The 230686-nt window shown below is 65.7% G+C and carries 191 protein-coding genes, 1 tRNA gene, 1 pseudogene and 1 riboswitch (2 of these 194 cut by a window edge); of the genes and pseudogenes, 93 read left to right on the forward strand and 100 right to left on the reverse strand.

Annotated features, from left to right (window positions below):
- A protein-coding gene (locus F7R19_RS06435; RefSeq protein WP_150979712.1) for a DUF2239 family protein crosses the window boundary here: on the forward strand, positions 1–387 show its 3' portion. Its footprint begins 204 nt before the window's first position; the window shows 387 of its 591 coding nt (coding positions 205–591); its start codon lies beyond the left edge, outside the window; it ends in the stop codon at positions 385–387.
- Between the two features lie 3 nt (positions 388–390).
- On the opposite strand, the gene F7R19_RS06440 is transcribed toward F7R19_RS06435, so the two are convergent.
- A complete protein-coding gene (locus tag F7R19_RS06440; RefSeq protein ID WP_150979713.1) occupies positions 391–2229 on the reverse strand; it encodes a cytochrome c biogenesis protein DipZ in 1839 nt (612 codons plus the stop codon).
- Between the two features lie 236 nt (positions 2230–2465).
- Here F7R19_RS06440 and F7R19_RS06445 point away from each other — a divergent pair, with 236 nt between their 5' ends.
- The 5 genes from F7R19_RS06445 (at position 2466) to F7R19_RS06465 (ending at position 6445) form a co-directional block, all read left to right on the forward strand.
- On the forward strand, positions 2466–3209 hold the full coding sequence (locus F7R19_RS06445; RefSeq protein WP_150979714.1) for a response regulator: 744 nt from the start codon (positions 2466–2468) through the stop codon (positions 3207–3209).
- The gene (locus F7R19_RS06450) at positions 3206–4507 is read left to right on the forward strand and encodes an ATP-binding protein (protein ID WP_061953948.1); all 1302 of its coding nucleotides are present in this window, start codon (positions 3206–3208) and stop codon (positions 4505–4507) included. Before F7R19_RS06445 ends, F7R19_RS06450 begins: the two co-directional genes overlap by 4 nt.
- Positions 4508–4903: 396 nt before the next feature.
- Positions 4904–5335, forward strand: a complete 432-nt coding sequence (locus F7R19_RS06455; protein WP_150979715.1) for a hydroxyquinol 1,2-dioxygenase — start codon at positions 4904–4906, stop codon at positions 5333–5335.
- A 57-nt stretch (positions 5336–5392) separates the two neighbouring features.
- The gene (locus tag F7R19_RS06460; RefSeq protein WP_150979716.1) at positions 5393–5812 is read left to right on the forward strand and encodes an organic hydroperoxide resistance protein; all 420 of its coding nucleotides are present in this window, start codon (positions 5393–5395) and stop codon (positions 5810–5812) included.
- 78 nt (positions 5813–5890) lie between these two features.
- Complete coding sequence (locus F7R19_RS06465; RefSeq protein WP_150979717.1) at positions 5891–6445, forward strand: thioredoxin family protein; 555 nt, start codon at positions 5891–5893, stop codon at positions 6443–6445.
- Between the two features lie 47 nt (positions 6446–6492).
- On the opposite strand, the gene F7R19_RS06470 is transcribed toward F7R19_RS06465, so the two are convergent.
- Positions 6493–6831 carry a cupin domain-containing protein gene (locus F7R19_RS06470; protein ID WP_150979718.1) on the reverse strand — a complete coding sequence of 113 codons (339 nt, stop codon included), beginning with the start codon at positions 6829–6831 and terminating at the stop codon, positions 6493–6495.
- Positions 6832–6958: 127 nt separating this feature from the next.
- The gene (locus F7R19_RS06475) at positions 6959–7447 is read right to left on the reverse strand and encodes an Lrp/AsnC family transcriptional regulator (protein WP_150979719.1); all 489 of its coding nucleotides are present in this window, start codon (positions 7445–7447) and stop codon (positions 6959–6961) included.
- Between the two features lie 152 nt (positions 7448–7599).
- Between F7R19_RS06475 and glmS the strand changes: the two genes are divergently transcribed.
- Positions 7600–9429 (forward strand): glutamine--fructose-6-phosphate transaminase (isomerizing), encoded by a 1830-nt coding sequence (glmS, locus tag F7R19_RS06480; protein ID WP_150979720.1) that lies wholly within the window; start codon positions 7600–7602, stop codon positions 9427–9429.
- 90 nt (positions 9430–9519) lie between these two features.
- On the opposite strand, the gene F7R19_RS06485 is transcribed toward glmS, so the two are convergent.
- The 4 genes from F7R19_RS06485 to F7R19_RS06500 all read right to left on the reverse strand — a co-directional run bounded on the left by F7R19_RS06485 (position 9520) and on the right by F7R19_RS06500 (position 13152).
- Positions 9520–10512 (reverse strand): Bug family tripartite tricarboxylate transporter substrate binding protein, encoded by a 993-nt coding sequence (locus tag F7R19_RS06485; RefSeq protein WP_150979721.1) that lies wholly within the window; start codon positions 10510–10512, stop codon positions 9520–9522.
- Positions 10513–10576: 64 nt separating this feature from the next.
- Complete coding sequence (locus F7R19_RS06490) at positions 10577–11362, reverse strand: SDR family oxidoreductase (protein ID WP_200898989.1); 786 nt, start codon at positions 11360–11362, stop codon at positions 10577–10579.
- Positions 11363–11400: 38 nt separating this feature from the next.
- Complete coding sequence (locus F7R19_RS06495) at positions 11401–12081, reverse strand: fumarylacetoacetate hydrolase family protein (RefSeq protein WP_150979722.1); 681 nt, start codon at positions 12079–12081, stop codon at positions 11401–11403.
- A 117-nt stretch (positions 12082–12198) separates the two neighbouring features.
- Positions 12199–13152 (reverse strand): 2-hydroxyacid dehydrogenase, encoded by a 954-nt coding sequence (locus tag F7R19_RS06500; protein WP_150979723.1) that lies wholly within the window; start codon positions 13150–13152, stop codon positions 12199–12201.
- 109 nt (positions 13153–13261) lie between these two features.
- On the opposite strand from F7R19_RS06500, the gene F7R19_RS06505 reads away from it, so the two are divergent.
- Positions 13262–14404: a citrate/2-methylcitrate synthase gene (locus F7R19_RS06505; RefSeq protein WP_150979724.1), complete on the forward strand. Its 1143-nt coding sequence runs from the start codon at positions 13262–13264 to the stop codon at positions 14402–14404.
- Between the two features lie 71 nt (positions 14405–14475).
- On the opposite strand, the gene F7R19_RS06510 is transcribed toward F7R19_RS06505, so the two are convergent.
- The gene (locus F7R19_RS06510) at positions 14476–15771 is read right to left on the reverse strand and encodes an epoxide hydrolase family protein (protein WP_407648939.1); all 1296 of its coding nucleotides are present in this window, start codon (positions 15769–15771) and stop codon (positions 14476–14478) included.
- 298 nt (positions 15772–16069) lie between these two features.
- Between F7R19_RS06510 and F7R19_RS06515 the strand changes: the two genes are divergently transcribed.
- Positions 16070–16540, forward strand: coding sequence for a nucleoside deaminase (locus F7R19_RS06515; protein WP_061953925.1), 471 nt, complete (start codon positions 16070–16072; stop codon positions 16538–16540).
- Between the two features lie 124 nt (positions 16541–16664).
- Here F7R19_RS06515 and F7R19_RS06520 read toward each other — a convergent pair whose 3' ends face one another.
- The 3 genes from F7R19_RS06520 to F7R19_RS06530 all read right to left on the reverse strand — a co-directional run bounded on the left by F7R19_RS06520 (position 16665) and on the right by F7R19_RS06530 (position 19921).
- A complete protein-coding gene (locus F7R19_RS06520; protein ID WP_223506317.1) occupies positions 16665–17612 on the reverse strand; it encodes a Bug family tripartite tricarboxylate transporter substrate binding protein in 948 nt (315 codons plus the stop codon).
- A gap of 212 nt (positions 17613–17824) precedes the next feature.
- The gene (locus F7R19_RS06525; RefSeq protein WP_150979726.1) at positions 17825–18793 is read right to left on the reverse strand and encodes a Bug family tripartite tricarboxylate transporter substrate binding protein; all 969 of its coding nucleotides are present in this window, start codon (positions 18791–18793) and stop codon (positions 17825–17827) included.
- A 216-nt stretch (positions 18794–19009) separates the two neighbouring features.
- Positions 19010–19921: a LysR family transcriptional regulator gene (locus F7R19_RS06530; protein WP_061954012.1), complete on the reverse strand. Its 912-nt coding sequence runs from the start codon at positions 19919–19921 to the stop codon at positions 19010–19012.
- 178 nt (positions 19922–20099) lie between these two features.
- Here F7R19_RS06530 and F7R19_RS06535 point away from each other — a divergent pair, with 178 nt between their 5' ends.
- From F7R19_RS06535 to F7R19_RS06545, 3 genes are all read left to right on the forward strand, one after another.
- Entirely contained in the window at positions 20100–21455 is a 1356-nt protein-coding gene (locus F7R19_RS06535; protein WP_150979727.1) for an MmgE/PrpD family protein, read from the forward strand.
- A 43-nt stretch (positions 21456–21498) separates the two neighbouring features.
- Complete coding sequence (locus F7R19_RS06540) at positions 21499–23700, forward strand: acetate--CoA ligase family protein (protein ID WP_223506274.1); 2202 nt, start codon at positions 21499–21501, stop codon at positions 23698–23700.
- A 62-nt stretch (positions 23701–23762) separates the two neighbouring features.
- Positions 23763–24908, forward strand: coding sequence for an acyl-CoA dehydrogenase family protein (locus F7R19_RS06545; protein WP_150979728.1), 1146 nt, complete (start codon positions 23763–23765; stop codon positions 24906–24908).
- 166 nt (positions 24909–25074) lie between these two features.
- On the opposite strand, the gene F7R19_RS06550 is transcribed toward F7R19_RS06545, so the two are convergent.
- The 3 genes from F7R19_RS06550 to F7R19_RS06560 all read right to left on the reverse strand — a co-directional run bounded on the left by F7R19_RS06550 (position 25075) and on the right by F7R19_RS06560 (position 28544).
- Entirely contained in the window at positions 25075–25383 is a 309-nt protein-coding gene (locus F7R19_RS06550) for a hypothetical protein (protein ID WP_150979729.1), read from the reverse strand.
- Positions 25384–25789: 406 nt separating this feature from the next.
- The gene (locus F7R19_RS06555; RefSeq protein ID WP_150979730.1) at positions 25790–27187 is read right to left on the reverse strand and encodes an amidohydrolase family protein; all 1398 of its coding nucleotides are present in this window, start codon (positions 27185–27187) and stop codon (positions 25790–25792) included.
- Positions 27188–27191: 4 nt separating this feature from the next.
- Positions 27192–28544, reverse strand: coding sequence for a nucleobase:cation symporter-2 family protein (locus tag F7R19_RS06560; RefSeq protein ID WP_150979731.1), 1353 nt, complete (start codon positions 28542–28544; stop codon positions 27192–27194).
- 186 nt (positions 28545–28730) lie between these two features.
- Here F7R19_RS06560 and F7R19_RS06565 point away from each other — a divergent pair, with 186 nt between their 5' ends.
- Together F7R19_RS06565 and F7R19_RS06570 are read left to right on the forward strand one after the other, a co-directional pair.
- A complete protein-coding gene (locus F7R19_RS06565) occupies positions 28731–29708 on the forward strand; it encodes an AraC family transcriptional regulator (RefSeq protein ID WP_150979732.1) in 978 nt (325 codons plus the stop codon).
- A gap of 74 nt (positions 29709–29782) precedes the next feature.
- Positions 29783–30544, forward strand: a complete 762-nt coding sequence (locus F7R19_RS06570; RefSeq protein WP_150979733.1) for a helix-turn-helix transcriptional regulator — start codon at positions 29783–29785, stop codon at positions 30542–30544.
- An 82-nt stretch (positions 30545–30626) separates the two neighbouring features.
- On the opposite strand, the gene F7R19_RS06575 is transcribed toward F7R19_RS06570, so the two are convergent.
- The 8 genes from F7R19_RS06575 to F7R19_RS06610 form a co-directional block, all read right to left on the reverse strand.
- Positions 30627–31109 (reverse strand): RidA family protein, encoded by a 483-nt coding sequence (locus F7R19_RS06575; RefSeq protein ID WP_061953912.1) that lies wholly within the window; start codon positions 31107–31109, stop codon positions 30627–30629.
- Entirely contained in the window at positions 31106–31972 is an 867-nt protein-coding gene (locus F7R19_RS06580; RefSeq protein WP_150979734.1) for a PhzF family phenazine biosynthesis protein, read from the reverse strand. The genes F7R19_RS06575 and F7R19_RS06580 overlap by 4 nt, the downstream gene beginning before the upstream one ends.
- On the reverse strand, positions 31965–32948 hold the full coding sequence (locus F7R19_RS06585) for a Bug family tripartite tricarboxylate transporter substrate binding protein (RefSeq protein WP_150979735.1): 984 nt from the start codon (positions 32946–32948) through the stop codon (positions 31965–31967). The genes F7R19_RS06580 and F7R19_RS06585 overlap by 8 nt, the downstream gene beginning before the upstream one ends.
- A gap of 239 nt (positions 32949–33187) precedes the next feature.
- Complete coding sequence (locus tag F7R19_RS06590; RefSeq protein ID WP_150979736.1) at positions 33188–34288, reverse strand: CobW family GTP-binding protein; 1101 nt, start codon at positions 34286–34288, stop codon at positions 33188–33190.
- The gene (locus tag F7R19_RS06595) at positions 34285–34911 is read right to left on the reverse strand and encodes a UbiX family flavin prenyltransferase (RefSeq protein WP_150979737.1); all 627 of its coding nucleotides are present in this window, start codon (positions 34909–34911) and stop codon (positions 34285–34287) included. The genes F7R19_RS06590 and F7R19_RS06595 overlap by 4 nt, the downstream gene beginning before the upstream one ends.
- Positions 34908–37193, reverse strand: a complete 2286-nt coding sequence (locus F7R19_RS06600; protein WP_150979738.1) for a xanthine dehydrogenase family protein molybdopterin-binding subunit — start codon at positions 37191–37193, stop codon at positions 34908–34910. Before F7R19_RS06600 ends, F7R19_RS06595 begins: the two co-directional genes overlap by 4 nt.
- Complete coding sequence (locus F7R19_RS06605) at positions 37190–37699, reverse strand: (2Fe-2S)-binding protein (RefSeq protein WP_061953900.1); 510 nt, start codon at positions 37697–37699, stop codon at positions 37190–37192. The genes F7R19_RS06600 and F7R19_RS06605 overlap by 4 nt, the downstream gene beginning before the upstream one ends.
- Entirely contained in the window at positions 37699–38559 is an 861-nt protein-coding gene (locus F7R19_RS06610; protein ID WP_150979739.1) for an FAD binding domain-containing protein, read from the reverse strand. Before F7R19_RS06610 ends, F7R19_RS06605 begins: the two co-directional genes overlap by 1 nt.
- A gap of 171 nt (positions 38560–38730) precedes the next feature.
- Between F7R19_RS06610 and F7R19_RS06615 the strand changes: the two genes are divergently transcribed.
- Complete coding sequence (locus F7R19_RS06615) at positions 38731–39648, forward strand: LysR family transcriptional regulator (protein WP_084003833.1); 918 nt, start codon at positions 38731–38733, stop codon at positions 39646–39648.
- Positions 39649–39722: 74 nt separating this feature from the next.
- Here the strand turns inward: F7R19_RS06615 and F7R19_RS06620 are convergent, their stop codons facing one another.
- The 4 genes from F7R19_RS06620 to F7R19_RS06635 form a co-directional block, all read right to left on the reverse strand.
- Positions 39723–41114: a nucleobase:cation symporter-2 family protein gene (locus F7R19_RS06620; RefSeq protein WP_150979740.1), complete on the reverse strand. Its 1392-nt coding sequence runs from the start codon at positions 41112–41114 to the stop codon at positions 39723–39725.
- Positions 41115–41333: 219 nt separating this feature from the next.
- Positions 41334–42758, reverse strand: coding sequence for a UbiD family decarboxylase (locus F7R19_RS06625; RefSeq protein ID WP_150979741.1), 1425 nt, complete (start codon positions 42756–42758; stop codon positions 41334–41336).
- Positions 42759–42925: 167 nt separating this feature from the next.
- Positions 42926–43840, reverse strand: coding sequence for an amidohydrolase family protein (locus tag F7R19_RS06630; RefSeq protein ID WP_061953894.1), 915 nt, complete (start codon positions 43838–43840; stop codon positions 42926–42928).
- A gap of 40 nt (positions 43841–43880) precedes the next feature.
- Positions 43881–44783, reverse strand: a complete 903-nt coding sequence (locus tag F7R19_RS06635; RefSeq protein WP_061953892.1) for an amidohydrolase family protein — start codon at positions 44781–44783, stop codon at positions 43881–43883.
- Positions 44784–45096: 313 nt separating this feature from the next.
- Between F7R19_RS06635 and F7R19_RS06640 the strand changes: the two genes are divergently transcribed.
- The 7 genes from F7R19_RS06640 to F7R19_RS06665 all read left to right on the forward strand — a co-directional run bounded on the left by F7R19_RS06640 (position 45097) and on the right by F7R19_RS06665 (position 58307).
- Positions 45097–47064 (forward strand): arylsulfatase, encoded by a 1968-nt coding sequence (locus F7R19_RS06640; RefSeq protein WP_150979742.1) that lies wholly within the window; start codon positions 45097–45099, stop codon positions 47062–47064.
- A gap of 62 nt (positions 47065–47126) precedes the next feature.
- The gene (locus F7R19_RS06645) at positions 47127–48089 is read left to right on the forward strand and encodes a formylglycine-generating enzyme family protein (protein ID WP_223506315.1); all 963 of its coding nucleotides are present in this window, start codon (positions 47127–47129) and stop codon (positions 48087–48089) included.
- 160 nt (positions 48090–48249) lie between these two features.
- Entirely contained in the window at positions 48250–48978 is a 729-nt protein-coding gene (locus tag F7R19_RS06650; protein ID WP_223506272.1) for a MetQ/NlpA family ABC transporter substrate-binding protein, read from the forward strand.
- Positions 48979–49213: 235 nt separating this feature from the next.
- The gene (fliD, locus tag F7R19_RS06655; RefSeq protein ID WP_317851317.1) at positions 49214–50359 is read left to right on the forward strand and encodes a flagellar filament capping protein FliD; all 1146 of its coding nucleotides are present in this window, start codon (positions 49214–49216) and stop codon (positions 50357–50359) included.
- Positions 50305–50673 carry a flagellar filament capping protein FliD gene (gene fliD / locus F7R19_RS30555; protein ID WP_317851318.1) on the forward strand — a complete coding sequence of 123 codons (369 nt, stop codon included), beginning with the start codon at positions 50305–50307 and terminating at the stop codon, positions 50671–50673. Before fliD (F7R19_RS06655) ends, fliD (F7R19_RS30555) begins: the two co-directional genes overlap by 55 nt.
- Positions 50674–50951: 278 nt before the next feature.
- Entirely contained in the window at positions 50952–53606 is a 2655-nt protein-coding gene (locus tag F7R19_RS06660) for a type VI secretion system Vgr family protein (RefSeq protein ID WP_150979743.1), read from the forward strand.
- 75 nt (positions 53607–53681) lie between these two features.
- Positions 53682–58307 (forward strand): RHS repeat-associated core domain-containing protein, encoded by a 4626-nt coding sequence (locus F7R19_RS06665; RefSeq protein ID WP_150979744.1) that lies wholly within the window; start codon positions 53682–53684, stop codon positions 58305–58307.
- A gap of 115 nt (positions 58308–58422) precedes the next feature.
- Here the strand turns inward: F7R19_RS06665 and F7R19_RS06670 are convergent, their stop codons facing one another.
- The gene (locus tag F7R19_RS06670; protein ID WP_150979745.1) at positions 58423–59982 is read right to left on the reverse strand and encodes a methyl-accepting chemotaxis protein; all 1560 of its coding nucleotides are present in this window, start codon (positions 59980–59982) and stop codon (positions 58423–58425) included.
- A gap of 399 nt (positions 59983–60381) precedes the next feature.
- Here F7R19_RS06670 and F7R19_RS06675 point away from each other — a divergent pair, with 399 nt between their 5' ends.
- From F7R19_RS06675 to F7R19_RS06700, 6 genes are all read left to right on the forward strand, one after another.
- Positions 60382–61035 (forward strand): PepSY-associated TM helix domain-containing protein, encoded by a 654-nt coding sequence (locus F7R19_RS06675; RefSeq protein ID WP_150979746.1) that lies wholly within the window; start codon positions 60382–60384, stop codon positions 61033–61035.
- 40 nt (positions 61036–61075) lie between these two features.
- Positions 61076–61597 (forward strand): DUF2271 domain-containing protein, encoded by a 522-nt coding sequence (locus F7R19_RS06680; protein WP_061953878.1) that lies wholly within the window; start codon positions 61076–61078, stop codon positions 61595–61597.
- 39 nt (positions 61598–61636) lie between these two features.
- Entirely contained in the window at positions 61637–62461 is an 825-nt protein-coding gene (locus F7R19_RS06685; protein WP_150979747.1) for a DUF4198 domain-containing protein, read from the forward strand.
- 18 nt (positions 62462–62479) lie between these two features.
- Complete coding sequence (locus tag F7R19_RS06690; RefSeq protein ID WP_150979748.1) at positions 62480–63481, forward strand: FAD:protein FMN transferase; 1002 nt, start codon at positions 62480–62482, stop codon at positions 63479–63481.
- On the forward strand, positions 63478–65064 hold the full coding sequence (locus F7R19_RS06695; protein WP_150979749.1) for a sulfite reductase subunit alpha: 1587 nt from the start codon (positions 63478–63480) through the stop codon (positions 65062–65064). Before F7R19_RS06690 ends, F7R19_RS06695 begins: the two co-directional genes overlap by 4 nt.
- A 177-nt stretch (positions 65065–65241) precedes the next feature.
- Complete coding sequence (locus tag F7R19_RS06700; RefSeq protein WP_223506270.1) at positions 65242–67716, forward strand: penicillin acylase family protein; 2475 nt, start codon at positions 65242–65244, stop codon at positions 67714–67716.
- A 56-nt stretch (positions 67717–67772) separates the two neighbouring features.
- Here the strand turns inward: F7R19_RS06700 and F7R19_RS06705 are convergent, their stop codons facing one another.
- Both F7R19_RS06705 and F7R19_RS06710 read right to left on the reverse strand, forming a co-directional pair.
- Positions 67773–68414 carry a DUF1109 domain-containing protein gene (locus F7R19_RS06705; protein WP_150979750.1) on the reverse strand — a complete coding sequence of 214 codons (642 nt, stop codon included), beginning with the start codon at positions 68412–68414 and terminating at the stop codon, positions 67773–67775.
- Positions 68411–68983, reverse strand: a complete 573-nt coding sequence (locus F7R19_RS06710) for a sigma-70 family RNA polymerase sigma factor (protein ID WP_061953867.1) — start codon at positions 68981–68983, stop codon at positions 68411–68413. The genes F7R19_RS06705 and F7R19_RS06710 overlap by 4 nt, the downstream gene beginning before the upstream one ends.
- A 259-nt stretch (positions 68984–69242) precedes the next feature.
- Between F7R19_RS06710 and F7R19_RS06715 the strand changes: the two genes are divergently transcribed.
- The 3 genes from F7R19_RS06715 to F7R19_RS06725 all read left to right on the forward strand — a co-directional run bounded on the left by F7R19_RS06715 (position 69243) and on the right by F7R19_RS06725 (position 71074).
- Positions 69243–69575 carry a pentapeptide MXKDX repeat protein gene (locus tag F7R19_RS06715; protein ID WP_150979751.1) on the forward strand — a complete coding sequence of 111 codons (333 nt, stop codon included), beginning with the start codon at positions 69243–69245 and terminating at the stop codon, positions 69573–69575.
- Positions 69576–69651: 76 nt separating this feature from the next.
- On the forward strand, positions 69652–70278 hold the full coding sequence (locus F7R19_RS06720) for a cytochrome b/b6 domain-containing protein (RefSeq protein ID WP_150979752.1): 627 nt from the start codon (positions 69652–69654) through the stop codon (positions 70276–70278).
- 19 nt (positions 70279–70297) lie between these two features.
- Positions 70298–71074 (forward strand): molybdopterin-dependent oxidoreductase, encoded by a 777-nt coding sequence (locus F7R19_RS06725; protein WP_150979753.1) that lies wholly within the window; start codon positions 70298–70300, stop codon positions 71072–71074.
- Positions 71075–71125: 51 nt separating this feature from the next.
- Here F7R19_RS06725 and F7R19_RS06730 read toward each other — a convergent pair whose 3' ends face one another.
- Genes F7R19_RS06730 through F7R19_RS06740 form a run of 3 tightly spaced genes read right to left on the reverse strand, consistent with a single transcriptional unit; the run spans position 71126 to position 74695 of the window.
- Entirely contained in the window at positions 71126–71734 is a 609-nt protein-coding gene (locus F7R19_RS06730; RefSeq protein WP_223506268.1) for a PqiC family protein, read from the reverse strand.
- Positions 71731–73362, reverse strand: coding sequence for a PqiB family protein (locus F7R19_RS06735; protein WP_150979754.1), 1632 nt, complete (start codon positions 73360–73362; stop codon positions 71731–71733). The genes F7R19_RS06730 and F7R19_RS06735 overlap by 4 nt, the downstream gene beginning before the upstream one ends.
- Complete coding sequence (locus F7R19_RS06740; RefSeq protein ID WP_170292560.1) at positions 73346–74695, reverse strand: paraquat-inducible protein A; 1350 nt, start codon at positions 74693–74695, stop codon at positions 73346–73348. Before F7R19_RS06740 ends, F7R19_RS06735 begins: the two co-directional genes overlap by 17 nt.
- A 223-nt stretch (positions 74696–74918) precedes the next feature.
- Between F7R19_RS06740 and F7R19_RS06745 the strand changes: the two genes are divergently transcribed.
- Positions 74919–75563 carry a TetR/AcrR family transcriptional regulator gene (locus F7R19_RS06745; RefSeq protein ID WP_150979756.1) on the forward strand — a complete coding sequence of 215 codons (645 nt, stop codon included), beginning with the start codon at positions 74919–74921 and terminating at the stop codon, positions 75561–75563.
- Between the two features lie 16 nt (positions 75564–75579).
- Here F7R19_RS06745 and F7R19_RS06750 read toward each other — a convergent pair whose 3' ends face one another.
- Positions 75580–76293, reverse strand: coding sequence for a TetR/AcrR family transcriptional regulator (locus F7R19_RS06750; RefSeq protein WP_061953853.1), 714 nt, complete (start codon positions 76291–76293; stop codon positions 75580–75582).
- A 307-nt stretch (positions 76294–76600) separates the two neighbouring features.
- Between F7R19_RS06750 and F7R19_RS06755 the strand changes: the two genes are divergently transcribed.
- The 5 genes from F7R19_RS06755 (at position 76601) to F7R19_RS06775 (ending at position 84098) form a co-directional block, all read left to right on the forward strand.
- Positions 76601–77704, forward strand: a complete 1104-nt coding sequence (locus F7R19_RS06755) for an efflux RND transporter periplasmic adaptor subunit (protein WP_223506266.1) — start codon at positions 76601–76603, stop codon at positions 77702–77704.
- A complete protein-coding gene (locus F7R19_RS06760) occupies positions 77701–80754 on the forward strand; it encodes an efflux RND transporter permease subunit (RefSeq protein ID WP_150979758.1) in 3054 nt (1017 codons plus the stop codon). The genes F7R19_RS06755 and F7R19_RS06760 overlap by 4 nt, the downstream gene beginning before the upstream one ends.
- 20 nt (positions 80755–80774) lie before the next feature.
- A complete protein-coding gene (locus tag F7R19_RS06765) occupies positions 80775–82139 on the forward strand; it encodes a TolC family outer membrane protein (protein WP_223506264.1) in 1365 nt (454 codons plus the stop codon).
- 246 nt (positions 82140–82385) lie between these two features.
- The gene (locus tag F7R19_RS06770; protein WP_211922717.1) at positions 82386–83129 is read left to right on the forward strand and encodes a DUF1120 domain-containing protein; all 744 of its coding nucleotides are present in this window, start codon (positions 82386–82388) and stop codon (positions 83127–83129) included.
- Positions 83130–83423: 294 nt separating this feature from the next.
- Positions 83424–84098 (forward strand): DUF1120 domain-containing protein, encoded by a 675-nt coding sequence (locus F7R19_RS06775; RefSeq protein WP_150979760.1) that lies wholly within the window; start codon positions 83424–83426, stop codon positions 84096–84098.
- Positions 84099–84162: 64 nt separating this feature from the next.
- Here F7R19_RS06775 and F7R19_RS06780 read toward each other — a convergent pair whose 3' ends face one another.
- Positions 84163–87183, reverse strand: a complete 3021-nt coding sequence (locus F7R19_RS06780; protein ID WP_150979761.1) for an FAD-binding and (Fe-S)-binding domain-containing protein — start codon at positions 87181–87183, stop codon at positions 84163–84165.
- 85 nt (positions 87184–87268) lie between these two features.
- Positions 87269–87961 carry a GntR family transcriptional regulator gene (locus F7R19_RS06785; RefSeq protein ID WP_061953841.1) on the reverse strand — a complete coding sequence of 231 codons (693 nt, stop codon included), beginning with the start codon at positions 87959–87961 and terminating at the stop codon, positions 87269–87271.
- Between the two features lie 250 nt (positions 87962–88211).
- Between F7R19_RS06785 and F7R19_RS06790 the strand changes: the two genes are divergently transcribed.
- The 6 genes from F7R19_RS06790 to F7R19_RS06815 all read left to right on the forward strand — a co-directional run bounded on the left by F7R19_RS06790 (position 88212) and on the right by F7R19_RS06815 (position 94956).
- A complete protein-coding gene (locus tag F7R19_RS06790; RefSeq protein ID WP_150979762.1) occupies positions 88212–89420 on the forward strand; it encodes a pyridoxal-phosphate-dependent aminotransferase family protein in 1209 nt (402 codons plus the stop codon).
- 220 nt (positions 89421–89640) lie between these two features.
- Positions 89641–90645, forward strand: a complete 1005-nt coding sequence (locus F7R19_RS06795) for a Bug family tripartite tricarboxylate transporter substrate binding protein (RefSeq protein ID WP_061953837.1) — start codon at positions 89641–89643, stop codon at positions 90643–90645.
- A 184-nt stretch (positions 90646–90829) separates the two neighbouring features.
- Positions 90830–91336, forward strand: coding sequence for a tripartite tricarboxylate transporter TctB family protein (locus F7R19_RS06800; RefSeq protein WP_150979763.1), 507 nt, complete (start codon positions 90830–90832; stop codon positions 91334–91336).
- Positions 91337–91346: 10 nt separating this feature from the next.
- Positions 91347–92873 carry a tripartite tricarboxylate transporter permease gene (locus F7R19_RS06805; RefSeq protein WP_061953834.1) on the forward strand — a complete coding sequence of 509 codons (1527 nt, stop codon included), beginning with the start codon at positions 91347–91349 and terminating at the stop codon, positions 92871–92873.
- Positions 92870–93667, forward strand: coding sequence for an enoyl-CoA hydratase/isomerase family protein (locus F7R19_RS06810; RefSeq protein ID WP_150979764.1), 798 nt, complete (start codon positions 92870–92872; stop codon positions 93665–93667). The genes F7R19_RS06805 and F7R19_RS06810 overlap by 4 nt, the downstream gene beginning before the upstream one ends.
- Positions 93668–93690: 23 nt before the next feature.
- On the forward strand, positions 93691–94956 hold the full coding sequence (locus F7R19_RS06815; protein ID WP_061953988.1) for a CaiB/BaiF CoA transferase family protein: 1266 nt from the start codon (positions 93691–93693) through the stop codon (positions 94954–94956).
- 56 nt (positions 94957–95012) lie between these two features.
- Here F7R19_RS06815 and trhA read toward each other — a convergent pair whose 3' ends face one another.
- Complete coding sequence (gene trhA / locus F7R19_RS06820; protein ID WP_150979765.1) at positions 95013–95630, reverse strand: PAQR family membrane homeostasis protein TrhA; 618 nt, start codon at positions 95628–95630, stop codon at positions 95013–95015.
- A gap of 330 nt (positions 95631–95960) precedes the next feature.
- Here trhA and F7R19_RS06825 point away from each other — a divergent pair, with 330 nt between their 5' ends.
- The 5 genes from F7R19_RS06825 (at position 95961) to F7R19_RS06845 (ending at position 100984) form a co-directional block, all read left to right on the forward strand.
- The gene (locus F7R19_RS06825) at positions 95961–96782 is read left to right on the forward strand and encodes an alpha/beta fold hydrolase (RefSeq protein WP_061953828.1); all 822 of its coding nucleotides are present in this window, start codon (positions 95961–95963) and stop codon (positions 96780–96782) included.
- Between the two features lie 316 nt (positions 96783–97098).
- Positions 97099–97299: a hypothetical protein gene (locus tag F7R19_RS06830; RefSeq protein ID WP_061953826.1), complete on the forward strand. Its 201-nt coding sequence runs from the start codon at positions 97099–97101 to the stop codon at positions 97297–97299.
- Between the two features lie 82 nt (positions 97300–97381).
- Positions 97382–99577 (forward strand): phosphocholine-specific phospholipase C, encoded by a 2196-nt coding sequence (locus F7R19_RS06835; RefSeq protein WP_150979766.1) that lies wholly within the window; start codon positions 97382–97384, stop codon positions 99575–99577.
- Between the two features lie 124 nt (positions 99578–99701).
- A complete protein-coding gene (locus F7R19_RS06840; RefSeq protein ID WP_150979767.1) occupies positions 99702–100097 on the forward strand; it encodes an FKBP-type peptidyl-prolyl cis-trans isomerase in 396 nt (131 codons plus the stop codon).
- 137 nt (positions 100098–100234) lie between these two features.
- Complete coding sequence (locus F7R19_RS06845) at positions 100235–100984, forward strand: sulfite exporter TauE/SafE family protein (protein ID WP_150979768.1); 750 nt, start codon at positions 100235–100237, stop codon at positions 100982–100984.
- Here the strand turns inward: F7R19_RS06845 and F7R19_RS06850 are convergent.
- On the reverse strand, positions 100981–103263 hold the full coding sequence (locus F7R19_RS06850; protein WP_150979769.1) for a hypothetical protein: 2283 nt from the start codon (positions 103261–103263) through the stop codon (positions 100981–100983). The genes F7R19_RS06845 and F7R19_RS06850 overlap by 4 nt on opposite strands.
- 244 nt (positions 103264–103507) lie before the next feature.
- On the opposite strand from F7R19_RS06850, the gene F7R19_RS29670 reads away from it, so the two are divergent.
- Together F7R19_RS29670 and F7R19_RS06855 are read left to right on the forward strand one after the other, a co-directional pair.
- Entirely contained in the window at positions 103508–103645 is a 138-nt protein-coding gene (locus F7R19_RS29670; protein WP_099047524.1) for a hypothetical protein, read from the forward strand.
- A gap of 224 nt (positions 103646–103869) precedes the next feature.
- Positions 103870–104184 (forward strand): hypothetical protein, encoded by a 315-nt coding sequence (locus F7R19_RS06855; RefSeq protein ID WP_061953818.1) that lies wholly within the window; start codon positions 103870–103872, stop codon positions 104182–104184.
- A gap of 85 nt (positions 104185–104269) precedes the next feature.
- On the opposite strand, the gene F7R19_RS06860 is transcribed toward F7R19_RS06855, so the two are convergent.
- The 4 genes from F7R19_RS06860 to F7R19_RS06875 form a co-directional block, all read right to left on the reverse strand.
- The gene (locus F7R19_RS06860; RefSeq protein WP_150979770.1) at positions 104270–105952 is read right to left on the reverse strand and encodes an amidohydrolase; all 1683 of its coding nucleotides are present in this window, start codon (positions 105950–105952) and stop codon (positions 104270–104272) included.
- Positions 105953–106049: 97 nt separating this feature from the next.
- Positions 106050–107579 (reverse strand): amino acid permease, encoded by a 1530-nt coding sequence (locus F7R19_RS06865; RefSeq protein WP_150979771.1) that lies wholly within the window; start codon positions 107577–107579, stop codon positions 106050–106052.
- Positions 107580–107738: 159 nt separating this feature from the next.
- Positions 107739–108788 carry a phytoene/squalene synthase family protein gene (locus F7R19_RS06870; RefSeq protein ID WP_150979772.1) on the reverse strand — a complete coding sequence of 350 codons (1050 nt, stop codon included), beginning with the start codon at positions 108786–108788 and terminating at the stop codon, positions 107739–107741.
- Positions 108789–108895: 107 nt separating this feature from the next.
- Complete coding sequence (locus F7R19_RS06875; RefSeq protein ID WP_150979773.1) at positions 108896–109603, reverse strand: DUF899 family protein; 708 nt, start codon at positions 109601–109603, stop codon at positions 108896–108898.
- Between the two features lie 207 nt (positions 109604–109810).
- Between F7R19_RS06875 and F7R19_RS06880 the strand changes: the two genes are divergently transcribed.
- The 3 genes from F7R19_RS06880 (at position 109811) to F7R19_RS06890 (ending at position 113285) form a co-directional block, all read left to right on the forward strand.
- Entirely contained in the window at positions 109811–110044 is a 234-nt protein-coding gene (locus F7R19_RS06880) for a hypothetical protein (RefSeq protein WP_061953809.1), read from the forward strand.
- A gap of 199 nt (positions 110045–110243) precedes the next feature.
- A complete protein-coding gene (locus tag F7R19_RS06885; protein WP_061953807.1) occupies positions 110244–111515 on the forward strand; it encodes an MFS transporter in 1272 nt (423 codons plus the stop codon).
- Positions 111516–111743: 228 nt separating this feature from the next.
- Entirely contained in the window at positions 111744–113285 is a 1542-nt protein-coding gene (locus F7R19_RS06890; protein ID WP_061953805.1) for a methyl-accepting chemotaxis protein, read from the forward strand.
- 75 nt (positions 113286–113360) lie between these two features.
- Here F7R19_RS06890 and cyoD read toward each other — a convergent pair whose 3' ends face one another.
- The 4 genes from cyoD to cyoA all read right to left on the reverse strand — a co-directional run bounded on the left by cyoD (position 113361) and on the right by cyoA (position 117589).
- Entirely contained in the window at positions 113361–113798 is a 438-nt protein-coding gene (gene cyoD / locus F7R19_RS06895; RefSeq protein ID WP_061953803.1) for a cytochrome o ubiquinol oxidase subunit IV, read from the reverse strand.
- A complete protein-coding gene (gene cyoC / locus F7R19_RS06900) occupies positions 113795–114451 on the reverse strand; it encodes a cytochrome o ubiquinol oxidase subunit III (RefSeq protein ID WP_061953801.1) in 657 nt (218 codons plus the stop codon). Before cyoC ends, cyoD begins: the two co-directional genes overlap by 4 nt.
- Complete coding sequence (gene cyoB, locus F7R19_RS06905; RefSeq protein ID WP_061953798.1) at positions 114444–116447, reverse strand: cytochrome o ubiquinol oxidase subunit I; 2004 nt, start codon at positions 116445–116447, stop codon at positions 114444–114446. The genes cyoC and cyoB overlap by 8 nt, the downstream gene beginning before the upstream one ends.
- 83 nt (positions 116448–116530) lie before the next feature.
- Positions 116531–117589, reverse strand: coding sequence for a ubiquinol oxidase subunit II (cyoA, locus tag F7R19_RS06910; protein ID WP_061953796.1), 1059 nt, complete (start codon positions 117587–117589; stop codon positions 116531–116533).
- A gap of 146 nt (positions 117590–117735) precedes the next feature.
- On the opposite strand from cyoA, the gene F7R19_RS06915 reads away from it, so the two are divergent.
- The gene (locus tag F7R19_RS06915) at positions 117736–119055 is read left to right on the forward strand and encodes an MFS transporter (RefSeq protein WP_061953794.1); all 1320 of its coding nucleotides are present in this window, start codon (positions 117736–117738) and stop codon (positions 119053–119055) included.
- Here the strand turns inward: F7R19_RS06915 and cynR are convergent.
- Positions 119024–119926, reverse strand: coding sequence for a transcriptional regulator CynR (gene cynR, locus F7R19_RS06920; RefSeq protein WP_061953792.1), 903 nt, complete (start codon positions 119924–119926; stop codon positions 119024–119026). The genes F7R19_RS06915 and cynR overlap by 32 nt on opposite strands.
- A gap of 106 nt (positions 119927–120032) precedes the next feature.
- Here cynR and F7R19_RS06925 point away from each other — a divergent pair, with 106 nt between their 5' ends.
- From F7R19_RS06925 to F7R19_RS06935, 3 genes are all read left to right on the forward strand, one after another.
- A complete protein-coding gene (locus F7R19_RS06925) occupies positions 120033–120680 on the forward strand; it encodes a carbonic anhydrase (protein ID WP_061953986.1) in 648 nt (215 codons plus the stop codon).
- Positions 120677–121027: a VOC family protein gene (locus tag F7R19_RS06930; RefSeq protein ID WP_061953790.1), complete on the forward strand. Its 351-nt coding sequence runs from the start codon at positions 120677–120679 to the stop codon at positions 121025–121027. The genes F7R19_RS06925 and F7R19_RS06930 overlap by 4 nt, the downstream gene beginning before the upstream one ends.
- A 117-nt stretch (positions 121028–121144) precedes the next feature.
- Positions 121145–122062: a GGDEF domain-containing protein gene (locus tag F7R19_RS06935; RefSeq protein ID WP_150979774.1), complete on the forward strand. Its 918-nt coding sequence runs from the start codon at positions 121145–121147 to the stop codon at positions 122060–122062.
- 194 nt (positions 122063–122256) lie between these two features.
- On the opposite strand, the gene F7R19_RS06940 is transcribed toward F7R19_RS06935, so the two are convergent.
- A complete protein-coding gene (locus F7R19_RS06940; protein ID WP_223506260.1) occupies positions 122257–123705 on the reverse strand; it encodes an HDOD domain-containing protein in 1449 nt (482 codons plus the stop codon).
- The gene (locus F7R19_RS06945; protein WP_150979775.1) at positions 123702–125474 is read right to left on the reverse strand and encodes a putative bifunctional diguanylate cyclase/phosphodiesterase; all 1773 of its coding nucleotides are present in this window, start codon (positions 125472–125474) and stop codon (positions 123702–123704) included. The genes F7R19_RS06940 and F7R19_RS06945 overlap by 4 nt, the downstream gene beginning before the upstream one ends.
- 581 nt (positions 125475–126055) lie before the next feature.
- Between F7R19_RS06945 and ilvA the strand changes: the two are divergent.
- Positions 126056–127048: pseudogene (gene ilvA / locus F7R19_RS06950) on the forward strand (threonine ammonia-lyase, biosynthetic); the annotation flags it as partial.
- A gap of 51 nt (positions 127049–127099) precedes the next feature.
- Here the strand turns inward: ilvA and F7R19_RS06955 are convergent.
- On the reverse strand, positions 127100–128569 hold the full coding sequence (locus F7R19_RS06955; RefSeq protein ID WP_150979777.1) for an MFS transporter: 1470 nt from the start codon (positions 128567–128569) through the stop codon (positions 127100–127102).
- Positions 128570–128819: 250 nt separating this feature from the next.
- On the opposite strand from F7R19_RS06955, the gene F7R19_RS06960 reads away from it, so the two are divergent.
- Complete coding sequence (locus F7R19_RS06960) at positions 128820–129578, forward strand: SDR family oxidoreductase (protein ID WP_150979778.1); 759 nt, start codon at positions 128820–128822, stop codon at positions 129576–129578.
- Positions 129579–129600: 22 nt separating this feature from the next.
- Here F7R19_RS06960 and F7R19_RS06965 read toward each other — a convergent pair whose 3' ends face one another.
- The gene (locus F7R19_RS06965) at positions 129601–130086 is read right to left on the reverse strand and encodes an ankyrin repeat domain-containing protein (protein ID WP_150979864.1); all 486 of its coding nucleotides are present in this window, start codon (positions 130084–130086) and stop codon (positions 129601–129603) included.
- 123 nt (positions 130087–130209) lie between these two features.
- On the reverse strand, positions 130210–131658 hold the full coding sequence (locus F7R19_RS06970; RefSeq protein WP_150979779.1) for a catalase: 1449 nt from the start codon (positions 131656–131658) through the stop codon (positions 130210–130212).
- An 875-nt stretch (positions 131659–132533) separates the two neighbouring features.
- On the opposite strand from F7R19_RS06970, the gene F7R19_RS06975 reads away from it, so the two are divergent.
- The 8 genes from F7R19_RS06975 to F7R19_RS07010 all read left to right on the forward strand — a co-directional run bounded on the left by F7R19_RS06975 (position 132534) and on the right by F7R19_RS07010 (position 148959).
- On the forward strand, positions 132534–135230 hold the full coding sequence (locus tag F7R19_RS06975; protein WP_223506258.1) for an autotransporter family protein: 2697 nt from the start codon (positions 132534–132536) through the stop codon (positions 135228–135230).
- Positions 135231–135736: 506 nt separating this feature from the next.
- Complete coding sequence (locus F7R19_RS06980) at positions 135737–141628, forward strand: autotransporter outer membrane beta-barrel domain-containing protein (RefSeq protein WP_170292561.1); 5892 nt, start codon at positions 135737–135739, stop codon at positions 141626–141628.
- 177 nt (positions 141629–141805) lie between these two features.
- On the forward strand, positions 141806–144967 hold the full coding sequence (locus F7R19_RS06985; protein WP_150979782.1) for a response regulator: 3162 nt from the start codon (positions 141806–141808) through the stop codon (positions 144965–144967).
- Positions 144968–145047: 80 nt separating this feature from the next.
- Entirely contained in the window at positions 145048–145839 is a 792-nt protein-coding gene (locus tag F7R19_RS06990) for a CheR family methyltransferase (protein ID WP_061953982.1), read from the forward strand.
- On the forward strand, positions 145836–146441 hold the full coding sequence (locus F7R19_RS06995; protein ID WP_084003825.1) for a chemotaxis protein CheB: 606 nt from the start codon (positions 145836–145838) through the stop codon (positions 146439–146441). Before F7R19_RS06990 ends, F7R19_RS06995 begins: the two co-directional genes overlap by 4 nt.
- An 8-nt stretch (positions 146442–146449) precedes the next feature.
- A complete protein-coding gene (locus F7R19_RS07000; protein WP_150979783.1) occupies positions 146450–147592 on the forward strand; it encodes a hybrid sensor histidine kinase/response regulator in 1143 nt (380 codons plus the stop codon).
- A gap of 262 nt (positions 147593–147854) precedes the next feature.
- Positions 147855–148166 carry a hypothetical protein gene (locus tag F7R19_RS07005; protein WP_061953770.1) on the forward strand — a complete coding sequence of 104 codons (312 nt, stop codon included), beginning with the start codon at positions 147855–147857 and terminating at the stop codon, positions 148164–148166.
- 127 nt (positions 148167–148293) lie between these two features.
- The gene (locus tag F7R19_RS07010) at positions 148294–148959 is read left to right on the forward strand and encodes an alpha/beta hydrolase (protein ID WP_150979784.1); all 666 of its coding nucleotides are present in this window, start codon (positions 148294–148296) and stop codon (positions 148957–148959) included.
- Between the two features lie 101 nt (positions 148960–149060).
- Here the strand turns inward: F7R19_RS07010 and F7R19_RS07015 are convergent, their stop codons facing one another.
- Both F7R19_RS07015 and F7R19_RS07020 read right to left on the reverse strand, forming a co-directional pair.
- Positions 149061–149861, reverse strand: a complete 801-nt coding sequence (locus F7R19_RS07015) for a MipA/OmpV family protein (RefSeq protein WP_223506313.1) — start codon at positions 149859–149861, stop codon at positions 149061–149063.
- Between the two features lie 317 nt (positions 149862–150178).
- Entirely contained in the window at positions 150179–150640 is a 462-nt protein-coding gene (locus F7R19_RS07020; protein ID WP_061953766.1) for an ion channel, read from the reverse strand.
- 248 nt (positions 150641–150888) lie between these two features.
- Here F7R19_RS07020 and F7R19_RS07025 point away from each other — a divergent pair, with 248 nt between their 5' ends.
- On the forward strand, positions 150889–155334 hold the full coding sequence (locus F7R19_RS07025; protein ID WP_223506256.1) for a response regulator: 4446 nt from the start codon (positions 150889–150891) through the stop codon (positions 155332–155334).
- A 321-nt stretch (positions 155335–155655) separates the two neighbouring features.
- Here the strand turns inward: F7R19_RS07025 and F7R19_RS07030 are convergent, their stop codons facing one another.
- Together F7R19_RS07030 and F7R19_RS07035 are read right to left on the reverse strand one after the other, a co-directional pair.
- A complete protein-coding gene (locus tag F7R19_RS07030) occupies positions 155656–156075 on the reverse strand; it encodes a copper resistance protein CopQ (RefSeq protein WP_150979785.1) in 420 nt (139 codons plus the stop codon).
- 403 nt (positions 156076–156478) lie between these two features.
- Entirely contained in the window at positions 156479–157192 is a 714-nt protein-coding gene (locus F7R19_RS07035; protein ID WP_150979786.1) for a CerR family C-terminal domain-containing protein, read from the reverse strand.
- Between the two features lie 105 nt (positions 157193–157297).
- Between F7R19_RS07035 and F7R19_RS07040 the strand changes: the two genes are divergently transcribed.
- The 5 genes from F7R19_RS07040 to F7R19_RS07060 all read left to right on the forward strand — a co-directional run bounded on the left by F7R19_RS07040 (position 157298) and on the right by F7R19_RS07060 (position 164390).
- Entirely contained in the window at positions 157298–158446 is a 1149-nt protein-coding gene (locus F7R19_RS07040; RefSeq protein WP_150979787.1) for an HlyD family secretion protein, read from the forward strand.
- Positions 158447–158498: 52 nt separating this feature from the next.
- Positions 158499–160070 (forward strand): MDR family MFS transporter, encoded by a 1572-nt coding sequence (locus F7R19_RS07045; protein WP_150979788.1) that lies wholly within the window; start codon positions 158499–158501, stop codon positions 160068–160070.
- Between the two features lie 2 nt (positions 160071–160072).
- Positions 160073–161551, forward strand: a complete 1479-nt coding sequence (locus tag F7R19_RS07050) for an efflux transporter outer membrane subunit (RefSeq protein ID WP_150979789.1) — start codon at positions 160073–160075, stop codon at positions 161549–161551.
- 267 nt (positions 161552–161818) lie between these two features.
- The gene (locus tag F7R19_RS07055) at positions 161819–162664 is read left to right on the forward strand and encodes a mechanosensitive ion channel family protein (RefSeq protein WP_150979790.1); all 846 of its coding nucleotides are present in this window, start codon (positions 161819–161821) and stop codon (positions 162662–162664) included.
- A gap of 175 nt (positions 162665–162839) precedes the next feature.
- Positions 162840–164390: a phospholipase D family protein gene (locus F7R19_RS07060; protein WP_150979866.1), complete on the forward strand. Its 1551-nt coding sequence runs from the start codon at positions 162840–162842 to the stop codon at positions 164388–164390.
- 57 nt (positions 164391–164447) lie between these two features.
- Here F7R19_RS07060 and F7R19_RS07065 read toward each other — a convergent pair whose 3' ends face one another.
- Positions 164448–164852, reverse strand: a complete 405-nt coding sequence (locus F7R19_RS07065) for a hypothetical protein (RefSeq protein ID WP_061953760.1) — start codon at positions 164850–164852, stop codon at positions 164448–164450.
- Here F7R19_RS07065 and F7R19_RS29675 point away from each other — a divergent pair.
- Together F7R19_RS29675 and F7R19_RS29680 are read left to right on the forward strand one after the other, a co-directional pair.
- Entirely contained in the window at positions 164851–164991 is a 141-nt protein-coding gene (locus tag F7R19_RS29675) for a hypothetical protein (RefSeq protein ID WP_157779447.1), read from the forward strand. The genes F7R19_RS07065 and F7R19_RS29675 overlap by 2 nt on opposite strands.
- A 143-nt stretch (positions 164992–165134) precedes the next feature.
- A complete protein-coding gene (locus tag F7R19_RS29680) occupies positions 165135–165401 on the forward strand; it encodes a DUF2917 domain-containing protein (protein WP_157779446.1) in 267 nt (88 codons plus the stop codon).
- Here F7R19_RS29680 and F7R19_RS07075 read toward each other — a convergent pair.
- Positions 165358–166299 carry a LysR substrate-binding domain-containing protein gene (locus F7R19_RS07075; RefSeq protein WP_150979791.1) on the reverse strand — a complete coding sequence of 314 codons (942 nt, stop codon included), beginning with the start codon at positions 166297–166299 and terminating at the stop codon, positions 165358–165360. The two genes, F7R19_RS29680 and F7R19_RS07075, sit on opposite strands and share 44 nt — an antisense overlap.
- Positions 166300–166468: 169 nt before the next feature.
- Between F7R19_RS07075 and F7R19_RS07080 the strand changes: the two genes are divergently transcribed.
- Positions 166469–167743 (forward strand): MFS transporter, encoded by a 1275-nt coding sequence (locus F7R19_RS07080; protein ID WP_150979792.1) that lies wholly within the window; start codon positions 166469–166471, stop codon positions 167741–167743.
- Between the two features lie 119 nt (positions 167744–167862).
- Positions 167863–168372 carry a hypothetical protein gene (locus F7R19_RS07085; protein ID WP_061953733.1) on the forward strand — a complete coding sequence of 170 codons (510 nt, stop codon included), beginning with the start codon at positions 167863–167865 and terminating at the stop codon, positions 168370–168372.
- 13 nt (positions 168373–168385) lie between these two features.
- Here the strand turns inward: F7R19_RS07085 and F7R19_RS07090 are convergent, their stop codons facing one another.
- Together F7R19_RS07090 and F7R19_RS07095 are read right to left on the reverse strand one after the other, a co-directional pair.
- The gene (locus F7R19_RS07090) at positions 168386–168727 is read right to left on the reverse strand and encodes a hypothetical protein (RefSeq protein WP_061953756.1); all 342 of its coding nucleotides are present in this window, start codon (positions 168725–168727) and stop codon (positions 168386–168388) included.
- A 49-nt stretch (positions 168728–168776) separates the two neighbouring features.
- Complete coding sequence (locus F7R19_RS07095; protein ID WP_150979793.1) at positions 168777–169769, reverse strand: LysR family transcriptional regulator; 993 nt, start codon at positions 169767–169769, stop codon at positions 168777–168779.
- Positions 169770–169925: 156 nt separating this feature from the next.
- Here F7R19_RS07095 and F7R19_RS07100 point away from each other — a divergent pair, with 156 nt between their 5' ends.
- Both F7R19_RS07100 and F7R19_RS07105 read left to right on the forward strand, forming a co-directional pair.
- A complete protein-coding gene (locus tag F7R19_RS07100; RefSeq protein ID WP_150979794.1) occupies positions 169926–171239 on the forward strand; it encodes an MFS transporter in 1314 nt (437 codons plus the stop codon).
- A gap of 84 nt (positions 171240–171323) precedes the next feature.
- A complete protein-coding gene (locus F7R19_RS07105; protein WP_150979795.1) occupies positions 171324–172820 on the forward strand; it encodes a M81 family metallopeptidase in 1497 nt (498 codons plus the stop codon).
- Between the two features lie 85 nt (positions 172821–172905).
- Here F7R19_RS07105 and F7R19_RS07110 read toward each other — a convergent pair whose 3' ends face one another.
- Positions 172906–173373 carry a hypothetical protein gene (locus F7R19_RS07110; protein ID WP_061953754.1) on the reverse strand — a complete coding sequence of 156 codons (468 nt, stop codon included), beginning with the start codon at positions 173371–173373 and terminating at the stop codon, positions 172906–172908.
- Between the two features lie 165 nt (positions 173374–173538).
- Between F7R19_RS07110 and F7R19_RS07115 the strand changes: the two genes are divergently transcribed.
- Positions 173539–175116: a GGDEF domain-containing protein gene (locus F7R19_RS07115; protein ID WP_150979796.1), complete on the forward strand. Its 1578-nt coding sequence runs from the start codon at positions 173539–173541 to the stop codon at positions 175114–175116.
- 89 nt (positions 175117–175205) lie between these two features.
- Positions 175206–175292 (forward strand) — tRNA-Leu (locus F7R19_RS07120).
- A 234-nt stretch (positions 175293–175526) separates the two neighbouring features.
- Here F7R19_RS07120 and F7R19_RS07125 read toward each other — a convergent pair.
- The 4 genes from F7R19_RS07125 to F7R19_RS07140 all read right to left on the reverse strand — a co-directional run bounded on the left by F7R19_RS07125 (position 175527) and on the right by F7R19_RS07140 (position 178903).
- Positions 175527–176792, reverse strand: coding sequence for a D-amino acid dehydrogenase (locus F7R19_RS07125; protein WP_223506254.1), 1266 nt, complete (start codon positions 176790–176792; stop codon positions 175527–175529).
- 175 nt (positions 176793–176967) lie between these two features.
- A riboswitch (glycine riboswitch) is annotated at positions 176968–177067 on the reverse strand.
- Positions 177068–177212: 145 nt separating this feature from the next.
- Entirely contained in the window at positions 177213–177893 is a 681-nt protein-coding gene (locus F7R19_RS07130) for a type 1 glutamine amidotransferase domain-containing protein (RefSeq protein ID WP_061953720.1), read from the reverse strand.
- Positions 177894–178055: 162 nt separating this feature from the next.
- Complete coding sequence (locus F7R19_RS07135; RefSeq protein WP_150979798.1) at positions 178056–178616, reverse strand: cytochrome b/b6 domain-containing protein; 561 nt, start codon at positions 178614–178616, stop codon at positions 178056–178058.
- A gap of 2 nt (positions 178617–178618) precedes the next feature.
- Positions 178619–178903 (reverse strand): PepSY domain-containing protein, encoded by a 285-nt coding sequence (locus F7R19_RS07140; RefSeq protein ID WP_061953715.1) that lies wholly within the window; start codon positions 178901–178903, stop codon positions 178619–178621.
- A 263-nt stretch (positions 178904–179166) separates the two neighbouring features.
- On the opposite strand from F7R19_RS07140, the gene F7R19_RS07145 reads away from it, so the two are divergent.
- A complete protein-coding gene (locus F7R19_RS07145; protein WP_150979799.1) occupies positions 179167–180171 on the forward strand; it encodes a LysR family transcriptional regulator in 1005 nt (334 codons plus the stop codon).
- A 118-nt stretch (positions 180172–180289) separates the two neighbouring features.
- Here F7R19_RS07145 and F7R19_RS07150 read toward each other — a convergent pair whose 3' ends face one another.
- From F7R19_RS07150 to F7R19_RS07175, 6 genes are all read right to left on the reverse strand, one after another.
- A complete protein-coding gene (locus tag F7R19_RS07150) occupies positions 180290–180796 on the reverse strand; it encodes a DUF6630 family protein (protein WP_061953711.1) in 507 nt (168 codons plus the stop codon).
- Positions 180797–180832: 36 nt separating this feature from the next.
- Positions 180833–181522 (reverse strand): ArsR/SmtB family transcription factor, encoded by a 690-nt coding sequence (locus F7R19_RS07155; protein WP_150979800.1) that lies wholly within the window; start codon positions 181520–181522, stop codon positions 180833–180835.
- A 258-nt stretch (positions 181523–181780) separates the two neighbouring features.
- Positions 181781–183190 (reverse strand): ATP-binding protein, encoded by a 1410-nt coding sequence (locus F7R19_RS07160; RefSeq protein ID WP_170292562.1) that lies wholly within the window; start codon positions 183188–183190, stop codon positions 181781–181783.
- On the reverse strand, positions 183187–186030 hold the full coding sequence (locus tag F7R19_RS07165; protein ID WP_150979802.1) for an ATP-binding protein: 2844 nt from the start codon (positions 186028–186030) through the stop codon (positions 183187–183189). The genes F7R19_RS07160 and F7R19_RS07165 overlap by 4 nt, the downstream gene beginning before the upstream one ends.
- Positions 186031–186385: 355 nt before the next feature.
- Entirely contained in the window at positions 186386–186751 is a 366-nt protein-coding gene (locus F7R19_RS07170; protein ID WP_150979803.1) for a hypothetical protein, read from the reverse strand.
- 135 nt (positions 186752–186886) lie between these two features.
- Entirely contained in the window at positions 186887–187348 is a 462-nt protein-coding gene (locus tag F7R19_RS07175; protein ID WP_061953700.1) for a polyhydroxyalkanoate granule-associated phasin, read from the reverse strand.
- Positions 187349–187635: 287 nt separating this feature from the next.
- Here F7R19_RS07175 and F7R19_RS07180 point away from each other — a divergent pair, with 287 nt between their 5' ends.
- From F7R19_RS07180 to F7R19_RS07190, 3 genes are all read left to right on the forward strand, one after another.
- Positions 187636–187974 (forward strand): DUF3175 domain-containing protein, encoded by a 339-nt coding sequence (locus F7R19_RS07180; RefSeq protein ID WP_061953752.1) that lies wholly within the window; start codon positions 187636–187638, stop codon positions 187972–187974.
- Between the two features lie 81 nt (positions 187975–188055).
- Positions 188056–188982, forward strand: a complete 927-nt coding sequence (locus F7R19_RS07185; protein ID WP_061953698.1) for a LysR family transcriptional regulator — start codon at positions 188056–188058, stop codon at positions 188980–188982.
- 124 nt (positions 188983–189106) lie between these two features.
- On the forward strand, positions 189107–190114 hold the full coding sequence (locus F7R19_RS07190; protein WP_061953695.1) for a tripartite tricarboxylate transporter substrate binding protein: 1008 nt from the start codon (positions 189107–189109) through the stop codon (positions 190112–190114).
- A 65-nt stretch (positions 190115–190179) separates the two neighbouring features.
- Here the strand turns inward: F7R19_RS07190 and F7R19_RS07195 are convergent, their stop codons facing one another.
- From F7R19_RS07195 to araD, 6 genes are all read right to left on the reverse strand, one after another.
- Positions 190180–190797, reverse strand: coding sequence for a LysE family translocator (locus F7R19_RS07195; protein ID WP_150979804.1), 618 nt, complete (start codon positions 190795–190797; stop codon positions 190180–190182).
- Positions 190798–190840: 43 nt separating this feature from the next.
- Positions 190841–192436, reverse strand: coding sequence for an EAL domain-containing protein (locus tag F7R19_RS07200; protein ID WP_150979805.1), 1596 nt, complete (start codon positions 192434–192436; stop codon positions 190841–190843).
- A 574-nt stretch (positions 192437–193010) separates the two neighbouring features.
- Positions 193011–193949, reverse strand: a complete 939-nt coding sequence (locus F7R19_RS07205) for a 2-hydroxyacid dehydrogenase (protein WP_150979806.1) — start codon at positions 193947–193949, stop codon at positions 193011–193013.
- 66 nt (positions 193950–194015) lie between these two features.
- A complete protein-coding gene (locus F7R19_RS07210) occupies positions 194016–194987 on the reverse strand; it encodes a Bug family tripartite tricarboxylate transporter substrate binding protein (RefSeq protein WP_150979807.1) in 972 nt (323 codons plus the stop codon).
- A gap of 77 nt (positions 194988–195064) precedes the next feature.
- Positions 195065–195784 carry a ribonuclease activity regulator RraA gene (locus F7R19_RS07215; protein ID WP_061953685.1) on the reverse strand — a complete coding sequence of 240 codons (720 nt, stop codon included), beginning with the start codon at positions 195782–195784 and terminating at the stop codon, positions 195065–195067.
- Positions 195785–195795: 11 nt separating this feature from the next.
- On the reverse strand, positions 195796–197535 hold the full coding sequence (araD, locus tag F7R19_RS07220) for an L-arabinonate dehydratase (protein WP_150979808.1): 1740 nt from the start codon (positions 197533–197535) through the stop codon (positions 195796–195798).
- A gap of 166 nt (positions 197536–197701) precedes the next feature.
- Here araD and F7R19_RS07225 point away from each other — a divergent pair, with 166 nt between their 5' ends.
- Both F7R19_RS07225 and F7R19_RS07230 read left to right on the forward strand, forming a co-directional pair.
- The gene (locus F7R19_RS07225) at positions 197702–198403 is read left to right on the forward strand and encodes a GntR family transcriptional regulator (protein WP_150979809.1); all 702 of its coding nucleotides are present in this window, start codon (positions 197702–197704) and stop codon (positions 198401–198403) included.
- 182 nt (positions 198404–198585) lie between these two features.
- Positions 198586–198843, forward strand: coding sequence for a helix-turn-helix domain-containing protein (locus F7R19_RS07230; RefSeq protein WP_061953681.1), 258 nt, complete (start codon positions 198586–198588; stop codon positions 198841–198843).
- A 78-nt stretch (positions 198844–198921) separates the two neighbouring features.
- Here F7R19_RS07230 and F7R19_RS07235 read toward each other — a convergent pair whose 3' ends face one another.
- The 10 genes from F7R19_RS07235 to F7R19_RS07280 form a co-directional block, all read right to left on the reverse strand.
- The gene (locus tag F7R19_RS07235; protein WP_150979810.1) at positions 198922–200373 is read right to left on the reverse strand and encodes an SLC13 family permease; all 1452 of its coding nucleotides are present in this window, start codon (positions 200371–200373) and stop codon (positions 198922–198924) included.
- A 191-nt stretch (positions 200374–200564) separates the two neighbouring features.
- Entirely contained in the window at positions 200565–201227 is a 663-nt protein-coding gene (gene alkB, locus F7R19_RS07240) for a DNA oxidative demethylase AlkB (protein ID WP_150979811.1), read from the reverse strand.
- A 12-nt stretch (positions 201228–201239) separates the two neighbouring features.
- A complete protein-coding gene (locus F7R19_RS07245; RefSeq protein WP_061953675.1) occupies positions 201240–202256 on the reverse strand; it encodes an alpha/beta fold hydrolase in 1017 nt (338 codons plus the stop codon).
- 189 nt (positions 202257–202445) lie between these two features.
- Complete coding sequence (locus F7R19_RS07250) at positions 202446–203954, reverse strand: flagellar hook-length control protein FliK (RefSeq protein ID WP_150979812.1); 1509 nt, start codon at positions 203952–203954, stop codon at positions 202446–202448.
- 16 nt (positions 203955–203970) lie between these two features.
- The gene (gene fliJ, locus F7R19_RS07255; RefSeq protein ID WP_061957922.1) at positions 203971–204423 is read right to left on the reverse strand and encodes a flagellar export protein FliJ; all 453 of its coding nucleotides are present in this window, start codon (positions 204421–204423) and stop codon (positions 203971–203973) included.
- Entirely contained in the window at positions 204416–205861 is a 1446-nt protein-coding gene (gene fliI / locus F7R19_RS07260) for a flagellar protein export ATPase FliI (RefSeq protein ID WP_061957923.1), read from the reverse strand. Before fliI ends, fliJ begins: the two co-directional genes overlap by 8 nt.
- Positions 205854–206693: a flagellar assembly protein FliH gene (gene fliH / locus F7R19_RS07265; RefSeq protein ID WP_061957924.1), complete on the reverse strand. Its 840-nt coding sequence runs from the start codon at positions 206691–206693 to the stop codon at positions 205854–205856. Before fliH ends, fliI begins: the two co-directional genes overlap by 8 nt.
- A complete protein-coding gene (gene fliG / locus F7R19_RS07270; protein WP_061957925.1) occupies positions 206680–207693 on the reverse strand; it encodes a flagellar motor switch protein FliG in 1014 nt (337 codons plus the stop codon). Before fliG ends, fliH begins: the two co-directional genes overlap by 14 nt.
- On the reverse strand, positions 207680–209359 hold the full coding sequence (fliF, locus tag F7R19_RS07275; RefSeq protein WP_061957926.1) for a flagellar basal-body MS-ring/collar protein FliF: 1680 nt from the start codon (positions 209357–209359) through the stop codon (positions 207680–207682). Before fliF ends, fliG begins: the two co-directional genes overlap by 14 nt.
- Positions 209356–209574: a hypothetical protein gene (locus F7R19_RS07280; protein WP_150979813.1), complete on the reverse strand. Its 219-nt coding sequence runs from the start codon at positions 209572–209574 to the stop codon at positions 209356–209358. Before F7R19_RS07280 ends, fliF begins: the two co-directional genes overlap by 4 nt.
- A gap of 146 nt (positions 209575–209720) precedes the next feature.
- Between F7R19_RS07280 and fliE the strand changes: the two genes are divergently transcribed.
- On the forward strand, positions 209721–210041 hold the full coding sequence (gene fliE, locus F7R19_RS07285; protein WP_061957927.1) for a flagellar hook-basal body complex protein FliE: 321 nt from the start codon (positions 209721–209723) through the stop codon (positions 210039–210041).
- A gap of 197 nt (positions 210042–210238) precedes the next feature.
- On the opposite strand, the gene F7R19_RS07290 is transcribed toward fliE, so the two are convergent.
- The 8 genes from F7R19_RS07290 to F7R19_RS07325 all read right to left on the reverse strand — a co-directional run bounded on the left by F7R19_RS07290 (position 210239) and on the right by F7R19_RS07325 (position 217139).
- Positions 210239–210550: an EscU/YscU/HrcU family type III secretion system export apparatus switch protein gene (locus tag F7R19_RS07290; RefSeq protein ID WP_150979814.1), complete on the reverse strand. Its 312-nt coding sequence runs from the start codon at positions 210548–210550 to the stop codon at positions 210239–210241.
- Positions 210547–211926, reverse strand: a complete 1380-nt coding sequence (locus F7R19_RS07295; RefSeq protein ID WP_150979815.1) for a flagellar hook-length control protein FliK — start codon at positions 211924–211926, stop codon at positions 210547–210549. The genes F7R19_RS07290 and F7R19_RS07295 overlap by 4 nt, the downstream gene beginning before the upstream one ends.
- A 72-nt stretch (positions 211927–211998) precedes the next feature.
- Complete coding sequence (locus F7R19_RS07300; RefSeq protein ID WP_150979816.1) at positions 211999–212328, reverse strand: flagellar protein FliT; 330 nt, start codon at positions 212326–212328, stop codon at positions 211999–212001.
- A gap of 19 nt (positions 212329–212347) precedes the next feature.
- On the reverse strand, positions 212348–212776 hold the full coding sequence (gene fliS, locus F7R19_RS07305) for a flagellar export chaperone FliS (protein ID WP_150979817.1): 429 nt from the start codon (positions 212774–212776) through the stop codon (positions 212348–212350).
- A gap of 25 nt (positions 212777–212801) precedes the next feature.
- Positions 212802–214268, reverse strand: coding sequence for a flagellar filament capping protein FliD (fliD, locus tag F7R19_RS07310; RefSeq protein WP_061957931.1), 1467 nt, complete (start codon positions 214266–214268; stop codon positions 212802–212804).
- 76 nt (positions 214269–214344) lie between these two features.
- Positions 214345–214734 carry a flagellar protein FlaG gene (locus F7R19_RS07315; protein ID WP_061957932.1) on the reverse strand — a complete coding sequence of 130 codons (390 nt, stop codon included), beginning with the start codon at positions 214732–214734 and terminating at the stop codon, positions 214345–214347.
- Between the two features lie 155 nt (positions 214735–214889).
- The gene (locus F7R19_RS07320) at positions 214890–216566 is read right to left on the reverse strand and encodes a flagellin N-terminal helical domain-containing protein (RefSeq protein ID WP_150979818.1); all 1677 of its coding nucleotides are present in this window, start codon (positions 216564–216566) and stop codon (positions 214890–214892) included.
- Positions 216567–216818: 252 nt separating this feature from the next.
- A complete protein-coding gene (locus F7R19_RS07325) occupies positions 216819–217139 on the reverse strand; it encodes an RNA chaperone Hfq (protein WP_150979819.1) in 321 nt (106 codons plus the stop codon).
- 953 nt (positions 217140–218092) lie between these two features.
- Here F7R19_RS07325 and F7R19_RS07330 point away from each other — a divergent pair.
- Positions 218093–220162 carry a methyl-accepting chemotaxis protein gene (locus tag F7R19_RS07330; protein WP_249043144.1) on the forward strand — a complete coding sequence of 690 codons (2070 nt, stop codon included), beginning with the start codon at positions 218093–218095 and terminating at the stop codon, positions 220160–220162.
- Positions 220163–220237: 75 nt separating this feature from the next.
- On the opposite strand, the gene F7R19_RS07335 is transcribed toward F7R19_RS07330, so the two are convergent.
- Positions 220238–220759 carry a DMT family transporter gene (locus F7R19_RS07335; RefSeq protein ID WP_150979820.1) on the reverse strand — a complete coding sequence of 174 codons (522 nt, stop codon included), beginning with the start codon at positions 220757–220759 and terminating at the stop codon, positions 220238–220240.
- Positions 220760–220852: 93 nt separating this feature from the next.
- On the opposite strand from F7R19_RS07335, the gene F7R19_RS07340 reads away from it, so the two are divergent.
- Both F7R19_RS07340 and F7R19_RS07345 read left to right on the forward strand, forming a co-directional pair.
- Positions 220853–221761, forward strand: coding sequence for a LysR family transcriptional regulator (locus F7R19_RS07340; protein ID WP_150979821.1), 909 nt, complete (start codon positions 220853–220855; stop codon positions 221759–221761).
- Positions 221762–222030: 269 nt separating this feature from the next.
- The gene (locus tag F7R19_RS07345; protein ID WP_061957938.1) at positions 222031–223581 is read left to right on the forward strand and encodes an MDR family MFS transporter; all 1551 of its coding nucleotides are present in this window, start codon (positions 222031–222033) and stop codon (positions 223579–223581) included.
- A 76-nt stretch (positions 223582–223657) separates the two neighbouring features.
- On the opposite strand, the gene F7R19_RS07350 is transcribed toward F7R19_RS07345, so the two are convergent.
- The 5 genes from F7R19_RS07350 to F7R19_RS07370 all read right to left on the reverse strand — a co-directional run bounded on the left by F7R19_RS07350 (position 223658) and on the right by F7R19_RS07370 (position 228568).
- Positions 223658–224536 (reverse strand): oxygenase MpaB family protein, encoded by an 879-nt coding sequence (locus tag F7R19_RS07350; RefSeq protein ID WP_170292563.1) that lies wholly within the window; start codon positions 224534–224536, stop codon positions 223658–223660.
- 234 nt (positions 224537–224770) lie between these two features.
- On the reverse strand, positions 224771–225364 hold the full coding sequence (locus tag F7R19_RS07355; RefSeq protein ID WP_150979822.1) for a tetratricopeptide repeat protein: 594 nt from the start codon (positions 225362–225364) through the stop codon (positions 224771–224773).
- A gap of 145 nt (positions 225365–225509) precedes the next feature.
- On the reverse strand, positions 225510–226547 hold the full coding sequence (locus F7R19_RS07360) for a cytochrome d ubiquinol oxidase subunit II (RefSeq protein WP_061957941.1): 1038 nt from the start codon (positions 226545–226547) through the stop codon (positions 225510–225512).
- The gene (locus tag F7R19_RS07365) at positions 226544–227920 is read right to left on the reverse strand and encodes a cytochrome ubiquinol oxidase subunit I (protein WP_061957942.1); all 1377 of its coding nucleotides are present in this window, start codon (positions 227918–227920) and stop codon (positions 226544–226546) included. Before F7R19_RS07365 ends, F7R19_RS07360 begins: the two co-directional genes overlap by 4 nt.
- Positions 227921–227923: 3 nt before the next feature.
- Positions 227924–228568, reverse strand: coding sequence for a GbsR/MarR family transcriptional regulator (locus tag F7R19_RS07370; RefSeq protein ID WP_061957943.1), 645 nt, complete (start codon positions 228566–228568; stop codon positions 227924–227926).
- 204 nt (positions 228569–228772) lie between these two features.
- Between F7R19_RS07370 and F7R19_RS07375 the strand changes: the two genes are divergently transcribed.
- Both F7R19_RS07375 and F7R19_RS07380 read left to right on the forward strand, forming a co-directional pair.
- A complete protein-coding gene (locus tag F7R19_RS07375; protein WP_150979823.1) occupies positions 228773–229831 on the forward strand; it encodes a porin in 1059 nt (352 codons plus the stop codon).
- Between the two features lie 31 nt (positions 229832–229862).
- Positions 229863–230686, forward strand: partial view of a Bug family tripartite tricarboxylate transporter substrate binding protein gene (locus F7R19_RS07380; RefSeq protein WP_150979824.1) — the 5' portion only. 193 nt of this gene lie beyond the right edge of the window; only the first 824 of its 1017 coding nucleotides appear in the window; its start codon is at positions 229863–229865; the stop codon falls past the right edge of the window.

The raw sequence follows: 230686 nt of genomic DNA on the forward strand, positions 1-230686 counted from the left end.
GGCGCGGCCACCCCGGCGGCCGCCGACGACGCGCAGGGCAAGCGTGGACGCCCCAAGCTCGGCGTCGTGGCGCGCGAAGTCACGCTGCTGCCGCGCCACTGGGACTGGCTGGGCGACCAGCCGGGCGGCGCATCGGTGACGCTGCGCAAGCTGGTGGACGCCGCGCGCAAGGGGCACGGTGTCGATCTGGCTGCCGGTCGCGCCAAGGCCGCCGCCGACCGCTTCATGTCGACGATGCTGGGCAATCAACCCGGTTACGAGGAAGCGTCGCGCGCGCTGTACAACGGCAACCGCGACCAGTTTCTCGCCTTGTCGGCCGCCTGGCCCGCGGATTTGCGCGATCACGCGCGCCAGCTTGCCGCGCCCGCATTTGGCGCCGACGCGTGACGATCAGCCAAACGTGAACGCGTAGGCCTGTGCGCCCGGATCCAGGAAGCGGATCTCGAACGTGTGTTCGCCCACGTCGCCCGCCTGCCTGACCAACTGATAGAGCCGCGTGGCGGTGATCGCGCCATTGCCGTTTGCGTCGATGTCCGCGCCGTGGCTGGCGCCGGGCGGCTTGCCGTCGATCGTCACCACAAAGCGCACGGCGCGGCCATCGGCGGCTGGCCCGAGCACCAGATGCAGGTCGCGCGCCAGGAAGCGATAGGCGATGCCACCGCGGGCGCGGTCCAGCGTTGCCTGTTCCGCGCCCGCGGTCCATTGGCCCGTCAGCCCCCACTGGTTCAGACGCAGCGCGCCCACCGTGTAGTCGCGCGATTTGTCCTGGCGCAGCCCGCCCGGCGACGCAAAATTCTCGGCCTGCCGATAGCCGACGTAGGTCTCGCCTGATCCCACGTGCCGCAGGTCCGGCGCGGCTTGCGCACCGGGCGCGTCCGGGGTTACCACGTCGCGCGAGGCCGAAGGCTTGCCGGCTTCGGCCAACAATTGCTGGATCACGCGCTCGGAGTTGGCGTAGTCGCCTTCGCCAAACTGGTGGTGGCGGATATTGCCGCGCGCATCGACGAAATAGGCGGCCGGCCAGTAGTTGTTGTGGAAGGCGTTCCAAATCCGGTAATCGCTGTCCACGGCCACCGGGAACCCGATCTTGAAGTCGCCGATGGCGCGACGCACGTTGTCGGGGTTTTTCTCGAACGCGAATTCGGGCGTGTGCACGCCCAGCACAGTCAGGCCCTGATCCTTGTACTTGTCCGCCCATGCGCGCAGATACGGCAGTGTGCGGATGCAGTTGATGCACGAATACGTCCAGAAATAGACCAGCGTGACCTTGCCCTGCAGTTGATCGCGCGAAATCGGCGGCGAATTGAACCACTGCACCGCACCGTCCAGCGACGGCAGGCGGCCCTCCACCGGCAGGCGGCTGGCAAAGCCCGCGGTGGTGTCGTTGGCGGCCAGCAGCATCGCGGCCGGCCGCGCGGTTGCGGCGGCCAGCGCCGCCTGCTGCGGCGTATTGTCGATCGGGCCGGCCTCCTCGCTGGTGGTCAGGCTGGCGCTTTGCACTGCGCCCGGCCTGGGGTGGAAACGGTCGACCAGCGCCTGTTCCAGCCGTGCCGTGCCGCCGATCGACAATTGCGCCAGCAGGCCGGTGTCGGCGCCCGCGGCAATCGCGGCCACGCCGCCCAGCACGCCTACGCCAAGCCCGCGCCGTAGCCATTCGCCGGCGCCCATCGACCGCTTCATCGCCGCAAACAGGCGCCCGCCAACGCCCAGCGCCGCCGCCAGTGATGTGGCCGCGCCGGCCGCATAGGCCGTCAGCAACAGCGAGCTTTGCACGCTCGCGCCTTGCAGTGCCGCCGTCGTCAACACGATGCCCAGGATCGGGCCGGCGCATGGCGCCCACAGCATGCCGGTGGCCACGCCCAGCAACAGCGACGCCCACGGCGATGCATCGGCCGACGCGCCGTTGCCGGCCAGCCGGTTGCCGAGTGCCACCACCGGGCGCGTCATCGCATGGGCCAGCCGCGGCACCAGCAGCGCCAGCCCGAATGCGGCCAGCAGCGCCAGCGCGGCATAGCGCCCGTACTGGTTGGCCGCAACCGCCCACGCGCCGCCCACCGACGCCAGCGTTGCCACGCCGGCAAACGTCAGCGCCATGCCGGCCAGCATGGGCAGCCGGCCGCGCACAAACGGCTGGCCGGTGCGCGCCAGCACAAACGGCAACACGGGCAGGATGCAGGGGCTGAGGATGGTGAGCGCGCCACCCAGGTAGGCAAGGATCAGCAGTGTCATGATCGGGGTCCTTTCGGCAGAGTCGGACCAACGGTTGGTCCGGCGTTTTGGCATGTCCCGATTTGGCGCCTGGCATCTACCTTGAATGTGTCGTCAATGCGGAAAGTTGTACCGCTTTGTGGGGCTCAGGCGTCCAGATACATTGCGATACACGAAAGCCGACCGACGCCCATACAATCTCGCCAACAGACGCATTGCTCACATTCTCAAAAAATATTCTTCCAGGGGTGACATAGATGGAATCGCATGTGGACCATGTCCTGATCGTGGACGACGACCGGGAAATCCGCGAACTGGTCTCGACCTACCTGACCAAAAACGGCCTGCGCGTGACCATGGCGCCCGATGGCCGCCAGATGCGCCAGTTCCTGGAAGCCAATGCTGTCGACCTGATCGTGCTGGACGTGATGCTGCCCGGCGACGACGGTCTGGTGCTGTGCCGCGAGCTGCGCGCGGGCAAGCACAAGGCCACGCCAATCCTGATGCTGACCGCGCGCGACGACGAGACCGACCGCATCATCGGCCTGGAAATGGGGGCCGACGATTACCTGACCAAGCCATTTGCCGCGCGTGAGCTGTTGGCGCGCATCAAGGCCGTGCTGCGCCGCACGCGCATGCTGCCGCCCAACCTGCAGATCACCGAGGCGGGGCAGATCCTCGCGTTTGGCACCTGGCAGCTCGACACTACCGCGCGCCACCTGATCGACAGCGAAGGCACCATCGTGGCGCTGAGCGGCGCCGAATACCGGCTGTTGCGCATGTTCGTCGATCATCCGCAACGCGTGCTCAATCGCGACCAACTGCTCAACCTCACTCAGGGCCGCGAAGCCGACATGTTCGAGCGCTCGGTCGATCTGCTGGTCAGCCGGCTGCGCCAGCGCCTGAACGACGATGCGCGCGAGCCGGCGTATATCAAGACCGTGCGCAGCGAGGGCTACGTGTTCTCGATGCCGGTGGAAATCAAGGAGGCGCGTCAGTGAATGCACGCCTTTGGCGCGGGCCGCGTACGCTGAGATCGCGCCTCTTCCTGATCCTGCTGACGGGACTGATCGTTGCCCACCTGATGTCGTTTGCCGTGCTGTTTGGCGAGCGCTATGTTTCGGCGCGTCAGGTGATGCTCGGCACGCTGGAGACCGACGTGGCCACTTCGGTCGCCATCCTGGACCGGCTGCCTGCCGCGGAGCGTCCGCAGTGGTTGCCGCGCGTGAATCGCGGCAACTATCAATACATCCTCGGCCCGGGTTTGCGCGGCGTGCCCGAGATGACGCAGCGCGGCAAGGACATTGCCGATCGCATCATGGAGGCCACGGGCGGGCGTTTTGCGGTCACGGTCGAGTCGATTCCGGGCGACGGCAAGCAGGTGCAGGCGCACCTGACGCTCAGCGACGGCAGCCCGCTGACCATCGACGTGCATCCGCGCATGACGCCGGTGGCGCAGTGGCTGCCCTATGTGCTGGTACTGCAACTGCTGCTGCTGATCGTGTGCTGCTGGTTCGCCGTGCGGCAATCGATCCGTCCGCTGGTGGCGCTGGCCGACGCCGCCGATGCCCTCAATCCCAACGCGAAGGCGGCCCCGCTGGACGAAAGCGGCCCCACCGAAGTGGCGCGCGCCGCGCGGGCGTTCAACGCGATGAGCGAGCGTATCGCGCACTTCGTGGCAGAGCGCGTGCAGATTCTTGCGGCGATTTCCCACGACCTGCAGACGCCGATCACGCGCATGAAGCTGCGCGCCGAGATGGCCGAGGATTCCGAGGAAAAGCGCAAGATGGTGAACGATCTGGCGGAAATCCAGACGCTGGTGCAGGAAGGGCTGGCGTATGCGCGGTCCACCAGCGGCGAGGGCGAAAAAGCGTCGCGTATCGATCTGGGATCGTTTGTGGAAAGCCTGGTCTACGACTATCAGGACACCGGCAAGAATGTGACGATCGAACAGAACGTGGGCGGCGCGATCGTGACGCGGCCGCACGCGCTGCGGCGCATCCTGACCAATCTGGTCGACAACGCGATCAAGTTTGGCGGCGCGGCCGAGGTCAGCGTGCGGCGCGAGCGCGACGCGGTGCTGATCGACGTGATGGATCGCGGTCCCGGCATTCCCGACGACAAGCTTGATGCGGTGCTGCAGCCGTTTGTGCGGCTGGAAGGGTCGCGTAGCCGCGAAACCGGCGGCACGGGGCTGGGCTTGGCCATTGCGCACCAGTTGTCGGTGGCGATCGGCGGATCGCTGAAGCTGCGCAATCGCGAAGGCGGCGGCCTGGCGGCGGAAATCCGCATCGGCTAGCCAGCTAACCACCCGCGCACCTTGAGCGCGTTTGTCTTCATCGCGGCCGCGCCCTCAAAGGCGCGGCCGCGTCGTTTTCGGCGTATTGCCTGGGCGCATCCCGCGCCATGTCCCCCATCGCCGCCTGGCATCCGGCCAGCCTTTCCGACGGTGCGCGCTGCGTCGGCCGCGCATTGCTTGGGCCTTTTTGTACGTCTTTGTATCAGCCCGCCGCTGCGATACGTGGCCTGACATAACCGCCCGAAATCCGCTACGGGCGCGATACGTGGGGCGACTTAAATACGTTCCGTGGCAGCGCAACGCAACGACGAAAAGCCGGAGACGCCGCTTCTGCACAACCGTGAAGTACCGATTGCACATCGCAAACACTCAACGTTCAGATAAAGGAAGCCAATCATGTCCAAGACCTTCACCCAACGCCTGGTTCTCGCCGTCGCCCTGGTTGCCGCCGCCGCTGGCGCGCAAGCCGCTGTGACCGGCGCCCGCGACCCGTACCTTGACGGCGCACGTGCCGTGCAAGGCGCGCGCGACGTTTTCAGCGACGGCGCACGCTCGGTGTCCGATGCCCACGACCCGTACACCGACGGCGCACGCGGCGTGCAGGACCAGCGCAGCCCTTATTACGACGGCGCCCACGTGGTGGCCGGACTTGATCGCACAGGCGTATCGGCCCCGCCGGCCCGCGCTGTCGATCCGTACTACGACGGCGCGCGCAAGGTCGATCCGTATTACGACGGTGCGCGCACCTTGGCAGGCATGGACCGCACCGGCGTTTCTGCCGATCCGGCCCGCAAGGTCGACCCCTATCTGGACGGCGCCTACGCCTGATCCCGCAGCATGTTCTTGAGCCCTTTTACCCAAACCACTCGCAACAAGGAATTCATCATGACCCGCATCGAAAAAGTGCTGTACACCGGCAAGGTCCACGTCACGTCCGGAGGCCGCGACGGCAAGGCGCATAGCGACGACGGCAGGCTCGACATCGCGCTGTCGTCGCCCGGCAGCAAGGGCCAGGGCACCAATCCCGAGCAGTTGCTGGCCGCCGGCTGGTCGGCGTGCTTCATCGGCGCCATCGGCCTGGCTGCGGGCAAGCGCAAGATCCAGTTGCCTGCTGACCTGTCGGTGGATGCCGAGATCGACCTGGGCACGGCGGGCATCGAATACCTGCTGCAGGCGCGCCTGCGCGTGCACATCCCCGGCATCGAGCGCGACGTGGCGCAGGAGCTGGTGGATACCGCGCACCGCACTTGCCCGTATTCGAAAGCGCTGCACGGCAATATCCAGATCGAGACCGTGCTGGTCTGAGCGGCTGCCACCGCATCGCCAGCAAGCCCCGATTGCCCCAATCGCTCGATTCAACACAACGTCGTCACGCTCCCGATCATGCGCAACCTCATTCGCGCCGTACTGGCCGCCGCCGGCATCGCGGCGATCTACACCTTCGGCACCGGTGCCATCGCTGAAAGTCCCAGGATGGGCGATCAGGGCGTGGCGCCGGAATTCGTCAACATCACGCAGTGGCTCAACAGCGAGCCGCTGACGATGCAGGGCCTGCGCGGCAAGGTGGTGCTGGTCGATTTCTGGACCTATGCGTGCGGCAACTGCGTCAATACCCTGCCATACGTCAAGCAGTGGTACGACAAATACAAGGATCAGGGACTGGTGGTGGTGGGCGTGCACACGCCGGAGTTTCCGTTCGAGAAATCGACCGCCAATGTGCAGGCCGCGCTCAAGCGCTTCGATATCCGCTATCCGGTGGCGCAGGACAACGCGTACGGCACATGGTCGGCGTATCGGAACCAGTATTGGCCGGCCACGTACCTGATCGACGCCGAGGGCCGCATCGTCTATCAGCACTATGGCGAAGGACGCTACAAGGAAACCGAGGCGGAGATTCAGAAGTTGCTGGCGCAGCGCAAGGCGGCTGGCGTGCAGTGACAGGCTGGCGGCGCTGCGGCGCCGCCGCTTCCGCTCGCAGCGCGCGTCTAAGCGCCGTTATCGAGCAGCACTATGGTCATCAGCACCGAGGCGTCGCTGACGGCCTTTACGTCATGCCGGACGTTGCCGGCCAGATAGATCAGGTCGCCCTGGCGCAGCCGACGCGACCCGCCATCGAAGGCGATCTCGATTTCCCCTTCCAGACACTGCATCGTCATTGGGCCCGCCACCGCATGCGGCGGCATCTGCTTGCCAGCCAGCAGCACGAGACGCGCCACTTCCAGATGCGGCACCTTGAACAGCGCGGTGGTGGGCGTGTTTTTCAGATCGACGCCGAGCGGCTTTACGCTCGTGGTCTGGCCGGAGGTCAGGTGCGGAATCGACATGGCTCTATGCTCGCTGGACTGGGGATTGGCTGACAAAAGACAGCTGCGCCTTGCTGCGCGATGCCATTCAGTCTATTGCCAAAGCAGCGGGGCTGCGAAAGCAAAATGTTGCCTGCCTCGCGCAACGTCATGCGCCTGCGCCGATTGGCGCATTGGCTTCGAACTTGGCGCGATGCGTCGAGAAAAAGGTGCGCACGTTGCGCACATTGCCGGCGCCCGTGAACAGCCGGCGCGCAAAGGCGTCGTACGCGCCCATATCGGCCAATTCGACGATCACCACGAAATCGGGCCCCGGCGACACGCGATAGCACTGCGTGACGCCCGGTTCCGCGCAGACTTGCGCTTCGAACGCCGCGCAGTCTTCCGCGGTCTGTCGATCGAGCGTGACCTCGATGATGGCGATCAGCGCGCCGCCCAGCTTCTCGGAATCGAGTACTGCGATTTCCCGCGCGATGACGCCCGTTTCGCGTAATCGGCGCACACGACGCATGGTGGTTGGCGCCGATGCAAACACGCGCTCGGCCAGCGTCGCATTCGAAAGCGATGCATCGGTTTGCAGCGCGCGCAGGATTCGGCAATCGAGGTCATCGAGCGGGACAGGGGGCGCAAAGGGCATACGATTTTCGTGAAAGAAAATTTCATCGACGGGATCTATCGATGAATTGATTCATAAACGCTAAATTATTGAAAGAAAATTTCATTGCCGCAACCCTACCATCGCCGCCATGGATCGAATGCGATCGCTAACGTAAATCAATTGGAGAGGTCATGTGCGGAATAGTTGGCGCGGTGGCGCAACGCAACGTGGTGCGGGATCTGGTGGATGGGCTGAAGCGGCTCGAATATCGCGGCTATGACTCGTGTGGCGTGGCCATGCTGCAGCACGGCAAGCTGGTGCGCGCGCGCAGCGTGGAGCGCGTGGCTGCGCTGCAACGCGATATCGAGACGCACGGGATCGACGGCGCCACCGGCATTGCGCACACGCGCTGGGCAACGCACGGCATGGCGGTCACGGCCAACGCGCATCCGCATGTCTCGCCCGACGAGCGTGCGCCACGTATTGCGGTGTCGCACAACGGCATCATCGAAAACCACGAGACGCTGCGCGCGGAACTGCAGCAGCACGGCTATGTATTCGTCAGCCAGACCGACACCGAAGTGATCGGGCATTTGATCGATCACCTCTACAACGGTGATCTGTTCGAGGCCGTGCGCGAAGCCGTGGCGCGACTGCGCGGCAGTTTTGCGATTGCCGTGCTCTGTCGCGACGAACCGCACCGGCTGGTAGGCGCGCGCAATGGCTTGCCGCTGGTGGTGGGCGTGGGTGACGGCGAGAATTTCCTTGCGTCGGACGCCATCGCCGTCGCCGGCGTCACCAACCAGATCGTCTATCTGGAAGATGGCGACGTGGTCGACGTGCAGATGCATCGCCACTGGATCGTCGACGGCCACGGCCAGCGCGCGGATCGCGCCGTGCACACCGTGGCGGCGCACAGCGCTGCGGCCGATTTGGGCCTGTACCAGCACTACATGCAGAAGGAGATCTTCGAGCAGCCGCGCGCGGTGGCCGACACCTTGCAGGACATCACGTCGATCATGCCGGAGCTGTTCGGCGATGGCGCGTATCGGCAAATGGCCCAGGTCGATTCGGTGCTGTTGTTGGCGTGCGGCGGCAGCTACCACGCCGCACTGACGGCCAGCTACTGGATCGAGGCGCTGGCAAACCTGCCGGTGCGCGTAGAGATCGCCAGCGAATACCGCTATCGCGAGGCGTTCAGCCATCCCAATACGCTGGTGGTGGCCGTATCCCAAAGCGGAGAAACCGCCGACGTACTCGGCGCCGTCCATGCGGCCCGCGAGCGCGGCATGCAACGTACGCTGGCGATCTGCAACGTCGCCACCAGCGCGCTAGTGCGCGAATGCGCGATGCATTTCATCACGCGCGCGGGCGTGGAGATCGGCGTCGCGTCGACCAAGGCCTTCGTCACGCAATTGGTGGCGCTATTCCTGCTGGCCCTGACCCTGGCGCAGATCCGTGGACGCCTGAGCGATACCGACGAGCAGCGCCACCTGCGCGCGTTGCGTCATCTGCCCGATGCATTGAGCCGCGTGCTGGCGCTGGAGCCGCATTTCATCGGCTGGGCCGATCAACTCACGCGCAAGGAGAACATCCTGTTCCTGGGACGCGGCATGCACTATCCGATTGCACTGGAAGGCGCGCTGAAGATGAAGGAGATTTCCTACATCCACGCCGAGGGCTACGCTGCCGGAGAACTCAAGCACGGACCGCTGGCGCTGATCAGCGACCAGATGCCGGTGGTGGCGGTGGCGCCCAACGACCGCCTGCTGGAGAAACTGAAGTCGAATATGCACGAAGTGAACGCGCGCAGCGGCAAGCTCTACGTCTTTGCCGATATCGACTGCGCGCTGCAGCCCTCCGACGGCCTCGAGATCGTGCGCCTGACCGAACACTACGGCATGTTGTCCCCGATCGTGCACACCATCCCGATGCAACTGCTCGCGTATCACACCGCGCTGGCGCGCGGCACCGATATCGACAAGCCCCGCAATCTGGCGAAGTCGGTGACGGTGGAGTGAGTGGGGGCGATGTGTGGGGAGATATGTGTGTGGCGGCATGCACCTCATCGCTCTCGCTCAACTTGAGAGCGGTGCACGCCGCCACCGCCATCATTCCGGCTGGATGTTGGCCTCTTTCACCACCTTGCCCCACTTGGCCAGGTCGGACTTGATCAGCGCCGCGTATTCCTGCGGCGTGCCGCCCTGCACCTCGATGCCGGCAGCCTCGAGTTTGGCGCGTACCTCGGGCAACTTCAGCGCGGCGTTGATCTCGGTGTTGAGCTTGGCGACGATTTCCTTGGGCGTGCCGGCCGGCGCGAGGAAGCCGCCGTTGGTATTGGCGTCGTAGCCCTTGAGACCTTGTTCCTCTGCGGTGGGCACGTTCGGCAGCGCCTTGGAGCGCTTGCGCGTCGATACCGCCAGCGCGCGCACGTTGCCCGATTTCACCTGTTCCTGAATCGCGCTGATCGTGTCGATATAGAGCACCGTGCGGCCCGCGATCAGGTCCGGATGCGCAGCCGAAGAGCCCTTGTACGGCACCAGCAGCACCGGCGCCCCGCTCACCATGCGGAACATCTCCGCCGCCATTTCCTGCGCACTGCCGCGACCAGACGTTGCCACCTTGGCCTCGGCCGGATTCGCCTTCATCCATGTCACCAGTTCCGGCACGGTCTTGGCTGGCACCTTGGGATACGCGGCGAAGACCAGCGGAATCTCGTGCGTGTAGACGATCGGCTCGAAACTCTTCTCCGGATCCCAGCCCAGGTTCTTGAACAGGAACTTGTTGATGTTGTGGCTGCCCCCGACGATGCCGATGGTGTAACCATCGGGCTTGGCGTTGGCCAGCACCGCGGTGCCAAGGTTGTTGGACGCGCCGGGACGGTTCTCGACGATAAATGGCTGGCCAAGCTTGACCGACAGCTTTTCGCCGACCACGCGCGCGATCAAGTCGATGCCGCCGCCAGCCGGTGCGGGCACGATGATCGTGACGGGGCGGCTTGGATACGGCTGCTGCGCCAACGCGGCGCCCGGGTTTGCCAGCAGCGCGGCGGGCATCGCCAGTACGCTCAGCAGCGCGGCGAATTTACGGGGGATCGATTGCATGGTGGTCTCCTGGAAAAGCGATGGACGGCTGCTGCCGACTCTGTTTGCGTAAAAGAAGCTGGAATCAGCCGCGTCCGACAAAAGGCATGGCGCTGGCCATCACGGTCATGTTCAGCACGTTGGCGTCGAGCGGTAGCGACGCCATATGCCGCACGGCATTGGCAACGTGGCGCGCGTCCATCATCGGCTCCGGCGCGGTCGTGCCATTGGCCTGCAGCACACCGCGCGTCATCCGTTCGGACAATTCGGTCAGTGCGTTGCCGATGTCGATCTGGCTGGCGACGATGTTGAACGCGCGGCCGTCCAGCGCCAGGGCCTTGGTCAGGCCGGTGACCGCATGTTTGCTGGCGGTGTAGGGCGCGGTGAACGGACGCGGCGTATGCGCTGAAATCGATCCGTTGTTGATGATGCGCCCGCCCTGCGGCGACTGGCGGCGCATCAATCCGAATGCGGCGCGCGCGCACAGGTACACGCCGCTCACATTGGTGTTGATGACGTTGAACCACTTGTCCAGCGGCAGTTCGTCCATCGGTACCGCTGGTGCGTTGACGCCGGCGTTGTTGAACAGCATGTCGACCCGGCCGAACTCGCGCTCGACGGTATCGAACAGCGCCTGCACGCTGGCCGGATCGGTCACGTCGGTCGGTACGGCCAGTGCGGTCTGGCCACGTTCGGCAGCTTGCGCGGCAAGCGTCTGCAATGGGTCGGCACGACGACCCGCCAACACTACGGTCCAGCCATCGTCCAGCAATGCCAGAGCGGTCATGCGGCCCACGCCGCTGCCGGCGCCGGTGACCACTGCGATCTTTCGGGTTGCGTTCAAGGTTGTCTCCTTTTTTTGACGATGCATCATGTGCGGCATCGCGCCGCGCGTATGTGGGTTGCGATCTATCCCGTCACCGTCAGCGCGATTTCGCCGATGCCGGCCACGCTGGCGTGAACCAGGTCGCCGCGTTGCAACGGGCCGACGCCCGCCGGTGTGCCGGTGAAGATCAGGTCGCCCGGCATCAGCGCGACCGAGCGCGACAGCATCGCCACCAGCTCGGGCACCGGCCAAAGCAGTCCGGATACATCCGCGCGCTGGCGTTCCGCGTGATTGACCGTCAGCCGTATCGTCCCGGACTGCGGATGCCCGCACATTTCGGCGGGCACCACCGCGCTGCACGGCGCGGCGTGGTCGAATGCCTTGGCGGGCTCCCACGGGCCGCCGACTCGCTTGGCCTGCTGCTGCAGGTCACGGCGTGTCATGTCGAGGCCGACCGCATAGCCCCACACATATTCCAGGGCGCGCGCGGGATCGATGTCGCGCCCGGCGCGGCCGATCGCCGCCACCAGTTCCACCTCATGGCAAAAGTCCTCGGTGCCCGGCGGATACGGCAGCGCTTCGCCCGCGTCATCCACCGCCGTGGCCGGCTTCATGAACCATGCGGGCATTTCCTGCGGCGCGGGCTCGTCATCGCGCCAACGGTAATTGCGTCCGATACAGAACACGCGGGCGATGGGAAACCGCGCGGCACTGCCCATGACGGGAAGCGAACACGGCGCGGGTAGCGGCAAGACAAAATCCATCGGTCTCTCGAAACTAGGTGCCGTTGATTGAGGCCCGACCGCGCGCACTACGCGGTGCGGCAACCGGGCGCCGGTGCGCAAAGCGATTAGGGCTGGGCGATCGATACGCCGTGGCGCTCAGGTGGTCAGGCTCATGCTCGGGCGCGTGCCGGCAAGCGCCTGCGCGACGCTGTCCAGCACCATGCGGGCCATCGCCTCGCGCGTTTCCCATGTGGCACTGGCGCGATGCGCCTGCAATGTGGTGCGGTCGGATTGACGCAATGCCAGCGGCACGCGCGGCTCGTCGACAAATACGTCCAGTCCCGCGCCGGCAATGCCGCCGGCCTCGATCGCGCGCACCAGATCGGCCTCATTGACGAGGCGCCCGCGCGCCACGTTGACGAGGAAGCCGCGCGGACCCAGCGCATCGAGCACCGCAGCATTGACGATGCCCTCGGCCTTGTCCGCGGCGGCGCACAACACCAGCGCGTCGCTGTCGCGCGCCAGCTGTACCAGATCGGCCACGAATTCATGCGGCACGTCGTCCATCGCACGCAGGTCCGTATAGCGGATCGGGCAGCCAAAGGCCGCGGCGCGCGTGGCGACGGCGCGGCCGACGCGTCCCATGCCGACGATGCCCACGCGCATGCCGCTGAAGCGGCGCGCCAGCGGAATGGCGCTGGGCTGCGGATACAGCTCCCATTGGCCGTCGCGTACAAAGCGATCGCCCGCGCAGATATTGCGGCACGCGGCAATCAACAGCCCGATCGCCAGATCGGCAACATCCTCGGTCAGCGCGCCCAGCGTGGCCGTCACCGGCAGGCCGCGCTCGCGGCAATATGCAAGGTCCACCGCATCGGTGCCCACGCCATTGACGGCCACCACCTTCAACGCCGGCAGCGCCTCCAGCATCGCGCGGGAAATGCCGGTATGGCCCCCGGTGATCACGGCTTCGATCGATGCGCCATGTCGTTGCAGCCACGCGGCCTGGTCGTCGATTTCAAAGTACTTGTGCACGTCATACAGCGCGGCCAGTTCTTCGTTGGCGGCAGGGATCAGGATGGGATTCAGTTGCAGGATCTGCGGCTTCATGTGCGATCGATGTCAGGCTGGAGAGTGAAGCCATGGTAGGCAATAGTTGATTGTCAATGCAATATTGATATATAAAATCAACATAAATCAGTTTCTACGAGTCACCACCATGGGTTCCTGGATATCGATGGACGAGGCGTGCGCGCGCCTTGGCGTGCGGCCGCAGACGGTCTACGCCTATGTGAGCCGCGGCAAGATCGAGGTCACGTCCGACCCGGCCGATACGCGGCGCAGCCTGTATCGCGCCGAAGACGTCGCCAGCCTTGCGCGGCGCAAGCAGGCCGGGCGCAAGCACGAAACGCTGGCCACTAACACGCTGTTCGGCGCAGAGCCCAGCATCCCGACCGCGCTTTCCACTTTCGTGCGCGAACGCCTCTACTACCGAGGGCAGGATGCGGTGGCGCTGGCCCGGTCGGCCACGCTGGAAGAAGCGGCGCACCTGCTATGGAATGCCGAACAGCCCGTGGATTTCTCGTCGACCGCGCGCGTGGCGCGGCCGGGGCGCGTGGCCGCATTCCGCACGCTGGCCGAACTGGCCGCCACGGGGCATTCCACGCACGGCCGCATGACGCGCGTGCTCCACGTGGAAGGGCAGGGGCTGATCGGGAAAATGGCCAATGCGTTCGGCGCACAGCCGGGGCGCGATGCACTGCACCGGCGTCTTGCGCAAGGCTGGAACCAGCCCGCGGCGGTGGCGGATCTGCTGCGCACCGCAATGGTCTTGCTGGTGGATCACGAGCTGACCAGCTCGGCGTTTGCCGCGCGCATCGCGGCGTCCACCGGCGCGTCGCTGCCCGCGTGCCTGCTATCGGGACTGACCACGCTGTCGGGGCCGCTGCATGGCGATGCGTCCGGGCGGGTCAAGGCCCTGTTCAGCGAACTGGAGCGCCAGGGCGAAGACGAAGTGATCGCCCATCATTTGTCGACGGGGCTGCCGCTCGCCGGTTTCGGTCACCATCTCTATCCTGAAGGCGATCCGCGCGCCGCAGCGCTGCTGGCACTGTTTGATCCGCCAGCGGTGATTGCGCGCTTTATCGACAAGGCCACGCGCCTGACCGGGCTGCAGCCCAACATCGACGTAGCGTTGGCCGCGCTGGTTACGCACTGCGGCCTGCCCGACGATGCCGCATTCGGCATGTTCGCCACCGCGCGCAGCATCGGGCTGCTGGCGCATAGCCTGGAACAGCTTGGCGTCGGTCAGGTGATCCGGCCGCGCGGCCGCTATGTCGGCGTCATGCCGGAAAAGGCCTGACGCACAGCGCGCGGCAGCTTTCGAAAGGGCGCGCCCGATGCGCGCGGCATCGGGCACGGCAGGGGCGACACTCAGCGCGCCGACTTGAACGCCGCGCGAAGCTCTTCGGCAAAAAGCTGCGGCTGTTCCCACGCGGCAAAATGCCCGCCGCGCGCCACCTGGTGGTAGTAGTTCAAGGACGGATAGGCCGCCTTGCTCCAGCTTTCCGGCGCCTGATAAATCTCGTGCGGAAATACGCTGATGGCCACCGGCACCTTGATGTCGCGCGTTTTCTGCGCGTCGGCGCTGAAATTATTGTTGTTGTTCTCCCAGTAGAAGCGCGATGACGACGCGCCAGTATTGGTCAGCCAGTACAGCGTGATGTCGTTGAGGATCTCGTCGCGCGAGAGCACGCGCTCGGGCACGCCGCCGCTATCGCTCCATTCCGCGATCTTTTCGTAGGTCCACGCGGCCAGTCCCGAGGGCGAATCGGCCAGCGCGTATCCCACCGTTTGCGGGCGCGTCACCATCATCGCGCCGTACGCCGCATTGCGTCCGAAGAAGCTGGAGAGCGACTGGTACGCCTTCTTTTCCGGGGGTGTCAGCGACGCGGGCGGCGCATCGCCGGCCAGGATCGACTTCATCACGTCGCCCGGCACCGTGGCGGGCATGTTCAGATGGATCGCGCGCAGGCCGCTCGGTGCCTGACGTGCCAGCGCGTCCGAGATCACCGAGCCATGGTCGCCCCCCTGCGATACGTAATGCGTATAGCCAAGCCGCTTCATCAGCACGTCCCACGCGCGCGCGGTGCGGTCGGGGTTCCAGCCCAGATCCTTGGGCCGGCTGGAAAACCCATAGCCGGGGATCGACGGAATGACGACGTCGAACGCATCTTCGGCGCGGCCACCGTAGGCGGTGGGATCAGTCAGCGGGCCGATGGTCTTGGTGAACTCGAAGATCGATCCAGGCCAGCCGTGGGTCAGGATCAGCGGTAGCGCGTTGGGATGGCGCGAGCGCACGTGGATGAAATGGATGTCCACGCCATCGATCGTGGTAACGAACTGCGGCAACGCGTTGAGCTGCGCCTCGGCCTTGCGCCAGTCGTACTGGGTGCCCCAGTACTTCACCAGTTCCTGCGTTTGCGCCAGCTGGATGCCTTGCGAGGCGTCGCCGACGGTTTCCTTGTCGGGCCAGCGTGTGGCCGCGATGCGCTTGCGCAAATCGTCGAGCTGGGCCTGCGGCACGTGCACGTGGAACGGGCGGATGCTTTCGTCGGCATTGGCGGGTTTTGCCGGCTTGGCGGCGGCGACCGGCGCCGGCGTGGACTGCGCGGCGCGCACGGACGGGGCGTGGCCGGCCAGGGCTAGCGTGGCCAGCGCGGCGGCCAGTACAAGGGTGTGGCGGCTCAAGGCCGATGACTGGAAACTGCGGAAGGTTGCGTGCGACACAATGGATCTCCGGTTGGGTTGGGCCACGACGCAGGCGCATTCGCTGCCTGCGTGACTTGCAGCGCAGTGTGGGGGGCCGATGTATTGCGGAGGTGTCGCGCGCGGCGCGTTATGCATCGCCATGTATCTGGCGGCCGCGCCGAAACATGAAGATACGGACGGGCCTGGGGCGCCGTGCGCACGTGAGAAGTGCGCTGCCCGGTTATCATCGGCAGCCCTACAGTCATGGAGAAGCGATATGACCGACGCACAGCACTATCTGCGCGAAGCCATCCGGCTGGCGCAGGCCAATATGGAGCAAGGCGGGCGTCCGTTTGGCGCGGTGATCGTCCGGGACGGACAGGTGCTGGCCACGGGTGTTAACCAGATCCTGACCACCAACGACCCTACTTCGCACGCGGAGCTCAACGCCATCCGCGCCGCAAGTCAGAAACTTGGCACGCCCAGCCTGGCCGGGTGCGCGGTCTATGCCAGCGGGCATCCATGTCCGATGTGCATGGCGGCGATGCGCCTGGCCGGCGTGGCGGAAGTGGCCTATGCCTATTCGAACGACGACGGCGAGCCGTTCGGCTTGTCGACGGCGGCCATCTACGCCGACCTGGCCAAACCGTTCGCACAGCAGTCGATGAAGATTGCGTATGTGCCGGTGCGCCTTGACGGCGCCGAGGATCTCTACGCGCAATGGCAGCGGCGACAAGCGGGGAAATAGCAGCAGCGCGCGGCGCGCATGCATTGGGAGGGTGCGCCGCCGTTGCCGCCTTCGTCACTGCCCCGGAACTGCGCGCCGCTTGCGCCCGGTAGCGCAAAGCGGCAGCCGGGGCGCGGCGACAAGCTCAGTCGAGCGTGATCCTGGCGGCCTTGACGATCTGTGCGTAGCGCGTGGTATCGCGCTCGATCAGCTTGCGAAACTCGTCGGGCGTACCGCCCACGGGGATGAAGCCGAGTTCGGTCAGCTTGCGCGCCACTTCGGCGTTGCGCGTGGCCGCCGCAATTTCCTTCGCCATGCGATCGACGATCGGCTGCGGCGTGCCGGCAGGCGCCAGCAGGCCGGTCCACGAACTCATTACGAAGCCCGGAAAACCGGCTTCCTCCATGGTTGGGATATTCGGCTCGCCGGGCCAGCGCTTGGCCGATGCCACGGCCAGCACGTTGATCTTGCCCGATTTCACGTGCGGCATGGGCACCAGCAGCGGGTCGAACGCCACCGACACTTCGCCCGACACCAGCGCGGGCAGGATCGGCGCGCTGCCGTTGTAGGGCACGTGCGTCATCTTGACCTTCGCTTCCATCGCCAGCCGTTCGCCGGTCAGGTGCGCGGAACTGCCGACGCCGCTGGACCCGAACGTCAGCGTATCGGGATGCTTTTTGCCGTAGTCGACCAGCTCGGCGACGGTCTTCACCGGCACCTTCTTGCTGGCGAACAGGAACAGCGGCAGCTCTGCCATCTCGGCCACGGGCGTGAGGTCGGACGGCTTGTAGCTGAGCTTCGAATACAGCGACATGTTCGCGCTGTACGCGGCCAGCACCGACACGAAGGTGTACCCGTCCGGCGCCGCGCGCGCGGCCACGCCGACGCCCAGCGTGCTGTTGGCGCCGGGTTTGTTCTCGATGATGATGGGCTGGCCCAGGCTCTGCGATACGCGCTCGAACACCACGCGCGACACGGTGTCGGTCGACCCGCCCGGCGTGTACGGCACGATGACCTTGATCGGCTTGCTGGGCCACGCATCGGCGGCCAGGGCCGCATGGCCCGAAAACACGGTGGCAATGGCAATGGCCATCACACGCGCAACGCGCGTGGCTTGACGCTTGATACTCACTACATCTCCTTCACTGATATTCTTCTGCGCCCCGTGGATGACCCCGGGGCTCTGTGGCCGATTCAGGCGGCCTTGCGGATTATCGGTGAGGAAGTCTGCCGCGGAAGTCGGGGTCAGCCCCCGGTTTTCGATGCAATGTGCGATAGCCGCACGGCGCGGCGATCGCGTTGTCGTCAGTCGATGCGCGCGCCGGAACTGATCACTACCGGCTTCCACGCCTGATATTCGGCCACCACGAACTTGCCGAAGGCGTCCGGCGCCAGGCTCATCGCTTCGGCGCCTTGTTGCGCCAGCTTGTTGCGCATGTCGGGTTGCGCCAGCGCCTGGGTCACGGTCTGGTTCAGCTTCGCGACGATTTCCGGCGGTGTGCCCTTCGGCGCAAACAGGCCGAACCACGCGCCCGTGACCAGTTTTGGCACCCCGGCCTCGGCCATCGTCGGTACGTCGGGCAGGGCCACGGACCGCTTGCGCGATGTCACCGCCAGTGCCCGCAATTGTCCGCCGCGAATATGCGAAATCACCGAAGGCACGGTGGCAAACATGAACTGCACGCGCCCGGCCAGCAGGTCGTTGAGCGCATCGGCGCCCTTGTACGGCACATGCGTGGTCTTTACGCCGGTGCGCTCGTTGAACAGCACGCCGGACAGATGCGCGGCGGTGCCGACGCCTGTGGAGCTGAAGTTGAGTTGATTGGGATGCGCGCGCGCATAAGCCACCAGTTCCTGCACGGTGGTGGCCGGCAAGTTCGGATTGACCACCAGCACGTTCGGCACGTCGGCAATCGGCGCGACCGGCTGCAGGTCGGTCTGCGGGTTGACCTTGAGCCGCGTGTAGAGCGTGGGATTGATCGCCACGGGCCCCACCGACGTGGCTAGCAGCGTGTAGCCGTCGGCGTCGCTGCGGCCGACAAAATCGGTGCCGATATTGCCGCCCGCGCCGGGACGGTTTTCGACCACCACGCTCTGGCCGAGTGCCTTGCCCATCTGCTGCGCCACCTCGCGCGCCAGGATGTCGGTGGTGCCGCCCGCGGTAAAGGCCACCACCACGCGGATCGGTTTGGATGGGTAGGGCTGTTGCGCATGCGCGTTTGCGGCGCACACCAGCAGAACCCCGACGGCCGCACGCCGCAGGAAGTCTTTCATCGCTGTCTCCGGTCTGGTTCTTGTCATGGGCGTTGCGCGCCGCAGCGCGGCGGCAATCCCTGTCATGCATCTTAGAAAGACACCAGCGCCCAGCTTTGACGAAATAGAAACGCAGCCATCATCGGCGGCGGTGCGGATCGAGCGGTGATGCGGACACGGACGCTCGAACGCCGCGCGATGGGTGGCGATGGCGCGACGGGGGCGCGTCCGGCCGCGCTAGCGCGGCTTCAGGAAGTGCTGTTCCATGGTGGCGCAGCGGCTCAGGTGGTCGAGCAGCCGGGCAACGCCCGACGGCAGGCTGTCGCGGTCGCGCACGCATACATGGAAGGTGCGCTCGGCCCAGTCGTCCTTCAGCGTCAGCAACGACAGCCCCATCATCTGCAGGTAATTGCGCGCGATGCCTTCCGGCACCACGGCCAGCCCCAGCCCCTCGCGCACCATGCGGCAACGCGCCTCGAAATTCGACACCTGTGTCTTGACCGTCAGCGGCCGCGAGATCGTGCCCGAGACCAGCGCCAGGAAAGCGTCGAACGTGTGGCGCGGAAAGTAGCCGAGAAAGTCATAGTCGAGCGCTTCTTCCAGATGCAGCGCGCCCCTGGCCTCGAGCGGATGTCCGCGGGGCACCACCAGTCCCACCCGATCGGTGCGATACGGCAGCGAATGCACGCCGGGGCTTGGACTGCGCGCGTGATAGATGCCGATATCGGCATCGCCGTTGGAAACCATGCGCGGAATGTCAAAGCTGAATGCTTCGATCAGGTCGATGCGCGTATCGGGGTCGTGCTTGAGGAAACCGCTGATATCGGCGGGCAGAAACTGCAGGATCGTCGAACGATTCGACGCGAGCCGGATCTTGGCGATGCCGTCCAGCGAATACGCCGCCAACGCGTCCTGCGCCAATTGCACGCTGCGCACGATGGCCTTGGCGCGCTGATAGAGCATGGCGCCGGCCGGCGTCGGTTCCACGCCGCGTCCGTGGCGACGCAGCAGCGCGGTACCGGCGCGGCGCTCCAGCTCGGCAATGCGCTTGCTGGCAGCCGACGTCACGAGGTTTTCGCGTTCGGCCGCGCGTGACAGGCTCTTTTCCTCGACGGCGGCAATCAGGATGGCAAGCGAAGGAATGTCCATATCCATGCGGTGAGCGTGCTCCAAAAGGAAAGGCTGGGCCGATAACTGCGTGCGCAGAGTATGCACCAGCGCGCAGCGGTGCGGATGCGCTGCGCGGCTTGGGAGCTTTCACCAAATGTCAAAGCTGGCGCACGCGCCGTTCGTACCATGGAAGCCATTCCAGAAGGAGACAAACGGCATGCTGATCGACCAATTTGCCGCCTATGTCGGACAACAGGCTCACGCGCCTCTGCCCGACGACGTACAGCATCACGCACGGCGCGTGGTGATCGACTGGTTCGCCGCGCTGCTGGCCGGTGTGCCGATGGCGCCGGGTCAGCAGCTTGCGGCGGCGCATCAGGAGGAATTCGGCGTCGGGCACAGCAGCGTGATCGGCCGCGCCACCACTGCGTTTCCTGCGCTGGCAGCATGGGTCAATGGCAGCGTGTCGCATGCCGCCGAGTTCGACGACATCTTTCGCGATGCGGTCTACCACCCCGGCTGCCCGACGATTGCCGCCGCGCTGGCGCTGGCTGAACATCGCAACGCCAGCGGCGCGGATCTGCTGCGCGCCGCGGTGGCCGGCTACGAAGTCTCGACGCGCATCGGTGCGGCAATCCAGCCGGCGCATTACCGCTACTTCCACACCACCGGCACCGTGGGATGCATTGGCGCGGCAGCGGCCGGCGCGTTGCTGATGGCGCCCGGCAATGCCGAGGTGGCTGGCCACGCGATGGCCACGGCCACCACGTTTGCGTCCGGCCTGCAGCAGGCGTTTCGCTCCGATGCGATGACCAAGGCGCTGCACGCGGGCCACGCGGCGCAGACGGGCGTGCTGGCCGCGCAGGGCGCCGCGCATGGCGTCACCGGCGTGCGCGACATCCTCGAAGGCGACGCGGGATTCGGCGCGGCGCTCTGCGGCAGCCCGAACTGGGATATCGCCACCGAAGGGTTGGGTAGCACGTACAACGTGACGAGCATCACGCAGAAGAACCACGGCTGCTGCGGGCATACCTTCGCCGCAATCGACGCCGCCATGCGCATCGTGCGCGATCACGCGCTAGACACCGCGAAGATCGCTGCCGTCCGTGTGCATACGTACCAGGTGGCGCTGGACGTCACCGGCAATTTCACGCCGGCCACGCCGTTCGAAGCGCGCTTCAGCCTGCCTTACGTGGTGGCGCACGGCATCCTGCGCGGCGCGGTGCGGCTCGACGCCTTCGAGCCGCAGCGCCTGGCCGATCCATCGATCCGCGCGCTGATGCAGCGCATCACGCTTGCCGCCGACGCGGAGCTGAGCGCAGCGTTTCCGCGCCAGCGCGCGGCGCGCGTCGAGATCGAAATGGCTGACGGCAAGCGCCATGCGCACTTCGCGCCGTATCGGCTGGGCGATCCCGAAGCGCCGCTCGACGACGCCATGCTGGCCGACAAGTTCATGGAACTGGCCGCGCCCGCGCTGGGCACGGTCAAGGCTGCCGGCCTGCTCGATGCGTTGTGGCGGCTCGACGAGCGCCCGGTGCGCGATCTGGGCTTGCACGCATTGCGTGCGGGTTGAGCGGCGCAGCGGCATTGCTCCCATTTTCAGGAAGGATGGATTCATGATCGGAATCGATAACAACATCGCGCGTGGCCCCGGCCATGCGGAAATGGAAAAGAAGCGGGACGCGGCGCGCGCCAACGATGGGCTCGGCGCTCGCGGCGCAACGGGAAGCGTGCTGGCCCGTGCGTTGTTTACACCGGATGTGGTGGCGCTGGTGGGCGCCTCGGCCGATGAACGAAAGAACACCGCCCGGCCACTGCGCTTCATGCGCAAGCACGGTTTTGCGGGCCGCATCCTGCCCGTGAATGCGGGCCGCAGCGAAGTGATGGGCCTGGCCGCGTACCCCAGCCTGGCGGCGTTGCCCGAATCGATCGACCATGCGTTTGTGATGGTGCCCGGCGCGCAGGTGATCGACGCGCTGGAGCAAAGCGCGGAGCGCGGCGCGCGCGTGGTGACGGTGTTTTCCGATGGCTTTGCGGAACTTGGGGAAGCGGGCATGGCTGCGCAGCAGGCGCTCGCGGCGCGTGCACGTGCACTTGGCGTGCGCTTGCTGGGGCCCAACAGCATCGGCGTGGTCGACGTGCACAGCGGCGCCATCCTGTCGGTCAACGCCGTGCTGGAAATGGACGCGCTGCAGGCCGGTTCGGTCAGCGTGATTTCGCAAAGCGGATCGATGCTGGGGGCGCTGCTGTCGCGCGGCGCAGCGCGCGGCATGGGGTTTGCCAAGCTGGTGTCCGTCGGCAACGAGAGCGATATCGGCGTGGGCGAGCTGGTCGACATGCTGGTGGACGACGCCGCCACCGCAGCGATCCTGTTGTTCCTGGAGACGATCCGCGATGCGGCGGTGCTGGGCCCCGCATTGCGGCGCGCCCGCGCGGCCGGCAAGCCCGTGCTGGTCTACAAGCTGGGCCGCTCCGCGCAGGGCGAGGCGCTGGCGCAATCGCACACCGGCGCGCTGGCCGGCAATGACGCCGCCGTCGACGCGTTTCTGCGCAAGCATGGCGCGATGCGCGTGGAGATGCTGGAAACGCTGTTCGAAGCCGCGCCGCTGGCCATCCGCCATGCACGCGCGGTGCCCGCCCTGACGCGTACGCCGCGCGTGGCCGTGGTGACTACCACCGGCGGCGGCGCGGCTACCGTGGTCGATCGGCTGGGCCTGGCAAACGTGGAAGCCGTGCCGCCGCCCGATGCATTTGTCGCGCATATGGCCGCGCGTGGCGTGAAGATTCGCCAGACGCCGATCATCGACCTGACGCTGGCCGCGACCAGCGCGCAGTATCGCGACCTCGTCGAGCAGATGGTGCAAAGCGATTGGTGCGATGCCGTGCTGTGCGTGGTGGGATCATCGGCGCAATTCCATCCGCAATTGGCGGTCAAGCCGATCGTCGAGGCCAGCGTCACGCGCGGCAAACCGCTGCTGGCGTTTCTGGCGCCCGATGCCGCGCAATCGCTGCAGGTGTTGCAGGCCGCTGGCGTGCCGGCGTTTCGCACGCCGGAAAGCTGCGCGGACGCACTGGCCTGCCTGTTCCGTGCCGCCGCCGCTGCAGCCGACGATGCGGGGAGCTCATCGGTGCCGTCGACGCCGTGGCCACCAAATCTGCCAATCCGGGGCAATCTGACCGAACTGGAAGCTGCCGCCGTATTCCAGGCGCTGGGCGTGCCGATTGCCGCCGCCGCGCTGGTCCGCGGCGAATCGTTGGCCCATCCGGTGCCGTATCCGGTCGTGGCCAAGATCTGCTCACGCGACATCCTGCACAAGACCGAGATCGGCGGCGTACAGGTGGGCGTGCGCGATAACGCGGAACTGGCCACCGCCGCCGCGCGGCTGCTGGCCAACGCGCGCCAGGCCGCACCCGATGCGCAAATCGACGGCATCCTGGTGCAGCGCATGGAAGACCGGCTGCTGGAGCTGATGCTCGGCTATCGCAATGATCCGCTGGTTGGCCCGATCGTGGTGCTGGGCGCGGGCGGCGTCACAGCCGAACTGCATCGCGACGTGAGCCTGCGCCCCGCGCCGGTCAGCCGCGCCGAAGCACGGCAGATGATCGACGAGGTGCGCTCGACGCGTCTGGTGCGCGGATTCCGCAACCTGCCGCGTGGCGATGTCGACGCGCTGGCCGATGCAATCGTGCGCTTCTCGCACCTGTGCGCGATGCAGGGCGTCACGGTGGACGAAGCCGAAATCAATCCGCTGTTTGTGCGCGCCGATGGCGTGGTCGGTGTCGACTGCGTGCTGCGCCTGGCGGAACCTCAAATCTGAACACCAGGCGGATCACCACGGCGCGCACGCGCGTTGCCGAACCGCCATCCGGAGACAACGACATGCATTTCAAGCTCACCCCAGAACAGCAGGAATTCCAGGACGCCGTCAGCCGCTTCGCGCAGAAGGCGCTGCGGCCCGGCGCTCGCGAGCGGGCCCACACCGACGCCTATCCGTGGGACGTGGCGCGGATGATGGCCGAACAAGGACTGCTGGGCATCACGATCGCCGAGTCCGATGGCGGGCAGGGCGGCACGCTGATGGACGCAATCATTGCCATCCAGGCCGTGGCCGCGCATTGCCCGCGCAGCGCGGACGTAATTCAGGCCGGCAACTTCGGCGCCATCCGGGTGTTGGCCGAGTACGGCTCGGCGGCGCAGAAAGCCAAATGGCTGGCGCCGCTGCTGCGCGGCGAGACGCTGATCTCGGTCGGCATGACGGAGCCCGAAGCCGGTTCCGCCGTGACCGAACTAAAGACCGCCGCAACGCCCGATGGCGACGGCTATCGCATCAACGGCACCAAGATCTTTACCACGCACGGCCCGCATGCCGATGTGATCCTGGCCTACGTGCGCTTTGGCCCCGGCGTGGGCGGCATCGGCTCCGTGCTGATCGACACCAAGGCGCCCGGCGTGCGGATCGGACAGAAGTCGCGCTTCATGTCCGGCGAAGAGTGGGCGCAGATCTACTTCGAGGACGTCCATGTGGCGGCCGAAGATGTGCTGCTGGGCGAAGGCGGTTTCAAGAAACAGATTGCCGGCTTCAATGTCGAGCGCATGGGCAACACGGCGCGGTCGCTGGCGCTGGGCCGCTACGCCTATGAAGTGGCGCGCCAATGGGCGCTGCAGCGCAAGCAGTTTGGCAGGCTGCTATGCGAATTCCAGGGCTTGCAGTGGAAGTTTGCCGACATGAAGATGAAGCTCGATGCGGGCCAACTGCTGTTGTATCGGGCGGCCAGCAATGCCGACAGCGGACTGCCGTCGGCTGAGGAAACCGCAATCGCCAAGGCGTTCTGCAATCAGGCCGGCTTCGACATCGCCAACGAGGCGTTGCAAGTGATGGGTGGCATGGGGTACAGCCAGGAAGAACTGGTCGAATACTGCCAGCGCCGCTGCCGCGGATGGATGATCGCGGGCGGTTCGATCGAGATCCTGAAGAACCGCATCGCCGAATCGGTCTTCGAGCGCACGTTTTCGCAGCGGCCCTGACGCGCGGCGGACGCAATCCGCGTCAATCGGTATGCAGGCGGAAGCGGCGCGCGTCGCTTAGTGCGAGGGTGCGCGCCGGGACGCCGGCGTCTCCGACTACTTGCGGATCGCTCACGCGCAGCGCGGCTTTCGCGCGCGCATGGGCGGGTGGTCGCCGGACGCGCGCTCAGTCGTCGTCATGCCAGCGGTGCCACTCGTGCCGGCGCCATTCGTGTTCGCGCCAGCGTTGCTCGCGGCGCCATTGCCGTTCCTGCCATTCGCGTGCGCGCCAGTCGTCGTAGTAACCGGGCGCGACCACTACCGGCGCGGGCGGTGCCACCACGACGGGCCGTGGGGCGTAGTACACCGGCGGCGGGGGCGCGGCTACATAGGCTGGCACGCCGATGCCGATGTCGAAATTGACGTGTGCCTGCGCGGCGCTGGACGCGGCCAGCGCGGCGATACCGATGGTCGCGGCGAGAAGAATCTTGTTCATGGGGGCGTCTTGTACCTTGCTGCCTGTGTGCCGATAGTAACGGCGCCCCTGCGTGTTCGTTGACCCGTGGTGACGAGCCTTTGTAAGCTGTTGTATCGCCTTGCGCGGCGGCAGGCGGGGCCGGCCCGCGTGCGAAGATCGCGCGATTTGCAAGGCATTGGCGGGGCAATCGATGCGCATGCACGGCTCACACCCGCTGACGCCCGCCACCGCGGCGATGTGGATCGCCGCGCGGCTGTTACCGGTTGATGCATCTTGGCGACACGGCGGGTCCGGGAATCTTGTCGTTCCTTAAGCGCACCTTAAGAACCCGCGCGCCGCAATGTTGCCGCTGGAACTTGCACAACGATTTTTACGCGAGCGGCATGCGCGGTGCCGCCGCTCGCATTGTTGCCGCATCGATTGACTAAGGCCGCAGCGTTTCCAGCGCCGTCTGGGCGTCGCGTCGCAAGCGCTCGATATCGAGGCCGACGACGGCGCCGTCGCGCACCACATGGCGGCCCCGCACGAAGACGTCGCGCACCGGCGTGGGCTCTCCTGCGGCCACCGGCGCCGTGGCGATGTCGTGGAAACCCGCAAAGCGCAGACCGCTGACGTCGTAGATCGCCAGATCCGCGGACTGGCCCGGCGCCAGCGTGCCGACGCCAGGCAGCCCCAGCACCTGCGCACCGCCGGCCGTGCCCCAGTGAATCACCTCTTCGACGCGCGTCTGATCCGCGCCGCCCAGCGCGCGATGGATTAGCCACGCGAAGTTGGCCTCGTGGACCATGCTGCCCGATTCGTTCGACGCCACGCCATCGACGCCGATCGACACCGGCACACCCGCATTGGCCATGGCGCGCACCGGCGCGATACCGCTGCCCAAACGCGCGTTGCTGACTGGGCAATGCGCCATGCCCGTGCCGGTCTGACCGAGCATGCGGATCTCGTCGGGCGTCACGGTCACCAGATGCGCAAACCACACATCGGGCCCGAGCCAGTCGTGATCGGCGACGAACTGTACCGGCGTGCAGCGATATTTCTCCGCGCAGAAGCGCACGTAGTTGTCGGTTTCCGACAGATGCGTATGCAGCCGCAACTGCATGCCGCGCGCAAAGCCGGCCACTTCGCGCAGCAGCGCGGGCGGCATCGAGAAGGTTGGCGTGGTGGGCGCGACCACCACGCGACGCAGCGCGTCCGCGCCGGCATCGTGATAACGCGCCTTCAGCCGCTCGATATCGCCGAGCATTTCATCGAACGTTTCCGGCACCAGCGCGGTGGCACGCATGCCGGGATGATCGGACTTCGACTGCACCGCGCCGCCCCGGCACAGCACCAGTCGCATGCCGAATTCCTCGGCCACGTCGAACAGTACGTCGCCAGTTTCGGCACCATGTCCGTGGTGGTAGAGGTAGTGATGATCGGCACAGGTGGTGGTGCCCGACAACAGCAGCTCGGCCATGCCGAGCCGCACCGCGGTGCGGAAAATTTCGGGCGTGAAGCGGTCCAGGCGCGGATATGGCACGCTGGCCAGCCATTGCTGCAGATCGGCGTTCATGCCCGCCGGCACGGCCTTGAGCAGGTTCTGAAACAGGTGGTGGTGCGTGTTCACCCAGCCCGGGTACACCACGCAGCCTGTCGCATCGATTACGGTCTCGCCCGGTTGCGGAGCGAGGCCGGCGGCCATTTCCGCCACGCGGCCGTCGCGCACGCGCAGGTCGATCGCGCCCGCGCGCGCCGCGGCGCCGGTGCGGCCGGTCATCACGGCCGCAGCGTTGCGGATCAACAGATCGCCGGAAGCGATGGAGTGGGTAGGCGTCGTCATGGTTTCAGACCTCAGGTACATGTTCGCCGGCGACGGCCAGCTCGTGATCGTCGTCGCGTGTGGGCACGCCATTGAGCAGCAGATTCAGAAATACCGACACCACGCAGGAAATGATCACGCTGCTGTGCACGAACGGCTGCAGCGCGGCTGGCAGCTTTGCCAGCAGGTTGGGCATGATTACCGGCATCAGCGCGCACGCCAGCGTGATGGCTACCACGCTCAGGTTTGCGGGCTTGCGTTCGTAATCGACCTGCCCCAGTGTGCGGATGCCTGCCGCGACCACCACGCCGAACATCACGATGGTGGCGCCGCCCAGCGCGGCGGCGGGGATCGACGAGAACAGCGCGCCGATCTTCGGCACCAGCGCCACGGCGCACAGCATCACGCCGCAGACCGCCACCACCCAGCGGCTGCGCACGCCGGTGACGATCACCAGCCCGACGTTCTCCATGAACGCGATGAACGGAAACGCCGCGAACATGCCGCCGATGGCACTGGCCAGGCCGTTGGCGCGCAGGCCACAGGTGGCCTCGCGTTCGCTGACGGGCCGCTTGACGATATCGCCGATGGCCACGAACAATCCCATCGATTCCACCATCTGCACCACCATCACGATCACCATGGTGACGATGGCGCCCGCGTTGAAGGTGGGCATGCCGAACGCGAACGGCATGACCATCGTGAACCACGGCGCGCGCGCCACCTCGTCGAAGCTGCCCATGCCGAGCAGCCATGCCGCCGCGCCGCCGATCATCAGGCCGATCAGCACGGCCAGGCTGCGCACCAGCCGGCCGCCGTGGCTGTTGATGAACAGGATCAGCGCGATGGTGCCGAACGCCACTACAAAGAACAGCGGCGAGCCGAAGTCCTTCGCATTGTGGCCGCCGCCGGTCCATTGATACGCAACCGGAAACAGCGACAGCCCGACCGAAGTGATGATGCAGCCGCTGACCACGGGCGGGAAGAATCGCTTGAGCCGTCCGATGACCGGCGCCAGGAACATCGTCACCACGCCGGCGCCGATCACCGCACCGCATACGCCGGTGAATCCGAGCGACGGGTCGGAGCCGATCGCAATCACGGGTCCCACCGATCCGAACGCCACGCCCTGCATCAGCGGCAGGCGCACCCCGAACTTCCAGAAGCCGACCGTCTGCAGCAGCGTGGCGATGCCCGATGTAAACAACGCGGTGCTGATCAGCAGCGTGGTCTGTGCAGGCGTCATCTTCAGCGCGCCGGCCACGATCATCGGCACGGCAATCGCGCCCAGATAACTTACCAGCATGTGCTGAAAACCTAGCGAGACCATCGCCCGCGCTGGCAGGATCTGGTCGACGGGATGGACGGGGGTGGTCATGGGGGCGCTCCTGCCTTGTGGTGTGGGTGTGCACCCAACTTAGCGACGCCGCAACCGGTCTCGTAGCAACATTGCGAATGCGCGCGCATGGAAGCGAAATGGCAGGGGTTTTCCGCAGCTTGCACGGAATCTGCATTGATCCCTAGGATGAAGCCATTATCGCCAGTCCGCCCCTCGATCTGCACCATGGGTCATCATGCTGCACCAAGATTGAACACCGCCAGCCATGCCCGTGCGCTCGATCACGTGCAGGCGCTGTCCGCGCGCGTGTTCGGTCCGACGCGCCTGCATAGCGACGACGCCCATCCGCAAGTGCAGTTGCAGACCTGCCAGATCGGTCATCTGACGCTGGCCACCACACGCTACGACCGCGCGATGGAGGTGGTGCCGCAGCCGGGCAAGGACGAGTACGTGATCCAGACCGTGATCGCCGGCCGGTGCCGCGTGGAAATCGACGGCGTGGCCGAGGACATGGAGCCGGGCAGCACCTGGGTGTTTTCGCCGTCGCTGGCGGTGCGACTGTTGCTGGACGCCGATTGCGAACGCTTCAGCGTGGTGGTGCGCCGTCATGCGCTGGAGGATGCGTTCCGTACCTGCTTCAACTTCGATCCGCCGGGGCCGCTGGTCTTTGCGCTGCAGCCGCTCAGCGACGCGCAGCGTGCCGGCCGCTGGCGCGCGATGCTGACGTGGCTGCGCACCGAAGCCGCCATGCGTACCGGCCGCCCCGCTCTGCCGGCGGCCGACGCCGCCATCGAACAACTCTGCCTGACCACGCTGCTGGTCGATCATTTCGGCGAGGACGGCGGACTGCTGCCGCGCGGCTACCTGCCGACGCTGCCCGCCTATGTGCGGCGCGCCATCCGCTACCTGCGCGCCAACCTGGACCAGCCGATCACGCTGCAGGAACTTGCAGCGCACTGTGGCGTCTGCGAGCGCACGTTGCAGCTGGGCTTTCGCAAAAGCAAGGACACCACGCCAATGGAGTACCTGCGCGTACTGCGCCTGCAGGGCGCCCGCGCCGACCTCCAGCGCGCGATGCCCGGCCCCGGCGTGGTCACCACCATCGCCCTGCGCCACGGCTTCACACACCTGAGCCTGTTCGCGCGCGAATACAGAAGGGAATACGGCGAACCGCCTTCGGCTACGTTGCGCGGGGGTGGGTGAGGGCGCGCTACCACCGCACCACCGGGCAGCGTATGATCGCCGGGACACCCCCCACGGTTGCCGATGTACTCGCGATGACCCACCAACCTCATCTGTCTCCCAAGCTGCATCTGACCACTAAGCATGGTTTTGCGCTGCATGACAGTCGGCAGCCCGCCTTTCATCGCGCGTGGCACATCCATGACTGCGGCATGCTGCTTTGGCCGCGCATGGGCCGGCTCAAGACGGTTTGGAACGACGTTGGCGGCGAGCCGGACGCGCCGCATGCGGTGTCGCTGGTGCGCGGTACCGCTGTGCTGCTGCCAGCGACGACCTCGCACCTGACCGCATCGGAGCAAGGGCGCCAGCAGCATGGAGAGCTTTACCTGCCGCCCGACCGCCTGCCCGCCGGCCGACGTTTTGGCGCCATGCATCTGGACGCAGCGACCATTGCGATGCTGGAGGGGTTGCTGTCCCCGGGCATTGCGATGACGAGTGCGGCGTGGCTGGTGCGCGCAATCGTCGAACAACTCGCGGCAAGCCGGCCGCTGGCGATGCCTGAAGCACCTTCATCGGTGGCGATGCGCATGGTGCGGCGCTTCCATCAGGCGCTTGAGCGCGACCTGCCGCTGCCTTCGATCGATGCGGTTGCAAGCGAGCTTGGCGTGTCGATCCGGCATTTGCAGCGCGCTTGCCAGATCGAGTTCGGCGTGACGCCAGTGACTGTCAGGCGCCGCGTCCTGGCCACGCATGCCCGCGGGCTGATCGCCCAGGGAAAATCAGCAGCCAGCGTCAGCATGGATCTCGGTTTCGCGTCGAGCGGTCATCTGCACCGCCTGCTGCGCGAAACGCGCTGACTGTGCGGTCGCCCGCCGTTGCCCCGTTGCAAATAGGGCGCTGCAGGGCGATGCGGCCCGTGATACTCGATCCATTTCCTCGCTAAGCCATGACCACGGCGTCGATCTCGATCTCGATCCACGCGCCGTCGGGGAGGCTCGCCACGCCCAATGCGCTGCGCGCGGGCAATGGTTGCTCCGGGAATGCGATGCGGAGAATTGCCGACGCCGCATCGAGCACTGCCGGATGATGGCCAAAATCCGGTGCCGCGCGGATGAATCCGCGCACACGGACAATCTGGATCACGTTTGACAGATCGTCATCGCAAGCCATCCGCAGCGCTGCCAGCGCGTTCAGCATCGACACTTCGGCGGCGCCGCGAGCCGGCTCGACATCGGCCTGGCCGCGGCACTGGCCTGCCATGGCAACGCCTTGCCGCCTGCAGACTTGCCCGGCGATCGACACCCAGCGCGATGCGTCCGTATCCACGATGCAATACGGCGCATAGCTGCCGCGCGGACGAGACACCTCGGGCAGCGTGAATCCTGCTGCGCCAAGCAGAGCCTCGGGAGAAGCGGCCGTCATGGTTCGCCCCATGCCACCCCGCCACTGAGCCAGCATCCGTCGGGCGCGCCGGAATCGGCATGGCGCGGCGCAACGAGGATCTCCGATGGGCAGCCCATGGCATCGCCCTGCCACACCGCCATCGATGCTGCGGTCCGGCCGCGACCGTGCAGTTGGTTAGTCTGGTTCAGGTATCCCCAAAGCGCCGCCGCGGCGATGCCGGTCGCGGCATCCTCGGGATAGCCTGACGACTTTGGAAACTGCCGTGCATGAACTACGGGCGTGCCGTCGACCCGGGGTGTGCCGAATGCGTACGGATACAGGCCGGTGGAGCCGATCGACGCGCACAGCGGCGCCATGGTCGAGAAATCCGGTTGCAGGGCGTCGAGCATCGCCACGGATGGCAGGGCGATGAGCGTCTTCACGCGGCTGGTCGCGGCATTGACGACCGTATGGCTGCCGGCGGGCAAGCCGAGCTGCATCGCCACGCGGACCGATGCTGCGGCGTCCAGCTTGGCGGTGCGTACCGCCGGCTGCGAGATCCACACGCGTTGCGATGCTTCATCCCAGTTTGCCAGCACGATGCCGCTCAACGTCTCGATGCGCGCCGTCGACGTGGTCCAGCGCCCCCACTGGCGCAGCGCCCAGAGCGTGCCCACCGTGGCATGTCCGCACATTTCCATTTCGTGATGCGGCACGAAGAAACGCAGGCGCCAGTCGCAGCCAGCATCGCTCGGCAATACGAAGGCTGATTCGTGGCCATGCGTGGCGGCGACGCGCTGCATGGCCGCCGCATCCATGCCGCGTGCGTCTGCGACCAGCGGCACCGGGTTGCCGCCTTTCCCATCGCGTACAAAGACGCGAATCAGTTCGACGTTACTCACCGGTGGCTCCAACCGACTTGGCGATCCTGCCCCAGTACGGGATGTCCTGCTGGACGGCGGCCCGCAGCGCCGCCGGCGTACCGGGGCGAACGGTCACCCCCTTGCCGGCGAGATCGTCGGCCACGGCCTTGTCGGCCAGCACCTTGTTCAAGGCCGCATTGAAGCGGTCGACAATCGCCGCGGGGGTTCCCTTTGGAAATGCGATGCCGTACCACAACTGCTGTTCAAAGCCTGGCACGCCCTGGCTTGCGAACGTCGGTACGTCGGGCAGCAATGGCGTCGCTGCGGTCACAGCGATGGCGGCGATCTTGCCGGCTTTGATATATGGCGTGAGTCCCGCCGGATTGTCGAACATGATCTGCACCTGGCCGCCAATCAGATCAGTGTATGCAGGCGCCGCGCCGCGGTATGGCACGTGGATCATCGGCTCGCCGATGAATTTCTGAAACTGTTCGCCCATCAGGTGCGACACGGTCCCGACGCCAACCGACCCAAAGGTGTGCGGAGCCCGGTCGGACTTCAAGCGAGCGACGAGCGTACGCGCATCGGGCACTCGCAACGCGTTGTTGACCGCCAGCACGTAAGGCGAAGTGCCGATGAAGCCGGCGTATGCAAAGTCCGCTGTCGGGTTGTAGGCCAGCCGGGGATAGAGCGCGACGCTTACCGCGTGGGTGCTCGTGGTGACCACGCCAGCCGTGTAGCCGTCGGCAACGGCCCGCGCCACGAAGCTGGAGCCGAGCGTGCCGCCTGCGCCGCTGCGGTTGTCGATCACCACCGGTTGTCCGAGTTCGCGCTGCAGAAGCGGCTGGATCGAGCGCGCCACGAGATCGGTGCCGCCTCCGGCGGGAAACGGCACGACCATCGTGATCGGTTTCTCTGGCCAGCTTCCGGCATGAGCGGAGACGGAACTTGCGGCGACAACGGCCGCCAGTATTGCGCGCCGTAGGCCGCGCGTCGGATTCGACAGGGGGGACATGTGCACTCCTTTCGTTGGAATACACGAAAGTCTAAAAACGGGGCGGCCCTGTCTCAAACCGGAATGCGACGGCGCGCGATCCAAAAAGCGCATGAGTCTTGCCAGAGGGCTGTGGGGAGTTCCGCCTATGTGCCGCCGGGCGCGGCCAACGCCGATCAACAAAAAAGACGCAGCCGACGTGAGGCGGCTGCGCCGTCAATCACCCGCCAGTATCGTTGGCGGGGTCCCAGAGCTTTACGTCAGGCGGCGATCTGCGCGGGTTGACAGATGCGCAGCAGCGTTTGCAGGCGCGCGCGGTCCAGGTTGCGGCCGATGAAGACGAATTTGCTTTCGCGCGGCTCGTTGCCCCATGGGTCAGCGCGATGGAAATCCATCAGGCGATGCACGGCCTGCAGCACGTGACGGCATGTGTCGTCCTGCACGGCAACGATGCCTTTCATGCGGAATACATCGTCGCCTTGCGCGGCCAGCAGCGCGCGCAGCGCGTGCTCCAGCCGCTCGCGATCGAACGGCGTGTCGAACACCAGCGAGACCGATGTCACGGACGGATCGTGCCGATGCGCATGATCGTCGCCGCCGTGTTCGTGATTGCAGGTTTCGTCGCAGATGTGATCGGCGTGGTGGTGCGCGTCGTGGTCATGATGACCATGATGATGCGCATCGGCCGCGTCATCGGGCAGTTGCGTCGCGCCCGGCGTGAAGCCGCCAATGCCCAGGATGCGCGACAGGTCCACTTGCGCGTAGTTCGAGCGCAGGATCTGTGCGCCTTCGTTCAGGTGGTGCAGGCGATGCGTCAGCGCGTCGAGCCGCGCCTCGGACACCAGATCTGACTTGTTCAGGATGATGCGATCGGCCGCCACGATCTGATCGACCGCCTGGTTGTCGAAGCCGGACAACTGCGGATCGTCCAGATGGGCTTCGATATGCACGGCGTCGACCAGCGTCAGGATGCCGTCGAGCGTCACCTGTTTGGCCACGTCGTTGTCCATGAAGAATGTGGCGGCTACCGGCGTGGGATCGGCCAGCCCGCTGGTCTCCACGAGGATATGGTCGAAACGTTCAGGCCGTTCCAGCAGCTTCTGCAGGATGCGCACCAGATCGGTCCGCACATCCACCACACAGCAGATGCAGCCGTTGGTCATCTGGTAGATCTCCTCGTCCGAGGTCATCACCAGGTCCGAATCGACATCGACTTCGCCAAACTCGTTCTCGATCACGGCGATGCGGTGGCCGTGCTTCTGCGTGAGGATGTGGTTCAGCAGCGTGGTCTTTCCTGCACCCAAAAAGCCGGTCAGGATGGTGACGGGTACGGGTGGCAGGTTGCGTTGGACTTCGGTCATGGTGTCTCCCGGGTGATGACATCGGTATTGACTGCGGCAAGCGTTGTGCGCATCCCGGCCCAGCGCGAGACCAGGCCGGTGTGCGGCACGTCGAACAGATCGAGCACGCGCCCGACCGTGTGATTGACGATCTCGTCGACGCTTTGCGGATGGGTGTAGAACGCGGGCATCGGCGGCATGACGATGGCGCCCATCTCGGTCACCGTGGTCATGTTGCGCAGATGCACCAGATGCAGCGGTGTCTCGCGCGCCAGCAGCACCAGCCGCCGGCGCTCCTTGAGCATCACGTCGGCGGTGCGCGTGATCAGGTTGTCGGCCACGCCGGTGGCGACGGCGGCCAGCGTGCGCATCGAACACGGCGCGATCACCATGCCGTCGCAGCGGAACGACCCGCTCGCAACGGCGGCGCCGATGTCGCGCACGTTGTGCACCACGTCGGCCAATGCTTCCAGTTGCGGACGCTGCATGCCCAGCTCGTGATGCACGGTGAGCCATCCGGAAGGCGAACAGATCAGATGGGTTTGCCACTCCGGCGCCGCCTGCATGGCCTGCAGCAGGCGCACGCCGTATGCCGCGCCGCTGGCGCCGGTGACGGCCACCACGAGCCTGCGCGGGGCGTTCATGCGCGGGTCTCCGCGGCGCGTTTTTCGGCCAGCGCCTGCAGCACCTGTTCCGGCTTGATCGGATAGTGGCGGAAACGCACGCCGATGGCGTCGAATACGGCGTTCGCGATGGCCGGCCCGATCGCCACGATCGGATCTTCGCCGACGCCCTTCGCGCCGAACGGACCGCCCGGGTCCGGCGCAGCTTCCAGCAGTACGGTGTGGATCTCGGGCATGTCCATCGCCAGCGGCATCTTGTAGTCGACGAAGTTGGCGTTCAGCGATCGCCCGGTCTTCATGTCGATCTGGTAGTCCTCGTAAAGCGTGTGGCCGATGCCCTGCTGGATGCCGCCTTCGATCTGCCCGGCCGCGGCCACCGGGTGGATCACCTTGCCGATATCGTGTACCGGCACCACCTGCTTGACCGTGATGAAGCCCGTCTCGGTATCGACCTCGACCTCCACGAAATGCGCGGCGAACGAATACGACTTGGTCGGGTGATAGGTTGCCGTGCCCACCAGTTGCGCGGCGGGCAGTCCCTTGCGCGGCATCACGGCCTCGCGCACGGTCATGGTGGGCCCGATGCGGTCGCGCACGGCGATCACGCCGTTGGCAACTTCCAGCTGGTCGGGCTCGGCCTCCATCTGGCGCGCGGCGCGTGCCAGCAACTGCTGCTTGATTTGCGCGGCGGCCATCTGCGCGGCGCGTCCCACCATGTAGGTGGTGTGGCTGGCAAAGGCGCCGATATCCCACGGCACCACATCGGTATCGCCATGCACAACGCTGACCGATTCGAACGGGATCGCCAGTTCCTCGGCGACGATCTGCGCCAGCGCGGTATGTGCGCCGGTGCCCAGGCCCGCCGCGCCGGTCAGCAGCACCACGGTGCCGTCTTCATTCATCTTGACGATGGCGTTGCCCTGCTCCTTGATGCCCGGATAGGCGCTGCTGCCGTGCATTTCGCAGCCGATGCCCCAGCCGCGGCGGATCACGCCATGCTGGGCGCGCGTCTGGGCGCGGCGCGCGTGCCAGTCCACCACTTCCATGCCCTTGGCAATGCACGCCTCGAGGCCGCGCCCGATCAGCGGATGATTCGACGGCGCGATATCGCCTTCGCGCACCGCGTTGCGCAGCTTCAGCTCGGCCGGATCGAGGCCCAGATGATGGGCCGCCTCGTCCATCTGGATATCGAGCGCGTAGTAGGTCTGCACCACGCCGTAGCCGCGAAACGCGCCCGCGATCGGGCTATTGGTGTAGACGCAGCGACCTTCCAGCCGCACGTTTTCGCAGCGATAGAGCGATACCATCGCCGCGGTGCCGACATTGGTGACACCGGGCCCGTGCGATCCGTAGGCGCCGGAATTGAACACCACCTTCGCTTCGCGCGCGGTGATGGTGCCGTCGTTGCGGAATCCCTGGCGCAGCCAGATGCGTGCGGGGTGGCGCGTGCGTCCGCCGAGGAAAGTTTCCTCGCGCGTGTATTCCATGCGCACCGGGCGATGGGTTTCGCGTGCCAGCAGCGCGCACAGGAATTCACCTTGAAACAGGTCCTGCTTGGCGCCGAAGCCGCCGCCCATGTGGTCCACCAGCACGCGCACCTTGTGCAGCGGCAGCCCGAGCACTTCGGCCATGATGCCGCGCACCATGAACGCCGTCTGCGTCGAGATCCAGACCGTCAGGTTGCCGTTGCCGTCCCATTTGCAGGTCAGCACGTTCGGTTCCATGTAGGCCGGCGTGGGGCGACCGCCTTCGTAGATGCCTTCGAGAATGAAGTCGGCTTCTGCAAAACCGCGGTCAATGTCGCCGCGTTCCACCACCACGGGGGGGAGCACAAGATTGCCACCCGGCTCGCGGTCGTGGATCGGCACGGCGCCGGGCGCGGCGGCGTCCTCCACGGTGAGCATCGCGGGCAGCGGCTCGTATTCGACTTCGATCAGCTCGATGGCGCGCGCGGCGATTTCCTCGCTGACGGCAGCCACCGCAGCCACGCCTTCGCCCCAATAACGCACCTTGTCGTCGAGGAAGTACTGGTCGCAGGTGACGGAGGCCGAGCGCGGATGGGGCGATCCCGCGTGCAGCACGCGCGGCACGTTTTCATGCGTGAGGATCGCCTTCACGCCCGGCAGCGCCAGCGCAGCCGCGGTGTCGATGCGACGAATGCGGGCATGCGCGACATTGCAGCGCTTGAGCCTGGCGTGCAGCAGGCCCGCCATCGGCATGTCGGCGACGTACTTGGCGTTGCCGGTGACCTTGTCCAGCAGGTCGGTGCGCTTGACGCTGTGTCCGATCACGGCGTGGGTCATTGTGCGTTCTCCGTTGCGCCATGCGATGGGCAGGGACGTTGGATGGCCTCGGCGGCCTTTTCCACCGCCTCGATGATCTTGGTGTAGCCGGTGCAGCGGCAGATGTTGCCGGCCAGCGCAAAGCGGATCTCGTCGCGAGTGGGGTTTGGATTGGCATCGAGCAGCGCCTTGATCGCCACCACAAAGCCCGGCGTGCAGAAGCCGCACTGCGCGGCGCCGCAGCGCATGAACTGATCCTGAATCGGATGCACGGTATCGGGACCGGGCTGGATGCCCTCGATCGTGGTCAGCTTGCATCCATGCGCCTCGGGCGCGAGCATCAGGCAACTGTTCATCGGCGTGCCATCGACGAGGATCGTGCAGGAGCCGCATTCGCCCACATCGCACCCTTTCTTGGTGCCGGTCAGGCCCGCGTCGTTGCGCAGCGCGTCGAGCAGCGTGCTGTGCGGCTCCACCGCCAGTTCGCGCGGCTCGCCATTGATTTCCACTTCGATCAGTTTGCGCATCACAGTGTCTCCAGGGCTTGGGCAATGGCGCGGCGTGTCAGCACGCTCACCATTTCGCGGCGATAGGCGGCGCTGGCGCGCACGTCGCTGATCGGACGCGCGTCTTCCATCGCGGCGTGGGCCGCCTGGAGGACTAGCGCCTCGCTGATCGGCCGGTCGCGCAGCAGCGCTTCGGCGTGGGTGGCGCGGATCGGCGTCGGCCCTACGGCGGCCAGTACGATGCCGACATCGGTGCAGTGGCCGCGTTCGACCGTGATCGATACGGCAACACCCACCGTTGCCAGCTCCATCTGCACGCGGCGTCCGTGCTTGATATAGGCCTTGCCCGTATGGGGCGCCGGCGCTGGGATGGTGATACGCGACACGAGTTCGTCGGGCTCCAGCGCGGTCTTGCCGGCGCCGGTGACGAAGTCTTCCACACGCATGGCGCGCGACCCCTGCAAGCCGTACAGATGCACCGACGCGCGATCGGCGATCAGCGGCGCAAGCGAATCGGCCGACGGCGACGCGCGGCACACGTTGCCCACCACCGTGGCGCGGTTGCGCACCTGTATCGACGCGAAGTCGGTGACTGCGCGCGCCAGTCCCGCGTAATGGCGGCGTACCGCGTACGACGTTTCCACCTCGCGCGTGGTCACCAGCGCACCGATGCGCAGGCCGTCGGTGGGATCGAACGCCAGCACGTTCATGCCCGGGATTTTCTTGATGTTGATGACGTGCGCGGGCTGCCGGTGCGATTCCTTGATCTGCACGAGCAGGTCGGTGCCGCCCGCCAGCACGCTGGCCCGACCGCCGCAACGGTGCAGCAGCGCGGATGCCTCTGCAAGCGTGGCGGGTTCGAGATATTCAAACGCTCTCATCGTCGCTCCTGTGTGGATGCTTGCGGCCCGTGCGCGCCATGCGTTTGCCGCTGACCGTGAAAGCATGATGGTTGCCACACCATCATCGGTAAATACCCATAACCGGATTTATTGATCGTGTTACCCTCTGAATCGACTGCCATGACCCCCACAACAGAGCAGGCGAGAGACATGCCCACCATCAGCAACATGAACGTTTCGCTGCGGCAATTACGCGCGTTTATCGCCGTGGCCGAAGAGCGTCACTTCACGCGCGCAGCGGAGAAATTGAGCCTTTCGCAGTCTTCCGTCAGCGCCCTGATTCACGAACTCGAAAGCAATCTCGGACTCAAGCTGTTCGATCGCCATACGCGGCTGATGCAAATCACGCAGGCCGGCGCGGAACTGCTGCCGATGGTCAAGAAGGCGGTGGCCGATATCGACAGCGTGCTGGACAGCTCCGCGGAATTGCGCACGCTGGGGCGCGGGCGCGTGTCGATTGCCGCATCTTCGATCCAGGCCGCGCTGATGCTGCCGCGTTTCATCCGTGAGTTCTGCGTCGGCCATCCGGGCGTCAAGGTGGACCTGCACGATGTGGCCGAGGATGAAGTGCCGCGCATGGTCAGCGCTGGCGAGGTCGATTTCGGTATCGGCACGATTCCCGAGGGTCAGCCCGACCTGGCCGCGCATCGGCTGTCGTCGGATGCATTCGTGATCGTCATGCCGCCCAGCCATCCGCTGGCGCGCCGGCGCGATCTCACCTGGGAAGACGTGGCCCGCCTGCCCGTGATCGGTCCGCACCGCGGCAATCCGATCCGCGATTGCCTGGACGCCGCGCTGGCCGCACGCGGCATCACGCTGGCGCGCGTGCACGAGGTGTTCCTGCCGCTGACGATGGTCGGCATGGTCGACGCCGGACTGGGGATCGCGGTGATGAGCACGGCGGTCACGCGGCTGACGTCGGCGCTGGGGCTGATCACGGTGATGCCGCAGGATCCGGTGATTCACCGCGAGATTTCATTGCTCACACATGCGGACCGGTCGCTATCGCCGCCTGCGCAATCGTTCCGCGACCTGCTGATGCGCCATCGCAGCGATCTGGCGAAGTAGGCGCCGCGCGACGCTGCAAGCCCGGGGCATCGTCCCCGGCATGCAGGCGTCACGCAGCGGCGACGCCGGCGCGTCTACGCGGCTTTCTTGGCCAGCATGCGCGGCGCCTCCTGCGTGCCGCGCACGTTGAACAGCAGGTTCAGCAGCACCGCGCACAGCGTGCCGAGCAGGATGCCGTTCTGGCAGAACTTGGCCGCCAGTTCCGGCAACTGCGCGAAAAACCTGTCGGCGACCAGCGGAATCATCCCAAGCGCCACGCTGACGGCGACGATGTAGGCGTTCTTCTTGTTCTCGACGAAATCGACGTGGCCCAGGATGCGCACGCCGGTGGCCGCCACCATGCCGAACATCACCAGCGCGGCGCCGCCGAGCACGTATTGCGGGATCGACGCCGCAAAGAACGCCAGCTTCGGCAGGCAGCCCAACACGACCAGGATGCCGCCCGCCGTCGCGCACACCCAGCGGCTGCGCACACCGGTCACCTGCACCAGCCCAACATTCTGCGCATACGAGGTGTAGGTAAAGGTATTGAACACCGCCCCGACCAGCGCGCCGACTCCATCGGCACGCAGGCCGCGCGCCAGGTCGTCCGGCGTGACCGGCCTGTCGACGATTTCACCGAGCGCGAGAAACTGGCCCACGCCCTCGATCATGATCACGACCATCACCACGCATAGCGTGATCGACGTCATCAGGTCGAAGGTAGGCAGGCCAAAGTGGAACGGCGTGATGAACGCCACCCAGTCGGCCGCATGCACGCCCGCGAAGGTAACCTTGCCCAGCGCCACCGCCACCACGAAGCCGGTCGCGATGCCGATCAGCACGGCGATATTGCACAGAAAGCCCTTGAAGAACGCGATCATGCACAGCACCGTCGCCAGCACCAGCGTGGCGATGCCCAGGTTCACGGGCAGGCCGTAGGCCGGATTGGGCGCCGGGCCGGTCGGCGTGGCGATGGTGGGATTGCCGCCCGCCGCCCAGTTCACGCCGACCCGCATCAGCGAGATGCCGATCACCAGCACCACGGTTCCGGTTACCACAGGCGGAAACAAGCGGATCAGGCGGCTGACATAGGGCGCCGCCACCAACGTGAAGACGCCGGCCACCATCACCGCGCCGAATACGGCCGGCAATCCCAGCGATGGATTCGATCCGGTGGCGATGATCGGGGCGATGGCGGTGAACGTCACGCCCATCATCACCGGCAGGCGGATGCCGATTTTCCAGATGCCGATGCTCTGGATCATCGTCACCAGTCCGCAGCAGAACAGATCCGCGGCGATCAGAAAGGCGATCTGGTCCTTGGGCAGGTGCAGCGCGCCGCCGATGATCAGCGGCACGGCGATCGCGCCCGCGTACATCACGAGCACGTGTTGCAGGCCGAGCGCGGCCAGGCGAAGCGGGGGCAAGACTTCATCGACCGGATGCACCGGGTCGATCCCATGCGAAGTGGGGGTGGGGATCATGCTGTCTCCTTCGTCTTCCAGGCCGGAACTGCCCGCACGGTTGGCCGAAAGGAGGCTGCAGTTGCCGCCCCCCGTGGTCTGTCGCCACGTTTTCCGCCACCTGCGTTTCGTTGTCAGGGCAGCATGCCAGCCACCGGACATTGGGTAAATGGGGCGCGTGGATTAATCGATCGGGTCATCCGATCAATCGCATCCGGCGCGGATTCCGTTACATCGGCTTCAGTGTTTTCCCGTATCGATGCGCGCCAGCAGCGCTGCCGCGCGCGCCATGGCGTCGTCGTCGATGCGTGCGCGAATGCCATCGAAGTTCGGCCCGCGTGTGGCATCCAGGCCCATCCGCGACGTGGTGCCCACGCCCGAGGCGGACGGATCGAGCGCGCTGCCGGGCAGCCCGTCGACCACCACCACATCGAGATGGGGCTGCAGATGCGTGGCGATGGCCCACAGCACCTGCTCGTCGCGCGTGATGTCGACGTCGTGATCGACGGCCACCACGGTTTTCAGGTACGGGTCCCAGCCCAGCAGCCCCAGCATCACCTGGCGCGCCTCGCCCGGGCGCGATTGGCGCAGCGCCACGTAGGCGTGGAAATGCGTGCCGGAACTGGGATAGTGCACGGCGGTGACCGATGGAAAGCGCTCCATCAGTTTTTCCACCATCTCCGATTCGCGCGGAATGCGGCCCAGGTTCAGATGCTCGGCCGAATTGCCGCCGACCACGTCGACCAGCCAGGCGTCGCTGCGCCGCATCACGGTTTCCACGCGCAACAGGTTGTTGGTCGAGCGGTCGGACGAATAGCCGGTGAATTCGCCAAACGGCCCTTCGTCCACGCGGGCGGTGGGATCGAGCACGCCTTCCAGCACGATCTCCGCATGTGCGGGCACCTCGATGCCGTAGCGCGGCGTGCGCACGACTTCGAGCGGCGCGCCGAACAGCCCGCTGGCGACGTGGCGCTCGTCCACGCCATACGGCAGGCGCGCCGCGCCAGCGAGCATGAACAGCGGATGCGCGCCGATCACCATCGCCACGGGCAGCGGCCTGCCTTGCTCCACGGCGCGCTGGAACATGCGCCACAGATGCCCGCGCGAATGCAGGCTGGTGGCGATCTCGTTGGGCGAATGCAGCATCGAGCGGTGATAGCTGGCATTGCCGAAGCCGAGTTCGCGATCTTCCGCGATCAGGATTGCGTTGGTGATATACGGGCCGCGATCGGTGGCGAAGTGCCGGATCGTGGGCAGTGTGCCGAGGTCGACGTGCTCCTGCACGATGCCGGTCACCGCGCCCGATTGCAGCACGCGCGGCGCCATCAGCCGGCGGCTGCGGGCCTGGTATTCGGCATGGATGCCGGCCGGCGACACGCCGCCGAGCATACGGCCCACGCGCTCGCGCGAGGCAAACAGGTTGGTGACCAGCGGCGCGCCCAGTCCGGCCACATCGTCGAACACCACCACCGGGTGGCGATTGCGCTCGGCCAGCGTCCAGACCAGTGCGGTGGGGTCCTGGTTGGCGGTGACGGTGTCGCGCACGGTCAGCACGTCGTCGGGAAAAGCCGCGCGGTACGCGGCGAGAAAGGTATGAAAGTCCTGCGATGTATCGTCAAAGATCGGCGGGTCTAACGCCGGCAGGCTTGCAGATGGGGCAGTCATGGCATGGCTCCGCTTGGATAACGCCAACGGGATACCGTTGCCGCGCGCGGGCGCCGACAGAGAAGCCGGCGCCCGCGCGTGACCAGACGGCGAAGCATGTTGGGCGCGCACGCGGGTGCGCGCCGCAGGGCTACGGCACGTGCGAAAGGACGTGTGCCGGGCGCGCGTCAGCGCGTGCTGGCGTACGTGTCCTTCAGGCGGGCCTGCGCTTCCTCCTGGGTTTTGGGCGGCGCCGTCGGCTCGATGCCGACGAGGCGGGCAATGTTGTTGCCCATGTAGTCCTCCAGGCCGTCCTCATCCAGGTCCATGCCCTGCGGGGCCGGCCCGCACAGCATCTCCAGTTCGCGCAGCCACATGCCGGGCTCGTTCGGCGGCGTATCGGTGCCGAACACGATCTTGTCGCGCGGCAGCTGACGTGCGAACTCGACGATGCGCGACTGGAAGCACCAGCCCGATTCGCAATACACGTTCGGCGTATCCATCGCCATCCAGAACGCCTCGAACGAATAGTTGCCGCCGGTCTGGATGCCGAAATGCCCGATGATGAAATTGACCATCGGGAATTCGCGGATGATCGGATAGAACATCGTCGGAATCGTGTACGGGCCGTCGCCGGTGTGGATCAGCACCACGATGTTGTACTTGGCGCAGACCTTCATCGCGGGGCGCAGCCAGTCGAGCGCTCGGTCAGGGCGATAGCCGTGCATGTTGGCATGCAGCTTGAGCATCTTGAAGCCGTATTCCTTCACATGGAATTCCAGCTCCAGCGCGCCTTCCTCCGGGCCCCAGCGCGGATTGAACGTGAAGTTGCCGATAAAGCGATCCGGGTACTTCTGGCACAGGCTGGCCACGTAGGCCATGTAGTCGCGAATGCCCTCGCGGCCGCGGCGGTTGCCGTCGCGGTAGCCGGTGTTTCCGGGCGGCGGCTGGATGAAGCCCATGTCGATGCGGCGCGGCTTGCCGTTGATCATGTAGGGGCCGTCCATCATCTTGAGCATGCGCTCGCCGTTGAACGGCTCGCCGGTATGTCGCCAGGCTTCGTCGACGAGGTTGGTGGGGTGCAGATGGGTGTCGATGATCATGTTCGTGTGCTCCGTCGGAATCTCGTTGAACTGCCCGCGCTCAGGCTGCCAGGCGCGCACGCGCTTCTTCGAGCGTGCGCGGCACCGGCGTCGGCTCCAGGCCGATCATGCGGGCGACGTTGTTGCCGAGGTAATCCTCGAGCGTGTCTTCATCGAGATTGAGGCCTTGCGGCGGTTCGAAGCACAGCACTTCCAGCAGCCGCAGCCACATGCCGGGCTCGTTGGGCGGGGTATCGGACCCGAACAGGATCTTGTGCTTGGGCAGCACCTTGGCGAACTCGACGATGCGCGACTGCAGGCACCAGCCCGATTCGCAATACACATTGGGCATGTCCATCGCCAGCTGGAATGGCTCGAAGCAATACACGCCCCCGGTCTGCACGCCAAAGTGCGCCATGATGAAATTCACGGTCGGGAATTCCTTCATCATCGGCACCCATTCGGTGGGAATGCTGTAGGGGCCATCGCCGGTATGGAGCTTGACCAGCACGCCAAGTTCGGCGCATTTCTGCAGCGCCGGACGCAGCCAGTCGAGCGCGCGGTCGGGACGATATGCGTGCATGTTGGCCTGGAACTGCACCATCTTGAAACCCAGGCGCTTCACATAGTGTTCGATGGCGTTGACGCCGTTTTCCACGCCGCAGCGCGGGTTGTAGACGAAGCAGCCGATAAAGCGGTCCGGATACTTCTGCACCATCTCGCGCGTGTAGGCCATGTACGCGTCGATGGCTTCGGAGCCCGATTGCACACCGTCGGTGTAGGTGTAGATCGTGTTGCCTTGCGGCGGCTGGATGAAGGCGCGGTCGATACGGCGCGGTTTGCCATTGATGGTGAACGGGCCATCCATCATCTGGATCAGGCGTTCGCCGGTAAATGGGTCGCCGTCGTGCCGCCAGGCCAGATCGACCAGGTTGGTCGGGTAACAACTGGTGTCGATGATCATTGAGATCCCCTAACGATGACTCTGGTGAAAGAGATGGAGTCGTGTCAGGGAGGTGGGACCGGTCTGGTCGTGACGCCACTGACAGGAACTCCGTCAGTGAGCAATCTCCAGATGAACCTCGCGGCATTGCGCCGCTGCTGTTCAATCGACCGCTTCTACCCACGCGTTCGTTATATAGCGCCGTGTTTGCGCGCGTCAAGCGCGACTTGTGGTGCGGTGCACGAATATCGTTAGGCGAAATCATTCGTTCGGCGCGCGCCCGCACGTTCCTAGCATGATCGTCTTCCCAATCTCCGGTACAGGAATGAGGCGTATGACAACAACAACAGCAGCGTCCCGCCATACCCCCGCGCGTCGTGCGCTGGCAGGCTTGTGCGCAACAGCCGTGGCGATGACGGCGGCGTGCGGCAGCGACGGCGGTAGCACGACAAACGCGTCCGACAATCCCGCGCCAACAACCGTGGCGGCCAGAAAGCCCAACATCGTCTTCATCATGGCCGATGACCTCGGCTATTCCGATCTGGGCGCATTCGGCAGCGAGATCCGTACGCCTAACCTTGACGCTCTGGTGCGGCAGGGACGCATCCTGGCCAATCATCACGCCGCAGCGGTGTGCGCGGTTACGCGATCGATGATCATCTCGGGCACTGACCACCACTTGGTTGGCGAGGGCACGATGGCCACCACCGACGTGAACTACATCGACGAAAACGGCGCGCCGAAACCGGGCTACGAGGGCTATCTCAACGATCGCGCGCTATCGATCGCGCAGTTGCTCAAGGACGGTGGCTATCACACGTACATGGCCGGCAAGTGGCATCTGGGCAGCGGCCTGCCGAATGCGTCGAACCAGGGCGCAAACGTGGGCACGGCGTCGCCGGGCCAGACGCCGGTGTCGTGGGGATTCGAGAAAAGCTACGCGCTGCTGGGCGGCGGCGGCGACCACTTCGGTCGCAACGGCAGCACTGCCTACGTGGAAGACGATCACTACGTGACGCCCAACACCACCAACTTCTTCTCCTCCGATTTCTATACGTCGACGATCATCAAGTACATCGATTCCAGCACCGGCAGGAATGCCGATGGCAAGCCATTCTTCGCGTACCTGACGTATCAGGCGCCGCATTCGCCGCTGCAGGCGCCCGCCGCGTATATCGATCGCTACAAGGGCGTGTATGACGCGGGCTACGAGCCGATCCGCGCGGCGCGGCTGGCGCGGCAGAAGGCGCTGGGACTGATCCCCGCCGATTTCACGCCGAATCCCGGCCGTGACGAGACGCTGACGGTCACGCCGAAATCGGCAAACTGGGGCACCGCATCGGCCAACTACGTCACGTCGACCCACAGCGTGGCGCAGGGCGGCGTCGATACGCGCGTGATGAACGCGAACAAGAAATGGGACAGCCTCAGCGCGGACGAAAAGCGCGCACAAGCGCGCTACATGGAGATCTACGCGGCGATGGTGGAGAACCTCGACGCCAACGTCGGCCGTCTGGTGCAGCATCTGAAGGACATTGGCGAATACGACAACACGCTGATCGTGTTCCAGTCCGATAACGGACCGGAAGCCAGCTATTACGAATTCAGCGGCAACTACGATCAGAACTACGACGCCAAGAACGCCGCGGCCGCGGTGTATCCCACGCTCGGCACCACGGCCTATACGGGATCGGGCAATCTCGATTACGGCCAGCGCTGGGCCGAAGTGAGCGCCACGCCGTTCCGCTTGTGGAAATCGTTCCCGGCCGAGGGCGGCCATTCCGTGCCGACCATCGTCAAGCTACCGGGCGCCGCGCCGGACAAGGCTGGTGCGCAGCTAAACGCCTTCACCCATGTGGTGGACCTGGCGCCGACGTTTCTCGATATCGCGGGCATTGCCGCGCCCAGCACGCCGGCCGCGCCGCTCTACGATAGCAAGGGCGTGAACCGCAATGCGGGCAAGGTGGTGTACGACGGCCGCAATGTCTATCCGATCACCGGGCTGTCGTTGTTGCCGACGCTGCAGGGCAAGGCCGCGGGGCCGGCGCGCACCACTTTTTCGGAAGAGCTGTATGGCCGCACCTATGTCTATGCGGACAACTGGAAAGCGACCTGGATCGAGCCGCCGTTCGGCCCGGCCAATGGCGAATGGACGCTATATGACATTCGTGCCGATCGCGGCGAAACCAACGACCTGGCGACGCAGCGCCCCGACGTGCTGGCCGATTTGAAAGCGCGGTGGAACGACTATGCGAAGGCGGTCGGCGTGGTATTGCCGAAGGTGCCCGGCATGATCTACTGAGGCAGGCCGTGGCGCGGAATCGATTCACGCTGGGCTGGCGCATCGGCGCCATCGCGTTCGCCGTGGCGCTGTTGCTGACGTGGGCGGTGCGCGCGGTGCCGCTGCACGCGGCCGCGCCGCTCGGCACGCCGCAGCAATGCGCGGCGTATCGCGGCGCACCCGAGCACTGGCGACAGCAGCGCACTGCGGGCATGGCGCGCATCGCCGGCGGCGAATTCGTGCCGGGCACGACGATGGGATATCCCGACGAGCGGCCCGCCGGCAAGGTGCGCGTGGGCAGTTTCTGGATCGATCGCACCGAAGTGACCAACGCGCAGTTCGAAGCCTTCGTGCAGGCCACCGGCTATGTCACTGACGCCGAGCGCGCGGGCGAAGCGGTGGTGTTCCACAAGCCGACCGGAGAAGAGCTGCAGCAGCGCCCGTATGCATGGTGGTCGATGGTGCGCGGCGCAGACTGGCGTCATCCGACAGGACCGGCATCGAACCTGGACGGCAAGCGCAACCAGCCGGTCACGCTGGTGACCCAGGCCGACGCGCGCGCCTATGCGCAATGGCTCGGCCACGATCTGCCGACCGAGGACGAATGGGAGTACGCGGCCAAGGCCGGACGAGGCGACGCGGCGCTGGAAACGGCACCCGTCGGCGGCGATGGCATGCCGTCGGCCAACTATTGGCAGGGCGTGTTTCCCGTGTTGAACAGCGCGAAAGACGGATTCGACGGCCTGGCGCCGGTCGGTTGCTTTGCCGCCAACGCGTTCGGCCTTTACGACATGATCGCCAACGCCTGGGAATGGACCGCCGATCCGTACAGCGGGCCGCGCCAGTCGCATGCCAATGGCGATACCGCATTCGTCGCCGCGCAGTCGCGACGCGCGCGCGAAAGCCGCATGGCCGTGATCAAGGGCGGATCGTTCCTGTGCGCGCCCGACTTCTGCGTGCGCTATCGCGCGTCCGCGCGCGAGCCCGCCGAGCGCGACTTGCCGACATCGCACATCGGCTTTCGTACGGTGCTGCGTGATGGCTGAGCGCAACAGTTGGACTGGCGATATGCGATGCGGATGGCGGCTTGCAGTGGCGCAGCCATGGCGATACGGGTTACGGCGCGGCGGGTGGTCGGATTGGTGGTCGGAAGGGTGGTCGATCGCATGTGTCTGTGCGTGGCTGTTGCTGGCGCAGGCGCTCGGCATGTCGATGGCGCGCGCCGACGCGCCCCGTGTGGTGCGCATCGCCGTGGTGGCGCACAGCGATCGTGAACTTGTCGACGCGGCAGCGGTGCAGAACACCGCAGCGTCCGTGCGGCTGCAGGCGGTGGCATTTCCGAACGCGGCTGCGGCACGCCGGGCGCTGGCGGCACAGCGCGTCGACGCATCGATCGCCGAGGACACGCAAGCGCTGGCCGGCGACACGTCGCTGTGCGCGGCTGCCTACACGGTCACCTATCCGATGGGCCTGTATGCGCGTCGCATCGGGGCCTTGCGACAGGTGCCGCTTGAGGCCACGGTCGCTGTGCCGGCGGATCGCGCCGGACAAGGCCGCGCGCTGTTGCTGTTGCAGAACTTCGGGCTGATCCGCATCGACGCCAATGCCGGTTTACAACCGCGCGTGCGCGACATTGTCGACAATCCGCGCAAACTGCGCGTGGAGCCGGTTCCGGCCAGCCGGCTGGCTGCGGCGCTGCCGCACCACGCGCTGGTGGCGATGCCCTTTGCTGTGGCCGATGCCGCCGGCCTGGGGCCCGCGCGCGATGCGCTGGGCATCGAGGACGCGCGCGTGCCGTGGGCCAACGCGCTGGCCGTGCGCGCCAACGAATGCCATGCCGATTGGGTGCGCGCCGCCGTCGCGGCGCTGCATTCGCCCGCGATGAAGGCGTTCATCCTGACGCGCTTCCAGGATTCCGTGCGCCGCCCGTGGTAGGCGGCCCGCCGTTCGCGGCAACCCGGCACCCCGGGATTCCCCCGCATTTCGCAGTCTAAATTGTGAGTGATAACTCACATCGAGAATCTTTAGCCTTTTTTTGTATCGTCTTTGTATCGCTCAGGTATCAAAAAGGCTAAAGATCCACTTTGGGGCGACGTAAACCAGGGATGTCAGGGGCATTCAGCCATATGCGCGCGGATGCCACCCATTGAAAAAGAAGGGAACAATAAACATGGCATCCGTCTCGTCTCTGGGCATTGGCTCGAACCTGCAACTGTCCGACCTGCTCGACAAGCTGGCCGCATCCGAACGCGCCCCGCTGACCGCGATGCAGGCGCAGCACTCGGCCTATCAGACCAAGCTGACCGCCTACGGCACCGTCAAGAGTCTGCTGTCGAGCTTCCAGGCGGCGGCCAAGACGCTGATGACGCCTGCCACCTTTGGCGCCGTCAAGTCCAGCGTTGGCAACGCCGACATCCTGGGCGTCACCACTGCCGCCAGCGCCGTGCCGGGCGATCTGAATGTCAACGTTACCAAGCTGGCGCAAGCCCAGGCGCTGGCCGGCATCGGCTACGCCAAGCAGGACGCGCAGATCGGTTCGGGCACGCTGACCTTCGAGTTCGGCACGACCACCGGTTTCGACGAGACCTCGGGCGCCTACGTGAATCCGAAGTTCACGGCCAACACCGCCACCGACAAGGCGCCGAACCCGCAGACCGTCAAGATCGAGGCGGGCAAGGGATCGCTGCAGGACATCCGCGACGCCATCAACAAGGCCAACATCGGCGTCAAGGCCAGCATCATCAACGACGGCAGCGCCAAGCCCTATCGCCTGATCCTGACCTCCGACAAAACCGGCGAGGCGATGAGCATGCGCGTGTCCGGGTCGTCGCCCGAACTGCAGGCGCTGGCCGGCTACAACCCGGAGACCCCGGGCGCCAACGGCATGACCGAGACGCTGCGCGCGACCAACGCCGCGCTGACGGTCAACGGCATCGCCATCGTCAGCGCATCCAATACCGTGGTCGACGCGGCGCAGGGCGTGACCATGACGCTCAAGAAGACCGGATCGACATCGGTGTCACTGACGCAGGACACCGACGCCATGAAGGCGTCGATCCAGGCGCTGGTCACCGCGTACAACAACATCCAGTCGTCGGCCAAGACGCTCACGCAGTTCGACACCAAGGCCGGCACCAAGGGCGCGCTCAATGGCGACGGCGTGCTGCGCGGCATCCAGACCTCGCTGCGATCGGTGCTCAATACGCCCGAGGGGGCATGCCCGCGAACGCGCCCAAGATGCTTGCGGCGATCGGCGTGTCCATGCAGAAGGACGGCACGATGGCGATCGACACGAAGAAGCTCGACGCGGCACTGAAGGACAACCTGCGCGACGTGACGCAGCTGTTTGCAGGCGACGGCAAGACCGGCGGGTTTGCCCGCCGCCTGTCCGACGTGGTGGACCGCGTGACCGCCGACAAGGGGCCGCTCGGCGCGGCGAGCGCCGGTCTCGAAAAGACCATGAAGGATCTGGAAAAGCGCTTCGACGCGGCCAACGATCGCGTGGAGGCGACCATCGAGCGTTATCGCAAGCAGTTCACGCAGCTCGATCTGATCGTCAGCCAAATGAATCAGACAAGCAGTTATCTGACTCAGCAATTCAACGCATTGAACAATGTGTCGAAGAAGTAAGTCACTCGCACGATAACGCAGTCTTTCAACCGGGCCGATGGCCCGGTTTGTCTTTTGGGGCGGAGCGCGCTCCGCTTCCCGCACTTCCTCTGCCATGCGCTGCGCGCAACTTATGATTTGTCTATGCGACGAATCTGATTCTGGCACCCGTACTTTCGTATTGCTCTGATATACCCATCCGCGTTTTGGGACGGTAATGGATACCTATCGCCTCAATCGCAACGCAGGCCTCGTATCCGGTGATCCTGCGGCCGCCAAAATCCCAAAAGGAAACGCTGATGGCACATCAAGATTCTGCATCCGTCACCCGGTCGGTCACCGTGACCGGTACCGGGCTGCCCGACATCATGGGCGAGCCCGCGCTGGAATTCGCCAAACTGAGCGGCCACGAGAAGATATGCGAGCTGTTCGAATACGAACTGGAACTGCGCACGCCCGACGAGCGCAACGATGCCTTCGGGCCGGCCGCCAATCTCGACACCCAAGCGCTGCGCGGGCGCGAGCTGACCGTCACGATCACGCTGCCCGAGGCCATGGGGGCCGGCACACGCGAAATCAGCGGCATCGTCACGCGCGTGAGCGGCCCGGCGCCGGCCGAGCGGAACCTCGCTTACCGCATCACGCTGCGGCCGTGGCTGTGGCTGGCCACGCTGAACCGTGACTTCCGCATCTTCCAGAATCAGACCGTGGTCCAGACGCTGGACGAGCTGCTGGCGGATTTTAATTTTCCGGTGGAAAAACGCCTTGATGTCGCGCGGTATCCGATGCGCGAGCTCCAGGTCATGTACGGCGAAAGCACGTTCGATTTCTTCCAGCGCCTGACGCAGGAATGGGGCATCGCCTGGCACATCGAACACAGCGGTGGCAAGCACCGGCTGGTGCTGACCGATGGCAACGGCGCGTTTGCGCCGTTCCAGGGCAGCCCCGGCTACGCCACCCTCTACTGGCAGCGCGCGCCCGAGGATATCGGCGAGGAAGGTCTGGAAACGGTGGAAATCCACGACCAGTTGGTCGCGGGCGCTTGGACCAGCAACGATTTCGATTTCACGCGGCCGCGCGCCGACCTGACCGTGGCGGCGTCCGACCCGCTCGACACCGCCCACGCTGGCGCCGAAGTGCGCGAATGGCCCGGCGACCACAGCACGCCGGGCACCGAAGGCGATCCGTGGAAGGAGGGCGAGCTGGTCGCCCGCATGCGCATGGAGGCGATCCGCCAGCATGGCACGCGGCTGAGCGGCAAGGGCAATCTGCGCGCGGTGGTGCCCGGCTGCACGTTCGTGCTCGAAGACTTCATGCAGCGCAAGGCCAATCGCGAATATCTGGTCCTGGGCGCCAAGCTGACCCTCGACGAAGAAGCCAGCGACCCGGAATCGAGCTGCGAAGTCGAGTTCATCGCGCAGCCATCCAACGAACTGTTCCGCCCAGAGCGCACGCAGCCGAAGCCGCGCACTGGCGGACCGCAGACGGCCACGGTGGTGGGCCCCGAGGATCAGGAAACCTGGACCGACCAATATGGCCGCGTGCGGCTGCAGTTCCACTGGGATCGGCTTGGCCGCCACGACGCCGGTAGTTCCTGCTGGGTGCGCGTGGCGTCGGCCTGGCAGGGCGATCGATTCGGCGCGCAGCATGTGCCGCGCATCGGCCAGGAAGTGGTGGTGGATTTCCTGAACGGCGATCCCGATTGCCCGATCGTCACGAGCCGTGTGCCAAACGAGCACAACATGCCGCAGTGGCCAATGCCGGCGCATCACGTGCTGTCCGGGTTCGTCAGCAAGGAAGATCACGGCGAACGCGCCAACACGTTCGTGCAGGACGACACCGAAGGGCAAATCCAGACCCAGCTGCAGAGCGACCACCAGGCATCCGGGCTGAGCCTGGGCTTTATCGCGCGCATCATGCGCGGCGTGGGGCGCAAGGACAAGCGCGGCGAGGGGTTCGAGCTGCGCACCGATGCGCATGGCGTGGTACGGGCCGGCAACGGCATGCTGCTGACCACCGAGCGACGTCCTAACGCGCAGGCGCACCACAAGGACATGGCCGAAACGGTGCAGCGGCTGGCCGGGGCACAGGCGCAGCAGGAAACGCTGGCCGAAATGGCGCAGGAAGTGGAAGCGCAGGACGCCGGCGACCAGGCGGAAGTGGCCAAGGCGCTGAAGGCGCAGAACGACGATATCCAGGGCAGCGGCAGCGCCAATCCCGAGGCCGGCACCTTTCCGGAACTGGCCGCGCCGCATCTGGTGCTGGCCAGCCCGGCCGGTATCGAGGCCACCGCCGCGCAGTCGTTGCATATCGCCTCGGGGCAGCACGTGGCTGTTTCAAGCACCGGGCATATCAGCCTGTCTTCGGGCAAACGGCTGATCGCCAGCATTTCCCGCGGCGTGCGCATTTTCGTGCAGAACATGGGGTGGCGCCTCGTGGCGGCCGGCGGCGACATCGACCTGCGCGCATTGCGCGACAGCATCAACCTGCTGGCCAAGCTGGATGTCACCGCTACCGCCAACCGCATCACGCTGTCGGCCAAGGAAGAGCTGGTCATCGTGGGCGGCGGCAGCGGCACCACGTGGAACGGCAGCGGCATTACGCACAAAACGGGGTCGGCCTACGCGATCCACGCGGCCAAGGTCGATATCGCTTCAGGGCAGAAGGCGTCCTCGCAATTCCCGGAGCCGCCCGAATTCGGCAAGAGCGATGTCGATGTGGCCGGTCTCTACGCCAGCCATGCCACGTTGAAGAGCTGCGACGTCGCGGTCGAGGACTCGCATGGCAAGGTGACGCAGGGCAAGGTCGACGGGCAGGGCGCGGCCCCAGTCGACAGCATGGCCCCGGGCCCCGCGCGCGTGACGTTCGGCAAGGACAGCGCCGATCCGCTCGCCGCATCGAGCCAGTTCACGCCGCCGCCGTGGCCCGCACCGGATGCCGACGCAACCCAGTGATCCGTCACGAGACAGGCTGCCAACGGCTTCTTGCAGCCCATCTCGTCATACCCACGCCCCCAGACATGCTTCATCATGCTTGATTCCTCTTTCGCCCCCACCGCTCGTCCGGATCACGTCGCCGTTGCGCCGTTGCACTGTATTCACGTCGCCGATGTGTGCGCCACTGCGGTCGAATTCGACACCTGGCTGCAGCGCGCGACGCGCGGATATGTCAGTCTCGCCCGTATCAAGGATGTGGCCGGCGCCATGCCGGTCATGGGCAATATCATCGCGCTCGGTGACGCACTGGGCGACATCGCCGCGCTGATGGAGCGGCGCACACATCCGGGCGTTCTCGACTGGGCTGGAATCGGCATCAATCTGCTGGGCGTAATGCCCGATGCGGAAACCGCTGCGGTCCGCATGAGCCTGCGGCCGATGCTGGCGCTGGCGCGACAGGAGGTCGTGCAACAAACACGCAGCACGGGCGCGGTGCAGTTTGGGGCGTCTGTGCTGGCTACGTTGCAGCCGAGCTTGAACGCCAGCATCGCCGGCGATATCGAGAACTATCTTGCACAGATGCAGGAACTGCTGCCGCGCATGCTTGCTGAATGCGGAAATTTCGGCGCCCAGCAAATGCTGCTATTGGCGCGCGCCATGGAGCAGATCATCGCCGGCCCATCCCATTGGGCTGGGCAAGCCGATGCCGATCGGCCGTTTTTGCGCACGGCGGGCCGGACGATTGTGCGCGATCCTCGCCAACCCATTGGCAATTTCCTGCAGGCCGCGTTCGATGCCTGCAGGTTGCAGGGGCCGGGCGCGAATGGCGTCGAGCGGCCCGCCGTGTCGCCGGGCACGCGCGACGAAGCCATGCTGGCGCCGGCTGCGCTGCGCGCCTTTGCTCCGCGCCTGCGCGGGGGGCTGGCGCTGCAGTCGGATCCGGCCGTGCGATTCTCCATCGCATGGCTTGTGGGGCTGATGCGCGAGGCGCTGGCCGGCTGGCGCAGAAGCGGCGCGGACAGTATCGTCGCCGTCAACGTGCGCGCCGGGCTCCGTCGGAAGGTGCAGCGCGTATTGCCGCAGCAACAGCTGGAAAGCATCAGCCGAAACGTGCCGGCGCGCGGCAGCCCCAACCCCGCCAGGAACGGCCCGGCGCCAGCCGCCACGCACGCCGGCATCAGCCTTGCCACTGGCGATCAATCGTTTTCGCATACCGACTTCCAATTGCCGGGTTTGTCGGCAATGGCGTGGACGCGCACCTACCGCTCCAGCCTTGCCGCCTACGATGACGGCACACATGGTGCGCGCTGGATCACTGACTACACCACGCGCTTCGATGTGCTGCGCGAACAGGGTGTGGAAGTGCTGCGGCATCATGCCGCGGATGGCCGAACCCATGCGTATCCGTTGCCGGCCATCGGGGGACACCACCACGACCCCATCGAGCAAGTGACACTGGAGCGCACCGCGCGCGATTGCCTGATATTGGTGCGCCGCCACGGCAGACGCGACCGATACCAGCGCCATGGCAACCGCTTCAGGTTGACCAGCATCGATCTGCGCGGCGGCGCGCGCGTGGCGCTGGTCTACGGCCACCGCGAGGGCGATGGCGGCCTGCATGCGCAAGCGCCTTCGGCGGTGATGGCCTACCAGGGCGATGTGTTGCAGGCCCACATCGTCACGCGCATCGGTCAGGCCGGGCGGATCGAGAGTGTGTGGGAAATCTCCGAAGGAAAGCCTGACCGCCAATTGGCGCGGTACGACTACGACCAGGCGGGCAATCTGGTACGCGCCGAGGACGAGCACGGCGCGTCCCGCACCTACCGCTATCGCAATCATTTGGTCACGCGCTACACGGACCGCACCGCACGCGGCGTGTGCCTGCTGTGGGACGGCGATGGTCCCGATGCGAAGGCCGTCCATGCGTGGTCCGATGACGGCAGTTTCGATACGCGCCTGGCATGGGACGATCACATCCGGCTGACCTGTGTCACCGATGCGCTGGGCCACCAGACCTGGCACTACTACGACATCCTGGGCTATACGTACCGCATCCGACATGCCGACGGTCTTTCGGAGTGGTTCTTCCGCGACGCCGCCCGGAACATGGTGCAGCACGTGCGGCCGTGCGGGGCGATTGAACGCTACACCTACGATGCGCGCGGCAATCTGCTGGAACATGTTCGCGCCGATCACAGCGCCGTGCACTACGCATGGGACGACAAGGACCAGCTCGTCAAGATGTGTGACGCCGAGGGCGGGCTGTGGACCTACGACTATGACCTCAAAGGCAACGTCACCGAGGCGATCGATCCCCTCGGCCACGCCACCGAGTACACCTACAACAAGGCCAATCTGCCCGTGCGCATCACCGATGCCAACGGCGTCGAATCCACGCTGGCCTACAACGCCGCCGGGCAGCTCACGCGGCGCACCGATAGCGCGGGAAAAACCAGCGCCTGGCAATACGACGATCGCGGGCAACTGACGGCGTTCACGGACGCGGCAGGCAACGTCACGCGCTACGCATACAGCGCCGGCCGGTTGCAGCGCATCGATCATCCGGACCAGCAGCCCGAGCATTTCGAACATGATGCCGAAGGCCGGCTGCTTTCCCACACCGATGCGCTCAATCGCCGCACGACGTGGCGCTACAACGAAGCGGGGCTGCTCGACAAACGCACCGACGCCGCCAACCAGACGATCAGCTATCGATGGGACCGGCTCGGCCGGCTGGTCACGCTGACCAACGAGAACAACGCAAGCCACGTGTTCGGCTACGACGCGGTTGGGCGGCTCGTGAGCGAGACCGGCTTCGACGGCCGCACGCGGCGCTATTTCCATGCGGGGGATACGGGTGTGCTTGCGGAGGTCGCCGACGGCGACTGGATGATGGAACTGGAATTCGATGCGATGGGACGGCTCATCGCACGACATGCCAGGCGCGGGGACGATACCGCCATCGCTGCCTCGGAAGCCTATGCCTACGACGGCAACGGCCGGCTGATCCTGGCTGAAAACGCGACCAGTCGCGTGCAGTGGTTTCACGATGCGTGCGGAAACATCGTGCGCGAGCACCATCACTATCGCCACCTGACGCAGGCGCGCGTGGCGGTCTGGCGCCATGAGTACGATGCGCTGAACCAGCGCGTGGCGACGGTCCGCCCCGATGGCCATCGCATCGGCATGTCGACCGACGAGGCAGGGCACATCGTGGCCATGCACCTTGATGATCAGGAACTGGCGCGATTCGAACGCGACGACCTGTACCGCGAAGTGCACCGCATACAGGGCAACGGGCTGACCCAGCGCCTGCAATACGATGCGGTAGGACGCCTGCGCACGCAGACGGTTGCGCAGCGAGAACATCCCGAAGCATTCCTGATCCGGCGAACGTACCGCTTCGACGCCGTCGGGCAGGTGACCGCGATTCGCGATACGCGACGTGGCGACTTGTCCTATCAGTACGATCCCGTGGCGCGGCTGCTGGCTGCTAACAGTGCGCTTGGCCGGCAGACCTTCGTTTTCGATCCCGCCGGCAATCTGCTCGACGATCCGACGCTGCGCACGTTTGGCTTTGACGCGGCGACCGGGCAACCCGGGTTCGGCAGCCGCTTGCAAGGGCGGCCGGCGCTGACGGACAACCTCGTTGCCAGCTACGACGGCGCGCTATACCAATGGGATGCGCGGGGCAATCTCGTCCAGCGCACGATCAACGGCCAACACGAATATTTCGCGTGGGACGGCTTCAATCGACTGGTGAGCTACGCCAATGCCAAGGTGGTGGTGCGCTTTGGCTACGATGCGCTGGGCCGCCGCACCTGGAAGCACAGCCAGTCCCATTACTTCGACGATCCGCGCGCGGGCGAGGGCTGGCGGCGTGCGGAGCGTGCCAGGCTGGATCGCGAGCATGGCTGCGCCATGACGCTGTACGGCTGGGATGGCGACGCTCTGGCGTGGGAAAGTCGAGAAAGCGCGCGCGATGTCGACAGCGCCTATCGCTTTGTCTGCGGCGAAGCGCGCACCACGCACTATCTGTACGAGCCAGCGACATTCGTGCCGTTGGCCCAGGCCGTGGTGGCCTCGGCTATCCGCCTGCATGCGGAACCGGGATATGGGTCCGACTATGATTTCGCGAGCGATCCGCTCTGGCACACCGAGATCGAGCCGCAGCCGTTCGACGCCATCGCGTGGTATCACTGCGACCATCTAGGCACGCCGCAGGAGATCTCCGGTCCCGATGGACTGACCGCCTGGAGCGCGCACTATCTGGCGTGGGGCGCGGCGCAGCAAACCACCACATCGGCCGCGCACAAGGCTGGCATTCAGAATCCGTTACGTTTCCAGGGTCAGTATTTCGACCACGAAAGCGGCCTGCACTACAACCGCTACCGCTACTACGAGCCGACGTCGGGGCGATTTATCAGCCGGTGTCCGATGGGTTCGACGGGTGGGCTGAATTTGCATCTGTATGCGCCAAATCCGGTGGATCGCATCCAGCCGATGGGGCTCGGGTCGTCGATGCGTGTATCCGGTGGCGGCTGCATGCCCCCCGCCCCCGCGGCGGGACCTGCTTGCGCGCCGGTTGGCCACATCGACCACATCGACCACATCGACCATTTCGACCATTTCGACCATTTCGACCATTTCGACCATTTCGACCACTTCGGCCACCTCGGCACCGATCGCGCGACGCAAGGGCCCAGAACGCGGATGTAGCGCGCCTGTCGGCGAGTGCCGCGTGCATGCAGCACCCGCACCCGCCAACCGCCTGCGTCGGCGCCGCCGACGGATCGTCCACAGCGGCTGGAGCGGCTATAGCGTTTTACGGCTTCTATAGCGCGCCGGCCAGCCTGAATTGCCCCACGGTGCGATGCAGCGTATTGGCCTGGTCTTCCAGCGACGCCGCGGCGGCCGTGGCTTCTTCCACCAGTGCGGCGTTCTGCTGTGCCATCTGATCCATCTGCGAGACCGCCTGGTTGACCTGCTCGATGCCGCCGGTCTGCTCTTCGGTGGCCGCGCGCATCTCGCCCATCAGGTCGGTCACGCGCTTCACGGCCTCGACGATTTCCTCCATCGCCTTGCCCGCGCCTTCCACCAGCGTTGCGCCGTCTTCCACGCGTTGCGCCGAGTTATCGATCAATCCCTTGATCTCCTTGGCTGCCGTAGCGCTGCGTTGCGCAAGGCTGCGAACCTCGCCGGCCACCACGGCAAAGCCGCGCCCCTGTTCGCCAGCACGCGCCGCCTCCACCGCCGCATTCAGCGCCAGGATGTTGGTCTGGAACGCGATGCCTTCGATCACGCCGATGATGTCGACGACCTTGCCCGACGCCGCCTTGATCTCGCCCATCGTGCCCACAACCTTGCTGACGATTTCGCCGCCGCGCACCGCGATGTCCGAAGCGCCTTCCGCAAGCCGCGCAGCCTGACGTGCATTGTCGGCGCTTTGCCGCACGGTGCTCGTCAGCTCCTCCATGCTGGCGGCGGTCTGTTCCAGCGACGCGGCCTGTTCTTCGCTGCGGCGCGACAGATCGACGTTACCTGCCGCAATCTGACGCGCGGCGCCGGCGATCGAATCGGCCGAACTGCGGATCTGGCCGATGGCCCCCACCAGCCGCGTCTGCATTTGCTGCATGTTGTACAGCACGCTTTCGCTATCGTCGGGCGCGGTGTCTACCCGCATGGCCAGATCGCCGTCGGCAATCCGCGCGGCAATCTCCGATGTCAGCGCCGGTTCGCCGCCAAGCTGCTTGTGCAGGCTGGCCGATACGCGGATCATCACCACGCTCATCAGCGCGCCGACCGCCAGCAGCCAACCCAGCGATTTCCACAGCGCGGCGCGAAACTCGGCCTGGATGTCGTCCATGTACAGCCCGGCGATGAAGTTCCAGTCCCACGGGCGGAAGTTCAGCACGTAGCTCAGCTTCGGTTGCGGCGCCTCGGCGCCCGGCTTCGGCCAGAGGTATTCCACAAAGCCCTTGCCGGTCGTCTTGCCGATCTGCGCGATGTCGCGGAACAGATAGACGCCGTTGGGGTCCTTGGTCTCGCTCATGTTCTTGCCGTTCATTTCCGACTTGATCGGATGCATCAGCACCACGGTGTCCGAGCGCATTACCGTGAAATAACCGTCGGCGCCAAAGCGCATCGCGCGAATGCGATCGAGCGCCTGCTTTTGCGCCTCCTCGCTGCTGAGCTTGCCTGCGCGCGCCATCGCCTCGTATTCGGCAACCACTGAGTTGGCCGTGTCGGTCACCTGCTCCAGGGTCAACTCGCGATCCTGCAGACGCATGTCGCGCATCTGCCATGCGTTCCACAACGTGATTGCCAGCAGGCAGACCCAGCTCAGCACCAATGGCAGCATGAGCTTCTTTCGCAGACTCAGGTTTTGCAACATCCAACTCCTCCGTTTCGGTGATTGACTCGTGGGACGCTTTAACAGTCGTCCTCTGTGAGCGGCCCTAACGGCGGCCGCAATACGAAACTTGATGGAGCGCGGCTTCCAAATTATCGATAGTGGCGCATGCGGCGCTCAGGCTACGGCGTAAGCGCAACAGGCGTCACACGAAGGGGTTGCGTAACGATCCGTAATCGAAACATCGGACCAAACGCACTGCGACCATTACGCCGAGGTTGATATGGCAAATGAGAACGATTATCATCGCTTGGGTTTGGCGGGATTGTGATGCGGTCGCCATGTGCGAGGCCGCGCGAGGCCAGACCAGACCGCCCCAAACGCTTTCCTTTTTTCGCGCAGCAGTGTCCATCGGCACGGCCCGCACGTTGACCCACCCGAATGACCGACACCGCGCCAGCTTCCGGCCAGCAGCGCCGCGCCTTCTGGCTCAAGCATCTGCACCAGTGGCACTGGATCAGTTCCGCAATCTGCCTGATCGGCATGCTGCTGTTTGCCGTTACCGGATTCACGCTCAATCACGCCGGGCAGATCGAGGCCAGGCCGAAGGTGGTTGCGCGTCACGATACCGCGCCACGCGCTGTGATCGACGCGCTGAAACGCGCCGCGCCGGCCGACGCGGCCACGCGCAACCAGAAGGGACCGGTGCCCGCCGCGCTGAGCGACTGGCTGGCGCAAACGGTCGGCGTGGAAGCGGCGGGGCGCGAGGCCGAATGGTCGGCCGACGAAATCTACGTCGGCCTGCCGCGGCCCGGCGGCGATGCGTGGGTCAGCGTGGCGTTCGATACGGGCGAAGTCCAGTACGAGTCCACCTCGCGCGGCTGGATTTCCTATCTCAACGACCTGCATAAGGGCCGCAATACGGGCCGCGCGTGGAGCCTGTTCATCGACGTCTTTGCCGCCGCCTGCCTGATTTTCTGCATCACGGGCCTGTTCCTGTTGAAGCTGCACGCCGCCGGCCGCGTGGCAACGTGGCCGCTGGTCGGCGCGGGACTGGTGGCGCCGCTGCTGCTGGCCATCCTGTTCATCCATTGAACGCATTTCCCTTACATCCATCGAGAAAGGTAGCTCCAAGATGCGCCGACTTCTGACCGTCACCATGACCGGCCTTGCCGCCGCGCCGCTGGCCCCTGCCATGGCCGCCGACCTGAACGTCAAGGTGGAGATTCCCCGCCTGAACGTGGCCGAATATCACCGTCCCTATGTGTCGATGTGGATCGAGCGCGCCGATCAGAGTCCGGTCTCCACGCTGGCCGTCTGGTACGACGCCAAGAACAAGGAAGGCGAAGGCACGAAGTGGCTCAAGGACATGCGCCAGTGGTGGCGCAAGGCCGGGCGCGACATGCAGATGCCTGCGGACGGCGTCTCCGGCGCCACGCGCGCGCCGGGCGAACATGCGCTGACCTTTGCCGACAGCAAGGCGCCGCTGGGCAAGCTGCCCGCCGGCGACTACCAGTTGGTGGTGGAAGCCGCGCGCGAAGTGGGCGGACGCGAACTGGTGCGCGTTCCGTTTGCGTGGCCGCCGAAATCGGCGCAGACCGCGCGCGCCAAGGGCGAACACGAACTGGGCGCCGTCACTGTCGACCTCAAGCCCTGACACTTTCCCGACCGCACTTTGATCACTGGAGTCCCGACGATGACCAAGCCCGTCCGCATTTCCGCACGTCTCGCCATCCTGGCCCTGGCCGCGCTGGCCCCGCTTGCGGCCCATGCGCATCGCCAATGGCTGCTGCCGTCCGCCACCGTGCTGTCCGAAAAAGACGCGTGGGTGACCGTCGACGCCGCGGTGTCCAATGACCTGTTCTACTTCGAGCACGTGCCGATGCGGCTCGATAACCTCGTGGTCACCGGCCCGGACGGCAAGACCACCGTGCGCCCCGAGAACGCGTCCACCGGCAAATACCGCAGCACCTTCGATCTTCACCTTACGCAGCCGGGCACCTATCGCGTAGCCGTGGTCAACAGCGGCGTGTTTGCCAGCTGGAAGGACAACGGCCAGACCAAGCGCTGGCGCGGCGCGGCCAGCGACTTCGCGCAGAACGTGCCGGCCAGCGCGCAGGACCTGCAGGTGACCGAGATCGCCGGCCGTATCGAGTCTTACGTGACCAACGGCCGCCCCACCCGGCAGGTGCTGGAAAGCACCGGCCGCGGCCTGGAACTGGCGCCGATCACCCATCCGAACGATCTGATCGCCGGGGAGGCGTCGAACTTCCGCCTGCTGCTCGACGGCAAGCCGCTGGCCAACCAGGCCGTCTCGGTGGTGCCGGGCGGCATCCGTTATCGCGACCGGCTGGGCGAGATGAGCGCCACCACCGACGCCGACGGCAAGTTCAGCGTCAAATGGCCGAATCCGGGCATGTACTGGATGGAAGCGGAGCTCAAGGACGAGAAGACGTCGATCCCGCAGGCCCGCACGCGCCGGGCCACCTATGCGGTGACTGTCGAAGTGTTGCCGCAGTAAGCGCAGGCAGGCGATTCGATGCAGCGCGTGCTGATTCCCGTTGCGCTTAGTGCGCCGCCGCCGTCCCCCGTCGCGCACGGCGCGCTATGCCAATGGGCCGGCGACACGATGGGGACGACGTGGTCGGTCAGCGCGGTGCTTGCCGCGGGCCAGCGCGCGCAGGACATCGACGCAGGCATTCGCGCGGTGCTTGCGGACGTGATCGCGCAGATGAGCAACTGGTCCGAGACTTCCGATATCACGCGATTCAATCGCGCCGAAGCCGGTAGCTGGATCGCGCTGCCCGACGACTGTTTCGCGGTCGTGCAGGCCGCGCTGCAGGTGGCGCGCGACAGCGGCGGCGCCTACGATCCGTCCGCCGGACCGTTGGTCGATCTCTGGGGCTTCGGGCCGGCCGGCCGTCGCGCCACGGCGCCGTCCCCCGACGACGTGGCGCGCGTGCGGCAGCATTGCGGCTGGCAGCGCCTGGAAATCGATCCGGTGCAGCGCCGGGCGCGCCAGCCCGGCGGCCTGTCGCTCGATCTCTGCGCGATTGCCAAAGGCTTCGCGGTCGACGCCGTATCGCGCTTTCTTGAAGCGCAGGGCGTCGCGCATCATCTGGTGGAAATCGGCGGCGAACTGCGCGGTCAGGGGCTCAAGCCGGACGGCATGCCGTGGTGGGTCGAACTCGAAGCGCCAGCGCCCGATGGCGCCGTCACGCGCACGCTGATTGCGCTGCTGGGCCTGTCGGTGGCGACGTCGGGCGACTATCGCCGCTATGTCGAACACGATGGCCAGCGCTATGCCCATACGATCGATCCGCGTACCGGCTATCCGGCCGCGCATGCGCTGGCGTCGGTCACGGTCATTCATCGCGATTGCATGATGGCCGATGCCTTGTCCACCGCGTTGACCGTGCTCGGCCCGCAGGCGGGCATCGCATTTGCGCGGCGACACGCCTTGGCGGCACGATTCCTGGTGCGCACGCCGCACGGCTTTGAAGAACTGACCACACCGGCATGGGCCGCAATGCTGTCATGACGCGCTGGCTGTGGTGGATCGTTGCGATGGCCGGCGCGGCGCTGGCGATAATCGCGCCGGACCGGCACGCGATGGCCGCATGCGTGGCACTCGCGTATCTCGGCTTTTGCGTGGCCATCGTCGGCGCACACCGCCGCCGTCGCGCCGCGCGCACCGTGCTGGCGTCGCCGGACGATGCCACGCGACCGACGCTGGTGGCCTACGCCAGCCAGACCGGATTTGCCGAGCAACTGGCGCTGCAGACCGCGCGGGCCTTGCAGGGTGCGGGAATGCCGGTGCAATTGCTGTCGTTCGCGGAACTCGACGGCGCGCGGCTGGCCGGCTGCGACCAGGCCTTGTTCGTGGTCAGCACCACCGGCGAAGGCGACGCGCCCGACATGGCGTCCGGCTACGCGCGCCGCCTGCTGGCGGGCGCGCCGCCGCAGGCGTTGCAACGGCTGCGCTACGGTGTCCTGGCGCTTGGCGACAGCAGCTATGCGGGCTTCTGCGCGTTCGGCCACGCGTTGTCGGGCTGGTTGCAGCGCCATCATGCGCAGCCGTTGTTCGACATGGTCGAAGTCGACAATGGCGATCCCGGCGCGCTGCGTCACTGGCAGAATCATCTGGCGGCATTGAGCGGCGGCGCCGAGATCGCCGATTGGGAGCGTCCGCGCTATGGCCGCTGGAAATTGGCCGAGCGACGCCTGCTCAATCCCGGCAGCCAGGGCGATCCGGCCTTTCATCTGGCGCTGACGCCCGCTGATGCGGCGGATTTGTCGTGGCAGGCGGGCGATATTGCCGAGGTCGGCCCCTGCCTGCCGCCCGATGTGGTGGCGCGCCTGCTCGATGCGCTGGGGCTCGACGGCGCGGTGACGGTCCGTTGCGACAGCCGCGTCATGCCGCTGGCGCAGGCGCTGGCCACGCGGCTGCCGCTGCCCGATGCGCACCTCCAGACGATGGCGGGGCTGCCGCCTCAGCAACTGATCGATGCATTGCCTGCGCTGCCGCATCGCGAATATTCGATTGCGTCGTTGCCCGCCGACGGGCGGCTGGAGTTGCTGGTACGCCAGACACGCCGCGACGACGGCTCGTTGGGGCTGGCATCGGGCTGGCTCACGGCGCACGCGCCGGAAGGTGCGGATATTGCGCTGCGCGTGCGCACCAATCGCAGCTTCCACGCGCCGCCCGACGATCGTCCGCTGATTCTGATCGGCAACGGCACCGGCCTGGCGGGTTTGCGCGCGTTGCTAAAAGCGCGCGCCGCGGCCGGTCAGCATCGCAACTGGCTGCTGTTTGGCGAGCGATCGGCCGCCCATGACGATTTCCATGGCGCGGAACTACAGGCGTGGCGCGCGCAAGGCGTGCTGCAGCGCATGGACCGCGCGTGGTCGCGCGATGGCGGCGCGCCGCACTATGTGCAGGACGCGGTCGAGGCCCAAGGCGCGGTCATTGCCGACTGGGTGGCGCAGGGCGCGGCGATCTATGTCTGCGGCAGCCTGCAAGGGATGGCCGGCGGCGTGCACGCGGCACTGTCGCGCGTGCTGGGCGAAACGCGGCTGCAGGCGATGATCGAATCGGGACACTACCGCCGCGACGTCTACTGACGCGCCCCGGCGCGTGGGCCGCATGAGCAGCGGCATGCGACGCCGTATCGAGCTATCGCGCGCGTTCCCGGCGAGCGGCCACCAGCGCTGCCAACGCCCGTTTATGCGGCGGCGCAGGATCGCCTCGTGCGTAACATTCCGTTATCCTCGCAAGTCAGATTCAGACGAGGAGATCCGATGTTCCGCACCCCCCAGGCTGTTCGCGCGCCCCGTTCCCATTCCTCGCGTTGGCCGCGCGCCGCGCTTGTCGCGGGCTGCCTGGCCGCGGCGCTCGCCACGTCCGCGCAGGCGGCAGGCGCCGAGAAGTACGCAGTGCCCGGGCTGGAAAAGCCGGCCACTGTGCTGGTGGACCGCTGGGGCGTGCCGCACATCTACGCCAATACGCTTTATGACGCGTTCTACGTGCAGGGTTTCATGGCCGCGCGCGACCGTCTGTGGCAGATCGACCTGTGGCGCAAGCGCGGACTCGGCGAGATGGCGAAGGACTTCGGGCCGGCCTATGTCGAAGGCGACCGCATGGCCCGCGCCGTGCTGTTCCGCGGCGACATGTATCGCGAATGGCTGGCCTACGGATCGGACGCCAAGCGCGTGGCGGAGGCCTTCGTCGCGGGGGTGAATGCCTACGTGGCACAGGTGGAGGCACGCCCGGAGCTGCTGCCGCCCGAGTTCAGGATGCTGAACTACAAGCCGTCGCGCTGGCGCGCCGAGGATATCGTGCGGATCCGCCATCACGGCCTGACACTGAATATGACCGGCGAAATCGATCGCGCGCAGATCTTCTGCTACGTCAAGCCCAATGCCGTGCGCGCCGACTGGGTGCGCCGCGAACTCGACCCGCCGGTCGAGCCGAAATTGTCCGAAGGGCTCGATCCCTGCGCCGTGCCCGCCGCCGAATTGCGCAAGGCCTACGATCTGGCTACCGCCGCGCCGCGTTTTCCGAAGGAATGGTGGTCTCCCGGCAACACCGGCAAGGCGGAGAACATTCCCGTCGACCGTTTGTATGCGACCGTCGATGCGGCCAGCGATACGGCGCGCAGCCTGGGATCGAACAACTGGGTCATCGCCGGCAGCCGCACCGCCACGGGACGTCCCATCCTGGCCAACGATCCGCACCGTGCTCACGGCGCGCCGAGCCTGCGCTATATCAGCCATCTGAACGCGCCGGGTTTGTCGGTGATCGGCGCGGGCGAGCCGTTTCTGCCGGGCATCTCGATTGGCCACAACGGCACGATCGCATTCGGCCTGACGCGCTTCTATATGGATCAGGAAGATCTGTATATCTACGAGACCAATCCCGCGCAGCCGCACGAATATAAATACAAGGGCCGCTGGGAGCCGATGGAGACCATTACCGAGCAGATTGCCGTGCGCGGCGAATCGACGCCGCGCAAGGTCACCATCGATTTCACGCGCCACGGGCCGGTGTTGTATGCCGACGCCAAGACCAATCGCAGCTATGCGCTGCGCGCGGCGTGGCTCGATTACGGCATGGCGCCGTATTTCGGCTCGATGGACTATATGCGCGCGCAAAACTGGGATCAGTTCCGTGCCGCGATGAATCGCTGGGGCGCACCGGGCGAAAACCAGGTCTATGCGGACCGCTTTGGCAATATCGGCTGGATTCCAGGCGGCTTGACGGTCAATCGCCCGAACTGGGACGGCCTGACCCCGGTGCCCGGCGATGGCCGATATGAATGGGCCGGTTATCGCAATATGGACGAACTGCCGTGGGCCTTCAATCCGGCGCCGGGCTATGTGGTCACCGCCAACGAAAACAATATCCCGCCCAATCACCCGGCCGCGAAAATCGGCGTGGGCTATGAATGGAGCGACAGTTCGCGCGCGCGACGCCTCAAGGCGCTGGTGGCGGCCAACGCGCGCAGCACGCTCGAAGATTCGATGGCGTGGCAGAACGACACGGTGTCGCTGCCGGCACAGCGCGTGGTGGCGCTGCTCAAGCCGCTGAACAGCAGCGATGCGCAGGTGCAGCGCGGGCTGGACCTGTTGCGTAACTGGGATGGCAACGAACGCGCCGACAGCGCGCCGGCGGCGCTGTTCGAGGTGTGGTTCAGCAAATATCTGCGTACGGCCGTCGTGCGCGCCGCGTTGTCGCCGGAAGGGGCGCGCCTGGTTGGCGCGGGCGACGCCAGCCGCGTGATCGCCGTGCTGGAGCGGCCCGATTCATGGATGACGGTCGACAAGCGCAACGACATCATGATGGGCACGCTGAAGTCCGCCATGGTGGAACTGGAAAAGAAACTCGGCAACGATCCGAAAGGCTGGCAATGGGGCAAGCTGCATACGGCGGTGTTCGAGCATCCGCTGCATGCGATTCTGGACGCCAACGCGCGCCAGCAATATGACGTCAACGCGGGGCCGATTGGCGGATCGTCATTTACGCCGATGAATACCAGCTATCGCAATAGCGATTTCCAGCTGACGGCCGGGGCGTCGTTCCGCATGGTGCTGGATGTGGGTAACTGGGATGGGTCGCGCGTGGTCAACACGCCGGGACAGTCCGGCAACCCCGCCAGTGCGCATTATCGCGATCTGGCGCCGTTGTGGGCGCGCGGCGAGTATTTTCCGCTGGTGTATTCGCGCAAGGCCGTGGAAAAGGAAAGCCGCGAGAAAGTGGAGCTGATACCGCAGTAATTGCCGCAGGGACCGGTTGGCACGCCAGACTTAATCGTGCACAACCGGCCTGCCGATTACCACCGAAGCAGACGCGGCCCCCACAGCGCCCCAATGGCGGTGGGCACCAGCATGCCGAGGACGTACCACACCCCCCAGAACGCCACGCCCATTTCCGGGCAGTGCAGGCAGTAGACCAGCGTGGCGACGGCGCCGGACAGCAGGCCGCCCACGGCGCCGGTCAGCCGCAGCCGGGTCGGCGCGAGCCCGCGCAATGCCCAGAAGACCGCGATGAATACGGGGGCCGACAGCATGGCAATCGCGAACGGGCAGACGCGCCAGGTTTGTCCCAGCACCGCTGCAACGCGCTCGCCGGCCGGTGTTTCCGCCAGCACATAGGCCGCGCCAATCCACACGGCAACGAACGGTGCCGATATCCCCGGCCAGCCTGGTCCGGTGGGCATGCCGGGCCGCGCCAGCCGCGTCACCATCGACAAGGCGCCCAGCAGCAACGACAGCGGCAGGGCCACCTTGGCCCAGAACAGCGGAGTGGTGGCGACTTCGGCCAGGTCGGCGCGTAAATGCAGTGTGGCCGCCAGCAGCAGGATCGCCGCTGCCGCACCGATCGCGATGGCCATACCAAAGCGGCGGCCGACCACGTGCCGGTCGACTGGCGCGACGCCAGTGGCAAGCATGGAAATCAGGTCGTCGGTCTTCATCGTGTTCCTCGAATTTTTGCAGCGAGCGCTTTCAGCCCGCGATGCACCCCCACCTTTACCGCCGACTCCGACATGCCGGTCATCTGCGCGGCCTCGCTGACCGATAGTCCTTCCAGCTTCACGTACACGATCGGCAGGCGCTGTCGATCGGGCAACTGGTTTAGCAGCAGGTTCAGGTCACGCTTGGCCTGCGCCGGCTCCAGGTCGGGCGCTGCTGCCACATCCATTGCGGCGTCGAGCGGATCGTTCAGCGCATCGTGCCGCCCGTGCGCGCGGAAATGATCGGCAAGCTTGTACCGGGCAATCGCGTGCACCCAGGCCGTCAGGGGCTGGCCCGGCAGGTAGGTGTGGCGCGCATTGTGGACGGCCAGCAGCACTTCCTGGGTCAGGTCCTCGACATCGCCGGCCTGCTGCGGGAGCCGGTGACGGAAATAGCCGCGCAGCATCGCGGACAACTCGGTCAGGAATTGCCCATAGGCCTCCTGGTTCCCCGCCAAGCCGCCTGTAAACAGGCCGAGCAGGCGGTACTCCCGCTGTTTCAGCACGTCCTGTTCTACAGTTCGTTCCATCGGTCGCGTTGGTTACACCGGCTACGTTGATTTGCGCGAATTCTACGCCGCGATGGCCGTCGTGTGTGTTGCAAGGCGCTTCGCAGCCGGCGCGTGACGGAAAAAATATTCGGGCGCTGTAACCGGATGCGCATCCACGTCGAATTTCCTCTCAGACGCACACATTCCGTGTGAATCTGGTGCCGGCCCTTAAGCGGCGCGGCGCAATGTTTCGTCGACCGGGACGGTCCCGGTTCAACAAGGTAACGAGGAGTCGAAAATGATCAAGACTGTAATTGCCGCGGTGTCCGTAATGTTCCTGATGGGTGGCACGGCAGCATTCGCCCAGACCGGCGGCTCGATGGCGAAGGATTCGATGGCGAAGGACAGCATGTCGAAGGACTCGATGTCCAAGGACGGTATGTCGAAGGATGCGATGTCGAAGGACGGCATGGCAAAGGACGGCATGGCAAAGGACAGCATGGCAAAGGACGGCATGGCGAAGGACAACATGGCGAAGGACAGCATGTCCAAGGACAAGATGGCCAAGCCGAAGTCCCACGACAAGATGGGCAAGGAAGGCGATGCCATGTCGGGCGGAATGAGCAAGTAACGCTGGGCAATCTCGGCCAGGCATCGTTGCGGTAAAACGCCGCGGTGCCCGGCCCTCGGAAATTGAGGAGGGCGAAATGGCACTCTCGCATGACGCAATCAACGCTGGCGTCGCCCCACGCAAGATCCAGCCGGGCTGGGTGCGCGTCTCGCACTGGCTCAATGCGCTGGCGGCCCTGGTGATGATGCTGTCCGGCTGGCGCATCTACAACGCCTCGCCCGTGTTTCCACCATTTCGCTTTCCCGGCGATATCACGCTTGGGGGATGGCTGGGCGGGGCGCTGCAGTGGCACTTCGCGGCCATGTGGCTGCTGTTCTTCAACGGGATCTTTTATCTGGCGATGAATCTGGCCACGGGCCGCTTTGCGCGCAAGTTCTTTCCCCTGCGACCGCGTGCCGTGTTCGATGACCTGCTTGCAGCACTGCGCGGCCGCTTGTCTCACGCCGATCTCAGTCATTACAACGCGGTGCAGAAGCTGGCCTATCTAGGGGTGATAGTGGTGCTGCTGGTGCTTGTGTTGTCCGGTATCGCGATCTGGAAGCCCGTGCAGTTTCCGCTGCTGCGCGAGATGATGGGTGGCTACGACTTCGCGCGCGTGGTTCATTTCTGCGCGATGACGCTGCTCGCCGTCTTTGTCGTGGTGCATGTGGTCATGGTGGCGTTGGTGCCGCGCAGCCTGCTGACGATGATCCGCGGACGTTGACCCAAATGGAGCATGAGTCGTGAATCCCAAATCTTCCCGATCCATCGTCGTTGACCGTCAGTCGCTGGCCATCGACGTGCGGCGCGAACTCGACGCGCCTTCGCGGCGCCTGTTTGGCAAGCGCATCCTGACCCTTGGCGGCCTGGCCATGCTGACCGGTTGCAGCCTCACCGACGAAGCTTCGGTGGAAACGTTTTTATCGCGCGTGTCGCGCATGAACGATCGCGTGCAGGCGTGGCTATTCGACCCGAACCGGCTGGCCCCGACCTACACCGAGGCGGACATCACGCGGCCATTCCCGTTCAATGCGTTCTACGGTATCGACGAGGTCACCGTGGTGAACGGCGACGACTTCCGGCTCAAGGTCGGCGGGCTGGTGCAGGAAAAGAAAAGCTGGACGCTGGACGAGCTGTACGCGTTGCCCCATGCCGAGCAGATCACGCGCCATATCTGCGTGGAAGGCTGGAGCGCGATCGGGCGCTGGGGCGGCACGCCGTTTGCCGGGTTCCTGAAACGCATTGGCGCCGATACCACGGCCCGGTATGTGGGATTTCGATGTGCCGACGACTACTACGAAAGCATCGACATGGCGACGGCACTTCATCCGCAGACCTTGTTGACCTTCACTTACGATGGCGAGCGTCTTCCGCCGAAGTACGGCTTCCCGATGAAGCTGCGGATGCCGACCAAGCTTGGCTACAAGAATCCCAAGCACATCATGGAAATGTTCGTGACCAATACCTTTCCGGGCGGCTATTGGGTAGATCAGGGTTACAACTGGTTCGGAGGGTCCTGAGGCTCTGTGGTCAGACCCGCCCTGGACATCAACGAGCCCCGCGCTTCTTGTCTAACGCTCAAGGGCCAGCATGCTGGATGCTATGTCGGCCGCTGTTACGGCAAGGATTTGTCGATATGCATCCACCACGCCATCCACTTGCCCCGGCGCAGACACCTCGGCTTCGGTGCGGCCACTCAGGATCTTGCCGTCCGGTAGCCGCCTGACGGTCCAGGCGATGGTGGCCGCGGCTTGCTTTCCCACGTCGGCGTCAAGCATTACCACCTCGGCTGTCACCCGTACGGCCGGCGTGGTGGCCGGCAGGCCGTGCTGGTAGATATCGACCGCATCAAGACTCGATTGCAAATGCTGCGACAGGGCATCGCGAAGCTCGTCCGGCAATGGAGACGTCCAGCGAGACGTGTCGAGCAACTTGACGCCGCCGCCAGAGCCGTCGCGCACCATCAACTGAGCGCGATTCATGCGCTCGGGTACACGCACTGGCATGACCTCGATCCATCGTGGCGCGAGAGTCCGGCTAATTCCCGCTGGTACGGTGGTTGCCGTGTCGGATGAACCGGCCGCCAATGTGTAATAGCGCGGCTCCGGCGACGCGCAGCCGTTGATCATGACTGTCGCCGCGAGGATCAGCGGAACGAGCATGCTCTGACGCATCATCATTTATCTTCCTTTTTCCCTTGCAGGAGCGCTTCGGGATGCCGCTCCAGATAGTCGGTGAGCATGCGCAGCGACGCGGCAGTTCGGGTGAGTTCCTGCATCATCCGCCGCGTGTCCTGCTGCAGTGATGCATCGGGCGCCAGCGCACCATTCGCGGTGGCGAGCGTACGGCGCGCATCCTGTAGCGCCGCCAGCACCGCTGGCGCCACGTCGCCATTGACCTGCGCCACGAGCTTGTCAGCGTTGGCCAGCATCTTGTTCATCGACACCATCGCCGTTCGCGCGTCCTGTCCGATCTGTTCGAACGGGACTTTGCCGATCCGGGTCACGATGTCACCCAGCTTGGCTTGCAGTTCGTCGAAGGTGCCAGGCGTGGTGGGAAGTTGCGGCGGCGATGCGTTCAGGTCGAGCTCATCGGGCAGCGGCGCTTTCGGAAAGAAATCGAGTGCCACGTATAACTGGCCGGTCAGCAGGTTTCCGGTGCGCAATTGCGCGCGCATGCCGCGCTGTACCAGGCTGTGCACGATGGCGAGCTTGCGCGTATCGTCGGCCACGTCTTTTTCGCGCAGGCCCATGCGGGACGGATAGAGTTCGACCACCACGGGCATGCGGAAAGCCTTCTTGTCACGCTGGTATTCGATACCGATCGAGCGCACCTGCCCGACGGTCACACCGCGGAAATCGACGGGCGCACCTGGAGACAGACCACGCACCGACTGATCGAAATTGAGGACTGCCAAGGCAGGCGCAAGCTCATCCGGTTCCTTCATGGCTTCGGACTGGTCCGCCGCCAGCAGGAATTCGGTGTTCTCTGCGGCCGCGGTGTGCGCAGTCGAGTGCTCCGGCGCCTGGAACGCCACGCCGCCGAGCATCACCGTGACCAGCGACTGCGTGGAGAGCTTCAGCCCATTGGCATCGAGCTTGAGGTCGACGCCGCTGGCGTGCCAGAAGCGCGTATCGCCGCAGACGAGTTCGTCATAGGGCTTGTTGATGAAGACCCGCAACGTGATGTCGCGGCCGTTCGGGTCGAGCTGATAGGCCACGACATGGCCGACGGGGACGCGACGATAGTAGACCGGTGAGCCGATGTCGAGCGAGCCGAGATCTTGTGCGCGCAACACAAACTGCCTGCCCGAAGCATCGGTGGTGATCACGGGTGGAACTTCCAGCCCGGTGAAACTATGCGTGACCACGGTGGATTTGCCCGCGTCCACGCCGATATATGCGCCGGATAGCAGCGTCTCCAGCCCCGAGACGCCGCTGATGGCAAAGCGTGGCCGTACCACCCAGAAACGTGTATCGGACACGGCGAAGGATTTTGCATCCTTTGTAAGCGCAATCGTCGCAATCACATGAGAACGGTCTGCTGCAAGCCGCGCTGTCTTGACTACGCCGATCTCGACATCCTTGTAGCGCACTGGTGTTTTGCCGGGCGTCAGCCCTTCAGCGGTGCGAAATGTGACCGTGATCTCGGGCCCGCGCGACGCAAGCGTGCTGATGAGCAGCGAAAGTCCGACCACTGCGGCCACGATGGGAATCAACCAGACCAGCGAAGGCAGCCAGCGCGCCGGCGGCCTGCGGACCGGCTCGGGTATCGATTGCGGCGCGTCGGGGTTAATGTGTTCGGGCATGTTCGGCTTGCGAGAGATCGATTGGCTGAGGCGACGCGTTCAGGTTGTCCCATAGCAGTCGGGGATCGAAGCTGAGCGATGCGAGCATGGTGAGCACGACGACCGCGGCAAAGGCCAGCGCTCCGGCCCCTGGTGTGATGGTGGCCAGCGACCCGGCGCGTACCAAAGAGGCGAGCAGTGCGACAACGAAGACATCGAGCATGGACCATCGGCCGATGAGTTCGACCACCGCGTAGAGCCGGGTCTGCTCACGTAGGCGCCAGGTCGAGCGGAGGCGCACCGTGAGCAACAGCAGCGTCAGGATCATCATCTTGAGCAGCGGCACGATCACGCTGGCAATCAGCACAATTAAGGACAGCATGTGTGAGCCCGACAGCCACAGGTAGATCACGCCCGACAGGATGGTGTCGTGCTGGGTGCCGAAGATCGACTGCGTCACCATGATCGGCAGCAGATTGGCCGGGATATAGAGCAGATAGGCAGAGAGCAGGAAGGCCCCGGCGCGCGCCATGCTGGCCGGCTTGCGATGGTGCAGGGTTGCGCCGCAGCGTGGGCAGGGCGTCCCTTCCAGCACCATCGGGCTGGGCAGCTCGCAAGCATGGCAAGCCAGCAGTCCCTGCGCGGTCGCGGTCGGGTAGTGCGACCGCGGTGCGCTCATGACGCGGTTGCGGGGAGCCGCCGGCACGTCATGCGTGATGTCCGCATCGAGGTGGCGCCAGAGGTCGCGCGGTGGAAACGACAGGATCGCGGCAAGCACTGCCACCAGCGCACCGAATGACCAGAGCGCGACGCCCGGCAGCACCTGCGCGACGGTCGATAGTTTTACCAGTGTGACGAGCACGCCGATCATGAACACCTCGATCATGCCCCACGGCCGGATAAGCAGAATGGCGCGTGCGATGTGGTGGAACGTGCGCGGCATGCGGCGCTGGGCCATCGGCACAAGCAGGAAGCCCATCATCAACAGCTCGCCCAGGGGCAGCAGCAAAGTTGTGGCGAATACGAGCAGGGCCACCGCTGTCATGTCATCGGCGTAGAGCACCTGTATCGCACCCCATAGGGTGGTCTCCATGCGCGTGCCCTTGAGGTCCATGGCGACGATCGGGAACATGTTGGAGATCAGCATCAGGATCACCGCCGTCACGACGAGCGGCAGCAGGCGGCGGTGGGCCCGCGTACTGTCGCGATACAGCTGTGCCCCGCAGCGCAGACAAATGGCCCGTTCACCGGCCTGCAGTGCCGCGCGGACATGAAGTGCGTCGCAATGCTCGCACGCGATCAGCAGATCCGGATGCTGGCCAGGAGGCAGCGAAAGCAAATGGGGGTGATGCACGGCCGGGAGTCCACCGAGGAGCAGATGAAGTCCGGCATTCTGCTACATAATGACTAAATTGTCATCATGACAGTATGTATTCTTCAAGATTGGTGGCGCACACAATGCGCGGCCCGCGCTGTGCCATAATCGCCCGTCGCATAAGCTTCTCTTACTGAAGATGCCCTCCGATCCTGAAATCCAAGACCATCGTCCACGTGTTGCGGCTGAACGGCGCGCGCGCATGCGCAGGCGTCTTATCGAAAGCGCGATGATCGTTTTCGCGCAGCGGGGCATTGGGTCCAGTGCGATCCCGGAAGTTATCGCGGCGGCCGGTGTCTCGCAGGGCTCTTTCTACAACTACTTCCGCACCAACGATGATCTGTTGGCGGCCGTCAGCGACGCACTCAGCCACGACATGGTGGAAATGATCGAGGGCGTCGTGGCGGATGTCGACGATCCGGCGTTGCGTGTCGCTACAGCCGGCCGGCTATATCTGCACCTGGTGCGTGCCTATCCCGTCGTCGCGCGCTTTCTCGCCGCCACGGGTTTCAGTCTCGTCGGAAAGAAAAGCGCGATATACGAACAACTGCCAGCCGATATCAAGGATGGCGTGAAGCGTGGCGCGTTCGACGCGGACGCCGCTGACATAGGGCTGGACTTGGCGACGGGCGCGGCGCTCATCGCCGTGCAGCGCATGGCGAAAGGCAGAACGGCCAAGGATTACCCCGAACGCATCGTTCGCGCAGTGTTGAAATCGCTCGGTGTACCGGCAGCGAGCGCTGCAAAGTTGATCGCGGCGCCTCTGCCGAAGCTTGTCGCGCCACCGGAATCCCTCCTCAAGACGGCGCAGCAGAAGCTCGCCGCCCTGGCCGAAGCCGTCAGCTAGCGATCCCGCGCCGCGTCTAAGGCGCGTCGTTGATCGCGGCGCCGAGCATGTCCCCAAATAGTTCGAGGTTGGCATTGAGCGGCGAGCTGGATATGGCGTCAGCCGTAGCGCTCTCCACGCCCAGTGCGCGCAATGCCACGGCCGCGGCCAGTTCGGAAAAATCATCGCTGCACTCGCTCTCCAGCATGCGGTGCATCGCGCTCATTGCGGCGCCGGTAACGATATTGAACGCCAGCGCGATCGGCATGCGCGTGAAGCGATTGCGGCGCACCCCATCCTCGAGATCCCGGCGCACGAATTCCAGCATGCTCGGCGCCTGCCAACCCGACCATCCGAAGCGCCCCAGGATTCCGGCCACACCCGGCTGGTGTACCGCCAGCATCGAGGCCAGGCGTATGCCGCGGGCGATGTGCTCGGCAGGATCGTCATGGCTGCGCACAATGGGGTCTATCGCTCGAATCCACTGCTCGGCCATCCTGCCTATCAGTTCACGCATGATCGCTTCGGACGACGGAAAGTACTTGTAGAACGTTCCGCGCGACACCTGCGCCAGGCAGATGATGTCGTCGATCGACGGTGACGGGTTGCGATGCTCCATCAGCAACCGCAACGTACTGCCCAGTAACAGCGAGCGCATGCGCTGCCGCCGCTTGGCTGCCACGCGCTGACGATGGTCGGCCACCTCCCACAGCTCGCCTGCAGCGGCAAATCCCTTCTCTATCGCGGTCATTGATCGGTTCTCTCCTCATGGGCGGGCGGATCGGCACGGCCGCGCGCCTTCTTCGCCTCACACGCGCGACTGTCGATGTCGCCTCAGTCACACCATCTAAATATATAACATGTCATCCTGACTATTGCGGCATTATGATGTATATTTCGAGCGCTTGGGAAAGCTCGAATACCCCAAGCAGGCCTGCTGTCACTCACGCCCGGAACGAGTCCGTTGCATTGGCTCGATGGCGCGAACCGCTGATGACGCGCAGGCGAGTGACGGACCTACTGGAGCGTAGAAATTGAACAGGAATCAGCGAGCGGCAGTGCTCACCATCATCGCGGCGGCGAGCCTGCTGGCGGCGTGTACAGAGAAACCTGCGTCCGAACCGTCGGACGTGAGGCCGGTGCGGACCGTGGTCGTAGGGCGTAGCAACGGCACGATCGGCGCCAACTATTCGGGAGAGATTCGCGCGCGTTACGAAAGCCAGTTGGGCTTCCGGACGGCGGGCAAGATCGTTGCACGGATGGTGGAAGTGGGCAGCCATGTCAAGCGCGGGCAGCCGTTGTTGCAGCTCGATCCGACCCAGGAAGCGTTGCAGGTGGCGGCCGCTGGCGCGGACGCGGATGCTGCGCGAAGCCGGGTGGCCCAGGCTCGGGTCGATGTGAAACGGACCGAACAATTGCTGGCGCAGAACTTTGCTTCGCAGGCCGAACTGGACCAGCAGCGCCTGGTGCTGAGCCAGGCCGAAGCCCAGCTTCGCTCGGCGCAGGCGCGCCAGCAACTGAACGCCAACATGCGCGGGTTCACGACGCTGGTGGCCGACCGCGACGGCGTGGTCAGCGCCATCAACGCGGAAGCCGGTCAGGTCGTGGCGGCCGGGCAGTCGATCGTCACCGTCGCGGCCGACGGCGAGCGCGAGGTGTCGATCAGCGTTCCCGAGTCGCGCGTCGACGAACTGCGCAAGGCCCAGAGGCTCACGATCACGGTGTGGGCACATCCCGAAAAATCGTGGAACGGCAAGCTGCGCGAATTGGCGCCGGACGCTGACAGCGTCACGCGTACGTACTCCGCGCGCATTTCGATCCTGGACGCGGATGCAGATGCGGATCCCAGTCTCCTTCGTCTTGGCATGACCGCTTCCGTCATGGTTCCCGACACAGACGGCAGTGCCGCGCTTCGCGTGCCGCTGACTGCCGTCGTCGATCACGAGCGTAGCCGGCAGGTGTGGGTGGTGGACCCCAAGACATCACGGGTAAGCGCGCGCGAAGTGAAGCTTGGCGCAGCGCAGAACGACAGCGTCATGGTGGTGTCGGGTCTGACGGCCGGCGAGACGGTGGTGAGCGCCGGCGTGCATATGCTGCAGCCCGGCCAGCAGGTGAAGGTAGCGGAGGCAGTGACCGTCGCTCAGGCGGGAGGTTCGAAGTGAAAGGCGTCAATCTGTCCGAATGGGCGCTCAAACACCCCCAGATGATCGCGTTCCTGCTGTTGCTGTTGTCCGTGGCGGGTCTGCTGGCATACGGCAGGCTGGGCCAGAAGGAAGACCCGGAATTCACGATCAAGACCATGGTGGTGCAGGCGTACTGGCCGGGAAGCTCCGCGCAGCAGATGGCCGACCAGGTTGCCGACAAGCTCGAGCGCAAGCTGCAGGAAGTGGCGGAGATCGACTATACGTCCACCTACGTGAAGCCGGGCGAAGCGCAGATCAAGGTCAACCTGCGCGAGGAAGTGCCGCGATCGGCCGTGCCGGATGTCTGGTATCAGGTCCGCAAGAAGATCGGCGACATTCGCCATACGCTGCCGCAGGGCACGCAGGGACCGTTTTTCAATGACGAGTTCGGGGACACGTTCGGCAACCTGTACGCCATTACCGGTGATGGATTCAACTATGACGACCTGAGACGGATCGCCGATGCCGCGCGTAACGAGTTCCTTCGCGTCGACGATGTCAATAAGGTCGATCTTGTCGGCAAGCAGGAACAGAAAATCTATGTGGAAGTCTCCACCGCCAAGCTTGCTTCGTTGGGCATCGATCCGGCGCTGATCGCGCAGACCCTTGCGCAAACCAATGCGGTGACAGCGGCCGGAACGGTGCAAACCAGTGCCGAGCGAGTACGGCTGGACGTGAGCGGCGAATTCGACTCCGTCGAAGGTATTCGCGCCATCGGCATCCGTGCCGGCCAGCGCACCTTCCGGCTGGGCGATATCGCCGATGTCCGTCGCGGCTTTGTAGAGCCGGCCACCTCTCGGATGCGCTTCAACGGCAATGAGGCCATCGGCCTGGCGGTGAGCATGCGCAAGGGCGGTGACGTGATCCGGCTTGGCACGAGGCTCGATGAAGCGGTCAAGCGCATCGAGTCAACCCTGCCGGTCGGTGTTCAGATTCACGCCGTCAGCGACCAGCCACGCATCGTCGAGCATTCCGTTTTCGAATTCAAGAAGAGCCTCGCCGAGGCCGTGGTCATCGTGCTGGTGGTGAGTTTTCTGTCGCTGGGGCTGCGCACTGGACTGGTCGTCGCATTGAGCATCCCGCTCGTCCTGGCCATGACGTTCCTGGCGATGTACGTGATGGGGATCGACCTGCAGCGCATCTCGCTCGGTGCACTGATCATCGCCCTTGGGCTGCTGGTGGACGACGCCATCATCGCCGTCGAAATGATGGCGCTGAAGCTCGAGCAGGGCTGGGACAAGTTCCGCGCCGCCACCTACGCCTACACGGCCACGGCATTCCCGATGCTCACCGGCACGCTGATCACGGCGGCGGGATTTCTTCCGGTTGGTTTTGCGAAGTCCGGCACCGGCGAGTATGTGTACTCGCTGTTCCAGGTGGTGGGCATCTCGCTGCTGCTGTCGTGGGTCGTGGCCGTGCTGTTCACGCCGTACATCGGCTTCAAGCTGTTGAAGGAGCATGCACACGCCGCGCATGACGAGGAGGCGGTCTACCAGCGCGGCTTCTATGCCAAGTTCCGTCGTTTCATCGATTTCTGCCTGAGGCAACGGGTATGGGTGCTCGGCATCACGCTTGCCGCGTTCGTGGGCGCGCTGGTGCTGTTCAAGGCAGTGCCCCAGCAGTTCTTTCCGGCGTCCGACCGTGCGGAACTGATCGTGGACCTGTGGATGCCGGAGGCTTCGACGTTCGATGCCAGCCAGCGCGAGGTGCAGAAGCTCGAGGCGATGCTCAAGGGGGATCCGGACATCGTCGCGGTGACGAGCTTCGTGGGCAACGGCGCGCCGCGCTTCTATCTGCCGCTCGATGCACAGACCCCGAACCTGAACCTTGGCGAAATGATGGTGATGACCAAGGGCGGCGAGGCGCGTGAGCGTGCGAAGGAAAAACTCGAGAAGCTGTTCGCAGAGCATTTCCCTAACGTAAGGGGCCGGGTCAACCGCCTGGAGAACGGTCCGCCAGTTGGCTATCCGGTGCAATTCCGGGTCTATGGGCAGGACAACGACAAGGTCCGCGCTATCGGCGACAAGGTGGCAGCCATCATGCGCGAAGAGCCGCATGTGCGCCAGGTAAACCAGGACTGGAGCGAGCGCATCAAGCGCGTCCAGGTCGAAGTCGATCAAGACAAGGCGCGCGCGTTGGGCATTAGCTCAGGCCAGATCAAGCAGGCGCTCGAGGCATCGATCTCCGGCACGCCGATCACGCAGTTTCGCGAGCAAGACCAGGATATCGACGTGGTGTCCCGCCTCGTCGCGGCGGAGCGCACGGACCTGAACAACCTGAAGGACGCCAAGATCTATGTACGCGATGGAAAGTTCGTGCCGGTTTCGCAGGTAGCCCGTTTGACCCTTGCCAGCGAGGAAGGGGAATTGTGGCGACGCAATCGCGTGCCGACGATGACGGTCCGTGCCGACATCGCTGGGGCGCAGGCGCCCGACGTCACCCGTGCGCTGCTGCCGCGGATCGAGGCCCTGGAAAAGGATCTGCCGCTCGGTTATGGCATCGAGATCGGCGGGGCTGCGGAAGCGAGCGCGAAGGCGCAGCGCTCTGTGTTTGCGGTGATGCCGTGGACCATCATCGCGGTCCTCGTGCTGCTGATGATCCAACTGCAGGACATGAAAAAGATGGCGATTGTCCTGATGACCGCGCCGCTCGGCCAGATCGGCGTGAGCGTGATTCTCGCCGCCTTCCGGATTCCGTTCGGCTTCGTTGCAATGCTGGGTGTCATCGCGCTGGCCGGCATGATCATCCGTAACTCGGTGATCCTGGTCGTGCAGATCGACGGCGACGTACGCGCCGGCGTGCCGCTGTGGACGGCCATTGTCGAAGCGGCAGTGCGGCGGTTGCGTCCAATCGTGCTGACGGCACTGGCGGCCATCCTGGCGATGGTGCCACTCACCCATTCGGTGTTCTGGGGCCCCATGGCGTGGGCAATCATGGGCGGCCTCGCCGTGGCCACGGTGCTGACGCTCGTGTTCCTGCCGGCCCTGTATGCGACGTGGTACCGGGCCAAGCGCCCCGCGACCGTCTGATCGCAAATCTGACGTTGAGAATGATTGTGATGAAGAGTTTAAAAATCGCCCCGCGCGCCGCGCAAGTGGCGCTGGCCTGCATGCTTTGCCTGAGCGCCGCGGAGTCGAGCGCAATGGATCTGGTGGGCGCCTACGAGCAGGCATTGGCGCATGATCCGACGACGCTTGCCGCCAACGATGCGCTGGCGGCCGGGCAGGAGAAGGCCGTGCAGGGCAGGGCCCTGCTGCTTCCCAGCCTCAGGCTGCAAGGCGGCGCTGGACGCGCCGTGGTGCATTCCTCGGCGACCGACGACGGCGCGTCCCTGATCCCGCCCAATACCTCGGGCACCGTGCGCCAGGCCGGCGTCGTGCTGGTGCAGCCGATCTACGACCGGGGCGCGGTGGCCGCGAAGAAGCAATTGCGCGAGCAAACCAGCCTGGCTCAAACGCAGTTTGGCCAGTCCCGTCAGGACCTGGCCTTGCGTGTGGCAGAAGCGTACTTCGGCGTGGTGCTGGGCGAGGAGACGCTGCGCGTGGTACAGGCGGAGAAGGCGGCCTTGCGGCAGCAGCGCGATCGCGCCAAGGCTCGCTTCGATATCGGGCAAGGAAAGATCACCGATCTTCAAGAGGCCCAGGCGAGACTGGACGGCGTGGAGAGCCGCGAAGTGACGGCGCAATCCGTACTGGAGCAGCGTCGCTCGCGCTTTCAGGAGATCGTTGGCACATCGCCCGATCAGCTGAGCGGCCTCGCGGCGCGGTTTGCGCCGCGGCCGCCGGAGCCAGACAATCTTGCGGCGTGGCAGGCCAAGGGGGAGGAGCAGAGCTTCCTCGTCAAGACGCGGCAGTCGGAACTCGATATTGCCGGCGCCGAGATCGACAAGTACCGGCTCGCCAGCCGCCCGACCGTCTCGCTCGTGGCGGGTTACAGCTCGCAAGGGCAAACCGGCAATCTGGCACCTTGGGTGGCGGCCAACACGCGTTCTGCGACGGTGGGCTTGCAGGTAAACATTCCGCTGTACGCCGGGGGCGGACTCGACTCCCGCGAGCGGGAGTCCGTTGCGAAGAAGAGCCAGGCCGAGCAGGAGCTTGCCGCGGCCAGACGCGATGTGCGCCTGAACGTGCAGGATGGGTTTCTGTCGGTAAAGACCGGCGTGTCGCGTATCTCTGCGCTTGAGCAGTCGTTGACGTCGGCGCGCAGCGCTCTGGCCGCGACGATCCTCGGCCGGGACGTTGGCACCCGGACCGAGCCCGACGTGCTCGACGCACAGCAGCGTGTGTTCGCCGCGGAACTGGACGTGGTGCAGGCACGGCTGGACTACCTGCTGGGCCGCCTGCGACTTGCCGCCGCCGCGGGCGAATTGAGCGAGGACACCCTGCGGTCGCTCAACGATTGGCTCGCGTCCTGAGAGGAGCCTCCGATGCTCGGCGATCTCTATCACCATTTGAGCGGTAGTTTCCTGGCGCCAACACGCTAGTCGCGGAGATGGCGGATACCGGGGGCGTGTCGCGCTTCAGCATGGTGCCGGTGCGCAGGTGATCCGGTGTATCGGCCTGCATCCGCGCGGTTTTCTGACGTCGACGCCGCGTGCTGTTGTGGCCAAACCGCCGCGGCCCCCAAATTGAAGCTTCGGCCATTTATGACCCGGGCCGGATTGACCACACTGCGGTCGCGCCGCAAGACACAGCGCTGTCCGGATCCCCAACGTACTAGGCATAACATCATGAAGCTCTCTATCCAGCATTTGTTGCTCGTTCCCCTCCTGGTGATCGCGGCAACTTCGGCAAATGCGGCCGAATCGACGGACATGGCAGTGAAGGGCACGATCCGCCCTGCGGCCTGTGATCTGTCGCTGTCCAATGGCGGTGTGATCGACTTCAAGACCATCCCGGCCTCGTCGCTGCAGCAGTCGGCGCCCACCGCGCTTGCGCAGAAGGAAGTCACGGTGGCCATCAATTGCGAGGCCGAGACCTATGTGGCCATGAAGATGTTCGACAACCGCGCCGACACCATCGCCAATAACGTGCTGACGCCCGCCACGGGAATCTACGCGGGCAACGCATTCGGACTTGGCAAGGTCGATGGAAAGGCCGTGGGCTCCTACGCGTTCCAAATGTTTGGCGATGATTCCTTCGTGAGCAATCTCGGCAAGAGTGCAAGACTGACCCGTTCGGACAATGGCGGCGCCACATGGTTGGGGCTGCAAGACGGCAATTACATATACGGCGGCACGCTTTACTCCTGGGCCGAAACATCGGGCGGTGCGCCTATTCGTGTCAAAACGGTGACGCAGTCGATTGCCGTTTTCACGGCACTGGCTTCCAAGGATGCGCTGCCAGACTTGACGGACACCGTCTCGCTCGACGGCTCGACTACGATCTCGCTGGTCTACCTGTAAGTACCACGCGGGGCGTTCCAGATTTGGCGCGCCCCGCGTTCTTTGACGCCCCGGCGCCACGTCAGAGCGCCATCTCCGATTCCTCGTGCTGCTCGGTTTCATAGCCGAGACTGCAGGGCATGAGCGTAGGCCCGAAGCGTCCGGCGCGCTCGTTATGTGCCGCTATGGCTACACGGCCGTGGTCCCCGAAATTGAAGCTTCTACCATTTATGACCCGGGTTTGATTGACCAAACTTCGGTCAGACCGCGAGACACAGCGCAGTCCGAAACCCGCAAACTACTAGGCATAACATCATGAAGCTCTCTATCCAACATCTGTTGTTCGCCCCCCTCTTGGTCGTCATGGCAACCTCCGCAAATGCGGCCGAATCGACGGACATGGCAGTGAAGGGCACGATCCGTCCTGCGGCCTGCAACCTGTCGCTGTCCAATGACGGTCTGATCGACTTTCAGACCATCTCGGGAACGTCGCTGGCGCAGTCGGCGCCCACTGAGCTTGCGCAGAAGGAAGTCACAATGACCGTCGACTGCGACGCAGAGACCTATGTGGCCGTGACGCTGGTCGACAACCGTGCCGGCACAGTTCCCAGCAACGTGCTGAAACCTGCCATCGGCATCGACGACCGCCTCGGCTTCGGGCTTGGCAAGGTCGATGGGAAGGCCGTGGGCGCCTACGCGTTCCGAACGTTTGGCAGTGATTCCTTCGTGAGCAATCTTGGCGAGAGCGTGTCGCTGTCCCGTTCGGACAATGGCGGTGCCAGTTGGGTACAGGTGGCAAACGACAATTACCTGGTCGGCAACGTCCTTTACACCTGGGCCGAAACACCGGGCGCTTCGCCCATTCGTGTCAAAACCGTGACACAGCGGTTGGACGTCTTCACGGCACTGGCGTCCAAGGATGCGCTGCCAGACCTGACCGACAGCGTCTCGCTCGACGGCTCGACCACGATCTCGCTGGTCTACCTGTAAGTACCGCGCGGGGCGCGCGTCAGAATTGGCGTGCCCCGCGTTTTCTTGACGCCTTGGCGCCGCGTCAGAGCGCCATCTCCAACACCCGCGCCACGTGCACCGCATCCCTGCCGGCGCCATCGTGAATCTGATGGCGGCAACTGGTGCCATCGGCCACTACCAGCGTCTGCGCATCGGCGCGGCGCACCGCGGGCAGCAGCGACAACTCCGCCATCTTCATCGATACCTCGTGATGCTCGGCCTCATAGCCGAAACTGCCGGCCATGCCGCAGCATGACGATTCGATCAGCGCCGTCTTCAGGCCGGGAATCCAGCTCAATACCTGTTCCACGGGCCGCACCGCGTCGAACGCCTTCTGGTGGCAATGACCATGTAGCAGCGCCTCGGTGTGGCCCACGGGCTTGAGCGTGGGCGCGAAGCGTCCCGCGGCGTGCTCGCGCACCAGGAATTCCTCGAACAGGAAAGCGTTGTCCGCCAACTGACGCGCCGCATCGCCCAGGCCGTATTGCAGGAATTCGTCGCGCATCGTCAGCAGGCAAGACGGCTCGAGCCCCACCACGGCAACGCCGCGCGCCACGAAGGGCAGCAGCGTGTCGATCGCGCGTCGGGCTTCGGCGCGGGCCTCGTCGACCAGGCCTGCGGCCAGGAACGTGCGGCCACAGCACAGCGGGCGCTCGCCCGGCACTGCGGATAGATGCACCGTGTAGCCCGCGCTTTGCAGCACGCGCTGTGCGGCGCGCGCGTTATCGGGTTCCATATGATTGTTGAAGGTGTCGACGAACAACACCACTTCCTTGCCGCCCGCCGGTGGCGCCACGTAATCTTCGCGCACGAACGCGGCTCGCCAGCGCGGCAGCGAGCGCCGGGCCGACAATCCCAGCAGGCGCTCGCCCAGCTGCGGCAGCCCCGGAATGCGATCGCGCAGGTTGAACAGCCACGGCAGCCTGCTGGCGATGCCCGCGTAGCGCGGCAGGAACGCCACCAGCCGGTCGCGCGCCCGCAAGCGGCCAGCGCGCGCATTGGCGGCGCGCACTTCGATCTTCATCTTCGCCATGTCGATGCCCGTTGGGCAATCGCGCTTGCAACCCTTGCACGACACGCACAGGTCCATGGTTTCCGTGACGGCCGGATCGAGCAGTCCCTCGTTGCCGATCTGGCCAGACAACGCCAGCCGCAGCGTATTGGCGCGGCCGCGCGTCAGGTGTTGCTCGTCGCGCGTGACGCGATAGCTCGGACACATCGTTCCCGCATCGAATTTGCGGCAGTGGCCGTTGTTGTTGCACATCTCGACCGCGGCGGCCAGCCCGCGCGCGGGATCGAAGCCGGTGCCGGGTGCGCTTTGCGCCTCGGTCACCGGGTCGCGCGTGACATTCCATGCCGACCAGTCCAGCGCCGGCTGCATTGGCTTGACGGTGTACTGCGGCGCAAAGCGGAACAGCGCCGCGTCGTCCATCTTCGGCGTGCGCACGATCTTGCCGGGATTGCAGCGATTGTCCGGATCGAACAGCGCCTTGACCTCTTCGAACGCGCGCGCCAGCGATGGCCCGAACTGCCACGCCACCCATTCGCCGCGACAGAGCCCATCGCCGTGCTCGCCCGAGTACGCGCCTTTGTATTCGCGCACCATCGCCGCGGCTTCTTCGGCGATGGCGCGCATCTTGGCCGCGCCGTCGCGACGCATGTCGAGAATCGGCCGGACGTGCAGCGTGCCGACGCTGGCGTGCGCGTACCAGGTGCCGCGCGTGCCATGCTTGTGGAACACTTCGGTCAGCCGCGACGTGTACTCGGCCAGGTGTTCCAGCGGCACCGCGCAGTCCTCGATGAACGACACCGGCTTGCCGTCGCCCTTCATGCTCATCATGATGTTCAGGCCGGCCTTGCGCACTTCCCACAGCGCCTTCTGCGGTCCCGCGTCGGGCATCTCCACGACCGATCCGGGCAGCCCGAGGTCGCTCATCAGTTCGACCAGTTGCTGCAGCCCGCGCAGCGTGGCGTCGCGGTCCTCGCCGGCAAATTCCACCAGCAGGATTGCCTCGGGCTCGCCCACCAGTGCCTTGTCGATGACGGGCCGGAATGCGGGATTGTTGCGCGCCAGGTCGATCATGGTGCGGTCGACCAGTTCCACCGCCGCGGGTTTGAGCGCGACGATATGGCGCGTCATGTCCATCGATTGGTAGAACGTCGGAAAATTCACCACGCCCAGCGTCTTGTGCGTGGGCAGCGGCGCCAACTGCAGCGTGATCTGGCGGAAATACGCGAGCGTGCCTTCGGAACCGACCAACAGGTGGGCAAGATTGACACTGCCGTCGCTGGTGTAGGGACGTTCGCTGCGCGGCGCGAAGATGTCTAGGTTGTAGCCGCCGACACGGCGCAGCACGCGGGGATACATCTGCGCGATGGCGTCGCGTTCGCGCTCGGCGATGCGGCGCACGCCGTCGGCGATGGTGCGGTGCGATGCGGCGTCGGCCGGCCACGTGGCATCGAAGCGGACGTCGTCGCCGTTGGCGAGGATCGCCTGCACGCCAAGCACGTTGTGCACCATGTTGCCGTACTGGATCGAGCGCGACCCGCACGAATTGTTGCCGGTCATGCCGCCGATCGTGCATTGCGCCGCCGTGGAGACATCCACCGGAAACCACAGTCCATGCGGCTTGAGCCAGGCGTTCAGATGATCGAGCACGATGCCGGGCTGCACGGTGACCGTGCGCGCCTGCGCGTCGAAATCGACGATCTGGTTCAGATACTTGCTGTTGTCGATGACCAGCGCTTCGCCGACGGTTTGGCCGCACTGGCTGGTGCCCCCGCCGCGTGGCAAGAGCGGCGCCTTGAAATCGCGCGCGATATCGAGCGCCAGGCGCGCATCGGCCTCGTCGCGCGGTACCACCACGCCGATCGGCATGATCTGGTAGATCGATGCGTCGGTGGCGTAGCGGCCGCGGCTGGCGTTATCGAACAGCACCTCGCCGCGCAGTTCGGCGTGCAGGCGCCGATATAGCGGCGATTGCAGCGCGGGCGCGGAGGCGGCGCCGGGCATGAAGCGCAGCGGTTGCACGCCGGGCGGCGTGGGGGTGACAGGCAGGGCCATAAGCGGGTGTCTCCGTTTGCGCGTACTTGCACCCCCGCCCACGCCTGCGCGATGCACGCGCCAGCGGCGCGGCCCGCGTGGACCGTCAGGCGGCGGCGTTCTGTACGCGTTCTAGTTCGGCAATCAGTGCGTCGTGCTTGTGCTGCAAATGCGCGCGCAGGATCTCGCGCAGCGCCGCGCCGTCGCGCCTCGCCAGTGCGTCGAGCATCTCGCCGTGTTCGCGCACGGCCAGATCCCACTTGTCGTGGTCGAAGTTCGAGCGAAAGCGCAGCGCCTGGATGCGCAGGTTGATTCGGCGATAGGTCTCCTCCAGGATCGGATTGCGCGCGGCGGCGTTGATTGCATCGTGGATGCGCCGGTTCAGCGCGTAGTAGTTGGGCAGGTCGCGCCGCGCATGGCACGCCAGCATCTCGTAATGCAGCGCGCGGATCTCGTTGAGTTCGGCTTCGGTGATGCGCTGGCATGCCAGGTCGCCGGACATCGCCTCGAGCGCGCCCATCATCTCGAACAGGTGGTTGATCGATTCCTGCGACAGCACCACCACTTCGGCGCCGCGATTGGGCAGCAGCGTCACCAGCCCGTCGCCGGCCAGCACCTTGAACGCCTCGCGCAGCGGGGTGCGCGACACCTGCAGCAGATCGCACAGCACGCGTTCATTGAGCCGCGTGCCCGGCGCCAGATCACCTTCCATGATCATCGTGCGCAGGCGCTGGGCAACCGCCACATGCAGGATCTGGCGGTCGACGGCTTGCGGGGAGGAGGTCGGATTTGTGCTCATCAGGGATCTTGTGGCTTGACAGTATTGTATTCAAAAACTAATGTTGGGCAAGCACGAACCGCAATCCGGTGCCATCGGCCAACGCAAAAACCGCGATATAGCCGAAAAAATAAACGTGCAACCGTTGATTTATAAGGGTTTATTGCGGAGCGACGGGCGTTTGTGCCGGCCAACATTATCCTGCATCCCGGCCCCGCGGTGCAGCCCTGTTTTTTGAATACAAAATTCAAACTTGAGGATACGAGGCGACATGATCCGACTGAATTCCCATCCCAGCGGCCGGCATTTCCTGCAGATTCCCGGGCCCACCAACGTCCCCGACCGTGTGCTGCGCGCGATGGACTATCCGACCATCGACCATCGCGGCCCCGAGTTCCAGCAACTGGGCAAGAAGGTGCTTGCCGATATCCGCAAGGTGTTCCAGACCGCCCAGCCCGTGGTGATCTACCCGGCGTCGGGCACGGGCGCGTGGGAGGCGGCGCTGGTCAACACGCTGTCGCCCGGCGACAAGGTACTGATGTTCGAAACCGGCCACTTCGCGTCGCTGTGGAAGAAGATGGCGGACAAGCTTGGGCTCGATCCCGAATTCATCGTCGGCGACTGGCGTCATGGCGTGGACGCCGCGGCGATCGGCGCGCGCCTGGCCGCGGACCGCGCACACCAGATCAAGGCGGTCTGCGTGGTCCACAACGAAACGTCGACCGGCGTGACGTCCGATATCGCGGCCGTGCGCCGCGCCATCGATGCGGCCGCTCATCCGGCGCTGCTGCTCGTGGACACCATTTCCTCGCTGGGATCGGTCGACTATCGGCATGACGAATGGGGCGTCGACGTGACCGTTTCGGGGTCGCAGAAGGGCCTGATGCTGCCGCCGGGCATCTCGTTCAATGCGGTGAGCCAGAAGGCCATCGCGGCGTCAGCCACGGCGAAGCTGCCGAAGGCCTTCTGGGGCTGGGAGGAAATCCTGGAATCCAACAAGAACGGCTTCTGGCCGTACACGCCGGCCACCAACCTGCTCTACGGCCTGTCCGAAGCTTGCGACATGCTGTTCGAGGAAGGCTTGCCGAACGTCTTCGCGCGGCATCGGCGCCATGCCGAAGCCACGCGCGCCTGCGTGAACGCATGGGGTCTGGAGATCCTGTGCCAGAACCCCGCGGAATACAGCCCCGCGCTTACGGCCGTGGTGATGCCCGACGGCCATAGCGCCGACGCGCTGCGCAAGGTCGTGCTCGAAAACTTCAACATGTCGCTGGGACAGGGCTTGTCGAAGCTGTCCGGCAAGGTGTTCCGGATCGGCCATCTCGGCGATTTCAACGACCTGACGCTGATGGGCACGCTGTCGGGCGTGGAGATGGGACTGGCGCTGGCCGGCGTGCCGCATCGCAGCGGCGGCGTGCTGGCCGCGATGGAAAGCCTGCGCAACGCCGCGGCGTCGCAGCCGGCGCTGCGCGTGGCGTAACACCGCAAGGCGCCGCCCGATGGCATGCGATCGCAACCGATCGCATGCCATCGGCGCCGCGTACGCCGTGTTTTACCTGGCTGGAAAGCGCGGCGCGAAAGAACAGATAACAGAAAGCAGAAAACAGAAAGCAGAAGCAGAACCCGAACCCGAAGCAGAACCCGAAGCCGTAGTCGAGGGCGCCCGCAAGAGGCGCTCCGCCACCCAAAGGAGACAGACCATGACGTACCGTTATGCCGTGCGCGCGCTTGCGTGCGCCTCGCTGTTTGGTGTCGCGCTGGCCGCCGCGCCGGCGTTTGCATGGGAACCGACCAAGCCGGTCGAGGTGATCGTGCCGTTCAGCGCGGGCGGCGCGTCGGACCAGATGGCGCGCTCGATACAGGGCATCATCGCCAAGCACAAGCTGATGAACCAGCCGATGATCGTGGTGAACAAAGCCGGCGCCAGCGGTGCGGAAGGGCTGATGGACACCAAGGCGTCGAAGGGCGACGCGCACAAGCTGCTGGTCACGTCGTCGGCGTTGTACACGGTGCCGATGATCAGCCAGTTGCCGTTCAACTGGCGCGACCTGACGCCGGTGGCAATGGTCGCGATGGATGAATTCGTGCTCTGGACAAACGCCAGCGCGCCATACAAGACGCCGGCCGACTATATCGCCGAGGCAAAGAAGAGTCCGGGCAAGCTCAAGATGGGCGGCACCAGTTCCAAGCGCGAAGACCAGATCATCGTTGCGCAGGTCGAGCGCAAGGCGGGCGTGCGCTTCATCTACATTCCGTACAAGGGCGGCGGCGAGGCGGCCACGCAGTTGTCGGGCAACCACATCGATTCCAACGTCAATAACCCGTCGGAATCGATCGGCCAGTGGCGCGCCGGCGAACATCGCGCGCTGTGCGTGTTCGCGCCGGAACGCATGCAATACAAGACCAAGATCACCGCCACGCAAAGCTGGGGTGACATCCCCACCTGCAAGGAACAGGGCCTGGACGTGCAGTACCAGATGCTGCGCGTGTTCATGCTGCCGGGTGGCGTCACGCCGGATCAGCAGAAGTTCTATGTGGACCTGATGCAGAAGGTGGTCGCCACGCCCGAGTGGAAGGAATACCTCGAGAAGAACGCGCTCAAGAACGATTTCCTGACCGGCCAGAAGCTGACGGAATTCCTGACGACCGACGAGACGCGCCACAAGGACATCATCAAGGAAGCCGGTTTCCTGGCCGCCAAGTGATGGGGATCGCTGTCGCCGCACGGCCGCATGGCCGCGCGCGGCAGCGTCGAATGCGCGAATGCGCAGGGCAGGACACGGGCAGGCGCGTGCGGCCGCGCAAGGTGGCGTGCGACGCGCCCGAGTCCTTTCCCGGCAGTCCAATCTTCCGATGCCATGGCGACGCAGAACGCCAAGGGGACAATCCATGAGCGAACAAACACATGACGCCGCCGCGCCGGCGGCGCTGACGGTGCGCACGGCGGAAATCGCCGTGGCCGTGCTGATTGCGATCGGCGCGGTGGTGGTGATGGTGACCAACTATCAGATCGGCGCCGGCTGGGCGCCGGACGGCCCGCAGGCCGGCTATTTTCCGCTGCGCATCGGCGCGCTGATCTTCATTTCCTGCCTGGCGGTACTGTGGCAGGCGCTGCGCTCGCGCAACGATACGGTGTTCGTCACATGGCCGCAGTTGCGGCAGGTGGCGGTGATTCTCGTGCCGCTGACCGTCTACGTGGCGCTGATCGCGTTCATCGGCATCTATGTGGCGTCCACCGTGTTCATTGCCGGATTCATGCGCGTCGTCGGCAAGTTCGCGTGGTGGCGCGCCGTGCTGACTGGCGTGGCGATCAACGTGGTGCTGTTCTGGATCTTCGAGATGCAGTTCCGCGTGCCGCTGCCCAAGGGGCCGCTCGAAGCGGCCTTTGGATTCTGAGGGGACGGGCATGGAAGAACTCAATGCACTGATGGGCGGCTTTGCCGTGGCGATGTCGTGGCACAACGTCGGCCTGATGCTGGTGGGCATTCTGCTCGGCATCGTGGTGGGCGTGCTGCCGGGCCTGGGCGGGCCGAATGGCGTGGCGATCCTGCTGCCACTGACGTTTTCGATGGAGCCCACATCGGCCATCATCATGTTGTCCTGCATCTACTGGGGCGCGCTGTTCGGCGGCGCCATCACGTCGATCCTGTTCAACATTCCTGGCGAGGCGTGGTCGGTGGCCACCACCTTCGACGGCTATCCCATGGCGCAGCAGGGCGAGGCGGGACGCGCGCTGACGTCGGCCTTTACCGGATCGTTCCTGGGCGCGCTGGCCGGCGTGCTGCTGATCACGTTCCTGGCGCCGATGGTGGCGAAGTTTGCGCTGCGTTTCGGGCCGCCGGAATTCTTCGCCGTGTATTTCCTGACCTTCTGCAGCTTCATCGGCATGGGCAAGGAAGCCAAGGCTAAGATCGTGATCGCGATGTGCATCGGCTTTGCGCTCGCGGCGGTGGGCATGGATACGGTATCGGGCACGCTGCGCATGACCTTCGGATCCACCGAGCTGTTGCGCGGTTTCGATTTCCTCGTCGTGGTGATCGGCCTGTTCGGCATCAGCGAGATCCTGATGACGATGGAGGAAGGCGTGGCGTTTCGCGGCAAGCGCGCCAACATCGACCTCAAGGTGGTGCTCAAGACCTGGGCCGAGCTGCCGCGCTACTGGATGACGCTGATCCGCTCGTCGCTGATCGGTTGCTGGCTGGGCGTGACGCCGGGCGGCGCCACGGCGGCGTCGTTTATGGGTTACGGCGTGGCCAAGCGGTTCTCGCGCAAGCGCGAGACCTTCGGCAAAGGCAATGTGGAAGGCGTGATCGCGCCTGAATGCGCGGCGCATGCGGCCGGCACGAGCGCGTTGCTGCCGATGCTGGCGCTTGGCATCCCCGGGTCGGCCACGGCGGCGGTGCTGCTCGGCGGCCTGATGATCTGGGGCCTGCAGCCGGGCCCGCTGCTGTTTGCCGAGCAAAAGACCTTTGTGTGGGGCCTGATCGCCAGCATGTACCTGGGCAACCTTGCCGGGCTGATCGTGGTGCTGTCGACGGTGCCGCTGTTTGCCGCGATCCTGCGCATCCCGTTCGCGATCATCGCGCCGCTGATCCTGGTGGTCTGCGCCATCGGCGCGTTCACCGTGCACAACGCGATGTTCGACGTCTGGCTGATGCTGATCTTCGGCGTGATCGGCTACGTGCTCAAGAAGCTCGACTATCCGCTCGCGCCGCTGGTGCTGGCGCTGGTGCTCGGCGACCGCGCCGAAGACGCGTTCCGCCAGACCATGCTGATGTCGCAAGGCGAGATGAATGTGTTCTGGTCCAACCCGCTGGTGGGCACGATCATGGCGCTGGCCGTGGTGATCCTGGTGTGGCCGGTGCTCGGCGCACTGTTCGAGAAAACCCGCCGCCGCAAGATGGTTTCCGCCCATGAAGGAGCTGCCGAATGAGCGAAGAGAATCCGCAGGAGCCGACGCTGCTGGTAACGCGAGACGATGGGATTGCCACCATCGTCCTCAATCGTCCCGCCAAACTCAATGCCTTCACGCTCGACATGTGGCGCCAGCTGGGCGACGCGTTTCGCGCGCTGTCCGCCGACGACACGGTGCGCTGCGTGATCGTGCGCGGCGCTGGCGAGAAGGCGTTTTCTCCAGGCAACGACATCGGCGAGTTTGCCACGGCGCGCTCGAACAAGGCGCAGGCCGTGGCCTATGGTGCGGTGATGCATGCCACGGCGCAGGCCATGCTCGATTGCCCGCATCCCGTGGTGGCGCAGATCCATGGCATCTGCGTCGGCGGCGGCCTGGAAGTGGCGGCGATGGCCGACCTGCGCATCTGCGGAAAAGGCAGCCGTTTCGGCGCGCCGATCAAGAACCTCGGGCTCGTGATGGCGCATGCCGAGATGGCGCCGCTGATCGGCCTGATCGGCACCTCGCGCACGCTTGAGCTGCTGTTCGAGGGACGCATCGTCGATGCCGAAGAAGCGCTGGCGATGGGACTGGTGTCGCGCGTGGTGCCGGACGACCGCGTGGCTGACGAGGCGCGCGCCACCGCCATGCGCATTGCGGCGGGCGCACCGCTGGTGGCGCGCTGGCACAAGAAATTTGCGAGGCAACTGGCGGCTGGCCAGCCATTGTCGCCGGCCGATATCGACGAGGCGTTCGACTGTTTCGACACCGAGGATTTTCGCACCGGATATCGCGCGTTCCTGGCCAAGGAAACGCCCCGGTTCAACGGCCGCTGATGCGCGCCCTGAAAGGAATACCGATGTCCGCAGCCACTTCCGCTACTTCCGCCACTTCCGTGCAGCACGGCGCATTGTCGGGTTTGCGCGTGCTGGAGCTCGCCCAGATCATGGCCGGGCCGACCTGCGGCATGATGCTGGCCGATCTGGGCGCCGATGTGATCAAGATCGAGAAGATCGACGGCGGCGACGATGCACGCGGTTATCGCGAGCCCACCATCCAGGGCGTCTCGGCGCCGTTCCTGATGCTGAACCGCAACAAGCGCGGCATTGCATTGGACCTGAAGCAGCCGGAGGGCCGCGAGGTGTTCCTGCGCATGGTGCGCAACGCCGACGTAGTGATCGAAAACTTCCGCAAGGGCACGCTGGAAAAGCTCGGGCTCGGCTACGACACGCTGTCGCAGGAGAATCCGGGCCTGATCTACTGCGCGATTTCCGGCTACGGCCGCACCGGCCCCTTTGCCGACAAGGGCGGCTTCGATCTGATTGCGCAGGGCTTTACCGGGCTGATGAGCATCACGGGCGAAGAGGGTGGCCCGCCCTTGCGTACCGGTAATTCGATTGCCGATATCAACGCGGGGCTGCTGGCGGCGTTCGGCATTCTGGCTGCCTACCAGCATCGGCAAAAGACCGGTCGCGGACAGGTGGTGGAAACGTCGCTGATAGAGGCCGGGCTGCAGCAGCTGTACTGGCATGCGGCGATTCATTTCGCCACCGGCGAATCGCCGGGGCCAAGCGGATCGGCGCATGTGCTGGCAACCCCGTACCAGGCATTTCCGACCCAGGACGGGCACATCATTGTGGGCGGCGCCAACGAGAAGAACTGGGCGCGCATCGCGCAGGTGCTGGGCCATCCCGAATGGATCGACGATCCACGCTATCGCCTGAATGCCGATCGCATGCGTCATCGCGATACGCTCCTGCCGGCGATGGCCGCGATCCTGCAAACGCAGTCGTCGGCGCACTGGCTCGCGGCGTTCGATGCCGCGGGCGTGCCGGCAGGTCCGGTGCACTCGATTGGCGAGGCGCTGAATCATCCGCAGACGCTGGCGCGCGGCATGGTGGTACGCCAGCAGCATCCGGAGGCGGGGCCGATCCGCACGCTTGGCCTGCCGATCCAGCTATCGGAAACGCCGGCGCAATATCATCGCCCGTCGCCGCGGCTCGGCGAACATACGCGCGCGTTGCTGGCGGAATGCGGCTATGCGGAAGCGGAGATCGATGCGATGCTGCGCGCCGGCGTGGTGGCCGAAGCAGCCGCCGCGGCGTCGGCCGTGGCCGAGGCGTAGCACACGCGGTGTGACGGCGCGCGGCGCGGGGCCGCGCGCTTCAATCGACGTAGACTTCAGTCGACGTAGAACAGGATGCTGATGAACTGGCAGATGCTGCCGGCCAGCACGAACAGGTGCCAGATGCCGTGGAAGTGCCGCACCTTTTCGTCGAACAGGAAGAAGCCGATGCCGGCGGTGTAGATCGCGCCGCCGGCTACCAGCCAGTACAGCCCCGCCGCCGGCAGCGCGGCTGTCAACGGGCCGAACGCGAACAGCACCAGCCAGCCCATGATCACGTAGATCGACAACGACAGCACCCGCGTGCGATGACCCACCCACAGTTCCTGGACGATGCCGATGGCCGCCAGCCCCCAGTTGATGCCGAATAGCGTCCATCCCCACGGTCCGCGCAATGTGACCAGTGCGAATGGCGTATAGCTGCCGGCAATCAGCAGGTAGATCGCGCAATAGTCGAGCCGCCGGAAGATGTCCTTGGCCGGCCCGCGCACGCTGTGATAGATGGTGGAAATCGTGTAGAGCAGCACCAGCGTGGTGCCGTAGACCACGGAGCTGACCACCTTCCAGGCGTCGTGATAGAGCGCCGACGAGGTGACCAGCACCGCCATGCCGGCAGCGGCAAGCACCGCTCCGGCCAGATGACTGTATCCATTGAACCGTTCGCCGCGATACATCCCGAAAGCTCCGTGTGCGTGTTTGGCCAGCGGGCATTCTGGCATGAATCGCGCAGATAACGCGTCATTGCCTGCAGTTGCAGGGTTATTTCATTGACTGGACATGCTTGAGGGTCCGTGCGTTAGCGGTTTTGGCTGCCGCATCTACGTAGTGCACGCCTTGATTTCGCACAAAAGCGGGCTGAGATCCGTCGCAAACACACGCCACAGTGCGAACGTGAAATCTTGTGAAGCGCGCCGAAGGCGTCTTGCTTTTGGGCAGGTCATCATCTTTCATGAAACTTCCGCCCGAAGTTTCCCCATCAACCGTCAAGTCAAGGAGTACCCATCATGCCCTTTGTGACAGCCAAGGATGGCACCGAGATTTTCTACAAGGATTGGGGCAAGGGCCGCCCGATCGTGTTCTCCCATGGCTGGCCGCTTTCCAGCGACGCGTGGGATGCGCAGCTGCAGTTCTTCCTGCTGCAGGGCTTCCGTGTGATCGCGCATGATCGCCGCGGCCATGGCCGCTCGGGCCAGCCGTCCGACGGCAACAACATGGATACCTATGCCGATGACCTGGCCGCCGTGCTGGACAAGCTCGACGTGCGCGACGCCGCGCTGGTCGGCCATTCCACGGGCGGCGGCGAAGTGGCGCACTACATCGGCCGCCATGGCACCAAGCGCGTGTCGCAGGCCGTGCTGATCGGCGCAGTACCGCCGCAAATGTTGAAGACCGCCACCAATCCTGGCGGCCTGCCGATCGACGTGTTCGACGGCATCCGCAAGGGCGTGGCGGAAAACCGCTCGCAGTTCTATCGCGATCTGGCCATGCCGTTCCACGGCTACAACCGGCCGGGCGCAAAGCCGGTGCAAGGCACCATCGATGCCTTCTGGTTGCAGGGCATGAGCGGCGGCCTCAAGGGCCAGTACGAGTGCATCAAGGAATTTTCCGAGGTCGATTACACCGAGGACCTGAAGAAGATCGACGTTCCCACGCTGATCCTGCACGGCGAGGATGACCAGATCGTGCCAATCGACAATGCCGGCCGCCTGTCGGCCAAGATCGTCAAGAACGCGGTGCTGAAGACCTATCCCGGTTTTTCGCATGGGATGTGCGCGGTCAATGCCGATGTCATCAACGCCGATCTGCTGGCGTTCTTCAAGAAATAGTTTCCGGATGTAACCGCCGCGCGCGCCCGGCAGCGGGCCGCGCACGGCGTTCCCGCCTCGTCTCGCCTCCCATCCCTATAACCACCACGCGCGAATATCATCCGCGTGTTGCGTTTTCCATCGTTCCTCTCAACTTCAAACGGGCATTTTGCGTCACATAGTTGACACATCAACGCTGAAGACTGCGCGTCTTGCCGGATCCACCCCCCGGCGCCACAGGTGTCCATCCAGGCAGCATTGGAGAACCCAGAACGCGGCCGAGCGCGCAGGGCATCTTGTAGTCGTCGCACTCGGCCGCCGTCCCGGACCAGGAACCATGAAAACCAACACACCCGATTTCTTGCGGATCGGCAGACCTGCGCTACGCGCCGGCCTGCTGTGTCTGGCCCTGCTGCTGAGCGCTTGCGGCGGCGATGACAACAACGCCCCGCCGCCAGCCGACGGCAACGGCAATGGCGGCAACGGCGACGGCAAGCCCGCGGCCTGCGCCACGGCGCGCTGCGCGCCGGCGCCCTGATGCGCGCCGCGCTATCCATCCATCGCCGCGCAATCCAACGATTGCCGCACCGCACGACTCCCATCCAATCCGCAGATCAGGCATGACATTCAATCCATCCAAGCGCAAGTTCCTGCGCAACTCGCTCGGCACGGCAGCGGCCGCCGCCACGCTTGCTTCGTTCCCGCCCAGCATTCGCCGCGCGCTGGCCATCGAAGCCAATAACGCCACCGGCACCATCCAGGACGTCAAGCACGTGGTGCTGCTGATGCTGGAAAACCGCGCGTTCGACAGCTACTTCGGCACATTCCAAGGCGTGCGCGGCTACGGCGACCGCTTTGGCATCCCACTGGCCAACGGCAAGAACGTCTTCTACCAGACCGATGCCAGCGGCAACACCATCACGCCCTATCGGCTCGATGCGATGCTCGGCAACGCGCAGCGCGCGGGCGGTACGCCGCACACCTGGCCCGATGCACAGAACGCGTGGGATCACGGCCGCATGAACCGCTGGCCGGTGGCCAAGAACCGGCTGTCGATGGGCTATTACGACACCGCGGAAGTGCCGTTCCAGCGCGCGCTGGCCGACGCCTTCACGTTGTGCGACGCGTATCACTGCTCGATGCACACCGGCACGATTCCGAATCGCCTGTTCTACTGGACCGGCACCAACGGCCCCAGCGGCGCCAACGTGGCGGCCCTCATCAACGAGTTCAACGACGGCAACGATGTCGGACCCTCGACCGACGGCTGGACGTGGCAGACCTATGCCGATCGGCTGGTCGAAGCGGGCGTGAGCTGGAAGGTCTACCAGAGCCTGGCCGACAACTACGGCTGCAACGAGATGATGAGTTTCCGTCATTGGCGCGCCGCGATGGAAGCGATGCCCGTGGCGCGCCGTCCGGTGGCGCTGCCCGGCATTTCGCCAGTCTACGATCCGGCCATCGACGACCCGCTGAGCCCGCTGGCGCGCGGCTTTGCCAACACGATGCCCGACGGCTTCCTGCAATCGTTCCGCGACGACGCGCAGAACGGCACGCTGCCCGCCGTGTCGTGGATCATCGCGCCGTCGACGTACAGCGAACACCCGGGGCCTTCCAGTCCCGCGCAGGGCGGCTGGTATGTGCAGCAGGTGCTCGATGCGCTGACCGCCAATCCGGAAGTCTTCAGCAAGACGGTCCTGTTGATCAACTATGACGAGAACGACGGCTTCTTCGACCACTTGCCGCCGCCTTCCGCGCCGTCGCGCAATGCCGACGGATCGCTGGCCGGTGCCAGTACGCTGTCCGATGCCGATATGGCCTTCGAGTATTTCAACTACACGCCGGCCAGCGCAAAGCAGCCGGCGATGGACGGCAAGCCGTTCGGACCCGGTCCGCGCGTGCCGTTGTGGGTGATCTCGCCATGGAGCCGCGGCGGCTGGGTCAATTCGCAGACCTTCGATCACACCTCGACGCTGCTTTTCCTGGAAAAACGTTTCGGCGTGAAGGAGCCGCAGATCGGCGCGTACCGTCGCGCGGTGTGCGGCGACCTGACGTCGGCGTTCAACTTCGTCAATCCCAACAACGACCAGTTGCCGACGATGGCCGGACGATCGACCAAGGTGGCGGTCGACACGCTGGCCGTCACGCAGAAAGCGCTGGCGGCCATTCCGGTGCCCGCCACGCCGGCCGCGCCGTCACAGCAGACCGGCGCGCGGCCGTCGCGCGCGCTGCCATATGAACTGCATACCACGTCGCGCGCCGACGCCGGCGGCAACACGGTCACACTGATGTTTGCCAACAGCGGCACGGCGGGCGCCGTGTTCCACGTCTACGACAAGCTGCATCTCGACGCCATTCCCCGCCGCTATGTGGTGGAGGCTGGCAAGAGCCTGGACGGTGTGTGGAATGTGGCGGCGGACGGCGGCAAGTACGATCTGTGGGTGCTCGGCCCGAACGGCTATCACCGTGAATTCATCGGCGATCTGAACGAGCAGTCGGCCGCGGGTGGCGCGGAGATCCAGGTCTGCTATGCGCCGTGCGATCCGCCGCAACTGCAGGTCAAGCTGTATAACCGCAGCGACAAGCCCTGCCGGTTCGCGGTGACCGCGCAGGCGTACCGCAGCGACGGACCGTGGACGCTTAGCGTCGCGCCGGGCCAGATCGGCGAGCTCAGCTGGACCCTGGGCGACAGCGGCAACTGGTACGACTTCGCGGTGGCCTGCGATCTCGCGCCGTCATGGCGCCGCCGCATCGCGGGACGCATCGAAACCGGCAAGGACACGGTCAGCGATCCGGCGATGGGGCTGGTGGGATGATCGGGCGGCGCGCGGCGTGACGCATCGCCGGCCGGCATATGGCGTGTACACTTGCCGGCTGGCGCGCACAGCCGCTTTACGCGTGCGGCGCGCCGCTCCCGAGAACCCGACACGACGGAATTCCATGAAGAAAATTTCCTTGCTCCTCGCGGCTGTTGCACTGATGGCTTCGGGTATCGCTGCTGCCGAAACGCTGCCTTCGGGCGTGGTGATCGACACCGTGACCAAAGGTACCGGCGCGTCGCCGAAAGCGTCCGACACCGTGAAGGTGCACTATCGCGGCACGCTGACCGACGGCACCGAGTTCGACAGCTCGTACAAGCGCGGCCAGCCGATTTCGTTCCCGTTGAATCGCGTGATTCCGTGCTGGACCGAAGGCGTGCAGAAAATGCAGGTCGGCGGCAAGGCCAAACTGACCTGCCCGGCCGCCACGGCCTATGGCGCGCGCGGCGTGCCGGGCACGATTCCTCCCAACGCGACGCTCAACTTCGAAGTAGAACTGCTGGGTATCGGCGGCTGACCGACCGAGACCACGGCATGGCGTGACCGGCTGGCTGCGGTCGCGCCCCGCCGTGCTCTGCCGCGCAATGTCGTGGCAGGGCACGGCGCAAACAACACCAGCAAATCACAACAATAACGACAACTGGACACGCGAAGATGGATCCGGTTTTTTTCATCGTCGCGCTCGGCGCCATGGTCGCCGGGTTTGTGCAGGGGCTTTCCGGCTTTGCATTCGGCATGGTGGCGATGTCGTTCTGGGCCTGGGGTGTCGAGCCCCACATGGCGGCCGCGATGTCGGTCTTCGGATCGCTGACGGGCCAGTTGCTCGCGGCGTTCACGGTCCGGCGCAAATTCCATCTGGCCACGGTGCTGCCGTTCCTGATCGGCGGCGTGGTCGGCATTCCCATCGGCGTAAGCCTGCTGCCAAAGCTGGACGTCACGCTGTTCAAGCTTTGCCTGGGCTGCGTTCTCGTGATTTTTTGCCCGGTGATGCTGTTCTCAACGCGCATTCCGCCGATCCGGCACGGCGGCCGCGTGGCCGACGCTGTAGTCGGCGCCATCGGCGGCATCCTTGGCGGTATCGGCGGCTTCACCGGCATTGCGCCGACGCTGTGGTGCACGCTGCGCGGATTCGACAAGGACAAGCAGCGCGTGGTGATCCAGAACTTCAACCTCGGCGCGCTGCTGGTGACGATGGGCGTCTATATCGGCACCGGCATGATCACTCGCGACATGCTGCCCATGTTCGCCATCGTCGCGCCCGCCATGCTGATTCCCACCCTGATCGGCACGCGCGTCTACATCGGCATCAGCGACCAAACCTTCCGGCGCATCGTGCTGACGCTGCTGACAGGCTCGGGCCTGGCGATGCTGGCGGCGTCAGTGCCGAAATTGCTGGGCGGCTAGCCCAGCCCGGCAATGTAGTCGCGCCACGCGGACCACGAGCTGACTTCCTTGGCCTGTCCGATCAGGTCTTCCAGATCAACGCCATGCCGCGCGGCGGTCAGCACCTGGCTTTGCAGCAGCTGGCTGTTCAGATATCCGAGGCGATTCTTCAACACCGCGGACAGATATGCAAACCGATTGCTGCCATTGGTGCTGCGCATGGCGGCGGTCCTGAGCAAGGCGCGCATCGCGAGATCCGGGTCGGACTCGGCCCGCACGGCGTTTTCGTCCATCGCCATGACGATCTGGGCATGACCGTGGTTTTTTGCCAATCTGCGGAGCGTCTGTTCGCCATGCGGCGCCAACGAAAATCCTGCGTGCAGCGCATTCCATTGCTGGAATATGCGCTGGTCGGCCGAGGCGGGTGACAGCAGGTCGCGGATTGCGGCGGCCTCCACGATCAATGCAATCTGCAGCGTAATCAGAGCCGAAGTATCGAGCGTCGCCCGAGCTTGCGTGATCGCCGCCAAGGCCGCGGTGAGCGCGTCGTCCAACACGACGGGAATCGGCGCTTCAGTGTCGGCGTCCGCTTCGGGGCTGCGCACGTGCAACTGCGTACCTGCAAGATCCAACAATCGCTGACTTACTTCTCGATGCTCTGCTTCGACGCGAAGGCTTCGGGCCGGATGGTCCGATGGCATGGCATCGATGGCCTGCTTGCTTTGCGTGAGCAGTTCGCGGTCATCGAGTTGAACCCCGATCCGTGCGCGAATGAAGAGAAAGGCCTCCGTCTCATGCAAATCTGGAGGACAAGCCGTGACGATGGCTCGCGCATCGGCATGCCGGCCAACGTTTTGATACGCGAAAGCCAGCGGCATGGCGTAGCCGTCCAGCGTGGCGTCATGGTGCAGGCGCTCGAGCCAGTCGCATACATGGCTGCCGAGACCGTGGCCGAAGATTGCGGGCAGTTCGGATTCCAGGATTTCGTCATAGAGCAATTGCGTGCACTTGTTCTGATGTGTATCCGGAAGCTTCTTTATGGCGCTATCGAGCGCACGTACGAACTTCGAAAGGTCGCTGCGCCGGGAGGGAATCTTCACGGTGAAATAACAGGGCCAGGGCATGTCTTCGACCGCGCACTGTCGTGCCTGCGACACCAGATGGCCAGCCAGCGCAGTTGGGGCAATCGGGCCGCCGCACTGTTGCAGCAGCGCGGCGGTTTCGAATGCGGGCCAGTCCTTGTAAGCCATTTTCGCGCGCGACAGCGAAACGGGCGGATCGCCTGCGCAGTAGAGCGAAGCTTGTGCGATGAACTTTCCCCGCAGTTCGCCCGGCACCATTGCCGCGAGCAAGCTTTCCAGGCGGGACGAAAGATCGATCTCGCTCGACCATGTGTCGGTTTCGCATTCGGTCATGTCCAGGGTGTGCGCTTCGCGTATGGTTGGCAGGAAGCCAAACATTGCGTCGCCATCGAGCTCGGCGATCAAGGCGCGGATCTGGTCGTGGTTCTCAGCGTCCGCCGCCTGAGCCAGTGCGATCAGGCGGCTTTCGCGAGAGGGCAGCAGGGCTGGGGAATCGCATAGCGCCAATAAAGACCAATCGCCAAGCTCCAGCGCGCAGATGGCAATCGTGGCCCAAAGATCCGGATGTTGCGCACTTCGCGCGGCCAATGCCCGAACGGCTCCCGTGGCCAGTGCTTTGTCATCGACCTTCAGCGCAGCGCGGTACAGCGTCGCCAGGATCGGAAAGTGCTCAAGGTCTGCCTGGTCGAGATATGGCCGCAGGGTATCCGACGCATTGCTATGGATCGCGCTTGCCATTGCCATCTGCAATGCCATCTGCGACTGCGGCGCGTGCTGGCAGACAAAGGCATGGAGCGCGGAATGCATCTCGGACGCGCGCGGATGATCGCTGAACGGAAACCGGAGCCATTGTGGCGCGATCGCGAACGCGCACTCGCAAAACGATGCGTCCTGTTTGGCAAGCCAAAGAGTCAAGGTGCCCAGATCGTCCACATGCCGGCCGTGTCCGAGCGCAAGCGCCTGCATCAGGAGTCCGACGGGGGTGGTTTCTGTCTCATACGCACCTAGCACCGCCAGCGAATAGCCCTCCTCCGGCGAATACAGGCACAACGCCAGCTTTTCCCGCACGCGGCGCGTCGGCGCGGCAATCTGCCGGTAGAAATCGGCGGCTTCGCTGTAGCGGCATTGCTGGAACAATGCGTCGGCTCGGCGTTCCGGATCGGAACAATCTGACAAATCGGACAGCTCGACGGAATCCCCGCGCAAAAGCGTGTGCATGGCAGCGAATGGTAGTGACAAACGGCGCACTTTATGGGAGGCGCGAGCTGCCAAGCCATCCGCGAAGCCGGTACTTGCCATCGATCAACTGCGATTGGCACGGTTGTGAGCACCTGTGTCGCGTGACGCATCGTTCGCCTCGGAAAAATCCGTCCGATTCAGCTGAATGTCAGGGTTTATACTGACGCTGCCGCCGCCGGCATTTCCAGCCGTCCATGCCCCCTGGAACCCTTCAATCCCCACCATGAACACGCGTTTCTACTGCTTCTGCGCCGCCACATGGGCGGCCGCAGCCATTTTGATTCTCGGCAACGGCGCGATGTCCACGGACGTGTTGAGCGCCGTCGTGGCGCTGGCCGGTTTCGATCTGCTGCGGCCTTGAGTGACGCCTACGTTGCGTGTGACCTGGACGCAACGAATTCGGCGCCCGGTGCCTCCGATGTTTTCTCGCTGATGCACCGCTTTGCAGCTTTGCACGATTTCACGCGCCGGCGCGCGATCAGATATGGCGGTTTCCGAAACTGAGGGCTACGCTTATTGTTGACTCGCGCACTTTTCGATCTGCGGTACGTGTGCGGGATTTTCAATCTTCCTCAGGAGGCTTCGATGAAGTCGATCACCTTGGCATTGGCCGTTGCGGTTTTACTTCCTGGACTGGCATACGCAGCAGGGCCTGCCAATCCTGCCGACCGCTACGACTACAACATGCGCGCCACCAACAAGGACGGCTATGTCCCCGATCCGGCGCGCGTCAGCAACAAGGACGGCTATGTACCGGACGCCGCGCGTTCCGGCGACAAGTTCGACCCTTATACGCAGGGCGCAAACCAGAGCACCTCGTCCGCGCTGACCGATTCGAAGAGCACGCACAAGAAGGCCAGCAAGTCGCACAAGAAAGCACCGACCGCCGCCACGCAATGACGCGCTGATGGCTGGCAGGTGTCGCCAAAAAAATGGCCCCGGAAAAAAACCGGGGCCTTTCATTTTGTGCGTGCGAACTAACGGATCAACGCTGCGCCGTCTGGTCGGCCTTGGTGAAGACACGCTCGCCGGCCACCCAGGTTTGCAGCACCTGGGTTTTCCAGATGTCGGCGGCCGGGATCTTGAACAGGTCGCGATCGACCAGGATGAAGTCGGCCCACTTGCCCGGCTCCAGCGACCCCAGCGTCTTTTCCTGATGCTCGGCGTAGGCGGCGTCCAGCGTGAAGGCGCGGAACGCCTGCGGTAGCGTCATCGCTTCCTCGGGGTGCCAGCCGTGGATCGGGCGGCCCTCATGGTCGGTGCGCGTGACGGCAGCGTGCAGACCATAGAACGGATTGGCCGATTCGACCGGGAAATCGGACCCGCCCGCAATCACCGTGCCCTGTTTGAGGAAGGTCTGCCAGGCGTACGCGCCCTTGATGCGCTCGTGACCGATGCGGTCCTCGGCCATGTTCATGTCGCTGGTGGCGTGCGTCGGCTGCATCGATGCGATCAGGTCCAGCTTCTTGAAGCGCGGAATATCCGGCAGCGACACCACCTGCGCGTGCTCGACGCGATTGCGCAGCTCGCGGCCGCCCACTTCCTTGTAGGCCGCTTCCATGGCGTCCAGCACCTGATGATTGGTCTTGTCGCCGATCGCATGGATGTTGACCTGATAGCCGGCCTTGATCGCGGTCTTGACGCTCGCCTGCATCGCCGCGTCGCTCATGAACAGCAGGCCGCTGTGCACGTGATCGTCGGAATACGGCGCCATCAGCGCGGCGCCGCGGCTGCCAAGTGCGCCGTCGCCGTACAGTTTCACGGCGCGCACGTAGTAGCGGTCGTTGCCGTAGCCAATCACGGGACCCTTGGCGGACAACGCCTTGAAGTCGTCGCCGGTGTCGCGGATCATCGCGTAGATGCGCGTGGTCAGCTTGCCCTGGTCAGCGAACTCGCGATAGATGCGATCGTCGGCGACCGTGATGCCGGCGTCGCCGACGGCCGTCAGGCCTAGTGCATTCATGTGCGCGACGGCAGCCGAGAGCGCGGCGCGGCGGTCGTCGTCGGAGTAGGGCGGAATCACGTCGTTGACCAGCGCCATCGCCTTGTCGACCAGCACGCCGGTGGGATTGCCTTCGGCGTCGCGCTCGATGCGTCCGCCTGCCGGATCCTTGGTGTCGCGCGTGATGCCGGCCGCCTGCAACGCCTTGGTGTTCAGCCATGCGGCGTGGCCGTCCACGCGCACCAGCCGTGCGGGTCGGTCCGACACTGCTGCATCGAGTTCGGCGGCAGTCGGAAAGCGGCCCAGCTTCCAGTTCACCTGATTCCAGCCATAGCCGAGTAGCCACTGACGCTGCGGATTGCGCTCGCCATACGCGCGGATCATGCCCTGCGCTTCCTGCAGCGTGCGGGTGCCTGACAGCGAGATCTCGGTGGTCTTGAAGCCCAGTCGGAACACGTGGCCGTGGGCGTCGATCAGCCCCGGCAGCAGCGTCTTGCCCTGGCCGTCGATGCGTTGCGCATCGGGATACCGGGCGCGCAGCGCGGCGGCGTCGCCGGTGGCCACGACCTTGCCCTGATCAAATACCAGACCGCTGAAGCCGACGATCTTGTCGTTTTGCAGCGTATAGCCTTGCACCGATTCGACCAGCGTGGGCGCGGCGTGCGCGTGGATCATCGTCAGGCTGGCGGCCATGGCCAGCAGGCTCGTACGGATGACTGTCTTCAAGGTGACTCCTTGTTGTGCTGTGTGGATATTGTTGTTGTGTTGTCGACGGCGCGCGGGGAACGCGCCGTTATTCCAGTGCAGGCGGCGGGGGGCGAAACTACTCGCCGGCACTCGGCACCATGCCGCGCGATGGTGTGTCCTCGTCGGCGATGGGCAGCGGGGGAAACTTCATGTCGGCGTAGCGCACGAAATGCGTCTTGCGCACGATGCGATATCCGAGCCAGATCATCAGGAAAATCGGAATGCCGATGTACGTGGCGGCCACCGCCACCCAATCGATGTTGCCGTCGGTGAACGCCTGGTAGTTCTGTCCCAGCGTGACGATCATGCACAGCGCAAACGCGAAGATCGGCCCGTACGGGAAGAACGGCGAGCGATAGGGCAGACGGTCTGGATCCAGGCCCTGCGCGACGAAACCGCGGCGGAAGCGATAGTGGCTGATGGCGATGCCCAGCCAGGCGATGAAACCGGTCATGCCCGACAGATTGAGCAGCCACAGATAAACCGACTTGCTTTCGAACAGCGACGTCAGGAAACACAGCGCGCCGACCGCCGTGGTGGCCAGCAGCGCCACCAGCGGCACGCCGTTGCGCGTGAGCCGCGCGAAGATGCGCGGTGCGCGGCCTTCGGTGGCCAGGTTGTAGAGCATCCGCGTGGACGCATACATGCCGGAATTGCCCGCCGAGAGCACCGCCGTCAGGATCACCGCGTTCATTACGCCCGCGGCGAATGCGAGACCTGCATGACGGAACACCAGCGTGAACGGGCTGACGCCGACGGTTTCCACATCGCTCTTGAGCAGGCTCGGATCGTTGTAGGGAATCAGGATGCCGATGATCAGGATCGCCAGCACGTAGAACAACAGGATGCGCCAGAACACCTGGCGCACCGCGCGTGGAATGGTCCTGGCCGGATCGGCCGATTCGCCGGCGGCCACGCCGATCAGTTCGGTGCCCTGGAACGAAAAGCCGGCGATCATCGCCACGCCGATCATTGCCGGAAGCCCGCCAACGAATGGCGCGTCGCCCATGGTGAGGTTGGCCAGCCCGTTTGCATGCGAAAAATCGCCGCGCATGATGCCGCAGATCATCAGCGTGCCGATGATGATGAACGCAACGACCGTGATCACCTTGATCAGCGCGCACCAGTATTCGGCTTCGCCGAAGCCGCGCACCGAGATCGCGTTGAGCGCAAACATGATGGCAAGGAATGCGGCGCTCCACAGCACGCCTGGCGTGTCCGGGAACCAGTACTGCATGACGAGCTGCGCGGCGGCCAGTTCCACCGCGATGGTCACGGCCCAGTTGTACCAGTAGTTCCAGCCCAGCGCGAAGCCGAAGCCTTCGTCGACATACAGCGCGCCGTAGGTGGCAAACGATCCTGACACCGGCATGTATGCGGCCAGTTCGCCAAGGCTGGTCATCAGGAAGTAGACCATCGCGCCGATCAGGACGTACGCCGCGAGCGCGCCGCCTGGCCCGGCTTGTGCGATCGTCGCGCCGGAGGCCACGAACAGGCCGGTGCCGATCGATCCGCCGATGGCGATCATGGTGAGATGGCGTGCGCGCAGGGTGCGACGCAGCCCGGGCGCTTGCGCGCCTTCTTTTGTATTCGATTGACTAGACATAGGGAGACATTCGTCCGTGGCGCGGATCGGATCGTTGAACGCGCCATCGCACGGTGTTCGCCGGCCCATGGCTTGTCGCTTTTCCGGCCGGTATGGTGGGCGGCATCATAAGAGAAAACCCAGCCTCGGGAAAGGCGGGAAATGCCGGAGAAGACGGGGTCAGCGCAAACTTGTCCCGATGCGCGTGGTCAACTGACCAGCCCATTTCTGCAACTGCGTGTCGCTCATCGCCAGCGCGGTGCTACGCCACAGGATGCGATAGACGCGGCGGCGGTCCACCTTGCTCACGCGCGCGGGATCGAGCCAGGCGTCGTTTTCCACCAGTAGCGCGAGCGTTTCCAGACCGATCAGAATCGGCCACAGGCAGGCCAGCCGCAACCGCAGCGCGGTGCGCGGCAATGCCAGCGTGTAGGCCAGCGCGTCGTCGAATTGATCGAGCGCGACGCGCACGAGTTCGCACAACATGGGCCGCGCGCGCAGCGAATTCGCCGGATCGCGCAGCAACTGCGGCGTCAGTGCATGACGGTCCAGCACTTCGAGCGGCAGATAGCAGCGGCCGATGCGCAGGTCCTTGCCGCAATCGCGCAACACGTTGACCAGCTGCAGCGCCTTGCCGAAACGCACGCCACGACGCAGCATCGTGTCGAGCGGCGCCTTAAATGCGCCCGGCACATGCGCGTCGGTCATGGTGGTCCAGAATTCGCCGACGCAACCGGCCACCAGGTAGGTGTAGCGATCGAGATCGGCCATCGTCGCCAGCGCCGCCATGTCGCCCGACTGTTCGTCGGGAAAGGTCTGCAGATCGAACTCCATGCCTTCGGTCAGCGTCGTGACCACGCCCACCACAGCCGTGCGATCGGCGGCCGATAGCTGCGTCAGCAGTTGCAGCGCGGGCTCGATCGATTCCAGCAGCACCCTTTCATCGGAAACCGTTTGCTGGCTGGCCACCTGCGAGGCCAGGCGCTGCGCGAGCGCGTGACCATCGTCCTCGCCATGGATCGAACGACGCAGCGCCAGCAGCAGGTCCAGCCGTTGCGCGGGCGGAATCAGCGCGGTGTCGGCGATGGTGTCCGCCGCGCGCGCCAGCAGATAGGCCAGCCCCACCGGATCGCGCATGCCCACGGGCAGCACGCGCAGCGTCAGGTAGAACGAACGGGAAACTCCCTTGAGCAAGGGGCCGAGCAGGAAAGCCCGGTTTGCAGTCGGCATGGCACGGTGAAGGCGTCGATGAACGGCGCATTGTAGCCGCACGCGCACATGGGACGATCTCCACCGGCTGAGCGCGGCGCCCTGCCGTGCGGCGCCGCAGCCTCGATTCAGCCGTTGCCGTAGTCCAGCTTCGGATACCACTGGCCGCCGCGACCTTCCGGCGTGGTGTCGAGCAACGTCCACAGCGGATCGGGATCCGGCGCGCCGCGCGGATCCTGGCCGGGGTCCGCCATGCTGCCGCTCATTTCCATGCTGTAGAAATGATGGATCTTGCCGTCGCGGCGCGTGAACACCGTGTAGCCGGGCATATCGGCATCTTCCGCGCTGACGTAGTCGCGCGTGAAATCGCCGTCCGTATCGGCATACACCTTCAACTGCTTCCATCCGCGCGCGGCCTTGGCGCTGCTGAGGCGGTCGATCGGCGAACGCGCCACCATGGCCAGCGCCACCCGCTGTTCGATGTCCGGCACCTTGCCTTCCCACGTGGCCATCAGCGATGTGCACATCGGGCAGGGCTTTTCGCGTTGCGGGCCGAACATGTAGTTGTAGACAATCAGCGTATGCTTGTCGCCAAACATCTCCGCCAGCGTGACGGGGCCGTTTTCGCCGATGAAACGATATGTTTTCTTCACTTCGCCGCCGGGCGGCAACTGGCGGCGCAATTCGGCCACGCGCTCGATATGGCGCCGCAGCTCGATTTCTTCGGCCAGCAGCGCATTGCGGGCGTGGCGATACGCGTCGCTTTCGTTAGGAAAATGGGCGCGATTGCGCTCGGCAAGTGCCTTTGCCGGCGTGAGTGTGGACGACTGGGGCATCGTCTTGGCCTCCCGAATCAGGGTTTCGTGGCGTGCGCGCCACGTTGGGGATTTCCCGCACCCGCCCGCAAAGCCCGGCGTGGCGCGGCCGTCTGACCAGCATAGGAAAAGAAGTGTCCACATACGCAATGCCAGGCCCGCAGGTCATTCCCATGTCATGTCCGCTTATGCATAATTTCGGACATCTGGGCTTCAAGGAATGACCTGATGCGCGTGACGATTCGAACCACGACGATTCCCGGATCCCCTGACCGGGCCCCACTGCATCGTGCGGCGGTCTACCTCAATACCGAGGAAGATGCTTCGCCGCTGATGGTTAGTGCATGGAGTCAGCGTGAACCCGAGGCCTTCCTCATCGCCCAACGCTGGGCGCGCAACCACGACTACATGGTTTCCAATCCCCGCGACGGCACGTACTACGGCGGACGCACCGCGCGCTGAGCCGGGCAAAGCCGCGCTCAGCCGCAGTCACGACCATGCGCGTCATGATTCCTGACGCGCCGGTACGCGCCACAATTTGCGCCTGTCCGAGGCTGACGGAGACGCCTGCGCGGTGATCGACCGCTTTTATTGCTGCGATGTGAATGACGCGCGCCCGGCCGCGTAGAATGGCCGCGAGCCCCCTCCACGTCGCATATTGATGAATACCCCGGCAGCAGAACCGGCAGCAGACCGGCGTTCCCAGATTTCCAGCATTTCCAATCAGAACAACGCCTCGCGCGGCATCGCGCTGCTGACGTTCGCATTCGTCTTGAGCCAGTTCTATCGCAGTTGCCTGGCTGTCATCGCCCCAGAACTTCAGCACGATTTCAACTTGTCGCCGGCCGGGTTTGGCGCGCTGTCGTCGTGCTTCTTCCTGTCATTCGCCATCGCGCAGATTCCGGTCGGCATTGCCTTCGACCGCCATGGCGTGGGACGTCCCACCGCATGGCTGCTCGGCGTGGGCGCCGTCTCTGCGATCGGCTTCGTATTGGCGCCCAGCGGCGCGGTGGCGATGCTCGCGCAGATGGGGCTCGGCCTGGCGTGCGCGCCGGTGTTCATGGGCTTGCTGCACTACGCGTCGGAACAGCTTTCCGAGAAGCAATACATGCGCGTGGTGAGCCGCTCCAATGCCGTCGGCATGGTGGGCGCGCTGTGCGCCACGGCGCCGCTAGGCTGGCTGTCGCAGCATTTTGGCTGGCGGCCCGCGCTGGCGGTTTCCGCGTTATGCATGGTCGCCGCGTGCTACGGCGTGTGGCGCCATGTCCGTGACAGCGGCCATGCGCAGGCCCGGCAGGCGCCGATGGGCGCCATGCTGGCCGAAAGCGTGAATCTTCTGGCGATGTGGCCACTGTGGACGCTGATTCCGCTTTGCGTGGCGATGGCGGCTGGCACCTCGTTCCGCAATGCGTGGAGCGGCCCCTATCTGGCCGACGTATTCGGATTGCAGGCCGGCACGCGCGGCGTGGCGCTGGCGCTGCTGAGCCTGGCCGGTTTTCTGACGGCCTTCCTGCTGCCCGTGCTGGTTCGTCGCGGCACGCTCAAATCCGCAATCGGTGGATGGACTGGCCTGTCGATGGTGGGCGGCATCGTGCTGACGATCTGGCCAGACAGCAGCGTGCCCGAGGGTGTGGGCATGATGGCGCTGCTGTCGACTATCGGCATGCTGCATCCCCTGGTGATGGCGCAGGGCCGCGCGCTGATCACGCCGGCCAAGCGCGGGCGCGGGCTCGGCCTGCTCAACACCTTCGTGTTTCTCGGCTCGGCGCTGACGTCGTGGGGTTTCGGCCTGATCGCCAATCTCGGCCATCTGCGCGACTGGCCGGTGGCCCGCATCTATTCGGCGATTTTCCTGACGGCCGTGACGGTGGTGGCGCTTTCGCTGGTGCCTTACTGGTTCAGCCCGACTTCGGCGCCGGTGCAAAAACCGTAGCGGCCGGGCGCCGCGCCGGAGCGTTTCTTTACAGAAACCTTTCAGCGCCGGCTACGTCCGCAATTCGCGTTTTCCCTGATCTTTTTCTCAAGTTTCTTCTTTGTGCGGCCGTTAGGACTTCCAATGTCTGTCCGTGCGCACATGGGGCGCATGGCTGACGCCGGAGGAGCGGCCGGACGCCCCGTGCGATCGCGGTCTGCCACGAACCAATCGATCAGGTAAGAAGAAATGAAGAATCTTGGTATTGGTGTGCGCCTAGGCATCGGCTTTGGCGTGGTGTTGCTGTTGTCGACGCTGATGACCGTGCTGGGCGTGGCGCGTTTGCAGGAAGTTGCGGGCCGCACGCACGCGATGATGCAGGAGCCGCTGGCCAAGGAACGGTTGGTCAGCGACTGGTATCGGCTGATGTATGCCAGCGTGCGCCGCACCACTGCCGTGGCGCGCAGCAGCGATCCGTCGCTTGGGGCGTTCTTCGCGGCGGAAACCGCGTATTCGGTCAAGGCGATCGCCGAATTGCGCGACAAGATCGAGCCGCGCCTGAGCACCGACGAAGAAAAGGCGGCGTTCAAGAAGATCCAGACCGTGCGCAATCCGTATAACGATTCGCGCGACAAGATCACCAAGCTCAAGGCCGAAGGCATGACCGACGAGGCCAACAAGGTGCTGGAAACCGAATTCGTGCCCGCCGGCGACGCGTACCTGGCGGAAATCCAGAAGCTGCTCGATATCCAGCGCTCGTCGATCGATGCCACTGCCGAGCAGATCAACGGCATCTATGTCAGCGCGCGCAACGGGCTGATCACGCTGGGCGTGATCGCGCTGGGCATCGGCGTGGCGTTTGCGTGGTGGCTCACCATCGGCATCACGCGCCCGCTGCATCGCGCGGTGGGATTCGCGCGCACCGTGGCCGCCGGCGACCTGACCAGCCGTATCGAGGTGGACAGCCGCGACGAGACCGGCCAATTGCTCGACGCATTGCGCGAGATGAACGAGAACATCCTCGGCATCGTCCAGGAAGTGCGCACCGGCACCGACGCGATCGCCACGGGCACCAGCCAGATTGCGGCGGGTAACACCGACTTGTCGCAGCGCACCGAGGAACAGGCGTCGTCGCTGCAGGAAACGGCGTCGAGCATGGAGGAACTGACGAGCATCGTGCGCCAGAATGCCGACAGCGCAAAGCAGGCCAGCTCGCTGGCGGAGAATGCGTCCGAAGTGGCCATCCAGGGCGGCGAGGTGGTGGGCCAGGTGGTGCATACGATGGACGAGATCAACACGTCGTCGCGCAAGGTGGTCGACATCATCTCGGTGATCGAGGGCATCGCCTTCCAGACCAATATCCTGGCGCTGAACGCCGCGGTGGAAGCCGCGCGCGCAGGCGAACAGGGGCGCGGCTTTGCGGTGGTGGCGGGCGAAGTGCGCAGCCTGGCGCAACGCAGCGCCACGGCGGCCAAGGAAATCAAGGCACTGATCGGCGATTCGGCAGATCGCGTCGAACGCGGCTCGCAACTGGTGGCGCAGGCCGGTCAGACCATGGAACAGATCGTCAGCGCGGTGAAGCGCGTGACCGACATCATGGGCGAGATCAGCGCGGCGTCGGCCGAACAGAGCGCCGGCATCGAGCAGGTGAACCAGGCCGTCACGCAGATGGACACCGTGACGCAGCAGAATGCCGCGCTGGTGGAACAGGCCGCGGCCGCGGCGGGATCGCTCGAGGAACAGGCCCAGCGCCTGAAGGAAGCCGTCGCCACCTTCCGCCTGGCGGCCTGAGCCAGGGGCAGCGGCAGGGCCGTCGGAAGTCACAGTCCGAACGGCCCGCTGCGGGCGACTGGCTGCTGCCGGTCGCTACTTCGTGCGCGGCGGCACGATCGTGCCGCCCGACTGCGCAGCTTCTTGCGTGTGCTGCATCTGCGGCATCATGTTGCTGTTCAGGTGGAACATCACCCAGAGCGATCCCGTCAGCGTGATCACCACCAGTGTCAGCGTGAACATCAGCGAAAGCATGTTCCAGCCGCCTTCCGATTTGGCGTTCATGTGCAGGAAGTAGATCATGTGCACGACGATCTGCACCGCGCCGATCAGCAGGATCACGATCGCGGTGGTCGACGACTTGTCGATCACCTTGCCCAGCACCAGCCAGAACGGCACCGCCGTCAGGAACACCGACAGCACGAAGCCCGTCAGGTAGCCGCCCAGCGTGGCGTGCGGCCCGATATCTTCCTCGTGGTGGTCGTGTCCGTGGTCATGGCCGTGGCCATCGACTGCATGGTCCTGTGCGCTCATGGCAACGTTCCCATCAGATAGACAAAGGTAAAGACGCCGATCCAGACAACGTCCAGAAAGTGCCAGAACATCGACAGGCACATCAGGCGGCGCTTGTTGGCGGTGATCAGCCCGTGGCGTCCCACCTGCAGCATCAGCACGATCAGCCAGACCAGCCCGAACGTCACGTGCAGGCCGTGCGTGCCGACCAGCGCGAAGAACGACGTCAGGAATGCGCTGCGCGTGGGCCCCGCGCCCTCGTGGATCAGGTGCGCGAATTCGTACAGCTCCACGGCCAGGAACGCCGCGCCGAATACGGCCGTGATGGCCAGCCAGATCTGCGTGCCGGCCACCCGGTTCTGCTGCAGTTGCAGCATCGCAAAGCCGTACGTGATCGACGACAGCAGTAGGAACGACGTGTTGAGCGCCACCAGCGGCAGCTCGAACAGCTCGGCGCCGGTGGGCCCGCCCGCGTACTCGCGCCCGAGCACGCCATAGGCCGCGAACAGGCACGCAAATATCAGGCAGTCGCTCATCAGGTAGAGCCAGAACCCCAGCAGCGTGCCGTTCTGCGGATGGTGCTCCTCGGTCAGATAGAACTGGAAGCCGCCCGGCGGAACCTCGTCCGCGCCGACCGTGCCGCTTGCCTGCATGGGTAGGGACGTATCAACCATGGCCTGCCATCATTTGAGTGCGCGCCGTTTCGGTCCGGACCACGACGTCGGCCGGAATGTAGTAGTCGCGCTTGTAGTTGAAGGTGTGGATGATTGCCGCGAGGAGGGTGGCCACGAACGCCGCGGCGACCAGCCACCAGATATGCCAGATCAGCCCAAAGCCCATCACCGTGCACAGCCCGGCCAGCACGATTCCCGCGGCCGTGTTCTTCGGCATGTGGATCGGGATGAATCCCTGCTGCGGACGATGGTAGCCGTTCTGCTTCATATGCCACCACGCATCGGTGTCGTGTACCACGGGCGTGAAGGCGAAGTTGTATTGCGGCGGCGGCGATGAGGTCGACCATTCCAGCGTGCGCGCGTCCCACGGATCGCCGGTCAGGTCGCGCAGTTCCTCCCGGCGCATGAAGCTGACTACCAGCTGGATGATGAAGCACGCAATGCCCAGCGCGATCAGGAACGCGCCGAAGGCGGCGATCTGGAACCAGATCTGCAGCGAAGGATCGTCGAAATGGTTCATGCGGCGCGTGACGCCCAGCAGGCCCAGCCAGTAAAGCGGCATAAAGGCGAAGTAGAAGCCGGTGAGCCAGAACCAGAACGACGCCTTGCCCCACGACGACACCAGGCGATAGCCGAAGGCCTTCGGGAACCAGTACGAGATGCCGGCCATCAGGCCGAACAGCACGCCGCCGATGATCACGTTGTGGAAGTGGGCGATCAGGAACAGGCTGTTATGCAGCGAGAAGTCCGCCGGCGGCACCGCCAGCAGCACGCCGGTCATGCCGCCGATCACGAACGTCACCATGAAGCCCACCGTCCACAGCATCGGCGCCTCGAACTTGATCTTGCCGTGGTACATCGTGAACAGCCAGTTGAATATCTTCGCCCCGGTGGGTATCGAGATGATCATCGTGGTGATGCCGAAGAACGAATTCACGCTCGCGCCGGATCCCATCGTGAAGAAGTGGTGCAGCCACACCAGGTACGACAGCACCGTGATCACCACCGTGGCGTACACCATCGACGCATAGCCGAACAGTCGCTTGCGGCTGAACGTGGCGGTCACCTCGGAAAACACGCCGAACACCGGCAGCACCAGAATGTAGACCTCGGGGTGTCCCCAGATCCAGATCAGGTTCACGTACAGCATCGCGCTGCCGCCCTGGTCCGCGGTGAAGAAGTTGGTGCCGACGTAGCGATCGAGCGACAGCAGCGCCAGCGCCGCGGTCAGCACCGGGAACGCGGCGATGATCAGCACATTGGTGCACAGCGACGTCCACGTGAAGATCGGCATGCGCATCAGCGTCATGCCCGGCGCGCGCATCTTGACGATCGTGACCAGCAGGTTGATACCCGATAAAAGTGTCCCGACACCGGCCACCTGTAATGCCCATATGTAGTAATCGACGCCGACGTCCGGACTATGCAGGATGCCCGACAGTGGTGGATACGCGAGCCAGCCCGTGCGCGCGAATTCGCCGACGAACAGCGACATCATCACCAAGATCGCACCGCCGGTGGTCATCCAGAAGCTGAAGTTGTTGAGGAACGGAAACGCGACGTCGCGCGCGCCGATCTGCAGCGGCACCACGAAGTTCATGAGCCCCGTCACCAGCGGCATCGCCACGAAGAAAATCATGATCACGCCGTGCGCGGTGAAGATCTGGTCGTAGTGATGCGGCGGCAGGTAGCCGAGGTTGTCGCCGAACGCCACGGCCTGCTGGATGCGCATCATGATGGCGTCGGCAAAGCCGCGCAGCAGCATCACGATGCCGAGCACCACATACATGATGCCGATCTTCTTGTGGTCGATGCTGGTGAACCACTCGCGCCACAGATAGCCCCACACGCGGTAGTACGTCAGCAGCGCCACCAGCGCGATGCCGCCGATCGCCACCGCGGCGAAGGTGGCCAGCAGGATGGGCTCGTGCAGCGGCACGGCTTCCCACGACAGCCGGCCAAAGATCAAGTTGGCGAGTTCGGAACGCTCGGGCATGGTTGTCACCTGGGCCTGTATTGACCAATTCTGGCCGATGAAGATTGGCGAAAACGTGAAAGCAAACGGGGCACGGCGATGCGCTAGCGCAACACTCGCCCGCCGTTGCCTGCGACGGCATCTGGCGCGAACACCGGTGCGACATCCGATGTATTGCTCGCGGTACAGATTTCCGCCGACGGATCGAACCTGGCGCGGATGCGATTCTGGTTCTGCGCCATGGTGTCCGCCACACAGGCACCGCCGTCCACGCAACGGTTCAGGATCAGGTTGTAGAGACCCGGCGCCACGCTGGCGTAGCGCTGCACCGGCTCGCTCTCGCTGGGCTGGGCCAGTTTCAGATACGCGTCTTTGGATAACGGCGCGCCGGCCGATTTTGCCTGCTGCACCCAGCTGTCGAAATCGCCGCCGGACATGCCGTGAAACTTGAATCGCATGTGCGAGAAGCCCGCGCCGCTGTAGTTGGATGACATGCCGTCGTAGACGCCGGGCTTGTTGATCACCGCGTGCAGCTTGGTCTCCATGCCGGGCATCGCGTAGACCATGCCAGCCAGCGAGGGCACGAAGAACGCGTTCATGACCGAAGTGGACGTGATCCGGAAAGCGATCGGGCGATCTACCGGCGCGGCCAGTTCATTGACCGTGGCGATGCCCTGCTCGGGATAGAGAAACAGCCATTTCCAGTCCATCGCCACCACTTCCACCACCAGCGGCTTGGTGTCCGCGGCCACGGGCCGGCGGTCGTCGAGGCGCGTCAGGGGACGGTAGGGATCGAGCTGATGGGTACTGACCCAGGTCACCGCGCCCAACGCGATGATGATCAGCAGCGGCGCAGCCCAGATCGCCAGTTCCAGCACCGTGGAGTGGTCCCACTCGGGGTTGTAGTGGGCGTTGTTGGCGCTTTCGCGATATCGCCACGCGAAGAGCAGTGTCAGGCATATCACCGGCACGATGATGAGCAGCATCAGGCATGTGGCGATGATGATCAAATCGCGCTGCCGAGCCGCCATGTCGCCTGCAGGCGACAACAGCACGGCGTTGCTACATCCCGCAAGGCCCACCAACATGGCGATTGCGGCACTTCGCAAAAGCAATTTTCCCGTCACACAAAACGTCGGCACAGCAGCTTCGAAGCGTCGCATGGTCTTGGAAGTGGCGTTTGATTAACGTCTGGGACTGTCTGACGTAGCAATCTTTCGATTTCCAATGGCAGTTTAGGCGCTATTCTTGTTACTGCGGGACTTTAAGTGATGTACGACATCCCTCCCGTCTTCGAGGAGACTCCACGATGGCCAGTCTGACCCACCAGCATCGCGCGTCGCCGACGGCACCTCCGGCGCCCGGACATCATGATGTGGCGCCTGCCGAAATTGCCACGGGCGTGGTGATAGGGCGAGCGTCGGAGTACTTCGACTTCTTCGTCTACGGCATTGCGTCGGTGCTGGTCTTCCCGACCGTGTATTTCCCGTTCGCCAGCGACCTGGCCGGGCTGCTGTACAGCTTCACGATCTTCTCGTTCGCCTTCATTGGCCGGCCATTCGGCACGGCGCTGTTCATGCGGATCCAGCGCCGATGGGGGCGCGGCGTCAAGCTCACCGCATCGCTGTTCCTGCTCGGCACGGCCACAGTTGGCATCGCGTTCCTCCCTGCGTATGCGTCGATCGGCAGCACCGCGATCTATCTGCTGTCGTTTTTCCGCTTCCTGCAGGGCATTGCGTTCGGCGGATCGTGGGATGGCCTGCCGTCTCTGCTGGCGCTGAACGCGCCGGAAGACAAGCGCGGCTGGTATGCGATGGTCGGCCAGCTTGGCGCGCCGACCGGCTTTATCGTCGCGGGCGCGCTGTTCCTGTTCCTGCATGCCAGCCTGACGCCGGCCGAATTTATCGATTGGGGCTGGCGCTATCCGTTCTACGTGGCCTTTGCCATCAACGTGGTGGCGTTGTTCGCGCGGCTGCGCCTGGTGGTCACGCACGAATACACGCGCTTGCTGGAAGAGGACGAGCTGGAGCCGATCAGCACCTTGCAGATGGTCAACGCGCAGGGCTTCAATATTTTCCTCGGCGCCTTCGCGGCGCTGGCCAGCTATGCGCTGTTCCATCTGGTGACGGTGTTTCCGCTGTCCTGGGTGATCCTGCACAAGACGCAGGACATCAGCGATGTGCTGGCGATCCAGATCGTCGGCGCGTTCATCGCGTTCATCGGCACGCTGCTGTCGGGATGGATCGCCGACCGCATCGGCCGTCGCACCACGCTGGCGACGATGGCGGTGCTGATCGGCCTGTTCAGCCTTGCCACACCTTGGCTGCTCGGCGGCAATGCGCAGTTGCAGGACGTCTTCATCCTGGTGGGCTTCGGTCTGCTGGGTTTGTCCTACGGGCAGGCGGCCGGAGTGGTCACGTCCAACTTCGAGCGCAAGTTCCGCTATACCGGCGCGGCGCTGACCACGGACTTCGGCTGGCTGTTTGGCGCGGCGTTTGCCCCGCTGGTCGCGTTGGGGCTGTCGTCGCTGTTCGGGCTGGCCGCGGTCAGCCTGTATCTGCTGTCCGGCGTGGTGGGCACGCTGGTCGCGTTGCGGATCAACCGCGCGTTGGGGACGCCCGACGTTTGACTTCGCGTAGCGCGAATTCGACAAAAGCGCGCGCCGCCGCCGTGCGGTACGCGCCCTTGCGCTGCAGTAACGCCGCGTGCCGCGGCGGCAGCGGCAATTCCAGCTTGAGAATGCGCAGGTCTGCGTGACCGGCGGCGATGGCCGCCGGCAGCACCGTGGCGTGGCGCCCGCTGCGCACCGCATCGAGCACGGCACTGACCGAATTGGCTTCGAACGTGATGCGCGGCTCGATCCCGAGCGCGCCGAAGTAGCGTCCGATATAGGCGCGCGTGGCGAATTCCCGCGTCAGCATCGCCATCGATTCCCCGGCCAGCGCGGTCGCGCCCAATGCCGTGCGGCGGCGCGCCAGCGCATGCGTGGCGCCCACCATATATGCCAGCGGCTCTTCCATCAGCGGCGTGGCGTCGAGATCGGGCAACAGGATGTCGTCGAACGCGATGCCGATGTCGATCTGGTCGTCCGCAAGCATCGGCTCCACGCGCTCCTGCGGCATTTCGCGCAGGCTCAGCGTGATGTTTGGATACTCCGCGTTGAATGCGACGATCAGCGGCGCCACCAGATAGGGCGTGAAGGTGGGCGTGATCGCCAGGCGCAGGTTGCCGCGCGTGAGCTCGCCCACGTCGTGGATTGCGCGCTGGCCCGCTTCAAGGTCCTGCAGTGCGCGGCGGGCGTGGACGTAGTACGCCTGGCCAGCGTCCGTCAGCCGTACCATGCGACCGCTGCGGTCGAACAACGGCGCACCCAGCGATTCTTCCAGCTGCCGGATCTGCTGCGACAGCGTGGGTTGGGAGACGTGCAGGGTTTCCGCGGCCCGCGTGAAATTGCCGGCGTCGGCAACGGCCAGGAAGTAGCGAACGTGGCGCAGCAGCATGAGGTCCAACTATTGGTAAATCCAATGGACAGCATAATAAACCCGATATTGACCCAATAGAAAATTGTCGCCATGCTTTCGGGCGTCCACGATGGGGGAAATATTCGTGAAAGATCTGATTCAAGGCATTCTCAAGTTCCAGCGGGAGGAATTTCCGAAGCTGGCCACGCTGTTCCAGGAACTCGCCACGCAGCAGAGTCCCAGCACGCTGTTCATCGCTTGCTCGGACAGCCGCGTGGAGCCGGCGCTCTTGACGCAGAGCGAGCCGGGCAAGCTGTTCGTGATCCGCAATGCGGGCAATATCGTGCCGGCCTATGCGGTGCAGCCGGGCGGGGTTTCCGCCAGCGTCGAATACGCCGTGTCGGGCCTCAAGGTGCGCGACATCGTGATCTGCGGCCATTCGAACTGCGGCGCGATGACGGCGGTGGCGACCTGCCAGTGCCTGGACCACATGCCGTCGGTGGCGCAATGGCTGGAACACGCCAGCGGCGCGCGCAAGATCAGCCTGGCGCGCCCGCACGCCTCGGACCGGGAGCGCGTCGACGACATGGTGAGGGAAAACGTGATCGAGCAGCTTGCGCATCTGCGCACCCATCCGTGTGTCGCGCAGGCGCTGGCGGAGCGCCGTATCAACCTGCACGGCTGGGTCTATGACATTGGCTCGGGCGCCATCGATGCGCTCGACGGCAAGTCGGGCAAGTTCGTGCCGCTGGTGCAGTTTCCGGAGGTCAACGCCACCGACATCGCCTCATGATCGTCCGTCGCATCGTCGCCAATATCGCCACGCCGTCGCCCGCCGACGCGCAGCGCTTCTACCGCGATATCTTCGGGCTGGACCTGCTGATGGATCACGGCTGGATCGTCACCTATGGATCGAACGCGCGTATGTCGGTGCAGGTCAGCTTCGCCGCGGAAGGCGGGTCCGGTACGCCGGTGCCTGATCTTTCCATCGAGGTCGACGATCTCGATGAAGCGCTGGCGCGCGTGGCGGAGGCCGGCGTGCCGCTGGAATACGGGCCCGTTGACGAGCCGTGGGGCGTGCGCCGGTTCTTCGTGCGCGACCCGTTCGGCAAACTCGTCAACGTGCTGCACCATGCATGAATGGCGGACGTTCAATCTCGGGAAAAGTGGGGCAAACAGTGGGATGTACACGCTTGCACCCAAATGGCGTTAGTGTTGTGATGCACATTGGTCGCCATTCCGGCTGACATCTTTCCCATGCTGCTGCCCCCAATTCCCATCAATGAGTCCGCGCGCCTTGCCACGCTGGCATCGCTGAACATTCTCGATACGCCGCCGGAGGAACGCTTTGACCGCCTGACGCGGCTGGCCAAACGCCTGTTTGGCGTGCCAATCGCGCTGGTCAGCCTGATCGACGCAAATCGGCAGTGGTTTAAATCGTGCGATGGTCTCGATGTGCCGGAAAGCCCGCGCGACACCTCGTTTTGTGGCCACGCGATTTGCGAGGACGACATTCTGTTGATCCCCGATGCCACGCTGGATCCGCGCTTTCACGACAACCCGTTGGTGACCGGCGATCCGCACATCCGCTTCTATGCGGGGCGGCCGCTGTCCGCCCCCGATGGCATGAAGCTCGGCACGCTGTGCCTGATCGATCGCAAGCCGCGCGATTTCAGCGCCGAGGATCGCGCGCTGCTGCACGACCTTGCGCAGATGGCCGAGCAGGAACTGGCCGCAGTGCACATGGCGACGATGGACGAGCTGACGGCGCTGTCGAACCGCCGCGGCTTCGCCATGCTGGGCCAGCATGCGATCGAGATGTGCCGGCGGCTGTCGCGGCCGGCCACGCTGGTGTTTTTCGACATGGACGGCTTCAAGCCCATCAACGACCGCTTTGGTCATGCCGAAGGCGATCGCGCCCTGCGCGCGTTTGGCGGAGAACTGCGTTCGGTGTTCCGCGAATCGGATGTGGTGGGGCGGCTTGGCGGCGACGAATTTGCGGTGCTGCTGACCAACACCGACAGCGCTGGATGCCAGGATGCACTGGCGCGCCTGCAGCGACAGGTGCAGGCGTGGAACCAACGCAATCCGCTGGGCGCTGCGCTACAGCGCAGGCGTGATCGGTTTCAATCCGCACTTCCACCGCAGCGTGGACGACCTGTTGGCCGAAGCTGACGCTGCCATGTATGTGAACAAGACCGAGCGCAAGCAGGGGCGGCAATGAGCGCTGGCGGGTGCGCGGTCAGGCGCACGTTGTAGCTGACTCGCGGCGCCTGCCTGTCGTTTCCGGAAACCTGAGCGCGCTTGCGGACGCTTCACGCGCGTTGCGCGTTTTCTTCCGGGAATTTCCGCGTGCGGTCAGCGCGACCTCAGCGCCCTGCAGGCGCGGGGCGCTCGGGCGCCGCGCGCATGACGCTGGCGGCAATTTCGCGCGCCAGCGCATCGATGGCTTCGAGTTCTTCCTCGCCGATCACCGCCGGCATGCGCACCGCACCCCAGTCGCCGTAGATCAGCGCGATGCAGCGGTTGCGCATTTTCACGGGCGCCAGCACCACCGAGCGCGCGTCGGGAATCGCATCGCGATACCAGCGCGGCATGCGGTGCGCCACTTCGGGATCGAAGGTGTCCTCGATCAGCAGCGGCCGCCCGGACAGGCCCGCAAAGTGGAAGACATCGGGCACGAAGCCTTCCTCGAAGGACAGCGCGGGCAGCACCTCGCGCATGCCGTCGCCAAAGCCCAGCCGCGCATGGAAATGCCGCGTCTTCGGATTCAGCATCATCAGGAAGCAGCGCGAGAAATCGAGCGCGCGCATGCTGGATTCGAGCACCATCGGCGCCAGTTGCGATACCGACAGGCCGGCGCCTTCGCGGCGCACCTCGGCAAGCCCCTGGCGCAGGCGATCGAGCACGTTCACGGGCTGCGGTCCGGGCGACGCGCCGTCGGCCGGCGCCGCGGCTTCGGAGGCAACGATCGACGTGTTGAGCACTTCCGCCTGACTGACGGCCACGCTGACATCGGCGTGGTTCAGTCCCAACATCTTCGCGTGCGACGTCAGCAAGGCCGAGACCGATTCCGGCGAGCCTTCGCGCACCATCGTCACCGCCGCTTCGGACGATACATGGGCAATCGCGGCCAGCCAGTCGGCGTGGGTTTCGAGCACGGTGTCCGTAGTCAGCGTGCGCGGCTTCATCGCGTTGGCGATCAGCCCCGGCAACCGCCATTTCTGTGCGGCCGCCTCGGCGATGTCTTCGAGCGAGATGCCGAGCACTTCCTGCGCGGCCTCGTTTTCGGTCATCGGATGCGCGGCGCACATGGCCTCCACGCGCTCCCATTCCTCGGGAAAGTAGAACACCAGCAGTAGCCGGCTCATGTGGTGCATCAGCGTGCAGACGACGGCTTCTTCGCCTTCGTTGATGCCGTGCGCCTGGCTCAGCGCGCGCGTAATCTCGCCCGCCACCAACGCGCGCTGCAGCGCCTTGGCCGCCTGCGGGCGCTTGGGCGCCACGCCGTGGAAATAATCGAGCAGCTGGATGCCGAGCGTCAGGTGGCTGATGGCCTCCACGCCAAGCACCAGAATCGCCCGCGACACGGTGGTGACCTCGCCGCCAAACGATCGGTACATGGCCGAATTGGCCAGCCGGATCACCTTCTGCGACAGACTGAAATCGGACAGCACGCTGGTGGCCATCTCGCCGACCGTCAGGTCCGCGTTCAGGGTCTTGAAGATGTTGTCGACGCAGTACTGCAGCGTGGGGAAGTCACCTTGCTGCGCCATGCGGGCCCACAAGGTCTCCAGGAATTCGGCCTTGGATTTCACGGCGCCACCCGCTGCGTGAAGACTTCGTCCAGGCCCATCACCAGCTTGCCGTCGAGCACGGCATTCTCGAAATCGGCCGGGCTCAGCGCGCGCGCGTAGCGCCAGCCCTGCACCAGATCGCAGCCTTGCGCGGCCAGCAACTGGCCTTGCGCATCGGTTTCCACGCCTTCGGCGATGGCAACCAGGCCCAGTTCGCGCGCCAGCGACAGCACGGCGGACACGATAGTACGGGCGTGCGGGGAATCGATCATGTCAGCCACGAAGCTGCGGTCTACCTTGAGCGCGGACAGCGGGAAGCGGCGCAGATACGACAGGCTCGAATAGCCGGTGCCGAAATCGTCGACGGCAAAGCGGATGCCCAGCGCGCGCAGCGACAGCAGCAGTTGCTCGGCGGCCTCCGGGTCCGTCATCAGCGCGCTTTCGGTGATCTCCAGCACCAGGCGGTCGGCGCCGATGCCGGCGTCCTGGATGGCATTGCGCACGCTATCGTAGAAATTGGGATGCAGGAACTGCACGGCCGAAACATTGACCGACATGTGGCCCACATGAATGCCCAGCGCATCCCACGCGGCCAGTTGCGCGCAGGCGCACCGCAGCGCCCAGGCGCCCAGATGCTTGATCAGTCCGTTCTTTTCCGCCACCGGGATGAAGACGTCGGGGCGGATGTCCTCGCCACCATGATCCCAGCGCATCAGCGCTTCCACCGCGCAGATCTGGCCCGATCCGGGCCACACGATCGGCTGGTAATGCAGCAGGAATTCGCCGCTCTGCACGGCCTCGAACATGCTCTGTTCGATGCGGAACTGCTCATCGAGCCGCCGTTCCAGTTCCGGCGAATAGACGCAATAGCGGTTCTTGCCCAGCGCCTTGGCCTCGTACATGGCCAGGTCGGCGCGCCGCAGCCATTGCGATTCGCTCTGCGACGTGCTGTGGGAAAACGTCAGCCCGATGCTGGTGGTGATGCGCACATGGCAGCCCGCCAGCAGGAACGGCTGGCGACAGACGTGGATCACGCGCTCGAGGATCCGCACGGCCTCGGCCTCGGATTCCAGGCCATCGAGCATCAGCACGAATTCGTCGCCGCCCAGCCGCGCCACGCTGCGCCGGGTGCGCACGGTGTCTTGCAGGCGCGCGCCCACTTCCTTGAGCAGCGCATCGCCAAGCTCGTGGCCGAGCGAGTCGTTGATGTTCTTGAATCCGTCCAGATCCATCAGCGCCAGCGCGAACGACTGGCCTGACGCCTGGCCGGACGTGCATTCCTCGATCCGCTTGCGGATATAGGCGCGGTTGCCTACGCCCGTCAGCGGGTCCAGGAAGGCACGCTCGGTCAGCTGGCGCTCGGATTCCACCCAGTCCGTCACGTCGTAGCCGAACAGCAGCAGGCTGGCCGGGCCGTCGCTGCCGTGATGATGCGCCACGCGCAGGTCGATCCAGCCCGGGCCGCCGATGCCGCCGGCCATGCGCACACGCTCGCGGCGCGCCTGATGGTCCTGCGCACAACCCTGCAGCATCTGCATCACGCGCTCGCGCGATTCCAGCGCGAACAGGTCCAGCACGGAGATATGGAGCAGGTAGTCGAGCGGATAGACCAGCAGATCAGCGGTGGTTTCGGTCGCCTCAAGGATGCGTCCCTGGACGTCGACCCGCATCGCCAGCGCGCCGGAAGCCTCGAGCAACGCCCAGGCGTCGCCCCCGGAAGAGGCGGCGCCCGGCGCCCGCCGGTCGGCGGAGTCGGGTGCCAGGGCAACATCGTATGCAAGCGCGGTCATGTATTTGTTCTGGCCGAAATCCCGTTAGCGCAGGACTGATATCGGATGAATTGCTCTGAAACTGAAATGCCGGTGCGCTCCGGACCGTGCCGCGGGCAAAACCCCGTTTTGGCAAAATCCGCTGTTTTCGCAAAACCAGTCCGAGGCGAATCCGGGCCCGGAACATGACCTCTGGCTTTGACGCCACAAAATGAGCGACAGCGGCGATTCTAATACGACCTTGCATCCGGCTGAACGCCGCTTGGGTCAACGGATTGAGGGATCGGCGCGGCTACAACAGGCGGCGTTGGCGGCGCTCGCCCAAAATGCGTCAGGATTGACACGTCAAGGGAAAATCCGTGACACTCGAAGCCATGACCCGTTTCGGCCTGCAAATTTTCGCGATTATTCGCACCATTCCTCGAATGGTGGGTTAGCGCGCGTCCGAAACAGACACATCAACCCGCCCAACGAGGCGGGTTTTTTGTGGCCGGCCTCCTTGGGAAAATCCCTCTCAGACAGGAGCGCCAATGCCGTCCCCCCAAGCCTTTCATGCCCGAACCACCTCGCCGGCGGCCGTTTTGCATGCCGATGGCGCACTGATCGATGCCGATGACTACCTGCGGCGGATCCTGACCGCGCGCGTCTATGACGTGGCGCGCGAGACCGCGCTGGAACTGGCCGGCGCGCTGTCTGCGCGGCTCGGGCATCAGGTATGGCTCAAGCGCGAGGACCATCAGCCGGTGTTCTCGTTCAAGGTGCGCGGCGCCTACAACAAGATGGCCAACCTGCCGGCCGATGCGCTGGCGCGCGGCGTGATCACCGCATCGGCCGGCAACCACGCGCAGGGTGTGGCGCTGTCGGCCGCGCGGCTTGGCGTGCGCGCCGTCATCGTGGTGCCGCAAACCGCGCCGCAGGTGAAGGTGGATGCCGTGCGCGCCCACGGCGGCCAGATGGTGGAAGTGGTCCTGGCCGGGGAGTCGTATCCCGACGCATACGACCACGCAGTGGCGTTGCAGCAAGAGCAGGCGCTCACCTTCATCCCGGCGTTCGACGATCCCGACGTGATCGCGGGGCAGGGCACGGTGGGTATGGAAATCCTGCGGCAGCACCGCGGCCCGCTCGATGCCGTGTTCGTGCCGATCGGCGGCGGCAGCCTGGCCGCCGGCGTGGCGTCCTATATCAAGGCGGTGCGTCCGGAGGTTCGGGTGATCGGCGTGCAGACCGACGATTCCTGCGCGATGGCGCAGTCCATCGCGGCCGGCGAGCGCGTGACGCTGGCGTCGGTGGGGCTGTTCTCCGATGGCACGGCGGTCAAGCGGGTGGGCGAAGAAACCTTCCGGCTATGCCGCCATCTGCTCGACGACGTGCTGACGGTCAGCACCGATGCGCTGTGCGCGGCCATCAAGGACATCTTCCAGGACACGCGCAGCCTGGTGGAACCGGCCGGCGCGCTGGCCGTGGCCGGGCTGAAGCAATATGCGCAACGCCTGCCGCAAGGTGCGCCACGGGCGCTGGCGGCCATCACATCGGGCGCCAATATGAATTTCGATCGCTTGCGGATCGTCGCGGAACGCGCCGAAGTGGTGGAGGCCGCCGCCCGCTGACAACGACGACGGGGGCCCACCTGCCGTGGCCCCGCAACGTCAGGACTGGAAGTCCTCGGCGTCCACGTCGTAGTTGGCCGGTTCCCAGCGGATCGCCAGCAGTGCGATCAAGCCGGCCAGCGGCGCCAGCGCGATCACCCAGAACACCTTGGTGCTCAGCGCGGCGGCCAGTACCGGGAACAGGAACAGCGACGCGGTGGAGCTGGCGCGCATCAGCGTCTGGTTGAAGCCCACGCCAACGCCGCGCAGCGATGTCGGGTAGCTCAGCGAGGCGTACGTCATGGTATGCGCGCCCGGACCAAAGCCCTGGCCCAGCAGGAACAGCGCCAGGAACGCAAGGGCGACCGCCACCTGCACGCCGCCGGCCGGCTTGCCCACCAGCGCCAGGCCGACCAGTGCGGCCAGCTGGAACGCGTAGCCGGTCACGGTCAGCTTCCAGGCGCCGGTCTTCGGCACCAGGTGCACGCCGATCAGGCCGCCCACAAAGGCGAACAGCAGGTTCAGCGCCAGCGACATCAGGATCGTGGTCAGCATGGTCTGGGCCAGGAAGCTCGCGATGATCACCGGCAGCCCGAACGCCACGGCGTTATAGGCGAACGACGAGGCGATCGACATGATCGTGGCCAGCGTGGTGCGGCGCGCGTAGACGCCCTTGAGCAGCAGGCCGTAGTTGCGCCACGAAGCCGGGCGCTTGGGCGGCTCGACCACGGCGTCGGCCGCTACCACGGCGTCGATGCCATAGGACGTGCGCAGGATCTTGGCGGCGCCGTCGAGATCGCCCTGGTTGGCGGCCCACACCGGCGATTCGCTCATGTAGCGGCTGCGCACGGCGATGATGATCAGCGCCGGCACCGCGCCGAAGCCGAGGATGATGCGCCACAGCAGATTGCTGTGCGATGCCGGCAGGATCGCGTAGCAGCCCAGCACCAGCAGATACGACACGCAGATGGCCGCATACCAGGTGGGGCACCACATCGCCACCCGCGCGGCCTTGTTGCCATGCCCCTTGAGCTTGGAGAATTCCGCCAGGAAGGCCATCGCCACCGGCAGGTCGATGCCGACCCCGAGCCCCATCACGAAGCGCGCGCCGGCCAGCACGTATTCGTTCGGCGCCAGCGCGCAGGCGATGGCGGCGATCACGAAGCACAGCATGTCCGCCATGAACACGCGATAGCGGCCGATCCGGTCGGTGAAATAGCCACCCAGGAAAGCGCCGACGATCGCGCCGAACGTGATGGCCGAGGCGACCATGCCGGTGCCGGCCGGCGTCAGGTTGAATTCGCGGCTGACGTCCTTCAGGCCGAAGGCCAGCGCACCCAGGTCATAGGCATCGAGAAAGATGCCGCCCAGCGCGATGGCCACTACGATGCGGGCATTGCTGACCGAAGCGCCGCCCTCGTTGACGAGTTTGGCGACGTCGGCGGCGCTGCGGATAACGGCTTTCGGTGGTGCGGCCGTCTGGCTGGCCGCCTCTGCGGCGCCGGGCGACAGGGCGAGATCGACTGACATTGGTATGGTTTCTTGTTGGCGGAACTGGGATGGCGAGCAGAAGGCGAGCACCTCCCTGGCCTCGCCCGATCAGGGCGGGATCGTACGACAACGGCCGCGTCAGCCCAAATGCATTGTTGTTATATCTTTAGATCAGCGCACGGGGCGGCCAAGAAAATCAAGGGTGTCCCCTCAGGGAACGTGGCCGTGTTGTACGATCTCTGCCAGATTCCGGCATTTGCCCATTCGATCGAAAACGGAGACATCGAGCATGGAAAAGCAGGCAAGAGTGGCGCTGGTCACGGGCGCGGCGCGCGGCATCGGCAAGGCGGTGGCGCAGGCGTTGTTGGCCGACGGCTATCGGGTGGTGCTGGCCGGACGCACCGCCGAGACGCTCGTGGCGTTGGCGGACGCGGCCAATGCGGCGGGCCAGTCCGCGCTGGCGGTGCAGTGCGATGTCAGCCAGCCCGATTCGGTAGACGCCATGTATGCCACGGTGCGCGAGCGCTTCGGACGGCTCGACGTGCTGTTCAATAACGCGGGCGTCAATGCGCCGGCGCTGTGTATCGACGAACTGTCTTTCGAACAATGGAAAGCCGTGCTGGACACCAACCTGACCGGCGCGTTTCTGTGCGCGCGCGGCGCCTTCGCGCTGATGAAATCGCAGGATCCGCGTGGCGGCCGCATCATCAACAACGGATCGATCTCGGCCCACGCGCCGCGCCCCAACACGGTGCCCTACACGGCCACCAAGCACGCGATCACGGGTTTGACCAAAAGCCTGTCGCTCGACGGCCGGCCCTATGACATTGCCTGCGGCCAGATCGACATCGGCAACGCGGGGACCGACATGGCCAACCGCATGGCGCGGGGCGTGCCGCAGGCCAACGGCGAGATTCGCCCGGAACCGCTGATCGATGTGGCGCACATTGCAAGTTCTGTGTTGCACATGGCCAATCTGCCGCTCGGCGCCAACGTCCAGTTCATGACCGTGATGGCCACCAAGATGCCGTTCGTCGGGCGCGGCTGAGGCCCGTTCTCCCGGCCGAGACTCAGTGCGCGCCGCCGCGTCCGGCCATGAACGCCGCCGCATCGGCGGCCGTCATACCGCGGCTGTCGCGCGCATCGGGATTGGCGCCGTGCGCCTTCAACAGCTCGACGATCTCGGTGCGCTGGAACATCGCCGCCGTCATCAGCGCGGTGCGGCCATCGGGCGAAGCGCCTTCCACGTCGGCGCCGTGCGCCAGCAGGATTTCGACGATGTCCTTGAAGCCCTTGTAGGCGGCGCCGGCAATCGGCGTTTGTCCCATGGCGTTGCGGATATCGGGCGACGCGCCGGCTTGCAGCAGCGTGCGCAGCGCGTCGGCGTGGCCGTAATAGGCGGCCAGCATCGCCAGCGTGTCGCCTTTTTCGTTGCGCAGGTTGGGCGGCATGCCGCGCGCGATCAGCGCAGCCAGCGCCGCGGCATCGCCATTGCGGGCCAGATCGAACACCTGCCCAAGCGCGGCGATCATGCGGGCTTCTTCGTCCGCAGTCATGGTGGGAGATTGCGTGTTGTCCATCTGCCGTGATTCCTGTGAGTTCGATGACCGGCGCCGCCGGCGCCGGCACGCGTCGGCCGCCCTGTGCCGCTTGCTGCAGGACAGGGCGGGCCGCGCGGATTACTTCGCGGCTTCGATCAGCTCGATCGCCGCGGCCACGCCTGCGCCGTAGGCCGGATCGGCCGCCGTGCAGTGCTTGATGTGGGTTTGCTGGATATGTTTGGACACACCCTTGATGGCGCGCGCCGTGTTATCGAACAACACCTGCTGCTGCGCCGGCGACATCAGGCGGAACAGCGCGCCCACCTGCGAGAAATAGTCGTCGTCCGCGCGGTGGTTCCAGTGATCGGCCGTGCCTTCCAACGTCAGCGGCGGCTCGCGGAAATCGGGCTGCTCGGCCCATTCGCCCTTGGTGTTCGGTTCGTAGGCGATGGTGCCGGCGTGATTGCCGTCGGTGCGCCCGCGGCCGTCGCGGTGGTAGCTGTTGACGTACTTTGCCGCCTTCGGCGAGTTCACCGGGATCAGGTGATGATTCACGCCCAGGCGATAGCGCTCGGCGTCGCCGTACGAGAACAGTCGGCCTTGCAGCATCTTGTCCGGCGAGAAACCGATGCCAGGCACGATCGTCGACGGCGCGAATGCCGATTGCTCGACTTCGGCGAAATGATTCTCGGGATTGCGGTTCAGTTCCAGCATGCCCACTTCGATCAGCGGATAGTCCTTGTGCGGCCACACCTTGGTCAGATCGAACGGGTTGTACGGCACCTTGCTGGCATCGGATTCCGGCATGATCTGCACACAGAACTTCCAGCGCGGGAATTCGCCGCGTTCGATCGATTCGTACAGGTCGCGCTGATGCACCTCGCGGTCCTGGCCCGTGACCTGGGCCGCTTCGGCGTCGGTCAGGTTCTGGATGCCCTGCTGGGTGACGAAATGGAACTTCACCCAGAAACGGTCCATGTTGGCGTTGATGAAGCTGTAGGTATGGCTGCCAAAGCCGTGCATGTGACGCCACGTACGGGGAATGCCCCGATCGCTCATCACAATCGTGACCTGGTGCAGCGCCTCGGGGAGGCCCGTCCAGAAATCCCAGTTGTTTTCGGCGCTGCGCAAACCGGTGCGCGGATCGCGTTTGACTGCGTGGTTCAGGTCAGGGAACTTGAGCGGGTCGCGCAGGAAGAACACCGGCGTGTTGTTGCCGACCATGTCCCAGTTGCCTTCCTCGGTATAGAACTTGATGGCAAAGCCGCGGATATCGCGCTCGGCATCGGCAGCGCCGCGCTCGCCGGCCACCGACGAGAAGCGCATGAAAATCTCGGTCTGCTTGCCGACCTGCGAAAACAGGTTGGCGCGCGTGTACTTGGTGATGTCATGCGTCACCGTGAACGTGCCGTATGCGCCCGACCCCTTGGCGTGCATGCGGCGCTCGGGAATCACTTCGCGGTCGAAGTGGGCAAGCTTCTCCAGAAACCAGACATCCTGCAGAAGTGCGGGGCCGCGCGGGCCGGCGGTCTGGATGTTGTTATTGTCGACGACGGGCGCGCCGAAAGCGGTCGTGAGCTTTTTCATGACAGTTCCTTGAAGCTGAAAGCGTGACACGCGGTGTCACGCATGGACGTTTGTGGGGCTGGGGCAGGCTGCCGCTTGCTGTACGGCCGGCATCCGGGTGCTTGTGGCGCCCGAGGCATCGATCGCACGCAGGAGGCCGGCGAACTGACTCACCGGCAGGAGTCGCTCTGAACTATCGCAGATGCCTTGCGACAAGTCACATCGTATTGATCAATGGGGGTGATAGGCCATAAGACCTTCGGATAGCGGATCTAAATTTCCTTTCAGTCTGCCTTGCCTGCCGTATATGCCTGAGCAGCCGTGCCGCCGTGCCGCCGTGCCGACGGCGGTGCGACGATTTCCCTCTATTTCTGGCACTGTTTCCCCGGCTGGTCCCTTCCGCCGCGGGCCAGGCGTATGCCGATTTCCTGAGCCGGCCACTTACCCCCATTTTCTCGCTGCGCCGATGCTGATTTTCAGGTTGTGGCCATTTCGATATCGGTTTGGACAATCGACAATGCTGTCCTAAAAATGTCGAGGCACATGAGCCAGCCATTATGGTTTGCGCATTCGCTGAAATATTAGTTTCTGAATTGGCATTATTCCAATCGAAATCGCTAAGCGTACTGTCGTCACGCCATCTTGAGACGGTGGCCTCCGCATTTTCATAAAAATCCGCCTGGTGATAATAGGCCGCATACGGACTCACGATGACGCATATAAAACCCGCACTTCGGCACTCGGAAACGACCATGGCGCTCCGCCCGCTCTGTGCTGCCATCCTCGTCCTGTTCGCCGCTCCGGCGCAGTCGCTTACTACGATTGGCCCCAGCACGACCACAGTGACAGTTGACTCGGATAACTCGTATATCGTCCCACAGGGGACCACGATCAGCGTGACAAAAGACGCGGCCGTGGTGGTCGACGGCAAGGTGATCGGTGGCGTCGGACCGGTGCAAGTCTTCAACGATGGAGTGATTGCCACGCAGACGATTCAGGGTACGCACGCCATTATCTTCAATGTCCCGGGCGCTTTTACAAATGAGGCCACCGGGAAAGTCCTCGGCGTGACAGACGGCGTACACATGGAAGCGCGCGGGTTCAGCAGCGTCGAGAATCGGGGCGACATCAGCGCATCCGTCAGTCACGCCATTTACTTCGGCGAAAACGCCCGCGGGTCGATCGAAAACTACGGCACCCTTAATGGCGGAGCAGCCGGTGCCATTGGGTCGTCATCCGAAGGTATTCGCTTGTATAACAGGGAAGACGTCAGCGTCTTCAACCGGCAGGGGGCCGCGATTTATGCCGGCGCGGGCGATCCTAATCTTTGGGGCGCGGGCATTCGTAGTCGCGCATCGGGCACCGTGACGATCCAGAATGACGGGCTGATTTCGGCCTATGTCGGCGGCATCCTGAACGAAGGCAGTGGCTCCATGCAAATCCAAAATCGCGGCACCGGGATCATCCGGGCGGTAACCGGTCCGGGCGTGCAACTGAATCAGAGCGATTCGCTCGTCAATCGTGGCGAGATCACCAGCACCGAGAACGCAGCCATCGTGCTCAATGGCAATGACAACCGCGTGTATCTTGGCTCGGGATCGGTGCTGAGTGGCAAGGACGGGGTGGTGCTCCGAAGCGCAGGCACCGGCAATACGCTGACGCTGTTGGAAACTAACAGCGAGGCGGGCAGTATCACCGCGGACCAGGGCAAGGAACTGGCGGGGCTGATTGCCGACACGGGCAGCAACTGGGTTCTTGGCAGCAACGTCGCGCTGGCCGGCACGACGGCAGCCACGCTGGCGGTCAACGGTAACCTTACGCTGACTGGCATGGTGTCCCAATACGCCGGTGGCGGCACCACCATCAGCCCGACTGGGAGCTTGACGTTAGGCGTGGGTGGCACCTCCGGCATGGTCGACGGCGATATCGTCAATGACGGTGCGCTCGTTTTCAACCGCAGCGACGACCTGACCTTCGACAAGACCATCTCCGGCACGGGCAGCGTGACGCAGCAGGGAAGCGGGCAGCTTGTCTTTACCCGCGACCAAACTTACAGCGGCGACACCACGGTGAGCGCGGGAGCATTGATCCTGAATAATGGTGCGCAGCTGACGAACACACGGCAGGTGACTGTGGCGCAAGGCGCGACGTTCGGTGGCTATGGCGGCGCGGGCGGATCGGTCGTCAATAACGGCGTGTTGGCGGTGGCCGACGCCGCGCCCGGTTTCGAGGGCGGCCCGGCCGGAAGCTTCGTGGTGGGCGGCTCGTTGGTGAACAACGGCGAAATTCGCATGGGTAGCGTGGTGCCTGCCAGCAAGCTGATCGTGAACGGCGACTACACCGGCAACAACGGCAAGCTGACGTTATTCACAACGCTGCGCGGCGACGCTTCGCCGACAGACATGCTGGTCGTGCACGGCAACACGGCGGGCCAGACAACGATCAAGGTGAACAACGCACGCGGCACCGGCGCGCCAACGGTCAACGGCATCCGCATCGTGCAGGTGGACGGGCAATCGAATGGCGTATTTGCGCTCGATGGCCGGCTGGTGGCCGGCGCGTACGACTACCAGCTGTTCAAGGGGGGCGTGCAGACGCCCGACGATGGCGACTGGTATTTGCGCGCCCAGGGCAGCCCGGCGCCGCGCCCAGAAACCGGCACCTATCTGGCCAATTGGGCGGCGGCGCAAGCGATGTTTGTGCATACCTACCGTGACCGGACCGGCTTTATCGATCCGCGCGGCGGCGACGGCAAGAACGTGGCGCCGACCAATGTCTGGGCGCGGGTGTCGGGGGGACACGCCGATGGCAATGCGGCCGGCGGCACCGTGAGCCAGTGGGCCGACTCCGCCATCGTGCAGGCCGGCATCGACGTGCTGGATCGCGTGTCCGGCAACCACCGCTGGCAGGCCGGCGTGATGGCCGGCTACGGCACGTCGACCACGCACGCCACGGCACAAAGCTATCCTGGCACCTCGCGCGGGACGGTCAATGGCGGTAGCGTGGGCATTTACGGAACCTGGCGCGGCAACGCCGTGGGCGTCGATGGTCCCTATGTCGATACATGGGCCCAGTACGGCTATTTCGACAACACCGTGCGCGGCATCGCTCTTGCGCAGGAAAGCTATTCCAGCCACGTCTGGAGCGGATCGGTCGAAGCAGGCTGGGCGTTGCCGATCGGGCGGACTTCCGACGGCGTAGTAAATATCGAGCCGCAATTGCAGCTGATCTACAGCGACTATCAAACAGGCGATCACACCGAAAGAAACGGCACGACGGTGCAAAGCCGCAACGGCGGCGGGCTGGTTACGCGCCTGGGCACGCGCCTCTTCCACGCACCGAACCCGGACGCCTCGCCGCAGTGGCTGCCGTATCTCGAACTGAACTGGTGGCACAACACCAGCCTCAATGCCATGACGTTCAATGACACGGTCGTGTCGCAGGATGGGCCGCGAAATCGTGTTGAAGTGAAGGCCGGCGCGCAAGCGCAGATCAATCAACGTTGGCGCATGTGGGGCAACATTGCTTATCAATATGGCGACGGCGGTTACGAAAGCATTACCGGATTGATGGGGGTGCGATACATCTGGTGACGTCGTCACAAGATATGACGAGCAGGGCGGCGGCACCCGCGCCTTTCGGTTGCGCCATCCGCGGCGGTTTTGCATTCGAACATGCGTGCGCTTGTCGCCCCAACCACCTCTACATTGGAATGATCCTGCGCCAATTTCCGTACAAATTACCCCATTCTGGCGGAAATTAAGAATTCGGCTAATGAATTGCATTGCGCTTGTTTTTATGATCGACGCGGTGCCGGCTTTAATCGTCCGGTCGATCAATAAAATACTGCGCAGGGCGTTATGGCAATCATTGATACAGACGCGGATGTATGTGTCGAAGTAGTTTTCGCAACATTTTCCAGAAAATGCGCCCTGGCGCGCTTCCGGGAGCTTTCCTATAACGGCCCGTTCCCAGGCAAGAATAATAACCGGGGTGCGCGATGAGACACAGCAAACGCCCGCTGCCGACTCCGCCATCGCCCCGGCGAGCCATCTCCTCCGCGCCGCCCAGGCTGCGGCCGTTGTATGGTGCGGTGCTGATGCTGTTCGCCACGTCGGCGCAGTCGCTGACCATTATCGAACCCAGTTCGACCAACGTGACGGTGTCGGGGGATACCAGTTATCGGATCAATGCCGGAACTGTCATCACGGCGCCCGGCAACTCCGTGACCGTCAATGGTACGGACGCCGTGACGCTGAGCAATGCCGGAACCGTCGCCGGCACCGTTGGCGGCGCAGCGCTGCAATTCAACGTGCCCGCGACGTTTACCAACGAACTAGGTGCCAGCGTCATCGGCGTGACGTACGGCGTCAACATGAGCGGCAGCGACGCGGGTGCCAGCAACGTCGTCAATCGCGGCGATATCAGTTCATCGGTCAGTCACGCCATCTACTATGGCGGCGCGGCGAGCGGCGCGATCGATAACTACGGCACGCTGAACGGCGGCGCCGCGGGCGACGTTGGCAACACGGCCGACGGCATCCAGCTGGCAACCAGCGGCAATGTTGTCGTCACCAATCGGGCCGGCGCGTCGATCGTTTCTGGCAAGGGCGACCCGACATACGGTACCGCGGTCCTGGTCAGCCAGAGCGGCGATGCGCTGATCCAGAACGCCGGAACGATTGACGGCTACCTCGCCGGTATCCGGCACGATGGCAGCGGCACCGTTCATATCGACAACGCCGCCACGGGAACGATTCGGGCCGCGGTTGGGGCGGGCGTGCGGCTCAACGATGGCGACGCGCTGGTCAATCGCGGCGAAATCAGCAGCGCCGGCGGTGCGGCCATCCAGCTGGACGGCAACAATAACGACGTGGTGCTCGGCGCAGGGTCGGTGCTCAACGATAACGGCACGGCGGCCATCGTCAGCCACGGCGTCGGCAACACGCTGCGACTGATCGAATCGGGCAGCGAGGACGGTAATATCACCGCCTCGGCAGGCCACGGTCTGGCCGAATTGACCGCCGATACCGGCAGTGACTGGACGCTGGGCGGCAATATCACCCTGGGCGGGGATTCGGGCGCGACGCTCGGCGTGAATGGCCGGCTCACGCTCGGCGGCACCGTGTCGCAGGACGGCGGCGGCGGCACCACCATCGGCGGCACTGGCCAGCTGACAGTGGGCCGCGGCGGCACGAGTGGCATGATCGATGGCAACATCGCCAACGCCGGTGCGCTGGTGTTCGATCGCCGCGACAGCGCCCGCTTCGACGGCGTGCTCAGCGGGTCCGGGTCACTGACGCAGGTTGGCGCGGGCACCATGACGCTGACCGCTGCCGGATCGTCGCAGGGTGCGGTGAAGGTCGAAGCGGGCACCCTCGCATTCGCGCAGGCCGGCGACTTCCGCGCCGACACGTATACCACCGGCACCAACGCGACCACCTCGATCGCGGCCGATGCGACGCTCGACGTGGCAGGCAATTTCACGCAGGCCGCTGGCTCCACGCTCTCGGTGACGCTCGGCGCCGCGGAACCCGTGATCACGGCAAATCGCGCCGCGCTTGGCGGCAGCCTGTCGGTCAGCGGTCTTTCCGCCAAGGCCCCCGAGTCCGCCAGCGCGCTGGCTGCCGAAAAGTTCCGCGTGCTGCAGACCAGCGCCGGCATATCCGGCGATTTCGACCACGTCAGCTTCAGCGAAACCAGCCCCGTCAATTACCTGACGATCGACGGCGCCAAGAGCAGCGACGACCTCGGCTACGATGTCGGCTTCGATCTGGCGTGGCGCGGCGACACGGCCAGCGGCAATGGCTTGTTTACGCTGGCCGATGCCTCCGACACGTTCGATCTCGACGTGCAACTGGCCGACCGCACTGGCAGCTTTTCCAGTGGCTGGGACGGTCGCACGTTGACCAAAAAGGGCGCAGGGACATTGGTGCTGTCGGAGGCGGCCGCCTACACGGGCGATACGATCCTCGGCGAAGGCACGATGCGCACCGACGTCGCCGACGCCGTGGCGTCCAGCGGACACGTCAGCGTGGCGAATGGCGCGACCCTCGACCTGAACGGTTTCGACCAACAGATCCAGCATCTGAACGGCGCGGGCAACATTGCGCTGGGCGGGGCGACGCTGGACCTCCGGAACACCGACGACTCCGTATTCAACGGCGCGATCAGCGGTGCGGGCACGCTGCACAAGCGCGACGCGGGATCGCTGACGCTTGGCGGCGTCAACGTTTATGACGGCGGTACCGTCATCCACGACGGCCGGCTCATCGGCACCAGCGGCGCCGCGTTCGGTTCCGGCGCGATCGACAATGGCGCCACGCTGCAACTCGATTTTTCGTCCGATAGCACGCTCACCAATGTTCTGGGAGGCAGCGGCACGCTGGCCAAGACCGGTGCAGGCACGGCCACGCTGAACGCCGCAGGGTCGACGCAGGGCGCGGTGGCGATCAACGCGGGCGAGCTGCGGCTCGCGCAGGATGGCGCGTTCCGCACCACGGGCGACTTCACGGTGTACGCGGGCGGCACGGTGTCGCTGGCCGAGCCGTCCACGCTCGAAGTGGGCAACCGGCTGTCGGTGGACGGCACGCTGAACGTGGTGGCGCGCGCCGATGGCACCGCCATCACCGCGCAGACCGCGCACATTGGCGGCGGCGCGTCGTTCAATCTGACCGGCTATTCCGCAGCGGCGTCGGCCAGCGCGTCGGAGCTGGCCGAGAAGGCGGTGACCGTGATCCACACCACCGATGCCAACGGGCTGACCGGCGGGTTCCAGACGGCCACCATCGCCGGATCGTCGAGCCCCGCCGATTTCCTGACGCTGGGCGGCACCTATACCGAGCAGGACTTCACGGTGGGACTCGGCCTGACGTGGTACGCATCGCACGGCACGTCGCCGCAGGCGGCGCACGGCGTCTTCACGCTGACCGAAGCCGATGGCGAGTTCGATATCGACGCCGTGCTGGCCGACCAGGACGCCAACCGCGCCACCGGCTGGGATGGCAAAAGCCTGACCAAGCAGGGCGCGGGCACCCTGCAACTGTCGAAGCAAAACACCTATACAGGCGATACGAGGATCAACGAGGGCACGCTGCGCACCGGCGTTGTAGATGCGCTGGCGTCGAGCGCGCATGTCAGCGTGGCCGATGGCGCGACGTTCGATCTCAACGGTTTCGACCAGCACGTCAACAACCTGAGCGGTGCGGGACGCATCAGCCTGGGCAGCGCCGCGCTGGATCTCGTCAATACTGGCGACACCGCATTCGACGGCACGATCGACGGCACAGGTGGTCTGCGCAAGAGTGGCGCGGGCACGCTGACGCTCGGCGGCGTCAACACCTATAGCGGTGGCACCGTGATCGACGACGGCCGCCTGATCGCGACCAGCAGCGCAGCGCTTGGCTCCGGCGCCATCGACAATGCGGGCACGCTGCAGCTCGACTTCGCCGGTAACGGTACGCTTGCCAGCGCGCTGATGGGCGCGGGCACGCTGACCAAGACCGGCGCGGGCGTGGCGACGTTGAGCGGCGCCGGCTCCAGCCAGGGGGCGGTGGCCGTCAATGGCGGCGAGCTGCGGCTCGCGCAGGCAGGGGCGTTTCGCACCACCGGCGACTTCACGGTCGCAGCGGGCGCAACCGCGTCGGTCGATGCGCAATCCACGCTCGATGTTGGCAACCGCCTGTCGGTCGACGGCACGCTGAACGTCGTGGCGCGCACCGATGCGCCCGCCATCACCGCGGGCTCGGCGCAACTCGGGGTCGGATCGACATTCAATCTGGTGGGCTTTTCCGCGTCGGAGACGGCCAGCGCATCGGAACTGGCGTCGCAGGCGGTCACCGTGATCCACACCACCGGGCCCGGCGGCATCGCCGGCGCGTTCCAGACCGTGAACGTCGCCGGATCGTCCAGCCCGGCCGATTTCCTGATGATGGGCGGCACCTACACGGGACAGGACTTCGTTGCGGGCCTGGGCCTGACATGGTACGGCGCACACAGCACCGCGCCAGAACAGGCCCATGGCACCTTCACCCTGACGCAAGCCGATGGCGAGTTCGATATCGATGCGGTGCTGGCCGACCAGGATGCCAATCGCACCACCGGCTGGGATGGCCGGAGCCTGACCAAGGACGGTGCCGGCACGTTGCAGTTATCCAAGCAGAACACCTACACCGGCGCGACGTCGATTCGCGCGGGGACCCTGCGCGCCGGCGCGGACAACGTGATCGCGGCCAGCGAGCATCTCGATGTGGCCAGCGGCGCCACGTTCGATCTCAACGGCTTCAACCAAGTGGCCAACAATCTGTCGGGCGCGGGCAATATCGCCCTCGGCACGGGCACGCTGACCGTCAGCAATAGCGCGGATACCGCTTTCGCGGGCCATATCGACGGCACGGGTGGATTGACCAAGACGGGCGGCGCCAGCCTGATGCTGTCGGCCGACCAGACCTATGGCGGCGAAACGATCGTCGACGCCGGCGCGCTGCTGCTGGGCCAGGGCGCGCGGCTGTCCAACACCTCGCTGGTGACGGTGGCGCAGGGCGCAACCTTCGGCGGCGATGGCGGGATCGGCGGCTCGGCGGTCAATCACGGCGTACTGGCGGTGGGAACTGCCGCGCCGGGAACGACGGCGATGGCGCCTGGCGATTTCCTGATCGGCGGCTCGCTGGTCAACGACGGCGAGATCCGCATGGCCAGCGCCACGCCGTCCAGCACGCTGACCGTGAACGGCGACTATACGGGCAACAACGGCATGCTGACACTGAACACGACGCTCGGCGGCGATGCGTCGCCCACCGATCGGCTCGTCGTGCACGGCAATACGGCAGGCCAGACCACGCTGCATGTGCGCAACGCCGGTGGCTTCGGCGGCCAGACCGTCGATGGGATCCGCGTCGTGCAGGTCGATGGTCAGTCGAACGGCGTGTTCGCGCTCGACGGCAGGCTGGTGGCGGGCGCCTATGACTACAAGCTGTACCAGGGCGGATTGCAGTCGCCGGGCGACGGCGACTGGTATCTGCGTTCGACCGAAAGCGCCGTGCCGCGCCCCGAAACCGGCGTATATCTGGCCAACCAGGGCGCGGCGCAGACGATGTTCCTGCAGACGATGCACGATCGTGCGGGCTTTGCCGATCCAGTGACTGCCGACAGCAAGGCCGCGCGGCGGCCGAACGTGTGGACGCGCGTGACGGGCGGGCGCACGCTTGGCACAGCATCGAACGGCAGCGTCGACCAGTCCGCCGATTCGGCCGTGATGCAGGCCGGCATCGATCTGCTGAACCGCACCTCTGATAACCGCCGCTTGCAGGCCGGTGTGATGGCCGGCTACGGCATGGCGCGCACCCACGCCGAATCGCGCGGCTATACAGGCCCGGCCCGCGGCACCGTCAATGGCGGCAGCGCCGGGGTTTACGGTACATGGCGTGGCAACGCGGCCGGCGCCGACGGTCCCTACGTGGATGCATGGGCCCAATATGGCCACTTCGGCAATACGGTGCAAGGCACGGACGCGGGCGAGGAAAGCTACAGCAGCCGCACGCTGACGGCTTCGGTCGAGGGCGGCTGGGCGATCCCGGTCAGCTATACCGATGACGGCGACGTCCTCGTCGAGCCGCAATTGCAGCTGATCTACACCAACTACCGTGCGGACGACCACCGGGAGCGCAACGGCACGCTGGTGCAAGGCCGCAACGGCGGCGGGCTGACCACGCGGCTGGGCGTGCGGCTGTACCACGCGCCGGACCCGGATACCAATCCGACATGGCTGCCGTATGCGGAAGTGAACTGGTGGCGCAACGCCGACCAGAACGCCATCGCATTCGACAACGACCTGGTCACGCAGGGCGGTCCCGGCAACCGCGGCGAGGTCAAGGCTGGCGTGCAGGCGCAGCTAGGCAAGCGCTGGCGTGTGTGGGGCGACGTCGCGCTCCAGCGCGGCGGCGACGGCTACAAGAGCATCGCGGGCCTGCTCGGCGCGCGCTACATGTGGTGACGATGGCCCACCCGGAGCATCGCGGCATCTGACGATCGGCCCTGACACGTGCTGCCGCACCGCAGCACGTGTCGGCGCGACACTGACAGCCACGGCAGGACAGACCCGGTAGGATAGAGCGCATTTGCCCGCCGTTCGGCGGCCGGTGCGCCCCCCTCCGATCCCATCCTCGCCGGTATGCAACCGTCTACCCTGCAACGTTTTATCTTTGGCTCGATCCTGGCGCCGGTTGCGCTGCTGATCGTATTTGGCGTCGACGCCCTGACGCCGCTCGGCGTCGCCGCGTGGCTGTTCTACCTTGTGCCGGTCTGCCTGACGCTATACAGCAACAACCCACGTCTACCGCTGATCGTCGCGATGGCGGCCACCGTGCTGATCGGCGTTGGCTACGCAGTGTCGCCGTCGGCCATGGTGCGCCCGATGCTGTCGATCATCAACCGCAGCGTCGGTGTGGCCGTGCTGTGGTTCCTGGCGGTGATTATCCATCGCTATATCGTCGCCCAGCTTTCGATGCAGCGCGTGGTGTGGCTGCAGCAGGCGCAGGTGCGCGTGCATCAGGCCATGCGCGCCCAGCAATCGGCCGGCAATGTTGGTGACGCACTGATGCGGGCGCTGGCGCAGGTGCTCGATGCGCACGTCGGCGTGGTCTATCAGGTGGAAGGCGACCATCTGCGTCGCGTGGCGGCGTGGGCGCTGGCCAACGCCGAATCCCTGCCGCACACGCTGGCGCCCGGGGACACGCTGGCGGGCCAGGCGATGGCGGACAATCGCGTGATCGCGGTGGGCGGCCTGCCGGCCAACTACCTCCAGGTGTCGTCGGCGCTGGGCCGCACAGCACCAAACGAAATCGTGGCCGCGCCGCTCACCGCCGAAGGCGAAGTGGTGGGCGTGATCGAACTTGGCTTCGTCACGACACGGCGCGACACCGCCGACGTGGTGGAACTGCTCGAACGCCTCGGCGAGTCGGTAGGGATGACGATGCGCGCCGTCGCCTTCCGCAGCCGGCTGGAAAACCTGCTGGCCGAAACCCAGCGGCAGAGTGAAGAGCTTCAGGTCCAGCAGGAAGAATTGCGCGTTTCGAACGAAGAGCTCGAAGAGCGCGGTCGCGCGCTGATGGACTCGCAGGCGCGGCTGGAATCGCAGCAGGCCGAACTGGAACAGACCAACGTCCAGCTCGAGGAACATGCGCAACGGCTGGAAACGCAGAAGCGCGAAATGCTGTCCTACCAGGCCGAGCTGGCGGCCAACGCGCGCGCGCTGGAACGCTCCAATCAGTTCAAGAGCGAATTCCTGGCGAACATGTCGCATGAGCTGCGTACGCCGCTGAACAGCGCGCTGATCCTGGCCAAGCTGCTGCAGGAGAACAAGGAACGCACGCTGACCGACGAGCAGGTGCGCTATGCCGCGACGATCCACGCCGCCAACACCGACCTGCTGAACCTGATCAACGACATCCTCGACCTGTCCAAGATCGAGGCCGGCCATCTCGTGGTGGAACCGGAGCCAGTCGAACTGGCGTCGTTCGCGCAGGTACTCGAAAGCCTGTTTGCGCCGATCGGCGAACAGAAGGGCGTGCCGTTGCGGGTCGAATTCATGCCCGGTCTGCCGGACACCATCGTCACCGACAGCCAGCGCCTGCAGCAGGTGCTCAAGAACCTGCTGTCCAACGCATTCAAGTTCACCGAGACCGGATCGGTCACGCTTGCACTGTGCGCGCAGGGCGATGACGCGGTGCGCTTTGAAGTGCGCGACACCGGCATCGGCATCCCGAAGGACAAGCAGCAGGTCATCTTCGAAGCGTTCCAGCAGGCCGACGGAACCACCAGCCGGCGCTATGGCGGCACGGGCCTCGGCTTGTCGATCTCGCGCGAATTGGCGCGTCTGCTCGGCGGCGGGATCTCGGTGGCGAGCGAGCCGGGACAGGGCAGCGTATTCTCGCTGACCGTGCCGCTCACGCTGGTGGCCGACGGCGCCACGCAGGCCGGGCTGGTGACGCCGGTCCATGCGCCAGCGCATCGGCCCGCGCCCATCGTGGCGCCGCCGCCGCGCGCCATACCGCCGGCTCCCGCGCCGGCGTCGGGCGATGCGGCGGAGCGCACGCAAACCCTCCAGGCTGGCTGGCCGACGCCGATTGTCGATGACCGCGACCGGCGCACGCGCGGCAACCGCCTGATCCTGGTGGTCGAGGACGACAACGATTTTGCCGGCATTCTCTATGACCTCGCGCACGAACTCGATTTCGACTGCATCCACGCCACCACGTCGGCGCAAGGTCTGGAAATGGCGCGCGAATACCAGCCATGCGGCATCCTGCTGGATGTGGCGTTGCCCGATCAGTCGGGCCTGACGCTGCTGGACTGGCTCAAGCGCGATCCCGCCACGCGCCACATTCCCACTCACCTGATTTCTGTCAGCGATCACGCCGAGGCGGCGCTGCACCTGGGCGCTATCGGCTACACCTTCAAGCCCAGCGAGCGCGACAGGCTGGCCGAAGTGATTCGCGGGTTGGAAGCGCGCATGAACGCCGGCCGCCGCCGCGTGTTGGTGATCGAGGACGATCCTTCGCTGCGAGAGAGCATCCGCGCGCTGCTCAAGTCGCTCGATGCGGAAATCGTCACCGCAGACGATGTAGCGGGCGCGCGCGCCGCGCTCGCGGCATCGCCGTTCGATTGCGTCGTGATGGACATGGTGCTGCCCGACGGCACCGGTCACGATCTGCTGGCGCATATGGCCGAGCGCGGCAGCGGCGTCATGCCGCCGGTGATCATCTACACCGGCCGGCAGTTATCCGCCGACGACGAACAGCGCCTGCGCCGCTATTCCAAGTCGATCATCATCAAGGGCGCGCGCTCGCCCGATCGCCTGCTCGACGAGGTCACGCTGTTCCTGCATAGCGTGGAATCGTCGTTGCCGCCGGAACACCAGCGCATGCTGCGTGCCGCGCGCAGCCGCGACGATGCCTTCGACGGCCGCAAGCTGCTGCTGGTGGAGGACGATGCGCGCAATATCTTCGCGCTGTCGAAGGTGATCGAACCGCTGGGCGCCACCGTGGAGATCGCGCGCAGCGGACGCGAAGCGCTGGACCTGCTGGAACGGGTCGACGACGTGGATCTGGTGCTGATGGACATCATGATGCCGGAGATGGATGGCATCACGGCGACGCGGCACATCCGGCAGATGCCGCAGTATGGCCGGCTGCCGATCATCGCGCTGACCGCCAAGGCCATGCCGTCGGACCGCGAGGCCTGCCTGCAGGCCGGCGCCAACGACTACATCGCCAAGCCGATCGATGTGGACAAGCTGCTTTCGCTGTGTCGCGTATGGCTTCACGCAAATTGAAACCGAAGGACGCAACATCGGATCTCGCGCTCGATGGCGACGAGCGCGCCCTGCTGCCCGATGCCGATTTCGAGATCGAAATGGAGCTGCTGCTCGAAGCCGTCTTTCGCAAGTACCAGCACGATTTCCGCCGCTATTCGCGCGCATCGGTACGGCGGCGCCTGCAGCAGGCGCTGCGCGACATGCAGCTTGGCACGCTGTCGCAGTTGCAGGACCGCATGCTGCGCGACCCCGCCGTGTTTGGCCGATTGCTGCAGTACCTGACCGTCCAGGTCAGCGAGATGTTTCGCGATCCGTCCTATTTCCGTGCGATTCGCGAGCATGTGGCGCCGGTGCTGCAAACCTATCCGTCCATCAACGTATGGGTGGCCGGTTGCAGCAGCGGCGAGGAACTGTGGTCGCTGGCGATCCTGTTCGAAGAAGAAGGGCTGGCGTCGCGCACTGTGTTCTATGCCACCGACATCAATCCGGAGGCGCTGGCCATCGCGCGTGCCGGTGTGTACGACGCGGGCCGGCTGCGCGGCTTCGGAGAAAACTACCTGGCCGCGGGCGGACGGCGCTCGCTGTCCGATTACTATCACGCGGCCTACGGCAAGGCGAAGTTCAACGGACAACTGATCCGGCAATCGGTGTTCGCCGATCACAGCCTGGCCACCGACAGCGTGTTCCAGGAAGCGCAGTTGATTTCGTGCCGCAACGTGCTGATCTACTTCGACCGGCCGCTGCAGGACCGCGCCATCGGCCTGTTTCATGATGCCTTGGCGCGCCGCGGCTTTCTGGGGCTGGGCAGCAAGGAGAGCCTGCATTTCAGCCAGCATGCGCAGGATTTCGAGGCGGTGGTGTCGCACGAGCGGCTCTACCGGAAGCTGTGACGGACGCGCCGGCATTGCATCCCGCCTGCGGCGCCGTGGTGATCGGCGCATCGGCTGGCGGCGTCGAGGCGCTCAACGCACTGCTGCCGATGTTGCCGCGGCGCTTCCGCCCTGCGGTGGTGATCGTCATGCATCTTCGGCCCACCTCGCCAAGCCTGTTGCCGGAGCTTTTTGCCGCGCGCTGCGTGCTGCCCGTACGCGAAGCCGAGGACAAGCTGCCCGTGCTGCCCGGCCACCTTTACGTGGCGCCGCCCGATTACCACCTGCTGGTGGAACGCGACCCGGACACGCCCGACGGCGTGCGGCTGGCGCTGTCCGTGGAGCCGCCGGTGCGTTTTTCCAGGCCCTCGATCGACGTGCTGTTCGAATCGGCGGCGGTGGCATGGCGCGAGCGCGCGCTCGGGATTTTGCTCTCAGGCGCCAATGACGACGGTGCGCGCGGCCTGGCGGCGATCCGCGCGGCCGGTGGACAGGCCTGGGTGCAGACGCCCGCCAGCGCGGCCGTGCACACCATGCCCGAGGAAGCCATCGCACGCGGCGCGGCCGATCGCGTCATGACGCTGGACGACATCGGCCACCACCTGGCCCGCCTTATTGAATGACCTCTACCATGCAAGCACCCGCCTCCGTCAAGATCCTCGCGGTCGATGACATCGCCGCCAACCTGACCGCGCTGGACGCCGTACTGGCAAAGCCTGGAGTCGAGATCGTCCATGCCAGTTCCGGTGCGCAGGCGCTGGAATTGCTGCTGGAGCACGACTTCGGCCTGGCCATCCTGGACGTGCACATGCCCGGCATGGATGGCTTCGAGCTGGCCGAACTGATGCGCGGCAGCAAGCGCACGCGCCACATCCCCATCCTGTTCCTGACCGCCGCGGGCGAAGACAGCCAGCGCGCGTTTCGCGGCTACGCCACCGGTGCCGTCGATTTCCTGTTCAAGCCGATCGATGCGCGCGTGCTGGCCGCCAAGGTGGACGTGTTCGTGCAGCTGGCGCAACAGAAACAGCAACTGGCCGAACAACTCGAAATCGCGCAGCAACTGCTCAAGACCAACGAGATGCTGATGGCGGTGCTGGCCCATGACCTGCGCACGCCGCTGTCGGCCATCATTGCGTCCGCTTCGTTCCTGGAGCGCTTTGGCGGCGAGGAACGCTTGCGCCCCGCCACCGATCGCATCTCGCGCAGCGGCCAGCGCATGGCGCGCATGGTCGATCAGTTGCTGCACGTGGCGCGACTGCATGGCGGACGCGTAAGCCTGATGCCGCAACATTCGGACCTACGCGCGGTGTGCGCGGCCATCGTCGACGAATGCGAGGTGCTGCACGGCAAGTCGCGCGTGACGCTGCAGACGGTCGGCGACATGCATGCCACCATCGATCCGGTGCTGGTGGGCCAGGTGGTGCAGAACCTGGTCGGCAACGCGCTGCATCATGGCGACCCGGACGCGCCGATCGATGTCAGCGTGGACGGCACTGCGCGCGACCGCGTGGTGGTGTCGGTGACCAATGGCGGCGTGATCGATGCGGGACTGCTGCCGCATATCTTCGATGCGTTCCGCTCCGGCGCCCGCAATGCAGCGGCCGGCAGCGGCGCGTCCGAAGGGCTCGGGCTGGGACTCTACATCACCCGCGAACTGGTCACGCTGCACGATGGCACCGTCGAGGCGACATCGTCGCCGGAGCACGGCATCACCACCTTCACCGTCACGCTGCCGCGCGAATGCTGCGCCGCGCAGCGCGCCATCCAGGCGTAGGCGCGGGCGTCGGCCATGCGGGCGTTGTCGGCGCGGCCGGGCACGCCATCAGTGCATGGCCGGGTTGGCCGATGCATGGCCGGATGCGCCGCGGGATGCGCCGCGGGGTGGGCCAGTCAGGTGTCCGGCCGCGCGGCGGCACACCCGCAAAGCGACGCAGGCGTGGCGCGGTGTGCCTGCGGGCGCAGGTTTACTGTGCGTTTTCGGGCGGCGATCCTATCCTGACAAGACAATCAACCATGCCAACGTGCAGGAGGCGACGATGCAAGCGAGGTTTGCGCGCGGCATTGCGCAGACGCCACTGACAGTGACGGCTCGGGAATATCCGCTGGCGGAGGAGGCCGCCATGCCCGAGGTCGGCGATCTGGTGAGCGTCTACAGCCAGGATCAGGAAACCGAATTCAGCGTCCGCCTGAACGCCGTGGCGGGGCCGGACCTCTGGTATGGCGTGATCTTTGCCATCAGCCGCGGGGCCGAAATGCTGGTGGTGGCGGAAGGCCTGGAGCTTGACGATGTGGTGAGCGTCCGACGTCAGGAGATCGCGTCGGTCATCAAGGCGGATCATCCTCACTAGGCCCGCACGGGCCGCATAGCGAGGCGCCGTCCGCGCTGCGGGCGGCGTCGGTCGTTGCCGCCACGGCCCGGCTGCGGGTATGCTGCGCCTGCACAGTCGCAGTCATCCCCAGCCGGTAGCCATTTTCATGTCTTCATCGTTCACGCCTTCGGCATCCACCCGTCAGTTCATTGCCGGCCCTGCCGGTCAGCTCGAAATCCTTGTCGATACGCCCGCCGATGCGCCGCGCGGCGTCGCGGTGGTTGCGCATCCACATCCGAGCCAGGGCGGCACCGCCGAACACAAGATTCCGCAGTTGCTGGCGCGCGCGCTGCAGGCGCACAGCTTTCTGACGCTGCGGCCCAACTATCGCGGCGTAGGAAACAGCGAGGGCAGCTATGACGACGGCAACGGCGAGACCGATGACGTGCTGGCCGTGATCGCACTGCTGCGGCGCGATCATCCCGACCTGCCGCTCGCGCTTGCCGGGTTTTCGTTCGGCGCGTTCATCCAGGCGCGTGCCGCCGCACAACTGGGCGCGTCGGGCGTTTCGGTCGCGCATCTGATCCTGAGCGGCATGCCGGCCGGCACGCTCTCCGAGACGCTGTCCTATGACACGCCGACGGTGCCCGCGCACACCCTGGTCGTACACGGCGAAAACGACGAACGGGTGCCGCTGGCCAACGTGTTCAATTGGGCGCGGCCGCAGGAATTGCCGATCGTGGTCCTGCCCGGGGCTGGCCATTTCTTCACCGGCAAGCTGCCGGCGCTGCGGCAAGTGGTGGACGGCTATCTGTCGCGTCCCGCGCCGTAGGTCCGCGGATGGCGGGCCGTCGCGCCCGCGCATGGGGATCGCTCCGGGAGTCGCTCCAGGAACGGCCACGGGCGCCGGCTGTCGCGGCGCCCTGCCTGGCATCAGAACTGATAGTTGATCGAGATATCGCCGGTCAGGCTTGTGGAGCGCGATGTGACCGGGCTGCTGCGGGCGTCGCCAACCAGCGCCGAGACGCCGATATCGGCCGTGGTGAACCAGTTCTTGCCGAAGAACCACATCGCCGAAACCCCGCCGCCGTATGACTTGATCCCGCCGCTGGCGCGATGCTGGGGCAGCCCGGAGCGCGCCGCCTGGTCGGCCGACACGCCGTACCAGCGACTCATGTAGGCCGAATCGGCAAATGTCATGGTGGGGCCGGCAAACCAGAAGAACTTCTCGTTACTGCCTGGCAACGGCATATAAGCGCCGATATCGCCGATCACGCCGTTGGCCCCGCCAAACTGGCGTCGCACGTTGGCGCGGATCACCAGCGGAAATTCCTTGGAGACCACGTATTCGGCAAACACCTTCGATTCCAGTGCCATGCCGATATTGCCGAGTCCGCCCAGATGGTCGTGGTCGTGTTTCTCGCGGCGGCCGAAGTCATAGGTCAGCGCGATGCCCGCGCGCACATGATCGGTATGGATGACGTTCCAGCCCAGCCCTTCGCCGGTGGACAGGAATGCCAAGTCGCGGTAGCGGATATCGACCACCGGGCCGGCCAGCACGTAGTACTTGCTGGTGCCTTCGTAGTACGGGCGCACACTGGCCGCCGCGCCCACGCGCACTTCCCACTTTTGCGGCTCGCCTTCGAACATCTTCTCGAGCGGTACGCCCACCGAGTACTGCCATTCGGCCAGCGGCGCGGGGGTTTGGGCGTGCGCGCGCGGCGCGCTCAGCATCGCCAGCACGGCCAACAGGATCGGCGCCAGCCAGCGCAGCAGGGCCAGGGGGCGATGGGAGGTGCGGAGTCGCTCCGGCCGATGGGCCGCGAGGACGTATTCCGGGAGGGTCGACACTTTTAATGCTCCGGTCTGTTTTCTTGTTTGCCCCAGCCGGGGCGGAATCGACATCTAACGGTACAGCAGGCTGTCTGGATGACGGCAACTTATCTTTTCATCGACGCCGCCACCCGCCAACCTCCACGGTTCCCACAACCGTGTAGGAAAGACGCCGATTTCGGTGTCGGCACGGCCTGCCTACCATCATGGAGGCGATTTCAGTCGCGTGCGTCCATTTCGTCGCCGCGCCAGTCGCGGCGCATGATCAGGAACGTGAACGATGTGGACCAGCCAATCAGGATCAGGCCCACCAGCGGCTGCACCGAAGCCAGCAGCCGCAAGGGGCCCTGCGGAACGATATCGCCGATACTTTGCGTGGTGAAGGTTTCCAGAGAGAAATAGAGATAGGCCAGCGCGCCGTGTTCGCGCATGCCCGTCAGGCGACCGATTGCCAGGATATCCGTGCCCAGCCAGTAGCCGACGCTGAACACCACGGCTTCCAGGCAGTGGGTCAGGATGATCAGCAGAATGACGCCCCCGATGTTGAATTTGCCGCTGAGCCGTTTGGGATGGAAGGCCGAGATCAGCCGTAGCGCTTCGTAGTGCAGGCCCACGCAACATACGGTCAGGGTGGCGGTGAGCCCGGTGGAAATCAGGTAATGAAGCGGCGTATCGAACATCGTCCGGATCGAATGGGCGGGAGTCGGCTGCGGTAAGCGGTAGTAATCTGCAATAAGCGGCGGTGGGCGGCAGCGACGACGAGCGGCGCAGGAGCCAGACTATACGGTCGATTATCGACTGTAAATGCGTGAAGTGTGAGGGATGGGATACAACTCATGACCGTCTGGATCTTGCCTGCCGCGGCCGATGCCATGGAAAATCCCCCTGCGCGGGCGATGCTCGCGCACCTCGATTCCGGGAGACATCAATGAGAAACGCGGACGGCGAGATGCCGTCGGGTCATACCGGCGAGAGCGTTCCGGGTTTCCTGGCCGGCCGCGGCGAGATGGCCGCGCGCATTCGTGAATTCGACTGGGCCACCACGCCGCTGGGCATGCCAGCGCAATGGCCGCAAAGTCTCAAGACGGCGCTGCGCATCATGCTCACGTCGCGCCAGCCCATCTGGATCGGCTGGGGCGACGACCTTCGCTTTTTCTACAACGATCCCTACAAGGCGATCATCGGCGGCCGGCATCCGGTGGCGCTGGGCCAGCCCACTGCGCAGGTGTGGCGCGAGATCTGGGGGGAGATCGGACCGTTGCTGGAAACCGCGATGGCCGGCGAGGAAGGCACCTTCGTCGAGCAGAAGCTCCTGATCATGGAGCGCAACGGCTATCCGGAAGAAACTTACTACACGTTTTCATACAGCCCGGTGCCGGACGACCACGGCGGCACCGGCGGCATCATCTGCGCGAATAGCGACGATACCGAGCGCGTATTGGCGGAGCGGCAACTGAACCTGCTGCGCGAACTGGCGTCCTCGGCCACCCATGCCCGCACCTGGCGCGATGCGTGCCGGCTGGCCATGGCGTCACTGCTGGCCAATCCGCACGACCTGCCGTTTGCGCTGCTGTATCTGGACGAGCGCGGCGAGCAACGCGACCGCCAGCCGTCGGCGACGGCCCGGCAATTGACGCTGGCCGGCACCTGCGGCATCTCGCCCGACCATCCTGCGGTGCCCGCGATGCTCGATGCCGACGCCGACGCCGGCGCGTCCTGGCCAATCGCCGAGGCCATGGACGGTGGCGCGTTGACGATCGTCGACGATCTGGCGGCACGCTTTGCCGAACCGCTGCCGGGCGGCGCATGGCAATTCGCGCCGCGCCAGGCCGTCATCCTGCCGATCATGTCGTCATCGGACGTGGCGCATGCCGGTGTGCTGATCGTCGGCCTGAATCCGTGCCGGCTGTTCGATGACCAATACCGCTCGTTCCTGAACCTCGTGGCCGGACAGATCGGACAGGCGATCCATCACGCCGACGCCTACGAGGCCGAGCGCAGGCGCGCCGAGGCGCTGGCCGAAATCGACCGCGCCAAGACCACGTTCTTCTCGAATATCAGCCACGAATTTCGTACGCCGCTGACGTTGATGCTGGGGCCGCTCGAAGACATGCTGCGCCGTGGCGACCACATCGCGGAAGAGGACCGTGCGCTGATCGAAACCACGCACCGCAACGGCCTGCGGCTGCTGAAACTGGTCAATGCGCTGCTCGATTTTTCGCGTATCGAGGCGGGCCGGGTGCGCATGCACCGGCAGCCGACCGATCTTTCGGCCTTTTCGGCAGAACTGGCCTCGCTGTTCCGCTCGGCGATCGAAGCGGCCGGCATGCAACTGGTGGTCGACTGCCCGCTATTGCCGGGCGCGGTCGATGTGGACCGCGACATGTGGGAGACGGTGGTTCTGAACCTGCTGTCGAACGCATTCAAGTACACACATGCCGGCACGATCACGGTGCGCATGCGAAGCGACGACGCGGGCCGCGCCGTGCTGGAGGTGCAGGACACCGGCATCGGCATCGCCGCCGATGAAATTCCGCGCCTGTTCGAGCGCTTTCATCGCGTGGCCGGCGCGGTGGGCAGGTCGATCGAAGGCACCGGCATTGGCTTGGCGCTGGTGCAGGAACTGGTGCGCCTGCACGGCGGCGAAATCGTCGTGCAAAGCGAGCCCGGGCACGGCTCGCTGTTTCGCATCACGCTGCCCGCCAGCGCCACGCGCGCGGCCAGCGATCCGGCCTCGGTGCTGGCGGCAGCGCCGGCCAGCGGGCAGGCGCTCGCTTACGTCGAACAGGCCGTGCGGTGGAACCCGAACCACGCTGGCGATGCGCCCAACACTGCGGCCGATGCGGCGGACAGATCATCCGAGCCGTCCGCGGACGGTATCGATCCGGCAGCCAGCGTCGGGCACGGGCGCGTACTGGTGGTCGACGATAACGCCGACCTGCGCGACTACATGCGGCGCATCCTGCGGTCGGCCGGGCATCAGGTGCAGGTGGCCGCGGATGGCCAGGAGGCGCTGGAACTGGCGCGCCGACATGCACCGGACCTGATCGTCTCGGACGTGATGATGCCGCGGCTGGACGGCTTCGGGCTGCTGCGCGAAGTCCGCGCCGACGCGGCCTTGCGCCAGACGCCGGTGCTGCTGCTGTCCGCGCGCGCGGGGCCCGAGGCGCGCGTCAGCGGGCTCGCCTCCGGCGCCGACGACTACCTCGTCAAGCCGTTCAACGCCAGCGAGCTGCTGGCGCGGGTGGGCAGCAACCTGCGGCGGTCGCAACTGCGCAGCGTGGCGCAGCGCGAACTGCGTGAAATGAACGATTTGCTGGAACGCCGCGTGGCCGAGTCCGTTGCCGATCACGATCGGCTGTGGGACCTCAGCGAAGATCTGTTGATGGTGACCGGCAGCGACGGCACGATCGAGCGCGTGAGCCCGTCGTGGCAGCGGTCGCTCGGTTATGCGGCGACCGACATGCTCGGACGCACCTGCATGGCGTTCGTGCATCCCGAGGAACTGGTGCCGATGACCGAGCAGATGCTGGCGCTGCGGCGCGACGGCGGATCGGTGCGCCATGAATGCCGCATGCTGCGCCAGGACGGCCGCCCGCGCTGGGTGGCGTGGACCTTGTCGATCGATCCGGCATCGGGCCGCATTCACGGCGTGGGACGCGATGTCACCAGCGACAGGGAAGCCGCCGAAGCGCTGCGCAATGCCGATGAGGCGCTGCGTCTGGCGCAGAAGATGGAGGCCATCGGCAAGTTGACCGGCGGCGTGGCGCACGATTTCAACAACCTGCTGCAGGTGATCGGTGGCAATCTGCACTTGCTGGCGCGCGATGTGGCGGGCGATGAGCGCGCCGAGTCGCGCGTGCGTAACGCGCTGGCCGGCGTGGCGCGCGGCGCCAAGCTGTCGGCGCAGTTGCTGGCCTTCGGGCGGCGCCAGCCGCTGGCGCCCAAGGTGGTCAACCTGGGCCGCTTCGTGCGCGGACTCGACGACATGCTGCGCCGCGCGCTCGGCGACGGCGTGGAGATCGAAACCGTCGTGGCCGGCGGTCTGTGGAACACGCTGGTCGATCCGTTCCAGGTCGAAAATGCGCTGCTGAATCTGGCCATCAATGCGCGCGACGCGATGCACGGCCACGGCACGCTGACCATCGAGGCCGGCAACGCCACACTCGACGAGGTCTACGCGCGCCGCAATGCGGACGTGATTCCCGGCCAGTATGTGATGGTGGCCGTCACCGACACCGGCGCGGGCATCGCGCCCGACATCATCGATCACGTATTCGAGCCGTTTTTCACGACCAAGCCCGAAGGCCAGGGCACGGGGCTGGGGCTGAGCATGGTGTATGGCTTCGTGCGCCAGTCGGGCGGCCACGTGAAAATCTACAGCGAGGTGGGCTTCGGCACGACGGTGCGTCTGTACCTGCCGCGCGTGACCGAGTCGGAAGACCTGGAAACCGATACCGAGCCCGCGCTGGTCAGCGGCGGCACGGAGACGGTGCTGGTGGTGGAGGACGACGAGGACGTGCGCGCCACCGTGGTGGAAATGCTGTCGAGTCTTGGCTATCGCGTGTTGAAGGCGCGCGATGCCGCCGGCGCGCTGGCCATTGTCGAAAGCGGCGTGCCGGTCGATCTGTTGTTCAGCGATGTGGTCATGCCCGGCAAACTGCGCAGTACCGAGATGGCGCGCAAGGTGCGCGAACGGCTGCCCGGCATCGCCGTACTATTCACCTCCGGCTATACCGATAACGCCATCGTCCATGCGGGGCGGCTCGACGCCGGCATCGAACTGCTTAGCAAGCCCTATACGCAGGAAGCGCTGGCGCGCAAGATCCGGCAAATGCTGGCCAGCGGCGGTGCAACGCTGGAGCCCGCGCCACTTGAAGAGGCGCCGAACGACCGCGCGATGCGGCCCTCGCATGCGGCTTCGGCGGGGATGGCGCCCCATGCGCGCAAAGCGTCGGACTCGGCGGTGGACGTGCCCGATGACAACGCTGCCGCGCTGGTGGCAGGCCAGCGCGTGGTCTTCGTCGAGGACGACGATCTGCTGCGCGCCAGCACAGCCGAATTGATGCGCGCTTTTGGCATCGAGGTGATCGAGGCGCGCAACGAGATCGAAGCCATGGCCGCGCTGCAATCCAACGAGACCGACCTCCTGGTCACCGATGTCGGCCTGGGCGGCGCATCGGGCGTGGACCTGGCCATCGAAGCATGTCGGCTCGTGCCGACCCTGCGCGTGGTGTTCGTCAGCGGTCACGACCTGGTGCTGACGCCAGCCCAGCGCGCCGCCCTGCCGCGCGCGGTAACCCTGCGCAAGCCCTACGCGTTGTCGGCGTTCCTCGACGTGTTGCAGGCAGACGGGGGAGCGGGTGAGGCCTAGTTTCGCGTCGACCAATCGGCTGGCGCAGTCCAGCGCCTTGTTGCTTCGGATGTGACAAAAACAAACGGGCCAGCGCAATTGCTGGCCCGTGCTGTCTGGGACTTGCTTGCCCGGCGATGCCGGGGTGTTGCGGGTGCCGGTGTCAGACCGGCAGGGCGGTGGCGACCAGTGCGGCGGCTGCGCCGCTGGCGGCGGTGAGGGCCAGCCATCCGCCCAGGATCAGGGCGCTGTTCTTGAAGCTCATGATGGACTCCGGAAAGAGGCAACGCCGGAGCACATCGCTCCGGCTATTTCTTGATTACCGCCTGCATCGGGCGGGACTCAGACGCGTGCACCGTCGGTATAGATGTCGCGGGTGCGTGCGCCGTCGTAGTACGGGTTGCGCGGAGCGTTCACGCTGCGGGCGCCGTCGTAGTACGGATCAACCTTGCGGGCCGGGCTGGCCGATACACCGGTGCGATCCAGGCCGGCCACGATGCGTGCGCCGTCGGTGTACGGGTCTGCCTTGCCGACCTTGGCGCCGTCCGTGAACGGATCGGCCTTGCCGACACGTGCACCTTCGCTGAACGTGTCGAACTTGCCCTGGCGGGCGCCGTCGGTGAAGGCGCTGCGCTGGTCGTTCACGCGGTAGGTGTAACCGTAGACTTCACCGGCCTTTTGCGCGGCGGGAGCTGCCTGGGCGGCGCCGGCAACGAAAGCGGCGGCGAGGGCAGCGGCGGTAAGGATGTTCTTGGCGGTCATGATGCTCTCCTTGCAAGGGCCGGGCGATCTCGGTTCAGGTGGATCGCGAGGCCGTAGTCTGTTTCGATGGCGATCTTTTTCGGCTTCGTTACCTACTGGTAGATAGATAACCGGGACTAAAAAAAAGACCGCTTCCGGTACTGATAACTGCCTAGTGTTGCGTGGACCGGGCTTTGCTGCGTCTTGCTGTTTGCTGCATCGCGTCGTCCATGAGCTGAATATTATCTACTACTAGATAGATAAGCAAGGGCTTTTTGCGGCGCGCAATCGTATTGACGCCAAATTGCCGAAGCTAGTGTGATGGACCAGCCGCCGGGCTCCTGTTCAAGCGCTTGTTTCTTATGAGAAAAATGATGGCGGACGTGACGGTTGCGACGAATTAGAGTAAATACTCTAGCTTCGGTCAGCGTGTCTTTTGTGCGTTGCGCTGCGCCACCAAGCCCCACAACAGAATGCGGGCGTGCTCCTGGAGCACATCCTTCACGCGCTCGGTTTCCGGTTCGCCATAGCTTTCCCAGTTTAGCGCGCGCAACACGTGACGCCGCATCACCTTGAACGCGGCGATCTGGCTATCGATGGCGATGGTGCGGATGCGGGTGTTTTCGTCGCCGGCAGGCTGGCCGATCAGGCGGCCGACGATGGCGGACGTCGCAGCGAACAGGCGGCGGTTGACGCCGCTGTCGATGCGTTCGAATGCGGCCGATGGACCCAGCCCGGCGCGCTCGCGCGCCATGAACTGGCGCCAATGGTCGGTTTCCGGGGACTCGTACAGAAACATGGCGAAGCGCGCCTGCAGTTTCAGGTAAACCTCGATCAGGTCGGCATCGGACGCATCGGGGCGCGCCAGCGCGGCCTCGGCATGTTCCAGCACATCGCGCAGCGTGGCCTGGACGCGTTCGACGAAATAGTCGATGCACGCCAGGTACACACCTTCCTTGTTGTCGAAGTAGTACTGCAGCGCGGGCGCGTTGACGCCAGCCTCGCGCGCAATGTCGCGCGTCGACGCCCCGTCGAAGCCGTGCGCGCCAAACAGCCGCATGGCCGCTTCGATAATCCGGGCGCGGGTTTCCTCGCCACGCTGGTAGCCCCCTTCGGATGCCGGTCTGTGTCGCGCCATGTTGCGGGTCTCAAGGTCCTGGACAGGCAGAAATATATCAGTTGACAGATTTCTTCCAAGTGGAATAATTGCGCGGCATCCGACTCAAAAGTCCGCGCCCCCAACATGTCCGCCCCCAATTCCGCCGTCGCGCCCGCTGGCGCGGCACCGCAATCCGTTCCCTCGTCACGCGCGTCGCGCCGCCGCTCGATCCTGATCGGACTGGGCGTCGTGGCGCTTGTCGTCGCCTGCGCCTTTGGCGTGCGCTGGTGGACTTACGGCCGCTTTATCGAAAGCACCGACGACGCCTATATCCAGGCCGACAGCGTGACGGTGGCGCCCAAGGTCAGCGGCTATGTGGCCGAAGTCTATGTGCGCGACAACCAGCAGGTCGTCCCCGGCCAGCAACTGGTGCGTCTCGATAACCGCCAATACCAGGCCGCGCTGGACGAAGCGCTCGCCACGGTGGCCTCGCGCGAGGCCGACGTGGCGCGCGCGGACGCCGATCTTCAGCAGCAGCAGGCCAAGATCGCCCAGGCCGCCGCCGAAGTGGAAGGCGCGCGCGCCAATGCGCGCTATGCCGCCTCGCAGGTGGAACGCTACGCGCCGCTGGTGGCCACCGGGGCGGAGACCGAGGAGCGCACGGCCGAACTGCGCAACGCCCAGACGCGCGCGTCAACCACGCTGGCCGCCAACGCGGCGGCGCTGCGCGTGGAGCAGAGCCAGGTGGTCACGCTGCAAACGCGCCTGCAACAGGCCAAGGCGCAGCTCGAGGTGGCGCAGGCCAGCGCCCGCAAGGCCCGGCTCGATCTGGACGACACCGTGGTGCGCGCCACCAGCGCGGGTCGCGTGGCCGACAAGGGCGTCCGCGTGGGCCAGTTCGCGCAGCCGGGCACGCGCCTGCTGACCGTGGTGCCGGTGCAGGACCTCTACCTGACCGCCAACTTCAAGGAAACGCAGGTCGGCCGCATGCGCGCAGGGCAGGCGGTGACGCTGCACGTCGATGCGCTGTCCGGCCAAGCGCTGCACGGCGTGGTCGATAGCCTGTCGCCCGGCACCGGATCGCAATTCGCGCTGCTGCCCGCGCAGAACGCCACCGGCAACTTCACCAAGATCGTCCAGCGCGTGCCGGTGCGCATCCACGTCGATGTGCCCAACGATGCGCGGCCGGTTCTGGTGCCGGGGCTGTCGGTGGTGGTCGATGTCGATACGCGCGATCTCCATCCGGCCAGCGCGCCCGCATCGGCCGCCGCGCACGGGGCCAGCCATGGCTGATGCCGCGAACGCCGGGCCACCGGCATCGGCGGCGCCCGCGGCGACTCCAGCGATGTCATCGGCAGCCCCGGCCGCACAGCCCAACGCGTCCGCCGCGGACTGGATCGCCGTCGCGGCCGGGTCGCTCGGCGCGCTTCTGGCCACGCTCGACATCTCGATCACCAACTCGGCGCTGCCGCAGATCCAGGGGCAAATTGGCGCAGCCGGCACGGAAGGTACGTGGATTTCCACCGGCTACCTGATGGCCGAGATCGTGATCATTCCGCTTACCGCGTGGCTCACGCGCGTGTTTGGGCTGCGCCGCTTCCTGATGTGCAACGCGCTGCTGTTCACGGCGTTTTCGATGATGTGCGGGCTGTCGCACAGCCTGCCGGAAATGGTGATCGGCCGGATCGGCCAGGGATTTGCCGGCGGCGCGATGATTCCCACGGCGCAGACCATCGTGCGCACGCGTCTGCCCCGTCACCAGATGCCGATCGGCATGTCGATGTTTGGCCTGATCGTGCTGCTGGGGCCGTTGCTGGGCCCCGTGATCGGCGGCTGGCTGGCCGAGAACATCAACTGGCGCTGGTGCTTCTTTCTCAATGTGCCGATCACGGCCGTGCTGGTGCCGCTGCTATATTTCGGCCTGAAGGCCGAGCGCGCCGATCTCCAGGCGTTCCTCAAGGCGGACTGGCTCGGCATCGTCGGCCTGACCATCGGCCTCAGTTCGCTGACCGTGGTGCTGGAAGAAGGGCAGCGCGAGCAGTGGTTCGAATCGCAAACCATCGTCTATCTGTCGGCGCTGGCCGCGCTTGGACTGACGATGATGCTGGTCAGCCAGTTCACGGCCAGACAGCCGATCGTGCGTCTGCGGCTGCTGCTGAACCGCAACTACGCGAGCGTGATCCTGATCGTGACGACGGTAGGCGCGGGCCTTTACGGCGTGTCGTACCTGCTGCCGCAGTTCCTGTCGCTGATCGCCGGCTACAACGCCGAGCAGGCCGGCGGCATCATGCTGCTGTCCGGGTTGCCGGCGTTCCTGCTGATGCCGGTGCTGCCGCGCATGCTCGGCAAATTCGACAGCCGCTGGCTGGTGATCACGGGTTTGGTCTGCTTCTTTGCCAGTTGCATGCTCGATATCGGCCTGACCGTCGACAGCGTCGGGCATGACTTCACGGTGTCGCAGATCCTGCGCGGGTTTGGCCAGATCCTGGCGATGATGCCACTCAATCAGGCGTCGATGGCGGCGGTGGCCACGCACGAGGCCGGCGACGCCGCCGGGCTGTACAACATGGCGCGCAATCTCGGTGGATCGATCGGCCTGGCGCTGCTCGGCACGCTGATCGACCGGCGCAATGCGTATCACGACGCGGTCATCCGGGAATCGGTCACGGCCAACAGTTCGATCGGCCAGGACCACATGACGTCGAGCATCGCCGGCTTCGTCGCGCAAGGCGGCGACTACGCCCATGCGCAACTGCAGGCGATCGCGCAGCTCAGCGGCGAAATCGCGCGCCAGGCCGCCGTCATGACGTTCTCCGAAACCTTCTTTGCGCTTGGCATCGCGCTGCTGTGCTGCGTGCCGCTGGCGCTGTTGCTCAAGCCGCCCCACCCGGGCGCGCCCGTTTCCACCGGCCATTGATCATGTTTGCCTTGTTCCACGCACGACTGCCGCGCCTGATGGCGCTTGCCGCGGCGCTTGTCGCCGCGGGCTGCACCGTCGGCCCCGACTATCGCAGCGCGCCGCAGGTGGCTGCCAATACGATCGACGCCGGCAAGTTTCCGCATGCGCCCGTGGCTGCCGATCCTGCCGCGCCGCGCGTGGCCGAGTGGTGGCGCGCGCTTGGCGACGACCAGCTCGACCGCCTGATCGACACTGCGCTGCGGCAAAGCCCCGACATCGACGCGGCTCGTGCACGCGTGCGCCAGGCGCGCGCCGGGCTGGACAGCAACAAGGCCAACCTGCTGCCCAAGGTGGGCCTCGATGCGGCCATGCTGCGCACGCGGTCGCCCGATCTTGCGGCGCTGTCCGGCCAGGGATCGTCGGGCGGCGGACGCGGGCCGCTGTCGCTTTACATCGCCGGGTTCGACGCCAGTTGGGAAATCGATCTGTTTGGCGGCACGCGCCGGTCGATCGAAGCGGCGTCGGCAGAGGCCGATGCCGCGTCCGCGCAGCTTGCCGATGCGCATGTGCAACTGGCCGCCGAAGTGGCGCAGGCCTATGTCACGCTGCGCGAGCAGCAGGCGAGCCTGGCGCACCTGCAGGATTCCGAGAAGCTCGAAGCCGAAATGCTCGATCTCACGCAGCAGCGCCGCGCGCGCGGCGTGGCATCGCAGCTCGAGGTGGAGCGGCTGCTCACGCAACTGGACAACACGCGCGCGCAGATCTCGCCGGTGCAGGCCGGCATCGCCGAATCGTTCGACCAGTTGGCGCTGCTGACGGGGCGCGCGCCCGGTGAACTCGACGCCGAACTGGCCGCGCCCAGGCCGCTGCCCAGCGTGCCGGAAACCGTCGCGGTGGGCGATCCCGCCGCGTTGCTGAGATCGCGTCCCGATATCCGCGCCGCAGAGCGGCGGCTGGCATCCAGCACGGCGCAGATCGGCGTGCGCAAGGCGGACTGGTTTCCCAAGCTGTCGCTGCTGGGATCGCTTGGCTTCAGCGCGATGGATCCCGGCCATCTGGCGCGCAAGGACAACGGCACCTGGCTGACGCTGCCGCGCTTGCAGTGGAATATCCTCGACTTCGGCCGCGTCGCGGCGGGCGTCGACAGCGCCGAGGGCGCCCGCGACGAGGCTCAGGCCAACTACCGTGGCACGGTTCTCAAGGCGCTGCGCGATGCCGACGTGGCCCTGTCACGCTACGGCCATCAGCGCGAACACGTGGTGGTGCTGCGCCGCGTGGAAGCGTCGGCGGACCGCGCGTCGACATTGCAGCAGCAGCGCTACCGCGCCGGCACGGCCAGCATGCTCGAATGGCTGGATGTCGAGCGCACGCGCGTAGTGGCGCAGCAAAACCGCATTGCGGGCGACGCAGACCTGCTCAAGGACTACGTGTCGCTGCAGAAATCGCTGGGTCTGGGCTGGCAGACGGCCGCGGTGCCGGAGGCGTCGGCTTCCCGCTAGAGCGGCGTCGCGTTGGCCGCGTCCTCGTCGGCCGTCAGCCCGGCGTTCGGTTGTGCATCAGCCGGGCGCCAACGCGGATTTGCAGGATAAAAACCGACAGCCGAACCGGACTGCGCCCACTATGGTGCGAATCGCGTCCGCTCGACACTGGCAAATGGATAGAATCGCCGGGGGCAGTCCCACGCTCGCGGCGCCAGTCGGTTGCGGTGCAACAAATCAGAACGGGCGGCGGGAGGTGCGACATGCAAATCAGGAGGCCGTACGCCGATGCACTTCAACGCCAACGACAGCATTCTGGTCAACATCGTCGCCAGCCTGGCGGTCATCGCGGCCGGCACGCTGGTGGTCAAGCTGATCAATCGCTTCTTTACCGGACGGCTGCAGGCGGACAACCGCGGCAGCTATCGCGCCTGGACTGTCGCGTCGCGCAATCTGGTCGCGGCCGTGGTGTTCCTGCTGTTGCTCGGCATCTGGGTGTCCGAACTCAAGAGCGTGGCGATTTCGCTGGCGGCGTTTGCGGCGGCCTTGTTGCTGGTCGGCAAGGAACTGGTCATGTGTTTTCTCGGCGCGTTCATGCGCATGATCACGCGACCGTTCCAGCTGGGCGATCTGGTCGAGATCGGCCCGTTTGGCGGCGAGGTCATCGATATGGACGTGATGTCCACCACGCTGGTCGAGGTGGCCGCATCGCGCCAGTACACGGGATTCACGGTACAGGTGCCCAACAGCATGTTGCTGACCACCGCGGTGCGCAATCACTCGCAGGCAGGCGCCTATACGCTGGACATGGTGCGCATTCCACTCGATGTGGGCGTCGATCCCGATGCGGTGGAGGCGCAGCTTGTGCAGGTGGCGCGCCAGGCGTGCGAAAGCTTTATGGAAGAAGCGGGACGCGCGCTGCGGCGCTACGGCGACATGCGCTTCGTGGATCTGTCGCAGTTCGAACCGCGCGTGCTGTTCGAACCGGTCGACGTGGGTCGCTACGACGCCATCGTGCGCTTTCCCGTGCCGGTCAGCGCGCGGCTGCCGGTCGCGCAGCAGATTGTGCGTGGCTACTATCGCCAGTGCGCGGCGGCCAGCAAAGCGGCAACCGATCCAGTGGCGCAGGGCTAGCTTGCCGGCAGGCGTTGCCGGTCTTGTCGAGGAGTGGAACATGGCGCAATTGCTGAGCCGTCCCGTGCAGGGCCAGGGCGTGCCGCCGGCTCCGGCCCGGCCTGGCCAGTCGGTCCATCTTCCGCAGCGCCTGTCGATCCAGCGCTGGCGCCAGCGGGTGCGCTCGTTCGCGCTGATGGTGATGGTTACGCTGACGCTGGGCTTGCCTGCTGGCTGCGCCAGTCTGCCCGCCAATACCAATCGCACGCCGTCGTACGTCATTGCCGATACCGGCAACACGATGCTGGCGCGCGCGCTGGCGCCGCGGCTGGCGAAAAATCCGGGACAGTCGATCTTCTATCCGCTCGGCAATGGCCCCGACGCGCTGACCGCGCGCATCGCACTGGCCCGCGCCGCGCAGAAGACGCTCGACATCCAGTACTACATCTACGACGTCGACACCACGGGCAGCGCGCTGATGGGCGAATTGATCGACGCCGCCGATCGCGGCGTGCGCGTGCGCATCCTGATCGACGACATCCATACCGGCAAGCAGGACAAGACGTGGGTCGCCATCGATTCGCATCCCAACATCGAAGTGCGCATCTTCAACCCGTTTGCCAACCGCAAGCTGCGCTGGGCCGAGGCGCTGGTCGACTTCGGCCGCGTGAATCGCCGCATGCACAACAAGCAGATGACGGTCGATAACCTGGTGACGATCGTGGGCGGCCGCAATGTCGGCGACGCCTATTTTTCGGCCAAGCCGGACATGGATTTCAGCGACCTCGACGTGATCGTGGCGGGCCCCGTGGTGCCGCAGGCCAGCCAGGTGTTCGACGCGTACTGGAACAGCGACCTGGCCTATCCGGTGGTCACGCTCGCCGCCGAGGGCAAGGACGCGCCGGCGGAATTGCGGGCGTTTCGCAAGGGAATCGAGGCCAAGGGCGACAGCGCGCGCGCGAGCCCGTTCGTGCAGGAACTGCTCGATTCCGGCCTCGCGCGCGGTATCGAACTCGGTCATCTGCCCGGCTATATGGGCGGCGCACGGGTGATTGCGGACAAGCCGGACAAGATCGAGGACAGCCCCGATGATCCGTCCACCCATGCCATTCCGCAGTTGCGGGCAATGATGGAAAAGGCCGAGCGTGAGCTGGTGATCGTGTCCCCATACTTCGTGCCCGACGATGAGAACGAGAAATGGCTGATCGGTATCGCCAAGCGCGGCGTCAAGGTGCGCGTGCTGACCAATTCGTATGCCGCGACCGACGTGGCGGCGGTGCATGCCGGCTACTCGCCGCGCCGCAAGAGCCTGCTGCGCGCCGGAATCGAACTCTATGAGCTGAAACCTACCGCCAATGCGGAACTGGCGCGCAGCCGCACGCGGGCGCGCATGTTTGCATCCAGCCGCGCCAGTCTGCACGCCAAGACATACGTGGTGGACCGACATCTGCTTTTCATCGGCTCGCTCAACCTCGATCCGCGCTCGATCAAGCTCAATACCGAAATGGGCGTGATTCTGGATTCTCCGCAACTGGCAACGCGGCTGGTGGAGGACATGGACAAGCGCCTGCTCGATATTGCCTATCGCGTGGCATTGCGCAGGGACGAGAACGGCGGCGAATCGATGACCTGGACCACGCGCGACAACGGCAAGGAAACCACGTTCGACGCGGAGCCCGGCATGAACGTGTGGCAGCACATCGGCAACGGCATCCTGCGCGTGCTGCCGGTGGAAGACCAGCTGTAAGGCTCGGGTGGATCGCTCAGACAAGGGCGCCCCGGTGGGCGGTTCAGGGCCCGCGCATCAGGGGGCGATCGCGTCGGGCCCGTCGCCGATGTTTGGCTGCAGCGAGCGCAGCAGGTGTTCCTGGAGGCGCGACAGTTCCTGCGCGATGCCACCGGGGAACCCCTGCCTGTCGCCGCGCTTGTCGATCAGCAGCTCGCCGAGAAACGCCGATACCGCCGCCGCATCGCCCAGCGCGGCCAACTGGTTGGCGATGCGCGGATAGGTATGGAACAGTTCGAACGGCCGCACCTCGCGCGGCAATTGCGCCAGCCATTTCAACGCCACGGGCGTAAGCGCCTGCGTGGCGGGATCGATCGGCTGGCGCGCCTCGCTCCAGTCGGTCGTGCGCGAGGCGGGCGGCTCGCCATCTAGCACCTTCTTGGCCTCTTCGACCGTGACGAATTCAAACGAGAGCGGTTCCATGTCTGATGTGCTGAAAATTGGCGCGCCGCCCGCATCACTCGATCGGATATTCGACCGCACAGCCGATCGATGCGAAGCGCTGCCGCTCATCTTATCGGATTGCATCGCGCATTTCATAAGCCGCATCGCCCGCGTTTGAACGGCGCCACAGTGGCTGCGGACTTCCGGCAGCGCCGCGATGCGTGCGTGAATCTCATGGCGCGCCGCATCATTGCTCATGCCTGCGCGCAGCGCCAGCGCCGACACTGCAAAGAAGAAGCCAGTGGGGCAGTGGAGCGCGGCATGACCTGGAATTTGATGATCGATGCGGATTGCATACCCGTGACGTTGCACGCCGGCGCGCGCGTCCATTGCGGAGCGGGGCGCCTGTGGATGACGGTCGAGGAGCGGCGCGCCATCGCGTCGCCAGACATCGTGCTGGCTGCGGGCCAGAGCCACCGCGTGACGCGGGACGGCACCTATTTCCTGAGCGCGTTGCGCGGCACGGGCAGCGTGCTGTGCCAGATCACGCCCGCGCCGTCGCAACGGCTGGTGTTGCGGCTGACGTGACGCGCGCGGCTTCGGCGCGGATCCACGCCGCCACATGCCGCACTTCCTCGCGGGGCTGATCGGAGGCGTGAATCAGCCAGAAGGCGTTGGGGCTGGGCATGGCCGATCCCGCCGATGTCACGACATGGAGCTGTCCGCCCTCGATCAGCGGCTGGATCAACTCCAGCCGCCCCAGGGCAACGCCTTGCCCGGCCAGCGCGGCGTGAATCACCTGGTCGTACTGGTTGAAGCGCAGAATGCCGCGCCGGCTGGCCTGCCGGTATCCGTGCGCGCCAAGCCAGCTACGCCAGTGCAGCCACGGCCTGGGGTCGTCGAACTCCAGCAGCGGCAGCGCGGCAAGGTCCTTGGCGGAACGCACGCGCGTGGCGCCCAGCGTGGGATTGGCCACCGGCGCGATGGTCTCGTCGAACAGATGCTCTGCATGGGCGGGCGCTGCGGCCGCCGCGCAGTAGCGGATCGCCAGGTCGATGCCGTCGGCGCGCAGGTCGCTGAGCTGGTTGCTGGCCGACAGCCGCACATCGAGATGCGGATGCTGGCGCTGCAACGTGCCGAGGCGCGGCAACAGCCACAAGCCCGCCACGCCAATGCTGGCGGTGACGGTCACGGGCTGCGGGCCATCGCGCCTGCGGAGTTCGGCGGCCACATCCTGCAATTGCTGCATTGCGCCATCGGCGCTGCGGAACAGTCGCTCGCCTTCCGGCGTGAAGGCGACGCCGCGGTGCTGCCGCACGAACAGCCGCACCTGCAACTGGTCTTCCAGCGCGCGGATCTGGCGGCTGACGGCGGATTGCGTCAGGCACAGGTCGTCGGCTGCCTGCGTGATGCTCATGCGGCGGCCCACTGCGACAAAACCCTTGAGCAGATCGAGCGAGAACAGCCTGACGAGCGGAACGGACATGGCAGATCGTGTGGATGGGCGAGCCCTATTACAGCACGGAAGCCGCCGCGCTGGCATTCCTGCGACGCATGGCTGGCGACACGAAATGTCGTTTGAGCGCCGTCGCGGAATCGCGTGGAATGGAGCCATTTCCAGCGATTTTTTGTGCGATGTCTTCAAGGAGTCCGCGATGCGCCAACACAGGTCTTGCCATGATGCCGAGGCATTGCGTCTGCCGCACAGCGCGCCGTGGTGGCGCGGCAGCGCCATTCTGCTGCTGGCGGCTGGACTGGTGATGGGGCTGGCGCTGGGCGTGCGCCACGTTCAGGGCCTGTTCCTGCTGCCGATGATCGCGGACCGCGGCTGGACGCGCGAATCGTTCGCGCTGGCGATGGCTGTGCAGAATCTGGTGTGGGGCGTGGCGCAGCCGTTCACGGGCATGCTGGCCGACCGCTTCGGATCCTGGCGCGTGATGCTGGGCGGCATGGCGCTGTACGCCGCGGGCTTGTGCGGCATGGCGATGGCGCCATCGACACCGCTGTTCGTACTGACGGCCGGCATCTGCATCGGTATCGCCCAGTCCGGTACAACCTTCGGCGTGGTCTACGGCGCACTGAGCCGCATGGTGCCGCCCGCGCAACGCAGCCGCACGCTCGGTATCGCGGGCGCTTGCGGCGGCATTGGCCAGTTCCTGATGGTGCCTTCCGCACAGGCGCTGCTGTCGCTGACCGGCTGGCAACACACGCTGATCGTGTTCGCGGTGGCGGCCATCCTCGTCTTGCCGCTGACGCTGCCGTTCCAGGATCGCACCGGCGCCGGGGCAGGATCGCAAGCCGATGCCGATTCGCCGCCGATGCTGGCCGCGATTCGCGAGGCGTTTCGGCACTCGGGTTTCTGGCTGCTAAACCTGGGATTCCTGGCCTGCGGCTTCCAGCTCGCGTTTATCGCCAACCATCTGCCCGCCTACCTGCGCGACAAAGGCATGGCGCCGGCTAGCGCGATGATCGCCCTGGCCGTGATCGCGCTGGCCAATATCGCCGGCACATACCTGTTTGGCTGGCTCGGCGGGCTGCACACCAAGAAGTACCTGCTGGCCGGCATCTATCTGGCGCGCACCTCGGTCATGGCACTGTTCGTGCTGTTGCCGCTCAGCCCGTTCACGCTGTACGCATTTGCAGCCGTGATGGGATTTCTCTGGCTCGGCACCGTGCCGCTGACCAGCGGCATCGTTGCGCAGGTGTTCGGCGTGCGGTACATCACCACGCTGTTCGGCTTCGTCTTCTTTGGCCATCAGCTCGGGTCGTTCCTGGGCGTATGGCTCGGCGGCGTGGTATTCGAGCTCACGCATTCCTATGATTGGGTGTGGATCGGCGCGATGGCATTGGGCGTGGTCGCTGCCGCATTGCACTGGCCGATCGACGATCGCGAGATCGTGCGTCCCGCATGGCAAGGCGCGCGCAGTTGATGGAATAACCGGGCGCCATGGTGTGTTTACGTAACAGGCGGGATGCGGCGACGGCGATATGTGGAGTAAGCTTGGCGCCCAGTTTCATCTGCCGTTCCGTCGATACCCGGAGACACACCATGCGATTCCGACTCCGCGCCTGGATAGGCGTAGCCGCCCTGGCGCTCAGCGCCTGCACCACGCTGCAGCCCGTGGAAACCGCGCAAAAGATGATGGGAAGCCCGCAGGATTCGGTGCGCCAGGCGTTTGGCGAGCCCACCGACACGTTCCAGCGGGCCGACGGCACGCAGCGCTGGATCTATTCCAAGCAGCCATACGGCTATGAGATCTATGCCGCCGACTTCGATGCCGGCGGCCGTCTGAGCGGCTTTCGCCAGATGCTGACGGAAAACGAAGTCTATACGGCGCGCCCGGGCACGTGGACCAAGCAGGACGTGCTGGAACGCTGGGGCCGTCCGCGCGAGCCGATCCAGTACTACGCGTTGATGAAGCGGGAGGCGTGGTCGTACCGGATGTATCTGCCCGGCTATGTCCCGGCGCACTTCAGCGCCTACTTCGACGACGCCGGCGTACTCGACCGCACCATGATCATCATGGATTCGCGCGGCGGCGAGCGCAGCCGGCGCTAGCCCCGAAGCAACTTCAGCCGCGCCGTACCGCCGTCACTTTGCCCTGCATGACGTCGATGGTGCGGCGCTGCGGGTTGTAGTCCATCGTGCCGGGCATATGCTGGCCCTCGCGATTGCCAAAGCGCCACGCGCAGCCCTTCAGCAGCGCGGCCGCTTCGGCCTCGGTCTTGCCGATCAGCGCGTCGTCGCCGACCTTGTCGGCCTGGCAGCCCTCCGGCGTGCCGCGGCCGCCTTGCGGGCCGGGATCGGGCACGGCGCTGTCCGGCGCCTTCGATGCGCATCCGGCCATCATCGTGACCATCGCCGCCGCACCTGCAACGGCGGCCAGTTTCCAGTATCGCTTGCTTGCTGTCATCGTCATCGGTGGGCTCCTGGAAGAATGAGCGTCGATTCTAGCCGCACCGTCAGCCTTGCGGCGATTTTCGCGGACGCTGGCGTGGCGTCGTCGCCTTGGCCGGATGAGCACGCGCACGCGCGCGCGGCGCCGGTGCGGCAAACATCGGCATGTCGCGCAGGATGCAGCCCAGCAGCGTATTGGCGGCCACGCCCAGTGGCCGGCCGGCCTTTACCAGCACGCGCGCCTTGGCGGCTTCGAACAGCGGATGCGCGATGGGCAGCGTCACCAGCTCCCCCGATTCCAGTTCGCGGTACGCGGCAAATGCGCCCATCAGCGTGATGCCGTCGTGGCGCTTCACAAAGTGCCGCAGCACCGCCAGCGAATTGGTGGTCAGCGTGGGCCGGATCTGCACGTTTTCGGTATAGGCCAGCATCTGCACCACCTGTCCGAGCCCGAAGGCGGGCGGCATCAGCGCCAGCGGGTAATTGCCCAGCTCCCGCACGTTGACCTTGCCGCCGCGCCGCGCCAGCGGATGCCCGGCGCGCACCAGCAGCACCACCGGCTGCGGCGACGTGGCCACCCAGGTGATGTCGGCGTGCGAGGGCGGGTTGTAGGCCAGCCCGATATGCGCGCGGCTTTCTGCCACTTCCTGCAGCACGTTGTTCACGGGCAGCGTGTCGACAGTGACATCGAGCCGCGGATACTGCGCGCAGAAATCGGTCAGCACGTCGTCCATCAATCCATCGACATACCCTTCGCTGGTGGCGATGCGCACCTGGCCGTGCTGCAGCCCGCGCAAAGCCTGCAGACGGTCCTCGAACAATTCCTGCTGCGCGCGGCAGCCGCGCCAGTATTCGAGCAGATGCAAGGCGGCCTCGGTGGGCTGCACGCCGCGCGCGTGCCGGTCGAACAACGGCGCGCCTACTTCGTCTTCGAGCAGGCGGATCTGCCGCGTGATGACAGAGGGCGACGTGTTGATGCTGTCGGCCGCGCCGCGTATCGATCCGTGTGTGAGGACTTCATGGAAATAGCGCAGACGACGCTGGTTCAGTTCTCGCATGATGCATTGCCGATGGTGTTGCCGAATGGGCAACGATAGCCGACTTAAGTTGCTCTTGCTCTGTTTTTTCATCTGCCCGACGATCTTGCCAAACAACAAGACAGCGACCGCACAACGCCCATCGCATCCACCAGGCCGACCACGGGAGAGATAGACATGTCCGCCGCACTGCCCCCACGCACCACCACGGCGCACGCCGCCTATGAGGCGCTGTACCGCAAGCTGAACTGGCGCCTGCTGCCGTTTCTGCTGATCTGCTACACATTCGCGTACCTCGATCGCGTCAATATCGGCTTTGCCAAGCTGCAGATGCAAAGCGATCTCGGTTTTTCCGATGCCGTGTACGGACTCGGCGCGGGCATCTTTTTCTTCGGTTATGTGTTGTTCGAGATTCCCAGCAACCTGCTGCTGCCTCGCATTGGTGCGCGCAAGACCATCAGCCGCATTCTGGTGCTCTGGGGACTGACGTCGGCGGGCATGATGTTTGTGCGCGACGAAACCACGTTTTACGTGATGCGCTTTTTGCTTGGCGTGTTCGAGGCCGGCTTTGCGCCGGGCATGATCTTCTACCTGACGTACTGGTACGGCCAGCAGCGCATGGCGCGCGTGATGGCGGTGGTAATGCTGGCCGGGCCGATCGGCGGGATCTTCGGCTCGCCGTTGTCGACGTGGCTGATGACGGGTCTGTCCGGCGCGCATGGCCTGGAAGGCTGGCAATGGATGTTCCTGGTCGAAGGGCTGCCGTGTGTGCTGCTGGGTGTGCTCGCGCTGCGTGTGCTGGCCGATCGCCCCGCCGACGCCAGGTGGCTGAGCGAAGAGGAAAAGCGCCTGCTCGCCGCACAGCTGCACGCGCCGGCGTCCGGCCACCATTCGTTCGCACAGGTGGCGCGCGATCCGCGCGTGTATCTGCTGGCGTTTGCCTACTTCACGATGATTTGCGGCATCTACGCCGTAAGCTTCTGGCTGCCGTCGATCCTCAAGGCGGACGGCGTGACGGACACCATGCAGATCGGCTATTACTCGATGATCCCGTACATCGCCGCCGCGATTGCGATGGTCGTGATCGGCCGTCGTTCGGACCGCCGCGGCGAGCGCCGTCTGCATAGTGCGGTGCCGGCGCTGGTAGGCGCGGTTGCGTTGGCCGTGGCAACGATGTCGAGCGGCAATCTGGCCATCTCGCTGCTGTGCATGACCATTGCCACCGCGATGATGTGGACCGCCTACACCGTGTTCTGGGCGATTCCGTCGCAATACCTGAAGGGCGAGGCCGCAGCGGGCGGCATCGCGCTGATCAACACAATCGGCCTGATCGGCGGATTCCTGAGCCCGACCATCATCGGCTGGGTGCGCACCGCAACCGGCAGCATGCAGGCAGGCTTGTTCGTGATGGTTGGCCTGCTGGTGGCCGGCGCGATCACGCTGATCGTCAACCGCATGCCGTCGCCGCACGGCGCGGCGGCTACCGCCTGAAGCGACGAGCAGCGCGCCGACGCCACGCAGGCAGTCGGCAACGCGCGCGGCAAGGCATGACTGAGCATGAATGAGGAGAAGCAATTGGCAGCAACGATTCTGATCGCCGGCTTTCAGCACGAGACCAACACCTTCGCGCCGTCCAAGGCCACCTACGCCAGCTTCGAGCGCGGCGAGGGATTTCCGGCGATGGCGCGCGGCGACGATGTGCTGGCGCTGCGCGACGTGAACATTCCCGCAGGCGGATTCATCCGGGCCGCGCAGCGCTACGGGTGGACGCTGCGCCCGGTGGTGTGGGCCGGCGCGAGCCCCTCGGCGCATGTCACCGAAGACGCGTTCGAACGGATCGCCGGAGAGATCGTGGCAGCGGCGCGCGCAGGCGGCTTCGACGCGATCTATCTCGACCTGCACGGCGCGATGGTGGCCGAGCATGCCGACGATGGCGAGGGCACGCTGCTGGCGCGCCTGCGCGCGGTGATCGGTCAGCATGTGCCGATGGTGGCGTCGCTCGACCTGCACGCCAACGTCACGCAGGCCATGCTCGATGCGGCTGACGCGCTGGTGGCGTATCGCACCTACCCGCACGTCGACATGGCGGATACCGGCGAACGTGCCGCGGCGCTGCTGCAGGCGCGGCTCGGCGCCGGCGCACCGTGGCATCGCGCGGCGCGCCGGCTGCCGTTCCTGATTCCCATCAACGGCATGTGCACCATGCTGGAACCGGCGCGCGGCATGTACGCGCAGCTGGACTCGCTCGAGCGCGACGGCGTGGCGTCGCTGTCTTTCGCGCCCGGATTTCCCGCGGCCGATTTTCCTGAATGCGGGCCGGTGATCTGGGGCTATGGCCAGGACGCGGATGCCGTGAACGCGGCGGTGCAGGCGCTGTACGACCGCATGCTGGCCGAGGAAGCGGCATGGGAAGTGCCGTTCCTGTCGCCCGATGAAGCGGTGCGCGAGGCCATGCGCATGGCGCAGGACGCCACGCAGCCCGTGGTCATCGCCGATACGCAGGACAATCCCGGCGCCGGCGGGGATTCCAACACGATGGGCATGTTGCGCGCGCTGCTGCGCAACGGCGCGCAGCAGGCGGCCATCGGACTGATCTGGGACCCGGCCGTGGCCGCCGCCGCGCATCGCGCCGGGGTGGGGGCGGTGATCGACGTGGCGCTCGGCGGCGTCAGCGGCGTTGCGGGCGACGAACCGCTGCAGGCACGCTTCGAAGTGCTGAAACTGTCCGATGGCGTGTGCCGCTTTGGCGGCCCGATGATGCACGGCATGCTGGCCGATGTCGGGCCGGTGGCGCTGCTCGGCATCGACGGCGTGCAGGTGGTGGTCAGCGGCGGCAAGGCGCAGATGCTGGACCGAAACCTGTATCGCGTCGGCGGCGTGGAGCCGGAGGCGATGAAAATCCTGGTGAACAAGAGTTCGGTGCACTTCCGTGCCGATTTCCAGGGCATTGCGCATGCGGTGCTGGTGGCCAAGGCGCCCGGTCCGATGACTGCCGATCCGGCCGACTTGCCGTGGACGCGCCTGGCGCCCGGGATCCGGCTCAAGCCAATGGGCGCGCCGTTCCAGCGCTGAAGACGCGGCGCAGGATGGCGCGCGATGCCGTGCAGCGCAGGGCGTGCCTTTCGCGTGGCCCTTGCCGTGTGCGCGGCTGCCCGCACTACAGCTTTTGCGCCGCCGCGAGCCGGAGGATTTTCTGCCAGCGTGCGGCGGTAGCGCGATCGGGCATCGGGATCGCGAATTCGGCCTGCCGATGGTGCCGCAAGGAGAGCATCACATGCCAGCGCCCCTGGCGCGCTTGCGGCTGAGCGTCGGCGATGTCGGCAAAGATCAACACTTCGCGCTGGCCATCCATCTGCAGTACGCCGTTCTTGCGCTCGGCATCGAGCCGCAGGCTGCCCCATTCGCCCGACACCATCACCTCGCGCTCGCCGTGGAGGCGTCGGCCATGGATTGCGCGATAACGCCGCAGCCACGCCAGGAACAGCGCGCTCAGCACCGCCAGAATCGCCAGCACCGCAACGGTGCCGGCCAGCACGCCAAACGCGCCGGCCACGCGCTGATAGAGCCGGACCAGGCCGTAGATGAAGGCGCCGATCAGCGCCAGGCCAAGCAAAATGAAAGGCACGTAGGTTTCCGGAAAGATGGTTGTTGGACGATGGCGACACAGCGGCAGTGAATCGGCGCTTGTACCGCGCGTGGCGGCGTGCACGCGTTCTGGGCGCGACGGCGCCAGCCTATAATGAGCCGCTCCGCAGTGCCCCGGGGCTGTCATTCGCTCCGGTCAATTTCCATGCCATCGTATCCTCTCGTCCTTTGCCTGACCATTGCCGTCGTTTGCAGTGTGGGCATGGCCGTCGCCGCATGGCCACGGCGGGACGATCCCACGGTGCGCGCATTTCTGGTGCTGTCCGCGGGCGTGGCGATCTGGAGCGGCGGCCGACTGCTGGAAATCAGCGAGACCACGCTGGCCGGACGCATTTTCTGGGCAAAGTTCCAGTACCTGGGCATCGTCGCCGTGCCGATCGGCTGGCTGGTGGCGATGGTCCACGTCAGCCGGCCGCGCTACGTGGTGCCGTGGTCGTTGCTGTGCGTGCCCGTGCTGGCGGCAGTACTGACGCTGCTGCTGGTATTTACAAACGAACACCATCACCTGATCTGGACGTCGATCGAGCTGATGCCGCGCGGCGTGTCGCCCGGGGCGGTGTTCCGGCATGGCATCGGCTATACGATCGCCGCGGGCTGGGTTTACGCGCTGCTGGCGCTGAGCTTGTATTTTTTGCTCACCGCCGATGTTCCCAATGCGGCGCTGTCCCGGCGCGGACGCAATGTGCTGGTGGTCGGACTGATGCTGCCGCTGATGGCGCATATCGCCTACCTGTATCGCTGGACGGGGCCGCTCGGGGGCGATCTCACGCCGGCCACGTTTTCGCTGATGGCGGTGCTGGTCTGGCTGTGCGCGCTGCGCACGCATCTGGACGACATCGGCCACTATGCGCGGCTGCGCGTGTTCGACACGATCCGCGAGGGCTGCGTGATTCTGGGCGCGGGCGGGCGCATCGTCGAATTCAATCCCGCCGCGGTGCGCCTGCTGCCCGAGATCCGGCGCGGCCAGCTTTGTCCGCCCGAGTGGGACGAAGTGCTGACCGCGGCCGGCGATGCCAATCCCCATATCGTGGAACGCGCCGGCCTTGAACTGACCGCCGAGCCGGTGTGCCGGATGGACGGCAAGGAAATCGGCATGCTGGTGTTCATGCGCGACATCCGCCGCTATCAATCGCGCGAACGCGCGCTGGCCACCCAGCTTGGCGAAACCGAGGAGCAACTGTCGCGCGTGCAGGCCGATCTCGACATCGACGCGCTGACGAATATTCCGAACCGCCGCTTCTTCCAGCGCGCCTCGCTCGACGTGGTGGCGCGCGCTCACGAACTTGGCAAGGAAGTGGGCCTGCTGATCCTCGATGTCGATCTCTTCAAGCAATACAACGATCTCTATGGTCATCCGGTTGGCGACGAATGCCTGCGCAAGGTGGCTGAGGCGCTGACCGGCGTGCTGCGCGGAGAGCAGTTCTGCGCGCGGCTGGGCGGCGAGGAATTCGCCGTGATACTGCCGGATTCCGATCTTGACGAGACGCGCCGCGTGGCGCGCAACATGGTGGCCGCCGTACGCGACCTGGGCATTCCGCACAACGGCACGCCGGTGCAGCCGCTGGTCACGATCAGCGTGGGCGCGGTATGCGACGTGCCGGAAGCCCCGCGCCTGGAGCCGCTGCTGCACCGCGCCGACAGCGCGATGTACCGCGCCAAACGCGCTGGCCGCAATCGCTACGTGATCGACGGCAGTGTCTATCTGGGCTTGCAAAGCAACTGACGCGAATCGCTGCAACAAAGCGCTTGCAAATTCCAAAGGCTTCTGTAGAATTCGGCGCTCGCATCGCAGCAGCCATGCTGCGAGACGAAGCCCAGATGGCGGAATTGGTAGACGCACTAGGTTCAGGTCCTAGCGGTGGCAACACTGTGGAGGTTCGAGTCCTCTTCTGGGCACCAATTCGAAAGCCCTGCTCAACGAGCAGGGCTTTTTCATTTCCGGCCCAGAAAGGGAAGTCCCGGCGGACTTCCCGTGGGGACTCGAAAGGATTGCGCCTGCTGGCGCAATCCCGGGGTCGCGCATGGGTGACCGAGTCCTCTTCTGGGCACCAATTCGAAAGCCCTGCTCAACGAGCAGGGCTTTTTCATTTCTTGGCCCAGAAAGGGAAGTCCCTGTGGACTTCCCGCGGGGACTCAGCGCCGTCCCACCGCCAGATCGCCGATCGTCACGCGCGGATCCGGCGCAACCGACTGCCGCACCACATCGCCGACCATTTCGGCGGTGACCGCCGACAATGTCCAGCCCAGATGCCCGTGCCCGGTGTTGTAGAACACATTGGCGGCATGACCGCGGCCCACGCGCGGCATCATGTTCGGCATCATCGGCCGCAGGCCCGCCCATGGCACCACGCTGCGCGTGCTGACGCCGGGGAAACACTGATGCACCCAGTCGATCAGCGGACGAATCCGGTCTGCGCGGATGTCGCGATTGACGCCGTTGAACTCGGCGGTGCCAGCCACGCGGAAGCGGTCCGCGCCGAGCCGGCTCGTCACAAGCTTGGTTTCGTCGTCCAGCAGGCTTACGGTCGGCGCACCCGCCTGGCTTTGCGCGTCGGTCAGGTTCACCGTGATCGAATAGCCCTTGACCGGATAGATGTTCACGCGATCGCCCAACTGCCGGGCAAAGGCGCGGCTGCCCACGCCCGCGCACACCACCACGCCGTCGAATTCACGCGACGCCGGCAGGCCGTCCTGCGCCGATATCACTGTCGCGCGGCGACCCGTGGCGGATACGCTGCGCACTTCCTGGTTGTACAGCGTCTCTACGCCATGCCGGTCGATGGCCGCGGCCAGGCCGGTGGTGAACTTGTGGATGTCGCCGGTGGCGTCGCTCTCGGTGTAGTAGCCGCCGTAATAGCGCCCCGCCAGTGTTGGCTCGATCGCGCGCATTTCGTCGGGCGTGACCGCCCGGCGTTCCAGTCCGCCTTCGGCCAGCAGCGCCGATACGCGGCCGGCATGATCGAACCCGGCCTTGTTGCGGTAAATATGCAGGATGCCGCGTCGCTTCAGGTCGAAGTCGATGCCTTCGGCCTGCGCCCAGTCGAACAGATGCTGACGCGCGGCGATGGCCAGACGCGCGGTTTCGATTGTGTTGGCACGATAGTGCGGGATCGATGCGATGAACTCGCCGAACCAGCTCAGCTTGTGCCATGACGGGCGCGGATTCACCAACAGCGGGGCATCGTTGCGCAGCATCCATTTGATGCCTTTAACGAGCGTCGACCAGTGCGTCCAGACTTCCGCATTCGACGCCGACAACTGGCCGCCATTGGCAAACGACGTCTCCATCGCCGCATAGCGGTGGCGTTCGAACAGCGTGACGGAGAAACCGCGCCGGGCCAGCGCGTAAGCGGTCGTGACGCCGGTAATTCCGCCGCCAATTACTGCAATGGTTTTCATGGAAAGGTCTTTCGGGACGTCATGGGATGGCAGTCCACGGCGCACCATGCGCTGTCGTGGACGCCCCCTCTGTCCTTGACCTGAGAGATTTCGCCATGCCCGGCGGGTAGCCGCGCACCGCTTGCTCCTTCGGTACCGCCGGCGGACGTGCGCGCCGGCAGTTCTTCAGAGTGCAATAGCGATACCGGTCCGTTTGCCTGAGAGTTTCCGGGGCGGTTGCTCCTTCGGCGCCGTACCTGCCAGGCGGCTGGCACGGACTCTCCCGATATCGCGCATTCAATGGCGGCAACTATGCCACAGCTTTTGGCGATTCGGCTATGCGATCGTGTGTTTGGCGGTGCGCTGGCTGTTGCGCCATCGCCGCGCTCACACCCGAACCGCGCCGCGATCACGCGGCATCCGCGCCGGCACCCGGCGTGCTTACTTGCCCAGCAGTTTCAACAGTGCATGCGCGGCCGCTTCCGACGATGCGGGATTCTGGCCCGTGACCAGCTTCCCATCGGTGATCGCGTAGCTGCCCCAATCGTCGGTCCGCGAGAAATTCGCGCCATGCTGCTTGAGCATGTCTTCCACCAGAAACGGCACCACGTTGGTCAATTGCACGGCCTCTTCTTCGGAATTGGTGAAGCCGGTGACGTTGCGGCCCTTGACCAGCGGCTGCCCATCGGCGCCTTTCACGTGACGCAGCACGCCGGGCGCATGGCATACCGCCCCGACCGGCTTGCCGGCGCGGTCGAATGCCTCGATCAACGCGATCGACCGCTTGTCTTCAGCGAGATCCCACAGTGGGCCGTGGCCGCCCGGATAAAACACGGCGTCGAAATCGCCAACATCGACCTGGTCGAGCGTCCTTGTCGACGCCAGTTCGCGGCGCGCTTCGGCGTCAGCCTGGAAGCGACGCGTCGCATCGGTCTGCGCGCCCGGATCGTCGCTCTTCGGGTCGATCGGCGGCTGGCCGCCCTTGGGCGATGCCAGCGTGATCTGGACGCCCGCATCCTTGAACACGTAGTAGGGCGCGGCAAACTCTTCCAGCCAGAATCCCGTCTTCTTGCCGGTATTGCCGAGCTGGTCGTGAGAGGTCAGCACCATCAGGATTTTCATTGCCATTCTCCGATTGCGTAGGGGGCACAAGCCGGTGCCGCACAGGGCGGGGCATCGGCGGTCGGCACATGGTACGCCCGTTGCGCGCCCCGGATCATGGCGATGCGGACAGGATCGTTCGGCGATCGTTTAGTGAGTCGCCCGGTGCGTCGCTTTGACGGCTCAGCGCTGCGGCGGAAGTTCTCTGCCGCGCCGCTTGCGGCCCGTCAGCATGGCGGCGACGAGGTTTTCGCGGCCCTTGATGCTCATGGCGATAGCGGCCGCGATGTGCAGCAGAACCAGCCCGAGCAGCGCGTTGGACAGCCAGCGATGGATGTCGATGGGCCAGTCTTCACCCCAGAACGGGTCCAGGCGCGACATCCAGCCGGTGACCGCCAGGGCCAGGATCAGCGCCCACATCGCCAGCATCGTCACGGCGCCCAGCGGCGTGTGGCTGACAAAGCGCGGCGCACGGCCTTGCATCAATGCGCGGCCATAGGCGAGCACGCCAGCGGGACGCGGCAGCCACGCGCCAAAGCGCGCGTGCTCGCTACCCACGAAACCCCACGCGATGCGCGCCAGCACGAGCCCGGCTGCAACATAGCCGACATAGCGGTGCCACGGCCCGCCCGAATCGTCGATCAGGTCATAGCACACGATGGCGGCCACGCCCCAGTGCGTAATGCGCACCACCGGATCCCAGACACGGACCCAGCCGCGCGCGTCTGCAGCCGGAACGCCCATGCCTACTTCCCGATTTCGGATTTGACGATGTCGAGCGTCTTGGTATCGAAGTAGATCTCGGCTTTCTTGCCGTCCTTGGTGGTGCCGTAGATCTCGTAGCAATTGCCGTCGATCTTGAACTTCTTGATGTTGTAGCCCTGGGCTTCGATTTTTGCCTTGGCGTCGGCCTCCGAGATCCATTCCGACTTGGGATGTTTTTCGCAGTTGGCGCCGGCCAGTGCAGCAGTGGAAAACGTTCCGCCTGCGGCCACGATGGCCAATGCGGCAAATGCGGTGGTCTTGTTCATGCCAACTCCAGCAAAAAGCCCCTGATCGGGCGACGTGTGGATGCTAGAGGCAAATGAGACCGATTCTCAATCATGGCTTTCCCGATATGCATGAGTGGTGCATACGAGACAAAAATCGGCAAACGTCATCTCGCTGTCATGCTGCTGAAATATCCATGCTGTGGACATGGGCTTCATCATTGTTCGCGTTGTGGGACAATCGCGCGCACCGATCAGGGTTTTCCCGGTGTCTGACTGAGAAAAATATCGTATGAAGGTGTCGCATGAAATCGATTGACTGGAAAGACTGGGAAATCTTCTGCCGCGTGGTGGAAGGTGGGGGCTTCACGCAGGGGGCCGAACTGGCGGAAGTTCCAAAGTCGTCGGCAAGTGCCGCGGTGGCACGCCTGGAGGGGCAATTGGGCGTGCGCCTGTTCGAGCGCACCACGCGCCGCGTGCGCGTGACGCAGCGCGGCCAGCAACTCTACGATCGCGTTTCGCCACTGTTTGGCGCGCTGCGGGAAATCAGCGCGGAAGCGGCATCGGTCAGCGACGAGGTCAGTGGCACCATCCGCATCGCCACGCCGTATGAAGTGGGCTCGCAGCATTTGTCACCCACGCTGAATCGTCTGCTCAAGCAGCATCCATCGCTACGCGTACAGCTCGACGTCAGTTGGGATCAGCCCGACCTGATTCGCCACGGTTATGACCTCGCCTTCGTGATGACCGACACGGGCCTGCACGACAGCTCTTTTGCCAGCAAGCGCGTGGTGCTGATCGAGCGCGCCTTCTACGCCGCGCCGTCACTGATCCGCGAGCGCGGTCTGCCTCGCTCGCCGCAGGATCTGGTTGGCTGGCCGACGGTCGGCAATCTGGACGACACGCATTGGGAATTCCTGCGCGACCACGTGGAAACGTTTTCGATGGATGTGCAACCGCGCATTTGCACGCACAACGCGGAAGTGCGGCTCAAGGCCGCGGTGGATGGGCTTGGCATCACGCGCCTGTCGCCGCGTTTCGTGCATGAACAACTGGTGCAAGGGCAACTGGTGCGCGTACTGCCGGGCTACAGTTCGTCGCCGCTGAAGGTTTACGTGCTGATGCCCGCCCGCAAACTGATGCCGGCCAGCGTGCGGGCATTCCTGAACGCGCTGGAAGAAACGCTCGGCGTGCCGGAAACGCGCCGCCCCGCACCGCGCGCCACGCCGCTGCCGGAAGCCGCCCAGGCATCGATCGTCGAGCAACCGGCGGGCGACGACGGCACGCCCACGGTGCTGTCGCTGGAATAGCGGCGGCTCGCCGCGAATCGCGCGCGCCCACCGACGGATCGCCGGAGCCGCGCGCCATCGGCAGCGCACCTCGGCGCAAACTTGTCGAAGCCGATTGCGCCGTGCGTCTGCGCCAGGCTCAGTACGGCTGATCGCCGCTGCGCAGATCGAAGGCGAGTGTTTCGGCGATTTCCAGCATTTCGTCGTCGTCCTCGCTGCGCGTAATCCAGCCCGCGTAGGCATCGCCGCCGGTATCCCAGTTCCATAGCGTGTAGCCCGCCACGCGCAACTGGTCGGTGGCCAGCTCCATCAGTTCGGGCACGCTGGTGCCTTCCAGAAAATCCTCGTCTTCGGGATCGTCGGTGCCCCAGTCGATTTCCAGATCGATGCGTTCGCAGAGCTGGTTCAGGCAGCCGATAAACGATTCCACGTCTTTCCAGTCGACGTAGAAACCTGCTTCCCAGTCGATGATTTCCTTGATCTGGTAAAGCAGCGCTTCCGCGTCGGCCTCGTCTTCCTCGGCGTCTTCGAGCGCCTCTTCCAGCAGCGCCAGATGACGCGCGCTCTGCTGCGAATCGCCAAGATTGATCAGCGCAAACAGCCGGCTCACGGCGTCCTGTGCGTCGTCTTCCAGTTCGATCGACATGTGCTGCTCCTTTCTCCTTTGATGTCGAAACTTGGCTCAAGCGGCCATTTTGCCGATTTCGCGCTGCCCGTGCGGGGTGACGCGCAGCGCGCGCGAGCGCGTGGTGGCTTCGATCCAGCCGCGCTGCAGCAGCGCTTGCAGCAACGCCGCGCCGAGCGCCCCGCCAAGATGCGGCTTGCGCTCGCTCCAGTCCGGACAGGTGCAGGCGAATTGCCGGCGCTTGCGGCGCGTGGCGTCGAGGTCGATGCCCAGGTGCGTCATCGCCTGCGCACCATCGCCGGTCAGGTCGACCTGGCTGCCATGCACGGCCAGCCAGCCCGCCTGCGACATTCGTTCGAAAAGACCCACTGCGAGTTCCCCGGCCATATGGTCGTAGCAGGTGCGCGCCTGCCGCAGCGCGGGCGGTGCGGTTCTGGAGACCGGCACGGCACGCATGCGCGGCGGCTGACTGGCCAGCGAAGCCGTGGCCAGCGCCTCGATGGCGGCGCCGATCTCAGGCGCGGCCAGCCGGTAATAGCGATTGCGACCGCGCGTTTCCACGGCGAGCAGCCCGCCTTCGGACAACCGCGCCAAATGCCCGCTTGTGGACGACGCGGACAACCCCGCAATCATCGCCAACTCCCCGGCCGGCCGCGCGCTGCCGTCCATCAGCGCCCACAACATGGCGGCGCGCCCCGGATCGGCCAGCAATCCAGCCAACTGGCTGATGCCTGGTGCGTATTCCATTGTTCATCGCGGTGTGAAGAGACGGATGCAGTATAGGGCGGGAGCGGTTGATTGGTGTGAGCCGAGGAAATTAAGTCCTTGGAGCGGGGCGGTCAGACGAATTTTCCAGTGCAGCCTTCACCGGAATTCCTCGTCGAACCTTTTTTAGGTTGGAAATTGAAGCGGGACGGCGATGCCGGCTTTACATCGGGCGTTCCTTCGCCGTTGATTTGCGCGCTTGATCCCGCGATGCCGAATCGCGCGAATCGCCCCAGCCTTCTACTGCTGCGACATGAACGCGCGAGTGATCGCGCACAGTCTGAAGTGGGCATCGGGCAGCGGCACCAGTAGCGAGCGGGCGGACAGGGACTGGAGCAGCGCGTGGACGGCGGGCGTGTCGATGCCGGTCAGTGCGGCGGCCTGCGACAGGTTGAAAGGGCCGTTGGCCGCGCACAGGCGCTGCAGCGCGCGACGCTCGTCGCCGGGCAGACGGCCTACGCTCCAGTTCATCGACGCCCTGAGCGAGCGCTGGCGGGGGTGGGTGCAGCGCCGCTGCACGTCGAGCAGCGCATAGCGTGCGTCCACATGATCGAGCAGGCCGAGCACGCCGAATGCGTCGACGCTGGCTGCGGCAAGCTCGATGGCCAGTGGCACGCCTTCCAGCCTGCGGCACAGCGCGGCCACGGTCGGTGCGTCGCGGTCGTTGAGCACGAATTCCGCGGCGCTGGCCTGGGCGCGCGAGACGAACAACTGGACCGCGGCGAACTGCATCGCCGCATGGGCCGTGATCGGCGTGTCGCTCTCCGGCGGCACCGCCAAGGGCAGCAGCGGCACGACGCGTTCTTCAGGCAGGCGCAGCGGCTCGCGGCTGGTGGCAAGCACCGACGGCCCCGCCACCGATAGTAGTTGCGCGATGCAGTGTGCAACGGCTGCCGGCGCGGCTTCGCAGCTATCGAATACGATCAGCGTACGCTTGCCGGCCACCGACCGGGCCAGCATGCCGATCTCGTCGCTGGGTGCCACGCCCATAGTGCTGGCCAGTGCACGCGGCAGATGCGCGGCGTCGGACAGCATGCTGACGTCGATGAAGCACACGCCGTCCGCGTCGCGCGGCCAACGATCCACCGCTTCCAGCGCCAGCGTGGTCTTGCCGATGCCGCCCATGCCGACCACCGTGACCAGCCGCGCGGTGTCGAGCTGGATCTGCAGACGCACCGCATCCACATCGCGTCCGACCATCGCCGCCAGCCGGTGGGGAAGGCCGCCGGGCCACGCGCCGTGCGTGGGCGCATTTGTTATCGGTATCGTGTCGACCGCGCCGTTGTAGCGATAGCCGCGTCCCGGCACGTTTTCGATCGCGGTGCCGTGGCTGCCCAGCGCGCGCCGCAACTGGGCGACCTGCACCCGCAGACTGCTTTCCTCGACAACGAGGCCAGGCCACGCGGCGGCAGTCAGTGTGTCGCGCGACACTACGTCGCCGGCTTGCCGCAGCAGAGCGGCGAGGATGTCGAACGCGCGGCTGCCCAAGGCAAGCGGCTGGCCATGCAGCGTCAGCTGACGTTGCGCCGGCCACATCGTCAACGATCCGCTACGCCACGCCAGCGCGCACTCGGTGGCAACGGTGGCATTGGTGGCATTCGTGGTATCGGTTTCGGCTTCGACGCTCGCCATGTCGGGTGTTGGGTTCATGGCTGCGCGCACGCCTGGGCCAGCGCCTGCGCGGCGCGATAGTCGGCCGTGTCGTGCCCTTCGCTGAAGTGCGCGCAAGTGTCGTGCAACAGGTCGCCGGCCCTGGCTGCATGGCCTTGTTCGCGCCACACGCGGGCCAGGCTCAGTGCGGTGCGCAGCTCCCACGCCCGCGCGCCCTGACGGCGCGCCAGCGCGAGGATGTCCTGGAATGCTTGCGCCGCGGCGATGCGTCCGGCGTCCGTATGACGGTCCGGCGCATGCTCCGCGGCCACGCGCCGCACTTCTGCCATGCACCAGCCCGATACGCCGGCCTGCGCGCGCGATATGGCCAGCGGCGTCAGGAACGGCGCACCGAACGTGGCGTAGAGGTCGGCCTGCTTGCCGCCGGTATGCGCGATGCGGGCGAGTAGTTGCTGACGCGCGAGCGGCGACGCGGCCACGGCGCCGTCCTGGTCGCGCAGGCGCAGCGCGGCGTCGAGCAGATCCGTCCAGCCGTGCCATGCCACCAGCGCATGGCGCGCCGAATGTTCGTGCAAGCGCGCGGCGTAGCCGTGCAGCGCAGCTTCGTCGCCGCGCCACAGCGCGATCGGGCACGCGGCAAATGCCAGCGCCTGGGCCAGCGAAAGCGGCATGTCGTCGAGCGCCAGGGCGACGCACTGGTCGGCCATTTCGGCGGCGCTGTCGGCGCTGCCTTCCAGCCATAGCGTGCGCGCGAGCACCAGACGCATGCAGACGCGCCGATCCACCAGCGCGGTGAGATTGTCGACGGGATGCACCAGCGGGCTTGGGTCATGCGACACGCGCGAGGCCAGTTCGCGCGCGGTGCGGTGATCGCCGAGATAGTGATGCGCCAATGCCAGCGTGTGATCGGCCCAGACCTGCGCGAGCGGATCGGCGTCGCGCGCGGCCAGCGCGCGCATCGCTGCGCCGTGCCGGCGTCCGCCTGCGTAGTCGCCGCGCGCCAGCGCAAGCATGGCGATGCCGGTCAACGCCTGGATATGCGGGCCGGTTTGCGGCAGCGCAGCGGTGGCCGCCAACGCGCGTTCGTAGGCGTCCTCGGCGCCGGCTTCGAGCCCGCGCGTGTGATAGATCAGCGTGCCTAATGCCACGCGCAGGCGCGCCACCAGCGTGGCGTCGAGCGTGACCGCGCCGTCGTCGGCCATCGCCAGCGCACGCGCCGCATAGCCGCAGAATTCGTCGAGCCGCGACAGGTAATAGCCCAGCGGCAGCGCGGCCAGGATCAGCGTGGCGCCCAGATCGGCATCGCCATCGGCCGACAGGGCCCATCCGATGGCGGCGCGCACGTCGTCGATCGCGCCGCCAAAACGGTTGGTCCACCCCACCTGCCCCAGCGCGGGTTCGTCGATCCATGCGGCGTGCAGCGTGGTGCGCCAGTAGCGTGCGTGGCTGGCCAGCAGGGCGCGCCGCGCGCCACTCTGCGTCAGCCGTTGCCGCGCGTAGGCGCGCGTGGTGCCGGGCAGCCGGTAACGTACGGTCTGCTCGCTGGCGTCGACCGAGACCAGCGATTTCGCCACCAGTGCGGCAATGCCTGCCACCACGTCGCCGCGATCAATCTGCGCGCCGGTCACCACTGCGCGCGCGTCGGCCAGCGTGAAATCGCCGGCAAACACCGATAGCCGCTTCAGCAGCGTGCGCTCGCGTTCTTCGAGCGTGTCGTAGCTCCAGTCCAGCAGCGCGCGCAACGTGCGATGTCGCGGCGGCACCAGTTCGCTGTTCCAGGCTTCGATCTGAAACCGGTTGGCGAGCAGGTCGCGCAGCGTGTCGATGCCGAATGCATGCGCCTGCGCGGCAACCAGTTCGATGGCCAGCGGCATGCCGTCGAGGCTTGCGCACAGATCCACCACGCCGCGCGCGTCGTCGTCCTGCAACTGGAACGTATCGGCGCTATGGATCGCGCGCTCGACGAACAGTTGTACCGCCGCATATCGCATCGCTTCGGCGGCGCTGATCTGTTGCCGGGGCCCGGGCAGCGCCAGCGGCGGCACGCGCTGCACCCATTCGCCGTCGCAGCGCAGCGGTTCGCGGCTGGTGACCAACACGTGCACGCCGGGTGTGGCGCGCAGCAGGGTCAGCACCAGCACCGCCACGGCATCGATCAGATGCTCGCAGCTGTCCAGCACGATCAGCATCCGCCGGTTCGCTAACGCCTGCACCAGCGCGGCGGACGATGTGGCGTCGGAAGTCATGCCCAGCGTGGCGGCGAGTGCGCCGTTGACCAGCGCCGGATCGGCCACGCGGCCCAGGTCGACAAAGCGCACGCCGTCGGCATAGCGCGGCAGCACGCGTTCGGCCAGCGCCAGCGCGATGGTGGTCTTGCCCATGCCGCCCGCGCCGCACAGCGTCAGCAGCCGCCATTCGGGCAGGCTCTGGGCCAGCGCGGCAACGAGGTCGTCGCGGCCGATCATGCGGGTGACACGGGCGGGAAGATTGTGCGATGTGGCGGCGTGTGGCGTGGCGTGCGCCGATGTCGTGGCCGGCGGCTGCCGTGTGACCGGCGCGACAAAGCAGTAGCCGCGTCCCGCCACGCTGGCGATAAACCGCGTGCCGCCCTGGCCATCGCCAAGCAGCTTGCGCAGCGCGCTCAGATGCACGCGCAGCGTTGCTTCCTCGGCATCGCCATCGGGCCATGCCAGGCTGATCAGTTCCTGCTTGCTGACGACTTCGCCGGCGCGCGCCACCAGTGCCAGCAACAGATTGCGGGCGCGCACGCCGATCCGGAGCGGACGGCCGTCTTCCAGCAGCAGGCCATGAGCCGCATGCAGCGTGAAGGGTCCAAAGCGCAACGGAGGGTCGACGAAAGCGGGGGCGGCCTGGGTCATCGATGGGATCGGCTGGCGGCTTGGCGGGCAAGTCACAAGCCGTATTCTGCAAGGTCGGTCCGTCCCGGGCAAATCGGCTGTTCGGAGGAGGACCACTATGTTGCGTCGCCGCAAGGGTGTCGATTATTGCAGCGATTCGTGATTCCTTGGTGATTACCTGGAGGATTGGCTGGCGATTGTCGCCGGCAGCGGGATAGTAAGCAGGGTGACGGAACAGCGGGGGCTCCCGGCTCCGTCTGGCAATGACGGGGCCGGGAGGGAAACTCTGCGCGAGGCTCGCGCGCAAGGCAAGCGCGCCATGGCGCGCTGTGTTTCTGGTGGGTTTCTGGTTGGTTCTGGTTGGACTTTGGGTTGGTTACTTGTCGGTCCGGGCGCCGTCCGTGTAGGGGTTGTACTTGTCCGAGCGCGCGCCGTCCGTGTACGGATCGTACTTGCCGGTCTTCGCACCGTCGGTGTACGGGTCCGTCTTGGCGGTGGGCGCCAGGTCGGTTCGCGTCGACTGATTGGCGCCATCGGTATAGGCGTCGAACTTGCCAGTCTTGCCGCCATCGGTGTACGGATCGGGTTTGCTGTTCTTCGCGCCGTCGGTGTATGGATCGGCCTTGCCCGCTCTGGCGCCCTGGCTATACGGATCGAACTGCTTGGTTTGCGCGTGTGCCAGCGGCGCCATCGCAACCGCTGCCGCGGCGACGATCAGGCTGGAAAGAAGTGTCTTGCTCATGGGGAGCCTCGCCAGATTGGGCGCGATATCAATGGCCCCGCCCGAGTGCGCCCATTGAAGCCATCGGGCGGGCGGCATGATGCAAGCCGGTTTGCTGCCTCTGCAAGCATAGTCCCTGGCACCATGCCTTGCGGTTCAATGTGGCCGGGATTTACGCGCGCGTGGCGTTTCGCGAACTTGCACCGCCGGCACATCGATCACATCGCCGCTGGCGGTAGCAACCGCCGCGATATCGGGCATCACGGGCATGGCCGGCAGCAGCGCCGGCACGCCGAGCAGATGGCCCCAGGCGTCCATCCACATACGCTGCGTGGCGGCGCCCAGTTCGAGCATTGCCGTGGCGTAGTGCAGCGGAATCGACAGCATCGGCATCTGGCTAGTCCACTGCCGCGCGTAAAGCTCCTCAGGCTCCTGCGGCATGAAGCACGACGCCCAGTCGAATTGCGCTTCCTGCATCATCGACGTAGTGAAATCGGTGTTCAGGCCCATCATTTTTTGCCAGTTTTCCAGCAACGAGTTGTCAAACGGCACAAAGGCCTGCAGCGTGAACGCGGGCATTGGCCAGGTGGGCCAGAGTGGCGTGGATTGGCTTGGCATGCGTGAACCTCCGGTTGAAAAACCTGTGAGAAAAAACTGCGGCAAGCGCGGGATGAGCCACCGGCAAGCGATGCGCGGGCGCTTACGCCCGCATCGCCGCCTCCCGAAGACACGACGACCCATGCTCGGCCATCGCGGTCCATGGGTCAACCCGCGCCGCGCGCGGGCCTTTCGCGATTGGCGATGCATCGCTGGCACGGATGTCGCTGCGCATGCCTTTAACTGGTGCGGCCATGCGCCGCCCGGTGCAGGACATGGTGCAGGACCTCGTATAGGAGACAACGCAAATGGCCGCTTCCTCGACTTCAAAAAAGACCGTTCGCCACCGCCCCCGCAGCGGCGGCGCGCGCCGTCATGCGCGTCGCTGGTCACAGCACGTGACCGAAACCAGCGATGCGATGGACCTCAAAGCCGACATCTTCAAGGCCGATTCGCCCGCGGCCATCGCCGAGTCGCTGAAGCAATCGGCCATGCGCAGCCGTCGGCGCAAAGGCACGCCGTACCAATCGGCAATGTCGATGCTCAATTTCTACATCAACCGCGCCGGGCGCAACCTGCCGAAGACGCGGCGCGCCACGTTGCAGAAAGCCAAGCAAAAACTGCGCGAGGCATTCGGGCGGGCCTAGGCCGTCGCTGTGGGCGTCACTCCTTTGCCGCTGCGCAGGCGTGGCAGGCACAATAGCGGCTCTTCGTGACGGGATCGGGAAATGGAACTGCGGCAACTGCGCTACTTCGTGCACGTGGTGGAACTCGGCAGCATGGGGCAGGCGGCGCAGCGGCTTGGCGTGGTGACATCGGCGCTGAGCCAGCAGATCAGCCGGCTGGAAAGCGAACTGTCGACGCGGCTGCTGCAGCGCACATCCACAGGCGTAGTGCCGACCGATGCCGGCTTGGCGTTCTGGCGGCAGGCGCAACTGGCGCTGCGTCATGCGGACGATGCTGCCCATGCCGCGCGCACCGCACGCTTGTCAGGGCACGTCAGCGTCGGCATGGCGCCCAGCACGCTGGCCGTGCTGGGACCAGCGTTCATGCTGGCGATGCGCGAACGCTATCCCGATATTCGCCTGCATCTGGTGGAAAGCTTGTCGGGCGGACTGGCGGCGATGATCGGTGCGCGCCAGCTCGACCTCGCCGTGCTGTTCCAGGAGGAACCGGGCCAGCGCTGGAGCGCGCAGCCGCTACTGGAAGAACGCCTGTTCGTGATTGCGCGTCCCGATCAACCCGGCCTGCCCGCCGCCAAAACGATGCGGCTCGACGACATCGGCGATCTGCCGCTGATCCTGCCCAGCGGCGCGCACGGCCTGCGCGCCGTGCTCAATGCGGCGGCTGCGCGTAATCAGCGTCCGCTCAACGTCGTCGCGGAAATCGACGGGCTGGCGGTGTTGATGGACGCCGTTCGCGCGGGCATTGGGGCGACGATCCAGCCCGGCGCGGCCGTGGCGCGGCATCTGGGCGATCCGCTGACGCTGATCGAAATCACCGATGCCGGCGTGAGCCGTCCGAACCGCCTGGTAAGCCTGTCCGACGATGAGCTGTCGCCTGCGGGACTTGCCGCGCGCAGCGTGCTCGAACAGGTGGCGCGCCAACTGGTGACTGCCGGCCGCTGGCCCGGCGCGACCCTTCACAAATCCTGAACACCGTCCGCCGGGGCGGGGCTGGCACGCGCGTCGCGCGGCCCGTAGAGTGCGTGGGTCCAACGATTCCAATAATCCCGCCCGCGTATCCAAAGGGTCGGGAAAGATTCCCCAGGAGACTCGCATGACCCCACGTATGCCGCGCCGCCGCGCGCTCAGGACGCTGGCCGCGGCCGCCATGACCGTCGCGGCCGGCTTTGCCGCCACCGTCGCGCCGGCCGCGCTGGCCGCCGACACCTGGCCGTCCAAGCCGATCACGCTGGTCGTGCCGTTTGCGTCGGGCGGCACCACGGACATCATTGGCCGCGCCGTGGGCCAGCGCCTGGGCGAGGCGCTAGGCCAGCCCGTGGTGGTCGACAACCGGCCCGGCGCGGGTGGCACCATCGGCGGCGCGCTGGTGGCGCGGGCCAATCCCGATGGCTATACGTATCTGCTGGCCACCGTGGCCCACACCATGGCGCCGGGCATCTACAAGACCTTGCCGTACGATTTTCAGAAGGACCTGGAGCCGATCGGCATGGTTGCCCTGACGCCCAACGTGCTGCTGGTCAATCCGTCGATCCCGGCCAGGACGGTGCCGGAGCTGATTGCCTACATCAAGGCCAATCCGGGCAAGGTCAACTATGGGTCGGCCGGTATCGGCAGCACCGAACACCTGTCCGGCGAGCTGTTCCGCGCTTCCACCGGCACCGATATCGCGCATGTGCCGTACAAGGGCGGCGCGCCGATGATGACGGACCTGATCGCCGGCCAGATCCAGATGGCGATCGAAACCAGCCCGTCGGCCAATCCGCATGTGAAGAGCGGCAAGGTGCGCGCGCTGGCCGTGACGTCGGCAAAGCGTTCGGCCGCGTATCCCGGCGTGCCGACCGTGGCCGAAAGCGGCGTGCCCGGTTATGAAGTGACCACGTGGTACGCGCTGATGGCGCCGCGCGCCACGCCCGAGCCGATTCGCCAGCGCATGAGCGCCGAACTGGCGCGTGTGCTCAAGCTGCCCGACGTGCAGAAGCGTTTCGAGGAACAGGGCGTGACCGCGGGCGACATGACGCCGCCGCAGCTGGCCGGCTTTATCAAGACAGAAACCGTCAAGTGGACCAAGGTGGCAAAGGACTCGGGCGCCAAGGCCGAGTGATCGCCGCGGCCTGACGATGGCGCGCGCCGTGCTGGCATCGCGCCAATCGCCATTACAACGGCCGCCTACATCGCCCGGCGGATCTCCGCCACGCCGAAGGCCGCCAGAGCCAGACCGGCGATGCGGTCGATCCATTGGCGCACGCGCGCGCCCAGCGCATGGCGCGCGCCGGACACCATCGTCACCAGCACGCACCACCATGCAATCGATCCGCAGAACACGCCCAGCACCGTGGTCATGGCGATGGTGGTCGAGAACGGGCCGCGCGGCGCCAGCGTGGCGAACAGCGCGGCAAACATGATGACGGTCTGCGGATTGGTCAGCGTCAGCAGAAAGGCGCTGGCATAGGCGCGCCACCACGATCCGTTGGCGCGCAGCGTGGCCGGCTGGTCGGCGGGTTTCTGGAAGAACGTACGCAGGCCCAGATAGAGCAGGAACAGCCCCGCCGCGATATGCAGCGGCCTGTCGTAGGCCAGCATGAACTGCGAAACGCCCACCAGCCCAAGCGCGGCGACCAGGCCGTACGCCGCATCGCCGCAGGCAATGCCGAAGCCGATGGCCAGCCCCGCGCGCGGTCCGTCGGTCAGCGTGCGGCGGATGCACAGCATGCCCATCGGGCCCACCGGTGCGGCAACCGCCAGGCCCACGCCGGCGGCAGTCAAAAACAGTGCGGGAAGTGACATGGCGGCGCGCGGCGCAAGGATTCGATCCGGCCGATTCTAGCGGCTACGCGGCCGCTTGCGGTGCGGTGCGCGCCAGCAGTTGCACCAGTTCCACAGCGGGCACGGGGCGGCCGAACAGCCAGCCCTGGCCGTAGTCCACGCCCTGGTCGCGCAGGAAATCGGCCTGCGCCCGGTCCTCGATGCCCTCGGCCACCACCTGCAGCCCGAGCGATCGCGCCATGGCGATGATATGCGGCGCCACCGTGCTGGATGCCGCCTCCTGGCCGATCGTGTCGACGAACGACTTGTCGATCTTGAGCGCGTCCACCTTGAAGCTCTGCAGATACGACAGGCTGGAATAACCGGTGCCGAAGTCGTCGATATACACCGGGTGTCCGGCGTCGCGGAAGGCCTGGATCGTGTCGCGCGCCACATCGGGCTCCAGGAAGCCGCGCTCGGTGGCCTCGATGCGGATCTGGTGCGGCGCGATGCCGGTGCCGCGCAGCCGCGCCGTCAGCACGCCGAGAAAGCGCAGGCTTTTCAAATCTTCCACGCCGACGTTGATCGACACATAGAACGATGGATGGCGGCGCAGCAGCGTGCCCAGTTCGGCCAGCACGATATCGAGCACCTGATCGGTGATCTGCTGGATCAGCCCCGCGTTCTCGGCCATCGGAATGAACAGGTTCGGCCGCACCAGCCGCCCGTGGCGGCGCCAGCGCACCAGCGCCTCGACGCCCACGCAATGGTCGTCGACGAGCGAGACGATCGGCTGATAGTGCACGGCCATTTCGTGGCGCCGCACTGCGCCGCGCAATTCGCCCTCCAGGCTGAAGCGCCGCGTGGCGCGCCGCCAGACCAGGATGCCGAGCGGCACGCCCACGCCCAGTCCCACGATCAGGCCGCCCGCCAGCAGCGCGCGCCAGTTGGCCAGCAGCGCCGCGCGCGGGGCCAGCACCACCACGGCCAGCGGCATGGTGCGCGACTTGCGCAGCACGATGGCCGCGTCGTCGTCGTCCTCGTGCGATGAGCTATTGCCGGTGCCATAGGCGTGGTCGGCATAGGCGCGCTGCAGGCGCGCGAGATTGGCGCCCTGCGTGGCAGCGAAAATACGGCCGGCGTCGGTCTGCGCCACGCCCAGCTGGCGCGACGCGCGATCGACCACATCGACGAAGATCTGCGGATCCAGGCCCACGTAGTTGCCATTGCGGCCCAGCAGCAGCGAACGACGCGGCGCGGAGAACGGATTGGGCTGGTCGAACCAGTAATCGAGCCCGTCGGGCGTGCGCCAGTCTGGCGGCGGCAGCAATAGCTGATTGGCCTGGATGGGGCCCAGCAGTGCCGAACACAGGCGTTTTCCGGCGCGATAGACGCCGGCGTCCTGGATATGGCCATAGGTGTAGGTGATGCGGCGCATTTCCACCAGGTGCGCCGGCGAGCACGATTCGTCGCGCAATGATTCCAGGTCTTGCTGCGCTTGCAGCGCTTGGGACATGACCAATTCGGCGCGCGCGACCGCTGCATCGGCAAATACGTTCAGTTGCTCGGATTCGCGCCGGCTGGCTTCGAGCTGGGCCATGAACACGCCGATTCCCACCGGAACCAGCGTGGCCAGCATGGTCAGCACCATCGTCACAAGCACAAGCCAACTGCGCTGCATCGAAAGCCCTCATAAGACTGCGCCGCACCAGGCGCCCGCGGCGCCCTGCCATTTACGTATCGGATCCGAAACTGTCATCCGCGAGGCCGTCGTGCGCCCGCCGATGGCCGTATGGCGCGCCCGTCAGCCCGCCGGGTGGGCTCCGCAAACGCCGCGCGTTCAGGGGAGCATAGCTAACAATCGTCGATCACGTCTGACACTTCCAGTCCGTTTTTACATTTCCGCGCGTCGTGCCGAACTGCGGCGGCTGCGCCGCGGGCCGCGCGGTCACGCCACGGCGAGGCTGCCGTCCACGCGGATTTCGCGGCAGGATTCGTCACAGGGTAATGGAGTTTTGTCTACGCCCGGAGTCATGCCGATGAAGGAGAGCTGTCGGGGCAGGGGCCGTGGGGAGGGTGCGGAACGGGGCGGGAGCGGGGCGGGGATGGGGCCCGGGCGGTGGCGGCCGTCGGGAAAAATGGTGCATGCCGGGGCGCCTTGGGCCGTCAGTTGGGGCGGCAACTACGGCGCGCCGCCACTCTGGTGGGCGGCGACGCGCGCATCGTCTTCGCGCGAAGTACGTGGTAACCGAGTCCTAGATGGCCGACTTAAGCACCGCGCCGGTGGCGAAGAAGCTCTGCAGGTTGTCGAACACCAGCCCCGCCATGGCGGCGCGCGTTTCATGCGTGCCGCTGGCCACGTGCGGCAGCAGCACGACGTTGTCGAGCGCAAACAGCGCCGGGGGCACGTTTGGCTCGTGCTCGAACACGTCCAGTCCCGCGCCGGCGATGCGCTTGTGCGTGAGCGCGTCGACCAGCGCCGCCTCGTCGACCACGGTGCCGCGCGCGATGTTGATCAGGTAGCCATCCGGGCCCAAGGCCTCCAGCACGCTGGCCGAAATCAGGTGCCGCGTGGCCGGGCCGCCCGAGGTGGCGACGACCAGGAAGTCGGCCCACTTCGCCAGCGCCTCCAGCGACGGCTCGAAGCCGTACGGCAGATCGGCCTGCGCCTTGCGCCCGAAATAGCGCACGTCCATGTCGAAGCCGCTCGAACGCTTGGCGATGACGCGGCCGATGCGGCCCATGCCGACGATGCCCAGACGCTTGCCGCTGACGCGGGTGGTCAGCGGGTACGGGCCTTTGGTCCATTCGCCGCGCCGCACGTAGCGATCGGCCGCGCTGACCTGGCGTGCGGCATCCATCAGCAATGCAAACGCGGTGTCGGCCACGCAATCGTTGAGCACGTCGGGCGTGTAGCCCACCGCGATGCCGCGGGCGCGCGCGGTGTCGAGGTCGAGCTTGTCCAGGCCGACGCCGAAGCTTGAAATCACGCGCAGGTTCGGCAGCGCGGCCAGCATGGCGGCATCGACACCCGTGGCCGCGCGCGTGGTCATCGCCACGAATTCGCCGCCATGTTGCGCGAGGTATGCGGCCGGATCGCTTTCGGCCCAGAGCGGATGCACGTCGAAATGCTCGGCCAGGCGGGCTTCAGTCTGTTCGGGAAGCCGGCCGTGCTGCAGGAGGCGGGGTTTCATGCGAGGAGAGTCCTTGTTTTGCGTGGTTGGCTTGCTTGGCTGTGCCTGAATTGGCGAGGGCGCGGCTCAGTCTGCGCTCAGGTGATTATCGGCGATGATCCTTGCGTAACGCTTGCGGTCGTTGGCGATGGTCTGCGCAAACTGCTGAGGCGAGCTGCCCACCGGAATGGCACCCTGGTCCACCAACTGCTTTTTCACTTCCGGTATCGCCACCACCTTGTGCACGTCCGCGGCGATCTTGTCGACGATTTCCTTGGGCGTGCCGGCCGGCGCGAGCAGCCCCACCCACGAGCCCGATTCGGCGTTCTGGATGCCGGCCTCGGCCAGCGTCGGCACATCGTGCATCGACGGCGAGCGCACCGTGCCGGTCACGGCCAGCGCGCGCAGCTTGCCGGCCTTCACATGGCCAGCGGTTTCCAGGATCGATGCGAACAGCATGTCGACGTTGCCGGCCATCAGGTCGGTCATCGCCGCGCCGCCGCCCTTGTAGGGCACGTGCAGCATGTCGGTGCCGGTCGCCAGCTTGAAGATTTCGCCCGACAGATGCGGCGATCCACCTGTGCCGGAGCTGGCAAACGTGAGCTTGCCGGGCTTTGCCTTGGCCAGCGCCACCAACTCCTTCGGCGTGCGGGCCGGCAGGCTTGGCGTGACCACCAGCGCGAACGGCAGCTCCGCCATCATCGTCACGGGCACGAAGCCGTCCGGGTTGTAGTTCAGCTTCTTGTAGAGAAACGGGTTGATCGATTGCGTGCCGACGTTACCGGCAACCAACGTGTAGCCGTCGGGCTTGGCGCGCGCGGTCAACTCCAGGCCCACGTTGCCCGCGGCGCCGGGACGATTGTCGACCACCACCGGCTGGCCCCACAGCTGTGCCAGACGCTGCGCAACCAGCCGCGTGCCGATGTCGGTGCCGCCGCCGGGCGTGAACGGCACGATGATGGTGACCGCGCGCGTCGGCCACGCCGGGGTTTGCGCGTGTGCGGCAAAGGCAAGGGTCGCCGCAGCGACGGTCGCTGCGATCCGGGCAATCTTCAACATGGGTGTCTCCTGATATTTTCTTGTGTGGTTCCTGCGGTGCGCGCGCACGGGAAGCGCGCGTCCGCATGGCGGCAATCTCAGCGGCGCTGCGCTTGTCGCCACGCGGCAAAGTCCTGCCGCGCCTCTTCGGTGGTGGGCGGATAGAGCCCGATGATCGAGCGTCCACCGCGCACCTGTTCGGTGACGAAGTCTTCGAACGCGGTCATCTCCACGGCCTCGGCGGCAATCTCCTGCGCCATCTCGCGCGGGATGACCACCACGCCCTCGGCATCGCCGACGATCACGTCGCCGGGAAACACCGCGACGTCGCCGCAGCCGATCGGCACATTGAATTCCAGCGCCTGATGCAGCGTCAGGTTGGTGGGCGCGGACGGGCGCTGGTGATAGGCCGGCATGGGCATCTGCGCGATCTCGGGCGAATCGCGAAAGCCGCCGTCGGTGACGATGCCGGCGCCGCCGCGCTGCATCAGGCGCGTCACCAGGATCGACCCGGCCGACGCGGCGCGCGCATCCTTGCGGCTGTCGATCACCAGTACCGCGCCGGGCGGACATTGTTCGATGGCCTGGCGTTGCGGATGGTTGGGGTTCTGGAACACCGTGATCGGATTGAGGTCCTCGCGCGCGGGGATGTAGCGCAGCGTGAAGGCTTCGCCAACCATCGTGCCGGCGGCCGGATTCAACGGGCGCACATCCTGGATGAACTGGTTGCGCAAGCCGCGTTTGAATAGCGCGGTGCACAGCGTAGCGGTGCTGACGGTCTTCAGTGCATCGCGCAGGGAGGGATCGAGCTGGGTCATCGGCAATCTCATCAGTAGATGCTCGGTTCGCCCACGGGGTCGCCGAAGTCGGTTTGCAGGTAGTCGAAATCGCAGCCGTCGTTGGCCTGCCGCACATGGCGCGAGAACATGTAGCCGTAGCCGCGCATATAGCGCGGCGGCAGCGGCGTCCATTTGGCGCGGCGCGCGGCCAGCTCTTCGTCGGACACTTCCAGATGGATGCGGCGCTGTTCGATATCGACCGTGATCAGGTCGCCGGTGCGCACCAGCGCAAACGGGCCGCCGATGTACGCCTCGGGCGCCACGTGCAGGATGCACGCGCCGTAGCTGGTGCCGCTCATGCGCGCATCGGACATGCGCAGCATGTCGCGCACGCCTTGCTTTACCAGCTTCTTCGGAATCGGCAGCATGCCCCACTCGGGCATGCCGGGGCCGCCCTGCGGGCCCGCGTTGCGCAGGATCAGCACGTGGTCGGCGGTGACGTCGAGGTCCTCGTTCTCGACCGCGGCCTTCAGCGACGGATAGTCGTCGAATACCAGCGCGGGACCGGTATGTTTGAAGAAGCGTTTCTCGCACGCGCTGGGCTTGATCACGCAGCCGTCCGGCGCGATATTGCCGCGCAGCACCGCCAGTGCGCCTTCCTGATACAGCGCGTTGTCGGTGGTGCGGATCACATCGTCGTTGTAGACCTGTGCGCCGACGATATTCTCGCCGAGCGTGCGGCCCGTGACGGTCGGCGCATCGAGCTGCAGCTTGTCGCGGATGCGGCTCATCAGCGCGGGCAGACCGCCGGCGTAGAAGAAGTCCTCCATCAGGTAGGTGTCGCCGCTCGGCCGGATATTTGCGATCACCGGCACATGGCGGCTCATGCGGTCGAAATCGTCCAGGCCGATGTCGTGTCCCGCGCGCCGCGCCATCGCAATCACGTGGATGATCGCGTTGGTCGAGCAGCCCATCGCCATGGCCACGGCAATCGCATTTTCAAACGACGCGCGCGTCTGGATGCGCGCCGGGGTCAGGTCTTCCCACACCATGTCGACGATGCGCCGGCCTGCCTCGGAGCACATGCGGATGTGGTTGGCGTCGGCCGCCGGAATCGACGATGCGCCAGGCAGCGACATGCCGATGGCCTCGGCGATGGCGGTCATCGTGCTGGCCGTTCCCATCGTCATGCAGGTGCCGTGGCTGCGCGCGATGCCGGCTTCGATGCCGATCCATTCGGTCTTGCTGATGTTGCCGGCGCGCCGTTCGTCCCAGAACTTCCAGGCGTCGGAACCGGAGCCGAGCACCTGGCCCTTGTAGTTGCCCCGCAGCATCGGCCCGGCCGGCACGTAGATGGCCGGCACGCCCGCGCTGGTGGCGCCCATCAGCAGGCCGGGCGTGGTCTTGTCGCAGCCGCCCATCAGCACCGCGCCGTCGATCGGATGCGAGCGGATCAGTTCCTCGGTCTCGATGGCCAGCAGGTTGCGATAGAGCATCGTGGTCGGCTTGACCGAGCTTTCGGACAAGGAAATGGCCGGCAGTTCCACCGGGAAACCGCCGGCCTGCAGGATGCCGCGCTTGACGTCTTCCACGCGCTGCTTGAAGTGCGAATGGCAGGGATTGATGTCCGACCACGTGTTGATGATGGCGATGAGCGGCTTGCCCATCCATTCGTCGGGCGCGTAGCCCATCTGCATGATGCGGGAGCGGTGCCCGGAGGACCGCAGGTCGTCCGGGGCGAACCAGCGCGCACTGCGCAACTGGTCCGGCGTCTTTCGGGGAGCCGTCATGGTTGTCTCTTCCATTGGTGGAATGGGTCGGTCATTCTTTTGTGCGCAACCGAGGTTGTACGATGACCTTGTTTTGGCGATTAGAGCACTAATATATTAGTACGTCAACGCGCGGTGCCGTGGGCACGTTCGGCTAGAATCGCGCCCACGACACATTCCCGATCCAATGGCCGTTTCCGTTCCCAATCCTCCGCAGCCGTTCCACTACGACCGCACGCGCCAGGCGGCGCCGCAGGTGTTCGAGCACCTGCGCGACCTGATCATCTCGCTGGTGCTGCCGCCGAACACGGTACTGTCGCGTCCCGAACTGGCGCTCCAGTACGGCATCAGCCAGACCCCGGTGCGCGATGCGTTGATGCGGCTGGCCGAGGAAGGATTGGTCGATGTGTTTCCCCAGCACGCCACGCGCGTGAGCCGCATCGATGTGGCGCTGGCGTGGCAGGCGCACTTTCTGCGGCGCTCGGTGGAACTGGAAATCGTGCGCACGCTGGCTGCAGCGCCTGACGCCGCGCTGATGGAGCGGTTGCGCGCCACTGTGGCGCGCCAGCAGCGCATGCTGGACGCCGGGGACCTCGCTGAATTCAACGCCAACGATCAGCAATTCCACCGGCAAATGTACGAGGCCGCCGCGGTGCCCGATCTGTTCGGACTGGTGCGACGCCAGAGCGGCCATCTAGACCGTCTGCGCCGCTTGCATCTGCCGATTCCAGGCAAGGCGCTGGCGGTATTGCGCGACCACACGGCCATCGTCGAGGCGATTGCAGCCGGCGACGCGGCGCGCGCGGAAGCGGCGCTGCGTGAACATCTGTCAGGAACGCTCGCCAACGTGGCGGAAATCCGCGCGCGATTTGGTGCCTATCTGCACTGAGCGTTTCCAGGCCGATCGGCGCCGGGCACAAGCAGGCGTTTGTTTTTGGCAACGCCACAAGTGACGATTTACCCGCCACATGGGTATTGCCACAGTGATTGGATCTATCGCTTGCAGGGAATTTGTCGATACGCTCGCGGGATTGTTAGATTTCAGATATTTCCTTCCCGGGCAGGCTTGCGATGTCGGTCAGAGTCACGATTACCACCAGCGACCAACTGGGGCAGGTGCTCCAGGGCGCGCGCAAGATCGCGGGGCTCACGCAGGCGGACGCCGCCGCGCGGCTGGCCATCAGCCAGAGCCGTATTTCCCATATGGAACTGAATCCCGAGACGATCAGCGTTTCTCAACTGCTGGCGCTGCTGGGTGCCTACGAACTGGATCTGGTCATCGAGCCGCGCACCGTCAGCGATGCCGTCATCGAGCGACTCGACTGGTAGGTAGGCGTTGCCGGTCGCGCCCGGGAGCCGTCGGCCATCGCGAGGGCGCGGTAGCCGGGCGCCGCGGGGCGACCGCGCTCAGGGCAAATAGCCCAGCAGGCGCCACCACAGATAGTCCAGCGGCAACAGCGCCACCACGGTGATGGCCGCCATCGTCAGGCACAGGCGCGTGCCGTGCCGCAGGCCCACGCCGCCCAACTGCATTGCAATCACGATTGGCGGCGATTGATACGGGAAAAACACCGTCGAAAACACCGGCACCTGCAACATCAGCACCGATTCCAGCGGCAATCCGGTGGCGCTGGCCAGGTCGCGCGCCAGCGGCGTCAGCACGGCGGGCAGCGCCGGCAGTGTCGACATCATGCCCAGTACCGCCCCCATTGCGCCGATGGTGCCAACGTTGGCGGCCGTGTGCCCCGGCGTGAGCGGCAACACGTGCAGCAGGCCCGCACTGATGGCGCTGCCCAGGCCGGTCGATTCCACCACCGCGCCCAGCCCAAGAAAACCGGCCACGTAGATCAGCGGCACCAGATGCACCTGTTCGCTGAGCGCCTTGGGCGAAACCAGTCCGATGCCCGGCAACAGGCAGACGATGCAGGCCGCCAGCGAAATCCACGCCGGCGAGATGCCGTGCCATGCATCGGTGGCGAACCCTGCCACCGCCAGCGCCAGGATGATCGCCAGCACGCGCTCCTGCGCGCCCATTGCGCCGCGCGCGGCCACCGGTTGCGGCGTCATCGGACCGTTTTCCGGAAACAGCCTGCAGATCACCCAGATCAGCACAACGGTCTTCAGCGCGCCGAGCACCGGAAAATGCAGCAGCAGATAACTGCCATAGCTGAGGTTGATGTTGTAGAGCGAACTGGCGGCGCCCAGCAGCACGCTGTTGGGAATATTGGCGGGCAGGATAGCCGTGGGCGGCATGTAGCTGGCCGCCGCGACGGTCATCACCATGCCGATGCGGCCGTTCGACCCCGCCGCAAAGCCAAGGCGGTCGGCCAGCGCCAGGACGATCGGCATCAGCAGCAGCACGCGACCCGTGGTGGACGGCATCAGAAAGGCCAGCCCGACCGCGCTGAGCGCCACCGTCGTGATCACTTGCGGATAGGTGCCCACGCGCTTGTGGAAGATGATGTCGGCCAGCCGCAGCGCCAGGCCGGTGCTGCGCAGCGCCACGCCGGTGACCGCGCCGCCGAACATCAGCCACCACGCGGTGGACGTAAAGCCCGAGAACACCACGGTAGGCGGGGCGATGTGGAACACCACCGCGCTCAGGAAAAACAGCAGCGTGGCGGTGGGTTCCGGCAGCACGCCGACGGCCCAGCAGCACACCGTCGAGGCCACCAGCGCGCCGGCCCAGATCAGCGCGGGCGGGGCGTGCAGCGCGCTGCCGGCAATCCATACCGCGGCGATGCAGGCGCCGATCATCAAGGCGGCGCGGATCGAATCGGCAGGGCGGCCAGCCAGCGGACCGGGGTTGGGGGGCGGCAGATCGGGACGCGCCTGGGCGCGACCGGGAAGGGCTGACATGGCAGGCGTCTCGCTTGAGGCCCGGGCACGCTGGCGGCCCGGTGTTCTTATGGGCGGAGCGTCCGATGGACGGCTTCCGCTGGTCCGCTATCGTAGGGTTGTATGACTTTGCAGGCAACTGCCGCGGCGGCGTCGGGACGCCCCGGGCGGGCCGCAGCCACACAGCCCGGACAGCGGCCGGCCGTCCAGCGTCAGCGGGTCTTGCGGAACGTGAGGTTGATGCGTTCGCGCCCGGTTAGTGCGTGGTCACCTTCGGCCAGCGGGGCAATTCCATGGAACACCAGACGCGACGGTCCGCCCCACACCACCACATCGCCATGCGCCAGCCGCACCCGCGTGGGCCGATCCGCGCGCCGCAGGCCGCCCCACAGGAACACCGCCGGCAAGCCCAGCGATACCGAGACGATCGGCGCGCGCAGGTCGAGTTCGTCGCGGTCCTGATGCAGCGACAGCCGCGTCCCGGGCAAATAGCGATTGATCAGGCACGCATCGGGCGCGAATCCCGCATAGCCGGCCGCCGCCGCGGCGTCTTGCGCCAGGGTGCGGAACAGTTGCGGCATCGCCGGCCAGGGCCGCTCCGTTTCGGGATCGACAGCGTCGTAGCGATAGCCGGTGCGGTCCGACACCCACCCGCGCTCGCCGCAATTGGTCATCGCCACCGACATGCGCAGCCCGCCCGGCGTAATCAGATGCCGGAACGGTGAGCCTGCGCTGACTTCGCTCACAGCCGCCAACAGTCCGGCGCCTGCCTCGCGCGCAAAGCCTCGCAACACCATCGCGCCCGGCGCCAGCGCCTCGCTGCGCGGCGGGTCGTCAGGATCGGGCGGCAGGGCGTCGAACAGGTCGAAGGTCATGGCGGCTTTGACTCACCTGCCGCAGCAGCGCGCCATGCCTTCCAGCAGCGCCTTGTGGAACGTTTGCGGCTCCTGCATTTGCGGCGCGTGGCCCAGCTCGGGGAATTCCACCAGCGTGGTGTTGGGTATCGCGCGGGCGGTGAGCTTGGCCAGTTCCGGATAGCGGCCCAGCTTGGGCTGGATATCGGGCGGTGCGGCGTCCTTGCCGATGGCGGTGGTGTCCTTGTCGCCGATCATCAGCAGCGTTGGCGCCTGGATCGCGCCCATTTCATAGACCACGGGCTGCGTGTAGATCATGTCGTACAGCAGCGCCGAATTCCACGCCACGATCTGCTTGCCCGGGCCGCGATACATGCCGGCCAGCATCTGCACCCACGGCTCGTATTCGGGCTTCCACTGGTTCACGTAGTAGGTCGATTTTTCGTAGTTGCGGATGCGGTCGGCGGTCGTGTTCAGTTCCCGCGCATACCACTGGTCCACCGACAGCGACGGCACGCCTTTGGCCTTCCAGTCCTCCAGGCCGATCGGGTTGACCAGCACCAGTTGCCGGGTTTCCTGCGGGTACATCAGCGCATAGCGCATGGCCAGCATGCCGCCGGTGGAATGGCCGATCACGGTGACATCGCCGATGCCGATCGACGCCAGCAGCGCATGGGTGTTACGCGCCAGTTGCTGGAACGTGTACTGGTACTGCGCGGGTTTGGTCGACTTGCAGAAGCCGACCTGATCGGGCGCGACGACACGATAGCCCGCGCCGCTGAGTTGGCGGATCGTTTCCTGCCAGGTGGCGCCGCAGAAGTTCTTGCCGTGCAGCAACACCACGGCGCGGCCGTTCGGCTTTTCCGGCTGGATGTCCATGAATGCCATGTCCAGCGCCTGGCCTTGCGACGTGAACTTGTAGTGCTGCACTGGATAGGGATAGTCGAATCCCTCCAGTTGGGCGCCGTAGGCCGGGCCGTCGTCGGCGGCATGCGCAAGCGATGTGGTCAGCGCAAACGCTGCAACCAGCACGGAGAAAAATCTGGACATGGTCGGGGGCCTCTGGACGGGAATCGGAATCGTCGCACAGATGACCATGCCGCGCCGGATGAAGTTCCGGCCGGTTGCCCGCGCATTGGCCGCGTGGCGGTCGCGGTTCCTGGCGCACGGCGGGGGCCGCGCGGGAGAAATGTGGCGGTGAGGGAGGGGCGCGCGGGCCTGGGCCGGCGCGCCGTGTGATCAGGCGAAGGTGTCGACCTCGCCGCGCGCCAGTGCGCGGGCCGGGCGCTGCGCGGCGGGTGCCGGGGTCGGCGCGCTGTCGCTGCCGAAGCCCATGGCCTGGCCGAAGCTGCCGCCGTTGCCGGCCTGGCGTTGCGACTGTTGCTGTTGCTGCTGGCCGCCGTTGCCGGCCTGCGCAAAGCTGTCTGCGCCCACCGATGCCTGGCCAAGCTGAATACCGGCTTCGGCCATCGACGTGCGCAGATGCGGCAGTGCGGCTTCCACCGCGGCGCGTACGGCCTGATGCGGCGAAACGAACTGCGCCTGGGCCTGATCGTTGACCACGTTCAGCACCACTTTCAGCGGACCCAGGTTGGGCGGATTGAGGTCGAGTTCGGCGGTCTGGTTGCCTTGCGTCGACATGCGCACCATCTGCTGGCCCAGTGCCTGCGACCACTGGCTATCCCCCACGTTCGGGGCGATCACCGGACGCGCGGCAGCGGCGGTGGCAGCGGCCTGAGCGCTGTGCGTCGGCGCCTGTGCGGCGATGGCCGATGCCAGCGTGGCGGCGCTGCTCGTGTTGGTGGCGCCGGTATCCACCGCCTCGCCGGTGCGCGCCGCGGCTTGTGCCGCGGCATACGGCGACACCGTCTGCGTGGCCTGCGGGGCCGCGCCGGTGTCGGCTGGGGGCAGTGCGGGCGCGTTCGCGTGGCCCAGGTTGGCATGCTGCTGGCCCGCGTTCTGGCCGCGCGCGTCCTGCGCGTTGGCCTGGACCGGCGTGGTGACGGCGGCGGCGATCTTGTCGGCCGTGGTCGGCGCGTTGTTTTGCAGCGCAGCGCGTTGCTGGGCGATCAGCGCCAGCGTGTCGGTGGGGCTGGCGGTGGTGCCGCGCGCAGCGGTGTCGACCGTGGCGGCCGGCAACTGCGCGTCGGCCTGCGCCTGCAACGCGGCGGCATCGGCAGCGGGGGTGGCGGGCGCAGCGTTCGGGGCGGCGCTGGCCGCGGCGGCACTGGCTGCGGCCGAAGCGGCGGTTTGTGCCGGCAGCGTCGGCAGTCCGGCGATGGTTGCGGCGCCGGCATCGGCGCCAGCGGCCTGAGCGCCGGCCGGCGTGGGGTTGGCCGGTTGCGTCAGCAACGCGGCAGCGGCCAGTGCCGCGGCGGCTGCGGCGGCATCGGCCGAAGCGGCGCTGTCCGTATCGTCATCGCTGTGTGCAGCGTCGCCGGCCTTGGCGTCCTTCGCATCCGACTTCGCGACCTTGCTGGCATCCTTCTGCGGCAGCGCATTGTTCGGCGCGGGCTGCGGCTTCTGCGCGGCGGCGTCCTTCGATGCATCGGCCTGCTTGCCGGTGTCCTTGGCGGGCGCCTTGGACGGTGATGCGGCGGCCGGCGCGCCCTGCTGGTTGTCCTGTCGCGCGCGCGACAGCACGTCCTGGAACATCTTGCCGTCGGCGCCCTTGGCGGCAACGTCGGGCGTCTTCAGGTTGGTCAGGGCTGCGGCGGCGTTGCCGACGATCTGGCTGATATCGATCATGGTCTGTTCTGGCAGGTCAGTTCTGGCCGCTCGCCGGCTGGCGGGCGATACGGGCGGCGTATTCGTCGTTGGCGCGCTGTTCGCGGCGCGTGGCTACCTGCTGCTCACGCACTTCGGCGCGCGTGATCAGGGTGTCGAAGGAATTCTGGCGACGCTTCTGCTGCTGCCAGTTGGCGCGCCCGGCCAGCAGGTCGGCCTCGGCCTTGGCCAGCGCGCCGGTCTGCTGGCGGATCGCGTGGTCCAGCGAATCGAGGAAGCGCGAAAAATCCTGCCAGCGGCTCGAAGACATGCCTTCTGCGGCAATCGCCTGCATGCGCGCGCGATATTCGTGGCGGTATTCGGTCAGCGCCTGCAACTGCTGCTCGGCCTGCGTGCGCAGCCCCTGCAGCCGGCCCAGCTCGCGCGCGGCTTGGTCGGTGCTGTCCTGGGCGATGTCGGCCAGTGTGGTCAACGGAGAGTTCTTAGCCATGGTTCGGTACTCCGATCGTCGCGTGCAGCTGGGCAATCGACGCGTCGTAATCGGCGCGCTCGTGGATGTCCTGCTGCAGGAACGCCTCCATGTGCGGATGCAGGCGGATCGCGAGGTCCAGTTCCGGATCGTTGCCGGGCACATAGGCGCCGACGCTGATCAGGTCGCGATTGCGCTGGTAGCGCGACATCAACTGCTTGAACCGCCGCACGGAGGCAAATTGCGACGGCTCGATCAACGCGGTCATCGCGCGGCTGATCGATGCTTCGACATCGATGGCCGGGTAGTGGCCCGCTTCGGCCAGGCTGCGCGACAACACGATGTGTCCATCGAGAATGGCGCGCGCCGAATCGGCGATCGGATCCTGCTGGTCGTCGCCTTCGGTCAGCACCGTATAGAACGCGGTGATCGAACCGCCGCCCTCGGGGCCGTTGCCGGTGCGCTCCACCAGCGTGGGCAGCTTGGCGAAGACCGACGGCGGATAGCCCTTGGTGGCGGGCGGCTCGCCGATGGCCAGCGCGATTTCGCGCTGAGCCATCGCATAACGCGTCAGCGAATCCATGATCAGCAGCACGTGCTGACCCTTGTCCCGGAAATATTCGGCCAGGCGCGTCGCATAGGCGGCGCCCTGCATGCGCAGCAGCGGCGAGCAATCGGCCGGCGCGGCAACCACCACCGAGCGCTTGCGGCCTTCCTCGCCGAGGATGTTCTCGATGAATTCCTTCACTTCGCGGCCACGCTCGCCGATCAGACCCACCACGATCACGTCGGCGTTGGTGTAGCGCGCCATCATGCCCAGCAGCACCGACTTGCCGACACCCGAACCCGCGAACAGGCCCATGCGCTGGCCACGGCCGACGGTCAGCATGCCGTTGATCGCGCGCACGCCGGTGTCGAGCACGGTTTCGATCGGCGCGCGCATCAGCGGATTGATCTGCGTGCCGGCCAGCGGCACTTCGCTGGCGGCGGAGATCGGACCAAGCCCGTCGAGCGGGCGGCCCGCGGCGTCGAGCACGCGACCGAGCAGGCCGTCGCCCACCGGCAGGCGTTTCGAACCGGGCTCGCGCGGGGCGCTGACGCCCTTGGGCAGCGGCGACGGTTCGAGCGGATACACGCGCGCGCCCGGCACCAGGCCGGCCACGTCCGATTGCGGCATCAGGTACAGGCGGTCGGCGCCGAAGCCGACCACTTCGGCCTCGGCGGTGCGCGGGCCGCCATGCGAATGCTGGCCGGCCGGCAGCTCGATCAGGCAATCGCTGCCCACCGGCATGCGCAGGCCCACGGCTTCCAGCACCAGGCCGGCGGCGCGCGTCAGGCGCCCGCAGGCGCGCTTGCTGTCGACGTCGGCGAGGTTCGACGATGCGGCGGCCAGCGCTTCGCGCCAGCGGCCGGTATGCGCCGTGACGGCTTCGCTGGCCGGGGCCTGGGGATCATGCATGCGGGGGCTCCCATGGATCGTTGCGGCCCAGCGCCTTGATCACGCGCTCCCAGCGTGTACCCAGCGTGGCGTCGAGTTCGCCGCTGGCGGCGCTGGCAATGCAGCCGCCGCGCGCCACGGAAGGATCGGCGCGCAAGGTCCAGCCGGCCGCCTCGAGTTCGCCGCGCATGTGGGTTTCCACCAGCGCGACGTCGTCGGGATTGAGCAGCAGGCACGGCGCGCCGGACAGCGCCGGCTCGGCGTTGAGCAACTCGCGCGCGGCGGGCACCAGCGCGGCCGGATCGATTTCCATGGTCTTGCGCACCAGTTGGCGCGCCACGTCCAGCGCCAGCGAGATCAGCGCGTCGGAGATATCGGCATCGACGCGCCCGAGCGCTGCGCGGAAGTTGCCGGCCAGTTCCTGCAGGCGGGCCGCTTCGTTGCGCGCCGCTTCGAGACCGCGCGCATAGCCTTCGCGGTGGCCGTCGCCATAACCCTGCGTCTGTCCCTGGCTATAGCCCTGCGCATAGCCTTCCTTGCGCGCGCCTTCGCGCATCGCGTCGAGTGCGGCAAAGTCGATCGGAGGCGGGGGCGGCGGCTCGACCGGCAACTGCGCCTCGAGCACCTTGCGCAGCGCGTCGCGCGGGTCCAGCGAATCCATCTGCCAGCGCTTCCATGCGTCGCCGCCGGTGTGGGTGCGCGTCGGCGGCTCGAATCCCTGGAAGCCGTCGTCGCTCTTGTGGATGTTGGTGAGCCCACCGGCACCCTGCGGCGCGGCGCTCGCGCCGAAGAATCCCGGATCGCCGCGGCCCGGGCCACGGCCTGCGGCGGGGCCGCGGTCAAACGTAGGCATCGTCGCCTCCGCCAATCTGGATTTCGCCGGCCTCGGCCAGGCGTCTCACCACCTGCAGGATGGCCTTCTGCTCGGCCTCGACCTGCGACACGCGCACCGGACCCAGTGCATCGAGGTCCTCGCGCAGCATTTCGCCGGCCCGTGTCGACATGTTGCGGATGAACTTGTCGCGCAGTTCCTGCTGCGCGCCCTTGAGCGCAACGATGAGCGATTCGGTGGCGATTTCCTTGAGCACGCGCTGGATGCCGCGGTCGTCCACTTCCAGCAGGTTCTCGAACAGGAACATTTCGTCGATGATCTTCTGGGCCAGGTCGGCGTCGTGCGTGCGCACGCCGTCGATGACCGCTTCCTCGTGGGCCGTGCTCATCAGGTTGATGATCTCGGCCGCCGTGCGCACGCCGCCCATGCGGCTGCGCTTCAGGCTCTGGCCCGCCAGCAGCTTGGTCAGCACGTCGGTCAGCTCCTGCAGCGCGCCCGGCTGTACGCCGCCGAACGTGGCGATGCGCAGGATCACGTCGTTGCGCAGGCGTTCGGTGAAGAAGCCCAGCACTTCCGAGGATTTCTGGCGGTCCAGGTGGATCAGGATCGTGGCGATGATCTGCGGATGCTCGTCCTTGATCAGCTCGGCCACGGACGTGGCGTCCATCCAGTTCAGCGAATCGATGCCGCCGCCCGGATCGCGCGACTCCAGGATGTCCTCGATCACCGACAGCGCGCGTTCCTCGCCCAGCGCCTTGTTCAGCACGCTCTTGATGAACGAGCTCGAATCGACGTTCAGCGCCAGGTACTGTTCGGTCTCGCCGCGGAATTCGGCCAGCACTTCCGCCATTTCCTCGCGGGTCACCGCCGACAGGCCAGCCATGGCCGAGCCCAGCTGCTGCACTTCGCGCGGCGACAGGTGCTTGAAGACTTCGGCGGCAGCGTCCTCGCCGACGGCCATCATCAGGATGGCGCTCTTCTGCACGCCCTTCTCGGGCGTTCCCTTGTTAGCCTTCGTCATTTGCCATCCAAGTCTTGATTACGCTGGCAACCAGGCGCGGGTCGCGTTGCGCGGCGTCGCGCACCAGGGCGAGATCGCTTTCGTATTTCGCGGCCAGGCGCAGCACTTCCGGATTGGTTTCCTCTTCCGGCGGCAGCAGCACGGCTTCGGCGGTGGCGTCGGCCTCGGTCGGCGCGGGCAGCGGCGGCGCGGTGTACTTGCGCAGCACCGGACGCGCCACCTTGAACCACAGGAACATCGCCAGCAGGGCCAGCAGCAGGTAGCCGACGCCGGTCTTGGCCAGGTCGATCATCTGCGGCTGCTTCCACAGCGGCGGTTCCGGTTCCTTGGCGTTTTCGGCCGTGAACGGGCTGTTGACCACGTTCAGCGAATCGCCGCGCTCGGCCGAGAAGCCCATCGCTTCCTTGGTCAGGTTTTCGATCTGGGCCAGTTCCTTGGCCGACAGCGCTTCGGTTACCGGCTTGCCCTTGGCGTCGGCCTTCGTGCGGTAGTTCACCACCACCGCCACCGACAGGCGCTTCACGCCGCCCGGGGCCTGCTGCACATGGCGCACCGTACGATCGAGTTCGTAGTTGGTGGTGGCGTCGCGGCGGCTGCTGCTCGGGCCGGTCTTCTCGGCGGTCTGGGTGTTCTGCGCGGGCTGGTTGGCCTGCGCCGGATTGGGCTGGCCCGGCGTGCGCGGCGGCTGCGGCGTGGTCACCGGCGCCACGGCGGCGGCCGGCGGCTGGTTGGACAGCGCGCCCGGCACGCCACCCACCGGCGATGCGCCTTGCTGGTTCGATTCGCTGGTCTGCTGGCTGCGGATCGCGGCCTTGGTCGGGTCCTGGTTCGGCTTGAACGATTCGTCGGTGTGTTCGACCGAAGAGAAGTCCACGTCGGCGGTGACCTGCGCGTGGACGTTGTCCTTGCCGAGGATCGGCGTGAGGATCGATTCCACCCGCTTGACGTAATTCTGTTCGACCTGCTGGACGTACTTGAGCTGCGTGGCGTCCATCGAGCGGTCGCTGGTGCCCGACAGCAGGTTGCCGTGCTGATCGACGATCGAGATCGACTTGGGCGTCAGCTCCGGCACGCTGGACGACACCAGGTGCGTGATGGCGGCCACCTGGCCCTCGTCGATGGCGCGGCCCGGGTAGAGCTGCAGCACCACCGATGCGGTCGGCTTCTGGCGCTCGCGCACGAACAGCGTGGGCTTGGGAATGGCCAGATGCACGCGCGCCGACTGCACCGCGCCGATCGATTCGATCGAACGGGCGAGTTCGCCTTCCAGGCCGCGCTGGTAGTTGACCTGTTCGGCAAACTGGCTGATGCCGAACTTCTGGTTGTCCATCAGTTCCATGCCCGTGGTGCCGCTCTTGGGCAGGCCCTGGCTGGCCAGGCGCAGGCGCGTCTCGTGGACCTTTTCGGCCGGCACCATGACCGCACCGCCGCCTTCGGCGAACTTGTACGGCACGTTCATCTGCTGCAGCGACTGGATCACCGCGCCGCCGTCGCGCTCGGACAGGTTGGTGTACAGCACCTTGTAGTCCGGTTGGCGCGACCACATCACGCCCACGGCAATCGCGGCCACCAGCGCCGCGCCGCCCAGCATCAGCGGCAGGCGCGGATTGGCCTTGAGTTTTTCGACCAGCGCCGCGCCGTTCGGCAGGGTGGCGGCCGCGTTCATGCGCGCATCTCCGGCTTGGCCGGGCAAATCTGGCCCTTGCCATTCTGGCCTTCGCTGCCGTTAATCATTTCGGCACGGCTCACATTACGCTGCAGACAAAACACGCGCACTCTCCGCGATAGTTGATATTCCTGGCCGTGGGCGGTGAGGGCAATGCGCAACGAACCGCCAGATTCGGCACGGTAGCGATGATCGGCCACATGGCGGAAGAACAATCGAGCGAATAGGCCAGGTTTTCCCGCCGATTTCGTCCTTTGGCGCGCGCTCGCCAATGCGTACAGTGCGAGGGCTGAAACCGGATTGCAGGTGGCGCAGGCTGCACGCGGATCCGATGTCTCCCACTCACTAACCTGTACGTGCCATGACCATTTCTTCCATCGAGGGCATGCTCCACCAACTGCGCGGCCTGGCGCAGGTGGCCGGCGGCGGCACTGCCTCGCAGACGCCTTCGGTTGCCACCGAAGGATTTGCCGGCGAGCTGCAACGCTCGCTGCAGCGCCTGAACGCCACGCAGGACCGCGCCTACGGCAAGGCCGAGGCGTTCGAACTGGGCAAGCCCGGCGTGGCGCTGAACGACGTGATGATCGACATGCAGAAAGCCAATATCTCGTTCCAGACCGCCGTGCAGGTGCGCAACCGCCTGGCCGCCGCGTATCAGGAAATGATGAACATGCCGGTGTAAGCGGCGCGGACGGGCTTGCGGGGCGGTGCGCCAGTCGCCCGCCGCGATGCTGGCGATGCCGGCGACCCCGTTTCGGATGTTTCCGCTGCCATGAAGACAAAAGCCATGTCGCCGCCCGGGCGCCATGGCTTTTTTGTTGTGTTTGCATCGCGCATTTTTTTCGGTCCCGCGCACGGACCGGCATGGAAGCGCCGGGCTCAGGCCACTGGCGGCGCAAGCGCGGGCACGGGTGCCGCGCCATCGGCGCTTTCCAACGCATGCAGCCACGCCAGCAGTTCGGCCACGGCCACATACAGTTGCGGCGGGATCTGGCTGTCCATGTCGACCTGCATCAGCAGGTTCACCAGAGCCGGCGATCCGTGGACATATACGCCGGCTTCGCGGGCGCGCGCGACGATGGCATCGGCCGACATGCCGTAGCCCTTGGCCACCACACGCGGCGCCTTGTCCTGCGCCTGGTAGGACAATGCGACGGCGGCGTCGCGGTCGTTCGTGCCGTTTCCGCTCATGCCGGTGCTCCTTGGGCGATGCGTTCGCGGTCATCGAGCTCGCGGTCGCTGCGCGTCTGTACGGCCACGTTCAGCAATGCGATGCCGCGTGCATCGAGCTGTTCGCGGAAGCCGGCGCGCCCCTGCATCAGTTGCGCCGCCGCGTCGGCGTCGGCCGCCACCATGCGCACGTCGAGCCCCTGCGCGCCGAGCGTCAGCACCGCATCGATATTGCCAAGGCGCGGCAATTCCAGCCGCACGCGCGTGCTCCATTGCGTGGTGGCTTCGGGCGCATCGGCATGGCCGTCACGCGACACTTCCCATTCGAACGGCATGCCGGGCCATGCTTCGAGCGTGGCGCGAAACTGCTGCGTGGCCAGCAGTTCCAGCTGCTGGCGCACCACGCCTTCGCTGGCTGGATGCACCGCCTGGCCGACGTCGGGCTGCATCTGCGGCGTGGTCGTGTCGGGCGCGTTCCAGCTGGCGATGATGGCGTTGCGCTGCGCCTGCGCGACGTAATGGCCTTCGTGCGATACCTCGGCGGTGACCTGGTAGGCGTGCGCCGCGGCGTTGGCATGCGCGGCGCGGCGTTGTTCGGCTGCGCTGGTGGGCGCGCCGTTGCCGTGCGCGCCGGGCGGCTGGCCGGCCTGTTGCGCGCCCGCCGCGGCGCCGTGCGGATGAGCCGGCTGCGTTGGCGTTGCCGCATGCGCGGGCACGCCGGTGGTCACCGGATACATGACCGGGCGTGTCAGTTCGGCCAGCAATGCGGCGCTCGGCGGCGGCGTCGATGCCTGCGCGGCGGGGCCGCCGTACGGCAGCAGCGCGACGGGCGCGCCGGCGCTCTGCTGCGCAGCCGGATTGCCGGTCGGAGTACTGGCCGGACTGCCCGGCGCTTGCGGCGTGGCCGGCGCGGGCATGCGCAGCGTGGCTTGCGGCTCCTGCAGCAGCGCGGCCAGCGGACGCTGGCCCATCACCCATTGCGCCACGTGCGATTCATAGAACATGCCGCTTTGATCGACCAGCGTCGCGAGGGCGTTCGATAACGCCGTAGTGCCGGCGCCCGCAGTGGGCGCGGACGGCAGCAGCGGTGCATTGCCGCGCAGCGGTTGCGCGTCGCCGCCTTCGAACAGGTCGAGAATCGCAAGCGCGGCAAAACTCAGCGTTTCGCGCGTGGAGCCGTTCAGGCCCGCCGCGCGCGCATCGTCGCTACCGGGCAGGATCGCGCCGGGCTGGCGCGCCTGGACGGTCTCGCCGGTGGACGACTGCACGTCGCCCTGGCTGACCGCCGGCACGGGCATCAGCGCGGCCAGCTTGTCGATGGCCAGCGCCGGGCGGGAAAGTTGCGGGTCCGGCGTCTGGTGCGGAATCAGCGCGGACGGAATCTGGATGCCAGTCATGGGCGCGTGTCAGCGAAAAGGGTCGAGCGCGATACGCGTCTGATCCCTCCATGACCGGAGGGTGTGTGGATTTCAGTGGGCGCCGTAGGCGACGGACAGGTCCTGCTTGCGGCGCGAATTGTTGAGCATCGCGCCCAGATGCGCCAGGCGCGGCATGGTCAGGTCGCGGATGCGCGCATCGAAAGCCAGGATGCGTTCGAGCAGTTGGAAGCGGCGCAGCCGTTCGGCATCGGAGAACGGCGCGTGGTGATCGAGATGACGCAGGCGTTCCACTTCAGCCATATAAACCGTTTGCAGCTCCGCCAGGGCATCCCAGTTCGATGCACCTGCGGCCTCAAGCATTTGCTCCGAAAGAACCAGCAGTTCCTCGTAGCTTCTGACGATGGGGGACATGTTGAACATCTCGAAAATCCTGCGCAAATCAGACGGGTTGTGCGACGGCGGCTTCGCCCAGGGCGGCGGGCGCATCGGGATCGATGGCGGCCCACGCCGAAGACAGGTTTTCCAGCAGCGCGTCCACTTCGCCGAGCAGTTCCGCGCTGTTGCGCAGATTTGCCAGCATCAGCTGACGCGTCATGTATTCGTACAGGCGCTCGAGATCGGCGGCAATGTCTCCGCCCGCGCTGTGGTCCAGCACGGCGCGCAGCCCGTTGTCGACGATATCGATTGCTTTCGAGATGGCCGAGCCCTTGCCGGCGATATCGCCGGCTTCCATGCAGAACTTCGCGCGTGCGATGGCGCCGCGCGCGCCGTCGTAGAGCATGACGATCAGCTTGTGCGGGCTCGCGCTCATGGCACCGGTGTGAACACCGACCTGAGCATAAGCGTTGATGGCCTGGCGCGCGAACATGGTGAAGCTCCTTGTCGATGTCTGACTACTTGCTGCTGGACGTGTTATTGAGCGCGGAGAATTGCTGCGTCAGATAGGCGCTGGTGGAATTCATCTGCGACACCATCAGGTCCAGGTTGGTGAACTGGGTGCGGTAGCGGGCAATCGTATCGTTGATACGGCTTTGCTCTTCCGTGTACTGCGTGGACAGATCCTTCAGCGATTGCGAGAGGCCGTCCTGCGCCGATTTCAGCGATCCGTTGGTCGTATTGAAGCTGGTGATCGCGTCGTTGATCGCGCGGCCGACGCCGCCCGTCGTGCCGTCGCCGCCGAACAGTTGCGCCACGGCGGTCGGGTTGTCGTTGAGCGCCTTGGTCAGCTTGGTGTCGTCCACCGACAGCGTGCCGTCCTTCTGGAACGACACGCCGATCTGCGACAAGGTGCTCAGCGACGATCCGCTGACCGGCGTGTTCATGATGCTGCGCAGGCGGGTCTGGATGTTGCGCAGCACGGCGTCGCCGGTCAGCGCGGAACTGGTGCCGGCCGAGGCGTCGAACGCGGTCAGCGTCGAGGCGGTCGACTGGATGTTGTTGTACGCCGTGACAAACGCGCTGACCGCAGTCTTCATCGAATCGGTGTCGCGCGTCACGCTCACGTTGGTGGCGCCGGTTTGCGACAGCGTCATCGTCACGCCCTGCAGCGCGTCCTTGACCGTGTTGCTGGCGCTGGTGATGGCGATGCCATTGACCGTCATGTTGGCGTTGGTGCCGCGCACTGCTTCGCGCACGCCGTTGGCAGTGCTGCCGCTGGCGTTCATGGCGGCCGGGTCGAAGCCGATCAGCGCCTGCAGATCCGAGTCGGTGCTCGAGACCTTCATGCTGTTGGTCTCGCCCGTGGCGTTGGACGTGAGGACCAGGCGATACGGCTTGGCGCTGCCATCGTTGACGATGCTGGCGGTTACGCCGATGTTGGCCTTGTTGATCGCGTCACGCATGCCTTGGAGCGTGTTGTTGCTGCTGTCGATCGTGACGGTCTTGGTGGATCCGGCGGTGGCCTGGAAGCTCGGGCTGCCGTATTGGCCGGTGCTGCTGTCGTAGCCGCTCACCGTGCCGAAATCGAAGCTCAGCGTTGCGGGCAGCGTGCCGTGCACCACCGCGCTGTCCTGCGCGGCCTGGCCGCCGGAAACCAGCGACTGCGCCTGCGCCAGGCTGGTCACGTTGACCGAATAGGAACCTGCCGCGGCGCTCGTGCTGGTGGCCACGCTCATCACCGCGGTGTTGCTGACGCTGGCCTTGACCGACGAGAACGTGGTGGCGTCGGCCAGCTTGCTGGCGGTGCTCTGGAACGCCGACAGCACGCTCTGCACGGTGCCGTACGCGGACAGCTTGGCCTGGTAGGCGGTCTGCTGGTTCTGCAGCAGCGTGAGCGGCGCGTTCTCGGCCGTGGTCAACTGGTCCAGCAGCGTGTTCAGGTCCAGGCCGGAACCGATGCCGAGGGAGGATACGGATGCCATGCTGTTACCTCGATTCTTGTGATTGGCGTTCTTGCGGGAGAGATCGTTGTGGCCTTGCCTGTGGAGGCCCGTGGGCTTACGCCGACTGTCGGACCAGCAGGCCCTGCAGCTTGTTCATGGCATGCGCGATGCGCACCATTTCCTCGGACGGCAACTGGCGGATCACCTCGCCGGTATCGCGGTCCACCACCTTGGTGATGACCTTGTGCGTGACGTCGTCGATCTCGAACTGCAAACCGAACGGCGTGGTGCGCAGCACGTCGCGCAGTTCCTGCACCGCGGTGGTCATTTCCTGCGGCAGCGCGTCGCGGCCGCCTTCGGCGCCGGACTCGCCCGTGCCGTAGGCCGCGGACACGGCGGACACCGCCCGCGCTGTGGCGGGCGACGGTGCGGCGGCGTCTGACGCGCCCGGTACGACGACGGCGGCCAGGGCGGCGGTGGAGGCGGCGGCAGCGGAGATGCTCATGGTGCGGTCTCTCTATGCGGACGAGGCCCTGCGCGGGCCGGAACTTCGGCGGAACCTTCAGGATGAAGCGCTATGCAAGCGGCGGTCCGCTTGCGTAGCACTCCGGCAAAAAACCGGGCCCGAGGGCCCGGTTTCCTGCGGAGCTTGCGGCGTGATTAACGCAGCAGCGACAGCACGTTCTGCGTCGATTGGTTGGCTTGAGCCAGAACCGACGTACCAGCCTGTTGCAGAATGTTGGCGCGGGTCATGTTCGACACTTCCGTTGCGTAGTCTGCGTCCTGGATGCGCGAACGCGACGAGGACAGGTTGGTGATCGTGGTGCCCAGGTTCGAGATCGTCGAATCCAGACGGTTCTGCACAGCACCCAGCGACGAGCGCAGCTTGTCGACGGTCGACAGGGCCTTGTCCAGCACGGCCAGCGGGTCGGACGTCGAGGTGCCGGCGCTGATCGTGGCGGTCGTCAGCTTGCCGTTGGCGTCCATGTAGGCAGCCTTGCCAACGTTGTCGGCGTTGTTCGGAGCCGTACCGCCAGCAGCCACGGTCACCTTGCCGGTGGTCGTGTCGACAGCGTAGTTCGTGGTGAAGCTGGCGGTCTTGGTCAGCGCGCCGGTCGAATCCGTGTACACGTCCCATGCGCCCGTACCGCTGTTCAGCGTGGCGGTGCCGGACATCAGCGAACCCGGAGCAAACGTCACGGTGCTGTTGGCACCAGCGGCCGTCAGGGCAGCTTCAACTTGGTCAGACGTAGCCGTCGTGTTGTAGTCCAGGCCACGTGCGCCGTCCGACTTGTACGTCGTGCCACCCACTGCAACGCTGCCAACACCAGCAGCAGCGGCAGCAGCGGCGGTCAGCACCGAGCCGATGTCCGTCTGCGTCAGGCCGCCGGCGTTGTTGGTCGTCAGGTTGCCATCTGCGTCCAGGTAAGCAGCGGCGCCACCGATGGTGATCTTGCCTGCCGTGTCGATTTCGAAGCTGGTCGAAGCACCGGCGGTGTTCGTGTACACGGCCGAGTTCGTGCCCGTAGCCGGGGTCAGCTTGGTGGCTTCGGCAGCCAGGCCAGCAGCGGCCACGTTGGCGGTGTACTTGAAGTTGCCAGCCTTGGCGTCGTACGTGTAGGTGCTGCCGCCGCCGACTGCAACGGTGTCACCGTCGCTCAGCTTCGACAGAACGTTCTTGCTCGTGGCGGCCGTGTTGGCCGTCGTCACTTGGTACGTGTTGGCCGGCAGACCAGCGGCAGCCTTGTCGGCGGCCGTTTGCGAGTTCTGCACGTCGGTCAGCGTGGCGGCGGTGTTCACCTTGCCAGCAACGCTGAAGCCGTTCAGGCCGAGGGTCTTCGACGAGATTTCCGACAGGTTGATCGAGATCGTTTCGCCGTCGTTGGCGCCAACCTGGATCGTCAGCGGCTTGGCAGCGCCCGACAGAACCTTCACGCCGTTGAAGTCGGTTTGTGCCGACGTACGGTCGATTTCAGCCAGACGTTGTGCGATTTCGTCCTGGATCGATTGCAGGTCCGACGAAGAGTTCGAACCGTTAGCAGCCTGCACCGACAGTTCACGGATACGTTGCAGGTTGTTGTTGACTTCGGTCAGCGCGCCTTCAGTCGTTTGCGCCAGCGAGATGCCGTCGTTGGCGTTACGTTGAGCCTGGGTCAGGCCGCGGATGTTGGCGGTGAAACGGTTGGCGATGGCCTGGCCGGCTGCATCGTCCTTTGCGCTGTTGATGCGCAGACCCGACGACAGACGCTGGATCGCCGTGTTCAACGACGATTGCGACGCGTTCAGGTTGTTCTGCGTCATCAGGGACAACGAGTTGGTATTAATGACTTGCGCCATGGTACGACTCCTATTTGCAATGTTTTAGGCATTCCGGCGGGTGCCGTAACGTTGGCTGCCTGCTTTGCAGGGCGAGAGTGCCTCCGTTGCAAGGGTTATCGACCGAGGGTGGAAAGACTTTAGAGTGATCTTTGGGCGAGTTGCGGGCGCAGTCCGATCTGGTGTATGCGCACGGCGCGCGCCTATATAGATAGGTGGCCAGGTGTCGCGGGCCGGGCTGGCGCAGGCCCTGCGCACGGCCGGCGGGGCGCTTCAGCGGCGCTTGCGGGTGCGCGGAATGAAGATGCGCACAAAGCCCGGCGACGCTTGCGCATCGACCATCGCCACGGTTTCCTCCGGTGCATGCGCGGGTGTCACCACCGTGATGGCGCGCTTGTAGATCAGCGTGGGCGTGGGATCTTCCGCGTTGCGGCCCAGCAGGATCATGTAGTTGTCCGACGCCAGCACGATGCCATTGAGCTTCGTGCCGTTCGACAAATGCACGATGACGGCCACACGGCTGGCGCTGTGCGCCGCGAACTGCAGTTGCTGCAACTTTCGGCTGGGTCTGGGAGCCTTGATTTCCTTCTTCACAACTTCTCCGGAAGAGCCCGCAAGGGTTCTGGCGGCTGACAACGGTCCGATGATGGGGTAATCCGAACGCCGTCGCACTAAAAGTGACGTACGAGGCGGCCTGACAGGGGCGAGTTTTGAAACATTCGCTCTCGGAACCGGCACAGGGACGGGCCGACATGATTGCAGCAGACGGGCGTTTCACGAAAGTGCTTGACGCTGCGCAGCTGCTGGCGGGCGTCGGCGCTGCCAGGAGAGAAGGGGAATACTTCAGGCGGGAGAGTAACAAAGTTTTACAAGCATTGACGAATCGATGGCTTGCCAGCGTCTAGAGGCTTTGCTCTATAAATTCAGTTGATGAATATTTGTGCTTGATGTAGCACTTCGCTGCAATTTGGTCGGTGACGCGCCTGTGAAGATCGCTGCAACCCGCGCCAGCTAAAGGTTTGCGGCGATCGTCCGTTATTTGATGACAGCGATAAAAGTAACGTCAGGCGTCACTTTTGGTACTAACCCGCTGATGTTTTTACGCCCACCATCAGGGCAATCCCTGATAGAAACGAGATTTACACCTCATGTAAGCGGGTTTATATTCGGCATTCGGGTCGGGTACAGCCGGCCCTTTTACAGCAGTCCTGAAAGCCTACGAGCATCCCGCGCGTGGGCTTCTTTTTTTTTGAGCCCGCGTCCTTCGCTGCAAGCCGGGCCTCAAATCTGCCTGGTGCTTTCCGCCGTTTGCGGCGGGATCGAAGTGCACGAGACAGATTAGAAGCGATTCGTTGCCTGGGCAATTTGTGGAAGAACAGCGAATTTCCCCCTCAATTCATTATTTCCCTCAAGGCTTGCCCGCCGCGCGCCGATAGCGGATCGGTGCGACGCCCGGGTTCGGCTCGAATGCCGCTCGCACGCACACAACCGAACCGAATGAAAGGTACGAAGTGATGGGCTTGCGAAAGATGGGGATTGGCGCGCGAATGTCGCTGGCATTCTGCGTCGTGGTGGTGCTGCTGGCCAGCGTGGCCGCATTGGGAGTGTCGGCGCTCGGCAGCATGAACGACGCGATGCACCACGCGGTGGAACAACGCCTGATGCGCGTGCTGGACCTGAAGCTGGCCAAGGAGCGCGTGCTGGCGATCGGCATCATGGTGCGCGACGCCACGCTGACCGAGGATCCGGCGCTGGCCGCGCAGAACGCCGAAAAGATCGGCAAGATCCGCGAACAGGTTGGCGCGACGCTCAACGACCTGGGCAAGTTCATGCAGGCATCGGGCAGCGCGGAGTCCAAGGCCAGGTTCGATGAACTGATCGAGGCGCGCAAGGCCTACAACGGCCAGCTCGACCTCGTCATGCAGCAAATGCGCGCGGGCGAATTCGACGGCGCGCGCGCGGGCCTGATCGTGACGCTGCCGGCTGCGCAGGCCGGGTATTTCGAAAAGCTCGACGCAATCGCCGAACTGGGCCGCAAGATGGCCACCGAAGCGGTGGAAGCGGCGTCCGCCCAATATCTGTTCACGCGCAATCTGTTGATCGGGCTGTCGGTGGCGGCGGCGATAATCGCCACGCTGCTCGGCATCGGCCTGACACGTTCGGTCACGCGCCCCGCCAACCAGGCGCTCGATGCGGCCGAGGCGCTCGCGCACGGCCAGCTTGGCCATGCCATCCGCGTGCGCAGCCAGGACGAGATGGGCCGCATGCTCGGCGCGCTGGAACGTGCCTTCGGTCAGCTTGGCATGCTGGTGCGCGGCATCCAGCAGGCGGCCGGTTCGATCGATACGGCCGCGCGCGAGATCGCCTCGGGCAATTCGGACCTTTCGCAACGCACCGAAGAACAGGCTGCGTCGCTGGAACAGACCGCCGCTTCGATGGAGCAATTGACCTCGACGGTGCGCCAGAATGCCGAGAACGCGCGCCAGGCCAATCAACTGGCCGTCAATGCATCGGATGTGGCAACCGAAGGCGGGCGCGTGGTGCGCAGCGTGGTGGACACCATGGAAGGCATTTCGAAGTCGTCGGCGCGCGTGGCGGAAATCATCGGCGTGATCGAAGGCATTGCCTTCCAGACCAATATCCTGGCGCTGAATGCCGCGGTGGAGGCGGCGCGCGCTGGCGAACAGGGGCGCGGATTCAGCGTGGTTGCCGCCGAAGTGCGCAGTCTCGCCCAGCGCTCGTCGTCGGCGGCCAAGGAAATCGGCGAACTGATCAACGGATCGGTGCGTCAGGTGCAGGACGGCGCCAAACAGGTGGAAGTGGCCGGCAAGACCATGGACGATATCGTCGGCGCGGTACGGCGCGTGACGGACATCATGGGAGAGATCTCCGCAGCCAGCGAAGAGCAGACCGCCGGCATCGAACAGGTGAGCCATGCCATCACGCAAATGGAAAGCGTGACCCAGCAGAACGCCGCGCTGGTGGAGCAGGCCAGCGCCGCAGCGGAAAGCCTGATGCAGCAGGCCAGCGGCCTGGTGGCCGAAGTGGCGCGATTCGATCTGGGCAATGGTGGCCGTGTCGCAGCGCCGTCCGAGCACGTCGCGCAAGTGGCGCCTGCCCGGTTGCACGCACCGGACCCGGTGGCACGGATCGCCGCGCGCCCCGCGGTGAAAGCCTTGGCAAAGCCGGTTGCCGCACCGGCCGCCAGGAGCGTCGCCGCTTTGCCAGCCGCCGCGACCAGGGCGCCGAACGCAGCAAATGGCACGCACGCTAAAAACGCAGCGAACGCAGCGAGCGGCGCTAAGGTGGCAAACGGCACGAAAGCAGCAAACGGCACGAAAGCGACGCAAGCCGCAAGCGCCGCCGCCAAGCCTGGCACCGCCCGCGTGGCCGCCGTGCCCGCCGCGGCGCGCCCGCCCGTGCAACGCAAGCCGGCGGCAGAGCCGCTGCTGTCGCGTCATGCCGCCGCGCCGGCCAAGCCGCGCGCGCCGGTCGGTCATCAGCGCAAGGAACCGGTGCTGTCGACGCAGGCCCGTCGTCGTCCTTCGGCCGCACCGAGTCCCGCCAGGACCGCGCGTACGGCGATGGCCGACGCCGGCGACTGGGAAACGTTCTGAGTCGGCGCGGCGCGTTGGGTCGGACAGTCGGGCCGGGCTCGCCGCGCGCCATTCGGTTGCGCCGGTCTCCGGCCATCAGCGCGGTCCCAGCGATACCGGGGCGGCGCGACCGGCGGGTGGAGTGGGCTGCCATTGCATGACCAGCATGCCAAGCAGAATCAATCCAAGCCCGGCCGCGCGCGCCAGCGTGGCGGGCCGCGCCGGCAAACCGACCAGTCCGAAATGGTCGATCAGCAGCGACGCCAGCATCTGGCCGGCCACCACGCCGACGATGAAATTCGCCGCGCCCACGCGCGGCGCCAGGATCAACGCGGCGGTGATGTAGATCACGCCAAACACGCCGCCGATCCATTGCCACCACGGCCCGTGCAAGGCCGCTGCCACACTGGGCCACGGTGCACGCATCGCCCACAACACGGGCGCGACCACGGCCAGGCTCACCGCCAGCGACACCACCGTTGCCCATAGCGGATGCCCGAGCCCGCGTCCGAGCATCGCATTGGTGCCGGCCTGGAACGGAATCATCGCGCCCGACAAGACGGCAATGCCCAGCGCGATCCATGTGGATGCCAGCGGCGTGGCAAGCGATGCGCTCATGTAAAGTCTCCTCTCTGGATGCCAATGCCGGTCATGGTGACCGTGCCGTGCCCGCGTGGGAAATTCGCAATCCGTACCCGACACATTCGCCGCATGGATGAGCTGCGCCGTATCGATCTGAACTTGCTGCTGACCCTTCACGCGTTGCTGACCGAACGGCATGTCACGCGCGCGGCGGTGCGCTTGCACAGAAGCCAGCCCGCGGTCAGCCACGCGCTTGCGCAGCTGCGCGAGATTTTTGACGATCCATTGCTGGTGCGGCGCGGTGGCACGCTTGAGATCACCACGCGCGCACGCGCGTTGCTGCCGGCGCTCGATGCGGCGCTGGGCCAGCTCAACGGTCTGCTGCGCCCGCCCGCCTTCGATCCCGCGCAGGCGCGCCGCAATTTTCGCGTGGCGCTTTCTGACTATGGCGCGCGCATCGTGCTGCCGGCACTGGTGCGCACCTTGCGCGCCGATGCACCCGGCATCGACCTGTCGGTGGTGCAGACCAGCCGCGAGGCAATGCTTGCGCAACTGGCCGATGGCGAAATCGATCTGGCCATCGGCGTGTTTCCGCAACTCCCGGCCGATATCGTTGCCGACACGCTGTTCGAGGATCGCTATACCAGCGTGGCCGATCGCGCGACGCTGCCGCCGCACGGAGACCTGCCGCGCGAGCAATGGCTGGCGCGTCCGCATGTGCTGGTGGCGATGCGGCCCGACGTGCAAAACGAGATCGACCAGCAACTGGCGACGGCCGGCGTGGAGCGCCACGTGGCGCTGGTGCTGCCGCACTGGAGCGCCGCGCTCGACGTGGTGGCCGGCACCGATCTGATTCTGACCGTGGCCGCGCGCACTGTGGCCGCGATGCCCGCGCAAGCGGCGCTGCGCGCTTTTGCGCCGCCTGTGGCGTTGCTGCCGATTGCGTTCCAGCAGGCTTGGCATGCGCGCCGCGATGACGATCCGGCGCATCGATGGCTGCGCAACACGGTGCGCGCCTGTTGCCGTGCGTCGGATTGAGTTTGGGCGTGGCATTGATGTCGGCGCTAATCGCCGGGAATTCTCGTGAAATTCCTGGTAACGCCGCGAAACATGCCAGCATTCCCCGCAAATCCCCAAAACCATGCGCGCGGGCCGCGTGATCCGTTGCGCCGCCGCCATTTCGTGCAGTGCAGCAAGTAATCGGACAAGCGCGGTTTTCAGCGCTCGCCTAAAATGTCGGCTCTCTTCGAACCGATAAAGAGCAGGGGCACCCGCAAGCGGGTCGTCATCTGCCACGCAGGCCATCCATGTCCGCAGCGCACGCCTCCAAGCTTCCCCCCGATTCGCCTCCGGCCGATGTGCCGGTCATGCAGGTACTGTTCGGCCTGATGCTGGCGATCCTGCTCGGCGCACTCGAGCAGTCCATCGTCGCCGTGGTGCTGCCCGACATCGCGCTACAGCTCAATGGCTTCGAGGACATGGCGTGGGTCATTTCCGCCTACCTGGTGGCGTCGACCGTGGTGACGCCGATCTACGGCAAGCTGTCCGACGTGCTCGGGCGCCGCTCGGTGCTGACGTTCTCGATCGTGCTGTTCCTGCTGGCGTCGATTGCCTGCGCGCTGTCCACCACGATGCCGATGCTGATCGTCGCGCGCATCCTGCAGGGGCTGGGCGGAGGCGGGCTGATCTCGGTGTCGCAGGCCACCATTGCCGACGTGGTGCCGCTGCGCGAGCGTGGCAAGTACCAGGGTTACGTCAGCGGCGTGTGGGCCGTGGCCAGCATGGCGGGTCCGGTGATCGGCGGCTATCTGGCGCACTTCCTGTCGTGGCGCTGGATTTTCTGGATCAACATCCCGCTGTCGTTGCTGGCGCTGGTCGTGGTGCGGCGCGCGCTGCGGCATCTGCCCGTCAGCGGCCGCCGCCACCAGATCGATTACCTCGGCGCGCTGCTGTTTGGCGGCGGCCTGTCCGGCGTGCTGGTGTTTCTGACGCGGCTCGGACAGGGCCATGCGCCGCTGGAGCCGCAGACGATCGGACTGCTGGCTGCAGGGCTGATCGGCCTGGCGCTGTTTGTGTGGCAGGAGCGGCGCGCCAGCGATCCGGTGATTCCGCTGTCGATGCTGGGCGTGCCCACGGTGGCCATCTGTTGCCTCACGCTATTCCTGTGCTTCTTCCAGTTGATCGCGATGTCGGTGCTGCTGCCGCTGCGCTTCCAGGTGGTGGGCGGCGCCCAGGCCGACACGGCCGCGTTGCGTCTGGTGCCGCTGACGCTGGCGATTCCGTTCGGCGCCTATATCTCGGGACGTTTGATGTCGTGGAGCGGCCGGTACAAGCCGCTGCAAATGACCGGCTGCGTCGTGGCGCCGGTCGCCATCGTGGCGCTGGCCTTTACGCCGCCGCACGCGGTGATTCCGGCAGCGCTGGTGATGATCGTGCTGGGCCTGTCGATCGGCCTGCAACTGCCCAGCGGACTGGTGGCCACGCAGAATTCCGTGCCGCCGCAGCAGGTTGGCATCGCCACTGCGCTGACCGCGTTCTCGCGCATGTTGGGCGGCGCGGTCGGCGTGGCCGTGCTGACCACCGTGCTGATCGCGCTGCTGCGCCATAGCGGCGTGGCGGTGAGCGGCGCTGGCGGCGGCGAGGACGTGCTGATGAGCATGTTCCGGCGCGCCATGGAAGTCAGCGATCAGGGCGATGCCGTGGCCGTGCGCAATGCGGCGGAACGCGCATTCCGGGTGCTGTTCCTGATGAGCGCGGGCGTATCGTTGATCGCGCCGTTCTTCGTGATCCGGCTGAAGGAAAAAACGTTGCGCGGCAGCCCTGCCGCGGCGGCCAAGGCTGCTGCGGCGGTCGAATAGCGCTGCGCGGCGGACCGTCGTTACGGGTGCTGCGCTATGTATTTACTGCCACGGCTGAGGTGCGCCGCGGGGCATGTCACGCGGCGGAGCGCGCGCCGGCGCGCCGGCGTGCGCGCGCTGCGAGGCCCTGTCCGAGCGCCCAGCGCAACGCTGGCGCCAGTCCCTGCATGCCGGCCAGCGCCAGAGAGCGCCGCAGCGACGGCCGGTGCAGCCCCAGCATCTGGCGCGCCCATGGGGGCAGCAGCGCCACGCCGGCGTCGGCCATCGTGCGCACCGCCGGCACCAGGAGCGGATTGGCCACCGGCATCGCCATGATCAAGCGCACCACTTCGCGCGTGCGCTCGCTGTTGACGAGATGCGGCCGTTGCGCAGCCAGATAGCGGTCGATGTCCGCCCGTGAACGTGGCACATCGGGCGCGCCCAGCAGCGCGGCTACTTGCGCCTCTTCCGCGAAATAGCGGTCCTGTTCCGCCTGCGAGAGCGGCCCGACATAGCGCAGGTATCCCGCCATGAAGCTCGACACCTCCGCCACATGCACCCAGGTGAGCAAGTCCGGATCGTCGGCGGCGTAAGGCTGCCCGTCGGGCGCGGTGCCGCGCACCGATGCGTGGATGCGGCGCACGCGGTCGATCAGCTTGAGCGCGTCGTCGCGGCTGCCATAAGTGGTGCCTGCGATGAACTGCGCGGTGCGGCCCAGCCGGCCCTGCATGTCGGTACGAAAAGTGGAGTGATCCCAGACGCCCGCCAGCGCGCGCGGGTGCAGCGCCTGCAACAGCAGCGCGCTGACGCCGCCGGCCAGCATCGCCGGAAAATCCGCATGCACGCGCCAGCAGACCGCATCGGGCCCGAACAGGCCGGGGTCTCCCGGTGGATTGTCGTAGTCGAGCGTCAGACCGGAGTTGCTGCGCGTGAGGGCGCGCACTTGCGCACCGACGCTGCCGCGCAGCCGTTGCAAGAACGGCCCCGACACGCCGGCCGCAGGTTGCTGCGCAGGCTCGCGCGAGGCATCACGGGAGGCTGCGCGCGAGGATCCGGCTGGGGCCTCGGCAGGGGATTCCGGAGGAGACTTGGGAGAAGCGGACAAGATTCTTGGGGGCGATTACTGGCTGTCGCCAGCATACACCCTGACACGCTCTGCGCACTTTCCCGATCCGCGCCGCGCAGGACCGCGCGGCGACGGGGTGAACGATCAGGCTTCCAGCGCGACAGGCGCAGCCTTGCGCACGGTGCGACGCGCGCGCGGCTTGGCTGCCGGCGCGGCTGCATCGTCGGCGACGGCGGCAACGGTATCGATCACGTCTGCGGCCGGGGCGGCTGTCTTGCGCGGAGCGCGGCGCGCGCGCGGTTTCGGCGCGGGCGCGGCGGTGAACTGCACCGGAGGTGCCAGCTTTGCCAGTTGCTGCACGAATGCCTCGCTGTCGATGCCACGCTTCTGCGCGATGCCCGCGGCGATCCAGGCTGCCGAGGAATGGCCCAACTGATCCAGTGCGTTCAGGTAGTGGACCCAGCAGTCGGCGTGATCGGGATTGGCGTCGAGCGCCGCCTCGAAATGCGGCAGCGCTTCGGCCGGCTTGCCGGTCTGCACCATCAGCATCGCCAGGCCGAATCGGGCGTCCGCCTGCTGCGGCGCGGCGTTGAGGATGACCTCGTACAGCGCCTGTGCGTCGCCATATTCGCCGGCCTTGTGCTGCGCGACGGCGGCCTGCAGCACGAGTGCGATGTCCTGCTCGCGCTGTTGCGCGTCGGTCAGGGAGGGGGAGACGGCTCGGGTGGACTTTGGCATGGTGGGTCGTCAGGTCAGGTTACCCGAGCATGTTGCAGGATGACCGGCCCGGCCAAAGCACGGAAGAGACGCCCAAAGATCCGCTATTTCCGCCCGCAGGCGCGGCCATGCCGGCCGGCGGGCGTCCGGGCGTCGTGACGTCGGCTTAGTCGTAGCGCAGGTCGGTGGCCTTGCCCCAGAACACGCGGTACGCGTATGCCGTGTAGCCGAGGATGGTGGGCAGCACGACGGCCGCGCCGATCAGGATCACCATCAGCGATTCCGGCGCGCTGGCGGCTTGCCAGATATCGATGCGGTCCACCACCAGATAGGGGAACAGGCTGTACGCCAGGCCGTTGAACGCCATCAGGAAGATCACCGCGGTGCCGGCGAACGGCACCCAGCACCAGCGATCGTTGCCGCTGGCGTGCAGATCGCGCATGCGGCGCAGGAATCGCTCGATCACCACGAACAGCGCCATCGTCAGCAGCGGGATCGGCGCCAGCACGATGATGTTGGGCAGCGTGAACCATTTCTCGAAGATGCGCGCGCTGACCATTGGCGTGACGACCGAGATCGCGGCCACGCCGATGGCGGTGAGCCACAGGCTGCGCCGCGCCCAGTAGATCGCGCGCAACTGCAAATTGCCCGTGGTTTTCATGATCAGCCACGAGGCGCCCAGCAGACAGTATCCGGCGACGAGGCACAGGCCCACCGCCACGGCGAACAGCAGGTTGGGCAGATCGTAGCGGAAGCCGGTGATATACAGGCCCAGCATCAGACCCTGCGAGAAACTGGCCAGCAGCGATCCCGCATAGAACGCGAAATTCCACCAAGGCTTGTGCGGATCGCGCGCCTTGACGCGGAAGTCGAACGCGACGCCGCGGATGATCAGGCCCGCCAGCATCAGCGCCACCGGCAGATACAGGTTGGTCAGGATGACGCCGTGCGCGAGCGGAAACGCCGTCAGAAGCAGCCCCACGCCAAGCACCAGCCAGGTTTCGTTGGCATCCCAGAACGGGCCGATCGACGCGATCATGGTGTCCTTGTCGGCGTCGTCGGCGCGGCGCAGCAGTACGCCCACGCCAAGATCGTAGCCGTCGAGGATCACATAGATCAGCATCGACAGGGCCATCAGCGCCATGAACACCAGCGGCATCCAGCCTGCGGGCTGGCTCAGGTCGTGAATCGAAGATGGGTTCATTGCGCGCTCCCGGTGTCCGCGGCATGCGCGGGGTGCAAACCTGCGGGTGACAAGTCGATCTGCTTGGTCATGCCCGCCTTGCGGGCCAGGTGGAACACCACCGAGACATAGGCGACGATCAGCAGCAGGTACAGCGACAGATACATCGCCAGCGTGCTGCCGATCATCGTGGCGGGCACCTTGGAGGCCGCCTGCGCGGTGGTCAGCACGCCGTAGACCAGATAGGGCTGACGGCCGATTTCGGTGACATACCAGCCGGCCACCAGCGCGATCCAGCCGGAAAACGTCATGGCTACCAGCGCGCGCGCCAGCCATGTCGACGGCGCGCCCCGGCGGCGCAGTTGCCAGGCGCCGAGCCACGACACCGCCAGCATCAGCAGTCCCACGCCCACCATGATGCGGAAGGCGAAAAACAGCGGCGCAACGGGCGGATGGCGGTCACCGAACGCATCGATACCGCGGATTTCGCCATCGATGGCGTGCGTCAGATACAGCGAGGCGAGCTTGGGAATGGCGATTTCAAAATCGTTTGACCGCGTGGTGGCGTTGGGCAGTCCGAACAGCACCGCCGGCGCACCTTTTTCGGTTTTCCAGATGCCTTCCATCGCGGCGATCTTGGCCGGCTGATGGTGCAGCGTATTCAGGCCGTGCAGGTCGCCAGCGACGATCTGCAGCGGAATCAACATTGCCGCCAGCGTGACGCCGGTGCGCAGCGAATGGAGGACTTCGCGGCTGCGGTCGTTGCGCAGCCAGCGATACGCCGAAATACCGGCCACCAGGAACGCCACGGTCAGGCCAGAGGCCAGCAGCATGTGCACCAGCCGATACGGGAACGACGGATTGAAGATGACGGCCAGCCAACTGGTAACGTGCGCGCGGCCATCGATCATCTCGAAGCCGGCCGGGGTTTGCATCCACGAGTTCAGCGCCAGAATCCAGAACGCCGACAGCGTGGTGCCGCCCGCCACCAGCAGCGTGGCGATGGTGTGCACGCGATTGCTGACGCGGCGCATTCCGAACAGCATGATGCCGAGGAACGTGGCTTCCAGAAAGAACGCGGTCAGTACTTCATAGGCCAGCAACGGCCCGGCGATATTGCCGACGGTCTCCATATAGCCGGGCCAGTTCGTGCCGAACTGGAAGCTCATGGTGATCCCGCTTACCACGCCGAGTGCAAACGTCAGCGCGAAGATCTTCACCCAGACGCGATACGCGTCCATCCAGCTTTCATCACCGGTCTTGTTGTAGCGCAGCTTGAAGAACAACAGCACCCACGCCAGCGAAATGCTGATCGTCGGAAACAGGATGTGGAACGTGATATTCGCGGCGAACTGGATGCGCGCCAGTATCACCGGATCGACACTTTCAAACACGGGTTACTCCTTGCGGGATCGGGCAGACTTTGCGGGGGATTTGCCGGCGACGGATTTGGCGGGCGCGCGCCCACGTTCCTTGTCCTTGGCCGCGCCGCCCATGCCGATGGCAGTGGTCAGGCGGTCCTTGACGTCCAGCAGCTTGGTGACGCGCGAGCCCAGGCGCATCAGTTTTTCCAGTGTGGCCACATCGAGCTTCTGCATGTCGCCAAACCATGTGGTGACCAACAGGATCAGACCGTACATTTCCTTCATGCGCGCCTGCGCGTGACGATCGTCCTCAGACAGGGGCGTCTCCAGCTGCACCTCGCGCAGCATCGACAGGGTGGGATCGATCTCGCGCCGGCGCCGCTCTTCGGCCAGCGTGCGGAAAATCGCCCAGACATCGTCAGGCGCGGAGAAATACTCGCGACGGTCCCCGGGCTGGTGCGAAAGCCTCACCAGATTCCACGATTCCAGTTCCTTGAGCCCGATGCTGACGTTGGAGCGCGAAAACCCCAGCGATTCAGCAATCTCGTCGGCATTCAGCGGACGCGCCGCAGTGAAGAGCAGGGCGTAGATCTGACCAACTGTCCGGTTGATCCCCCAGCGGCTGCCCATCTCACCGAAGTGGAGGACAAAGCGCTGGATCAGGGGCGAGAGCTGCATTGTCTTGTTTTGAATTTTCAGAAAGTTGTGAAAGTTTAAAACAAAACAGAGAAAGGTGCATCCGCGTGGGCTCAAGTGTGACGGACTGCCTTACGATTCCGCTGCGTTATCAGACAAGCCGCTGCCGTTATCCTTCCGCCCTCGAACTTCCTCTAACTTTTGCGCTGAGGCCCGCGACAAAAATCTGAGAAGAGGGGAAGCGGAATGGGAAGAGGATGGAGGAAGCGACTCGCCATTGGCGGGCTGGCGCTGGGCGCCGGCGCCGCAAATGCGGGGTCCGTAACGTTGTACGGTGTGGCCGACCAGGCGGTGGAGTACGCGCATGGGTCTAGCAGCGTGGCCCGCATCGAAGATGGCCGCCAGGCGGCTTCGCGGTTTGGCATGCGCGGTGTGGAAGACCTGGGCGGCAACCTGAAGGCGATCTTCGTTGCTGAAGCGGGCTTTCGGATGGATACGGGGGCCGAGTTCTTCGGCAACGGATCGATATTCGGCCGACAAGCCTTTGTCGGCCTCAAAGGGAACTGGGGCGAAGTGCGCATGGGGCGGCAGTACACGCCGGCCTTCTACGTTATCGCGCGGCTCGACCCGTTTTCGCTGAACGCGGCGGTGTCGCCGTTCACGCTGGTCGCCAAGTCGAGCGCTCAGGGCACGGGCTACGTACCCTACGCGTCGCGTGTCGATAACGCCGTGACCTACAACACGCCAGACTGGAACGGGCTGACCGCATCGGCCACCTATGCGTTCGGCGAAGTGCCAGGCGAGATGCAGCAGGCCAGCACCTACGGCGCGAACGTCCAGTACTTTCGCGGACCGGTCTACCTGATGTATGGCTTCCAGGCCAGCACCAACAAGCCGGCGACGGCAGCCATCCCGCAGGGCCAGACACGGACCCACTATGTTGGCGGGACCTACAACATCGCGAGGAAGGTGGAACTCGGCGCTTTCTTCGGCTACAGCGCGAGCCAAATCGCGTCCACCGCGGCGGCCCGCTACTACGCGTTGACGATGGACTGGGTTGCCACGCCGGCATGGACGATCAAGCTCGCGGCGCTCAAGCGCGTGGTGGTCGGCATGACCGAGCGGCCGCTGGGCATGGCCTTCGGCGTGGATCATTCGCTGTCGCGCCGGACCATGCTGTATAGCCGCGTGGCCTACATCCGTAACTCGCCAGGTGGCAGCGTTACGATCAACGCCATTCCGATCGACCAGGGCAGCGGTGACCAAGGGTACTCCGTCAGCCTGGGCGTCAAGCACGTTTTCTGATCGCACCAACCATCCTCACTGAAGGCCATGCATGAGTGAATCGAACTTCGCGGCGGATCGACGCCGCTTCATCGCGGGGGCCGGCGGCGGCCTGCTGGGATTGAGCGCCCTTAGCGCCCTGGGGCTGCCCCTGCGCGCCTCGGCGGCACAGTGGCCGGACCGCACGGTGCGCTTTGTCACGTACTCGGGCGCAGGAGATCCGGTGGACCTGCGGCTGCGCGACTTCCTGCAATCGCTGGCGCACGAGTACCGCAACACGCCGATGATCGTGGAAAACAAGACGGGGGCCGCCGGGCAGATTGCTGCCCAGTCCGTGCTGCTCGCGCCGCCCGAAGGCTATGACTTCCTGCTGGCCAACGCCACGTTCACTATCACGCCGTCGTACTTCCGCAAGCTCTCGTACAAGCCGCTGTCGGACTTCGTGCCGGTGGCGCTGTCCGGCTCGGCGCCGATCGGTTTTGCGGTGCCGGCGTCCAACCCCGCGCGCACGTTCAAGGAATGGGTGGCCTGGGCAAAGCAGCAGCGGGGCACCCTGAACTACGCGTCGCTGGGCAATGGATCGGTATCGCACCTGTACGGGTTCCAGATCCGCGACGACTTCAAGCTCGACGCCACCCACATTCCGTACAAGGCGTCCGGCGCGGCGCTGATCGACATGCTGCGTGGGCAGATCTCGTACGTCATGCTCGACACGTTCAACCTGCGGCCGCTGCTGGCAAAGAATCAGGTGCGCATTCTGGCGGTCACCGGCGCCGATCGCTCGCAGTATCTGCCCGATGTCCCGACCTTCCGCGAACTCGGCTTCAACGGTTATAAGCGCACCGGCTGGACGGCGTTCATGGCCAAGACCGGCAC

Source organism: Cupriavidus pauculus (assembly GCF_008801835.1).
GTDB lineage: Bacteria > Pseudomonadota > Gammaproteobacteria > Burkholderiales > Burkholderiaceae > Cupriavidus > Cupriavidus pauculus.

What these genes read in the sequence shown, in the direction of transcription:
- F7R19_RS07085 (WP_061953733.1), top strand. Translation starts at nt 167,863, where the DNA reads ATGCGATTCCGACTCCGCGCCTGGATAGGCGTAGCCGCCCTGGCGCTC.
- F7R19_RS07150 (WP_061953711.1), bottom strand. Translation starts at nt 180,796, where the DNA reads ATGTCGATCGAACTGGAAGACGACGCACAGGACGCCGTGAGCCGGCTG.
- F7R19_RS06460 (WP_150979716.1), top strand. Translation starts at nt 5,393, where the DNA reads ATGACCCGCATCGAAAAAGTGCTGTACACCGGCAAGGTCCACGTCACG.
- F7R19_RS06620 (WP_150979740.1), bottom strand. Translation starts at nt 41,114, where the DNA reads ATGATCCCCACCCCCACTTCGCATGGGATCGACCCGGTGCATCCGGTC.
- fliH (WP_061957924.1), bottom strand. Translation starts at nt 206,693, where the DNA reads ATGCCTACGTTTGACCGCGGCCCCGCCGCAGGCCGTGGCCCGGGCCGC.
- F7R19_RS06890 (WP_061953805.1), top strand. Translation starts at nt 111,744, where the DNA reads ATGAAGAATCTTGGTATTGGTGTGCGCCTAGGCATCGGCTTTGGCGTG.
- F7R19_RS06865 (WP_150979771.1), bottom strand. Translation starts at nt 107,579, where the DNA reads ATGTCTAGTCAATCGAATACAAAAGAAGGCGCGCAAGCGCCCGGGCTG.
- F7R19_RS06680 (WP_061953878.1), top strand. Translation starts at nt 61,076, where the DNA reads ATGCGCCGACTTCTGACCGTCACCATGACCGGCCTTGCCGCCGCGCCG.
- F7R19_RS07130 (WP_061953720.1), bottom strand. Translation starts at nt 177,893, where the DNA reads ATGAAAATCCTGATGGTGCTGACCTCTCACGACCAGCTCGGCAATACC.
- F7R19_RS06835 (WP_150979766.1), top strand. Translation starts at nt 97,382, where the DNA reads ATGACATTCAATCCATCCAAGCGCAAGTTCCTGCGCAACTCGCTCGGC.
- F7R19_RS06850 (WP_150979769.1), bottom strand. Translation starts at nt 103,263, where the DNA reads ATGCACACGCTTTTGCGCGGGGATTCCGTCGAGCTGTCCGATTTGTCA.
- F7R19_RS29680 (WP_157779446.1), top strand. Translation starts at nt 165,135, where the DNA reads ATGACCTGGAATTTGATGATCGATGCGGATTGCATACCCGTGACGTTG.
- F7R19_RS06610 (WP_150979739.1), bottom strand. Translation starts at nt 38,559, where the DNA reads ATGAGAGCGTTTGAATATCTCGAACCCGCCACGCTTGCAGAGGCATCC.
- fliE (WP_061957927.1), top strand. Translation starts at nt 209,721, where the DNA reads ATGACCATTTCTTCCATCGAGGGCATGCTCCACCAACTGCGCGGCCTG.
- fliJ (WP_061957922.1), bottom strand. Translation starts at nt 204,423, where the DNA reads ATGGCTAAGAACTCTCCGTTGACCACACTGGCCGACATCGCCCAGGAC.
- F7R19_RS07355 (WP_150979822.1), bottom strand. Translation starts at nt 225,364, where the DNA reads ATGCCAAAGTCCACCCGAGCCGTCTCCCCCTCCCTGACCGACGCGCAA.
- F7R19_RS06630 (WP_061953894.1), bottom strand. Translation starts at nt 43,840, where the DNA reads ATGATCATCGACACCCATCTGCACCCCACCAACCTCGTCGACGAAGCC.
- F7R19_RS07170 (WP_150979803.1), bottom strand. Translation starts at nt 186,751, where the DNA reads ATGAGCAAGACACTTCTTTCCAGCCTGATCGTCGCCGCGGCAGCGGTT.
- F7R19_RS07230 (WP_061953681.1), top strand. Translation starts at nt 198,586, where the DNA reads ATGTCGGTCAGAGTCACGATTACCACCAGCGACCAACTGGGGCAGGTG.
- F7R19_RS06535 (WP_150979727.1), top strand. Translation starts at nt 20,100, where the DNA reads ATGCTGATCGACCAATTTGCCGCCTATGTCGGACAACAGGCTCACGCG.
- F7R19_RS07195 (WP_150979804.1), bottom strand. Translation starts at nt 190,797, where the DNA reads ATGTCACTTCCCGCACTGTTTTTGACTGCCGCCGGCGTGGGCCTGGCG.
- F7R19_RS07020 (WP_061953766.1), bottom strand. Translation starts at nt 150,640, where the DNA reads ATGTTCGATACGCCGCTTCATTACCTGATTTCCACCGGGCTCACCGCC.
- glmS (WP_150979720.1), top strand. Translation starts at nt 7,600, where the DNA reads ATGTGCGGAATAGTTGGCGCGGTGGCGCAACGCAACGTGGTGCGGGAT.
- fliI (WP_061957923.1), bottom strand. Translation starts at nt 205,861, where the DNA reads ATGCATGATCCCCAGGCCCCGGCCAGCGAAGCCGTCACGGCGCATACC.
- F7R19_RS06485 (WP_150979721.1), bottom strand. Translation starts at nt 10,512, where the DNA reads ATGCAATCGATCCCCCGTAAATTCGCCGCGCTGCTGAGCGTACTGGCG.
- cynR (WP_061953792.1), bottom strand. Translation starts at nt 119,926, where the DNA reads ATGCTGCTGCGCCACGTTCGCTACTTCCTGGCCGTTGCCGACGCCGGC.
- F7R19_RS06815 (WP_061953988.1), top strand. Translation starts at nt 93,691, where the DNA reads ATGTCCGCAGCCACTTCCGCTACTTCCGCCACTTCCGTGCAGCACGGC.
- F7R19_RS07000 (WP_150979783.1), top strand. Translation starts at nt 146,450, where the DNA reads ATGCAAGCACCCGCCTCCGTCAAGATCCTCGCGGTCGATGACATCGCC.
- fliD (WP_317851317.1), top strand. Translation starts at nt 49,214, where the DNA reads ATGGCATCCGTCTCGTCTCTGGGCATTGGCTCGAACCTGCAACTGTCC.
- F7R19_RS06715 (WP_150979751.1), top strand. Translation starts at nt 69,243, where the DNA reads ATGATCAAGACTGTAATTGCCGCGGTGTCCGTAATGTTCCTGATGGGT.
- F7R19_RS06495 (WP_150979722.1), bottom strand. Translation starts at nt 12,081, where the DNA reads ATGGATTTTGTCTTGCCGCTACCCGCGCCGTGTTCGCTTCCCGTCATG.
- F7R19_RS06685 (WP_150979747.1), top strand. Translation starts at nt 61,637, where the DNA reads ATGACCAAGCCCGTCCGCATTTCCGCACGTCTCGCCATCCTGGCCCTG.
- F7R19_RS07115 (WP_150979796.1), top strand. Translation starts at nt 173,539, where the DNA reads ATGCCATCGTATCCTCTCGTCCTTTGCCTGACCATTGCCGTCGTTTGC.
- F7R19_RS06765 (WP_223506264.1), top strand. Translation starts at nt 80,775, where the DNA reads ATGATTGTGATGAAGAGTTTAAAAATCGCCCCGCGCGCCGCGCAAGTG.
- F7R19_RS06565 (WP_150979732.1), top strand. Translation starts at nt 28,731, where the DNA reads ATGGGTCATCATGCTGCACCAAGATTGAACACCGCCAGCCATGCCCGT.
- F7R19_RS07040 (WP_150979787.1), top strand. Translation starts at nt 157,298, where the DNA reads ATGTCCGCCCCCAATTCCGCCGTCGCGCCCGCTGGCGCGGCACCGCAA.
- F7R19_RS06505 (WP_150979724.1), top strand. Translation starts at nt 13,262, where the DNA reads ATGGGTTCCTGGATATCGATGGACGAGGCGTGCGCGCGCCTTGGCGTG.
- cyoA (WP_061953796.1), bottom strand. Translation starts at nt 117,589, where the DNA reads ATGCGACGCTTCGAAGCTGCTGTGCCGACGTTTTGTGTGACGGGAAAA.
- F7R19_RS06440 (WP_150979713.1), bottom strand. Translation starts at nt 2,229, where the DNA reads ATGACACTGCTGATCCTTGCCTACCTGGGTGGCGCGCTCACCATCCTC.
- F7R19_RS06445 (WP_150979714.1), top strand. Translation starts at nt 2,466, where the DNA reads ATGGAATCGCATGTGGACCATGTCCTGATCGTGGACGACGACCGGGAA.
- F7R19_RS06915 (WP_061953794.1), top strand. Translation starts at nt 117,736, where the DNA reads ATGGCCAGTCTGACCCACCAGCATCGCGCGTCGCCGACGGCACCTCCG.
- F7R19_RS07215 (WP_061953685.1), bottom strand. Translation starts at nt 195,784, where the DNA reads ATGACCCAGCTCGATCCCTCCCTGCGCGATGCACTGAAGACCGTCAGC.
- F7R19_RS07330 (WP_249043144.1), top strand. Translation starts at nt 218,093, where the DNA reads ATGTCGCTGGCATTCTGCGTCGTGGTGGTGCTGCTGGCCAGCGTGGCC.
- F7R19_RS07095 (WP_150979793.1), bottom strand. Translation starts at nt 169,769, where the DNA reads ATGCGAGAACTGAACCAGCGTCGTCTGCGCTATTTCCATGAAGTCCTC.
- F7R19_RS06530 (WP_061954012.1), bottom strand. Translation starts at nt 19,921, where the DNA reads ATGGACATTCCTTCGCTTGCCATCCTGATTGCCGCCGTCGAGGAAAAG.
- F7R19_RS06855 (WP_061953818.1), top strand. Translation starts at nt 103,870, where the DNA reads ATGAAGTCGATCACCTTGGCATTGGCCGTTGCGGTTTTACTTCCTGGA.
- F7R19_RS07370 (WP_061957943.1), bottom strand. Translation starts at nt 228,568, where the DNA reads ATGCAGCTCTCGCCCCTGATCCAGCGCTTTGTCCTCCACTTCGGTGAG.
- F7R19_RS07245 (WP_061953675.1), bottom strand. Translation starts at nt 202,256, where the DNA reads ATGTCCAGATTTTTCTCCGTGCTGGTTGCAGCGTTTGCGCTGACCACA.
- F7R19_RS07075 (WP_150979791.1), bottom strand. Translation starts at nt 166,299, where the DNA reads ATGTCCGTTCCGCTCGTCAGGCTGTTCTCGCTCGATCTGCTCAAGGGT.
- fliS (WP_150979817.1), bottom strand. Translation starts at nt 212,776, where the DNA reads ATGTTCGCGCGCCAGGCCATCAACGCTTATGCTCAGGTCGGTGTTCAC.
- F7R19_RS07320 (WP_150979818.1), bottom strand. Translation starts at nt 216,566, where the DNA reads ATGGCGCAAGTCATTAATACCAACTCGTTGTCCCTGATGACGCAGAAC.
- F7R19_RS06825 (WP_061953828.1), top strand. Translation starts at nt 95,961, where the DNA reads ATGCCCTTTGTGACAGCCAAGGATGGCACCGAGATTTTCTACAAGGAT.
- F7R19_RS06990 (WP_061953982.1), top strand. Translation starts at nt 145,048, where the DNA reads ATGGAGCTGCTGCTCGAAGCCGTCTTTCGCAAGTACCAGCACGATTTC.
- F7R19_RS06555 (WP_150979730.1), bottom strand. Translation starts at nt 27,187, where the DNA reads ATGACGACGCCTACCCACTCCATCGCTTCCGGCGATCTGTTGATCCGC.
- F7R19_RS06545 (WP_150979728.1), top strand. Translation starts at nt 23,763, where the DNA reads ATGCATTTCAAGCTCACCCCAGAACAGCAGGAATTCCAGGACGCCGTC.
- F7R19_RS06550 (WP_150979729.1), bottom strand. Translation starts at nt 25,383, where the DNA reads ATGAACAAGATTCTTCTCGCCGCGACCATCGGTATCGCCGCGCTGGCC.
- F7R19_RS06585 (WP_150979735.1), bottom strand. Translation starts at nt 32,948, where the DNA reads ATGTCCCCCCTGTCGAATCCGACGCGCGGCCTACGGCGCGCAATACTG.
- F7R19_RS07140 (WP_061953715.1), bottom strand. Translation starts at nt 178,903, where the DNA reads ATGAACAAGACCACCGCATTTGCCGCATTGGCCATCGTGGCCGCAGGC.
- F7R19_RS07060 (WP_150979866.1), top strand. Translation starts at nt 162,840, where the DNA reads ATGGTGATGGTTACGCTGACGCTGGGCTTGCCTGCTGGCTGCGCCAGT.
- F7R19_RS06515 (WP_061953925.1), top strand. Translation starts at nt 16,070, where the DNA reads ATGACCGACGCACAGCACTATCTGCGCGAAGCCATCCGGCTGGCGCAG.
- F7R19_RS29670 (WP_099047524.1), top strand. Translation starts at nt 103,508, where the DNA reads ATGAACACGCGTTTCTACTGCTTCTGCGCCGCCACATGGGCGGCCGCA.
- F7R19_RS06625 (WP_150979741.1), bottom strand. Translation starts at nt 42,758, where the DNA reads ATGACTGCCCCATCTGCAAGCCTGCCGGCGTTAGACCCGCCGATCTTT.
- F7R19_RS07035 (WP_150979786.1), bottom strand. Translation starts at nt 157,192, where the DNA reads ATGGCGCGACACAGACCGGCATCCGAAGGGGGCTACCAGCGTGGCGAG.
- F7R19_RS06660 (WP_150979743.1), top strand. Translation starts at nt 50,952, where the DNA reads ATGGCACATCAAGATTCTGCATCCGTCACCCGGTCGGTCACCGTGACC.
- F7R19_RS06970 (WP_150979779.1), bottom strand. Translation starts at nt 131,658, where the DNA reads ATGAAAAAGCTCACGACCGCTTTCGGCGCGCCCGTCGTCGACAATAAC.
- F7R19_RS06525 (WP_150979726.1), bottom strand. Translation starts at nt 18,793, where the DNA reads ATGAAAGACTTCCTGCGGCGTGCGGCCGTCGGGGTTCTGCTGGTGTGC.
- F7R19_RS07050 (WP_150979789.1), top strand. Translation starts at nt 160,073, where the DNA reads ATGTTTGCCTTGTTCCACGCACGACTGCCGCGCCTGATGGCGCTTGCC.
- F7R19_RS06885 (WP_061953807.1), top strand. Translation starts at nt 110,244, where the DNA reads ATGAATACCCCGGCAGCAGAACCGGCAGCAGACCGGCGTTCCCAGATT.
- cyoB (WP_061953798.1), bottom strand. Translation starts at nt 116,447, where the DNA reads ATGCCCGAGCGTTCCGAACTCGCCAACTTGATCTTTGGCCGGCTGTCG.
- F7R19_RS06795 (WP_061953837.1), top strand. Translation starts at nt 89,641, where the DNA reads ATGACGTACCGTTATGCCGTGCGCGCGCTTGCGTGCGCCTCGCTGTTT.
- F7R19_RS07030 (WP_150979785.1), bottom strand. Translation starts at nt 156,075, where the DNA reads ATGACCGCCAAGAACATCCTTACCGCCGCTGCCCTCGCCGCCGCTTTC.
- F7R19_RS06710 (WP_061953867.1), bottom strand. Translation starts at nt 68,983, where the DNA reads ATGGAACGAACTGTAGAACAGGACGTGCTGAAACAGCGGGAGTACCGC.
- F7R19_RS07335 (WP_150979820.1), bottom strand. Translation starts at nt 220,759, where the DNA reads ATGAGCGCATCGCTTGCCACGCCGCTGGCATCCACATGGATCGCGCTG.
- F7R19_RS06465 (WP_150979717.1), top strand. Translation starts at nt 5,891, where the DNA reads ATGCGCAACCTCATTCGCGCCGTACTGGCCGCCGCCGGCATCGCGGCG.
- F7R19_RS07165 (WP_150979802.1), bottom strand. Translation starts at nt 186,030, where the DNA reads ATGACCCAGGCCGCCCCCGCTTTCGTCGACCCTCCGTTGCGCTTTGGA.
- F7R19_RS07055 (WP_150979790.1), top strand. Translation starts at nt 161,819, where the DNA reads ATGCACTTCAACGCCAACGACAGCATTCTGGTCAACATCGTCGCCAGC.
- F7R19_RS07175 (WP_061953700.1), bottom strand. Translation starts at nt 187,348, where the DNA reads ATGCCAAGCCAATCCACGCCACTCTGGCCCACCTGGCCAATGCCCGCG.
- F7R19_RS06840 (WP_150979767.1), top strand. Translation starts at nt 99,702, where the DNA reads ATGAAGAAAATTTCCTTGCTCCTCGCGGCTGTTGCACTGATGGCTTCG.
- F7R19_RS06875 (WP_150979773.1), bottom strand. Translation starts at nt 109,603, where the DNA reads ATGCCCCAGTCGTCCACACTCACGCCGGCAAAGGCACTTGCCGAGCGC.
- F7R19_RS06870 (WP_150979772.1), bottom strand. Translation starts at nt 108,788, where the DNA reads ATGCCGACTGCAAACCGGGCTTTCCTGCTCGGCCCCTTGCTCAAGGGA.
- F7R19_RS06720 (WP_150979752.1), top strand. Translation starts at nt 69,652, where the DNA reads ATGGCACTCTCGCATGACGCAATCAACGCTGGCGTCGCCCCACGCAAG.
- F7R19_RS06640 (WP_150979742.1), top strand. Translation starts at nt 45,097, where the DNA reads ATGACAACAACAACAGCAGCGTCCCGCCATACCCCCGCGCGTCGTGCG.
- F7R19_RS06960 (WP_150979778.1), top strand. Translation starts at nt 128,820, where the DNA reads ATGGAAAAGCAGGCAAGAGTGGCGCTGGTCACGGGCGCGGCGCGCGGC.
- F7R19_RS07300 (WP_150979816.1), bottom strand. Translation starts at nt 212,328, where the DNA reads ATGTTCAACATGTCCCCCATCGTCAGAAGCTACGAGGAACTGCTGGTT.
- F7R19_RS06965 (WP_150979864.1), bottom strand. Translation starts at nt 130,086, where the DNA reads ATGACTGCGGACGAAGAAGCCCGCATGATCGCCGCGCTTGGGCAGGTG.
- fliD (WP_061957931.1), bottom strand. Translation starts at nt 214,268, where the DNA reads ATGGCATCCGTATCCTCCCTCGGCATCGGTTCCGGCCTGGACCTGAAC.
- F7R19_RS07015 (WP_223506313.1), bottom strand. Translation starts at nt 149,861, where the DNA reads ATGCTGAGCGCGCCGCGCGCGCACGCCCAAACCCCCGCGCCGCTGGCC.
- F7R19_RS06805 (WP_061953834.1), top strand. Translation starts at nt 91,347, where the DNA reads ATGGAAGAACTCAATGCACTGATGGGCGGCTTTGCCGTGGCGATGTCG.
- F7R19_RS06475 (WP_150979719.1), bottom strand. Translation starts at nt 7,447, where the DNA reads ATGCCCTTTGCGCCCCCTGTCCCGCTCGATGACCTCGATTGCCGAATC.
- fliD (WP_317851318.1), top strand. Translation starts at nt 50,305, where the DNA reads ATGCAGAAGGACGGCACGATGGCGATCGACACGAAGAAGCTCGACGCG.
- F7R19_RS06810 (WP_150979764.1), top strand. Translation starts at nt 92,870, where the DNA reads ATGAGCGAAGAGAATCCGCAGGAGCCGACGCTGCTGGTAACGCGAGAC.
- F7R19_RS07080 (WP_150979792.1), top strand. Translation starts at nt 166,469, where the DNA reads ATGCGCCAACACAGGTCTTGCCATGATGCCGAGGCATTGCGTCTGCCG.
- F7R19_RS06930 (WP_061953790.1), top strand. Translation starts at nt 120,677, where the DNA reads ATGATCGTCCGTCGCATCGTCGCCAATATCGCCACGCCGTCGCCCGCC.
- F7R19_RS07235 (WP_150979810.1), bottom strand. Translation starts at nt 200,373, where the DNA reads ATGTCAGCCCTTCCCGGTCGCGCCCAGGCGCGTCCCGATCTGCCGCCC.
- araD (WP_150979808.1), bottom strand. Translation starts at nt 197,535, where the DNA reads ATGACGGCTCCCCGAAAGACGCCGGACCAGTTGCGCAGTGCGCGCTGG.
- F7R19_RS07155 (WP_150979800.1), bottom strand. Translation starts at nt 181,522, where the DNA reads ATGGAATACGCACCAGGCATCAGCCAGTTGGCTGGATTGCTGGCCGAT.
- F7R19_RS06560 (WP_150979731.1), bottom strand. Translation starts at nt 28,544, where the DNA reads ATGACCACCCCCGTCCATCCCGTCGACCAGATCCTGCCAGCGCGGGCG.
- F7R19_RS07200 (WP_150979805.1), bottom strand. Translation starts at nt 192,436, where the DNA reads ATGCAGCGCAGTTGGCTTGTGCTTGTGACGATGGTGCTGACCATGCTG.
- F7R19_RS06455 (WP_150979715.1), top strand. Translation starts at nt 4,904, where the DNA reads ATGTCCAAGACCTTCACCCAACGCCTGGTTCTCGCCGTCGCCCTGGTT.
- cyoC (WP_061953801.1), bottom strand. Translation starts at nt 114,451, where the DNA reads ATGGTTGATACGTCCCTACCCATGCAGGCAAGCGGCACGGTCGGCGCG.
- F7R19_RS06880 (WP_061953809.1), top strand. Translation starts at nt 109,811, where the DNA reads ATGCGCGTGACGATTCGAACCACGACGATTCCCGGATCCCCTGACCGG.
- F7R19_RS07250 (WP_150979812.1), bottom strand. Translation starts at nt 203,954, where the DNA reads ATGATCGATATCAGCCAGATCGTCGGCAACGCCGCCGCAGCCCTGACC.
- F7R19_RS06605 (WP_061953900.1), bottom strand. Translation starts at nt 37,699, where the DNA reads ATGCGCAAACTGATCGAAGTGGAAATCAATGGCGAGCCGCGCGAACTG.
- F7R19_RS06780 (WP_150979761.1), bottom strand. Translation starts at nt 87,183, where the DNA reads ATGGCCCTGCCTGTCACCCCCACGCCGCCCGGCGTGCAACCGCTGCGC.
- F7R19_RS07185 (WP_061953698.1), top strand. Translation starts at nt 188,056, where the DNA reads ATGGAACTGCGGCAACTGCGCTACTTCGTGCACGTGGTGGAACTCGGC.
- F7R19_RS06785 (WP_061953841.1), bottom strand. Translation starts at nt 87,961, where the DNA reads ATGAGCACAAATCCGACCTCCTCCCCGCAAGCCGTCGACCGCCAGATC.
- F7R19_RS06735 (WP_150979754.1), bottom strand. Translation starts at nt 73,362, where the DNA reads ATGCCCGAACACATTAACCCCGACGCGCCGCAATCGATACCCGAGCCG.
- F7R19_RS06945 (WP_150979775.1), bottom strand. Translation starts at nt 125,474, where the DNA reads ATGACCGCGCTTGCATACGATGTTGCCCTGGCACCCGACTCCGCCGAC.
- F7R19_RS06985 (WP_150979782.1), top strand. Translation starts at nt 141,806, where the DNA reads ATGCAACCGTCTACCCTGCAACGTTTTATCTTTGGCTCGATCCTGGCG.
- F7R19_RS07065 (WP_061953760.1), bottom strand. Translation starts at nt 164,852, where the DNA reads ATGGAACCGCTCTCGTTTGAATTCGTCACGGTCGAAGAGGCCAAGAAG.
- F7R19_RS07100 (WP_150979794.1), top strand. Translation starts at nt 169,926, where the DNA reads ATGTCCGCCGCACTGCCCCCACGCACCACCACGGCGCACGCCGCCTAT.
- F7R19_RS07205 (WP_150979806.1), bottom strand. Translation starts at nt 193,949, where the DNA reads ATGAAACCCCGCCTCCTGCAGCACGGCCGGCTTCCCGAACAGACTGAA.
- F7R19_RS07145 (WP_150979799.1), top strand. Translation starts at nt 179,167, where the DNA reads ATGAAATCGATTGACTGGAAAGACTGGGAAATCTTCTGCCGCGTGGTG.
- F7R19_RS06500 (WP_150979723.1), bottom strand. Translation starts at nt 13,152, where the DNA reads ATGAAGCCGCAGATCCTGCAACTGAATCCCATCCTGATCCCTGCCGCC.
- F7R19_RS06675 (WP_150979746.1), top strand. Translation starts at nt 60,382, where the DNA reads ATGACCGACACCGCGCCAGCTTCCGGCCAGCAGCGCCGCGCCTTCTGG.
- F7R19_RS06800 (WP_150979763.1), top strand. Translation starts at nt 90,830, where the DNA reads ATGAGCGAACAAACACATGACGCCGCCGCGCCGGCGGCGCTGACGGTG.
- F7R19_RS06670 (WP_150979745.1), bottom strand. Translation starts at nt 59,982, where the DNA reads ATGTTGCAAAACCTGAGTCTGCGAAAGAAGCTCATGCTGCCATTGGTG.
- F7R19_RS06595 (WP_150979737.1), bottom strand. Translation starts at nt 34,911, where the DNA reads ATGAACGCCCCGCGCAGGCTCGTGGTGGCCGTCACCGGCGCCAGCGGC.
- F7R19_RS06830 (WP_061953826.1), top strand. Translation starts at nt 97,099, where the DNA reads ATGAAAACCAACACACCCGATTTCTTGCGGATCGGCAGACCTGCGCTA.
- F7R19_RS07210 (WP_150979807.1), bottom strand. Translation starts at nt 194,987, where the DNA reads ATGTTGAAGATTGCCCGGATCGCAGCGACCGTCGCTGCGGCGACCCTT.
- F7R19_RS29675 (WP_157779447.1), top strand. Translation starts at nt 164,851, where the DNA reads ATGTCTGATGTGCTGAAAATTGGCGCGCCGCCCGCATCACTCGATCGG.
- F7R19_RS06575 (WP_061953912.1), bottom strand. Translation starts at nt 31,109, where the DNA reads ATGACGGCCGCTTCTCCCGAGGCTCTGCTTGGCGCAGCAGGATTCACG.
- F7R19_RS06750 (WP_061953853.1), bottom strand. Translation starts at nt 76,293, where the DNA reads ATGACCGCGATAGAGAAGGGATTTGCCGCTGCAGGCGAGCTGTGGGAG.
- cyoD (WP_061953803.1), bottom strand. Translation starts at nt 113,798, where the DNA reads ATGAGCGCACAGGACCATGCAGTCGATGGCCACGGCCATGACCACGGA.
- F7R19_RS06590 (WP_150979736.1), bottom strand. Translation starts at nt 34,288, where the DNA reads ATGACCGAAGTCCAACGCAACCTGCCACCCGTACCCGTCACCATCCTG.
- F7R19_RS06935 (WP_150979774.1), top strand. Translation starts at nt 121,145, where the DNA reads ATGCTGCTGCCCCCAATTCCCATCAATGAGTCCGCGCGCCTTGCCACG.
- F7R19_RS06570 (WP_150979733.1), top strand. Translation starts at nt 29,783, where the DNA reads ATGACCCACCAACCTCATCTGTCTCCCAAGCTGCATCTGACCACTAAG.
- F7R19_RS07375 (WP_150979823.1), top strand. Translation starts at nt 228,773, where the DNA reads ATGGGAAGAGGATGGAGGAAGCGACTCGCCATTGGCGGGCTGGCGCTG.
- F7R19_RS07340 (WP_150979821.1), top strand. Translation starts at nt 220,853, where the DNA reads ATGGATGAGCTGCGCCGTATCGATCTGAACTTGCTGCTGACCCTTCAC.
- F7R19_RS06955 (WP_150979777.1), bottom strand. Translation starts at nt 128,569, where the DNA reads ATGTCAGTCGATCTCGCCCTGTCGCCCGGCGCCGCAGAGGCGGCCAGC.
- alkB (WP_150979811.1), bottom strand. Translation starts at nt 201,227, where the DNA reads ATGACCTTCGACCTGTTCGACGCCCTGCCGCCCGATCCTGACGACCCG.
- F7R19_RS06980 (WP_170292561.1), top strand. Translation starts at nt 135,737, where the DNA reads ATGCTGTTCGCCACGTCGGCGCAGTCGCTGACCATTATCGAACCCAGT.
- F7R19_RS06700 (WP_223506270.1), top strand. Translation starts at nt 65,242, where the DNA reads ATGTTCCGCACCCCCCAGGCTGTTCGCGCGCCCCGTTCCCATTCCTCG.
- F7R19_RS06665 (WP_150979744.1), top strand. Translation starts at nt 53,682, where the DNA reads ATGCTTGATTCCTCTTTCGCCCCCACCGCTCGTCCGGATCACGTCGCC.
- F7R19_RS07160 (WP_170292562.1), bottom strand. Translation starts at nt 183,190, where the DNA reads ATGAACCCAACACCCGACATGGCGAGCGTCGAAGCCGAAACCGATACC.
- F7R19_RS07025 (WP_223506256.1), top strand. Translation starts at nt 150,889, where the DNA reads ATGAGAAACGCGGACGGCGAGATGCCGTCGGGTCATACCGGCGAGAGC.
- F7R19_RS07090 (WP_061953756.1), bottom strand. Translation starts at nt 168,727, where the DNA reads ATGACAGCAAGCAAGCGATACTGGAAACTGGCCGCCGTTGCAGGTGCG.
- F7R19_RS06790 (WP_150979762.1), top strand. Translation starts at nt 88,212, where the DNA reads ATGATCCGACTGAATTCCCATCCCAGCGGCCGGCATTTCCTGCAGATT.
- F7R19_RS07010 (WP_150979784.1), top strand. Translation starts at nt 148,294, where the DNA reads ATGTCTTCATCGTTCACGCCTTCGGCATCCACCCGTCAGTTCATTGCC.
- F7R19_RS06775 (WP_150979760.1), top strand. Translation starts at nt 83,424, where the DNA reads ATGAAGCTCTCTATCCAACATCTGTTGTTCGCCCCCCTCTTGGTCGTC.
- F7R19_RS07125 (WP_223506254.1), bottom strand. Translation starts at nt 176,792, where the DNA reads ATGAAAACCATTGCAGTAATTGGCGGCGGAATTACCGGCGTCACGACC.
- F7R19_RS06705 (WP_150979750.1), bottom strand. Translation starts at nt 68,414, where the DNA reads ATGAAGACCGACGACCTGATTTCCATGCTTGCCACTGGCGTCGCGCCA.
- F7R19_RS07295 (WP_150979815.1), bottom strand. Translation starts at nt 211,926, where the DNA reads ATGACTGGCATCCAGATTCCGTCCGCGCTGATTCCGCACCAGACGCCG.
- F7R19_RS06470 (WP_150979718.1), bottom strand. Translation starts at nt 6,831, where the DNA reads ATGTCGATTCCGCACCTGACCTCCGGCCAGACCACGAGCGTAAAGCCG.
- F7R19_RS07225 (WP_150979809.1), top strand. Translation starts at nt 197,702, where the DNA reads ATGGCCGTTTCCGTTCCCAATCCTCCGCAGCCGTTCCACTACGACCGC.
- F7R19_RS06650 (WP_223506272.1), top strand. Translation starts at nt 48,250, where the DNA reads ATGTCGATGGCGCGCGCCGACGCGCCCCGTGTGGTGCGCATCGCCGTG.
- F7R19_RS06845 (WP_150979768.1), top strand. Translation starts at nt 100,235, where the DNA reads ATGGATCCGGTTTTTTTCATCGTCGCGCTCGGCGCCATGGTCGCCGGG.
- F7R19_RS06540 (WP_223506274.1), top strand. Translation starts at nt 21,499, where the DNA reads ATGATCGGAATCGATAACAACATCGCGCGTGGCCCCGGCCATGCGGAA.
- F7R19_RS06695 (WP_150979749.1), top strand. Translation starts at nt 63,478, where the DNA reads ATGACGCGCTGGCTGTGGTGGATCGTTGCGATGGCCGGCGCGGCGCTG.
- F7R19_RS07345 (WP_061957938.1), top strand. Translation starts at nt 222,031, where the DNA reads ATGTCCGCAGCGCACGCCTCCAAGCTTCCCCCCGATTCGCCTCCGGCC.
- F7R19_RS06745 (WP_150979756.1), top strand. Translation starts at nt 74,919, where the DNA reads ATGCGCAGGCGTCTTATCGAAAGCGCGATGATCGTTTTCGCGCAGCGG.
- F7R19_RS07315 (WP_061957932.1), bottom strand. Translation starts at nt 214,734, where the DNA reads ATGAGCATCTCCGCTGCCGCCGCCTCCACCGCCGCCCTGGCCGCCGTC.
- F7R19_RS07360 (WP_061957941.1), bottom strand. Translation starts at nt 226,547, where the DNA reads ATGAACCCATCTTCGATTCACGACCTGAGCCAGCCCGCAGGCTGGATG.
- F7R19_RS06520 (WP_223506317.1), bottom strand. Translation starts at nt 17,612, where the DNA reads ATGGCCATTGCCATTGCCACCGTGTTTTCGGGCCATGCGGCCCTGGCC.
- F7R19_RS06635 (WP_061953892.1), bottom strand. Translation starts at nt 44,783, where the DNA reads ATGATCATCGACACCAGTTGTTACCCGACCAACCTGGTCGATCTGGCC.
- F7R19_RS07190 (WP_061953695.1), top strand. Translation starts at nt 189,107, where the DNA reads ATGACCCCACGTATGCCGCGCCGCCGCGCGCTCAGGACGCTGGCCGCG.
- F7R19_RS07290 (WP_150979814.1), bottom strand. Translation starts at nt 210,550, where the DNA reads ATGAGCGGAAACGGCACGAACGACCGCGACGCCGCCGTCGCATTGTCC.
- F7R19_RS06730 (WP_223506268.1), bottom strand. Translation starts at nt 71,734, where the DNA reads ATGATGATGCGTCAGAGCATGCTCGTTCCGCTGATCCTCGCGGCGACA.
- fliG (WP_061957925.1), bottom strand. Translation starts at nt 207,693, where the DNA reads ATGACGAAGGCTAACAAGGGAACGCCCGAGAAGGGCGTGCAGAAGAGC.
- F7R19_RS06490 (WP_200898989.1), bottom strand. Translation starts at nt 11,362, where the DNA reads ATGCATCGTCAAAAAAAGGAGACAACCTTGAACGCAACCCGAAAGATC.
- F7R19_RS07180 (WP_061953752.1), top strand. Translation starts at nt 187,636, where the DNA reads ATGGCCGCTTCCTCGACTTCAAAAAAGACCGTTCGCCACCGCCCCCGC.
- F7R19_RS07135 (WP_150979798.1), bottom strand. Translation starts at nt 178,616, where the DNA reads ATGGGCGTTCCGGCTGCAGACGCGCGCGGCTGGGTCCGTGTCTGGGAT.
- trhA (WP_150979765.1), bottom strand. Translation starts at nt 95,630, where the DNA reads ATGTATCGCGGCGAACGGTTCAATGGATACAGTCATCTGGCCGGAGCG.
- F7R19_RS06690 (WP_150979748.1), top strand. Translation starts at nt 62,480, where the DNA reads ATGCAGCGCGTGCTGATTCCCGTTGCGCTTAGTGCGCCGCCGCCGTCC.
- F7R19_RS06615 (WP_084003833.1), top strand. Translation starts at nt 38,731, where the DNA reads ATGCCCACCATCAGCAACATGAACGTTTCGCTGCGGCAATTACGCGCG.
- fliF (WP_061957926.1), bottom strand. Translation starts at nt 209,359, where the DNA reads ATGAACGCGGCCGCCACCCTGCCGAACGGCGCGGCGCTGGTCGAAAAA.
- F7R19_RS07005 (WP_061953770.1), top strand. Translation starts at nt 147,855, where the DNA reads ATGCAAGCGAGGTTTGCGCGCGGCATTGCGCAGACGCCACTGACAGTG.
- F7R19_RS06600 (WP_150979738.1), bottom strand. Translation starts at nt 37,193, where the DNA reads ATGACCCACGCCGTGATCGGACACAGCGTCAAGCGCACCGACCTGCTG.
- F7R19_RS07045 (WP_150979788.1), top strand. Translation starts at nt 158,499, where the DNA reads ATGTCATCGGCAGCCCCGGCCGCACAGCCCAACGCGTCCGCCGCGGAC.